Source organism: Acidimicrobiales bacterium, assembly GCA_016716005.1.
Taxonomy (GTDB): Bacteria; Actinomycetota; Acidimicrobiia; order Acidimicrobiales; family JADJXE01; genus JADJXE01.
In genome coordinates this window covers 3,300,530-3,531,215 of record JADJXE010000001.1, presented here as the reverse complement: position 1 = coordinate 3,531,215, position 230,686 = coordinate 3,300,530, and the positions used below count along the sequence as shown (strand labels likewise).

The 230,686-nt window shown below is 74.5% G+C and carries 210 protein-coding genes, 4 tRNA genes, 1 other RNA gene, 3 pseudogenes and 2 riboswitches (2 of these 220 cut by a window edge); of the genes and pseudogenes, 78 read left to right on the top strand and 140 right to left on the bottom strand.

The features are described 5' to 3' along the window. Nucleotides 1-953: the 5' portion of a 1,4-dihydroxy-2-naphthoate polyprenyltransferase gene (locus tag IPM45_17130; protein ID MBK9181252.1), read on the bottom strand. 10 nt of this gene lie to the left of the window's left edge; the window shows 953 of its 963 coding nt (coding positions 1-953); it begins with the start codon at nt 951-953; its stop codon lies beyond the left edge, outside the window. On the opposite strand from IPM45_17130, the gene IPM45_17125 reads away from it, so the two are divergent. From IPM45_17125 to IPM45_17115, 3 genes are all read left to right on the top strand, one after another. Beyond that, nucleotides 952-2,085, top strand: a complete 1,134-nt coding sequence (locus IPM45_17125; protein ID MBK9181251.1) for an AMP-binding protein — start codon at nt 952-954, stop codon at nt 2,083-2,085. The two genes, IPM45_17130 and IPM45_17125, sit on opposite strands and share 2 nt — an antisense overlap. Further along, entirely contained in the window at nt 2,082-2,936 is an 855-nt protein-coding gene (locus tag IPM45_17120; protein ID MBK9181250.1) for an SDR family oxidoreductase, read from the top strand. Before IPM45_17125 ends, IPM45_17120 begins: the two co-directional genes overlap by 4 nt. Nucleotides 2,937-3,002: 66 nt before the next feature. Further along, nucleotides 3,003-4,379, top strand: coding sequence for an MFS transporter (locus IPM45_17115; protein MBK9181249.1), 1,377 nt, complete (start codon nt 3,003-3,005; stop codon nt 4,377-4,379). 3 nt (nt 4,380-4,382) lie between these two features. Here IPM45_17115 and IPM45_17110 read toward each other — a convergent pair whose 3' ends face one another. Beyond that, nucleotides 4,383-5,135 carry an SDR family oxidoreductase gene (locus tag IPM45_17110; GenBank protein ID MBK9181248.1) on the bottom strand — a complete coding sequence of 251 codons (753 nt, stop codon included), beginning with the start codon at nt 5,133-5,135 and terminating at the stop codon, nt 4,383-4,385. 55 nt (nt 5,136-5,190) lie between these two features. Between IPM45_17110 and IPM45_17105 the strand changes: the two genes are divergently transcribed. Together IPM45_17105 and IPM45_17100 are read left to right on the top strand one after the other, a co-directional pair. Continuing rightward, nucleotides 5,191-6,177 carry an alpha/beta hydrolase gene (locus IPM45_17105; protein ID MBK9181247.1) on the top strand — a complete coding sequence of 329 codons (987 nt, stop codon included), beginning with the start codon at nt 5,191-5,193 and terminating at the stop codon, nt 6,175-6,177. 37 nt (nt 6,178-6,214) lie between these two features. Continuing rightward, nucleotides 6,215-8,197 carry a thioredoxin domain-containing protein gene (locus tag IPM45_17100; protein MBK9181246.1) on the top strand — a complete coding sequence of 661 codons (1,983 nt, stop codon included), beginning with the start codon at nt 6,215-6,217 and terminating at the stop codon, nt 8,195-8,197. A gap of 4 nt (nt 8,198-8,201) precedes the next feature. On the opposite strand, the gene IPM45_17095 is transcribed toward IPM45_17100, so the two are convergent. From IPM45_17095 to IPM45_17055, 9 genes are all read right to left on the bottom strand, one after another. Continuing rightward, nucleotides 8,202-9,407: a thiolase family protein gene (locus tag IPM45_17095; GenBank protein ID MBK9181245.1), complete on the bottom strand. Its 1,206-nt coding sequence runs from the start codon at nt 9,405-9,407 to the stop codon at nt 8,202-8,204. A gap of 11 nt (nt 9,408-9,418) precedes the next feature. Beyond that, nucleotides 9,419-9,817: an OB-fold domain-containing protein gene (locus IPM45_17090; GenBank protein ID MBK9181244.1), complete on the bottom strand. Its 399-nt coding sequence runs from the start codon at nt 9,815-9,817 to the stop codon at nt 9,419-9,421. A gap of 90 nt (nt 9,818-9,907) precedes the next feature. Beyond that, nucleotides 9,908-10,699: a DUF4097 family beta strand repeat protein gene (locus tag IPM45_17085; protein ID MBK9181243.1), complete on the bottom strand. Its 792-nt coding sequence runs from the start codon at nt 10,697-10,699 to the stop codon at nt 9,908-9,910. Between the two features lies 1 nt (nt 10,700). Continuing rightward, on the bottom strand, nt 10,701-11,303 hold the full coding sequence (locus IPM45_17080; protein MBK9181242.1) for a nitroreductase family protein: 603 nt from the start codon (nt 11,301-11,303) through the stop codon (nt 10,701-10,703). A 35-nt stretch (nt 11,304-11,338) separates the two neighbouring features. Beyond that, entirely contained in the window at nt 11,339-12,007 is a 669-nt protein-coding gene (locus tag IPM45_17075; protein ID MBK9181241.1) for a hypothetical protein, read from the bottom strand. Nucleotides 12,008-12,172: 165 nt separating this feature from the next. Then, nucleotides 12,173-15,691 (bottom strand): DNA polymerase III subunit alpha, encoded by a 3,519-nt coding sequence (gene dnaE / locus IPM45_17070; GenBank protein ID MBK9181240.1) that lies wholly within the window; start codon nt 15,689-15,691, stop codon nt 12,173-12,175. A 107-nt stretch (nt 15,692-15,798) separates the two neighbouring features. Continuing rightward, nucleotides 15,799-17,079: a UDP-N-acetylglucosamine 1-carboxyvinyltransferase gene (murA, locus tag IPM45_17065; protein MBK9181239.1), complete on the bottom strand. Its 1,281-nt coding sequence runs from the start codon at nt 17,077-17,079 to the stop codon at nt 15,799-15,801. Nucleotides 17,080-17,084: 5 nt separating this feature from the next. Further along, nucleotides 17,085-17,606 (bottom strand): bacterial proteasome activator family protein, encoded by a 522-nt coding sequence (locus tag IPM45_17060; GenBank protein MBK9181238.1) that lies wholly within the window; start codon nt 17,604-17,606, stop codon nt 17,085-17,087. A 55-nt stretch (nt 17,607-17,661) separates the two neighbouring features. Next, nucleotides 17,662-18,747: an alkaline phosphatase family protein gene (locus IPM45_17055; protein MBK9181237.1), complete on the bottom strand. Its 1,086-nt coding sequence runs from the start codon at nt 18,745-18,747 to the stop codon at nt 17,662-17,664. Nucleotides 18,748-18,935: 188 nt separating this feature from the next. Between IPM45_17055 and IPM45_17050 the strand changes: the two genes are divergently transcribed. Continuing rightward, nucleotides 18,936-19,385, top strand: a complete 450-nt coding sequence (locus IPM45_17050) for an Rrf2 family transcriptional regulator (protein MBK9181236.1) — start codon at nt 18,936-18,938, stop codon at nt 19,383-19,385. Between the two features lie 9 nt (nt 19,386-19,394). Here IPM45_17050 and IPM45_17045 read toward each other — a convergent pair whose 3' ends face one another. The 4 genes from IPM45_17045 to IPM45_17030 are packed head-to-tail and all read right to left on the bottom strand — an operon-like array spanning nt 19,395 to nt 22,011. Next, nucleotides 19,395-20,327, bottom strand: coding sequence for an RluA family pseudouridine synthase (locus IPM45_17045; GenBank protein MBK9181235.1), 933 nt, complete (start codon nt 20,325-20,327; stop codon nt 19,395-19,397). Beyond that, a complete protein-coding gene (gene lspA, locus IPM45_17040) occupies nt 20,324-20,788 on the bottom strand; it encodes a signal peptidase II (protein ID MBK9181234.1) in 465 nt (154 codons plus the stop codon). The genes IPM45_17045 and lspA overlap by 4 nt, the downstream gene beginning before the upstream one ends. A 46-nt stretch (nt 20,789-20,834) precedes the next feature. After that, the gene (locus IPM45_17035; GenBank protein ID MBK9181233.1) at nt 20,835-21,632 is read right to left on the bottom strand and encodes a TraR/DksA C4-type zinc finger protein; all 798 of its coding nucleotides are present in this window, start codon (nt 21,630-21,632) and stop codon (nt 20,835-20,837) included. Between the two features lie 58 nt (nt 21,633-21,690). Beyond that, nucleotides 21,691-22,011 (bottom strand): YggU family protein, encoded by a 321-nt coding sequence (locus tag IPM45_17030; protein ID MBK9181232.1) that lies wholly within the window; start codon nt 22,009-22,011, stop codon nt 21,691-21,693. A 111-nt stretch (nt 22,012-22,122) separates the two neighbouring features. On the opposite strand from IPM45_17030, the gene IPM45_17025 reads away from it, so the two are divergent. After that, nucleotides 22,123-25,218: an isoleucine--tRNA ligase gene (locus IPM45_17025; protein MBK9181231.1), complete on the top strand. Its 3,096-nt coding sequence runs from the start codon at nt 22,123-22,125 to the stop codon at nt 25,216-25,218. An 11-nt stretch (nt 25,219-25,229) separates the two neighbouring features. Here IPM45_17025 and IPM45_17020 read toward each other — a convergent pair whose 3' ends face one another. From IPM45_17020 to IPM45_16910, 23 genes are all read right to left on the bottom strand, one after another. Continuing rightward, a complete protein-coding gene (locus IPM45_17020; GenBank protein ID MBK9181230.1) occupies nt 25,230-26,603 on the bottom strand; it encodes a DivIVA domain-containing protein in 1,374 nt (457 codons plus the stop codon). Nucleotides 26,604-26,676: 73 nt separating this feature from the next. Then, on the bottom strand, nt 26,677-26,931 hold the full coding sequence (locus IPM45_17015) for a YggT family protein (GenBank protein ID MBK9181229.1): 255 nt from the start codon (nt 26,929-26,931) through the stop codon (nt 26,677-26,679). Between the two features lie 15 nt (nt 26,932-26,946). Further along, nucleotides 26,947-27,489, bottom strand: coding sequence for a cell division protein SepF (gene sepF, locus IPM45_17010; GenBank protein MBK9181228.1), 543 nt, complete (start codon nt 27,487-27,489; stop codon nt 26,947-26,949). Between the two features lie 21 nt (nt 27,490-27,510). Beyond that, nucleotides 27,511-28,179: a YggS family pyridoxal phosphate enzyme gene (locus IPM45_17005; protein MBK9181227.1), complete on the bottom strand. Its 669-nt coding sequence runs from the start codon at nt 28,177-28,179 to the stop codon at nt 27,511-27,513. A gap of 29 nt (nt 28,180-28,208) precedes the next feature. After that, on the bottom strand, nt 28,209-28,925 hold the full coding sequence (locus IPM45_17000) for a laccase domain-containing protein (GenBank protein MBK9181226.1): 717 nt from the start codon (nt 28,923-28,925) through the stop codon (nt 28,209-28,211). A gap of 4 nt (nt 28,926-28,929) precedes the next feature. Further along, complete coding sequence (ftsZ, locus tag IPM45_16995) at nt 28,930-30,003, bottom strand: cell division protein FtsZ (GenBank protein ID MBK9181225.1); 1,074 nt, start codon at nt 30,001-30,003, stop codon at nt 28,930-28,932. A gap of 172 nt (nt 30,004-30,175) precedes the next feature. Next, the gene (locus IPM45_16990) at nt 30,176-30,967 is read right to left on the bottom strand and encodes an FtsQ-type POTRA domain-containing protein (protein ID MBK9181224.1); all 792 of its coding nucleotides are present in this window, start codon (nt 30,965-30,967) and stop codon (nt 30,176-30,178) included. Continuing rightward, entirely contained in the window at nt 30,964-31,905 is a 942-nt protein-coding gene (gene murB, locus IPM45_16985; protein MBK9181223.1) for a UDP-N-acetylmuramate dehydrogenase, read from the bottom strand. Before murB ends, IPM45_16990 begins: the two co-directional genes overlap by 4 nt. Next, nucleotides 31,902-33,218 carry a UDP-N-acetylmuramate--L-alanine ligase gene (gene murC / locus IPM45_16980; GenBank protein MBK9181222.1) on the bottom strand — a complete coding sequence of 439 codons (1,317 nt, stop codon included), beginning with the start codon at nt 33,216-33,218 and terminating at the stop codon, nt 31,902-31,904. Before murC ends, murB begins: the two co-directional genes overlap by 4 nt. A gap of 76 nt (nt 33,219-33,294) precedes the next feature. After that, nucleotides 33,295-34,431 (bottom strand): undecaprenyldiphospho-muramoylpentapeptide beta-N-acetylglucosaminyltransferase, encoded by a 1,137-nt coding sequence (murG, locus tag IPM45_16975; GenBank protein ID MBK9181221.1) that lies wholly within the window; start codon nt 34,429-34,431, stop codon nt 33,295-33,297. After that, nucleotides 34,428-35,459: a putative lipid II flippase FtsW gene (gene ftsW / locus IPM45_16970; GenBank protein ID MBK9181220.1), complete on the bottom strand. Its 1,032-nt coding sequence runs from the start codon at nt 35,457-35,459 to the stop codon at nt 34,428-34,430. Before ftsW ends, murG begins: the two co-directional genes overlap by 4 nt. A gap of 131 nt (nt 35,460-35,590) precedes the next feature. Next, nucleotides 35,591-36,925: a UDP-N-acetylmuramoyl-L-alanine--D-glutamate ligase gene (gene murD, locus IPM45_16965; protein ID MBK9181219.1), complete on the bottom strand. Its 1,335-nt coding sequence runs from the start codon at nt 36,923-36,925 to the stop codon at nt 35,591-35,593. A 14-nt stretch (nt 36,926-36,939) separates the two neighbouring features. Then, on the bottom strand, nt 36,940-37,983 hold the full coding sequence (locus IPM45_16960) for a phospho-N-acetylmuramoyl-pentapeptide-transferase (GenBank protein ID MBK9181218.1): 1,044 nt from the start codon (nt 37,981-37,983) through the stop codon (nt 36,940-36,942). After that, a complete protein-coding gene (locus IPM45_16955; GenBank protein ID MBK9181217.1) occupies nt 37,980-39,380 on the bottom strand; it encodes a UDP-N-acetylmuramoyl-L-alanyl-D-glutamate--2,6-diaminopimelate ligase in 1,401 nt (466 codons plus the stop codon). The genes IPM45_16960 and IPM45_16955 overlap by 4 nt, the downstream gene beginning before the upstream one ends. A gap of 6 nt (nt 39,381-39,386) precedes the next feature. Then, nucleotides 39,387-41,279 (bottom strand): penicillin-binding protein 2, encoded by a 1,893-nt coding sequence (locus IPM45_16950; GenBank protein ID MBK9181216.1) that lies wholly within the window; start codon nt 41,277-41,279, stop codon nt 39,387-39,389. Then, nucleotides 41,276-41,776: a septum formation initiator family protein gene (locus tag IPM45_16945; GenBank protein ID MBK9181215.1), complete on the bottom strand. Its 501-nt coding sequence runs from the start codon at nt 41,774-41,776 to the stop codon at nt 41,276-41,278. Before IPM45_16945 ends, IPM45_16950 begins: the two co-directional genes overlap by 4 nt. Continuing rightward, a complete protein-coding gene (gene rsmH / locus IPM45_16940; protein MBK9181214.1) occupies nt 41,773-42,732 on the bottom strand; it encodes a 16S rRNA (cytosine(1402)-N(4))-methyltransferase RsmH in 960 nt (319 codons plus the stop codon). Before rsmH ends, IPM45_16945 begins: the two co-directional genes overlap by 4 nt. A gap of 270 nt (nt 42,733-43,002) precedes the next feature. Beyond that, nucleotides 43,003-43,419 (bottom strand): division/cell wall cluster transcriptional repressor MraZ, encoded by a 417-nt coding sequence (gene mraZ / locus IPM45_16935; GenBank protein MBK9181213.1) that lies wholly within the window; start codon nt 43,417-43,419, stop codon nt 43,003-43,005. Between the two features lie 400 nt (nt 43,420-43,819). After that, nucleotides 43,820-44,524: a hypothetical protein gene (locus IPM45_16930; GenBank protein MBK9181212.1), complete on the bottom strand. Its 705-nt coding sequence runs from the start codon at nt 44,522-44,524 to the stop codon at nt 43,820-43,822. Continuing rightward, entirely contained in the window at nt 44,521-45,045 is a 525-nt protein-coding gene (locus tag IPM45_16925) for an HNH endonuclease (protein ID MBK9181211.1), read from the bottom strand. Before IPM45_16925 ends, IPM45_16930 begins: the two co-directional genes overlap by 4 nt. 19 nt (nt 45,046-45,064) lie before the next feature. Then, nucleotides 45,065-45,358 carry a hypothetical protein gene (locus IPM45_16920; GenBank protein ID MBK9181210.1) on the bottom strand — a complete coding sequence of 98 codons (294 nt, stop codon included), beginning with the start codon at nt 45,356-45,358 and terminating at the stop codon, nt 45,065-45,067. Between the two features lie 9 nt (nt 45,359-45,367). After that, nucleotides 45,368-46,624 carry an acyl-CoA dehydrogenase gene (locus tag IPM45_16915; protein MBK9181209.1) on the bottom strand — a complete coding sequence of 419 codons (1,257 nt, stop codon included), beginning with the start codon at nt 46,622-46,624 and terminating at the stop codon, nt 45,368-45,370. A gap of 20 nt (nt 46,625-46,644) precedes the next feature. Further along, the gene (locus IPM45_16910) at nt 46,645-47,547 is read right to left on the bottom strand and encodes an ROK family protein (protein MBK9181208.1); all 903 of its coding nucleotides are present in this window, start codon (nt 47,545-47,547) and stop codon (nt 46,645-46,647) included. Here IPM45_16910 and IPM45_16905 point away from each other — a divergent pair. Genes IPM45_16905 through IPM45_16895 form a run of 3 tightly spaced genes read left to right on the top strand, consistent with a single transcriptional unit; the run spans nt 47,522 to nt 52,270 of the window. Beyond that, nucleotides 47,522-48,670, top strand: coding sequence for a MoxR family ATPase (locus IPM45_16905; protein MBK9181207.1), 1,149 nt, complete (start codon nt 47,522-47,524; stop codon nt 48,668-48,670). The two genes, IPM45_16910 and IPM45_16905, sit on opposite strands and share 26 nt — an antisense overlap. Nucleotides 48,671-48,684: 14 nt before the next feature. Then, the gene (locus tag IPM45_16900) at nt 48,685-49,899 is read left to right on the top strand and encodes a DUF58 domain-containing protein (GenBank protein ID MBK9181206.1); all 1,215 of its coding nucleotides are present in this window, start codon (nt 48,685-48,687) and stop codon (nt 49,897-49,899) included. A gap of 10 nt (nt 49,900-49,909) precedes the next feature. Beyond that, on the top strand, nt 49,910-52,270 hold the full coding sequence (locus tag IPM45_16895) for a transglutaminase domain-containing protein (GenBank protein ID MBK9181205.1): 2,361 nt from the start codon (nt 49,910-49,912) through the stop codon (nt 52,268-52,270). A gap of 38 nt (nt 52,271-52,308) precedes the next feature. On the opposite strand, the gene IPM45_16890 is transcribed toward IPM45_16895, so the two are convergent. Then, complete coding sequence (locus tag IPM45_16890) at nt 52,309-52,683, bottom strand: DUF3040 domain-containing protein (GenBank protein MBK9181204.1); 375 nt, start codon at nt 52,681-52,683, stop codon at nt 52,309-52,311. Between the two features lie 136 nt (nt 52,684-52,819). After that, on the bottom strand, nt 52,820-53,899 hold the full coding sequence (locus IPM45_16885; protein MBK9181203.1) for an alpha/beta hydrolase: 1,080 nt from the start codon (nt 53,897-53,899) through the stop codon (nt 52,820-52,822). Nucleotides 53,900-54,155: 256 nt separating this feature from the next. On the opposite strand from IPM45_16885, the pseudogene IPM45_16880 reads away from it, so the two are divergent. Continuing rightward, a pseudogene (locus IPM45_16880) lies at nt 54,156-55,370 on the top strand (IS110 family transposase). Between the two features lie 21 nt (nt 55,371-55,391). Here IPM45_16880 and IPM45_16875 read toward each other — a convergent pair. The 3 genes from IPM45_16875 to IPM45_16865 form a co-directional block, all read right to left on the bottom strand. Then, on the bottom strand, nt 55,392-56,609 hold the full coding sequence (locus IPM45_16875) for a DNA polymerase IV (GenBank protein MBK9181202.1): 1,218 nt from the start codon (nt 56,607-56,609) through the stop codon (nt 55,392-55,394). A 38-nt stretch (nt 56,610-56,647) separates the two neighbouring features. Then, nucleotides 56,648-57,133 carry an NUDIX hydrolase gene (locus IPM45_16870; protein MBK9181201.1) on the bottom strand — a complete coding sequence of 162 codons (486 nt, stop codon included), beginning with the start codon at nt 57,131-57,133 and terminating at the stop codon, nt 56,648-56,650. 123 nt (nt 57,134-57,256) lie between these two features. Next, nucleotides 57,257-57,988 (bottom strand): polyprenol monophosphomannose synthase, encoded by a 732-nt coding sequence (locus tag IPM45_16865; protein MBK9181200.1) that lies wholly within the window; start codon nt 57,986-57,988, stop codon nt 57,257-57,259. 124 nt (nt 57,989-58,112) lie between these two features. Here IPM45_16865 and IPM45_16860 point away from each other — a divergent pair, with 124 nt between their 5' ends. The 5 genes from IPM45_16860 to IPM45_16840 are packed head-to-tail and all read left to right on the top strand — an operon-like array spanning nt 58,113 to nt 62,006. Next, nucleotides 58,113-58,397, top strand: a complete 285-nt coding sequence (locus IPM45_16860) for a hypothetical protein (protein MBK9181199.1) — start codon at nt 58,113-58,115, stop codon at nt 58,395-58,397. Continuing rightward, nucleotides 58,390-59,229 (top strand): inositol monophosphatase, encoded by an 840-nt coding sequence (locus IPM45_16855; protein ID MBK9181198.1) that lies wholly within the window; start codon nt 58,390-58,392, stop codon nt 59,227-59,229. The genes IPM45_16860 and IPM45_16855 overlap by 8 nt, the downstream gene beginning before the upstream one ends. Nucleotides 59,230-59,286: 57 nt before the next feature. Further along, nucleotides 59,287-59,973, top strand: a complete 687-nt coding sequence (locus IPM45_16850) for a response regulator transcription factor (GenBank protein ID MBK9181197.1) — start codon at nt 59,287-59,289, stop codon at nt 59,971-59,973. 6 nt (nt 59,974-59,979) lie between these two features. Continuing rightward, on the top strand, nt 59,980-61,395 hold the full coding sequence (locus tag IPM45_16845; protein ID MBK9181196.1) for a HAMP domain-containing histidine kinase: 1,416 nt from the start codon (nt 59,980-59,982) through the stop codon (nt 61,393-61,395). Next, the gene (locus tag IPM45_16840) at nt 61,392-62,006 is read left to right on the top strand and encodes a GerMN domain-containing protein (protein MBK9181195.1); all 615 of its coding nucleotides are present in this window, start codon (nt 61,392-61,394) and stop codon (nt 62,004-62,006) included. The genes IPM45_16845 and IPM45_16840 overlap by 4 nt, the downstream gene beginning before the upstream one ends. 13 nt (nt 62,007-62,019) lie before the next feature. Here IPM45_16840 and IPM45_16835 read toward each other — a convergent pair whose 3' ends face one another. From IPM45_16835 to IPM45_16815, 5 genes are read right to left on the bottom strand one after another with little or no spacing between them, the layout of a single operon-like run. Next, nucleotides 62,020-62,835, bottom strand: a complete 816-nt coding sequence (locus IPM45_16835) for an SDR family NAD(P)-dependent oxidoreductase (GenBank protein ID MBK9181194.1) — start codon at nt 62,833-62,835, stop codon at nt 62,020-62,022. Between the two features lie 44 nt (nt 62,836-62,879). Then, nucleotides 62,880-64,391, bottom strand: coding sequence for a TrkH family potassium uptake protein (locus IPM45_16830; GenBank protein MBK9181193.1), 1,512 nt, complete (start codon nt 64,389-64,391; stop codon nt 62,880-62,882). After that, nucleotides 64,388-65,878 carry a TrkH family potassium uptake protein gene (locus tag IPM45_16825; protein MBK9181192.1) on the bottom strand — a complete coding sequence of 497 codons (1,491 nt, stop codon included), beginning with the start codon at nt 65,876-65,878 and terminating at the stop codon, nt 64,388-64,390. Before IPM45_16825 ends, IPM45_16830 begins: the two co-directional genes overlap by 4 nt. Further along, nucleotides 65,875-67,215 (bottom strand): Trk system potassium transporter TrkA, encoded by a 1,341-nt coding sequence (trkA, locus tag IPM45_16820; GenBank protein ID MBK9181191.1) that lies wholly within the window; start codon nt 67,213-67,215, stop codon nt 65,875-65,877. Before trkA ends, IPM45_16825 begins: the two co-directional genes overlap by 4 nt. Before the next feature lie 44 nt (nt 67,216-67,259). Continuing rightward, complete coding sequence (locus tag IPM45_16815) at nt 67,260-68,291, bottom strand: 6-phosphofructokinase (GenBank protein MBK9181190.1); 1,032 nt, start codon at nt 68,289-68,291, stop codon at nt 67,260-67,262. 101 nt (nt 68,292-68,392) lie between these two features. On the opposite strand from IPM45_16815, the gene glpK reads away from it, so the two are divergent. After that, the gene (gene glpK, locus IPM45_16810) at nt 68,393-69,892 is read left to right on the top strand and encodes a glycerol kinase GlpK (GenBank protein ID MBK9181189.1); all 1,500 of its coding nucleotides are present in this window, start codon (nt 68,393-68,395) and stop codon (nt 69,890-69,892) included. Nucleotides 69,893-69,972: 80 nt separating this feature from the next. On the opposite strand, the gene IPM45_16805 is transcribed toward glpK, so the two are convergent. After that, complete coding sequence (locus IPM45_16805) at nt 69,973-70,617, bottom strand: hypothetical protein (GenBank protein MBK9181188.1); 645 nt, start codon at nt 70,615-70,617, stop codon at nt 69,973-69,975. Nucleotides 70,618-70,717: 100 nt separating this feature from the next. Here IPM45_16805 and IPM45_16800 point away from each other — a divergent pair, with 100 nt between their 5' ends. Then, entirely contained in the window at nt 70,718-71,338 is a 621-nt protein-coding gene (locus IPM45_16800) for a TetR/AcrR family transcriptional regulator (GenBank protein MBK9181187.1), read from the top strand. Here the strand turns inward: IPM45_16800 and IPM45_16795 are convergent. Beyond that, complete coding sequence (locus tag IPM45_16795) at nt 71,322-72,506, bottom strand: aminotransferase class I/II-fold pyridoxal phosphate-dependent enzyme (GenBank protein MBK9181186.1); 1,185 nt, start codon at nt 72,504-72,506, stop codon at nt 71,322-71,324. The two genes, IPM45_16800 and IPM45_16795, sit on opposite strands and share 17 nt — an antisense overlap. Nucleotides 72,507-72,568: 62 nt before the next feature. Here IPM45_16795 and IPM45_16790 point away from each other — a divergent pair, with 62 nt between their 5' ends. Beyond that, nucleotides 72,569-73,069, top strand: coding sequence for an inorganic diphosphatase (locus IPM45_16790; protein ID MBK9181185.1), 501 nt, complete (start codon nt 72,569-72,571; stop codon nt 73,067-73,069). Here the strand turns inward: IPM45_16790 and IPM45_16785 are convergent. The 12 genes from IPM45_16785 to IPM45_16730 form a co-directional block, all read right to left on the bottom strand. After that, nucleotides 73,066-74,025, bottom strand: coding sequence for an ROK family protein (locus IPM45_16785; protein ID MBK9181184.1), 960 nt, complete (start codon nt 74,023-74,025; stop codon nt 73,066-73,068). The two genes, IPM45_16790 and IPM45_16785, sit on opposite strands and share 4 nt — an antisense overlap. Nucleotides 74,026-74,036: 11 nt before the next feature. Beyond that, nucleotides 74,037-75,158 carry a hypothetical protein gene (locus IPM45_16780; protein MBK9181183.1) on the bottom strand — a complete coding sequence of 374 codons (1,122 nt, stop codon included), beginning with the start codon at nt 75,156-75,158 and terminating at the stop codon, nt 74,037-74,039. 129 nt (nt 75,159-75,287) lie between these two features. After that, nucleotides 75,288-75,986, bottom strand: coding sequence for a 6-phosphogluconolactonase (gene pgl, locus IPM45_16775; protein MBK9181182.1), 699 nt, complete (start codon nt 75,984-75,986; stop codon nt 75,288-75,290). Then, on the bottom strand, nt 75,986-78,352 hold the full coding sequence (locus tag IPM45_16770; protein ID MBK9181181.1) for a hypothetical protein: 2,367 nt from the start codon (nt 78,350-78,352) through the stop codon (nt 75,986-75,988). Before IPM45_16770 ends, pgl begins: the two co-directional genes overlap by 1 nt. 77 nt (nt 78,353-78,429) lie before the next feature. Further along, entirely contained in the window at nt 78,430-78,762 is a 333-nt protein-coding gene (locus tag IPM45_16765; protein ID MBK9181180.1) for a hypothetical protein, read from the bottom strand. A 3-nt stretch (nt 78,763-78,765) separates the two neighbouring features. Further along, complete coding sequence (locus IPM45_16760; protein MBK9181179.1) at nt 78,766-79,209, bottom strand: SRPBCC family protein; 444 nt, start codon at nt 79,207-79,209, stop codon at nt 78,766-78,768. An 81-nt stretch (nt 79,210-79,290) separates the two neighbouring features. Beyond that, nucleotides 79,291-79,812: a hypothetical protein gene (locus tag IPM45_16755; GenBank protein MBK9181178.1), complete on the bottom strand. Its 522-nt coding sequence runs from the start codon at nt 79,810-79,812 to the stop codon at nt 79,291-79,293. A gap of 62 nt (nt 79,813-79,874) precedes the next feature. Beyond that, nucleotides 79,875-80,996, bottom strand: a complete 1,122-nt coding sequence (locus tag IPM45_16750) for a glycosyltransferase family 4 protein (GenBank protein ID MBK9181177.1) — start codon at nt 80,994-80,996, stop codon at nt 79,875-79,877. Next, nucleotides 80,993-82,123, bottom strand: coding sequence for a tRNA epoxyqueuosine(34) reductase QueG (gene queG / locus IPM45_16745; protein ID MBK9181176.1), 1,131 nt, complete (start codon nt 82,121-82,123; stop codon nt 80,993-80,995). Before queG ends, IPM45_16750 begins: the two co-directional genes overlap by 4 nt. A 57-nt stretch (nt 82,124-82,180) precedes the next feature. Then, nucleotides 82,181-82,390 (bottom strand): hypothetical protein, encoded by a 210-nt coding sequence (locus tag IPM45_16740; GenBank protein MBK9181175.1) that lies wholly within the window; start codon nt 82,388-82,390, stop codon nt 82,181-82,183. Nucleotides 82,391-82,592: 202 nt separating this feature from the next. Further along, the gene (locus tag IPM45_16735) at nt 82,593-84,062 is read right to left on the bottom strand and encodes an NYN domain-containing protein (GenBank protein ID MBK9181174.1); all 1,470 of its coding nucleotides are present in this window, start codon (nt 84,060-84,062) and stop codon (nt 82,593-82,595) included. Then, nucleotides 84,002-84,220: a hypothetical protein gene (locus IPM45_16730; protein MBK9181173.1), complete on the bottom strand. Its 219-nt coding sequence runs from the start codon at nt 84,218-84,220 to the stop codon at nt 84,002-84,004. The genes IPM45_16735 and IPM45_16730 overlap by 61 nt, the downstream gene beginning before the upstream one ends. A gap of 33 nt (nt 84,221-84,253) precedes the next feature. Here IPM45_16730 and IPM45_16725 point away from each other — a divergent pair, with 33 nt between their 5' ends. From IPM45_16725 to IPM45_16715, 3 genes are read left to right on the top strand one after another with little or no spacing between them, the layout of a single operon-like run. Further along, nucleotides 84,254-85,942, top strand: a complete 1,689-nt coding sequence (locus tag IPM45_16725) for a DEDD exonuclease domain-containing protein (GenBank protein ID MBK9181172.1) — start codon at nt 84,254-84,256, stop codon at nt 85,940-85,942. A 27-nt stretch (nt 85,943-85,969) separates the two neighbouring features. Then, nucleotides 85,970-86,611, top strand: coding sequence for a hypothetical protein (locus IPM45_16720; GenBank protein MBK9181171.1), 642 nt, complete (start codon nt 85,970-85,972; stop codon nt 86,609-86,611). Nucleotides 86,612-86,625: 14 nt separating this feature from the next. Beyond that, the gene (locus IPM45_16715) at nt 86,626-86,904 is read left to right on the top strand and encodes an Lrp/AsnC ligand binding domain-containing protein (GenBank protein MBK9181170.1); all 279 of its coding nucleotides are present in this window, start codon (nt 86,626-86,628) and stop codon (nt 86,902-86,904) included. A gap of 57 nt (nt 86,905-86,961) precedes the next feature. On the opposite strand, the gene trpD is transcribed toward IPM45_16715, so the two are convergent. The 6 genes from trpD to IPM45_16685 all read right to left on the bottom strand — a co-directional run bounded on the left by trpD (nt 86,962) and on the right by IPM45_16685 (nt 91,385). Next, on the bottom strand, nt 86,962-88,017 hold the full coding sequence (gene trpD / locus IPM45_16710; GenBank protein MBK9181169.1) for an anthranilate phosphoribosyltransferase: 1,056 nt from the start codon (nt 88,015-88,017) through the stop codon (nt 86,962-86,964). Nucleotides 88,018-88,050: 33 nt separating this feature from the next. Further along, nucleotides 88,051-88,284, bottom strand: a complete 234-nt coding sequence (locus IPM45_16705; protein ID MBK9181168.1) for a WhiB family transcriptional regulator — start codon at nt 88,282-88,284, stop codon at nt 88,051-88,053. Nucleotides 88,285-88,420: 136 nt separating this feature from the next. Then, nucleotides 88,421-89,023, bottom strand: a complete 603-nt coding sequence (locus IPM45_16700) for a DUF3501 family protein (GenBank protein ID MBK9181167.1) — start codon at nt 89,021-89,023, stop codon at nt 88,421-88,423. 61 nt (nt 89,024-89,084) lie between these two features. Beyond that, nucleotides 89,085-90,386, bottom strand: coding sequence for a hypothetical protein (locus IPM45_16695; protein ID MBK9181166.1), 1,302 nt, complete (start codon nt 90,384-90,386; stop codon nt 89,085-89,087). Between the two features lie 92 nt (nt 90,387-90,478). Further along, nucleotides 90,479-90,898: a rubrerythrin gene (locus tag IPM45_16690; GenBank protein ID MBK9181165.1), complete on the bottom strand. Its 420-nt coding sequence runs from the start codon at nt 90,896-90,898 to the stop codon at nt 90,479-90,481. Beyond that, complete coding sequence (locus IPM45_16685; protein MBK9181164.1) at nt 90,891-91,385, bottom strand: transcriptional repressor; 495 nt, start codon at nt 91,383-91,385, stop codon at nt 90,891-90,893. Before IPM45_16685 ends, IPM45_16690 begins: the two co-directional genes overlap by 8 nt. An 89-nt stretch (nt 91,386-91,474) precedes the next feature. Here IPM45_16685 and IPM45_16680 point away from each other — a divergent pair, with 89 nt between their 5' ends. The 9 genes from IPM45_16680 to IPM45_16640 all read left to right on the top strand — a co-directional run bounded on the left by IPM45_16680 (nt 91,475) and on the right by IPM45_16640 (nt 101,551). Continuing rightward, nucleotides 91,475-93,187, top strand: coding sequence for a DUF885 domain-containing protein (locus IPM45_16680; protein ID MBK9181163.1), 1,713 nt, complete (start codon nt 91,475-91,477; stop codon nt 93,185-93,187). 10 nt (nt 93,188-93,197) lie between these two features. Further along, nucleotides 93,198-94,868: a glycerol-3-phosphate dehydrogenase/oxidase gene (locus tag IPM45_16675; GenBank protein MBK9181162.1), complete on the top strand. Its 1,671-nt coding sequence runs from the start codon at nt 93,198-93,200 to the stop codon at nt 94,866-94,868. Then, the gene (locus tag IPM45_16670) at nt 94,762-96,384 is read left to right on the top strand and encodes an FAD-binding oxidoreductase (protein MBK9181161.1); all 1,623 of its coding nucleotides are present in this window, start codon (nt 94,762-94,764) and stop codon (nt 96,382-96,384) included. Before IPM45_16675 ends, IPM45_16670 begins: the two co-directional genes overlap by 107 nt. After that, nucleotides 96,381-96,776: a hypothetical protein gene (locus tag IPM45_16665; GenBank protein ID MBK9181160.1), complete on the top strand. Its 396-nt coding sequence runs from the start codon at nt 96,381-96,383 to the stop codon at nt 96,774-96,776. The genes IPM45_16670 and IPM45_16665 overlap by 4 nt, the downstream gene beginning before the upstream one ends. Then, a complete protein-coding gene (locus IPM45_16660) occupies nt 96,773-98,215 on the top strand; it encodes a glycerol kinase (protein ID MBK9181159.1) in 1,443 nt (480 codons plus the stop codon). Before IPM45_16665 ends, IPM45_16660 begins: the two co-directional genes overlap by 4 nt. Before the next feature lie 104 nt (nt 98,216-98,319). Then, nucleotides 98,320-99,210: a ferritin-like domain-containing protein gene (locus IPM45_16655; protein ID MBK9181158.1), complete on the top strand. Its 891-nt coding sequence runs from the start codon at nt 98,320-98,322 to the stop codon at nt 99,208-99,210. Further along, on the top strand, nt 99,207-100,010 hold the full coding sequence (locus tag IPM45_16650) for a ferritin-like domain-containing protein (protein MBK9181157.1): 804 nt from the start codon (nt 99,207-99,209) through the stop codon (nt 100,008-100,010). Before IPM45_16655 ends, IPM45_16650 begins: the two co-directional genes overlap by 4 nt. A gap of 159 nt (nt 100,011-100,169) precedes the next feature. Continuing rightward, nucleotides 100,170-100,531, top strand: an RNA gene (rnpB, locus tag IPM45_16645) — RNase P RNA component class A. A gap of 93 nt (nt 100,532-100,624) precedes the next feature. Beyond that, a complete protein-coding gene (locus tag IPM45_16640; GenBank protein MBK9181156.1) occupies nt 100,625-101,551 on the top strand; it encodes a TIGR03564 family F420-dependent LLM class oxidoreductase in 927 nt (308 codons plus the stop codon). 33 nt (nt 101,552-101,584) lie between these two features. On the opposite strand, the gene IPM45_16635 is transcribed toward IPM45_16640, so the two are convergent. Next, the gene (locus IPM45_16635) at nt 101,585-102,637 is read right to left on the bottom strand and encodes a fatty acid desaturase (protein ID MBK9181155.1); all 1,053 of its coding nucleotides are present in this window, start codon (nt 102,635-102,637) and stop codon (nt 101,585-101,587) included. 81 nt (nt 102,638-102,718) lie between these two features. Here IPM45_16635 and IPM45_16630 point away from each other — a divergent pair, with 81 nt between their 5' ends. The 5 genes from IPM45_16630 to IPM45_16610 all read left to right on the top strand — a co-directional run bounded on the left by IPM45_16630 (nt 102,719) and on the right by IPM45_16610 (nt 111,737). Continuing rightward, the gene (locus tag IPM45_16630) at nt 102,719-103,477 is read left to right on the top strand and encodes a MerR family transcriptional regulator (protein ID MBK9181154.1); all 759 of its coding nucleotides are present in this window, start codon (nt 102,719-102,721) and stop codon (nt 103,475-103,477) included. A 340-nt stretch (nt 103,478-103,817) separates the two neighbouring features. Continuing rightward, complete coding sequence (rsgA, locus tag IPM45_16625; GenBank protein ID MBK9181153.1) at nt 103,818-104,888, top strand: ribosome small subunit-dependent GTPase A; 1,071 nt, start codon at nt 103,818-103,820, stop codon at nt 104,886-104,888. Further along, nucleotides 104,885-108,766, top strand: a complete 3,882-nt coding sequence (hrpA, locus tag IPM45_16620; protein MBK9181152.1) for an ATP-dependent RNA helicase HrpA — start codon at nt 104,885-104,887, stop codon at nt 108,764-108,766. Before rsgA ends, hrpA begins: the two co-directional genes overlap by 4 nt. Nucleotides 108,767-108,861: 95 nt before the next feature. Next, a complete protein-coding gene (locus tag IPM45_16615; protein ID MBK9181151.1) occupies nt 108,862-109,689 on the top strand; it encodes an SDR family NAD(P)-dependent oxidoreductase in 828 nt (275 codons plus the stop codon). 116 nt (nt 109,690-109,805) lie between these two features. Continuing rightward, complete coding sequence (locus tag IPM45_16610) at nt 109,806-111,737, top strand: hypothetical protein (GenBank protein MBK9181150.1); 1,932 nt, start codon at nt 109,806-109,808, stop codon at nt 111,735-111,737. A 24-nt stretch (nt 111,738-111,761) separates the two neighbouring features. Here the strand turns inward: IPM45_16610 and IPM45_16605 are convergent, their stop codons facing one another. From IPM45_16605 to IPM45_16590, 4 genes are read right to left on the bottom strand one after another with little or no spacing between them, the layout of a single operon-like run. Then, nucleotides 111,762-112,340 carry a histidine phosphatase family protein gene (locus tag IPM45_16605; GenBank protein ID MBK9181149.1) on the bottom strand — a complete coding sequence of 193 codons (579 nt, stop codon included), beginning with the start codon at nt 112,338-112,340 and terminating at the stop codon, nt 111,762-111,764. Then, the gene (locus IPM45_16600) at nt 112,334-112,840 is read right to left on the bottom strand and encodes a hypothetical protein (protein ID MBK9181148.1); all 507 of its coding nucleotides are present in this window, start codon (nt 112,838-112,840) and stop codon (nt 112,334-112,336) included. Before IPM45_16600 ends, IPM45_16605 begins: the two co-directional genes overlap by 7 nt. A 10-nt stretch (nt 112,841-112,850) precedes the next feature. Beyond that, complete coding sequence (locus IPM45_16595; GenBank protein ID MBK9181147.1) at nt 112,851-113,564, bottom strand: hypothetical protein; 714 nt, start codon at nt 113,562-113,564, stop codon at nt 112,851-112,853. Further along, nucleotides 113,561-115,915, bottom strand: a complete 2,355-nt coding sequence (locus tag IPM45_16590) for a transglycosylase domain-containing protein (GenBank protein MBK9181146.1) — start codon at nt 115,913-115,915, stop codon at nt 113,561-113,563. Before IPM45_16590 ends, IPM45_16595 begins: the two co-directional genes overlap by 4 nt. A 65-nt stretch (nt 115,916-115,980) precedes the next feature. Between IPM45_16590 and IPM45_16585 the strand changes: the two genes are divergently transcribed. From IPM45_16585 to IPM45_16575, 3 genes are read left to right on the top strand one after another with little or no spacing between them, the layout of a single operon-like run. Then, complete coding sequence (locus tag IPM45_16585) at nt 115,981-116,919, top strand: LLM class F420-dependent oxidoreductase (GenBank protein ID MBK9181145.1); 939 nt, start codon at nt 115,981-115,983, stop codon at nt 116,917-116,919. 3 nt (nt 116,920-116,922) lie between these two features. Then, a complete protein-coding gene (locus IPM45_16580; protein ID MBK9181144.1) occupies nt 116,923-117,939 on the top strand; it encodes a Gfo/Idh/MocA family oxidoreductase in 1,017 nt (338 codons plus the stop codon). Between the two features lie 50 nt (nt 117,940-117,989). After that, nucleotides 117,990-119,873 carry a VanW family protein gene (locus tag IPM45_16575; protein MBK9181143.1) on the top strand — a complete coding sequence of 628 codons (1,884 nt, stop codon included), beginning with the start codon at nt 117,990-117,992 and terminating at the stop codon, nt 119,871-119,873. A gap of 31 nt (nt 119,874-119,904) precedes the next feature. On the opposite strand, the gene IPM45_16570 is transcribed toward IPM45_16575, so the two are convergent. Together IPM45_16570 and IPM45_16565 are read right to left on the bottom strand one after the other, a co-directional pair. After that, nucleotides 119,905-120,711: a maleylpyruvate isomerase family mycothiol-dependent enzyme gene (locus IPM45_16570; protein ID MBK9181142.1), complete on the bottom strand. Its 807-nt coding sequence runs from the start codon at nt 120,709-120,711 to the stop codon at nt 119,905-119,907. A 41-nt stretch (nt 120,712-120,752) separates the two neighbouring features. After that, on the bottom strand, nt 120,753-122,015 hold the full coding sequence (locus IPM45_16565) for an amidohydrolase (protein MBK9181141.1): 1,263 nt from the start codon (nt 122,013-122,015) through the stop codon (nt 120,753-120,755). Between the two features lie 6 nt (nt 122,016-122,021). Between IPM45_16565 and IPM45_16560 the strand changes: the two genes are divergently transcribed. Together IPM45_16560 and IPM45_16555 are read left to right on the top strand one after the other, a co-directional pair. Then, nucleotides 122,022-122,936, top strand: coding sequence for a purine-nucleoside phosphorylase (locus IPM45_16560; GenBank protein ID MBK9181140.1), 915 nt, complete (start codon nt 122,022-122,024; stop codon nt 122,934-122,936). 42 nt (nt 122,937-122,978) lie between these two features. Beyond that, nucleotides 122,979-124,373, top strand: coding sequence for a wax ester/triacylglycerol synthase family O-acyltransferase (locus IPM45_16555; GenBank protein ID MBK9181139.1), 1,395 nt, complete (start codon nt 122,979-122,981; stop codon nt 124,371-124,373). A 40-nt stretch (nt 124,374-124,413) separates the two neighbouring features. Here IPM45_16555 and IPM45_16550 read toward each other — a convergent pair whose 3' ends face one another. From IPM45_16550 to IPM45_16535, 4 genes are all read right to left on the bottom strand, one after another. Further along, nucleotides 124,414-126,243, bottom strand: a complete 1,830-nt coding sequence (locus tag IPM45_16550) for an MFS transporter (GenBank protein ID MBK9181138.1) — start codon at nt 126,241-126,243, stop codon at nt 124,414-124,416. Nucleotides 126,244-126,339: 96 nt separating this feature from the next. Further along, a complete protein-coding gene (locus tag IPM45_16545; protein MBK9181137.1) occupies nt 126,340-127,089 on the bottom strand; it encodes an amino acid ABC transporter ATP-binding protein in 750 nt (249 codons plus the stop codon). Beyond that, on the bottom strand, nt 127,086-127,892 hold the full coding sequence (locus tag IPM45_16540; protein ID MBK9181136.1) for an amino acid ABC transporter permease: 807 nt from the start codon (nt 127,890-127,892) through the stop codon (nt 127,086-127,088). Before IPM45_16540 ends, IPM45_16545 begins: the two co-directional genes overlap by 4 nt. A 117-nt stretch (nt 127,893-128,009) precedes the next feature. Then, nucleotides 128,010-128,894: an amino acid ABC transporter substrate-binding protein gene (locus IPM45_16535; protein MBK9181135.1), complete on the bottom strand. Its 885-nt coding sequence runs from the start codon at nt 128,892-128,894 to the stop codon at nt 128,010-128,012. Between the two features lie 124 nt (nt 128,895-129,018). Between IPM45_16535 and IPM45_16530 the strand changes: the two genes are divergently transcribed. Further along, entirely contained in the window at nt 129,019-129,666 is a 648-nt protein-coding gene (locus IPM45_16530) for a GNAT family N-acetyltransferase (GenBank protein MBK9181134.1), read from the top strand. A gap of 7 nt (nt 129,667-129,673) precedes the next feature. On the opposite strand, the gene IPM45_16525 is transcribed toward IPM45_16530, so the two are convergent. The 7 genes from IPM45_16525 to IPM45_16495 form a co-directional block, all read right to left on the bottom strand. Next, nucleotides 129,674-129,746 (bottom strand) — tRNA-Val (locus tag IPM45_16525). A gap of 65 nt (nt 129,747-129,811) precedes the next feature. Next, on the bottom strand, nt 129,812-130,957 hold the full coding sequence (locus tag IPM45_16520) for an FAD-dependent oxidoreductase (GenBank protein MBK9181133.1): 1,146 nt from the start codon (nt 130,955-130,957) through the stop codon (nt 129,812-129,814). A 2-nt stretch (nt 130,958-130,959) separates the two neighbouring features. Beyond that, on the bottom strand, nt 130,960-131,196 hold the full coding sequence (locus tag IPM45_16515) for a sulfurtransferase TusA family protein (GenBank protein ID MBK9181132.1): 237 nt from the start codon (nt 131,194-131,196) through the stop codon (nt 130,960-130,962). Between the two features lie 17 nt (nt 131,197-131,213). Then, nucleotides 131,214-131,627, bottom strand: coding sequence for a DsrE/DsrF/DrsH-like family protein (locus IPM45_16510; GenBank protein ID MBK9181131.1), 414 nt, complete (start codon nt 131,625-131,627; stop codon nt 131,214-131,216). A gap of 88 nt (nt 131,628-131,715) precedes the next feature. Beyond that, nucleotides 131,716-132,198, bottom strand: a complete 483-nt coding sequence (locus IPM45_16505) for a DUF523 domain-containing protein (protein ID MBK9181130.1) — start codon at nt 132,196-132,198, stop codon at nt 131,716-131,718. 47 nt (nt 132,199-132,245) lie between these two features. Then, complete coding sequence (locus tag IPM45_16500; GenBank protein MBK9181129.1) at nt 132,246-132,791, bottom strand: NUDIX domain-containing protein; 546 nt, start codon at nt 132,789-132,791, stop codon at nt 132,246-132,248. After that, a complete protein-coding gene (locus IPM45_16495) occupies nt 132,788-133,534 on the bottom strand; it encodes a hypothetical protein (GenBank protein MBK9181128.1) in 747 nt (248 codons plus the stop codon). Before IPM45_16495 ends, IPM45_16500 begins: the two co-directional genes overlap by 4 nt. Nucleotides 133,535-133,654: 120 nt before the next feature. Here IPM45_16495 and IPM45_16490 point away from each other — a divergent pair, with 120 nt between their 5' ends. Beyond that, on the top strand, nt 133,655-134,215 hold the full coding sequence (locus tag IPM45_16490; GenBank protein MBK9181127.1) for a hypothetical protein: 561 nt from the start codon (nt 133,655-133,657) through the stop codon (nt 134,213-134,215). On the opposite strand, the gene IPM45_16485 is transcribed toward IPM45_16490, so the two are convergent. After that, nucleotides 134,212-135,138 (bottom strand): hypothetical protein, encoded by a 927-nt coding sequence (locus IPM45_16485; protein MBK9181126.1) that lies wholly within the window; start codon nt 135,136-135,138, stop codon nt 134,212-134,214. The genes IPM45_16490 and IPM45_16485 overlap by 4 nt on opposite strands. A 91-nt stretch (nt 135,139-135,229) precedes the next feature. Here IPM45_16485 and IPM45_16480 point away from each other — a divergent pair, with 91 nt between their 5' ends. Next, nucleotides 135,230-136,645 (top strand): DUF1298 domain-containing protein, encoded by a 1,416-nt coding sequence (locus tag IPM45_16480; GenBank protein ID MBK9181125.1) that lies wholly within the window; start codon nt 135,230-135,232, stop codon nt 136,643-136,645. An 87-nt stretch (nt 136,646-136,732) separates the two neighbouring features. Here the strand turns inward: IPM45_16480 and IPM45_16475 are convergent, their stop codons facing one another. After that, nucleotides 136,733-139,048 (bottom strand): glycoside hydrolase family 3 C-terminal domain-containing protein, encoded by a 2,316-nt coding sequence (locus tag IPM45_16475; GenBank protein MBK9181124.1) that lies wholly within the window; start codon nt 139,046-139,048, stop codon nt 136,733-136,735. 197 nt (nt 139,049-139,245) lie between these two features. Between IPM45_16475 and IPM45_16470 the strand changes: the two genes are divergently transcribed. Next, nucleotides 139,246-139,836 carry a YdeI/OmpD-associated family protein gene (locus IPM45_16470; GenBank protein ID MBK9181123.1) on the top strand — a complete coding sequence of 197 codons (591 nt, stop codon included), beginning with the start codon at nt 139,246-139,248 and terminating at the stop codon, nt 139,834-139,836. 4 nt (nt 139,837-139,840) lie between these two features. On the opposite strand, the gene IPM45_16465 is transcribed toward IPM45_16470, so the two are convergent. The 4 genes from IPM45_16465 to IPM45_16450 all read right to left on the bottom strand — a co-directional run bounded on the left by IPM45_16465 (nt 139,841) and on the right by IPM45_16450 (nt 142,093). Further along, nucleotides 139,841-140,251, bottom strand: a complete 411-nt coding sequence (locus tag IPM45_16465) for a DUF3237 domain-containing protein (protein ID MBK9181122.1) — start codon at nt 140,249-140,251, stop codon at nt 139,841-139,843. 82 nt (nt 140,252-140,333) lie between these two features. After that, on the bottom strand, nt 140,334-140,774 hold the full coding sequence (locus IPM45_16460; GenBank protein ID MBK9181121.1) for a hypothetical protein: 441 nt from the start codon (nt 140,772-140,774) through the stop codon (nt 140,334-140,336). 191 nt (nt 140,775-140,965) lie between these two features. Beyond that, on the bottom strand, nt 140,966-141,160 hold the full coding sequence (locus tag IPM45_16455; protein ID MBK9181120.1) for a hypothetical protein: 195 nt from the start codon (nt 141,158-141,160) through the stop codon (nt 140,966-140,968). A 33-nt stretch (nt 141,161-141,193) separates the two neighbouring features. Beyond that, on the bottom strand, nt 141,194-142,093 hold the full coding sequence (locus tag IPM45_16450; protein ID MBK9181119.1) for a class I SAM-dependent methyltransferase: 900 nt from the start codon (nt 142,091-142,093) through the stop codon (nt 141,194-141,196). 229 nt (nt 142,094-142,322) lie between these two features. On the opposite strand from IPM45_16450, the gene IPM45_16445 reads away from it, so the two are divergent. From IPM45_16445 to IPM45_16435, 3 genes are all read left to right on the top strand, one after another. Then, the gene (locus IPM45_16445; GenBank protein MBK9181118.1) at nt 142,323-143,603 is read left to right on the top strand and encodes an MFS transporter; all 1,281 of its coding nucleotides are present in this window, start codon (nt 142,323-142,325) and stop codon (nt 143,601-143,603) included. Nucleotides 143,604-143,760: 157 nt separating this feature from the next. Beyond that, a complete protein-coding gene (locus tag IPM45_16440; GenBank protein ID MBK9181117.1) occupies nt 143,761-144,339 on the top strand; it encodes a YdeI/OmpD-associated family protein in 579 nt (192 codons plus the stop codon). Nucleotides 144,340-144,692: 353 nt separating this feature from the next. Continuing rightward, nucleotides 144,693-145,442, top strand: coding sequence for a metallophosphoesterase (locus tag IPM45_16435; GenBank protein ID MBK9181116.1), 750 nt, complete (start codon nt 144,693-144,695; stop codon nt 145,440-145,442). A 24-nt stretch (nt 145,443-145,466) separates the two neighbouring features. Here the strand turns inward: IPM45_16435 and IPM45_16430 are convergent, their stop codons facing one another. From IPM45_16430 to uppS, 15 genes are all read right to left on the bottom strand, one after another. Continuing rightward, complete coding sequence (locus tag IPM45_16430; GenBank protein ID MBK9181115.1) at nt 145,467-145,958, bottom strand: cyclic nucleotide-binding domain-containing protein; 492 nt, start codon at nt 145,956-145,958, stop codon at nt 145,467-145,469. Nucleotides 145,959-146,215: 257 nt separating this feature from the next. Next, nucleotides 146,216-149,455, bottom strand: coding sequence for an AAA family ATPase (locus IPM45_16425; GenBank protein ID MBK9181114.1), 3,240 nt, complete (start codon nt 149,453-149,455; stop codon nt 146,216-146,218). A gap of 314 nt (nt 149,456-149,769) precedes the next feature. Next, nucleotides 149,770-150,897: a hypothetical protein gene (locus tag IPM45_16420; protein MBK9181113.1), complete on the bottom strand. Its 1,128-nt coding sequence runs from the start codon at nt 150,895-150,897 to the stop codon at nt 149,770-149,772. A gap of 91 nt (nt 150,898-150,988) precedes the next feature. Then, nucleotides 150,989-151,072: riboswitch (cyclic di-GMP riboswitch) on the bottom strand. Nucleotides 151,073-151,447: 375 nt separating this feature from the next. Further along, complete coding sequence (locus tag IPM45_16415) at nt 151,448-152,560, bottom strand: hypothetical protein (protein MBK9181112.1); 1,113 nt, start codon at nt 152,558-152,560, stop codon at nt 151,448-151,450. A 91-nt stretch (nt 152,561-152,651) separates the two neighbouring features. Beyond that, nucleotides 152,652-152,736, bottom strand: a riboswitch (cyclic di-GMP riboswitch). Between the two features lie 132 nt (nt 152,737-152,868). Continuing rightward, nucleotides 152,869-152,944 (bottom strand) — tRNA-Ile (locus tag IPM45_16410). 32 nt (nt 152,945-152,976) lie between these two features. Further along, a tRNA-Asn gene (locus IPM45_16405) sits at nt 152,977-153,049 on the bottom strand. Between the two features lie 93 nt (nt 153,050-153,142). After that, nucleotides 153,143-154,453, bottom strand: coding sequence for an RNA polymerase sigma factor RpoD (rpoD, locus tag IPM45_16400; protein ID MBK9181111.1), 1,311 nt, complete (start codon nt 154,451-154,453; stop codon nt 153,143-153,145). Next, nucleotides 154,425-156,221, bottom strand: coding sequence for a DNA primase (gene dnaG / locus IPM45_16395; protein MBK9181110.1), 1,797 nt, complete (start codon nt 156,219-156,221; stop codon nt 154,425-154,427). Before dnaG ends, rpoD begins: the two co-directional genes overlap by 29 nt. A gap of 61 nt (nt 156,222-156,282) precedes the next feature. Further along, the gene (locus IPM45_16390; GenBank protein ID MBK9181109.1) at nt 156,283-158,925 is read right to left on the bottom strand and encodes a pyruvate, phosphate dikinase; all 2,643 of its coding nucleotides are present in this window, start codon (nt 158,923-158,925) and stop codon (nt 156,283-156,285) included. A gap of 25 nt (nt 158,926-158,950) precedes the next feature. After that, on the bottom strand, nt 158,951-160,279 hold the full coding sequence (locus tag IPM45_16385; GenBank protein ID MBK9181108.1) for a glycine--tRNA ligase: 1,329 nt from the start codon (nt 160,277-160,279) through the stop codon (nt 158,951-158,953). A gap of 66 nt (nt 160,280-160,345) precedes the next feature. Further along, nucleotides 160,346-162,943, bottom strand: coding sequence for a bifunctional acetaldehyde-CoA/alcohol dehydrogenase (adhE, locus tag IPM45_16380; protein MBK9181107.1), 2,598 nt, complete (start codon nt 162,941-162,943; stop codon nt 160,346-160,348). Between the two features lie 114 nt (nt 162,944-163,057). Next, on the bottom strand, nt 163,058-163,726 hold the full coding sequence (locus IPM45_16375) for a phosphonatase-like hydrolase (protein ID MBK9181106.1): 669 nt from the start codon (nt 163,724-163,726) through the stop codon (nt 163,058-163,060). Nucleotides 163,727-163,728: 2 nt separating this feature from the next. After that, nucleotides 163,729-164,793: an FAD-dependent oxidoreductase gene (locus tag IPM45_16370; GenBank protein ID MBK9181105.1), complete on the bottom strand. Its 1,065-nt coding sequence runs from the start codon at nt 164,791-164,793 to the stop codon at nt 163,729-163,731. A gap of 109 nt (nt 164,794-164,902) precedes the next feature. Beyond that, nucleotides 164,903-165,616: a DNA repair protein RecO gene (recO, locus tag IPM45_16365; GenBank protein ID MBK9181104.1), complete on the bottom strand. Its 714-nt coding sequence runs from the start codon at nt 165,614-165,616 to the stop codon at nt 164,903-164,905. Between the two features lie 12 nt (nt 165,617-165,628). Continuing rightward, nucleotides 165,629-166,348 (bottom strand): di-trans,poly-cis-decaprenylcistransferase, encoded by a 720-nt coding sequence (uppS, locus tag IPM45_16360; protein ID MBK9181103.1) that lies wholly within the window; start codon nt 166,346-166,348, stop codon nt 165,629-165,631. Between the two features lie 227 nt (nt 166,349-166,575). On the opposite strand from uppS, the gene IPM45_16355 reads away from it, so the two are divergent. Next, the gene (locus IPM45_16355; protein ID MBK9181102.1) at nt 166,576-168,378 is read left to right on the top strand and encodes an ATP-dependent DNA helicase; all 1,803 of its coding nucleotides are present in this window, start codon (nt 166,576-166,578) and stop codon (nt 168,376-168,378) included. Nucleotides 168,379-168,411: 33 nt separating this feature from the next. Here IPM45_16355 and IPM45_16350 read toward each other — a convergent pair whose 3' ends face one another. The 5 genes from IPM45_16350 to IPM45_16330 are packed head-to-tail and all read right to left on the bottom strand — an operon-like array spanning nt 168,412 to nt 172,896. Next, on the bottom strand, nt 168,412-169,173 hold the full coding sequence (locus IPM45_16350; protein ID MBK9181101.1) for an SDR family oxidoreductase: 762 nt from the start codon (nt 169,171-169,173) through the stop codon (nt 168,412-168,414). Nucleotides 169,174-169,218: 45 nt separating this feature from the next. Next, nucleotides 169,219-170,067, bottom strand: a complete 849-nt coding sequence (gene era, locus IPM45_16345) for a GTPase Era (GenBank protein ID MBK9181100.1) — start codon at nt 170,065-170,067, stop codon at nt 169,219-169,221. Further along, on the bottom strand, nt 170,064-171,377 hold the full coding sequence (locus IPM45_16340; GenBank protein ID MBK9181099.1) for an HlyC/CorC family transporter: 1,314 nt from the start codon (nt 171,375-171,377) through the stop codon (nt 170,064-170,066). The genes era and IPM45_16340 overlap by 4 nt, the downstream gene beginning before the upstream one ends. Continuing rightward, nucleotides 171,365-171,997, bottom strand: a complete 633-nt coding sequence (gene ybeY / locus IPM45_16335; protein ID MBK9181098.1) for an rRNA maturation RNase YbeY — start codon at nt 171,995-171,997, stop codon at nt 171,365-171,367. The genes IPM45_16340 and ybeY overlap by 13 nt, the downstream gene beginning before the upstream one ends. Beyond that, nucleotides 171,994-172,896, bottom strand: coding sequence for a PhoH family protein (locus tag IPM45_16330; protein MBK9181097.1), 903 nt, complete (start codon nt 172,894-172,896; stop codon nt 171,994-171,996). The genes ybeY and IPM45_16330 overlap by 4 nt, the downstream gene beginning before the upstream one ends. 177 nt (nt 172,897-173,073) lie before the next feature. Between IPM45_16330 and IPM45_16325 the strand changes: the two genes are divergently transcribed. Continuing rightward, nucleotides 173,074-173,646: a hypothetical protein gene (locus tag IPM45_16325; GenBank protein ID MBK9181096.1), complete on the top strand. Its 573-nt coding sequence runs from the start codon at nt 173,074-173,076 to the stop codon at nt 173,644-173,646. Here IPM45_16325 and IPM45_16320 read toward each other — a convergent pair. Then, on the bottom strand, nt 173,598-173,849 hold the full coding sequence (locus IPM45_16320) for a helix-turn-helix domain-containing protein (protein MBK9181095.1): 252 nt from the start codon (nt 173,847-173,849) through the stop codon (nt 173,598-173,600). The two genes, IPM45_16325 and IPM45_16320, sit on opposite strands and share 49 nt — an antisense overlap. A 222-nt stretch (nt 173,850-174,071) precedes the next feature. Between IPM45_16320 and IPM45_16315 the strand changes: the two genes are divergently transcribed. The 12 genes from IPM45_16315 to nhaA all read left to right on the top strand — a co-directional run bounded on the left by IPM45_16315 (nt 174,072) and on the right by nhaA (nt 184,454). Further along, nucleotides 174,072-174,776: a hypothetical protein gene (locus IPM45_16315; GenBank protein MBK9181094.1), complete on the top strand. Its 705-nt coding sequence runs from the start codon at nt 174,072-174,074 to the stop codon at nt 174,774-174,776. Beyond that, nucleotides 174,773-176,077, top strand: a complete 1,305-nt coding sequence (locus tag IPM45_16310; protein ID MBK9181093.1) for a hypothetical protein — start codon at nt 174,773-174,775, stop codon at nt 176,075-176,077. The genes IPM45_16315 and IPM45_16310 overlap by 4 nt, the downstream gene beginning before the upstream one ends. Further along, nucleotides 176,074-177,387: a CpaF family protein gene (locus IPM45_16305; GenBank protein MBK9181092.1), complete on the top strand. Its 1,314-nt coding sequence runs from the start codon at nt 176,074-176,076 to the stop codon at nt 177,385-177,387. The genes IPM45_16310 and IPM45_16305 overlap by 4 nt, the downstream gene beginning before the upstream one ends. Next, on the top strand, nt 177,384-178,244 hold the full coding sequence (locus IPM45_16300; protein ID MBK9181091.1) for a type II secretion system F family protein: 861 nt from the start codon (nt 177,384-177,386) through the stop codon (nt 178,242-178,244). Before IPM45_16305 ends, IPM45_16300 begins: the two co-directional genes overlap by 4 nt. 5 nt (nt 178,245-178,249) lie before the next feature. Beyond that, entirely contained in the window at nt 178,250-179,152 is a 903-nt protein-coding gene (locus tag IPM45_16295) for a type II secretion system F family protein (protein ID MBK9181090.1), read from the top strand. A gap of 16 nt (nt 179,153-179,168) precedes the next feature. Continuing rightward, complete coding sequence (locus IPM45_16290) at nt 179,169-179,390, top strand: hypothetical protein (GenBank protein MBK9181089.1); 222 nt, start codon at nt 179,169-179,171, stop codon at nt 179,388-179,390. Between the two features lie 14 nt (nt 179,391-179,404). Then, nucleotides 179,405-179,791, top strand: a complete 387-nt coding sequence (locus tag IPM45_16285) for a hypothetical protein (GenBank protein ID MBK9181088.1) — start codon at nt 179,405-179,407, stop codon at nt 179,789-179,791. Continuing rightward, the gene (locus IPM45_16280; protein ID MBK9181087.1) at nt 179,788-180,258 is read left to right on the top strand and encodes a hypothetical protein; all 471 of its coding nucleotides are present in this window, start codon (nt 179,788-179,790) and stop codon (nt 180,256-180,258) included. Before IPM45_16285 ends, IPM45_16280 begins: the two co-directional genes overlap by 4 nt. Next, nucleotides 180,246-180,704: a hypothetical protein gene (locus IPM45_16275; protein MBK9181086.1), complete on the top strand. Its 459-nt coding sequence runs from the start codon at nt 180,246-180,248 to the stop codon at nt 180,702-180,704. Before IPM45_16280 ends, IPM45_16275 begins: the two co-directional genes overlap by 13 nt. A 51-nt stretch (nt 180,705-180,755) precedes the next feature. After that, nucleotides 180,756-182,177, top strand: a complete 1,422-nt coding sequence (locus IPM45_16270) for a hypothetical protein (GenBank protein MBK9181085.1) — start codon at nt 180,756-180,758, stop codon at nt 182,175-182,177. Beyond that, nucleotides 182,174-182,962: a hypothetical protein gene (locus IPM45_16265; protein ID MBK9181084.1), complete on the top strand. Its 789-nt coding sequence runs from the start codon at nt 182,174-182,176 to the stop codon at nt 182,960-182,962. Before IPM45_16270 ends, IPM45_16265 begins: the two co-directional genes overlap by 4 nt. 103 nt (nt 182,963-183,065) lie before the next feature. Beyond that, on the top strand, nt 183,066-184,454 hold the full coding sequence (gene nhaA, locus IPM45_16260) for a Na+/H+ antiporter NhaA (GenBank protein MBK9181083.1): 1,389 nt from the start codon (nt 183,066-183,068) through the stop codon (nt 184,452-184,454). Here nhaA and IPM45_16255 read toward each other — a convergent pair. The 7 genes from IPM45_16255 to IPM45_16225 all read right to left on the bottom strand — a co-directional run bounded on the left by IPM45_16255 (nt 184,432) and on the right by IPM45_16225 (nt 191,382). Then, nucleotides 184,432-185,790 (bottom strand): acetyl-CoA carboxylase carboxyl transferase subunit beta, encoded by a 1,359-nt coding sequence (locus IPM45_16255; protein ID MBK9181082.1) that lies wholly within the window; start codon nt 185,788-185,790, stop codon nt 184,432-184,434. The two genes, nhaA and IPM45_16255, sit on opposite strands and share 23 nt — an antisense overlap. A gap of 47 nt (nt 185,791-185,837) precedes the next feature. Beyond that, nucleotides 185,838-186,917 (bottom strand): radical SAM family heme chaperone HemW, encoded by a 1,080-nt coding sequence (gene hemW, locus IPM45_16250; GenBank protein ID MBK9181081.1) that lies wholly within the window; start codon nt 186,915-186,917, stop codon nt 185,838-185,840. A 42-nt stretch (nt 186,918-186,959) separates the two neighbouring features. After that, a complete protein-coding gene (locus IPM45_16245) occupies nt 186,960-187,553 on the bottom strand; it encodes a transcriptional regulator (protein MBK9181080.1) in 594 nt (197 codons plus the stop codon). 106 nt (nt 187,554-187,659) lie between these two features. Beyond that, a complete protein-coding gene (locus tag IPM45_16240; GenBank protein MBK9181079.1) occupies nt 187,660-188,361 on the bottom strand; it encodes a 16S rRNA (uracil(1498)-N(3))-methyltransferase in 702 nt (233 codons plus the stop codon). Between the two features lie 8 nt (nt 188,362-188,369). Then, nucleotides 188,370-189,494 carry a molecular chaperone DnaJ gene (dnaJ, locus tag IPM45_16235; GenBank protein ID MBK9181078.1) on the bottom strand — a complete coding sequence of 375 codons (1,125 nt, stop codon included), beginning with the start codon at nt 189,492-189,494 and terminating at the stop codon, nt 188,370-188,372. 40 nt (nt 189,495-189,534) lie between these two features. After that, nucleotides 189,535-190,536 carry a heat-inducible transcription repressor HrcA gene (gene hrcA / locus IPM45_16230; GenBank protein ID MBK9181077.1) on the bottom strand — a complete coding sequence of 334 codons (1,002 nt, stop codon included), beginning with the start codon at nt 190,534-190,536 and terminating at the stop codon, nt 189,535-189,537. A gap of 126 nt (nt 190,537-190,662) precedes the next feature. Then, nucleotides 190,663-191,382 (bottom strand): hypothetical protein, encoded by a 720-nt coding sequence (locus tag IPM45_16225; GenBank protein MBK9181076.1) that lies wholly within the window; start codon nt 191,380-191,382, stop codon nt 190,663-190,665. Nucleotides 191,383-191,540: 158 nt separating this feature from the next. Between IPM45_16225 and IPM45_16220 the strand changes: the two genes are divergently transcribed. The 3 genes from IPM45_16220 to IPM45_16210 all read left to right on the top strand — a co-directional run bounded on the left by IPM45_16220 (nt 191,541) and on the right by IPM45_16210 (nt 194,332). After that, nucleotides 191,541-192,299: a hypothetical protein gene (locus IPM45_16220; GenBank protein ID MBK9181075.1), complete on the top strand. Its 759-nt coding sequence runs from the start codon at nt 191,541-191,543 to the stop codon at nt 192,297-192,299. Beyond that, nucleotides 192,292-192,510: a hypothetical protein gene (locus tag IPM45_16215; protein ID MBK9181074.1), complete on the top strand. Its 219-nt coding sequence runs from the start codon at nt 192,292-192,294 to the stop codon at nt 192,508-192,510. The genes IPM45_16220 and IPM45_16215 overlap by 8 nt, the downstream gene beginning before the upstream one ends. 142 nt (nt 192,511-192,652) lie before the next feature. Continuing rightward, nucleotides 192,653-194,332, top strand: coding sequence for a polysaccharide biosynthesis tyrosine autokinase (locus tag IPM45_16210; protein MBK9181073.1), 1,680 nt, complete (start codon nt 192,653-192,655; stop codon nt 194,330-194,332). Between the two features lie 10 nt (nt 194,333-194,342). Here IPM45_16210 and IPM45_16205 read toward each other — a convergent pair whose 3' ends face one another. Together IPM45_16205 and lepA are read right to left on the bottom strand one after the other, a co-directional pair. After that, the gene (locus IPM45_16205) at nt 194,343-195,707 is read right to left on the bottom strand and encodes a deoxyribodipyrimidine photo-lyase (protein ID MBK9181072.1); all 1,365 of its coding nucleotides are present in this window, start codon (nt 195,705-195,707) and stop codon (nt 194,343-194,345) included. A 4-nt stretch (nt 195,708-195,711) separates the two neighbouring features. Next, nucleotides 195,712-197,493 (bottom strand): elongation factor 4, encoded by a 1,782-nt coding sequence (gene lepA / locus IPM45_16200; GenBank protein MBK9181071.1) that lies wholly within the window; start codon nt 197,491-197,493, stop codon nt 195,712-195,714. Between the two features lie 118 nt (nt 197,494-197,611). Between lepA and rpsT the strand changes: the two genes are divergently transcribed. Then, nucleotides 197,612-197,872, top strand: coding sequence for a 30S ribosomal protein S20 (gene rpsT, locus IPM45_16195; GenBank protein ID MBK9181070.1), 261 nt, complete (start codon nt 197,612-197,614; stop codon nt 197,870-197,872). Here the strand turns inward: rpsT and IPM45_16190 are convergent. The 3 genes and pseudogenes from IPM45_16190 to IPM45_16180 all read right to left on the bottom strand — a co-directional run bounded on the left by IPM45_16190 (nt 197,862) and on the right by IPM45_16180 (nt 201,704). Beyond that, nucleotides 197,862-198,977: a hypothetical protein gene (locus IPM45_16190; protein ID MBK9181069.1), complete on the bottom strand. Its 1,116-nt coding sequence runs from the start codon at nt 198,975-198,977 to the stop codon at nt 197,862-197,864. The two genes, rpsT and IPM45_16190, sit on opposite strands and share 11 nt — an antisense overlap. Next, nucleotides 198,974-199,804 (bottom strand): dihydropteroate synthase, encoded by an 831-nt coding sequence (gene folP / locus IPM45_16185; protein MBK9181068.1) that lies wholly within the window; start codon nt 199,802-199,804, stop codon nt 198,974-198,976. Before folP ends, IPM45_16190 begins: the two co-directional genes overlap by 4 nt. 496 nt (nt 199,805-200,300) lie before the next feature. Beyond that, a pseudogene (locus tag IPM45_16180) lies at nt 200,301-201,704 on the bottom strand (ComEC/Rec2 family competence protein). 95 nt (nt 201,705-201,799) lie between these two features. Between IPM45_16180 and IPM45_16175 the strand changes: the two are divergent. Further along, a complete protein-coding gene (locus IPM45_16175; GenBank protein ID MBK9181067.1) occupies nt 201,800-202,843 on the top strand; it encodes a hypothetical protein in 1,044 nt (347 codons plus the stop codon). 14 nt (nt 202,844-202,857) lie between these two features. Here the strand turns inward: IPM45_16175 and IPM45_16170 are convergent, their stop codons facing one another. The 3 genes from IPM45_16170 to IPM45_16160 form a co-directional block, all read right to left on the bottom strand. Further along, the gene (locus tag IPM45_16170) at nt 202,858-203,610 is read right to left on the bottom strand and encodes a ComEA family DNA-binding protein (protein MBK9181066.1); all 753 of its coding nucleotides are present in this window, start codon (nt 203,608-203,610) and stop codon (nt 202,858-202,860) included. A 257-nt stretch (nt 203,611-203,867) separates the two neighbouring features. Continuing rightward, complete coding sequence (locus tag IPM45_16165; GenBank protein MBK9181065.1) at nt 203,868-204,173, bottom strand: DUF4157 domain-containing protein; 306 nt, start codon at nt 204,171-204,173, stop codon at nt 203,868-203,870. Between the two features lie 36 nt (nt 204,174-204,209). Next, the gene (locus IPM45_16160; protein ID MBK9181064.1) at nt 204,210-204,923 is read right to left on the bottom strand and encodes a tetratricopeptide repeat protein; all 714 of its coding nucleotides are present in this window, start codon (nt 204,921-204,923) and stop codon (nt 204,210-204,212) included. A 130-nt stretch (nt 204,924-205,053) separates the two neighbouring features. Between IPM45_16160 and IPM45_16155 the strand changes: the two are divergent. From IPM45_16155 to IPM45_16140, 4 genes and pseudogenes are all read left to right on the top strand, one after another. Continuing rightward, a pseudogene (locus IPM45_16155) lies at nt 205,054-206,089 on the top strand (phosphotransferase family protein). Between the two features lie 11 nt (nt 206,090-206,100). Then, complete coding sequence (locus IPM45_16150) at nt 206,101-206,973, top strand: PAC2 family protein (protein MBK9181063.1); 873 nt, start codon at nt 206,101-206,103, stop codon at nt 206,971-206,973. Between the two features lie 52 nt (nt 206,974-207,025). Continuing rightward, nucleotides 207,026-208,036 carry an LLM class F420-dependent oxidoreductase gene (locus IPM45_16145; GenBank protein ID MBK9181062.1) on the top strand — a complete coding sequence of 337 codons (1,011 nt, stop codon included), beginning with the start codon at nt 207,026-207,028 and terminating at the stop codon, nt 208,034-208,036. Then, complete coding sequence (locus IPM45_16140) at nt 208,000-208,482, top strand: PPOX class F420-dependent oxidoreductase (protein MBK9181061.1); 483 nt, start codon at nt 208,000-208,002, stop codon at nt 208,480-208,482. The genes IPM45_16145 and IPM45_16140 overlap by 37 nt, the downstream gene beginning before the upstream one ends. Here IPM45_16140 and IPM45_16135 read toward each other — a convergent pair whose 3' ends face one another. Further along, nucleotides 208,483-210,147, bottom strand: a complete 1,665-nt coding sequence (locus IPM45_16135; GenBank protein ID MBK9181060.1) for an AMP-binding protein — start codon at nt 210,145-210,147, stop codon at nt 208,483-208,485. It lies immediately after the preceding gene. Nucleotides 210,148-210,242: 95 nt separating this feature from the next. After that, nucleotides 210,243-212,711, bottom strand: a complete 2,469-nt coding sequence (locus tag IPM45_16130; GenBank protein MBK9181059.1) for a leucine--tRNA ligase — start codon at nt 212,709-212,711, stop codon at nt 210,243-210,245. 80 nt (nt 212,712-212,791) lie between these two features. On the opposite strand from IPM45_16130, the gene IPM45_16125 reads away from it, so the two are divergent. Then, nucleotides 212,792-212,864, top strand: a tRNA-Ala gene (locus IPM45_16125). A gap of 249 nt (nt 212,865-213,113) precedes the next feature. On the opposite strand, the gene IPM45_16120 is transcribed toward IPM45_16125, so the two are convergent. The 4 genes from IPM45_16120 to nadD all read right to left on the bottom strand — a co-directional run bounded on the left by IPM45_16120 (nt 213,114) and on the right by nadD (nt 216,524). Beyond that, complete coding sequence (locus IPM45_16120) at nt 213,114-213,668, bottom strand: DsrE family protein (protein ID MBK9181058.1); 555 nt, start codon at nt 213,666-213,668, stop codon at nt 213,114-213,116. 207 nt (nt 213,669-213,875) lie between these two features. Further along, nucleotides 213,876-214,283: a ribosome silencing factor gene (gene rsfS, locus IPM45_16115; protein ID MBK9181057.1), complete on the bottom strand. Its 408-nt coding sequence runs from the start codon at nt 214,281-214,283 to the stop codon at nt 213,876-213,878. A gap of 40 nt (nt 214,284-214,323) precedes the next feature. After that, nucleotides 214,324-215,928 carry a LytR C-terminal domain-containing protein gene (locus IPM45_16110; protein MBK9181056.1) on the bottom strand — a complete coding sequence of 535 codons (1,605 nt, stop codon included), beginning with the start codon at nt 215,926-215,928 and terminating at the stop codon, nt 214,324-214,326. Further along, nucleotides 215,925-216,524, bottom strand: a complete 600-nt coding sequence (gene nadD, locus IPM45_16105) for a nicotinate (nicotinamide) nucleotide adenylyltransferase (protein MBK9181055.1) — start codon at nt 216,522-216,524, stop codon at nt 215,925-215,927. Before nadD ends, IPM45_16110 begins: the two co-directional genes overlap by 4 nt. Before the next feature lie 135 nt (nt 216,525-216,659). Here nadD and IPM45_16100 point away from each other — a divergent pair, with 135 nt between their 5' ends. Continuing rightward, nucleotides 216,660-217,487 (top strand): sigma-70 family RNA polymerase sigma factor, encoded by an 828-nt coding sequence (locus IPM45_16100; protein ID MBK9181054.1) that lies wholly within the window; start codon nt 216,660-216,662, stop codon nt 217,485-217,487. 115 nt (nt 217,488-217,602) lie between these two features. Next, complete coding sequence (locus IPM45_16095) at nt 217,603-218,949, top strand: 3-deoxy-7-phosphoheptulonate synthase class II (GenBank protein ID MBK9181053.1); 1,347 nt, start codon at nt 217,603-217,605, stop codon at nt 218,947-218,949. Between the two features lie 56 nt (nt 218,950-219,005). Here the strand turns inward: IPM45_16095 and IPM45_16090 are convergent, their stop codons facing one another. Beyond that, entirely contained in the window at nt 219,006-219,743 is a 738-nt protein-coding gene (locus IPM45_16090; GenBank protein MBK9181052.1) for an ROK family protein, read from the bottom strand. A 62-nt stretch (nt 219,744-219,805) separates the two neighbouring features. Between IPM45_16090 and IPM45_16085 the strand changes: the two genes are divergently transcribed. Further along, nucleotides 219,806-220,687 (top strand): transcriptional regulator, encoded by an 882-nt coding sequence (locus tag IPM45_16085; GenBank protein MBK9181051.1) that lies wholly within the window; start codon nt 219,806-219,808, stop codon nt 220,685-220,687. Between the two features lie 37 nt (nt 220,688-220,724). Here the strand turns inward: IPM45_16085 and IPM45_16080 are convergent, their stop codons facing one another. From IPM45_16080 to IPM45_16065, 4 genes are read right to left on the bottom strand one after another with little or no spacing between them, the layout of a single operon-like run. Then, complete coding sequence (locus IPM45_16080) at nt 220,725-221,414, bottom strand: histidine phosphatase family protein (protein MBK9181050.1); 690 nt, start codon at nt 221,412-221,414, stop codon at nt 220,725-220,727. Nucleotides 221,415-221,419: 5 nt separating this feature from the next. Next, nucleotides 221,420-222,850, bottom strand: coding sequence for a VWA domain-containing protein (locus tag IPM45_16075; protein ID MBK9181049.1), 1,431 nt, complete (start codon nt 222,848-222,850; stop codon nt 221,420-221,422). A 14-nt stretch (nt 222,851-222,864) separates the two neighbouring features. After that, nucleotides 222,865-223,737: a MoxR family ATPase gene (locus IPM45_16070; GenBank protein ID MBK9181048.1), complete on the bottom strand. Its 873-nt coding sequence runs from the start codon at nt 223,735-223,737 to the stop codon at nt 222,865-222,867. Between the two features lie 36 nt (nt 223,738-223,773). Next, entirely contained in the window at nt 223,774-225,009 is a 1,236-nt protein-coding gene (locus IPM45_16065) for a glutamate-5-semialdehyde dehydrogenase (protein MBK9181047.1), read from the bottom strand. 131 nt (nt 225,010-225,140) lie between these two features. Here IPM45_16065 and IPM45_16060 point away from each other — a divergent pair, with 131 nt between their 5' ends. Continuing rightward, nucleotides 225,141-226,622 (top strand): AAA family ATPase, encoded by a 1,482-nt coding sequence (locus IPM45_16060; GenBank protein MBK9181046.1) that lies wholly within the window; start codon nt 225,141-225,143, stop codon nt 226,620-226,622. On the opposite strand, the gene IPM45_16055 is transcribed toward IPM45_16060, so the two are convergent. Beyond that, nucleotides 226,619-229,288, bottom strand: a complete 2,670-nt coding sequence (locus IPM45_16055; GenBank protein ID MBK9181045.1) for a GNAT family N-acetyltransferase — start codon at nt 229,286-229,288, stop codon at nt 226,619-226,621. The genes IPM45_16060 and IPM45_16055 overlap by 4 nt on opposite strands. Before the next feature lie 107 nt (nt 229,289-229,395). On the opposite strand from IPM45_16055, the gene IPM45_16050 reads away from it, so the two are divergent. Further along, nucleotides 229,396-230,463, top strand: a complete 1,068-nt coding sequence (locus tag IPM45_16050; GenBank protein ID MBK9181044.1) for a substrate-binding domain-containing protein — start codon at nt 229,396-229,398, stop codon at nt 230,461-230,463. Beyond that, nucleotides 230,460-230,686 carry the beginning of a substrate-binding domain-containing protein gene (locus tag IPM45_16045; protein MBK9181043.1) on the top strand. It continues 1,618 nt past the right edge of the window, so 227 of the gene's 1,845 nt are visible here — the first part of the coding sequence; it begins with the start codon at nt 230,460-230,462; its stop codon lies off the right edge, out of view. Before IPM45_16050 ends, IPM45_16045 begins: the two co-directional genes overlap by 4 nt.

Below are 230,686 nucleotides of genomic sequence, written 5' to 3'. Positions count from 1 at the left end.
AGCCACACGCCCAGGGCCAGGGCGAGCCCGAACACCAGCTGCACCCGGCCGGTGGCCGCCAGCACGGGCACCAGCTGCGGGCCCCGGGCGCCCCCCAGCACCCGCACCACCGGCCGCTGGGCCAGCGGCACGGCGACGAACGCCAGCGCCGCCAGGGGCCGCAGGAACAGGGCGAAGAACGGCACCAGCACGAACGGGAGCACGAGCAGGGCGACGTACAGGACCCGGGTGCGCTGGTCGCCGAGCCGCACGGCCAGGGTGCGCTTCCCCGACCGGGCGTCGGTCGGGATGTCGCGGAGGTTGTTCACCACCAGCAGCGCGGTGGCGAGCAGGCCCACCGGCACCGACGCGTAGACGGCCAGCCCGGTGAGGCGCTCGACCTGCACGTAGGCCGAGCCCGCGGTGGCGACCAGGCCGAAGAACACGAACACGAAGGCCTCGCCCAGGCCCGCGTAGCCGTACGGTCGGGGGCCGCCCGTGTAGAGCCAACCGGCGGCGATGGCCAGCGCGCCGACGACGAGCAGCTCCCACCCCACGGCGGCCGCCAGAGCCAGCCCGGCCAGGGCCGCGACCCCGAAGGCGGCCAGCGCGGCCCGCTTCACGGCCGCCGGCGAGGCCAGGCCCGACGCGACCAGGCGCACCGGCCCCACCCGGCCCTCGTCGGTGCCCCGCACGCCGTCGCTGTAGTCGTTGGCGTAGTTGGTGGCGACCTGCAGGGCGAGGGCCACGACCAGCGCGGCGCCGGCCCGCCAGGCGATCACGTCGGCCACGCCGCGGGCGCAGGCCGTGCCGACGGCCACCGGCACGACGGCGGCGGGGAGCGTGCGGGGACGGCACCCGGCCACCCAGCGGTTCACGGCGCGGCGCGGGGGGACGTCCAGGGGGCCATGTGGTCTCCCAGGATGCTCGCACCGGCCCGGCCGGGCGAATCCCGTCGCTACGGTGACCCTCATGCCCCAGCTCGTGGCGCTCGCCCTGCCCGGCGGACCGGCGTTCGTCGCCGCCCTGCAGGACGTCTGGGACGCCGGCGACGCCGCCTTCCCCCTCGACCTCCGCCTCCCGCCGGCCGAGCGCGAGCGGGTCCTGGCGGCGGTTCGACCCTCGGTGGTCGTCGACGAGCACGGCGAGCGCCACCGTCGGTCGGGGGGCGGCGCCGTCGAACCCGGCGACGCCCTGGTGGTGGCCACCAGCGGCAGCACCGGCGAGCCCAAGGGAGTGGTCCTCACCCACGACGCGGTCGCCTCGTCGGCCCGAGCCACATCGGCGAGGCTCGCGGTCGACCCGTCGCGCGACCACTGGCTGGCCTGCCTGCCGCTCGCGCACGTCGGCGGGCTCTCCGTGGTGACCCGCGCCCTGCTCACGGGCACGCCGGTGACGGTGCTCCCCGGCTTCGAGCCCGGCGCGGTCGAGGAGGCGGCCCGCCGTGGAGCCACCCTCGTGTCACTGGTGGCGACCGCGCTGCGACGAGCCGACACGTCGGCGTACCGCGTGGTGGTGGTGGGGGGCGCCGCGCCGCCCGCGCCCCTCCCGGCGAACGCGGTCGCCACCTACGGCATGACCGAGACCGGCAGCGGGGTCGTCTACGACGGGGAGCCCCTGCCCGGTGTCGACGTGCGGATCCGGGCCGGCCACATCCACCTGCGGGGCCCCATGCTGCTGCGCTGCTACCGCGACGGCACCGACCCCAGGGACGCGGCGGGCTGGCTTCCCACCGGCGACGAGGGCGAACTGGGCTCCGACGGCCGGCTCGTCGTCCACGGCCGCCGGGGCGAGCTGATCGTGACCGGAGGCGAGAAGGTGTGGCCCGCGCCGGTCGAGGCCGTGGTCGAGGCGCTCGCCGGGGTGGCCGAGGCCGCGGTGGCCCCCCGACCCGACCCCGAGTGGGGGCAGCGCGTGGTGGTGTTCGTCGTGCCCGCCGACCCGGCGCGCCTCCCCACCCTCGCCGAGGTGCGGGCCGCGGTGAAGGAGCGGCTGGCACCCTACGCGGCGCCGAGGGAGCTCGTGCTCGTCGAACGGCTGCCGCGCACGACCCTGGGCAAGGTGCGGCGCAGCCAGCTGCCCGGGGTGGTGGCCCCCGGCCGATAGCGTGCGCGCGTCGACGAGCACGGGGGGTGCAGACGGTGGGCCGACTCGAGGGCAAGGTCGCCGTGATCACGGGTGGCGCGTCGGGGATCGGTCGCGAGATCGCCAGGCGCTTCGTGGCCGAAGGGGCACGCGTGACGCTCGGCGACCTCGACGTCCGGCTCCTCGGTGAGGCGGCCCGCGAGCTGGGCCCGGCCTGCACGACCCTGGAGGCCAACGTCACCGTCGAGGACGACGTCGAGCGGTTGGTGGCGGCCGCGATCGACGCCTTCGGCCGCCTCGACGTGGGCGTCAACTGCGCCGGGCTCTCCACCTTCGGCCCGATCGCCGAGCTGAGCGAGGGAGACTGGAACCTCACCGTCGACGTCTGCCTCACGGGCGTGTTCCTGTCGGTCAAGCACGAGGCCCGGCGCCTCCTGGCCCAGGGCGAGGGCGGCTCGATCATCAACATCGCCTCGCTGAACGCGGTGCAGCCGGCCGAGGGGATGTCGGCGTACTGCGCGTCCAAAGCGGGCATCGACATGCTCACGCGCTGCGCTGCGCTGGAGCTGGGCCCCCACGGCATCCGCGTGAACGCCATCGGGCCGGGCCTGATCGACACCCCCCTCACGCAGTTCCAGCGCGATCTCCCCGGGATCCGCGCCGGGTACCTCGAGAACATCCCGCTCGGCCGGGTCGGCACGACCCAGGACGTGGCCTCGGCCGCGCTGTTCCTCGCCTCGGAGGAGTCATCGTGGGTGACGGGCGACCTCCTGCTCGTCGACGGAGGCGCCCGCACCAAGCGCTATCCCGAGATGTTCCGGCTCATCGCCGAGGGCCTCGCCGACCTGGAGCAGCAGGATCTGGGCACCTAGCCCCGATCCCCCCGATCCCCCCGATTGCCACGTTTCGCGCTCGCCGGGCGCGTAGGTTCACGGTCGGTGGCACGGGCCCGCTTCGGCGCCTCTTACTGGAAGCTGTGGGCCGCCAGCGGCGTGTCGAACGTGGGCGACGGCGTCGTCGCCACCGCGTTCCCGCTGCTGGCGGCGTCGCTGTCGCGCGACCCGATGCTGGTGGGCGGGGTGGCCATGGCGGCGTCGCTCCCGTGGCTGCTGTTCGCCCTGGTCAGCGGTGCCGTGGTCGACCGGCTCGATCGGCGCACGGTGCTCTGGGCGACCAACCTGAGTCGGGCCGCCGTGATCGGCGGCCTCGGCCTGGCCGTGTGGGCCGACGTGAGCACCCTCCCGCTGGTCTACGCCGCCGCGTTCGTGCTCGGCGTGGGCGAGACGCTGGCGGACAGCGCCGCCCAGACGCTGCTCCCCTCGGTGGTGCGGCCCGAGCGGCTCGAGGCCGCCAACGGGCGCCTGTTCGCCGTCGAGGAGGTGGCCAACGTGTTCGTCGGCCCTCCGCTCGGAGGCGCCCTCTTCGCCGTGGTCGCGGCCGCTCCGTTCTTCGCCGACGCGGCGTCCTTCCTGATCGCGGCGCTGCTCGTGCTCACGGTCCGCGGCCGCTTCCGCCCCGAGCGCCAGACCCGCGCCACGGCCGGCTTCCGGGGCGAGATCCGCGAGGGGGTCCGGTGGCTGTGGGACCACCGGCTGCTCCGCACCCTGGCGCTGATGCTGGGGACGATCAACCTGGTGGTGTTCGCCGGCATGGCCGTGTTCGTGCTCTACGCCCAGGACGTGCTGGGCGTGACCGACGTCGGATACGGCTTCGTCCTCGCCTCGGCCGCGGTGGGCAGCGTGATCGGCAGCCTGCTGACCACCAGGATCACGGCCGCGCTCGGCCCCGGCCGCGCCATCCTCACCGTGATCGGCGTCCTGGCCCTCACCCAGCTCGCGATCGGCCTCACCTCGTCCACCGCGGTGGTCGTGGCCGCCATGGCGGCATCGGGGATGTGCGCGGTGATCTGGAACGTGATCACGGTGTCGCTGCGCCAGACGATCGTGCCCGATCGGCTGCTCGGCCGGGTGAACAGCGTCTACCGCTTCCTCGGCTGGGGAAGCCTGCCGGTGGGCGCCCTGGTCGGCGGGGCATTGGCGACCCTGTTCGGGATCCGCGCCCCCTTCCTGGCCGGATCGGGCGTGCTGCTCGTCATGATCCTGCTGGTCTGGCCGGTGATCAGCACCCGCACCATCGAGCGGGCCAAGCGCCGTGCGGCGCGAGCCGCCCACGACGACCCCGACCCCGACCCCGTCGAGGCCGGCCGACCGGAGGCCGCAGCGCCCACCACCCCGGGCGAGGCGCCGGACCACGTGATCTCGCTGGTGGACCCGCCGCCACCGCTGCGATCGGGTGAGCCCGCTCGGCCCTCCTGAGGGCTACCCGGTGGTGGGGCGCACCCCGGCTCCGCCGTCGACGACGATCGTCTCACCGGTGATCCACGACGAGGCGTCGCTGGCCAGGAACAGGGCCACGTTGGCGATGTCGTCCGGCGTGCCGAGCCGCCGCAGCGGGAACGCGCCGGCGATGCGCTCCTCGTCGGGCTCCCAGAGCGCCCGGGCGAAGTCGGTCTTGACGAGGCCGGGGGCGATGGCGTTGACCCGCACGCCGGGTGCCAGCTCCATGGCGAGCTGGCGGGTGAGGTGCACCAGGGCCGCCTTGGTGAGGTTGTAGACGCCGAGGCCGTGCTCCACCCGCAACCCACCGACGGAGGAGATGTTGAGCACGACCCCACCGTGCTCGCGCATCCGCTGCGACCACGCCTCCTGCGTCCACGCGAGGGGGCCGCGCAGGTTGACCTGGAAGGTCTTGTCGTACCGGGCCAGGTCGACGCCGATGGTGGGCCCGAGGTACGGGTTGGTGGCGGCGTTGTTCACGAGCACGTCGAGCGCACCGAAGCGCTCGATCGTGGCCGCCACCGCCCCGGCCGCAGCCTCGGGATCGCCGGCGTTGGCCACGAACGTGGCCGTCTCGCCGGCCATCGTCGCGGCAGCACGTTCGAGCGCGTCGAGCTTCCTCGACGAGAGCATCACCTTCGCGCCCGCCGCCGAGAACGAGGCCGCGATGGCCTGCCCGATCCCCTTCGACGCGCCGGTGACCAGCGCGACCTTCCCGTCGAGTCGCAGCTCCATGGAGGCGAAGCCTACGGTGCGCGGGGTGGGGACACGGTCGACGAGAGGGGGGCCCATGACCGATGCCACGCACCGCACGGTGGAGACCAACGGCATCCGCATGCACGCGGCCGAGCAGGGCGACGGGCCCCTCGTGCTGCTGTGCCACGGGTTCCCCGAGCTCTGGTACTCGTGGCGGCACCAGCTCCCGGCGCTGGCCGCGGCCGGCTACCACGCGGTGGCTCCCGACCTGCGGGGCTACGGGCGCACCGACGCCCCCGACCCTGTCGACGCTTACACGATCCTGCACCTCGTGGGCGACCTGGTCGGCCTGCTCGACGCCTGCGATGAGCGCACGGCGGTGGTGGTGGGCCACGACTGGGGGGCCCCGCTGGCGTGGACGGCCGCCATGCTCCGCCCCGACCGGTTCCGCGCCGTCGTCGGCATGAGCGTGCCGTGGACACCCCGCTCGCCGATGCGACCCACCGACCTCATGCGCGCCGTCTACCCGGACTCGTTCTTCTACATCCTCTACTTCCAGGAGCCGGGGGTCGCCGAGGCCGAGCTCGACCCTGCCGCCGGCTCGGTGCAGCGAGGCTTCCTCTACACCGCCTCGGGCGACGTTCCCCCCGAGCGGCTCCACACCGGGTCCCGCCCACCCGACGACGGGCTGCTCCCGGGGCTCGTGCAGCCCGACACCCTGCCCGGCTGGCTCACCGAGGACGACCTCGCCGTCTACACCGCCGAGTTCGAGCGAACCGGCTTCCGAGGCGGCCTGAACTGGTACCGCAACCTCGACCGCAACTGGGAGCTCACCGCGCCCTGGGCCGACGCTCGCATCCACCAGCCCGCGCTGTTCATCGGGGGCACCCGCGACGGGGTCCTGCTCATGATGCCCGGCGCGGTCGAGGCCCTGGTCGACACCGTGCCCGGCCTGCGGGACTCGGTGCTGCTGGAGGGTTGCGGGCACTGGACCCAGCAGGAACGGCCGGCGGAGGTGAACGAGGCGCTGCTGGCGTTCCTGGCCGGGCTGCCGCGCGACGCCACCCGTGGCTGGGCCTGAGCCGGGAGCAGCGGGGGGTCGCCGGTAGCCTGACCCGGTGAATCGCCTCGCCCACGAGACCAGCCCCTACCTCCGCCAGCACCGGGACAACCCGGTCGACTGGTACCCGTGGGGGCAGGAGGCCTTCGACCGGGCTCGGACCGACGACCGGCCGATCCTCCTCTCGGTGGGCTACTCCGCATGCCACTGGTGCCACGTCATGGCCCACGAGTCGTTCGAGGACCCGGACACGGCGGCTGTCATGAACGAGCTCTTCGTGAACGTGAAGGTCGACCGCGAGGAGCGCCCGGACGTCGATGCCATCTACATGGAGGCGGTGCAGGCCATGGCCGGGCGCGGCGGCTGGCCCATGACGGTCTTCCTCGCGCCCGACGGTCGGCCCTTCTTCGGCGGCACCTACTTCCCCAGGGTGCGACGCGGCAGCATGCCGTCGTTCGTGGAGCTCCTCCGGGCGGTCGCCGAGGCGTGGCGCGAGCGGCGCAGCGAGCTGCTGGAGCAGGCCGACCGCCTCACGGAAGCGATCGGGCGCGTCGCCGGGCTCGCGGCCGGTGACGAGCTGCCCGGCGTCGACACCCTCGACACCGCCCTCTCCCACCTGGCCGACCAGTTCGACCCCGAGTGGGGCGGCTTCGGCCGCGCCCCGAAGTTCCCACAGGCCATGGCCCTCGAGCTGGCCCTGCGCTCGCCCGGCCACCGCAGCGACGACCGCACCCGAACGGTGGTGACGACGTCACTCGACGCCATGGCCTCGGGCGGCATCTACGACCACCTGGGCGGCGGGTTCGCCCGCTACTCGACCGACGCCTTCTGGATGGTGCCCCACTTCGAGAAGATGCTCTACGACCAGGCGCTGCTCGCCCGCGTCTACCTGCACGCCTGGCAGGTGACGGGCGAGGAGCGCTACCGCCAGGTGGCCACCGAGACCATCGAGTACGTGCTCCGCGATCTGCGCCACCCCGCCGGCGGCTTCTTCTCGGCGGAGGACGCCGACTCCGAGGGAGAGGAGGGCCGGTTCTACGTCTGGCGGCAGGAGGAGATGGAGGACGTCCTGGGGCCCGACGCGCCGGGGGCGATCGAGTGGTACGGGGTCACGCGGTCCGGCAACTTCGAGGGGGCGAACATCCTGCACCGGCCGTTGCGCGGTGACCTGGTCCGACCGCCGGCCATCGAGGCGGCCCGCCAGCAGCTCCTCGAGGCGAGGGGCCGGAGGGTCCGGCCCGGACTGGACGACAAGGTGCTCACCGAGTGGAACGGGCTCATGCTCGCGACCCTCGCCGAGGCCGCCGCGGCGCTGGGGCGCGCCGACTGGCTCGAGGCGGCCGTGGCCAACGCGGAGTTCCTGCTCGCCCACCTGCGCCGACCCACCGACGGCCGCTGGCTCCGCTCGTGGCAGGGCGACGACGGGGGCCGGGCCCGCCACCTGGCGTTCGCCGCCGACCACGCCGCCCTGGTCGACGCCTTCACCCGCGTGGCCGAGGCCACGGGTGAGGCCCGCTGGATCGAGGCGGCCCGCGACGCCGCCGACCGCCTGCTGGCGCTGTTCCTGGACGACGCCGAGGGCGGCGTGTTCACCACCGGCTCCGACGCCGAGGCCCTCGTGACCCGCCCGAAGGACGTGCTCGACAACGCCACGCCGTCCGCGAACAGCCTGGCCGCGCTGGCGCTCCTGCGCCTGGCGGCGCTCACCGGCGAGCCCGCCTACCGGGAGCGGGCCGAGGCGATCCTGCGCCTCCTCGGCCCGCTGGCCGCCGAGCACCCCACGGCCTTCGCCCACCTGCTGGCGGCCGTCCACCTGCACGTGTCCGGCGCGACGGAGATCGCGATCGTGGGCGATCGGCCGGATCTGGTGCGGGCCGTCGCCGCTCGCTACGTGCCCAACGCGGTGGTGGCGTGGGGCGAGCCCTACCGGTCGCCGCTGTGGGAGGGCCGGCGCGCCGGTCTGGCGTACGTGTGTCGCGACTTCGCGTGCCGGGCGCCGGTCGACGCGGTGGACGACCTTCTCGCCCAGCTCGACGCGTGACGCGCTAGGCGGCGGGCTTCTCGAGGATGTGGATGGCGCAGGCGGAGCCGAGCCCGATCACGTGGGTGAGACCCACCCTCGCCCCCTCGATCTGGCGGTCGCCGGCCTCGCCCCGCAGGTGGGTGGCCACCTCGTAGACGTTGGCGATGCCGGTCGCCCCCAGCGGGTGGCCCTTCGACAGCAGACCCCCCGACACGTTCACCGGGATCTCCCCGTCACGCCAGGGACCTCGCTTGTCGATCCACTCCCCTGCACCGCCGGGCTCGCACAGCCGCAGGTTGTCGTAGTGGCGCAGCTCGGCCGTGGCGAAGCAGTCGTGCAGCTCGACCAGATCGAGGTCCTTGGGATCCACGCCGGCCTGCTCATACGCCTTGTCGGCCGCCTGCCGGGTCAGGGTGTTCACGTCGTACTGCACGAGCCCGCCCTCGACGTAGGGGTCGGAGGTGAGCACCGACGCCGACACCTTCACCGCCCGCCGCTGCACCTCGGCGGGCAGCGACCGCAGCCGCTCCTCGCCGACCACCACGGCGGCGGCGGCGCCGTCGCCGGTCGGGCAGCACATCAGGACGGTGTTGGGGTAGGCGATCATCTCCGCGCCCATGACCTCCTCCAGGGAGAAGGCCTTCTGGTACTGGGCCAGGGGGTTGAGCACCGAGTGGGCGTGGTTCTTCTCGGCCACCTTGGCGAACTGCTCGAAGCCGACGCCGTCGTGCTCGTAGGCGTACTCCATCCCGGCCAGGGCGAACGTGCCGGGCATGAGGTTCGAGCCCAGGATGCCCTCGACGCCCATGACCGCCCCGTAGCGCCCGGAAGGGGTGAACTCGTGGCTCTCGCCGCGAGCCCGGCTGGCCGCGCCGAGCATCCCCATCTTGCCCATCTGCTCGACGCCGACGGCCAAGCCCATGTCGGCCTCGCCGGCCTTGATCGACAGGATGACGGTGCGCAGCGCGGTGGCGCCGGTGGCGCAGGCGTTGGCCACGTTGAACACCGGGATCCCGGTCTGGCCGATCTGCTTCTGGATCCGCTGGCCCACACCGGCGTTGGCCTCGTAGAGGCACCCGGAGGCCATCACGTCCATGTCCCTGATCGTCACGCCGGCGTCGTCGAGCGCGGCCAGCGCGGCCTCGCTCCCCAGGTCGATCAGGTCCTTGTCCTTGTACCGCATGAACTTCGTCATGCTCACGCCGATGAGCCACACGCTGTCAGCCATGCCGAACCCCCTCAGGCCGCCGGCGCGAAGCCGAAGGCCACGGCCTCGGTGCCGTTGTCGTCCGTGCCGGCCACGAAGGTGGCGAGCCGCACGGGCATCCCCAGGGTCACTCGCTCGGGCGTGGGATCGGTGTCGACGATGTTCGCCTTGACGATCCCGCCCCCGTCCAGGTCGACGACGGCCGATACGAACGGGGCCGGCACGCCCGGTGCGGCCCGGTGCACGATCGTGAAGGCCCGGACCACGCCGGTGTCGCCGAGCCGGCGGGAGCCGAACTGGCGGCCCCCACAGCTGGCGCAGGCGTTTCGCCGGTCGAAGTACAGCGCGCCGCAGCCCGTGCACTCGTGAGCGACCAGGTACGGCGGCTCCTCGAGCACCAGGTAGTCGACGATCGGGACGCGGTCGGCCATGGCACTCCCCCCTCGCAGAACGGGGCGCAGCCTACGGCGCGCGACGACGCCGGCTCCACCCACCGGCCACGCCATGGCCGCTCCCGGGGGCTACGCGCCCGCCTCCGCCGCGAGGACCGCGACGTCACCGCTCCCCGTCCGCACGGCCACCGATGCGGGGGCAGCCGGATCCGTGGGGACGCGCACGTCGACCTGCCCGTTCCCCGACGTGGCGTCCACGGCGTAGGGTCCGCCGGGCAGCCGCACCTCCACGTCGCCGGCGCCCACCCGGACGCCCACGTCGGTGGGCGGGGCGACGAACGCCAAGGTGACCTGCCCGGACCCGACCGACCCCGAGAACGAGGGGGACGTCAGGTCGCTCCCGATGAGGTCGCCGGAACCGGTGGAGAGCTCGGCGTCGCCAGCGAGGCCCCGCACCGACACGTCGCCCGAGCCGGCCTGAACCAGCAGCGACCGGTCGATGTCGGTCGCCTCCACGTCGCCGGGGCCGGTGCGGACGTCGACCCTGCCGGAGACGCCCCGGACGGCGACGTCGTCGGAGCCGCCCCGCACCTCGACCGCCAGCGCCGACGGACCCTCGACGAGGACGTCGGCCGAGCACAGTGGCACCAGCCGAGGGCATCGCAGCCGCATCCGCAGCTGGCCCCCCTCGAGCGAGAGCTCCACGTCGGGACGGACGAACAGGTAACGCTCCCGCACCCGCACCTGCACGTCGGTGCGCTCGGACCCGGCGACGGTCACGGTTCCTGCGCCCGTCTCGACGACCACGCCGGCGATCGGCTCGGTCACCACGGTCGTCACCACCTGGTCCCGGTGGAGCAGGGCGAACGCGACGAGGGCCACGGCCGCGACCGCGGCGACCACGAACAGGGCTCTGCGCACCTCAGCCTCCCCACCGACCGCGATGGACGACGTCGTCGAGCGGTCTCCGCGTCCGGCCGGCCGAACGGCCCGGCTCGTCGGGAGCAGGCCAGCCGAGCGCCACCGCGCCGATCGGCCGCACGCCCCCGGGCACCCCGAGCGACGAGAGGAGCTCGGCCTCGGCCCGGAAGATCCCGAAGAAGAGCGCGCCGAGGCCCTCGTCGACGGCCGCGAGGAGCAGGAGCATGGTGGCGAAGGCGGTGTCGATCTGCCAGTACGGCACCGGCCAGCTCGCCTCGTCGGCCAGCCCGCTCGCCACCTTGTCGGGCTCCGCGTAGCGGTCGAGATAGGCCTGGGGCTCGGCCAGCGGCAGCACCAGCACCGGCGCCCGGAGCAGCCCCTGCCAGCGGAACCCGGCCCGCCGTTGCGGGGGGAGGGTGACGTCCCAGAAGCGGGTCGTCTGCTCGGGGCCGTCGAGCACCAGGAAGGAGTACCCCTGGCTGTTGCCGGCCGACGGCGCCCGGCTGGCCGCGTCGAGGACGGCGTCGAGCACCCCGGCCGGCACGGGCCGGCCGTCGAAGCTCCGGACCATCCTCCGGTGCCGGACGACGCTGGTGAACTCCACGGGCGGCTCTCCCCTCGTCGCCGCCGGGCGGCCGCCTACGGCTGCAGCTTCAGCAGGTCGTCGGCCAGCGCCCAGCCGAACGCGATCAGGCAGTCGCCGCGCTCCGGCTGGATGCCGTCGAACAGGGCCACCACGTCGGCATCGATCTTCTCGGGCCGCAGGGACTCGTGGTCGAGCACGCACGACGGCGAGCCCTCGCCGGTGAGCACGAACGTGCGGTCGTCGTAGGTGCCCTCGGAGCCGAAGCGCTTCACCAGCCGCCGGCCCCAGGCCCGCTCCTCGCCCGTGGCCTTGTGGCCGGGCCTCGGGACCACGTCGACCAGCGCCTTGTAGACCTCGAAGCCCCCCGGCCCCGACAGTCGGGTCCCGACGAGCACGTCCTCGTCGGGGAACGCCAGCACGGCCCGCCGGAGCTGATCGGTCACGATCGCCCGCAGGACCGACTCACGCTTCGAGGACCGCTTGACCGACCCCAGGCCGATCAGCACGCTCGGGGTGCCACCGATGCGCTCCAGGGTGCAGAACGAGAACCCGTGCAGCTTCCCGTCGACCCGGGCCAGCGTGATCAGCACCCACTCCTCCTGCTGCTTCGACAGCAGCCCGAAGTCGAACCGTGCGGGGCCGCCCGCGCAGATGTCGCCCATGTCGGCCAGCTCGGCGTCGCTGAGCGACGTGCAGTCCTTGGTCTCGACCTCGATCGGCATTCCCTGCTGCCCCCGAAAGCGATGACGAGGGCCTCGTCCACCCGGCGGCGGAGAGGCGTCGGTTGTGGGTCCGGACCGTCGCCGGGGCGACGTCGGGCGCACCATTCTGCCATCTCACCGGCACCTCCTCTGCCCGGGGGCTCTCCGGGCGCCGGCCGGCGCCCGTCAGGCCACGATCGCCTCGGGGCCGAACAGCACGCGGAGCTCGGCCACGAGGCCGTTGCTGGCGTCGACGCGGTACTGCTCGGGCAGGCGGAGCACCTGGGTGTCGCCCACGTGGAGGAACACCGTGGCGTCGCCGGGGTGCTCGACGATCAGCCGCTTGAGGGCCTCGATCAGGTGCTCGTCGAGGGCACCCGGCCGCAGGCTGATCCGCACGGGCGCCCCCCCGTCGGGGATCGGCTCGAACGGCGTCACCTCCATGGCGATGAGCTTGCGGGGCTCGTCGCGGCCGTCGACCCGGGCCTTCAGGATCACCACGGCGTCGTCGACCAGCTTGAACCCCTGCTCGGCCATGGTCTTGGGGAAGACCATCACCTCGACCGACGACTGCAGATCCTCCAGCGTGAACACCGCCATGAGGTCGCCCTTGCGCGTGTACTTGCGGGCCAGGCTGGTGACCACCCCGCCCACCTGCACGACCTCGCCGTCGGGCTTGTCGGCCAGCTCCGCGACGGTGACGTCGCAGCGGCGGCGGAGCGCGGCCTCGGCGCCCAGCAGCGGATGGTCGCTCACGTAGAGGCCCAGCATCTCCTTCTCGAGGGCGAGCCGGGCCGACTTGTCGAACTCGACGTCGGGAATGCCGATGCGGTCGTCGTACCCGCTGTCGGCGTCGGGTTCGGAGGCGTCGCCGAACAGGCTCATGATCCCCTGGTCGCGCTCCCGACGCCGCGCGACCGTCACGTCGATGATCTGCTCGAACGCGGCCAGCAGCCCCTTGCGCGGGTGGCCCAGCGAGTCGAAGGCACCAGCCTTGACGAGCGACTCGACCGCCCGCTTGTTCAGCACGCTCACGTCGACGCGATCGCAGAAGTCGTGGAAGTCGCGGAACGGCCCACCCCGGTCGCGCTCGTCGAGGATCAGGCCCACGAGGCCCTCGCCCACGTTGCGAACCGCGGACAGCCCGAACAGGATCGTGCCGTCCTGGGGCGTGAAGTCGACGTCGGACCGGTTCACGTCGGGCACCTGCACCGTGATGCCCATGGCCCGGCACTCGGCCAGGTACACGGCGGCCTTGTCCTGGTTCGCCTTCACGCTCGTCAGAAGGGCGGCCAGGTACTCGACCGGGTGGTGCGCCTTGAGGTAGGCGGTCTGGTAGGCGACGTAGCCGTACCCGTAGGAGTGGCTCTTGTTGAACGCGTAGTCCGCGAAGGGCTCGATGATGTCGAAGAGCTTGGTGCCGAGGTCGCGGCCGTAGCCGGTGGCCACGCACCCCTCGACGAACTTCTCGCGCTCCTCGGCGATCAGCTCCCGGATCTTCTTGCCGCAGGCCTTGCGGAGGTTGTCGGCCTCGGCCAGCGAGTAGCCGGCGAACTTCTGCGCCACCCGCATGACCGCCTCCTGGTAGATCATCAGGCCGTAGGTGTCGGCCAGGATCTCCTCGAGGTCGGGGTGCAGGTAGGCGATCGGCTTCCGTCCGTTCTTGCGGTCGGCGTAGTCGTTGTGCATGTTGGCGGCCATGGGGCCGGGGCGGTACAGGGCCACGAGGGCCGCCACGTCGTCGAAGCTCGTCGGCGCCAGCGACCGCATGAGGGCCCGCATCGGTCCGCCCTCCAGCTGGAACACGCCGATCGAGTCGCCTCGGCGGAGCAGCTCGAGGGTGCCGTCGTCGTCGAGCGGCACGTGGTCGATGTCGAGGCTGATGCCCCGCCGCGCGAGCAGCTCGAGGGTCTGGTCGATCACCGAGAGGTTGCGCAGGCCGAGGAAGTCCATCTTCAGCAGGCCGAGCTCCTCGACCCCGTGCATCTCGTACTGGGTGACGATGGGGGCGTCGTTCGGGTCGACGCCTGACTCGGGCTTGCGCTGGATGGGCAGGTACTCGGTGAGCGGCTCGCGCGTGATCACGACCGCGGCGGCGTGGATCCCATCCTGGCGGCGGAGACCCTCGAGCCCCCGGGCCACGTCGACGACCCGATGGACGTCGGGGTCGGTGGCGTACATCTCGCGGAGCTCGACGGCCGCCTTGTACCCGTCCTCGAACTTGGCGTGCGACTCGAAGCACGCGTGCAGCGGCGTGTCCCGGCCCATCACGAGCGGGGGCATCGCCTTGGCGATGCGGTCGCCGACCGCGTAGGGGTAGCCGAGCACGCGTGCCGCGTCGCGCACCGCCGCCCGGGCCTTGATGGTGGAGAAGGTGACGATCTGGGCCACATGGTCGCGGCCGTAGCGCTCGGCCGCGTACCGGATCATCTCGTCCCGGTACCGGTCGTCGAAGTCCATGTCGATGTCGGGCATCTGGACGCGGCCGGGGTTGAGGAAGCGCTCGAACAGCAGGTCGTACCGGATCGGGTCGAGGTCGGTGATCCGCAGGCAGTAGGCGACGCAGCAGCCGGCGGCGCTCCCTCGTCCCGGCCCCACCCGGATCCCCCGCTCCCGGGCGTGGCGGATGAGGTCCCAGACGATGAGGAAGTAGGAGGAGAACCCCATGTCCGAGATGACGCGCAGCTCGTAGCCGAGCCGCTCGACCACCTCCGGGGGCAGCGGATCGCCCCACCGCTGGCGGGCCCCGTCGAGGGCCAGGTGGCGGAGGTGGTCGTCGTCGGAGGCGAAGCCCTCCGGCAGCGGGAACGCCGGCAGCTGGGGCTTGCCGAACTCGATGGTGACCCGGGCCCGCTCGGCGACCCACAGCGTGTTGTCGCAGGCCTCGGGGAGCTCGGCGAACAGCGAGCGCATCTCGGCCGCCGACTTCAGGTAGTGCTGATCGCCCTCGAACTTGAAGCGATCCGGGTCGGACATGAGCGCGCCCGTCTGCACGCACAGGAGGGCGTCGTGGGCCAGATGGTCCTCGCGCCTGGTGTAGTGGCTGTCGTTGGTGGCGAGCAGCGGGGCGCGGATCCTGCGGGCGATGTCGACCAGCTGGGGGTTGGTGCGGCGCTGGGCCGCCAGGCCGTGGTCCTGCACCTCGACGAAGAGGTGGTCGCGACCGAAGATGTCCTGGAGCCGGCCCGCCTTCTCGAGGGCGCCCCGCTCGTCGCCGTTCAGCAGCGACTGCAGCACGTGGCCGCCGAGGCACCCGGTGGAGGCGATGAGCCCCTCGTGGTGGCGCTCGAGCAGCTCCCAGTCGAGCCGGGGCTTGTAGTAGTAGCCCTCGAGGTACGCGAGGCTCGACAGCTTGATCAGGTTCCGGTAGCCGGCGTCGGTCTCGGCGAGCAGCGTCAGGTGGTAGTAGAGCTTCTGGCCGCCCTCGACGTCGCCGCCCGTGTCGTCGACCCTTCCCCGTCGGGGCGGCCGCTCGGTCCGGTGCTCGTGGGCCATGTAGGCCTCGGTGCCGAGGACGGGGACGACGCCCTGGTCCCGGCAGGCCTTGTAGAAGTCGAGGACCCCGTACATGTTGCCGTGGTCGGTGATCCCCAGCGCCGGCTGGCCGTCGGCGGCCGCGGCCGCCACCAGGTCGCCGATCCGCGATGCGCCATCGAGCATCGAGTACTCGGTGTGGACGTGCAGATGGGTGAACGAGTCGCCCACGCCCGCTTCCCTCCCGGCTCCGCCCAGGGTTCGTCCACAGCCTGTGGACGAACTACACCCGTGTGATTCGCCAACCTAGCGCGGTGGCGGCACCCGTGCGATCGGCCCTACCTCGGCTCGACCTCCCGGGTGATGGTGGCACCCAGGGACGCGAGCCTCGGCGCCAGCTCGCCGTGGCCGCGCTCGACCATGGCCCCGTTGCCCACGAGGCTCTCCCCGTCGGCGATGAGGGCGGCGAGCACCAGCGCCACCCCTGCCCGCAGATCATGGGCGTGGACCTCGGCACCGTGGAGGCGCCGAGGTCCGTGCACCACGGCCGCGCCGTCCTTCACGGTGATCTCGGCGCCCATCCGGGCCAGCTCGCCCACGACCGCGAAGCGCTGCTCGAAGATGATCTCCCGGATCCAGCTCACCCCGTCGGCCAGGCAGGCCAGGCTGATCATGGGCGGCTGGAGGTCGGTCGCGAAGCCGGGGTAGGGCCAGGTCAGGACGTTGATGGGCCGGAGCGGGCCGGTGCGGCTGACCCGCACCACGGCCCCGTCGGCCTCCAGGTCGACCCCCATCTGCTCGAGCTTCCAGCGCGCGATCCCCAGGTCGGCCAGCTGCACCCCGGCCAGCGTGGCCGAGCCCCCGCTGGCCGCCACCGCCATGGCGAGCACGCCGGCATCGATGCGGTCGGGGAGCACGGTGTGCTGCACGGCGCAGAGCCGGTCGACCCCCTCCACCGTGATGAAGCCGGTGCCCACGCCGTGCACCTGGGCCCCCATGCGGTTGAGAAAGAGGGCGAAGTCGGCGATCTCGGGCTCGAGGGCCGCGTTCTCGATGACGCTCGTCCCCTCGGCGCAGCAGGCCGCCGCGATGAGGTTCTCGGTTCCCGTGTGGCTCGGCATGTCGAGGTAGAGGTGCGTGCCCCGGTGCCGCCCCCCGACGACCCGGATGCGGTCGCCCTCCTCGAGCACCGTCGCCCCCAGACGCGCGAAGCCCCGGTAGTGGAAGTCGAGGCCGCGCCCGCCGAGGTCGCAGCCGCCCACCCCGTCCAGGGTCACCTCGCCGAGGCGCATCAGCACCGGCGGGATGAACAGCACCGAGGCCCGGATCTGGTTCGTCAGCTCGGCCGGCAGGACGCTGGAGGTGAGCCGGCCGGCGTCGATCACCAGGGCCCGCTCGGCCGGGTGGACCTCGACGGTGGCGCCGACGGCCCGGGCGATCTCGACGGCCACGTGCACGTCGCGGATCATCGGCACGTTGCGGAGCACCGTCCGGCCGCTGTCGGCCATCAGTGCGGCGGCGATCATGGGCAGGACGGCGTTCTTGGCGCCCTGGACGAACACGGTTCCCTCGAGGGGGGCACCGCCCTGCACCCGGTACGTGACCCGCTCGTCGGCCAGCCCGCTCACAGGTAGGTCCCCGGCCGCTCGCCGCCGACCGGCTCCTGCTGCCCCGGCGGCAAGCGCTTCCGCATGTCCTCGAGCTGCTGGCGGGCCGACATCTGCTGGGCGAAGAGCGTGGCCTGGATGCCGTGGAACAGCCCCTCGAGCCAGCCGACCAGCTGGGCCTTGGCGATCCGGAGCTCGGCCTCGCTCGGCACCGCGTCGTCTTCGAAGGGCGGCGCCAGGCGGCTCAGCTCGTCGCGCAGGTCGGGCGACATGGCGCTGGCGAGCTCCTGGACCGAGGTGTCGTAGATGTCGCGGAGCCGCTCTCGGCTCGGCTCGTCGAGGGGAGCGCTGCGCACCTCGTCGAGCAGCTGCTTGATCATGGAGCCGATCCGAAGCACCTTGCCGGGCTGCTCGACCGCCTCGGTGTCCCCGCGCCCCGGCTGGGCTCGCACGACCTCGGCCCGCTGCGGCTCGCTGTGGATGGGCTCTCCCCCCGGCCCCACGAGGTCGGCGTGTTCGACGGCAGGTTGATCAGCCATGGCCATGATCCTCCCCGATGCCGAGCCCCGGGGCCAGACGCCTGTTCGGCGGGGGTCAGCGGGAGACGGACAGGAGCGGCACGAGCATCTCCGCCGGCGTGAGCGAGCCGTGGCGGCCCACCAGCTCGTACGGCCCGGTGTCGGCCGGATCGTCGAACGACACGTCGCTGCGAGCCGCGACCAGCACGTCACCCAGGCGGTCGGCGGCGTCCCGCAGGACCCGCGGCCCGAACCACCCGGCCAGCACGGCCTCCTCCACCCCCATCACCCACGCCTCGTCACCGTGGGCGGCACGGGCCGCCTCGAGCAGCTCGGAGGCGTGCCCGGGGAGGGCGTGCAGCCAGCGGAAGCGGCCCTCGCCGGACAGCAGCTCGCAGTGGCGCAGAACCTCGGGAGCCAGCGGCCTGACGTTGTCGCCCACGTCCACCTGGCCGTGATCGGAGGTCACGACCAGGGCCGCACCGGGCGGGAGGAGCCCGCACAGGTCCCCGACGAGACGGTCGACGAACGCGAGCTCGCTGTCGTAGTGCTCGTCGAGGCCGTACTCGTGGGCGACCTTGTCGATGCCCTCGTAGTAGGCGTAGACGAAGGGCTCGCCCGACGCGACGAGCTTGCGGACCTCGAGCACGAGGGTCGACGGCACCCGCCACCCGTGCCACTCGACCCCGGCCAGGTGGGCGGCCGAGAAGCCGGAGCCCTCGAACTCGGCCTTGGTCACCACGGGCACGCGCGTGCCGAGGAACGGCACGATCGCCTGGAAGTCGCCCGGGGGGATCGACCGTCGGGCATCGCCACCCGGGGTCGACCATCGCAGCACGTTGAGCACCTCTCCGTGCACGTCGATGCGGTAGCCGACGACGCCGTGCTCACCGGGTGGCAGACCGGTCGCCAGCGACGTGAGCGCCGTCGCCGTGGTCGACGGCACGACCGTGCAGATCGCACCGCCGGCCATGGCGTCGAGGGTCGGGGCCATCGACGAACGGGCTCGCAGCTGCTCCCATCCGAGGCCGTCGAGCACCAGCAGCACCACCTGTCGTGCCTCGGCCAGCTCGGGCGGCACCCACGCCGGCAGCCCCCGGGCCCGAGCCAGCAGCACCGGCACCACGTTGCTCAGGCAGGCGCCGCCGTAGTCGGGCAGCATCGGGTGGTCGCCCACGGATCGTCCCTTTCCACCTCTACCGGCCGGAGCCCGGCAGGCCTCGAGGAGTCCAGCACCACCGCCGGCCCTACCGCACGTCGGGCCGCATCGGTGCTGGCCAGGGACCGTGCGGCGTGGGCGGCACGGCCTCGGTCCCGTCCCCGAGATCACCCCGCCCTACCATGACGCCCGTGAAGGTCTCGACCCGGGGGGACTACGCGAGCAGAGCGCTGCTCTCGCTCGCGCTGCACCCGGAGGAGACCGGACCCACCTCGGTGCGCGACATCGCCGAGCGGACCGGGCTCCCGCAGCCTTACCTCGAGCAGATCCTCCTCGCCGTCAAGGGGGCCGGGCTGGTTCGCTCGAAGCGCGGGGTGGGGGGCGGCTACGTCCTGGCGAGGCCGCCCGAGGAGATCACCCTCGGCGCCATCGTCAGCGCCGTCGACGGACCGATCACCGTGGGAGACTTCGGCGAGCCCCACCAGGACGGCGCCTGCGACCACGAGGGGCAGTGCGTGCTCCTGGCCATCTGGTCCTCCGTCGGGGGACGCATGCGCGAGCTGCTGGACTCGTTCACGCTGGCCGACATCGCGGCCCAGGCCCGGGGCGAGGCACCCTGGCCGGGCGCCTCCACCTCGTGAGGCGCCGGGCTAGCGGAGCGCCTCGAGCACCTGCTCGAGGTCGGCGGGTGCCCGAGCCGTGAACGTGCACCGCTCCCCAGTGCGGGGGTGGTCGAAGGCCAGCTCGGCGGCGTGGAGGAGCGGGCGGGGCGCCGGCAGGCTGGCGCGCTGGCCGCCGTAGCGACGGTCGCCCACGACCGGGTGGCCGATGGCGGCCAGGTGGACCCGGATCTGGTGCGTGCGGCCCGTCTCGAGCCGGCACGACAGAAGGCTCACCGCCACCGGGTCACGGAAGGCCCGCACCGCCTCGTAGCGCGTCCGGGCCGCTCGCCCCTGGCTGGAGACGGCCATGCGGGTCGGGTCTCGCCGCGCCCGCCCGATCGGGGCATCGACCAGACCCGCCGCCTCGGTCAGGTGCCCCCACACCAGGGCGAGGTACCGCCGGGTCACCTCTCGTCGGGCCAGCTGGCCGACCAGCGAGGCATGGGCGGCCGACGTGCGGGCCACCACCAGCAGGCCGGTGGTGCCCACGTCGAGGCGATGGACCAGCCCTGGACGGTCGGGGTCGCCCACACCCGCGAGCTCCGGGAAGCGGGCCAGGAGCCCCTGCACCAGGGTCCCCTGAGCGTGGCCGGCGCCCGGGTGCACCACCAGGCCCGCAGGCTTGTCCACCACGATCACCTCGTCGTCGACGTACACGAGGGGCACGAGCACGCTGGGATCGGGCGCCACCGCCGGGCGGTCGTGGCGCGGGGGAAGGGCCACACGGACCTCTGAGCCGGCCGCCACCCGGGCGGCCCGGGTCGTCACCGGGCGGCCATCCACCAGCACCGCTCCGCCGGCCACCAGCGCTGCGGCCTCGGCCCGGCTGACGTCGGCCAGGAAGGCCACGACCCGGTCGAGGCGCTCATCGTCGAGCGCCGGCGGGAGGAGCCCGCCGGCCTCGGCCGGGCGGTCGCTCACCCCGGCGAGGGAGGGGGTGCGGGCTCCCGCAGCCCGCCGAGCACCAGCAGGATCCCACCGATCACGATGGCCGTGTCGGCCACGTTGAAGATGGGCCACCACTGGAAATCGATGAAGTCGACCACGCCGCCCTGCAGGAAGCCGTCGCCCGAGCGGAAGGCGCGGTCGAGCAGGTTGCCGATCGCTCCCCCCAGCACCAGACCCACCGCCACCGCGCCGGGAAGGCTCTGGCGGTGACGCCCGGAGCGCAGCAGGATCACCACGATCGCGAGAGCCGCCACGGCGATGAACGGCGCCAGGCCCGGACCGAGCCCGAAGGCGCTGCCCTTGTTGAAGGCCAGGTTCAGCCGGAGCGTCCACGCCACGGAGACGATCCGGTCGTCGAGGGCCGTGAGCGCCCACCACTTGGTGAGCTGGTCGACGATCACGACGGCGATGGCCACCCCCGCCACCAACGCCACCCGATGGCGGGACGACGGGGCACGACCGGCTGGAGCCTCGGTGGCGTCAGCGTCGCCCGAGGCCACCGGCCTTGTACTCGACCCGCTCACGAGCCCACGGTATCGCCCGCAGGCGCTCTTTCGGAATGGGCCCGCCCGAGACCTCGCACACTCCGTATGTGCCGAGGTCGAACTTGGCCAGGGCCCGGTCGATCTCGTCGATCGCCTGGCGAGCCGCCTGGGACAGGGCGAGGTCGCGCTCGCGCTCCACACTCAGCGTGTCGCCCTCGCCCGACTCGTCGTCGAACTGCACGTCGCCCGGCTCGAACTCGGCCGCGAGGGCGTCGTACTCGGCCTGGAAGCGCTCGGCGTTGCGGAGGTTGCGCGCGCGCTCCTCGAGCAAGAGCTTGCGCTGCTGCTCGAGGAACTTGGCATCGAACGGGCTGGCGCGACGGGCCGGAGCCTTGGCCGGAGGCCTCGCCGCCTTCACCGCAGGCTTCGCCGTCTTGGCCGCCGCCTTCGCCGGAGCCTTCGCCGCCTTCACCGGGGGCTTCGCCGGAGCCTTCACCGCCTTGGCCGGAGCCTTCACCGCAGGCTTCGCCGCCTTGGCCGCCTTGGCCGGAGCCTTCACCGCAGGCTTCGCCGCCTTCACCGCGGGCTTCGCCGCCTTGGCCGGAGCCTTCACCGCAGGCTTCGCCGCCTTGGCCGGAGCCTTCACCACCTTGGCCGGAGCCTTCGCCGCCTCGGCCGGAGCCTTCACCGCAGGCTTCGCCGCCTTCACCGCGGGCTTCGCCGCCTTCACCGGGGGCTTCGCCGCCTTGGCCGGAGCCTTGGCCGCCCCTGTGGACCTGCTCGCACGAGTCATGCGCCCCCGTCCTTCCCCCGCCAAAGGGGGCGGATCGTATGCCGGAAGCGGGATTCGGTCAAGGCCGATCGCCGCGGCGACGCGAGGCCTTCGGAGCCAGCTCCCGCTCGAGGACGACCGTGACCTCGTCGGCGCTGACACCCTCCAGCAGGAAGCGCTTCGACCGGCTGGACGCACCCGACAGCAGCCGGACCCGAGCGGGCTTCACCCCGAACAGCTCGGCGAGCACGCCGGCGAGCGCCTCGTTGGCGCGACCACCTTCGGGCGGCGCGGCCACACGGACCTTCAACGCCCGGCCGTGCCGGCCGCTCACCTGGGAGCGGCCTGCCCCGGGCTGCGCGTGCACGGACAGCACGATCCCGTCAGCGGTCACGGTCATCAGGTCGTCGACTGCCACGAAGGCCCTCCTCGGTCACGGGCGCCCGCGCCCGCCGACGTGCCCGGCTGACCCGGGTCGGCCGGGCACGAACCCACCAATAGCATGGCCTCCATGCCCTTCGGACCCGTCGACCCCCAGCTCGACCTCGTCGCCCTCGAGCAGCGGGTGCTGGCCCGCTGGCGCGAGCACGGCATCGTCGAGCGGGTGCGGCGGCATCGGGCCGGCGCCACGCCCTGGATCTTCTACGAGGGTCCCCCCACCGCCAACGGCCGCCCCGGCCTGCACCACGTGTGGGCGCGCGTCTTCAAGGACCTGTATCCGCGATTCCAGACGATGCGCGGCCACGACGTGCCCCGGAAGGGCGGGTGGGACTGCCACGGGCTGCCCGTCGAGATCGAGGTCGAGAAGGAGCTGGGGCTCACCTCCAAGCACGAGATCGAGGCGTACGGGGTCGCCGAGTTCAACCAGCGCTGCCGCGAGTCGGTGCAGCGCTATGTCGAGGACTGGAGCTCGCTCACGGTCCGCTCCGCGGTGTGGATCGACACCGCCGACGCGTACTGGACGCTCTCGAACGACTACATCGAGTCGGTGTGGTGGCTCGTCCGCCAGATGTGGGATCGGGGTCTTCTCTACGAGGGCCACCGGGTCTCGCCCTACTGCCCCCGCTGTGGCACGGCGCTCTCGTCCCACGAGGTCGCTCAGGGCTATCAGGACGTCGTCGATCCGTCCGTCTACGTGCGCTTCCCCCTCTCGGGAGCGGGCGCGCCCGACGCCGACCTGCTGGTCTGGACCACGACGCCCTGGACCCTGCTCTCCAACGTCGCCTGCGCGGTGGGCGCCGGTCTCGACTACGTGCGGCTCCGGGGCGCGGCACCGGGCCGCGACCTGGTGCTCGCCGAGGTCGCCCTCCCCAGGCTGTTCGGCGACGTCGAGGGCGGGGAGGTGGTCGAGCGCTACCGCGGCGACGAGCTGGTGGGGTGGCGGTACCAGCGGCCGTTCGACACCCTTCCCCTCGGCGAGGGCGGCGAGCGCGTCGTGGCCGGCGAGTTCGTCAGCACCGAGGACGGCTCCGGCATCGTGCACCTCGCACCCGCATTCGGCGAGGACGACGCCGAGGTGGGGCGGGCCGAGGGTCTCCCCACGCTCAACCCGGTCGGCGCGTCGGGCACCTTCGACCACACCGTCCCCTGGCTCGACGGCACCTTCGTCAAGGACGCCGACCGGCGCGTCATCGACGACCTGGCCGCTCGCGGCCTGCTCGTTCGCGAGGTCCCCTACGAGCACGCCTACCCGCACTGCTGGCGGTGCGGCACCCCGCTGATCTACTGGGCCAAGACCTCCTGGTTCGCCCGCACCGCCACCCGTCGCGACGAGCTGCTGCGTGAGAACGAGCGGATCGGCTGGCACCCCACGCACCTCAAGCACGGCCGGTTCGGCAAGTGGCTGGAGGGCAACGTCGACTGGGCGCTGAGCCGCGACCGCTACTGGGGCACCCCACTGCCGGTCTGGCGTTGCCCGGCCGGGCACGACACGTGCATCGGGTCGGTCGCTGAGCTGTCCGAGCTCGCCGGCGTCGACCTCGCCGGACTCGACCTGCACCGCCCCTTCGTCGACTCGGTCACCCTCGCCTGTCCGGTCGACGACTGCGGAGCGCCGGCCCGCCGCCTCTCCCCGGTGCTCGACGCCTGGTTCGATTCGGGCTCCATGCCCTCGGCGCAGATGCACTACCCGTTCGCCGACGAGGCCGCGTTCGGCGCCGCCTTCCCCGCCGACTTCATCTGCGAGGCCATCGACCAGACCCGTGGCTGGTTCTACTCGCTGCTCGCCGTGAACACGCTGGTGTTCGACAGCACGCCCTACCTGAACGTCGTCTGCCTCGGCCACATCGTCGACGAGCAGGGCCAGAAGATGTCGAAGTCGCGCGGCAACGTCATCGACCCGTGGGACGTGTTCGACCGATTCGGGGCCGACGCGCTCCGCTGGTACTTCTTCTCGGCGGGCCAGCCCTGGTCACCCCGCCGGGTGTTCGAGGAGGGCATCCGCGAGACCACCCGCAGGACGCTCCTCACCCTCTGGAACGTCTACGCCTTCCTCACCACCTACGCCGATCTCGAGGGCTGGGTGCCCGATCCGTCGGCTGCGCCGCCGACGCACCTGCTCGACCGGTGGGTGCTGTCCGAGCTCGACGACACCGTCGCCACCATGACGGCCGCCCTCGACGGGTTCGACGCGCTCACTGCCGCCACGAGGCTCGGGCGCTTCGTCGACGACCTCTCCAACTGGTACGTGCGCCGCTCGCGGCCCCGGTTCTGGAAGGCCGCCGACCGGGCCGCGCACGCCACGCTCCACGAGTGCCTCGTCACCACCGCGCGGCTCCTGGCCCCGTTCTGCCCGTTCATCGCCGACGAGATCGACACCACGCTCACGGGGGGCGACTCCGTGCACCTGGCCGACTGGCCGACTCCCGCCGGCCGCCACGACCCCGCCCTCGCCGACCGCATGGACGCCGTCCGCCGCCTGGTGGCGCTGGGTCGGGCCGCCCGCACCGACGCCAAGGTGCGGGTGCGCCAGCCCCTGCGGCGGGCGCTGCTGCTCCACCCCGGCAGCGAGCTCGACGACGACGCCCGCCGAGAGATCGCCGACGAGCTGAACGTGAAGGCTCTCGAAGACATCGACACCCTCTCCGGGCTGGTCAGCTGGACCGTCGTGCCGAACTTCCGCGTGCTCGGACCACGGCTCGGGCCCAAGGTCAGCGCCGTCAAGGCCGCCCTGGCCGAGGTCGACGGGGCCGCGATCCAGCGGGCGCTCGAGACCGACGGCTGGGTCGAGGTCACCGGCGAGCGCCTCACGGCGGCCGACGTCGAGGTGCGCGCCGACCGCCACCAGGACTTCGCCCTGGCCCAGGACGGCCCGTGGGCCGTCGCCCTCGACCTGGACCTCGACGACGCGCTCCGCGTCGAGGGCACCGCTCGCGAGCTGGTTCGCGCGGTCAACGACCTGCGCAAGTCGCTCGGCCTGCACCTCAGCGACCGCATCCGCCTGGGTCTGTGCGGAGGCGACCGGGTCAGCGCCGCGGTCGCCGAGCACGGCCCGTGGATCGCCGCCGAGGTCCTGGCCGTGGAGTTGGCGTTGCAGCCCGACGCCGACCTCGACCTCGACCTCGACGTCGAGCCGACCCGTGCGTCGATCGAGGTCGTCGAGCGCTGACCCCCGGTCGGTCAGCGGCGCCGGCGCAACCGGCCCCCCCAACGCTGCTGATCCACCCGGTCCTGGTCGAAGAACGACAGGTCGTCGTCATCGGCCGGGAGATCGTCGCGCGGACCGAGGGGCTCGGGGTCGACGATCGCCCGGCGGAGCTCGGCGAGGAACGGGTCGTCGTCGGCGGCGGCGGCGTCGAGGTGCACCAGGGGCACCTCCTGCGTGGCCGACCCAGCCAGATCGGCTCCGGCCGTGGCGCGGGCCGTGACCGGGTCCGGTGCGGGCTGCTCCACCGCCGGCGCGATCGGAGCTCGCTCCCGCTCGGCCAGCGGTGGGACGACCGACAGCGGGGGCCGCACCGACGGGGGTGCCGCGGGGGTGGCGTCGGGGACCTCGAGCCCGGGCGGCACGAACAACTCGGCCGCCGGCTCGGCGAGGGGCACCACGTAGCCCGCGTCGCCACCGGCTGCGGCCACCACCGGTGTCGGCCAGCCGAGCGGCGGCAGGGGCAGCTCGACCTCGCCGGTGGGCTCCTCGGCGGCTCCTGCCGCGGAGATCTCCACGGGGGCGAGCCCCTCGGACGCAGCGCCCACACCGGGCAACCCCTCGGGCATCGGCGGCTCGTCCGACGGTGGCTCGACGCCGGCCTGGGCCGGCTCGGCCGGGGCGGATGGCGCCGGCGCCACCGCGTCGTCGGGTCGCGGGACCGCGTCGAACCCCCCCGGGACGGGCTCGACCCCTGCCGTGGCCGTGGCGGCCCCCGACAGCGCCGCTGCGCCGCGCAGGGCCGCGGGGTCGTTGAGCACCCGCTGCAGCTCGGTCACGGTGACGGCCAGCCGCTCCCGCTGGTCCGCGAGGTGGCGCTCGAGCGTGCTGCTCTGCAGGCGCAGGGACTCGCGGGCCTGCTCGAGCGACGCGATCTCCTGGTGCAGGCGCTGGCGTGCCTCGTCGGCCTGGCGCCGAACCTCGGCCTCGGTCTCGGCCACCAACGTGCGGGCCCGCTCCTCGGCCTCGACGAGGCGCTGGCGGACCTGGCCGTCGATGTCGGCGTGCAGCTCGGCAGCACGGGCCTCGGCCTCGGCCACGAGCCGGGTGGCCGTCGACTCCGCCTCTGTCACCAGGGCGTGCGCCCGCTCCTCGGCCTCGGCCACGGCGGCGTCGGCGGTGCGCTGGGCCAGCACGAGGGTGCGACGGAGGGTCTCGTCGGTCTCACCGGACTCCTGCGACCGGCGCTCGGCCCGAGCGGCCCGCTCGTCGGCCTCGTTCGCCCGCGCCAGCAGCGAGTCGACCCCCTGGGCGACGCGCTCGAGGAACGCATCGACCTCGTCGGGGTCGTAGCCACGCCACTTCTCACGGAACTCGACGTCATGGAGCAGCTTCGGCGTGAGGTCCATGAGCGTCCATGCTACCGATGGCACCGGGCGCGACAGGGGATGGGCGACACCGCCGGCGCTCGGGCGGGACCGGTTAGCAGAGGATCCGCACGACCACGAGCTGCAGCAGCAGGACCGCGATGATCGGCGACAGGTCGAGGCCCATCCCACCGATCCCGATCGGCGGCAGGACGCGCCGGATCGGCCCCAGGAGCGGCTCGGTGATGGTGACCAGGAACTGGTAGACGCTCGCGAACACGCCCTGGCCGGACACCGGGAACCAGCTCAGGATGATGCGGGCGAAGATCGCGTACGTGTAGACGACGACGATCTGACAGAGGATGGCCACGAACCGGGGACGGGCTCAGTCGTGCAGCCCGCGCTCCTGCAGGCGGCGCTTCTCCTCGGCGGAGACCTCGACGTTGGACGGGGTGAGCAGGTACACGCTCTGGGCCACCCGCTCCATGTGCCCGCTGAGGCCGTAGCAGAGCCCGCTGGCGAAGTCGATCAGCCTCCGGGCCAGGTCGCGGTCGAGGCTCTGCATGTTGACGATGACCGGCAGCCCCTCCTTGAAGCGGTCGGCGATCTCCTGGGCCTGGTTGAACGAGGTCGGCGACAGGACCTGCGGCCGGGCCGAGACCTGCGGGGCGATGGGCCGCACCACGGGGCCGGGCGTCGGCCGAGCGGTGACGGTCGATCGCTCGACCGGCGACGCCGCCACCGGCACGGGCGTGATCGTGCGGACCGACCCCCCCGACTCGACCGGCTCGGGCCCCGCCTCGGCGCGGACCGCGGCGGGCTGGCGCCTGGGCGGCTGGGCGCGCGGCTGGGCCTCTTCGAAGTCGTCGTACTCGTCGTCCGGACCGAGTCCGAGATAGATCATGGCCTTGCGCCACATGGATGCCATGCCGGTTCCTCCGCCGTCAGGTTAGTGCCGCGCCACCGCGGCTGCGGGACGGGGGCCGAACAGCGCCTCGCCGACGCGGATGATCGTCGCCCCTTCGCACACCGCCGCCTCGAGGTCAGCGGACATGCCCATCGATCGCTCGGGCAGGCCGAGCCGGTCGGCCAGAGCGGCCAGCGCCGCGAACCCGGGCCGGGCGAGCTCGGGCGGGCCGGTTCGCCCCACGGCCATGAGCCCCCGGACCGCAAGGCCTTGGTCTCGCAGCGCCGCCACCAGCCCGGGTGCGTCGTCGGGCGCGCACCCACCCTTCCGGGGCTCGCCGCTCACGTTCACCTGCACGAGCACGGCCGAGCCCGGCGCCCGCCGGGCAAGCTCGGTCACGAGCGACGGCCGGTCGACCGTCTGCCACAGGGCGACGAACGGGGCCAGCCCCTTCACCTTGTTTCCCTGCAACCGGCCGATGAAGTGCCAGCGCGGGCGCGGGCCACCCTGGTCCACCCCGGCCGCCAAGCCGGCCGCCTTCGCGAGGAGCTCCTGGGCGTAGTTCTCGCCCAGGTCCACCAACCCGAGGGCCAGCGCCACCCGGGCCGCCTCGACCCCGAAGCCCTTGGTGACCGCAACGATGCGAACCCGCTCGGGGTCGCCGCCGGCTCCCGCGATCCGCTCGCGGAGCACGGCGAGCCGTCTCCCCACGGCCGCGGGCGCCAGACCCGTGGGGACGCTCACCGGTCCGACGCCTCCAGCCACATCACGAGCGCCTGGCGCTCTCCCTCACCCCGGGCCCGGTGGGAGAAGCACTCGTCGGCCCGGCACGCGGTGCAGGCGGGGGCCTGCCCCGCCTGGCCCCGCACCACCACGTCGACCTCGGCCAGCGCGACCCGCACGGCGGCAGGCAGGTCGAGCGCGGGCCTGCCGGCAGTGGTGCGGGCCCGCACGGTCGGGCCGAACCGCGCCGCGAGCCGGTCGAGCTCACCGGCGCCGAACTCGTAGCACTCGGGGCCGATGCACGGGCCGACGAGCGCCTCGATCCGTCCCGCCCCCAGGCCCCGCATCGCTCCCGCTGCCGCAGCGACCACCCCCGCCTCGAGGCCCCGCCAGCCGGCGTGCACCGCTGCGATCACCCCGTCCGCCGACACCAGGGCGATGGGCGCGCAATCGGCCGTGTGGACGGCGAGGGCCGCTCCGGGCACCGTCGTCACCGCCGCGTCGGCGGTCGCGCCGGCGTGGGCACCGGGCACGTCGACCACGACGACCGCGGCCCCGTGCACCTGCCGGAGCCAGGTCCAGGGCACGTCGACGACGGCGGCCCTGCGCTCGCGCAGGGCCGCCTCGGGGCCCGTCACCGCCAGATCCCCCTCGGCCCGCCCGGTGAAGCGCACCCGCACCACGCCGCCGGCCACGGCGGCCGTCCACGCCGCCCGGAGGGCGGAGGGCGTCACCGCGCTACTTGAGGAATGACGGGACGTCGAAGTCGTCGTCACGCCCGAGGTCGAGGTCGTCGTCCTCCGGTCCGAACAGATCGCCGCCGAAGCCGCGCTCGGCCGGCTCCTCCTTCTCGCGCCCGCCGTCCCAGCGGTCGAAGCCGGCCGCGATCACGGTCACCCGGACCTCGTCACCCATGGCGTCGTCGATGATGGCCCCGAAGATGATGTTGGCGTCGGGGTGGGCGACGCCGTGGATGATCTCGGCCGCCTCGTTCACCTCGAACAGCCCGAGGTCGGAGCCGCCGGCGATCGACAGCAGGATCCCCCGGGCGCCGTCGATCGAGGCCTCGAGCAGCGGGCTCGAGATGGCGGCACGGGCCGCGGCCTGGGCCCGCCCCTCGCCGGCACCGTGGCCGATCCCCATCAGGGCCGACCCGGCGTTGCTCATGATCATCTTCACGTCGGCGAAGTCGGTGTTGATGAGACCGGGCGTCGTGATGAGGTCGGTGATGCCCTGGACGCCCTGGAGGAGGACCTCGTCGGCCATCTTGAAGGCGTTGAGCACCGACGTCTTCTCGTTCGAGACGGTCAGCAGCCGGTCGTTGGGGATGACGATCAGCGTGTCGACCTTCTCCTTCAGCTTCTGGATGCCGGACTCGGCCTGGACGGCCCGCCGGCGCCCCTCGAAGGCGAACGGCCTCGTCACCACGCCGATGGTGAGAGCGCCGAGGCTCTTGGAGACCTCCGCGACGACCGGGGCCGCCCCGGTGCCGGTGCCACCGCCCTTGCCGGCCGTGATGAACACCATGTCGGCCCCCTTCAGCACCTCCTCGATCTCCTGGCGGTGGGCGTCGGCGGCCTGTCGGCCGACCTCCGGGTCGCTGCCCGCCCCCAGGCCGCGGGTGAGCTCCCGCCCGATGTCGAGCTTCACGTCCGCGTCGCTCATGAGCAGGGCCTGGGCGTCGGTGTTGACGGCGATGAACTCCACGCCCTTGAGGCCGGCATCGATCATCCGGTTGACAGCGTTCACCCCGCCGCCGCCGATGCCGACGACCTTGATCACCGCGAGGTAGTTCTGCGGGTTGCCGGCCATGTTGGGGTACCTCCGGGGATGGGTCGAGCGGCGACGCCGCGCAACGTGGTGGGGCGGTTGGGCGACCGAGACGGGCGAACAGGGCCCTTGACCTGCGACGATGTCCACACTCTCGACGTTGACCTGAGGTTGATAGTTATGTCAACCTCAACTCCTGCTCGAACGTATATCGTCACTGGGGGCCTCCGGTCAAGACCGGAGAGGCAGGAACGCGCACATCCAGCGTGCCGCTGAGCTCCCCCACCCGGGCCAGAACCGCCCCGGTGGCGAGCAGCTTGGTGCCCAGATCGCGGCCGTCGCCCACCAGCACCCGGCCCCCGCCGACCAGCTCCAGCACCAGGTCGTCGCCGTCGACTCGCACCGCGTCGACCTCCGGCCGGAGCCGACCGGGGAGGAGTCGAGCGAGCCGCACGGCATCGAGGGTCGTGGCCTCCACGTCCGTACCCGGCGCCCCCACCGGCGCCACCCCGTCGACCCGGGGCAGATCGGCCGAGGCCGACACGACGCCGGCCAGCACCCGCCCGGCCCCGTCGACCAGGAATCGTCCGCCGGCCTGGTCGGTCACCAACGCCACCGGCACCCGCTCGTGCACGGTCACCTCGACCGAGCCGGGCCACCGACGCTCGACCTCGGCCCGCGCCACCCACGGGAGGCGCTCCAGCCTGGCTTCCACCGCCCCGGGGTCGAGCTCGGTGAGGGCGCTCCCCCGCTCGATGCCCGAGGTGGCGAGCACCGTGGCCACCGCGGTGCGGCCGGCCCCCCGGACCTGGATCCGGTCGATGTCGAGGACCGGCGACCGCGTCACCCCCCAGGCGGCCGCGGCCAGACCGATCACCAACGCGAGGAGGGCCAGCCGGTGGAGCCGACGGCGACCCTCGGCCCGGCGCACGGAGATCCGGCGGGCCCGCAGCCGGGGATCGACCCGTGGCCGGGGAGCGGTCCGAGCCGTCGCCGAGGTGGTCACACCGGCTCCTCGGTCACGGGCTCGAAGCCGACGAGCCGCAGCTCGGGCTGCAGGCGCACGCCGAACTGACGGGCGACCCGATCCTGCACCTCGAGGATCAGGGTGCGGACATCGTCGGCCGACCCGCCCTCGTCGGCCTGGATGAAGTTGGCGTGCTTCTCCGACACCTGCGCGCTCCCCCAGCGCAGGCCCCGCAGCCCGGCGGCGTCGATCAGCCGCCCGGCGGCGTCACCCGGCGGGTTCGCGAAGACCGAACCGGCGTTCTGGCCGCCGGGCTGGTGCTCCCGCCGCCAGCGCACGATCTCGGCCAGCTCTGCCTCGCCGGCCGCGACGCTCCCGCGCGCCAGGGCGAACTCGGCCCAGACGACGACCTGGTCGTCACGCAGTGCCGACGATCGGTAGCCCAGGCCGAGCTGGTCGACACTCACCTCTCCATCCTCGTCCCCGGCGAGGTCGACGACGCGGACCCGCAGCAACGTGGCCCGCAGGTCCGAGCCGTGGCCGCCGGCGTTCATGCGCACCGCTCCGCCGACGGACCCCGGCACGCCCACGGCCCACTCCAGCCCCGTGAGCCCGGCCGCCACCGTGCGGCGAGCGAGCACGGGCAGGCTCACCGCCCCGCCGGCCCTGACCTGGTCGCCGCTGACGACCACGTCGGCGAAGGCCGGGCCCAGCAGAACGACGATGCCGGGAAAGCCGGCGTCGGCCACCAGCACGTTGGAGCCCCGACCCAGCACCAGCGTCGGCAGGCCGCTCGCCCGCCGGGCGGCTCGCACCCGTCGCAGGTCGTCGTCACCGCCCGCTTCGACGAGGACGGCCGCGGCGCCCCCCACCCGGTACGTGGTCCTGGGCCCGAGCGGCTCGTCGACGAGGGCGAGGCCCTCCAGCTCGCCCACGGCCCGCGCCACCCGGCCCGGATCGGCGGTGGTGCGGCTCACGCTTCGCCCCGCAGGCGGCCCAGCAGCTCGTCGGGAAGGGTCGTGAGGTCGCCGGCGCCGAGCGTGAGGCACACGTCGCCCTCCCGGAGCTCGTCGAGCAGCACCGCCACCAGCTCGTCGCGCCCCGGGGCGTAGCGCACCGGCACCGCCGGCAACGACGCGCCGACCGCCTCGGCCACCAGCCGGCCGGTGACACCCGGCTGGGGCGCCTCACCTGCGCCGTACACGTCGGTGACGACCACCAGGTCGGCCCCCTCGAACGAAGGGCCGAACGCCTCGGCGAGAGCCTCGGTGCGGCTGTAGCGGTGGGGCTGGAACACGCAGACCACGCGCCGCCACCCCCCCTCGCGGGCAGCCCGCACGTTGGCCGCCACCTCGGTGGGCAGGTGCGCGTAGTCGTCCACGAACGTGATGCCGCCGGCCTCGCCGCGGCGCTCGAAGCGCCGACCCACGCCGGCGAACACGGCCAGGGCCCGCCGGGCAGCCTCGGGTGGCGACCCCAGCAGCACCGTGAGTGCCAGCGCGCCCGCGGCGTTCAAGGCCAGGTGCCGGCCAGGGATCGCGAGGCGCACGTCGGCGAGCAGCTCCGCCTCTCGCCAGACCTCGAAGCGACTCCCACCGGGCACCGGCTCCAACCCGACCACCCGGAAGGTGGCCCCTCCCGACTCCCCGTACGTGGTCACACCAGGGAGCGCGGCCAGGGCCGACGCACCGGGGTCGTCGGCACAGACCAGGCGGCGTCCGCCCGCCCCTGCCACGAAGCGCTCGAAGGCGTGCCGCAGCGCCGCCTCGGTCCCCCAGTGGTCCAGGTGGTCCGGCTCCACGTTCGTGACGAGGACCGACTCGGCCCCCAGCTCGAGGAACGTGCCGTCGCTCTCGTCGGCCTCGACGACGAACCACTCGCCGTCGTCCCAGCGCGCCCCGACGCCCTGCCCCGGCAGCTGCCCGCCGACCAGGTAGGAGGGACGGGAGCCGGCGGCCTCCAGGATCCTCGACACCATCGCCGTGGTCGTGGTCTTGCCGTGGGTACCCGAGATGGCGGCCACGCGCCGCAGGGCAGCCAGCGACCGCAGGAGCTGGGCCCGGGTGAGCACCGGCACCCCGGCCGCACGGGCGGCCAGCACCTCCGGGTCGTCCGGCGGCACCGCCGTCGACGCCGCCAGGGCGTCCACCTCCCCGACGCCGCCGGGCCGGTGCCCCACCCAGACGTCGACGCCCCGGTCCCGGAGCTGGTCGAGCACGGGCGAGTCGACCTCGTCGCTTCCGGAGACGCGGTGACCGCCGGCCGCGAGGAGCTCGGCCAGACCGCTCATGCCGGCACCGCCCACGCCGACCAGGTGCACGGTGCGCCGCCGCCGGAGGTCGAGCGGGAGAGCCGTCGACGCCGCCTCAGCCACGGGCAGCCGCCTCCACCAGGTCGGCCACCCGCTCGGCCGCGTCGGGGCGGGCAACGGCCCCAGCCGACGCGGCCATGGCGGCCAGGTGGCCGGGCCGGGCGAGCACCGCCTCGAGCTCCTCGGCCAGCCGGGCGCCCGAGCAGGCGTCGTCGGGCACGACCACGGCCGCACCGGCCCGCTCGAGCCAGCGGGCGTTCGCGGTCTGGTGGTCACCCGGCGCACCTGGGAGCGGCACCAGCACGGCCGGCATCCCGACGACCGCGAGCTCTGCCACCGTGGTGGCGCCGGCCCGGGCCACCACCAGGTCGGCGGCCGCGTACGCCCGCGCCATGTCGTCCTCGTAGGGCACGGCCTGGTACACGAGGCCACCGGGTGGTGGATCGGGCCGCGGCCCGGCGGGAGGCCAGTTGCGCGCCCCGGTCACGTGCCGCACGGCCACGTCATGTCGCCCGAGCCACCTGCCGCACAGAGCGACGACGGCCTCGTTGATGCGACCAGCGCCGAGCGACCCGCCGAAGGCGAGCACGACGACGCGGTCGTCGGGCAGCCCGAGCCAGCGCCGGGCATCGGCGCGCTGGGCCGACCGGTCGACGGCCAGCACCTCGGCCCGGACCGGGTTGCCGGTGACGACCGCCCGCGGGAGCGCGGTGCCCGGGAACGAGACGGCCGACACGCGGGCGAACCGGGCGACGAGCCGGTTGGCCGCACCCGGCACCGCGTTCTGCTCGGCGACGACGATCGGGACCCGCCAGAAGACGGCGGCCAGCGCGCAGGGCACGCTGGCGTAGCCGCCGAGCGACACGACCACGGCCGGGCGGAGCCGCCGGATCAGCACCAGCGCCTGGACCGCCGCGGCGAGCAGGCCGGCCACCGCACTCGCGTTGGCGACGGTGAGGCGCCGCTGGATCCCACGACCGGGCAGGACGGTGAGCGCGTACCCGGCCTCGGGGACCAGGCCGACCTCCACCCCCCGACGGCTCCCGACCAGGTGCAGCGGGCCCCGCCCGCGAGCGGACAGGGCGCGGGCGATGGCGAGCCCCGGCAGCACGTGGCCGGCCGTGCCACCACCGGCCAGCACGGCCCAGGCCCGGTCCGGATCGGGCGACGGCGGGGCGGGGAAGCCGGTCACCGCCTCGCCCGGCCCCGCCGGGCCACGTTGAGCAGCATCCCCGCCGCCGCCATCGACACCAGCACCGACGATCCCCCGAACGAGACGAACGGGAGCGTCAGACCGGTGATCGGCAGGACGCCGACCACCGCCCCCATGTTCACGAAGGCCTGCACGAGGATCCACGCCGTGATGCCGGCCGCGAGCAACATGCCGAAGCGATCGGGTGCAGCCATGGCCACGCCCACGCCGACCACGCCGAACGCCACGAACAGGGCCACGACGATGAGGGCGCCCACCAGGCCCAGCTCCTCGCCGATGATGGCGAAGATGAAATCGGTGTGGGCGTGGGGCAGGAAGCCCCACTTGGCCCGGCTGGCGCCGAGCCCCACCCCGCTGATGCCGCCCGAGGCCAAGCCCACCAGCGACTGCACGGTCTGGTACCCGGTGTTCAGCGGGTCCTTCCACGGGTCGACGAAAGCCAGCAGCCGCGCCCGCCGGTAGCCGGCGCTGAACGACAGGGCCACGGCGGCGCCCGTCCCCACGAGCAGCAGCCCCGCGAGCGGCAGGAGGGGCGTGCCCGCCACGAACAGCACCGAGAACACGACGGCCACCGTGACCAGGGCGGTGCCGAGGTCGGGCTGCAACATCATCAGGAAGACGGCGCCCGAGAGCACCAGCACCACCGGCCCCACGGTGTAGCGGACGTCGTCCACCCGGTGCGAGCGCCGGGTGAGCAGATCGCATGCGTAGAGCAGCAGGGCCAGCTTCACCAGCTCGGCCGGCTGGAAGCGCAGCTCGCCCATGCCGAGCCAGCTGGTGGAGCCGTTGACCGTCACGCCCAGGCCGGGCACGAGCACGAGCACCAGCAGCGCATACGACAGCAGGAGCAGCGGGACCGTGATCCGACGCCACTGGCGGTAGTCGACCCGGAGCGCGCCCACCAGCACCAACGCCCCGAGGCTCACCCAGACCACCTGGCGGTTGAAGTAGCGCCAGGAGGAGCCGTAGTCGTGCAGCGCCTGCACCGACGACGACGAGAGCACCATCACCAGCCCGATGAGGTTGAGGACCACGACGAGCGAGGCGAGGAGGACGAAGCGCCCCGGGACGGACGGTGCCCGCGTGCCGTGGGTGCGGCCGGCCGCGCCGTGGCGCGTCGCCGTGGCGCGCGGCGGCGTCACGCCCCCACCCCGGTGAGCACCCGGACCGCTCGGCTGAAGTCGTCGCCCCGCTCGGCGTACGAGCGGTACCAGTCGAACGACGCGCACCCGGGGGAGAGCAACACGGCGTCGCCGGGCCGGGCCAGCCGGGCGGCCTCCGCCACGGCCTCGGCCATCGACCCCGCCACGAGCACCGGCCGCAGACCCCGGAACGCCTCCACGACGTCAGCGGCGGCCTCACCGATGGCGACGACGGCGCGCACGTGGGGAGCGGCCGCCGCGAGCTCGGAGAGGTCGAGGCCCTTGTTCCGCCCGCCGGCGATCAGCACGACCGACGGGAAGCCTCGCACCGCCGCCAGAGTGGCGTGGGGCGCCGTGGCCTTCGAATCGTCGTACCAGGCCACGCCTCCCACGTCGGCGACGAGGGTCACCCGGTGCGGGAGCCCTCGGAACGTCTCGAGCGTGGATCGCACGGCATCGAGGGAGGCGCCGGCCTCGACCGCGGTGGCCGCCGCCGCCAGCGCATTCGCGATGTCGTGCGGCAACGAGCGGGTCAGGCGCTCCACCGTGGTCACTATGGCGCCGCCGGGTCCGACGAGGGTGGACCCGGCCAGGTGCCAGTCGGCCTCGCCGCGGTCGGCGGTGCCGAAGGTGACGCGGCGGGCGCGGACCTCGGCGAGGTGCCCGGCCACCACCGCGTCGTCGGCGTTGGCGATGGCCACGTCGTCGGGCCCCAGCACCGCCCAGATGTGGGCCTTGGCCGCGGCGTACGCCTCGATCGAGGGATGCCAGTCGAGATGGTCATCGGCGAAGTTGAGCCAGGTGCCCACCCTCGGGTGGAACGCCTCGGCGAAGCGCAGGCGGAAGCTCGAGGCCTCGACCACGAACACGTCGACGGGCAGGTCGAGTGCGGTCACGAGGGGCACCTCGGTGTTGCCGCACGCCACCGCCGAGATGCCCGACGCCTCGAGCATGGCCGTGACCATCGTGGTGACGGTGGTCTTGCCGTCGGTGCCGGTGATCGCCACGAAGGGCCGGCGATCCTCCCAGGCCGTCGCCAGGTCGAACTCGCTCCGCACCGGCACGCCCAGCGCCAGTGCCTCCTGGATGACCGGGTGGCCTTCCGGCACGCCCGGGCTCGGGACGACGATCTCCGACGACGTGACCAGCGCACGCAGCCCGTGCAGCGAGGGGGCGGCGTGCAGCGGCACGCCGAGCTCCCGGGCGAGGTCGCTGGCGGCTGGGGACGGCATGTCGTCGGCCAGCACGACCTCGACCCCGCGTCCGGCGAGGGTGCGGGCGACAGCCTGGCCGGTGACACCCAGGCCGAACACCAGCGCCGGACCGCGCACGGCGTCCTCGACCACTAGTCCAGCGCTCCCGTCGAGATGAAGTCGGCGTAGAAGATCGCCAGCGCCAACCCCGTGAAGAGGCCGGCGAGGATCCAGAACCGCACGATCACCGTGGTCTCCGGCCAGCCCCCGACCTCGAAGTGGTGATGGAACGGGGCCATGCGGAAGATGCGTCGGTGGAACACCCGGTAGCTCGCGACCTGGAGCATCACCGAGAGGGTCTCGAGCACGAACAGCCCGCCGATGATCGGCAGCAGCAGCTGGGTGTTCACGGAGAGGGCCAGCGCGGCCAGCCCGGCGCCGATGGCGAGCGCGCCGGTATCTCCCATGAAGATCTGCGCCGGCGAGGCGTTCCACCAGAGGAACCCGGCCAGGGCGCCCACCATGGCGGCCGCCACCACGGCCAGGTCGAGCCCGTGCCGCACGTCGTAGATGCTGGGGTGCCGGAACGCCCAGAACGCGATGACGACGAAGGCCGCGAAAGCGAGCGCCGACGACCCCGCGGCCAGGCCGTCGAGCCCGTCGGTGAGGTTCACGGCGTTGGCCGAGCCGAGCACGAGCAGCACCGCCCAGAGGGCCCAGCCCACGTTGCCCAGCTCCAAGCCGGGCGAGTCGTAGCGCGTGAACGACAGGGTCGTGTGGACGTCGCCCCAGCTGAGGGCCAGCACCGCGAACCCGGTGGCCACGGCCAGCAGGCCCAGCACCTTCGTGCTCTTGGTGAGGCCGAGGTTGCGGGCGTTGGCGATCTTGATCCAGTCGTCGAGGAAGCCGACCGCGCCCGCACCCACCACCGCGAGGATCACGCACAGCCCCGTGGTGGTGAACACGACCCCGGTGGGCACGTGACCGAGCACGTAGCCGACCCCCGCGGCGACGACGATGGCGACGCCGCCCATCGTGGGGGTGCCGGCCTTGATGTCGTGCCCGACCGGACCGCCCTCCTTCTCGGGCATGATCGGCTGGCCGACCCGGCGGGCCCGCAGCCAGTCGATCAGGAACCTGGTGCCGAACAGCGACACCAGCAGGGAGATGCCGCCGGCCAGGAGCAGCGCGATCACGCCGGCGACTCCAGAGCCGCGATCGCCTGCCGAGCCACGACCCGGTCGTCGAAGGGCGCCACCACGTCGCCGGTGACCTGCGTGCTCTCGTGGCCCTTGCCCGCGATCACCACCACGTCCCCGGGTCGGGCGGCGCGCACGGCCAGGGAGATGGCGGCCCTCCGGTCGGGCTCGACGAGGGCCCGCTGGCGCCGGTCCATGCCGGCTCGCACGGCCTCGATGATGGCTGCGGGTTCCTCGCTCCTCGGGTTGTCGCTGGTGAGCACGACCAGGTCGGCGAACCGCTCGGCCACGGCCCCCATGGCCGGCCGCTTCTCCCGATCCCGGTCGCCACCACACCCGAAGACCACCAGCACCCGGCCGCCGGCGGCAACTTCACGGGCCGACCGGAGCAACCCCTCCATGCCGTCGGGCGTGTGGGCGTAGTCGACGATCACGCGGAACGGCTGACCGGCATCGACGGGCTCGAAGCGCCCCGGCACCGGCGTGACCGCGGCCAGGCCCGCCTCGATGGCGTCGAGACCCACCCCCAGCTCTCGGGCGGTCGTGGCCGCGGCGAGGGCGTTGTGCAGGTTGAACCGCCCGCCGAGCGGCACGTGCAGCCGCCGACCGGACCAGGTGAACACGTTCTCCGACGCGTGCACCACGACGTCGCCCGCGTCCGCCAGTGCGTACCCGACCGTGGGCACCCGGGCCGCGTCGAGCAGCAGCCGCCCGTAGGGGTCGTCGAGGTTCACCACGCCGACGGCGGTCCGCTCGGGCTCGAACAGGCTGGCCTTGGCCGCGAAGTAGCGCTCGACGTTGCCGTGGAAGTCGAGGTGGTCCCGCCCCAGGTTGGTGAACACGGCCGCCTCGAACCAGGTCGCGTCCACCCGGTGCAGGGCCAGGGCGTGCGAGCTGACCTCCATGGCCACGGCCCGCCGGCCCCCGTCGCGCATGTCGGCCAGCAGGGCCTGCAGCTCGGTGGCCTCCGGGGTGGTGCGCGCGCCGGAGAGCGTGCCCAGCACGGCCGTCGGCCAGCCGTTGGCCTCGAGGACGGCCGCCAGCAGGTGCGTCGTGGTGGTCTTGCCGTTCGTGCCCGTCACACCCACGACCGTGAGCGAGCGCGACGGGTCGCCGTGCAGCGTGGCCGCGATCGGCGCCATCGACTCCCGCGCCGACGCGGCGATCACCTGGGTCACGTCGAGGGCCAGGTGCCGCTCGCAGAGGAGGGCCACCGCTCCCCGCTCCAGCGCCGCCGGGGCGAAGTCGTGCCCGTCGTGGTGCTCCCCCGGGAGGCAGCAGAACAGGTCCCCGGGGCCGACGGCCCGGGAATCGTGGGTCACCCCGGCCACGTCGACGTCGGCATCGCCCTCCACCCGGGCGTCGACGCCGGCCAGCAGGTCGCGGAGGCGCACCGGCACTCAGTCGGGCGGAGCCGACGATGCGGGGGACGACGGCTGGGCCACCGTGCCCGTGCCGGCGACGGGATCGCCCTGCGACGGGCTCGACGCTTCCGCGGGCGGCACCCGGAGCAGCCGGAGGGCGTAGCGCCCGAGGTCGGCGAACACGGGCGCGGCCACGACGCCGCCGTAGATCGACGTCTGCGGCTCGTCGACGACGACGATGATCGACACCTGCGGGTCGCCTGCCGGCACGAAGCCGGCGAAGACCGACATGTACGCGCCCACCCGGTACCCGACGCCGCCCTCGATGGGCTTGCGCGCCGTCCCCGTCTTTCCCGCGACGGCGTAGCCGTCGATCGCGGCGCGGCGGCCCGTGCCCTCCTCGGAGCCCACGACGCCGGCCATCATCGACGTCACGGCCTCGGCGGTGGCCTCGGACACGACCCGCCGCCCGGCGTCGGCGGGGACCCGGTGCTCGACGCCCTGGCCGTCCACGGTCGCCAGCACGAGGCGCGGCGGCACGTACACGCCGCCGTTGGCGATGACGTTGAAGGCCGTGAGCATCTGCAGCGCGGTCACGGAGATGCCCTGCCCGATGGGCACGGTGCCGATCGACGTACCCGACCAGTCCTCGGGGCGGAGCATGATGCCAGCCGACTCCCCCGGGAAGGCCAGCGCGGTCTGGCTCCCGAGCCCGAAGTCGCGCAGGTACCGATCGATCCGTTCGCGGCCCAGCTGCTGGGCGATGAGGATCGTGCCGATGTTGGACGAGCGGACCAGGATGTCGCGGACCGACCACGACTCGGCGCCGTGGGCCTCGTTGTCGGTGAACTCCTCGTCCGCCACCTGGAGGAAGGAGGGCACGTAGAAGAAGGTGTCCGGCCGGACGAGCCCCTCCTCGAGGGCGCCGGCCACCGTGATCACCTTGTTCACGGAGCCGGGCTCGAACACGCTGGTGACGGCGGTGTTCGCCGCCGTGCGCACGGGTGGGCCCTCACCGTCGTCCGGCGTGGCGATCGTGGCCAGCGCGAGCACCTCGCCGGTGGAGGGCCGCATCACGACGGCGAGCCCGCCCCTCGCGCCGGTGGCCGTGACCTGCGCGGCCAGCGCGCGCTCCGCCTCGTACTGGAGCGACCGATCGAGGGTGAGAACCAGATCGTCCCCCCGCACCGCGGGCTCGATCTGCTGGCGGCCGGAGGGGATCGTCCGGCCCTGCGGATCGCGCTCGCGTACGAGCTGCCCGGGGGTCCCGGTGAGACCCTCGTCCTCGGCCAGCTCGAGCCCGGAGATCCCGATGTTGTCCACGTCGACGGCACCGAGCACCGACCGGGCCAGGTCTCCGGCCGGGTAGTCGCGCGCCGACTCGTCGAGCAGCGACACGCCCGGGAGGTCGAGGTCGTCGACCTGCTCGGCCACGGCGTCGTCGACCTTGCGGGCCAGATACACGAACTCGGCGTCCCGGGTGAGCGGCTCGAGGAGCTCGACCGGCAGCATCCCGAGCACCGGTGCCAGGGCCGCGGCCGTGCCCTGGGGATCCTCGACGAGCCGCGGGTCGGCCCAGACCGTGCGACGGCTGACCGTCATGGCCAGCTCGACGCCGTTGCGATCGAAGATCGAGCCGCGTTCGGCCGGGAGCTCCACCGCCCGGATGCGCTGCGACGCGCCGAAGGCGGCGTAGCGCTCACCCTCGACCCCCTGGACCACGACGAGGCGGGCGGCCACCGCCGCGAACGCGAGGCACGTGCCCAACAGGAGCACGCCGAGCCGCCGGCGGGGGTTGCCGGCCCTCGGGGCCCGGGGCGAGGGCCGGGAGGGCGGTGGGGCGACGACGCTGCGGGTGCGGGCGGAGGGATGGGTCGAGCGGTCGGCGACGCGCCGGGAGGGCGGCCGGGGCGGGGCGAGGGTGGTCACGGCCGCGAGCCGAGGTAGGGCTTCACCTGGCTCCACTCGTCCACCTGCTCGCCGGTCCCGCTCGACAGGGCGCGACCTGCCGGGTCGACCCCCAGCTCGGCGGCCAGCTCGGCGGGCGGCGACACGTAGACGACCTCGTCCGGCGGCACCATGCCAAGGCGCCGCTCGGCCTCGGCCACGATCCGCTCCGGCGCTTCGAGGGCCGCGACGTCCACGCGGAGCCCCTCGAGGCGCTGCTGCTCGGCGGCGATGCGTTGATCGAGCCGGTCGAGGCGGGCCTGGCCCTGCACGAGGATCGTCTGGAACACCGTCATGCCGAACAGCGCCCCGAACACCAGCAGGGCGGCCAACACGCCCACCGCAGCGGCGCGGCGCCGACGAGCGCGCGGCGAGCGCTCGGGGCGCTCGACCACCCGGAGGGGGGGACGGCGGCGCGGCGCGTGCTCCGGAGCGACCCGGCCGGCTCGACCCGTGGGGGCCACCGCGGGGGGGCTCATGCCGCCTCGTCGCCCTGTGGGCCGGGCCCCGGCCCGGGCCCCGGCCCCGGAACCGGCCGCAGACGCTCGACGGCGCGGAGGCGCGCGCTCGACGCACGGGGGTTGGCGGCCAGCTCCTCGGGCGAGGGCCGCCACGCCCCGGCACGCAGCAAGCGGACCGTCGGCACCGCACCACACCTACACGGCAGGCGGGGCGGGCAGGCGCATCCCCCCGTGGCCGCCCGCCGGAACCTCTCCTTCACGATGCGGTCCTCACCCGAGTGGTAGGCGAGAACGAGGCATCGCCCGCCGGGACCGAGCAGGTCGAGGGCCTGGTCGAGCGCCGCCGGCAGCACGTCGAGCTCCTCGTTGACGGCGATCCGCAGCGCCTGGAAGGTGCGCGTGGCCGGGTGGCCGCCGCGCCGCCGGGCCGGCGCCGGGATGGCGTCCACCACCACCCGGGCCAGCTCGGTGGTGGTGTGCAGCGGGCGAGCGGCCACGATGGCCCGGGCGATCCTGGCCCCGAAGCGCTCGTCGCCGTACGTCCGAAGGATGCGGGCGAGCTCGGCCACGGGCGCCCCGTTCACGAGCTCGGCCGCCGTGAACCGCTGCCCCGGATCCATCCGCATGTCGAGCGGACCGTCGACCCGGTAGCTGAAGCCCCGCTCGGGTCGGTCGAGCTGCGGTGAGCTGACACCCAGGTCGAACAGCGCACCGGAGAGGGAGTCGACGCCGAGATCGTGCATGGTTGCGCCGAGGCGGTCGAACCGGGTGTGGCGGAGCGTGACCCGTTCACCGAAGGGGGCGAGCGTCGCCCGTGCCGCCGCGAGGGCGTCGGGGTCCCGGTCGAGCCCCACCACCCGGAGGTGAGGGTGAGCGGTGAGCAGGGCGAGGGCGTGGCCCCCGCCACCCACGGTGGCATCGACCACGACGCCCGGTGGCACCGCAGCGAGCAGCTCGACCACTCGCTCGACCATGACGGGCCGGTGCAAGAAGGCGTCGCCAGCCAGGTCCTGGCTCACGGTGCCCCCGGCGACCGGGTGCGTGCGGCGTCGCTCACCGGCAGTCCCCCGGTCGGCAGGTGCCGTCGGGATTTCTCCCCGATCGTGCGAGACGGAAGCGGGCGGAGTAGGGGCATTCCATCTTGCCGACCGGGAGACTGCGGATGAGCGACGCCCTGCACCCAGGGCACTAGCTCTTCGGGCTCGACCTGCTCGTCCTCCTTCCGGGTCTCGACCGTCGTGGCCTCATACCGCCGGCGCGCCACCGGCCAGCAGGGCCTCGCCCTCCTGGTCGACCTCGCGCCAGCGAGAGGCATCCCAGATCTCGATGCTGGTGAAGTGGCCGATCACGGCCACGTCGCGCTCGAGGCCGGCGAACTCCCGGAGGTTCTGCGGGAGGGCGATGCGGCCCTGGGCGTCGGGGCGGATGGGGGCGGCGCCGGCGGAGAATGACCGCACGACGTTGCGGGCGATCTCACCTCGCCTCTCCTTCTCGAGCATCTCCTGCGCCTCCCGCTCGAACTCGTCGGGCGTCCACACCGCCAGGCAGCCATCGAGGCGCTTGGTGACGTACCCGCCGTGCTCGAGTCGGGCGCGGAACGATGCCGGTAGGACCACACGCCCCTTGCCGTCGAGCGCGTGCTCGAAGGTCCCGACGAACACCCCGTACGCCTCTCCCGAGCCCCTCGGACTCGCCTGCACCCCGTGGCGACCCGGCCGTCCGGTTCCCCACTTCGCCCCACCCTATGGGTGGATACCCCCACTGTCAACCACTTTCTCCCCCCGGACCCACCACCGACCCCCACCGTCGCGCCCGACCCACCCCACACGTCGCCAGCGCGACGAAGACCGACCGGCCACCCTCCGACGCGCGCCCGACCCACCCCACACGTCGCCAGCGCGACGAAGACCGACGGGCCACCCTCCGACGCGCGCCCGACCCACCCCACACGTCGCCAGCGCGACGAAGACCGACGGGCCACCCTCCGACGCGCGCCCGACCCACCCCACACGTCGCCAGCGCGACGAAGACCGACGGAGCGAGCGGGCGGGGCCCGCCGCGTCAGCGCTTGGCCAGCTCGACGAGCACGGCCTCCCGGAGGGCGGCCAGCGTGGGCGACCCCTGCAGATCGTCGAGCCCGACGGCGGCGGCCCGGAGCCCCTCGGCGGGCCGGCCGGCCGGGCCGGGGCCGACCAGCAGGGCGAGGAGGCGCTCGGGTCGCCAACGCCGCGGCACGACGCACTGGAACCGGGCCCCGCGGCGCGTCCGGCGCTGCGACATCCCCACGAGCTTGCGGCCGTCGACCGTGACCTCCCCGGAACCCAGACCGGCGAAGCAGACCGTCGACGACCAGCCGGTCCGCACCAGGGGGCCACGGTGCACCGTCGCCGCCACCCCCAGGCCGGCGAGGGCGGCGGCCCAGGCGTCGCCCAACCAATGGAAGGCCCGGCCGACGTCGTCGTCCCAGCAGGGATCACCCGGGGGAACCACGACGTCGACCCACAGGGCCTCACCAGGTTCGAGCAGGACGGCCCCGCCCCCGCTGCGCCGGCGCACCACCGTCACGCCGCCCCGACGCGCCGCGTCCGCGTCGACGACCGCCGGGTCCTGGCCGCTGCCGAGGACGAGTGCCGGACCGTCGACGTCGAGCACCCAGACCGCTCGGGCCGGCGGATCCGGGAGGGGTCGGTCGTGGAAGGCGGCCGCGCTCCCGGCAGCCCGCTCCACCGGCCACGCGCCGGCCCGCGCGACGACCGGAGGCGTCACGGCACCGGCTCGAGCCCCGCGACCGGCGCGCCCAGGTAGGGGGTCCACAGGTCGGGCACCCGGCCGACGGCCGCCGCGACCCAGGCCGCCCCGCGGGGGGCCGCCGGTGGGCGTCGCAGCCGCATCCCGCTCTCCTCGGGCGAGCGGTCACGCTTGTGCAGGTTGCAGGGCCGGCAGGCCGCGACCACGTTCTCCCAGACGTGGCCGCCACCCCGGCTCCGGGGCACCACGTGGTCGATGCTCTCGGCCGGTCCCCCGCAGTACTGGCAGCGGTGCCCGTCGCGGGCGAAGACCGCACGGCGGTTCAAGGTGGCGCGCCGCTCGAAGGGCACGCGCACGTAGGAGCGGAGGCGCACCACGGACGGCACCGCCATCGCCAGCCGCTCCGAGCGCACCAGGCGGTCGGAGGCATGGAGGACCTCGGCCTTGTCGTCGAGGACCAGGCACACGGCGCGGCGGCTCGACACGATGCTCAGCGCCTCGAAGGTGGCGTTGAGGACGAGCGCCCGGCCGGTGGTCACCTCGCCGGAACCCTCGCGCTCAGTCCAGGTCGCGCAGCTGGCGGCACCAGCCGAGCCAGGTCACGACGTCGGCGGGACGGGGAGGACGGCCGGTCGACCCGTAGGCGGTCTGCATGCGGAACGCCAGGTAGGCCGGGTCGGGCAGGGGGAGGTGGGGGGTTCGGCGCCACCAGCCCCGTGGCGCGAGCCGTGCCAGCTCGACGACGGCGGTGCCCCAGAGCCGGGGCCGGGCCAGGACGGCCACGACCGCCGGCCCGACCCATGCCCGGGCCGGCGGTGCCGGCGACCCGGCGCCTTCGGTCGGACCGGTCACCACCGCCGGCTAGACCCTGGCCTTCTGCAGGTCCTTCCACGGACCGCTGTCGGCCTTCGGCTCCTTGGGGAGACCGAGGACCATCTCACCGATGATGTTGCGCTGCACCTGGCTGGTGCCGGCGTAGATGGTGCCGGCTCGGGCGTTGAGGAACACGGTGCTCCACGACGCCGTCGAGTTGGGCGCACCCGGGTCGTCGGTCTGGAACGCGCTGGACGGCCTCCGGCCCGAGGGCACGAGGGCGTCGAGGCCCAGGATGTCGACGGCGAGCTCGGTGACCTGGCGGTGGTACTCGCTCCAGTACAGCTTGGAGATGGCCGCGTCGGGCCCCGGGTGCTGGCCGGCGATGAAGCGGGTGAGGGCGCGCATGCCGTTGTACCGCATGATCTCGACCTTGGTGTGGCACCAGGCCAGCCGCTGGCGCACCAGCGGGTCGTCGGCCCTGCCGGTCTCGCGGGCCAGCTCGAGCAGGCGGTCGAGCTCGGTGCGGAACCGGATCGGGAGGGTCGCAGCGGCCTCGCCGCGCTCGTAGCCGAGCAGCGTCATGGCCACGCCCCAGCCGCTGCCGACGCCACCGAGGACGTTGTCCTTCGGGCAGCGGGCGTCGGTGAAGAACACCTCGTTGAACTCCGACTCGCCGGAGATCATCTTGATCGGCCGGACCTCGACACCGGGCTGGTCCATCGGCACGAGCAGGAAGCTGATCCCCTTGTGCTTCGGCGCGTCGGGATCGGTGCGGGCCAGCACGAAGATCCAGTTGGCCAGGTGGCCGGCCGACGTCCAGATCTTCTGGCCGTTGAGCACCCACTCGTCGCCGTCGAGCACCGCCCGGCAACCCAGGTTGGCCAGGTCGGAGCCGGCGTTGGGCTCGGAGTAGCCCTGGCACCACACGTCGTCGCCCGAGAGGATCCGGGGCAGGTAGTGGTGCTTCTGCTCCTCGGTGCCCCACTCGATGATGGTGTTGCCGACCATCTGGATGCTGAAGACGTCGTTGGCGACCCCCAGGGGCGCGCCCGCCCGGGTGAACTCCTCGGACAGCACCACCTGCTCCAACGGGGTGAACCCGGCGCCGCCGTACTCCTTCGGCCAGTTCACCGCGAGCAGGTGGTTGTCGTAGAGGGTCTGGCGCCAGGCCTTCTCGAACTGGTGCACCTCCTCACCCTCGAGGGCGCCGATGCCCTTCCAGTCCGCAGGGAGGTTCGCGGCGAGGAAGGCGCGGACCTGCTGGCGATACGCCTCGGCTTCGGCCGAGTAGGTGGGATCCATGCGGCGAGGTTACCGCGCGGTCACCGGGCCACCGGGCCCCGATCGGACCCCAGGTGGAGGTCGAGCCCGTACCCCCGCCAGCCCACCGCTGCGGCTCCCACCAGCGGCCCCTCCCCTCCCAGCCCGGCGGGCCGGATCCGGGCGCCGGCGGCGTAGGAGATGCGGGCCCGGGCCTCGAGCTCGGCCTGGGCCGCATCGAAGAACGGGGTGCCGAAGCCGAGGGCCACCGAACCCGCCACCACGGCCAGGCGCAGGTCGAGCAGCGAGACGACCGACGCCACGGCCCGGCCCACGAGCCGGCCCGTGCGCCGGATCACCTCGGGGCCCGCGTCGGCCGGCGGCCGGCCCGTGACCGCCTGGATGGCCAGGCCGGAGGCTTCGGCCTCGAGGCAGCCTCGGGCCCCGCAACCGCACCGCCGGCCGTCGGGCTCCACGATCACGTGGCCGATGTGGCCGGCGTTGCCGGTGGCTCCGTCGAGCAGCCGCCCGTCGACCACGACGCCACCCCCCACGCCGGTCGACACGACCATCGCGACGTAGTCGCCGGTCCCCCGGGCCGCGCCCAGCCAGCCCTCGGCCAGCGCCAACGCCTTGGCGTCGTTGTCCACGAAGGTGGGCAGGCCCGTGCGCGAACCGAGGCGCGAGCGCAGGGGGAACGCCCGCCAGGCCGGGATGTTGAGGGGCGACACGTCGGCACCACCGGGGCTCATGGGCCCCCCGCAGCCGACGCCGCACACCACCGGCGGTTCCGGAGCGGCCGCCAGCACCGCGTCGACGACCGCCAGCACGGACGCCCACAGCTCGTCCGGCCGGGACGGCTCACCAGTGGGCACCCGCTCCTCGACGGCGATGGAGCCCTCGTGGTCGACCAGGCCGGCAGCCAGCTTGGTCCCCCCGATGTCGACGGCGAGCGCCCACGGCACGGGGCGAAGGGTACGCGCCGCGCCGCCGGTCCTCTCGCGGCGCCCGACGACCCGGCGCCGGAGCCCTCCGGTGAGGCGGCGTTGCCCGCTCGGGCGCGTACGCTGGCCTCACCGACCCCTCTCACCCGCGCCGAGCCGAGGAGCGACCACGGTGGCACTGCCGCACGCGCCCGCCCCTACGGGCACCTTCGCCGAGCTGTTCGAGGCGCTGGCCACCAACATCGAGCAGGTCATCCGGGGCAAGCGCGACGTGATCGAGATGGCGCTGGTGTGCCTGGTCTCGGAGGGCCACCTGCTCGTGGAGGACGTCCCCGGCGTGGGCAAGACCAGCCTGGCCAAGGCGCTGGCGGCCTCGATCGAGGGCACGTGGGGTCGCGTGCAGTTCACACCCGACCTCCTCCCCTCCGACGTGGTCGGGGTCACGATCTGGAACCGGGCCACGGGAGCCTTCGAGTTCCGACAGGGCCCGATCTTCGCCAACGTGGTCCTGGGCGACGAGATCAACCGGGCCTCGCCGAAGACCCAGTCGGCGCTCCTCGAGGTGATGGAGGAGCGCCAGGTGACCGTCGACGGCACCACCTATCCGCTCGACGCGCCCTTCATGGTGCTCGCCACCCAGAACCCGATCGACCACGAGGGCACGTACCCGCTGCCCGAGAGCCAGCTCGACCGCTTCCTCATGCGCGTGTCGGTGGGCTACCCGCACCGAGCCGCCGAGCTGGAGATCCTCGACACGCACGGCGACCGCAGCGCCGTGCCCGACGTGCGCCCCGTGCTGCGCGCCGACGACGTGCTCGCCATGGTCCGCGCCGTTCGGACGATCCACGTGGCGCCGGCCATCAAGTCGTACCTCGTCGACCTGGCCGACACCAGCCGGCGACATGCCGCCCTCACGCTCGGCATGTCGCCCCGCGCCACGCTCAGCCTGCTGCGGGCCGCCCGCTCCCGGGCGGCGGCCTCGGGGCGCGCCTACGTGGTACCCGACGACGTGAAGGCCCTGGCCGGACCGGTGCTCGCCCACCGCCTGGTGCTCACCCCCGAGGCCCAGCTCCAGGGGATCGACGCGTCAGGGGTGGTCGACGACCTGCTCCGCACGGTCGCGGTGCCCACCGGGCGGGTGTAGGCGGGGCCGCCGCGGTGCTGACGCGAGCGGGCTGGCTCGCACTGGCCGGGGGCGCGGCGCTCATCGTCGCCGGCCGGCTCCTCGGCCTCCTCGAGCTGTTCGTGCTGGGTGCCGGCGTGCTGGCGCTGGTCGGGGTGTCCCTGCTGCTCGTGCACCTCTCCCGGCTGCGCCTCGAGGTCGCCCGCGAGGTCCACCCGGCCCGGGTCCACGCCGGCGCCGCCGCACGCGTGGAGGTGCGGGCCACGAACCTGGGCCGGCGACGCACGCCGGTGCTGCGGCTGCGCGACCCGGTGTCGGGCACCGGCGGCGCCACCCTGCAGCTCGCACCGCTGGCATCGGGAGCGAGCGCGGCGGCCTCGTACCGGCTGCCGACCTCGCATCGGGGGGTGATCGAGCTCGGCCCGCTCGGCGTGGAGATCGTCGACCCGTTCGGGCTGGCCAGCGTGCGCGCCGCCGCGGCCGGCGCGGGCAGCCGCACGGAGCTCACGGTGCTCCCCCACGTCGACCAGATCCCGCCCCTGCCCGAGACCCGCGCCCTCGACCCGCACGCCGGTTCGGTGCACCCCAAGGCCAGCGGGCGCGCCGGCGACGACTTCTACGCCCTCCGCCCCTACGTGGTGGGCGACGACCTGCGCCGCGTGCACTGGCGGTCGACGGCCCACCACGACGAGCTGCTCGTCCGCCAGGACGAGCTCCCCTGGCAGGCGCGCACCACCGTGCTGCTCGACGTCCGCCGGGCGGCGCACACCCCCGCATCGCTCGAGCTGGCGGTGTCTGCGGCGGCCAGCGTGGTGGCGGCCTGCTGGCGACGCCGCGACCTGGTGCGGTTCGTGGCGACCGATGGTGTCGACGTGGGCTTCGCCGAGGGGCAACGCCACGTCGACGCCATCGTCGAGCACCTCGCCACCCTGCAGGCCTCCGACGCCAGCAACCTGCGCGCCACCCTGGGGGTGCTGGCCCGATCGGCTCACGGCGGGGCGCTCGTGGCGATCGTGGCCCGGGCGCCGGCCAGCGACCTCGACGCCATCGCCCGCCTGCGCAGCGGCTACGGCTCGGTCTCGACGGTGGTGTTCGAACCCACGTCGTGGGACCCGACGGCGCGCGAGCCCGCCCCCCGCCCGGCCCCCGGAGCCGACGAGATCCGGGTGCGGGCCGGCCGGCCCTTCCCGGACGCGTGGCGGGCCTCCGTCCTGCGGGCTCGCCCGGCCGCCGTCGGGGCCGTGCGATGAGGGTGCGACCATGACCTCGGTGGCGTCACCGCCGGCAACCCGCCGGCCGGACCCGGCGGCCCCGCACCCCCCCGGTGGCGGCTGGCACGGCAGGATGCCCGATGCGGCCGAGCTGGCCCTCACCCTGGTGACGCTCAGCGCGCTGGCCGGCTTCGGTCGCCTGTTCGTGGGCTGGTCCTTCCTGGGTCCGCTGGCCATCGTGGCCCTGGTCACCCACGCCGTGGCCGTCGCCGGCCGCAGGCTCCGCTGGCCGGTGATGGTGCCGGTGCTGGCTTCGGCAGGCGTCGCCCTGGTGGTGCTGGGCCTGCTGCGCTACCGCGAGGTGGGCTCGTTCGGCCTGCCGCGCCCGGCGGTGTGGGACGCCATGGCCGCCGACCTCCGCGATGCATGGCGTCAGTTCCCCACCGTCGTCGCACCGGTGCGCGCCGAGACGGGCTGGATCGTCGCCGGCGCCTTCGGGGCGTGGGCTGCGGCGATCGCGGCCGACACCCTCGCCTTCCGGCTCCGCGGCGGTTTCGAGGCCCTCGTGCCGTCCGGGGTGCTGTTCGTGTTCGCCTCGATGCTGAGCGCCGACCAGTACCGGCTCCCGCTCAGCGCGCTCTACCTCGGCTCGTGCCTGCTGTTCGTCCTCGCGTACCGGGCCCAGCGCCAGGCGACCGGACCGGGGTGGCTCGCCGGCAGCCGGCGGCCGGCGGTCGCCGGCTCCCTCCTGCGGGCGGGCGGTGTGGTGGCGCTGGGCGCGATCGCCCTCGGGCTGCTCGTCGGCCCGGCCCTGCCCGGCGCGGGCGAGCCCCCCCTCGTCGACTGGAAGAGCGGCGGACGGGGCACCCGGATCACCGTGAGCCCGCTCGTCGACGTCCGGGGTCGCCTGGTCCAGCAGTCGTCGGTCGAGGCGTTCACCGTGGAGTCGGCGGTCTCGTCCTACTGGCGGCTCACCTCGCTCGACGTCTTCGACGGCGAGGTGTGGTCGTCCGAGGGCACGTACCGCGATGCCGCCGGCAACCTGCCCGTCCCCACGCTGCCCCAGCCCCGACAGCGGACCCTGCCGGTGACCCAGCGGTTCACGATCGCCGAGCTGGCCAGCATCTGGCTGCCCGCCGCCTTCGCCCCGATCCACGTCGAGGGCGGCACCGACGTCCGCTTCGACCCGGAGTCGGCCAGCCTGGTGACCGGCCAGGAGACCTCGGACGGCCAGACGTACGAGGTGACGTCGGCCATCCCGGTGCTCGACCCCACCGCCGTGATCGACGCACCGCCGGGGGCGCCCGAGTCGATCACCTCGCGCTACCTCGAGCTGCCCGACGACCTGCCGGTGGAGGTGCGCGACCTGGCCCTCCAGCTCACCGCCACCGCGGCCACCCCCTACGAGCAGGCGCTCGCGCTCCAGGACTTCTTCCGGTCCGGGTTCGTGTACGACACCGACGTCCGGCCCGGCCACGACGAGGACGCGATCCTCTCGTTCCTCACCGACCGCCGCGGCTACTGCGAGCAGTTCGCGGGCACGTTCGCGGCGATGGCGCGGGCCGTGGGACTCCCGGCCCGGGTGGCGGTCGGCTTCACCCCCGGCGAGCTGGTCGCGCCCGGTACGTACCTGGTCCGGGGCGAGCATGCGCACGCCTGGCCCGAGGTGTGGCTCGCCGGGGTGGGGTGGGTGCCCTTCGAACCGACGCCCGGGCGGTCGGCGCCAGGGGCCGAGGGCTACACGGGCATCGCCGAGCCGGGCCCGGGGCAGGCGACGACCACCACGACGACGTCGACCACCGTCGCCCCCGGCGGTCCCGGCACCACGCTGAGCCAGGACGAGCTGGACGCCCTCGGGGGCCTGGTGCCCGAGGACAGCGGCGCCGCCGGCGCCGCCGGTGGTGCGGATGCGGGCTCACCCTGGCCGGGCCGGTTCCTCACGGTGCTGCTGGTCCTCCTCGGCGTGGCCGGGCTGTGGGCGCTCATGGTGCCCGGCCTCCGGGCCGCGGTCCGGGCCCGGCACCGGGCGCGCGCCGACACCGGAGCGGCGCGGGTCGTGCTGGCGTGGTCGGAGGCGCTCGACGCCCTGCGGGTGGCCGGCTTGGCACCTCGTCCGGCCGAGACGCGACACGAGCTGGCGCGCCGGGCCGGCGCCCTCCTGCCCCCGGCGGCCGACGCGGCCCGACGCCTCGCCGACGCCGCGGCCGCCGCCGACTATGGACAGGCCGACCTGCCCGCCGCCGTCGTCCGCCGGGCCGAGGAGGACGCGGCCCACATCCGTGCCACCGTCGCCGCTACCGTGCCCCCACGCACGCGCCTGCGCGCGGCCCTCGACCCCCGCGACCTGGTGAGCCGGCGGGCACGACGGCGAAGCGTGGCCGAGGCCGCCCACGGAACCTGGCGGGGCTGAGCCGGCCGACGAGCGTGACGGGAGGCCGGCCGGGGCCGCTACTCGTCGCGGCGGAAGCGGTCGCGCATGCGCTTGCCGGCGCTACCGAAGGCGTCCCGCAGGCCGCTGGCCTTGGGTGACTGGGTGACCTGCTGCAGCCCGGCCCGACCCATCTTGCGGGCGTTGCGCTCGAACACGAAGGCGCAGGCCAGCATGATCAGGAACCCACCGAAGGCGAGCAGCACCGAGACCGACAGCGTCGCGATCAGCACGACCACGCCCCCGACGAACCCGAGGGTCGCCCACTTCAGGTTGCGGAACGCGTGCCGGTACAGCGTGGTCGAGCTGACCTCGCGGGCGAACTCGGGGTCGCTCTCGTAGAACTGCTGCTCGATCTGCTGGAGGATGCGCTGCTCGTCTTCAGAAAGCGGCACGCCGTACCCCTTGCGCCCGTGTGGGAACCTCCCCACACGCCATCTTCGCACACGGTCCGCGGCTCAACAACGCGTGCGGTCACCCCCGGCGGGAGTCAGGGCGACGTGGTCGGCCTGGCGCGAGAGCCGCCGGCCGTCAGCCGACGTCATCGCCCGGGGCCCGCCCGGCCTCGCGGACACGTTCGTGGACGAAGGTGCGCACCGCCCGGTGGACCCGGCGGGCAGCGTCGGACCACGGCATCAGGATGGGGAACACGTGGAACATGCCGGGCTCCTCGAGGTCCACGGTCGGCACCCCGGCTGCGTCGAGCCGCTCGACGAAGCGCCGGATCGGGTCGCGGAACATCTCCTCGTCGCCGAACGCCACGAGGGTCGGCGGGTACCGCGACAGGTCCTCGGCGTCGACCGGCGACACGAACTGGCTGCTGGCGTCCTGGCCGTGCAGGTACGACGAGGTGGGGATGTTCCACGGCAGGATGTCGTACCTGGCGTTCTCGGTCACCGAGGGCTCGTCCAGCCGGAGGTCGACCTCGGGCGAGAACAGGATCACCCCGGCCGGCGTGGGCAGGTGGTTGTACTCGGTGGTGAGCACGAGCGAGCTGGCCAGCCCACCACCGCCGGAGTCGCCGGCCACGAAGAGGCTGGCCGGGTCCCGGCCCTCCCGCTCGAGGGCGGTGAGCACGGCCACGGCGTCGTCGAGCGGTGCCGGGAACGGGAACTCCGGGGCGAGCCGGTAGTCGGCCACGAAGATCTCGCACTCGGTCTCTCGCGCCAGCGCGGCCGAGAAGAACGCGTACATGTTCGGCGACGTGCCGATGTAGCCGCCGCCGTGGAGGTACAGGATGGTGCCGACCGCCTCGCCCTGCTTGGGCCGGTACCAGATGCCGGGCACGCCGCCCACCGTGCCGGAGAACGTCGCGACGTCCTTCAAGGCCACCACCGGCGGCATCACCACCCGGCACAGCTCGTCGAGCACGAGCTCGACCGACCGGAACTCCTCGATGCGCAGCGACGACGCGTAGCCCATGAACGTCCGCAGCACCTCGCGGGTGACGGCGGCGCCCATGTTCGCGGGCAGCGTCGACGGCCCCGCCCAAGGCCGGCGGAACGGCACGCGGGCCAGCGCGCCCAGGATCTGCTGACCGAGCCCGAGCAGGTCGAGGGCCGCGATCGGCGCCGAGGCCGTCTCCACCTCGGGTCGGTCTGCCATCACCATGGCCTGGACCGTATCGCGGGGCGCGTTCGGCCTAATGGGGTCCGATCGGTTCGGCCTTCGGGCAGGCTGGTCACCGAGCCGCCAGCAGGGCAGCACTGTTTCGGCCCGAGCCTTGAGCTCTAGTTCTAGATCGTGCCCCTGCTGGTCGGTGAGGAGGTCGACAGCTTGTGGGGTGGCGTGCCGTTGAGCACTGATCCATTAGGTCGCTGCGGAACTCCTCGAGGCTCAACAACCCATCGAGCAGAGGAGGGGTCCGATGATCTTCGTTGGCGTCGACTGGGCCGAGGCCCATCACGACGTCTGCGTGCTCGACGACCAGGGCGCTGTGCTGGGCCGCCGCCGGGTGAGCGACGGTGTCGCCGGTGTCGCGGAGCTGCACGCGCTGCTGGCTGAACACGCCGAGGACCCCAGTGACGTAGCGGTCGGGATCGAACTGGACCGTGGCCTGCTGGTCGGGGCGCTGGTCACGGTGGGCTACGAGGTCTACGCGGTGAACCCGATGGCGTCAGCCCGCTATCGGGAACGCCACGGGGTGTCGGGTGCTGAGTCGGACCGGGGCGACGCCAAGGTGCTGGCCGATCTGGTCCGCACCGACCGGCACGACCATCGCCGCATTGCCGGTGACTCTGAGCTGGTGGAAGCGGTGAAGGTGGTGGCCCGGGCCCACCAGTCGGCGATCTGGTCCCGGCAACGTCATCTGAACAGCCTCCGGTCGGCGTTGCGGGAGTACTACCCGGCTGCGCTGATCGCGTTCGGCACCGACCTGGCCAGCAGCGACGCCACGTCGGTGCTCGCCATCGCCCCCGACACCCGAGCAGGGCCGCCTGCTGTCCCGGTCCAAGATCGCGTCGGCGTTGCGCCGCGGCGGCCGGCAACGCAACGTCGACGCTCGAGCCGCCGAGATCCAGGCGGCGTTGCGGTCCGAGCAGCTCGCTGCTCCCGGCCGGCTCAGCGCCGCCTACGGCGTCGTGGCCCGCTCCACGGTGGCCGTGATCGTGTCGCAGACCCGGGAGATCGCCGCGCTGGAGGAGGCCCTCGGCGAGGGGTTCGACGAGCACCCGGACGCCAAGATCGTCCGATCCCTGCCAGGACTGAGGACGGTTCTCGGCGCCCGGGTGCTGGGCGAGTTCGGTGATGACCGAACCCGTTTCGCCACCGCCAAGTGTCGCAAGAACTTCGCCGGCAGCGCACCCATCACCAAGGCGTCCGGCCGATCCCACGTCGTGCTGGCACGCCACGCCCGACCCCGCCGCTTGGCCGACGCGCTCGACCAGTGGGCCTTCTGCTCCTCACCCACTCACCTGGGGCCCGCCGCTACCACGACCAGCTCAGAGCCCGGAACAAGACGCACCGCCAAGCGCTCCGCCAGCTCGCCAACCGCTGGGTCGGCATCCTCCACACCTGCCTCGAACGCAACGAGCTCTACGAGGAGCACCTCGCCTGGGGCCACCACCTCCCCGTCGCCGCTTGACCCCTTCCAGCCGTGGGGTGTCTAGGGCCCGGCGGGACCCTCGGGGCCCCATGGGCGCTCGCCGGGACGCGACTGCGCCACGGGGTGGGCGAGCGTTGCCGGCCGGATCGCGTCGGGTCCGAACCGTCCCCGGATCCGGTCGACGGCACGGCTGGCGTCGACCCACTGCTCGGCGCCGTCGCCCCCGAGCACGAGCTGTCGGGCCGGGGCGTCGGTGAGCCCGCTCACGCTCACCCCGAGCAGGCGCACCCCCGGCGAGAGGTCGACGCGCTCGAGCAGGGCCCTGGCCGAGCGGGCCAGCTCGGGCCCGGTGGTGAGCGGTTCGGCGAGCGTGGCCGAGCGGGTGATGGTTCGGAAGTCGCCGAAGCGCACCTTCACCGTCACGGTGCGACCGGCCAGGCCGTGGGCCCGCAGCCGGCCGGCCACCGCGTCGGCGAGCCGCACCACCTCCCGGCCGAGCGCGTCCACGCCGAACACGTCGCGGGCGAAGGTCTCCTCGTGGCCCACCGACTTCGGGGGTCGGTCGGGCACCACGGGGCGGGGGTCGTCGGCCTGGGCCAGGCTCCACAGGTGGTGACCCGCCGCCTCTCCCAGCGAGGCCACCACCGCTGACTCGGGCAGCGAGGCCAGGTCGCCCACGGTGCGCACGCCCAGCCGGCGCAGGCGGGCGAGGGTGGCCGGGCCCACACCCCACACGGCCTCCACCGGGAGGGGGTGGAGGAAGGCCCGCTCCTCCCCCGGCGCCACCACCACGACGCCCTTGCCCGGGAGGGGCCCCCGGGGCGAGGGGCGGGGCTTGGCCGCCTCGGATGCGAGCTTGGCCAGCAGCTTGGAGGTGGCCACGCCGACCGAGCAGGTGAGACCCAGCTCCTGGGTCACCCGGGCCCGCAGCGCGGCCGCGATCGTCGGCCCGTCGCCGAGCAGGCGGCGGGCACCGGTGACGTCGAGGAACGCCTCGTCGAGCGCGATGCCCTCGACCAGGGGCGTGAACGACCGGAAGATCCCGTGGACCTGGCCGCTCACCTCGGCGTACAGGCGGTGATCGCCGGGCAGGAACACGGCGGTCGGGCAGAGCCGCCTGGCCCGGAAGCCCGGCATCGCCGAGAACACACCCGCAGCCCTCGCCTCGTACGACGCCGCCGCGACCACGCCGCGGGGGCCGCTCCCCCCGACCACGACCGGACGGCCCCGCAGCTCGGGTCGCCGTCGCAGCTCGACGGCGACGTAGAAGGCGTCCATGTCGACGTGGAGGAGGGTGCGTGGCCCGGCCACGACGGTCAGGTCCGGGTGACGACGAACGATGAACGGTCGCTCCCGGCCAGCAGGTAGCCGAAGCGGGGCGGTTGCTCGGGGGGTCCGGCGAGCCACTCGACGAGCGGCTCCCGCACCCACTGCGGGCACGCCGCGACGTGGTCGTCGAGCAGCGCCGGCGGCACGAAGCGGGCATCGACCACGATGCCGTCGGGGTCGGCCGGGGACAGGTCGCCCGAGTACGCCAGCGCCCGGTAGACCTCGACCCGGAGGTGCCAGCCGAGGCCGGTGGCCGTCACCTGCACCTCGTACACCGGGCCGTGCCAGTCGCTCACGACGATCCCGGTCTCCTCGGCCACCTCGCGCGTGAGGCCGTCCACGAGCGACTCGCCCTCCTCGATGACCCCCCCGGGCGTCGACCAGTCGAACGAGCCGTCGCGACGGAGGTTCTTCACGAGGAGCAGCCCGTCGGGCCCCTCCACGATGCCCCCCGCCACCAGCCAGTGCCGCATCCCGGCATTGTCGCATCCGACGGCCCGGCGCCGGTGGCGACGACCGCTGGGCACGACGGCGGCCGGGCCTGGTCGACCGGGCTCGTGATCCGGGTCTTCGCCCCTGCCGGTGCCGAGCGTCGGCTAGCGCCGACGGCGGAAGCGACCGAACACGCGGTCGCGCAGCGCCCACCAGGTGACCAGCACGACCGCCTCCAGGATGATCCGCCCGGACATCTTGGAGGTGCCCCGCACGCGGTCGGTGAACGAGATCGGCACCTCGTCGATCCGACCACCGAGCCGGGCGACTCGGTACGCCATCTCGATCTGGAAGCCGTAGCCCTCGGCCCGCACGGTGTCGAGATCGATCCGGCTCAGCACGTCGGCCCGGTAGGCGCGGTACCCGGCGGTGGCGTCGTGCACGTGGATGCCGAGGACCGCGGCCGCGTAGCGGTTGCCCCATCGGGAGAGCAGCCGCCGGTGCAGGCTCCAGTCGGGGATCGACCCACCGGACACGTAGCGCGAGCCGACGGCCAGGTCCGCGCCGTCGGCCACCGCCGCGAGCAGCGTCGGGAGGGCAGCCGGGTCGTGGGAGAGGTCGGAGTCCATCTCCACCAGCAGCTCGAACCCCTCGGACAGGCCCGTGCGGAAGCCGGCACGGTACGCCGACCCCAGCCCCGCCTTCGCGGGCCTCCGGAGCACCCGGATGCCGCCCAGCTCCCGACCGACCCGCTCGGCGACGTCGGCGGTGCCGTCGGGGCTGTTGTCGTCGACCACCAGGATCTCGGCCGCGGGCGCCACGGCGCGCAGCAGGCGCAGGACGTCGGCGATGTTCTCCGCCTCGTCGAAGGTGGGGAGCACCACCAGCGTCCGCATCGGCCGCAGCCTACGGTCGGCGGGCACGGCCCCCGGCCATCCCGTGACGCCGACGAGCGACCAGCGCGCACGCCCCTCGTGCGCCGCGGTTCGGTCTGCGGTGCGGCCCACGTACGCTGGAGGGGTGCCCGACGCGCCTCGCCAGGCCCCCTCCGCGCTCCCCTCCACCGGCGCCCGCGTGCTGGCCTTCGCGGCCATCTGCGTGGGCGGGCTCGCCGGCGGGCTCATCGGCTACGCCTTCGTCGACCTCCAGGTGAGCGGCGACTCCGCGGTGCCGGCCGCCATCGGCGGCCTTCTGGGGGCGGTGCTCGCGGCCGCTGGGGTCGCCGTGATCGCCGTGCTCGTGCTCCGGGCCATGGGCGAGTGGCGCGCCATCCAGCTGCCCGACCGGCCCGGCGCCGATGGCTGAGCCGACCTCCACCGCAACCGGCGAGCCCCAACCCGCGGGCGCCGACCTCGAGGAGCTGCTGGCGCTCGCGGTCTCGCTGGCGGCGAGGGCGGCCCGCCTCCTGGTCGACGGCCTCGGGCACGACCGCCGCGACGTGTCGACCAAGTCGACCGCCACCGACCTGGTGACCGAGATGGACCGGGCCGCCGAGCGCCTGGTGGTCGACGGCCTGCTCGACGCTCGACCGGACGACACCGTGGTGGGCGAGGAGGGCGCCGACCGGGGCGGCTCGTCGGGGGTGCGCTGGCTCGTCGACCCGATCGACGGGACCACGAACTACGTGTACGGGCTGCCGGGGTTCAGCGTCTCCCTCGCGGCGCAGGTGAGCGGTCGCACGGTCGTCGGCGTGGTGCACGACCCGCTCCACGGCGACGTGTTCACCGCGGCGCGCGGGCGGGGTTCGTGGCGAAACGATCACCGGCTCTCCCTCGGCCCCGGACCGGAGCTGGCGACCGCGCTGGTCGCCACCGGGTTCTCCTACGCGGCCGACCGCCGGGCTCGCCAGGCGGAGGTGCTCACGCGGGTGCTGCCGGCGGTGCGCGACATCCGCCGCGGCGGCGCGGCCTCCGTCGATCTGTGCTGGGTCGCCTGCGGCCGGGTGGACGCCTACTACGAGAAGGGCCTCCAGGCCTGGGACCACGCGGCCGGCGTCCTGATCGCCGAGGAGGCCGGCGCCCGCACCGGCGACCTGGCCGGCGGGCCGGCGTCGTCGGCCTTCGTCCTCGCCGCCCGCCCCGGGCTGTTCGACCCCCTGCAGGCCCTCCTGACCGCCGCCGGAGCGGCCCACGCCTGACGAACCGGCCCCCGCATGCCGCGCGGTGGGGTCGGGATGGTGCACCATGGGCGGGCCATGGGTACGCGCATCCTCACGGTGGAAGACGACGAGCGGATCCGCACGGCGCTGCGCATGGCCCTCGAGGACGAGGGGTGGGTCGTGGCCGAGGCGGGGAGCGGCGAGGACGCCCTGACCTCGTTCGCCGAGGATCCGGCCGACGTCGTGCTCATCGACCTCATGCTCCCCGGCATCGACGGCTTCGAGGTGTGCCGGTCGATCCGTCGGTCGAGCGACGTGCCCATCGTGATGGTCACGGCCCGGGCCGACACCCACGACGTCGTGGCCGGCCTGGAGGCGGGCGCCGACGACTACCTCACCAAGCCCTTCGCCCCGAAGGAGCTCTCCGCCCGGATCCGGGCCCTGCTCCGCCGGGCTCGGCCCGCCGCTCCCGGGCCCGCCCACGTCCTGCGGTTCGGCGACCTCGAGATCCGCCCCGACGAGGGCGTCGTCCGCCGGGGCGAGCGCGAGGTGCACCTCACCAAGACCGAGTTCCGGCTCCTCTGCGAGCTGGGGAACAACCCCGGCCGCGTCTTCAGCCGCGAGGCGCTGCTCGAGCGGGTGTGGGGCTACGACTACCTCCGGGGTGACGGCCGGCTGGTCGACGTGCACGTGCGGCGCCTCCGCACCAAGGTCGAGGCCGACCCCGCCAACCCGCGCCACGTCGTCACGGTCCGCGGCCTCGGCTACCGCCTCCAGCCCTGAGCCCGGGTGGCCGCTTCCTCTCGCTGGCGGCTGGCGCGCCTCGGGCTGCGGGCCAGGATCACCCTCGCCTTCGCGCTGGGTGCCCTGCTGCTCTCGCTGGTGCTCGCCGGCACCACGTACGCCATCGTCCGCGAGAGCCTCGTCCGCCAGCGTGAGCGCACCGCCCTCGACCGGACGTACGTGAACGCCCGCCTGCTGCGGGACGCGCTCCGCACCTCCGACCCCGACGTGCCCCGCCTCCTCGACTCGCTGCAGATCAGCGCCGGCTCCCGCCCCGTCCTCGAGCTCGACGACCGTTGGTACGCCTCGACCCTCGAGTACGGGCGGGACGCCCTGCCCGAGGCACTGCGCGAACGGGTCACCGACGGGAGCCCGGCCCGGATGCGCTACGAGCTCGACGGCGAGCCCGTGCTGGCCGTCGGGGTCCCCATCCCCGCCGCCGGCGCCGCGTACTACGAGATCGTGTCCCTGGCCGAGGTCGAGAGCACTCTGCGGGCGATCGGCGTGTCGCTGCTGGGGGCCGCTGCGGTCACCACCCTGGCCGGCGCGGCGCTCGGGGCCTGGGCCGCGAGAGCCGCCCTCCGCCCGCTGCGTGACGCCGCCAAGGCGTCGGAGGCCATCGCGGGGGGCGCCCTCGACACGCGGCTGGACCCGGTCGACGACCCCGACCTGCGGGGACTGGTGTCGTCCTTCAACGAGATGGCACAGGCTCTCCAGTCCCGCATCGAGCGCGACAGCCGCTTCGCGTCCGACGTCAGCCACGAGCTGCGCTCGCCCCTGATGACCCTCTCGGCGTCCATCGAGGTGCTCCAGTCTCGGCGCGACGAGATGCCCGAGCGGGCGGCTACGGCCCTCGACCTGCTCGTCGCCGACGTCGCCCGGTTCCAGAACCTGGTGGAGGACCTCCTCGAGATCTCGCGCTTCGACGCCGGCGCGGTGCGCCTCGACCTGGAGGAGGTGCGCCTGGTCGACCTGGTGCTGCACGCCGCCGGCATGGGCGGCGACCCGGAGGTGCCGGTCGACGTGGAGCCGGCCGCGGCCGACGCGATCGTGCTGGCGGACAAGCGGCGCCTCGTCCGGGTGCTCGCCAACCTGCTCGACAACGCCCGGATGCACGGGGCCGGCGTGGAACGGGTCTCGGTGCGGGTGGTGGAGGATCGGGTGCAGATCGCCGTCGACGATGCCGGTCCGGGCGTCGCGATCGACGAGCGCCAGCTCATCTTCGAGCGCTTCGCCCGCGGCGGCGGCGCCGGCCGCCGCGGCAGCGGCGAGGGGGTCGGCCTGGGGCTCGCCCTGGTGCGCGAGCACGTCCGGCTCCTCGGGGGCCAGGTGTGGGTGGACGACCGGCCCGACGGGCGCCCCGGCGCGCACTTCGTGGTGGAGCTCCCGCTCGCGGTCCGAACGATCGAGATGGTCGGATGACCCGGCACCGGCACCGGCACCGGCACCGGCACCGGCTGGCTGCCCTGCTGCTCGTCGTCGCCGCCGTCGCCACCGTCGCCGCCTGCGGCGTGTCGTCCGACCGGCTGCCCCGTGACGTCAACCCCGACGACGTCCCCTTCGACCTGCTCGCCCCGAGCAACACCACCCCGCCGACCACCGAGCCCGGCCCGACGAGCCGCCTGATCGACGTCTACCTCGTGGGCACCGACCGTCTGGCACCGAGCCCGCGGGAGGTGGCCGTGCCGGTGCGCGCCGGCGACCGCGTCGACGCCCTGCTGGCCGGCGTGACCGACGCCGAGGCCACCGCCGGGCTTCGCACTGCGATCCCGGCCGGCACCCTGCTGCTCGACACCGAGCTGGCCGACGGCGTGCTCACCCTCGACCTCTCCGAGGACCTGCTCACCGTCCAGGGCGCCGAACAGAAGATCGCCATGGCGCAGCTGGTGTTCACGTCCACGTCGGCCGACGGCGTCGAAGCGGTGCTGTTCGAGATCGAGGGCGAGCCGGTGCAGGTGCCGGTGGACGATGGCAGCCTGTCGGCCGAGCCGCTGACCCGGCGCTCGTACCCCTCGCTGGCACCGCGCAGCTGACGCGCCGAACCCCCTACAGCCCGAGCGTGAAGCGGGTGACGAGATCCTTCAGCGGTGTCGGGGTGAGCGCACCTGCGGCGGCGATGAAGGGGGCGTCGAACCCGACCAGGTACCGGGCCCGTGGGAACGGCGACGACAGCGCTCCCGCCACCACCCTGGCCACCTGCTGGGGCTCGCCCATGAGCGGGCCGGCCAGCCGGACCAGCTGCTGGGTGCGCTTGTAGGCGGTGTCGAACCGCGACCCGGCGCGCTTCTCGGCGTCGCGGCCGACGTCGTCGAAGATCGCCGTCCGGAACGCACCCGGCTGGACCAGGATCACCCGCACGCCTGCGCCCGCCACCTCCACGCGAAGTGCGTCCGACACCGCCTCCAGCGCGTGCTTGGCGCCCTGGTACCAGCCGGTGAGCGGCGTGGTCGTCCGGCCGTACACCGATGACACGTTCACGATCCGGCCACGGCCGGCGGCCCGCATGGCCGGCAGGGCCAGACGGGCCAGCCGCATCGGTGCCACGACCATCGTCTCGAGGATCTCGCGGACCTCGGCGTCGTCGACGTCCTCGACTGCCCCCGTCTGGCCGAACCCCGCGTTGTTGACCAGCCCGTACAGGTCGAGGTCGGCGAGCACGCGCGCGCAGGCGGCCTCGTCGGTCACGTCGAGCAGCACCGTCTCGACCTCCACGCCGGCGGCCGTCGCTGCCTCGTGGACCACGGCGGCCTTGGCGTCCGAGCGGACGGAGCCGACGGAGCGGTAGCCCCGCCGGGCCAGCTCCAGCACGATGGCGAGCCCGAGACCGCTGTTGGCGCCGGTGGTGAGCACGGTGTCGGCCATGCGCCAACGGTAGCGAGCAGCGCCGCCCCCGGCTCGTCCGACGCTCAGCGCGACCGGCGCCAGCGCCGCACACGGGAGCCGTCGGCGAGGCGGGCCAGCGCGCCCACCGTGAGCAGCAGCGGGACGATCTCCAGGCGGCCGAGGAGCATCAGCACCGTGAGGAGCCAGCGCGCCGGTGGGTCGAACACAAGGAAGTTGCCGAGCGGCCCTGCGGGCCCCAGGCCGGGGCCGATGCTCCCCATGGTGGACGCGACTCCCCCGGCCGCGTCGAGCAGCGACGCCCCCGTGGCCGCCACCAGCACGATCGCGATCAGCCCCACCGCGAGGTAGAGGAGCACGAACCCGACCACCCGGTACGCGGTCGCCTCGGGCACGGGCGAGGACCCCACCCGCAGCGGGATCACGGCGCGCGGGTGGCGCACCCGGCGGACCTCCCGCACCGCGAACCGGCCGATGACGTCGACCCGCAGCACCTTCATGCCGCCCGACGTGGAGCCCGTCATCCCGCCGACGAGCATGAGCAGCAGCAGCACCAGCTGGGCCGCGGCCACCCACACGGTGAAGTCGGTGTGGGTGAAGCCGGTCGTGGTCATGATGGACACCACGTTGAAGAGCCCGTTTCGCGCCGCGGTGCCCGCGGCCGCGCCATCGGCCATCAGCAGCCAGACCACGGCGGCGCCCGCGACGGCGAGGATCCCCACGAACACGCGGAACTCGCCGTCGGCCAGGTAGGCCCTCGGCCCGCTCCGGAGGGCGCGCCAGTGGAGGGTGAAGCTCGTCCCTCCCGCCAGCATGCCGAAGACCAGCACCATGTCGACGCCGACCGAGTCGAAGTGGCGGGCGCCCAGGTTGTACGTGGAGAAGCCACCCGTCGCGATGGTGGCGAAGCTGTGGCCGACGGCGTCGTAGAGGCTGAGGCCGGCCGCCAGCAGGAGCAGCACCCCCACACCGGTGAGCGCCACGTAGATGCCCCACAGCCGCCGGGCCGTCTGGTTGATCCGGGGGGCCAGCCGGTCGGTGGACGGCCCGGGCGCCTCGGCCGCGATCAGCTCGAGACCACCCACCCCGAGGAACGGGAGCACGGCGACGGCGAGCACGATCATCCCCATGCCGCCCAGCCAGTGGGTCATCTGTCGCCAGAAGAGGACCCCGGCCGGGTTCCCCTCGACGGCCGGCAGGACCGAGGCACCGGTGGTGGTGAACCCGGAGACCGACTCGAACAGGGCGTCGTCGATTCGCGTGAACGTGCCGACGAGCAGGTAGGGCAGGGCCCCGGCGCCGCAGACCACCAGCCAGGCGACGGTGACCGCCACGAACGAGCCGGTGCGGGACACCCGGGGTGGCACCACCGTGAACCGACGGAGCAGGGCACCGGCCGCGCCGATCACGGCGGCCGCCCAGAGCAGGCCGGGGGTGTCGGGGCCGCCGTCGATCGCGGCCACCCCCGCCGACACCACGACGCCGGCGGCCACGAACAGCAGCGCCACGCCCGACAGGTGCAGGGACGCGCTCGCCAGGCGGCGCGAGGGGGCGGTCGCCGGCGGCGCCGCCGTCACCGGCCCATCCCCCGGGCCCGCGCCCGCACCCGGTGTCCCGCCACCCGCGCGCCGTGCAGCGCGGCCCCCAGCCCGACGAGCACCGGGAACACCTCGAGGCGCCCCACCAGCATCACCACCGCGAGCACGGCCCGGGCACCCGGGCCCAGATCGGCGGCCGTCTGAGGAGGCGCCAGCCGACCCAGCGCCGGCCCCACGTTGGCCAGCGCGCTCACCACCGCTGACACCGCCGTGAGCAGGTCGGCTCCCAGCGTGGCCACGAACACCATGGCCGCCATGGCGAGCAGGAAGGTGACCGTGAAGTAGCCCACCATGCGCCGGGCGGCCTCCTCGGCCACCGGCTCCCGCCCGACCCGCACGGGCCGCACGGCGCTCGGGTGCCGCTGCACGAGCAGGTCGCGGCGGACCCAGCTCGACAGCGCGAGCACGCGCTCCACCTTCAGCCCGCCACCGAGCGAGCCGGAGCACGGTCCGATCGCCATGGCGAGCAGCAGCAGCGCCTGGGCCGGCGACAGCCAGCCGCCGATGCCCGTCACCCAGTAGCCGGTGGTCGACCCGGCCGACGCCACCGTGAACAGCGAGTGGCGGATCTCCTCGTGGCTGAGCCCACCGGACGACGAGTTCCACACCGCCGCGACCACGCCGAAGGCGAGCAGGCCACCCAGGTACCACCGCACCTCGACCGACCCGACCAGCCGCCCCGGTCGCCCCGTGAGCGCTCGCCAGATGAACGGCAGGCTGAGGCCGGCGAGGACCATGGCGGCGCACGCGACCCACTCGACGGCGGCGGAGCCGAACGCCGCGATCGACAGCCGGTGCGTGGAGAACCCGCCGGTGGACGCGGTGGTGAGGGCATGGGCCACCGCGTCGAACGCACCCATGCCGGCGACGAGGTACGCGGCGGCCACCACCGCCGTGAAGCCCACGTACACCGGCCCGAGCCGCCGCACCGTGGCCCGCACCCGGCCCGACAGGTTCCGCCCGCCGTGGACACCGCCGGCCCCGGCCGGGTTGGCACCACCCGCACCCAGGCTCGGCAGGACCGCACCGACGAGCACGAGCACCGCGAGGCCACCGATCCACTGGGTGGCGGCCCGCCACAGCAGCACCCCCCTGGATGCCTGCTCCGGGGCCCGGAGCACCGTCATCCCGGTGGTGGTCACACCCGAGACCGCCTCGAACACCGCGTCCGACGGGCGGTCGAAGGTTCCGGTGGCCAGGTAGGGCACGGCTGCGGCCAGGGCCAGCACCACCCAGCCGGCCAGCACCGCGGTGAGCACGCTCGAGAGCCCCGCCCGGTCCGGCAGCCGCGACCGCGCGAGCAGCGCCAGGCCGGGGAGCGCCAGCCCCAGGGCCGAGAGGCCCAGGGCCGAGGCGTGCGGGCCACCCGTCACCCGGTCCGCCACCGCGCCCAGCGCAGAGCCGGCGCCGGCCGCGACCAGCGCCGCGCCGGCGGCCCACCGGGCCGGCGCGGCCGCCCGGGTCACTCGAAGGCCCGGCGCACGGCGGGGACGGCCTCCACCCGGGCGAACACCACGACGTGGTCCCGGGCTCGGAGCACCGTCCGTCCGCGGCCGATCCGCGCCTTCCCGTCGCGCACCACCGCACCGATGAGCACGTCGCCGGGCAACCCGAGCCCCGCGATGGCCGCCCCGTCGGCCGCGCTGCCCTGCCGCACCTCGAGCTCGAGGACCTCGGCCTCCCCCTCGAGGAAGGTCGCCACCGCGGCGACGTCCCCCCGCACGGACCGGAGCACCGCGTTGGCGAACGCCGTGCGCGACGTGAGCGCGTGGATGCCGGCCTGAGCCAGGAGCGGGAGGAAGGTGAGGCGGTGCACCATCGCCACCGTCTCCGGGACGCCGACCGAGCGGGCGTACAGGCAGGCGAGCACGTTGGCGTCGTCCTCGCCGGTGAGGGCCACCACGGCGTCGGCCTGCTCCACCTGCTCCTCGGCGAGGAGGTCGGCGTCGGTGACGTCCCCCTGCAACACCAGGGTGCGGGGCAGCCGCTCGGCCAGCTCCTCGGCCCGGGCTGCGTCGTGCTCCACGACCACGACCGAGGCGCCCCGCTGCTCGAGTCGCCGGGCCAGGTGCTCGCCGGTGCGGCCCCCGCCCAGCACCATCACCCGTCGCGCCGCCGACCGCTGGAGCCCGAGCAGACGGGCGAGGTCGGCCCGGGCCCGGCGGGTGCACAGCACCCGCACGAGGTCACCGGCTTCGAGGCGGAGATCGCCCCTCGGGATGATCGTCCGGCCCTCGCGGCCGACGGCACCGAACAGCAGGTCCCACTCGGGCTCGCGCTCGGCCGCGAGCTCGGAGAGGGTGCGCCCGACGACGGGGGCGCCGGCCGCCAGCCGCGCCCCGACGACGAGCACCTCGCCCCCGGCCAGATCGGCGACGTCGGTCGCGCCCGGCAGCTCGAGCAGGTCGAGGATCTCCTCTGCGGCCTCGAGGTCGGGGTCGAGCACGAGATCGGCGCCGACCGCCTCGTGCAGGCGCCGGGCCTGGGGGCCGCGGAGCTCGGCCGACTCGATCCGAGCGACGCGGCGGGCCACCCCCGCCTGCGCGGCGAGCAGGCACGCCACCAGGTTGGTGTCGTCGCTGCTCGTGACGGCCACCAGCAGGTCGGCCCTGGCCAACCCGGCCCGCTGCAACGCCGCGGGGCTCGTCCCCTCGCCGGCCACGGCGAGGACGTCGAGCGTGTCCTCCAGCTGGCGCAGACGGCCCCGGTCGCGCTCGACCACCGCAACGTCGTGGCCTTCACGGCTCAGGCGCTCGGCGACGAACGAGCCGACCTCGCCGGCCCCGACGACCACGACGCGCACGGGGGGAGGCTACCGGCGGCCGCTGCCCAGGGCGGCGCCGACGCTCACCCGAAGAAGACCTCGGCGACCCCGTGGTACAGGTGCGGATCGACGGTCTTGAGCGTGCCGACCGCCTCGGACAGCGGGACGCGCACGATCTCGTCGCACCGGAGGGCCACCATCTGCCCGAAGGCCCCGTCGTGCACGGCGTCGATGGCGCCGATGCCGAAGCGGGTCGACAGCACGCGGTCGTAGGCGGTGGGGGTGCCACCCCGCTGGATGTGGCCGAGGATCGTCACCCGGGTCTCGAAGCCGGTGCGGCCCTCGATCTCCTGGGCGATCGCGTTGGCGATACCACCCAGGCGGACGTGGCCGAAGGCGTCGAGCTCACCCGACTGGGTCACGAGGGTGCCGGCCTTGGGCTGCGCGCCCTCGGCCACGACCACGATCGAGGCGTAGCGGCCGGCCGCGTGCCGCTGACGGATCTTCTCGCACACCACCTCGATGTCGAACTCCTCCTCGGGGATGAGGATCTCGGTGGCGCCACCGGCGATGCCGGCGTAGGTGGCGATCCAGCCGGCGTGGCGGCCCATCACCTCGACGACCATCACGCGATCGTGCGACTCCGCCGTGGTGTGCAGCCGATCGATGGCGTCGGTTGCGATCTGCACCGCCGTGTGGAAGCCGAACGTGACCTCGGTGGCCGACAGGTCGTTGTCGATGGTCTTGGGGACCCCGACCACCTGCACGCCCTCGGCGTGCAGCTTGTTGGCCACCCCCAGCGTGTCCTCCCCACCGATGGCGATCAGCGCATCGACGCCCTGGGCCGCCAGGGTTGCCCGGCAGGCCTCGACCCCGCCGTCGACCTTGTACGGGTTGGTGCGCGACGTCCCGATGATGGTGCCGCCCCGCGGGAGCGTGCCGCGCATGCGCTCCACGGTGAGGGGCTCGGCACGGTTCTCGATCAGCCCCCTCCACCCGTCGAGGAACCCGACCAGCTCGTCGCCGTACTCGCCCACGCCCTTGCGGACGATCGCTCGGATCACGGCGTTGAGACCGGGGCAGTCGCCGCCACCCGTGAGCATGCCGACCCGCATGGGGCCACCTCCACCTGGCTAGGGAACGGCGTTCACCCTAGCCAGGGCCGGTGTGAACGCACCGTGAACAGCGCTGGCGACGAGGGGCCTACCGTGTACCCATGCCCGTGGTCATCGCCATCGACGCCGGGACGACCGGCGTCCGGTCGCTCGCGGTCGACGAGGCCGGCGCCGTCGTCGGCCGGTCCTACCGCGAGTTCCCCCAGCACTTCCCTCGGCCCGGTTGGGTGGAGCACGATCCCGACGACATCCTGGCCGCGGTGCGCACCACGCTCGGCGAGCTGGCCTCGGGGCTCGACCAGCCGATCGCGGCCGTCGGCGTCACCGACCAGCGCGAGACGACCGTGGTGTGGGACCGCCGCACCGGCCGGCCGCGGCACCGGGCCATCGTGTGGCAGGACCGCCGTACGGCGGGTCGGTGCGACGAGCTGCGCGAGCAGGGCCTCCTCCCCCTCGTCCGCGAGCGCACCGGGCTGGTGCTCGACCCGTACTTCTCGGCCACCAAGCTGGAGTGGCTCCTCGGCGAGGGGGGCGTGGAGGCCGGGCCGCACCTGGCGTTCGGCACCGTCGACTCGTGGGTGCTGTGGCACCTCACCGGGGGAGCGGTCCACGCCACCGACCCCTCCAACGCCAGCCGCACCCTGCTCTACGACATCCGGGAGCGGGCATGGGACCCGGAGCTGTGCGAGCGGTTCGGCGTGCCGCCGGCCTGCCTGCCCGAGGTGCGAGCCTCGAGCGGACGCTTCGGCGTGACCGTCGAGGGGTGCGGCCTCCCCCCGGGGATCCCGGTGAGCGGCATCGCCGGCGACCAGCAGGCCGCGCTGTTCGGCCAGGCCTGCTTCGCACCCGGCGCCACCAAGAACACCTACGGGACCGGCTCGTTCGTGCTGATGAACGTGGGCGATCGGTGCCCACCGCCGGTGGAGGGCCTGCTCACCACGGTGGCCTGGACCCTGGACGGCGTGCCGGGTGCCACGTACGCGCTCGAAGGAGCGATCTTCGTCACCGGTGCCGCCGTCCAGTGGCTCCGCGACGGGCTCGGCATCATCGGCGAGGCCGCCGAGATCGGGCCGCTGGCCGCCAGCTGCGCGGACACCGAGGGCGTCTACCTGGTCCCGGCGTTCACCGGCCTCGGGAGCCCCTGGTGGGATCCCTACGCCCGCGGCACGATCGTGGGGCTGACCCGGGGGGTGGGGCGTGCCCACCTGGCCCGGGCCGTGGTCGAGGCGATGGTGTACCAGACGCGCGACGTGGTCGAGGCCATGGCGGCCGCCGGCGGCCACCCGATCTCCTCCCTGCGGGTCGACGGCGGCGCCTCGGTGATGGACCTCCTGCTGCAGCTCCAGGCCGACCAGCTGCAGGTCCCCGTGGCCCGCCCGGTGGTGCAGGAGACCACGGCGCTGGGAGCGGCGTACCTCGCCGGCCTGGCCGAGGGCGTGTGGGGCTCGCTCGACGACGTGGCCGCCAACTGGCGGCTCGACGTGGAGGTGTCGCCGGCGGTGCCGGCCGCGGTGGCCGACGCCCGGCACGCCGGGTGGGCCCGAGCCGTCGAGCGGGCCCGCGGCTGGGAGCCGGCCGGCAGCGAGCCCTGGGAGGGATGACCCGCCACCGGCCCGTCACCCGGTCGGCCCGTCACCCGGTCGGCCCGTCACCCGCTCGGCCCGGCCCGCAGCCGGGGCCGTCACCCGGTCAGCTCGGCCCAGCGCCGGTCGGCGATGCGCGCCAGCGCAGCCACCTCGCGGCGCTCGCGGGCCCGGAACGGCCGGCCGTCGCGGCCGACCACGAGCTCGAGGCCCGCTCGCGGGAGCCCGGCGAAGACGACGTCCTCGGGGCCGGCCTGGCCGGACGCGACGACCTCCGACGAGCGGCTCCCGTGCACGAAGGCGCCCAGCCAGGCCGCCGACGGCGCATCGCCCGCGGACTGGCGGACCTGCTCGGCGCCGGCCTCGACCACGGCGGTCCAGTCGGCGTCGTAGTCGCGGCGGACCTCGGCGCAGAGGGACTGGAGCAGGTCGGGCGGATCGCTGGTCTCGACGAGCCGGGCCGCGCTCTCGAGCGCCTCGAGCCGGTGATCCCGGAGGGGCCCGGCCTGGGGCCGCACGTCCTCGACGTCCACCCCGTCCACCTGGCCGATCTCGGCGACCAGCAGGTCGACCAGCGACGGGTCGGGCAGGCCGACGACCAGCTCGTCGATGGCCCGTCCCGCGCCCCGCTCGAGGATGTCGATGCCGACCACGTCGCCGCGCACCGCGCCGATCCGGCTCGCGACCGCCCCGAGGGCCCCGGGCCGGTCGGGCAGCCAGAGCCGGACCACGAACAGCTCCACGCCGTGCACGGTAGACGGCCGGTGTGAACAGGCGGTTTCGCGCCCCGAGGCCCCGATCCGGTTCTTGACCGCGCGGTCAAGCCTGCCTACGGTTCCCTCGATGGAGCGCCGCCTCACCGCTCGGGGCGAGGCGCGCCGGCGCCAGCTCATGGACTACGCGGCGGCGCGCTTCGCCGAGAGCGGCTACCACCCGACGTCGGTGGCCGAGATCGTGGAGGGCCTCGGCGTCGGCAAGGGCGTCTTCTACTGGTACTTCCAGAGCAAGGACGACCTCCTCCTGGCGGTGCTGAAGGAGGCGCAGCACGACCTCCGGCGGCGCCAGCAGCGGGCGATCGGCGACGAGCCCGACCCTGTGGTGCGGATCGAGCGGGGCATCCGGGCGTCGCTGGCGTGGTGGGCCGAGCACCGCCAGCTGGTCACCCTGTTCCAGTTCGCGGCGACCGAGGAGCGCTTCGCCCCGGCCGTGCGCCGGGGCCAGGACGTCGCGGTGAGCGATGCCGTGCGCCACATCAAGGAGGGCATCGTCGAGGGGCGCATCCGCGACGACGACCCGGCGGTGCTGGCCCACGCGGTGCTGGGCGTCACGGCCCAGCTGGCCCGGGTGTTCCTCCACGAGCGGGGCGAGCCCGCCGACGAGGTCGCCGACAGCGCCGTCGCCTTCTGCCTCGAGGGCCTGCTCGGCACCCGACCTGCGCCGGGAGCGGCTACGCCGGGGGGGTGAGCTCGGTGAGGACCCGCCTGAGGTTGCGCACCGCCTGGCCGGTGCGCTGCTCGTTCTCGATCAGCGCGAACCGCACGTAGCCCTCGCCGCCGGGGCCGAAGCCCATGCCGGGCGAGGTCGCCACCTCGGCCTCGCGCACCAGGTACGACGCGAACTCGAGCGATCCCATGCCTCGGTAGGGCTCGGGGATCTGCGCCCACACGAACATGGTGCCCTGGGGGCGCTCGATCTCCCAGCCGATGCGGTTGAGCCCGTCGCAGAGCACGTTGCGGCGGCTCTGGTAGACCTCGTTGACGAGCTTCGGGAAGTCGGGCGCCTCGTTCATGGTGACCGTCGCCGCGATCTGGATGGGCTGGAAGGTGCCGTAGTCGAGGTAGCTCTTCAGCTTGGCCAGCGCGGCGATCACCTCGGCGTTGCCGGACATGAAGGCCACCCGCCACCCGGCCATGGAGAAGCTCTTGGTCATCGAGTACAGCTCGACGGCCACGTCCTTGGCCCCCTCGGCCTGCAGGATCGACGGCGGCTGGTAGCCGTCGAAACCCAGGTCGGCGTACGCGAAGTCGTGGACGAGGATCACCTCGTGCTCGCGGGCGAAGTCGACGACCCGCTGCATGAACGAGAGGTCGACGCACTCGGTGGTGGGGTTGTGCGGGAACGACAGCACGATCACCCGGGGCCGCGGCCAGCCCCGCTGCCACGCCTCGAGCAGGCGCTCGAAGAAGTCGCCACCGGTGCCCATCGGCACCTCTCGCACGTCGGCGCCGGCGAACAGGGGCGCGTAGATGTGGATCGGGTAGCTGGGGCTGGGCACCACCGCGGCGTCGCCGGGGCCGAGCAGCACCCACATGAGGTGCGAGAGGCCCTCCTTGGCGCCGATCGTGTTGGAGATCTCCGTCTCGGTGTCGAGCTCGACGCCCCACTTGCGCAGGTACAGGTTGCCGAGGGCCTCGCGGAGCTTGGGGATGCCCTTGCTCATCGAGTAGCGGTGGTTGCGAGGGTTGCGGGCCGCCTCGGCGAGCTTCTCGACGGCGATCTCGGGCGAGGGGATGTCGGGGTTGCCGAACCCCAGGTCGATCACGTCGGCGCCCGCTCGGCGTGCCTCGATCTTCAGGTTGTTGATGATCGAGAACACGTACGGCGGCAGGCCCGTGATGCGGCGGAACTCCATGTGGTCGAGGTTACCCGGCGGTCACCGCGGCGCCGGTGCGGTCCCACCCTCGGGCAGGCGGCATGATCACGGTCGTGGAAGACGAGACCATCGACGTCGTGATCGAGATCCCCCGGGGGAGCCGCAACAAGTACGAGTACGACCACGAGCGCCACGTGCTCCGGCTCGACCGGCGCCTGTTCACCGCAACCGTCTACCCGGCCGACTACGGCTTCGTGCCCGACACGCTCGGCGAGGACGGCGACCCGCTCGACGCCCTGGTCCTGCTCGAGGACCCGACGTTCCCGGGCTGCTGGGTCGAGGCCCGCCCGGTGGGCGTGCTCTGGATGGAGGACGAGGCCGGACCGGACGCCAAGGTCATCTGCGTCCCACCCAGCGAGCCCCGCTGGAGCGGGATCGACGACCTCAGCGGCCTCTCGCCCCAGCTGCTCGAGGAGATCAAGCACTTCTTCGACGTCTACAAGATGCTCGAGCACGACAAGACGTCGTCGACCGCTGGCTACGAGGGTCGCGAGGCGGCCTGGCGCGAGATCCGGGCCGCCCGCGCCCGCTACCCGGGCTAGGGCGACAGGGCCCGCCGGGCCTCCGTCGCCGCGCCGATCGCCCCGGCCCGCTCCCCGAGCGTCGCGGCCACGATGGGGGCCTCGGGTCGGTGCGTCTGGGCCATCACGTGCCCGTGGAAGTGAGCGCGGACGGGGTCGAGCAGGAGATCGGCGTCGGCCACCAGCCCGCCGCCCAGCACGAAGAGGGCGGGGTCGAGCACGTCCGCCAGGTTCGCCAGCCCCAGCGCGATCCACCAGCTGAAGCGGTCGATGACCGCAGCCGCCCCGGCGTCGCCGGCGCGGGCCGCGGCCACCACGTGCTCGCCGCGGATCGCGTCCGGCTCCCCGCCCGCCGCGGCCAGCACCGCGTCGGCCCGGCCGGCCTCGGCGGCGTCGCGGCCCAGGCGGCCGAGGCCGCGACCCGAGGCGAACACCTCCCAGTGCCCGCGGCCCCCGCAGTCGCACGGGGGGCCGTCGGCCTGGACGACCATGTGGCCGGGCTCGCCGGCGAACCCGTGCGCGCCGATCTGCACCGCGCCGCCGGCCACGAGGCCGGCCCCGATCCCGGTGCCCAGCGTGACGAGCACGAGGTCGTCGACGCCCCGGCCGGCGCCGAGTCGCCACTCGGCGGCCGTGGCGCAGGTGGCGTCGTTCTCGGTGACCACGGGCACGCCTAGCCGCTGGCCGAGCAGCGCTGTGAACGGCACGTCGACCACGCCGGGCAGGTGCGCGGCGAACCGCAGGCAGCCCGACCCGTCGACCAGGCCGGGCAGGCCGACCCCCACCGCGCCGGCCGGGCCGCCCCCGGCGGTGAGGGCCTCCACCAGCTCGGCGAGGGCATCGAGGAGCGCGTCGATGCCGGGGGGTGTGGGGACCCGGCGCTCGACCAGCACCCGGTCGTCCGCGTCCAGCAGGACGCCCAGGCACTTCGTGCCGCCGACGTCGAGCCCGGCGGTGGGGACCGCCCGCGCAGGCACGGGGTGGCTGGCTAGAAGCGCAGGAGGGCGCCGATGCGCCCGAGCACGTCGAGGTCGGCGTTGCCCACGCAGATCTCGAGCTTGCAGTGCTGGGCCAGCGCCTCCTCGACGGCCTCCTCGACCACGTCCTCCACGTGGGCCATCTGCTCGCCGCAGCCCGGGCAGGCGCGGCCCAACATCCCGAGATGGCCGCACGCCTCGCAGCGCCAGCCCGGAGCGGTGAAGCCCTGCGACACGAGCAGGTACTCGACACGGCGCTGCACCAGCGCCTTGAGCGTGGCATCGAGGCCGGCGACGCCCTTGCGGCCGGCTCCCGCGGCGTCACGCAGGCGAGCTACGAGCTCCGCCTCCCGCCGGCGCTCGACCCGCTCCTCGGCCTCGTGGGCGGCCCTGCGGATCTGGTCGAGGGAGGCGTTCACCGGCACCTGCACGTGGTCGACGAGCCGCTCCCGGAGGTACGGGTGGAGCAGGCGCTCGAGGTCGCCGGTGACCTCTGGCGTGCCGCCGAGCAGGAAGCGATCGAACCCGCCGTTCCCCTGGAAGACGTGGAACGCCACCGCGGCCGCGTGCCGCAGGTGCTGGAGGGTCGCCTCGTCGAGCTGGCTCTGCTGGTGGGTCTTCCAGAAGTGCCCCCGGTTGTCGTCGAACTCGCGGGGCAGCTCGTCGAGCAGCTCGCTGCGGTCGATCAGCTCGCCCAGCTCGAACACGAACATCCGCGCCCGCTGCTTGTCGGCCAGCAGCAGCCCGAAGCGCTCGTACTCGTCGACGAGCAGCTCGAGCTGACGCACGTAGGGGCTGTGGTTGACCACGATCTGGCTGTAGACGGGGACGGGGAGCTCGAACACCCGCCACAGCCCGTCGGCCGAGCAGGCGAAGATCGCGAGCCCCCGCACGTGCGCCCGCTCGACGCCGCGCCGGACGTGGGCCTCGATGCGGTCGAGATCGGCGGCGACCGCCGACCCCAGACCGGGCTTCGAGCGGACCCGACGCAGCATCAGGTCGAGCTGACGCTGGTAGTCGTGGTGCCCGAGGTACCGGCTGCCGTCCACGTCGAGGTAGCACGACGTGACCGGCCCGTTCTCCCCCTTCAGAGAGGCGAGCTCGCGGACCGCATCCTCGCTGATCACGGGCATGGCTCCCTCCTCCGCCCCGGGCGGCGCGGCCCGGAGCCCTCGACGGGGATCGGCGACCGGTGGGTCCCCGGGCCCCGATTGCATCGTACGCCTGACGCCCCGATCGCTCGACCGTGATCTCGCGTCCGCTCAGGGCTCGCCCAGCGCGTCACGATCGGCGAGCACGACGGCGGCGGCCCGCCGCACGTGCGCGGCCGGCAGGGCGAGGTCGCCGTCGAGCAGCCCCCGCAGGGCGGGCACCTTGGCCGCCCCGCTCACCAGCCAGAGCACCCGGACGGCCCGATTCACCACCGGCAGCGTGAGGGTGAGGCGCAGGTGACCCCGGTAGGGCCCGACGACGGCGACGTCGGCGTCGGTCACGTCGATCACGGGATCGCCGGGAGGCCACGACGCGGTGTGCCCGTCGTCGCCCAGGCCGAGGTGGACGACGTCGAGCGCGCCGCCCTCGCCACACACGGCGGCGAGCTCGTCGGCGTAGGCCGCCGCCGCGGCCCGCAGATCGGGGCTGGTGACGGGCATGGGGTGCACGTGCTCGGGCGGGATCGGCGCCCGGTCGAGCAGCGCCGACTGCAGGGCGGTCAGGTTCCGATCGGCGTCGCCGTCGGGGGCGACGCGCTCGTCGACCTGGAACAGGTGGACGGCCTCCCAGGGCACCTCGCACCGGACCAGCTCGGCCAGCATCGCCCAGGGCGTGGTGCCGCCGCTCACGGCCATCGTCGCCTGCCCGCGCGCAGCCACGGCACCGCGGAGCTCGACGGCCAGCAGGTGGGCGGCGGCGGCGGCCAACGATGCGGCGTCGGCGCTGGCCCGCACCTCGAGCGGGAGCACTAGGCCGCCGCCCGCACCGCGACCAGCGCGGCCCGGTCGGCCGGGAGCCGCTTGGCCCATCCCACCAGCTCGGGGCGGTCGCTCAGCAGGACGAGCTGCACCGAGTCGGCCATCCGCTCGAGCCGGTCGAGCACCCGAACCACGTCCACGGCGTCGAGCACGCCGAGGATGTCGTCGATCACCAGCGGGGCGGAGCCGGCGTACGACACCCCCCGCTGCCCTGCGAGGCGCGTCAGCAGGTAGTACTCGATGTCCTCCGCCTCGACCGGCTCGACCTCCGCGGGGAGCGAGCGCAGCTCCTCCAGCTGCGCCTCCACCGCCCGGCGCACGGCTGCGACATCGGCCAGCACCCGCGCCGCACCGGCCTCGGCCGCCAGCGCCGCCGCCAGCTCGGCTGCGGGATCGGACCGCTCGCCCGCCGCCCGGCCGGGCGAGCCGGCGGCAGCTGCTCCGGCGAGGGGCGCCAGATCGGCTTCGGCGGCGCGCAGCGTGGCCGTCGCCTCGGCCTCGGCGGCCACCGCAGCCTGGAGCGCGGCGATCCGCTCGTCGGCTGCCGCCGGCTCTGCGGGCGGGGGCCCGGGTGGCCCACCCGTCACCCACGGGCCCGGCACCACGTTCGGGCCCCAGCCCGACCGGTCGGGCCGGCCGACGCGCGCCGCCAGCTCGCGCCGCACCGCCTCTTGCTCGTCCAGCGAGACCTCGAGGGCGGCGATCCGGGTGACCAGGGCGGCCCGCGCCTGCTCGTCGGGCGAAGGGCCGGCCACGGGCGCGGGTGGGGGCGCTGCGGCCCGCCGGTCGAGGGCCGCCAGCTCGGCCTCGAGCTCTGTCACGGAGCGGGCCGCGTCACGCTCGCCCAGCCAGAGCCTGGCCGCAGCCACCGGGTCGCCGTCGGACGGGCCGGCGCCGGCCCGGCGGAGCGTGTCGGCCAGCTCGGCCTCGTGCTGCTCGAGCGACCGGCGGGTGTCGGTCAGCGCTGCCAGGGGATCCGGGCCGGGGTCGTGACCGAGCAGCGCCGCGGTCCGGGCCTCGAGGTCGGCCCGCCACCGGGCGAGCTCGCCGCCCGGCGCCGGCCCGGCCAGCAGGGCGTCCAGCTCCTCCTGGGCCGAGGCCAGCTCGCCCTTGGCCGTCGCCAGGCGGAACTCGGCGGCGGGATCGGTCTGCACCATGGACCCGCTGAGCAGGTAGTCGCTGTACGACCCGAAGCCGAACCGCGACAGCAGCTCCTGCTCGACGCGCCGGACCTCCTCCAGCTCGCGCCGGGGACGACCCTTCACCAGGCTGCGGTCGACCCGCTCCTGGGCGACGATGACGGCCTCGTGGGCCTGGTCGAGGGCGGCTCGCTCCTCAACGGTCATGCGGGCCGGGCGGACCTCGCCCTCCAGGGCGGCCACGTCGCCGGCGGCCGTGGCCGCACGGGCCCGGGCCGCCTCGAGCCTGGCCGACGGATCGACATCGGCGGCTTCGCCATCGCCCGCCTCGAGCAGCTGCCGCCACTCCTCGGCCAGCTCCGCGACCGCCACCGGGTCGGGGCCGCTCCGCGCGCCCAGCACCGCGTCGAGGGCCTCGCGGACCGGCCCGGACGCGGCCTCGGCGGAGCGGGCCCGCTCGAGCTCCGCGGCGACGGCGCCGCGCTCGGTCTCCAGCTCGGCCCCGGTCGCGGCCGCCGGCTCACCGGGGCCGGGCCCGGGCCCGGGCGCGGCGAGCGCGGCGTCGTCGTGCGCGGCCAGCTCGCGGCGGGCCTCGGCCAGCTCCGCCTCGAGCCTGGTGACGTCGGCCTCGGCCTGCACGAGGGCGGCGCGGGCGGCGGCGGGATCGTCGGCGGGGGGCTCGGCACCCAGCAGGGAGGCCTCGGCCCTGGCCCGATCGGCCCGGCAGCGCTCGAGCTGGGCGCGCAGACCCGCCAGCGCCGCCGAGGCCGCCTCGGCGGCCCGACCCGTGGCTCCCGGGGACGGTGGGGGGGCGGCTGCTGCGGCCTCGGCGGCGCGACGGGCCTCGCCCGCCTCGTCCAGCGCACCCCGGGCCCGCTCCTGGCGGGCGACGGCCTCGGCCACCTCCCGCTCGAGCGCGGCGCGGGCCCGGTCGCGCTCGGCGTCGACCGCTCCGGGCAGCTCGCCGGCCCGCACGACCAGGTCGAGGTCGGCGGGGACGTCGAGCAGGTCGAGCGTGACGGGCGCCAGGTCGAACAGCACACCGTGGGCCTCGACCACCCCGCCCAGCCCCGCCCCACGGGTCGTGCGCAGGGTGTCGAGGGCGTCCACCAGCCGAGCGCGCTCGGCTGGCGTGAGCCCGGTCACCACGGTGACACGGGGGTGGAGCGGCACGAGGAGCGGCGGGTCGCCGGGTGCACGCAGTTCGAGCAGCCTCATGTCATCGACCTCGTCGCCACCGGGGCCGGGCCGGCCCCCGCAGGGTACCGCCTGCCCGCAGCCGAGACCGGGGCCGGTCAGCCCGCGGCCGAGGGTGCGCCGGCACCCCCGGGTGGCGCGTCCGGTGGGCCGTCGACCTCCCCGGTCCCGTCGGCCGGCTGGGCGGAAGGTTGAGCCCCAGCGGCGGCCGGCGACGCAGGAGGGGCCGCCATCCCGGCGATCACCTGCATGCCCGAGCGCACCAGGTCGGGGAGCACCGCGGCCAGGCGGGCCGCCTGCTCCGGGTCGCGCACCAGCTGCTCGGCCGCGTCGAGCACGCCGCGGGCCGCGGCGATGACCTCCATCGCCACCCACTGGGCGACGGCGGCCCCCGGCCGGTCACCGGGCTCGTCGGTGCCGGGAGTGGTCACGGGTCAGGCCTCCGCCTGCGCCCTGAGCTCGCGCAGCGCGGTGTTCACGATCCGGGCCTCGGCCCGGCGCTTCACGAACGCCGGCAGGGGGGTGACGAGCTCGACCACCAGGTGGTAGGTGACGTCGGTGGCGTCGGGCCGGCCCGCGGCCGGGTCGAACTGGTACGTGCCGTCGAGGCGGCCCATGATGTCGCCCTCGAGGAGCCGCCAGCTCAGGCGGCGGGGCGCCTCGGCGTAGTCGTACCGCAGCACGTACCGCGTGCTCCGCCCCATGGCGGCCGCCCGGAACTCGACGTCGAGCGGGCGGCCGGCCTCGTCCCGGGCCAGCACCGCGACCTGCTTCACGTCGCGCGCCCACGTCGGGTAGCGCTCCAGGTCGACGGCGACCGCGAAGCAGCGCTCGGGCGCGGCGTCGATCGTGGTGCGCAGGGTCGCCTGGTCGGTCATCGGGACCTCTCCCTCGGCCGGTGGGGTCCGGGCCGGAGAGATTGTGCGCGCGTTCGCGGCACCCTGCGTCGCACCACCGGCTCAGCCGTCCTCGGCCGAGGCCGGCGCCGGCACCTGCGCCGGCGCGGCGCGGGGCCCGAACGTGCCGTGGCGTGCCCCCCAGAGCCCGGCCAGACCGAGACCGAAGACCGGGACGAGGGTGCCGAAGGCCAGGCCCGTGAAGGGGCGCAGTGCGGCGGTGGTCAGGGCCACCACCACCTCGACGCCGAACGAGCCCATCAGGTGCAGCTGCGCCGCCCGGGGTGCGCTGCCGGCCAGGAAGAAGAGGCCACCGATGCCGATGGCGTCGGTGCGGCTCCGACCCACCGCGATGGCGTAGGCCCACAGGAAGACCACGCAGCCGGCCGCGAAGAGGGCCAGGGCGACGGCGACGGCGACGGCGGTGAGGGCCCCCGGGGCGATGGCAGCCGCCACCGCCGTGAGCGTGAACACGGCCGTCCCGGCCCAGGATGCGCGCACGATGCCGCGGCCGCGGCCCGCCAGCGCGGCCAGCGGCGGGCGGCCGGGCGGCGCGGCGCTCGGATGGGGATCGGCCAGGGCCACGGGACCCATCTTCTCAGCCGGCGGGCCGCCGGTGGAAGCCGGGCCGGGAAGGTCGGCGCCGGTCAGGGGACGGCTGCCAACGCCTCGGCCAGCCGCTGCGCCAGCCCGTCGTACGAGAAGGCGCGCTCGACCCGGAGGCGAGCGGCACGGCCGAGGCGGTCCCGCCGATCCGGGTCGTCGAGCACGGAGGCGAGGGCGACGGCCACCCGCTCCACGCGGCCGGGCTCGTCGACCACCAGCCCGGTGACCCCGTGCTCCACGGCCTCGGCCGCACCCCCGCTCGACCCTGCGACCTGGGGCACGCCGCAGGCCGCGGCCTCGAGGAACACGATCCCGAAGCCCTCCTGCTCCAGGCCGGCCCACCGGTTGCGGCACAGCATGGCGAACACGTCGCCGGCGCCGTAGACGGCCGGCAGCTGCTCGTCGGGGACCCGCCCGAGGAAGCGCACCGGCGCCCCCGTGCGAGCGACGAGCCGCTCGAGGCGCCCGCGGTCCCGGCCGCCTCCCGCGATGGCGACCACCAGGTCGGGCCGGGCTCGGCCCAACCGGGCGGCTGCCTCGATCAGCACGTCCATGCCCTTGCGGGGCACCAGGCGGCTCACGCTCGTCACCAGGGGCCCCTCGGGAGGGAGGCCGGCGCCGACCCTGGCCGCCCGCCGCTCGGCCGGGTCGAGCGGGCGGAAGCGCTCGACGTCGACCCCCGGCGGCACCACCACGACCGGCAGCGGGCAGCCGGCGGCCCGCTCGGCCTCGGCCGCGGGGTAGCCGCCGGCGGCCACCACCAGGCGAGCCCCCCGCAACACGTGTCGCAGCACGAGCCGGGTGCCGGGCAGGCGGCGCGGCACCGTGACCTCGGCGCCGTGGAGGACGAGGCCGTAGGGGTGGCGCAGCGCCGGGCCCACCAGCCCGAGCGGCAGGGCCGGGTCGAGCAGCACGAGCGACGCGCCCACCCGGTCGGCGAGGCGGTCGATGCGCCGGGCCAGCCCGGGGGTGGGCACGAGCACGGGCTCGCGGGTGCGCGCCACCGCGAAGGGCTGGTCGCGGTCCCACACCGCCGCGCCGGCGTACGGCGTGGTGAGCACCGTGACCTCACCCGACGGCAGGCGCCGCCAGAGCTCCCACAGGTAGCTCTGGATCCCCCCGTGCTTGGGCGGGAAGTCGTTGGTGACGAGCAGGTGGCTCACGGGGCGGCCCCGGTGGCCCGGCCCGCGGCCGCGAGCTCGGCCCGCACGTCCGGGTCGGGGTCGGCCGCCATCGCCCGGAGCAGGTCCCCGCGGCCGAGCCGGGCCGCGGCCCACACCGCGTGGGCGCGCACGAGCTGGTCGGCGTCGGCCAGCGCGGCGCGCAGCGCGCCGGCCACCAGCGGGTCGCCACCCGCCGCCGACGCGCCCAGGGCGACCAGCGCGTTGCGCCGCAGGTACCGGGGCTGGCGCCGCGGCACGTACCACCGGCCGTGGCGCGCCAGCAGCTCCTCGTCGGAGGCGGCGAGCAGGTCGACCAGCTCGACCCATGCCGCCCCAACGCCCGTGGGCCGGGTGCGGTCCGCGCCGGCCCGCTCGGCCCGCACCGACGGGGGGCACACCTCCTGGCAGTCGTCGCACCCGTAGATGCGGTCGCCCAGCGCCGCCCGGTGCTGACGCGGGAAGGGGCCGTCGGCCTGCAGCAGCCAGGCCAGGCACCGGCGGGCGTCGACCACCCCGGGAGCGACGATGGCGCCCGTCGGGCAGGCGTCGAGGCACCGCCGGCAGGGCCCGCAGCCGTCGGCCACCGGCGCGGCCGCAACGGGGAGCTCGGCATCGGTCAGCACCGACCCGAGCACGAACCACGAGCCCCGGCCCGGGAGCAGCAGGTTGGCGCTCTTGCCGAACCAGCCCAGGCCGGCCCGGTGGGCGGCCGCCCGGTCGACGAGGGCGTTGTCGTCGACCAGCACGCGGGCCCGGTGGCCATGCCCGCGCAGCACCCCGGCGACCACGTCGAGCGCCCCCCGCAGGGCCCCGTAGTGGTCGTGCCAGGCGTAGCGGGCCACCCGCGCCCAGGCCCCGCCCGCGGCCGGGCGGGCCGGCAGCGGCACGTCGTAAGCCCACGCCCCGACGACCAGCGACCGGGCGCCCGGCAGGGTGGCCGACGGGTCGGTGGCGCGGGCCGGGTTGCGGTAGGTGAACGCCATCCCGCCGTGCAGCCCGGCGGCGCGACGCTCCTCGAGGGTGCGGCGGGTCGCCGTGAAGGGCTCGGCCGACGCGATGCCGACCGCGCCCAGCCCGGCGGCCCGGCCGGCGTCGGTCACCTCGGAGGCGAGCGTGGCGGCGTCCACCGGCCCATGGTCGCACGCCGCTCCGGGCCGGCCGCCCGGACGGGCCGGCACGACCGATCAGGCGCGCGTGCCCGTGCGCCGGGTGTGCCGGAGGCCGGGCACCAGGCCGGCCCGCTCCAGCAGCCGCAGCGCCCGCACCTCGTCGGCGTCGATCACCACGGCCTCGTCGGGCTCCCGGTTGCAGAGGAACGTGACGACGCAGTCGCCACACGTCGAGGTGCCCTGCATGACGCACTCGTCGCAGTCGATCCGGAACCCGTCGCCCACCTGTGGACCTCCCTGGCCGGCACCCGGAGCCGTTCGACGACCCGGGGTGCGATCACGTCGTGCCACCCCCGTGCCGCCCTCGCGACACCGTCGTGGCACCGTCACCTCCACCCGATCAGCACCGTACGCAGGGGGTGTGTCATCGACGTCGGGGGTCGGGGGCACCCGGTGGGGTCGGGGTGCGCGCACGACCTCGGGGCGCTCAGCGGCGGAGCAGGTCGAGGAGGGGCCGGGCCCCCACCGTGTTGGCGCCGCCGGCACGTGCCCCGTCGCGCACCCGGTGGTCGTCGGAGGCCACGACGACGGGGCGCTGCGGCGGCACCTCGTCGACGAGCGCCAGGAGCACGTCGTCGGCCTCGACCCCCGGCGGCGAGAACCGCACGTGGACGGGCCGGGCCACCTCCGTGACCGGCGCCGGCACGTCGGCGCCGTCGAACACGACGTGGATCTCGGACCCCGTGCGGGCGGCCACGCCGGCGAGTGCGTCGAGCAGGCGCCCGCGCTGCTCGCCCAGGGGCAGGTCCGGCCAGCCCAGCTTGGCCACGTTGTACCCGTCGACCAGCAGCAGCACCCCCGCGACCCGGAGCAGGTGCTCGACCGCCTCGCGCGTGTCGTCGAGCACGCCCCCGGGCAGCACGAGCGGCCGGCGCCGGCGCCGGGACACCCCCGGTGGGCGCCGCGGCGGCGGGCCCGGGGCCGTCCGGCCCGACGGCGCCTCCGCGCGCCCGCCCGGACCCGGACCCGGACCCGGACCCGGTGGCCGCCCCTCGGGCCCGGCCCGGCCGGCCAGCACGTCGAGGGCGTCGGCCAGGCGGTGCACCGCCTCGGACGCGTCGGCCAGGGCCGCCGCCACCGACCCACCGGCGAGCGGCGCCGGACCGGAGGCGGCACGGTCGAGCGCGGCCGCCAGGTCGGCCCGCTCGGCCTCCAGGTGCTCGGCGCGCGCCTCGGCGGCGGCCAGGCGCGCACGCAGGGCGTCGGCCTCGCGGGCGGCGCCAGCCGCGCCCGCCGCGGCGCCCCGGGCCTCCTCCTCGGCCCGGGCGGCGCGAGCGTCGGCGTCGGCCCGGCCCGCCTCGGCTGCGGCCGACCGAGCCTCGAGGCCCGCCCGCAGCGCCTCGGCCGCCCGCCGGGCGTGGCGCTCCTCGGCCAGCGCCGCCCTGGCCTCGTCGGCGTCCCGCCGGGCCCGCGCCTCGGCCGAGCGGGACCGCTCGAGCTGCTGCTCGGCCGCCTCCGCCCGCTTGCGGGCGCTGCGCTCCTCCCGCTCGACGGCGGCGGCCTCGGCCCGGCCGGCGGCCGCGGCCACCAGCTCGGCCAGCTCGTCGCCCCAGCCGTCGGGGCGCGCCAGCCACAGCCAACCGGCCCGGCCGACGAGCTCCTCGGTGGCGCGGGACGCCACCCGCTCGCGGAAGGCTCCGTCGTCGTCCACGACCCGACGGACGGCCCGGCGGGCGGCCGCGGGCAGGTGGGCGAACCCCACGAAGCGGCGGAGACCGGCCGGCACCGGCACCGGCACCGGTGGGTCGGCCTGCTGCTCGGCCCTGGCCACGACCACCGCCAGCTCGAGGGCCGGGGCCAGCAGCTCCTCGGCAGCCGCACCGGCGGCCGGCGTGCTCAGGGTGCGACCTCGTCCTCGAGCACCTCGACGACGGAGCCCGGGCCGCACCACCGGCACGTGACGCTCTCGACCGCCTCGGAGAGGACCGTCTCGTCCTCGACGGAGAGCTCGCCACCCAGGGAGTAGTGGTGGAACGCGCGCGTGCGCCGCGTGGCCACGACGTCGAAGCGGGTGAGGTTGCCGCAGGCGGTGCAGCGGTACCGGGGGGCGGGCACGCCGAGGATGGTACCGGTGGCTCGACGACCAACATGCGGGTCGTCGAACACCTGTTCGCCTACAGTGCGGGCGTGCAGCGCTCCTTCGACGACCTCGGCACCCCCCTGGCCGACGTCACCTTCTGCGTGCTCGACCTCGAGACCACCGGCACGTCGCCCGACGCGTGCGGCATCACCGAGATCGGAGCGGTCAAGGTGCGGGGCGGGGAGTGCCTGGGCACCTTCCAGACCCTGGTGAACCCCGGTGCGCTCATCCCGCCGGCCATCACCGTGCTCACCGGCATCACCCAGGCCATGGTGCTGCCTGCCCCCCGGATCGAGGCCGTGCTGCCGAGCCTGCTCGAGTTCGCCGGCGACTCGGTGGTGGTGGGCCACAACGTCCGGTTCGACCTGGGGTTCCTGCGGGCGGCGCTCGACCGCGGCGGGTGGGCGCCCCTCGCCAACCCGGCCGTCGACACGTGCTCGCTGGCACGTCGGCTGGTGCGCGACGAGGTGCCGAACTGCCGGCTGGGCACGCTCGCCGACCGCTTGCGGCTCCCCCACCGGCCCAGCCACCGCGCCCTCGACGACGCGCTGGCCACCGCAGATCTGCTGCACCTCCTGCTCGAGCGGGCGGCCGGGCTCGGCGTGCTGGGCCTCGACGACCTCCTCGCCCTGCCCACGATCGGGGGGCACCCCCAGGCCGCCAAGCTGCGGCTCACGGCGCGGCTGCCACGGCGCCCCGGCGTCTACCAGTTCCGCGACCGGCGGGGCGAGGTCCTGTACGTCGGCAAGGCCACCAACCTCCGCCAGCGCGTGCGCTCGTACTTCTCGGGCGACGAGCGCCGCAAGGTGGCCCAGCTGCTCCGCGAGACCGAGCGCGTCGATCACGTCGTGTGCGCCCACCCGCTGGAGGCCGCGGTGCTCGAGGTCCGCCTCATCCACCGCCTGCGGCCCCGCTTCAACCGCCAGGCCAAGACCTGGGATCGCTACGCCTACCTGAAGCTCACCCTGGGCGAGGCCTTCCCCCGCCTGTCCGTGGTCCGCAGCCCTCGCGACGACGGCGGTCTCTACCTGGGTCCGCTGGCCTCGGCCGCCCAGGCCCGCCTCGTCGCCGACGCCATCCACACGGTCACGCCCCTCCGCCGGTGCACCGGCCGGCCCGGCCGCAGCCCTCGTCGCGCCCCGTGCGCAGCCGCGCAGCTGGGCGCCTGCCTCTGCCCCTGCGCCGGCGGCGTCTCACCGTCCGAGTACGGCGGGGTCGTCGAGCGGCTCGTGACCGGGCTCACCACCGACCCCGAGCTGCTCCTGGCACCCTTGCGCGAGCGCATGGGCACCCTGGCCGGGTCGGAGCGCTACGAGGAGGCGGCCGACGTGCGCGATCGGGCTGCTGCGCTCGCCGGCGCCCTCCGCCGCCAGCGCCGGCTCGACGGCCTGCGCGCCGCCGGACGGGTGGTGCTCGACTGGCCCGGTCGCGGCGGCGTCGAGCTGCAGCACGGCCTGCTCGTGCGGTCGTGGGGGCCCGACGGGCAGGTCACCGTCACCCCCGAGCTGCCGGGCGGGGCGGCCGCGATCGACGGCCCCGTGCCCCGTGAGCTGGCCGACGAGCTGGCCGTGATCGCGGCCTGGCTCGACGCCGAGGCCGGCACGCTCGCGCTGCGCCACGCCGACGGCGCCCTCGCCGACACCCTTCCCCGGCTCCCGTCGTTCGCGACGCGCCGGCCAGCCGCCGACACCACCTGACCGGGGCGGCGTCGGTACGCTGCACCCGTGGGCGACATGGGCGAGGTGGTCCGCTGGATCCTCCTGCTCCTCGTCGTCGGGGCGGCGGCCACGGCCGCGTTCGCGGCGGCGTCGTGGTGGCGGCTCAAGCGTCGAGTCCGCGTGAGCCCCAGGGTGCCCACCGACGCGCCCGTGGCCTGGCTGTGGTCGGGCAGCCCGGCCGCCCGGATGCACCGGGGCCTCCAGCGGGCCGCCCAGGCGGTCCGCCTGGCCACCCGCCCGGCCGACCGCCGAGCGGTGCCCGATCACCTCCGCGAGCTGGCCGGTGCCATCGAGCGCGAGGCGGTCGAGCTCGACCGCCACCTCGTCGTCATGAACCGGCTCCCCAAGAAGCACCGCAAGCGCGCCCTGCGCGAGTTGGCCACATCGGTCGCCGAGGTGGAGCGCCTGGCCGACCGCCTGGCCCGGGCCGCCACCGACGCCACCAGGCCCACCCCGGCGGCGACGCCGGCGCACGGCGAGCCCCAGGGCCTGGCGTGGGTGGCCGAGCGCCTCGACCTGCTCGACGACGCCCGGCAGGAGCTCAGCCGCCTCGAGCTGACCGAAGGCGGCGTGCCACCCGACGAGCTGCCGCTGCTGACCGAGCGCGCCGCCGAGTCGCCGGTCGAGCGCCGCGGCCCTCGGCGCTGAACTAGCCTGGCCCGGTGGTCGCCGCCTTCGTGCTGATCCGGGCCGAGCCCCGCCGTGTCGCCGACCTGGCCTCGGAGCTCACCGAGGTGCCCGGCGTGGCCGAGGTGTACTCGGTGGCCGGCGACGACGACCTGGTGGTGATCGTCCGCGTCCGCCGGCACGACGAGCTGGCCGAGGTGGTGACCGGGCGGATCGCGGGCCTCGACGGGATCGTGCGCACCCGCACGATGATCGCCTTCCAGGCCTACAGCCGCCACGACCTCGAAGCCATGTGGAGCATCGGCTCCGGCTGACCGGTCACCGCGGGGACGGGCGAGCAGCGGGCGCGCGGCGCGCCCCACGCCGAGCGCTCACTCGCCCTCGGCCCTGGCCCGCGCCGAGACGGCCACGGCCCGGTCGAGGGCATCGGCGGCACGCCCGTCGTCGACGGCCGACGCCGCCTGCTCCAGGCCCTCGACCAGGTCGACGGCCAGGCCGGCGGCCACCAGGCCGGCCGCCGCGTTCAGCAGCACCACGTCGCGGTGCGCCCCCCGCTCCCCCGCCAGCACCCGGCGCCCGTGCTCGGCGTTGGCCTGGGCGTCACCACCCCGGAGCAGCTCGGGCGTGGCCGGCGCCAGCCCGAGGGCCACCGGGTCCACGACGTAGGTGCGAACGTCGCCCGCGCACAGGTCGAACACCGTGGAGGTGCTGGTGGTCGTGAGCTCGTCGAGACCGTCGTGGCCGTAGACCACCAGGGCCCGCTCGGCGCCCCGCGTGGCCAGCACCTGCACCATCCGCTCGGCCATCGACGGGTCGCTGACGCCCACCACCTGCCGCCGCACGCGGGCGGGGTTGGCGAGCGGACCGAGGAAGTTGAACACCGTCGGGATCCCGAGCTCGCGCCGGGTGGGGCCCGCGTGGCGCATCGAGGCGTGGAAGCGGGGGGCGAAGCAGAACCCGAAGCCGGCCTCGTCGACGCAGCGGGCGACCCCCGCCGGACCGAGGTCGATGACCAGGCCGAGGGCCTCGAGGACGTCGGCCGAGCCCGACGCCGACGACGCCGCCCGGTTGCCGTGCTTGCACACCCGGGCGCCGGCACCGGCCACCACCAGCGCCGCCAGGGTGGAGACGTTGATGCTGCGGCTGCGGTCGCCACCCGTGCCACAGGTGTCGACCAGGGCGGTCCGGTCGCGCACCGGCACCGTCTCGGCCACGGCCAGCATGGCCTGCAGGAGCCCGCTGAGCTCCTCGACGGTCTCGCCCTTCATCCGGAGGGCGACGATGAAGGCGGCGATCTGGGCGGGGGTGGCGGCACCGTCGAGCACGTCGGCCATCGCGGCCTCGGCCTCGCCGGCGCTCAGGTCACGGCCATCGGTGAGCGACCCGAGGACGGCCGGCCAGCCGCCCACCTCGGCCAGGGTCGTCATGCAGTGCGCCAACCGGGAGCCGGGGAGCCGGGCTCAGGCGGTGCGGCGGCGCTGGCGGATGATCCGGCGCCGCTCCCGCTCCGTGGCGCCACCCCAGACCCCCTCCTTCTCCCGAGACGACAGGGCGTGCTCGAGGCAGGACGTGCGGACGGTGCACAGCCCGCACACCTCCTTGGCGACGCCGGCGTCGTCGTCGTCGTCCTGCGGGTAGAAGACCTCGGGATCGAGCCCGCGGCAGGCGGCCTGATCACGCCACGAGTTGGTCATGTCGGGGGGGTCACTTCCTTCGGGCTGCCGTCTGCCGGCTCCGCCACCGGCACCCGGGCATGCTACGGGGGCCCGCCCGGCCGAGGCCAGTTGGATCCTCGTCAGGCTGGGCTCGTACCGACCGGGCGTCGGCCGGCTACGCCTCGCCCCGGAGGTCCCGCAGGAGCGACGCCCGGGTGGCCTCTCCCAGCTCGACCTCGTCGCGGTAGGCCGGGTGGGCGACCGCCAGCACCACGGGGCCGCTGGCGACGCGCTCGACCTGCTGGGGCGTGAGCTCGAAGCGGATGTAGTGCACCGACGCGGTGATGTCGTCCCGGGTGAGCTGCTCCTCGTGCGACTCCTCGGGCACGCAGCGCACCACGTCGACGTCGGCCCCGTGGCCGAGGCGCAGCTCCACCGAGCGCTCGATGCCCACCAGCTTCGGCAGCCACTCCACCAGCTGCTCCTTGGACGTGAGCTCGATGAACAGCGTGGCCGACAGCTGTCCGGGCTCGGGGATCAGCGGGTTGTACGCGCGCAGCTCCGCCGCGATGCCCTCGTCGCTGATGATCTTCTCGACCCGGGCCATCTCCTGGATCTGGAACCGGATCGTGTCGCGGTTCTCGAACACCAGGGTGACGATGGTGCCGACGTGCACCCGGCGGACCCGTTTGAGCTCGATGATCCGCTGGCGGAACTCGGCGCGCTCCCGCTCGTAGGCGCGCAGGTCGGCGATGTCGTCGAGGGTGAGCTTCGCCATCGTGGGTCTCCTCGTGGGTGGGGCCGGGGCCGGGCCGGGGTCGGGGTCGGACGGGCAGGGATCAGGCCTCCTCGGGGATGCCGTAGGCACGCGCGACCACCGAGATGGGGTGCATCGGCACCCGGCCCGTCTCCTCGGTGATCGACCCGTTGGCCAGGTGGCAGTCGCCGGCCACCACATCGGCGGCCTGCTTGTCGATCGCGGCCCCGAGCTTGCGGGCCACGTCCTTGGCCAGCTCGTAGTTCTTCTCCCGGTAGCCCCAGGTGCCGTCGATGCCCGAGCACCCCTCCGCGATCTGGATCCTGGCGCCGGTGAGCTTCATCAGGTCGCGGCTCTTCAGGCCGATGCCCTGCGACCGGAGGTGGCAGGGGGCGTGGTAGGTGATGGTCTCGGGGATGGTGCCGGGGAACTCGGTGTCGAGCTCGGTCCCCTCCCCCTTGTGCAGCCTGATGAGGTACTCGGCGGCGTCGTAGGTGTGCTCGGCCACGAGCTGGGCGTCGGGGCCACCCACGTAATCCGGGTAGTCCTTCTTCAGCACGAACCCGCAGGTGGGCTGGGGGACGACGACGTCCTTCCCCTCCCGCACGGCGCGGGCCAGCACCTCGACGTTCTTGCGGCCCTGCTTCACGAAGCTGTCGACGTCGCCGGCGTGGAGCCAGGGGGCGCCGCAGCACACCGTCTCGGGCAGGTCGACCTCGACGCCGTTGCGCTCGTACACCCGCACCACGTCCTTGCCCACCGACGGCGCCTGGTACTCGACCAGGCACGTGGGGAACAGGGCCACCTCGGCCTGCTTGCGCCCGAGCACGGGCCGGGCCCGCTTGCGGAACCAGGTGCTGAACCGCTGCTTGGCGAACGGCGGGAGGAGGCGCTGCGAGGCGACCCCGACCACCTTCTCCATCATCCGGCGGGAGAACGACCCAGGGGTGCCGGTGCTGGCGTTGACCACGCCGGAGAGAGGCACGGACACCCTGCCCAGCAGGTCGGTCCGGGCCAGGAAGCCGTCGGTGACCCGCTCCCGCAGCGGCACCTCCTTGTTCCGGTGCCGCACCGCTTCCGCCCGCAGCATCAGCCGGGGGAAGTCGAGCTCCCACTCGTGCTGACCGGGGATGTAGGGGCAGTTGATGTAGCAGAGCTTGCAGTTGAAGCACTCGTCGACGACCTGGTCCTGCTGGGCCGGCGAGAGCCGGGCCGAGTCCTGCTCGGGGATGGCGTCGATCATCTCGAACAGGGTGGGGAAGGCCGAGCAGAACTTGAAGCAGAGCCGGCACCCGTGGCAGAGGTCGTAGACCCGGGTGAGCTCCTCCCGGAGGTCGGCTTCGTCGAAGTACCTCGGGTGGAACGGGTCATAGGTGGTCGTCACGGGCGGACCTCCGGAAGGGTCGGGCGGCGGGTCGCTGGGCGGCGCGCACCGGCCCCGGGGCGCGACGCCCCGGGGCCGGTCACGTCAGGGGGTCAGGAGACGAACTTGAGGCCCTCGGTGAAGCGGCCGGCGTGGCTCTTCTCGGCCCGGGCGAGGGTCTCGAGCCACTCGGCGACCTCGTCGAAGCCCTCGTCGCGCGCCGTGCGGGCGAACCCCGGGTACATCTCGGTGTACTCGTAGGTCTCACCGGCGATGGCCGAGCGGAGGTTGTCCTCGGTGGGGCCGACCGGCTCGCCCGTGACCGGGTCGCCGGCCGCGGCCAGGAAGTCGAAGTGCCCGAAGGCATGACCGGTCTCGCCCTCGGCGACCGACCGGAACAGCGCGGCCACGTCGGGGTAGCCCTCGACGTCGGCCTTCTGGGCGAAGTAGAGGTAGCGGCGGTTGGCCTGGCTCTCGCCGGCGAACGCCTCCTTCAGGTTCTCGTGGGTCTTGGTTCCCTGCAGCTCAGGCATGGATGTGCTCCTCGGTGAGTGTGGATCGGTGGGTGGTGGGGGAAGCCGGCGGTGCGGGCGGGTCCGGGTCGTCGGCCCGGCACTCGGCACACAGGCCCCGGAAGACGATCTCGGTGGCGGTGACCCTGAACCCGTGCTCGAGGCCCGAGGGCACCTGCACCCCGGGGAACTCGACGTGCAGGTCGTGGACCCGGCCGCAGGCGTCGCACACCAGGTGGTGGTGCGGGCCGACGGTGGGATCGAACCGGGCCGAGCCCGTGCCGAGCTCGAGCGCCTGGATCTCGCCCATCTCGGCCAGGTCGTTGAGGGTCTGGTAGACGGTCCGCAGCGAGATCGTGGGCAACTCGGCCACGGCCCGCTCGTAGACGCGGTCGGCGCTGGGGTGCTCGACCGCCCCGTGGAGGATGCGGAAGATGCACTGGCGCTGCGGGGTGACCTTCAGGCCCCGGTCGCGGAAGGCCTGGGTGAGCTCCGTGGGCGTCCGCACGGAACGATCGTACCGCGCCCCGCCATCAGTCAACAACTATTGCTGACGAGAAACCTTCGCGGACGAGCTCGGGGTCGTACCATCCGGCCATGCCCGAGGCCCGGAGCCAGGTGTTCGCCCTCGCCGACCGCTACGTGGAGGCGTGGGCCGCCCTCGACCCGCTCGCCGCCACCGCCCGGGGGGTGGCCGGCCACGACACCGAGGTGACCGACCTCTCGCCCCGCGGGATCGAGGCCCGCGAGGAGCTCACTCGCCAGACCCTCCACCAGCTACGGCGCCTGCCGATCGAGAGCGACGCCGACCGGCTGGCCGCGGGCGTCCTGGCCGAGCGCCTCGACGCCCAGCTCGCGCTGGACGACGCCGGCGAGCCGTACCGGCCCCTCCGGGTGATCGGCTCGCCCCTCCAGTCGGTCCGCCAGGCGTTCGACCTCATGGCCCGCTCCTCGGCCGACGACTGGGTGGCGATCGCCGATCGCATGGAGCGCGTCCCCCACGCCCTCACCGGCTTCCGCCACACCCTCGACGAGGCGCTCCGCCGGGGCCTGCACGCGGCCCGCCGGCAAGCGACCGCCTGCGCCGAGCAGGCCGCCACCTGGGCCGGGCTGCGAGGCGCGCCCGCCTACTTCGTCGCCCTCGCCGACACCTTCGCCGGCACGGGGATCGACGACCCCGCGCTCGGCCCGCGGCTGGCCGAGGCGGCCGCAGCCGCGACCGAGGCGGTCGAGGTCACCGCCCGATTCCTGTTCGACGACTACGCGCCCCGCGCTCCCGACGACGACGCCGTCGGTCCCGAGCGCTACGACCGCTTCGCCCGGTTCTCGCTCGGCGCCTCCCCCGACCTGCAGGAGACGTACGAGTGGGGCTGGGCCGAGCTGGCCCGCATCGAGGCCGAGCTGGCCGACCTGGCCGACCGGATCGTGCCCGGTGGCAGCACCGCCGAGGCCAGGGCCCACCTCGACACCGACCCCGCGCAGGCCGTCGAGGGGGTCGACGCCTTCCGCCGCTGGCTCCAGGATCTGATGGATCGCACCGTCGACGAGCTCGACGGCACCCACTTCGACATCCCGGGCCCGATCCGGCGGGTGGAGGCCATGATCGCCCCACCGGGCGGCGCGGCCGCCATGTACTACACACCCCCCTCGGAAGACCTCACCAGGCCCGGGCGCACCTGGTACCCGACCCTCGGCAAGACCCGCTTCCCGCTCTGGCCGGAGGTCACCACCGCCTTCCACGAGGGCGTGCCCGGCCACCACCTCCAGATCGGCCAGGTGCGCGTGCTCGGCGACCGCCTCAGCCGCTTCCAGAGGCTCACCTTCGTGAGCGGGCACGGGGAGGGGTGGGCGCTGTACGCCGAGCGCCTCATGGACGAGCTCGGCTTCCTCGCCGACCCGGGGACCCGGTTCGGGTTCCTCACCTCCCAGCAGTTCCGCGCCGCCCGCGTGGTGATCGACATCGGGGTGCACCTGGGGATGCGCCTGCCGGCCGGCCAGCCGTTCCACCCGGGCGAGCGCTGGACGCCGGCGCTCGCCTTGGCGTTCCTCCGGCCTCGGAGCCCCTTCGGTGACGCCTTCGCCGCCAGCGAGATCGACCGCTACCTCGGCTGGCCGGCGCAGGCGATCAGCTACAAGGTGGGCGAGCGGGCCTGGCTCGAGTGCCGCCACGACGTGGCCGCCCGTCTCGGGCCGGCGTTCGACCTCCGGGCCTTCCACGCCGGCGCGCTCGGCCTCGGCAACCTCGGCCTCGACCTCCTGCGCGCCGAGCTCGGGCGCCTCGGTGCGGTGCCCCCGGAGCCCGCCCCGTAGGATCGGCGGCATGTCCGCTCACGGGTTCGACCGGGCCGACGCGCTGCGGCGCCTGGCCGAGGAGACCTTCGACGTCTGCGTCGTCGGCGGTGGCATCACCGGCGTCGGCGTGGCCCTCGACGCCGCCAGCCGGGGCCTGCGCACCGCCCTGGTGGAGCGGGACGACTTCGCCTCGGGCACCTCGTCGAAGTCGTCGAAGCTCGTCCACGGGGGGCTCCGCTACCTGCAGCAGCGCGAGTTCCGGCTCGTCTACGAGGCCCTTGCCGAGCGGCAGGTGCTGCGCCACACCGCGCCGCACCTCGTGCGGGTCCTGCCGTTCCTCATCCCCGTCCTCACCCGCGACGGGCTCATGAACGCCAAGCTGGCCCGGGCGCTGGGTTCGGCCATGTGGATGTACGACCTCACCGGCGGGCTGCGCATCGGCAAGCTCCACAAGCGCATCTCGGCCGACCAGGCCGAGGCGCACATGCCCACCCTCCCCCGCGACCGCCTGGCCGCGGGCTACCTCTACTACGACGCCCAGGCCGACGACGCCCGCCTCACCCTGGCGGTGGCCCGGACGGCGGCCATCGACCACGGCGCCGTGGTCGTCAACCGGGCCGGCCTGGTCGGGCTGCACAAGGACGCCTCGGGCGCGATCGTCGCAGCCGACGTGGACGCCGGCGGCGAGCGCATCCGGATCCGCACCCGCTCGGTGGTGAACGCGGCCGGCGTGTGGGCCGACCGGGTCCGCACCCTCGACGAGGGCCGCGATCCCGACACGATCCGGCCGGCCAAGGGGATCCACATCACCGTGCCGTGGCAGCGCATCCGCAACGACATCGCGGTGGTCGTGCCGGTGCCGAGCGACAAGCGCTCGATCTTCGTGGTGCCGTGGGGCGACCTCACCTACATCGGCACCACCGACACCGACTACGACGGCTCGCTCGACGATCCGCAGTGCACCCCTGACGACGTCGCCTACCTGCTGCGGGCCATGAACCACTCGCTCACCGAACCGATCTCCGAAGCCGACGTGGTGGGCACCTGGGCCGGGCTGCGCCCCCTGGTCAAGAGCGCCGCCACGGCCAAGACGGCCGACCTCTCCCGCCGGCACGCGGTGAGCCGCTCGGCGGGCGGGCTGATCACGGTCACCGGCGGCAAGCTCACCACGTATCGGCGGATGGCCGCCGACACCGTCGACCTGATCGTCGACGGCCTCGGCCGGGGCGGTCGCAGCCGCACCAGGAAGGTGCGCCTGCGGGGGGCCGAGGGCTGGGAGACGATCGAGGCCGAGGGCCCGTCGCGCCTCGGGCTGCCGCCCGACCTGGCCCGGCACCTGGCTTCGCGGTACGGGTCGGAGGCCCGCGTCATCGCGGCCATGCTGCAGGCCGACCCCGCCCTCGGCGCGGCGCTGGTGCCGGGGCTCCCGTACGTGCGAGCCGAGGCGGTCTACGCCGCCCGCTACGAGATGAGCGGCTCGCTCGACGACGTGCTCTCCCGTCGCACCCGGGCCCGGCTCCTCGCCCGCGACGCCTCGGCGGCCGTGGCCGACGACGTGGCTCGGCTGATCGCCCCCGACCTCGGGTGGAGCGATGCCGACGTGGCGCGCGAGGTGGCCGCGTACCGGGCGTCCGTCGGGGCCGAGCGCCGCGCCGGCGGGCTCCCCGAGTCCGCCCTCGACGCCGCGATCGGCGCCTGACGTGGCCGGCGACGAGCTCGGCCCCGGCCGCCCGGTGCCGCCGATCGCGCTCGACCGCCCGGCCGCCCAGGTCGGCACCCGGCTCCGGGCGCAGCGGGTGGAGGTGCCGGACCGGGTGGTCGAGCACCTCCGTGCCGCCTGCGGCCGGGTCGCCCTGGACGATCCGGCCCTGGTGGAGGCCAGCCGGGACTGGTGGCCGATCGCCATCGCCTGGGCGCTCGACGGCGACGTCGCGGCGAGAGCCGCCGTGGTCGCCCGGCCGGGCGACGCCGACGAGGTCGCGGCGGTGCTGCAGATCTGCAACGAGGCCCGCATCCCGGTCACCGCGGCCGCCGGCCGGAGCGGCGTGTGCGGCGCCAGCGTCCCCGTGCACGGCGGCGTCGTGCTCGACCTCACCGGCCTGCGCGGGATCGTGGAGGTCGACGACCTCTCCCTCGTGGCCGAGGTCCGGGCCGGGACGTTCGGCGACCACTTCGAGGACGAGCTGGGGCGCGAGCACGGCCTCACCTGCGGGCACTGGCCGCAGTCGATGGCCCTCTCGACCGTGGGCGGGTGGCTCGCCTGCCGGGGCGCCGGCCAGCTCTCGACCCGCTACGGGAAGATCGAGGACATGGTCGTCGGGCTCGACGTGGTGCTCGCCGACGGGCGGCGAATCCGCACCGGCGGCGCGCCCCGGGCGGCCACGGGTCCCGACCTCACGCAGCTGTTCGTGGGCTCGGAGGGCACCCTCGGCGTGATCACCGCGGCCCGCCTCCGGCTGCACCCGGCGCCGACGGCCGAGGGCCGCTCCGCATGGGGCTTCGGCTCGTTCGACGCCGGGTTGGAGGTCTGCCGGCGGATCCTCCGGAGGGGCGCGACGCCGGCGGTGCTCCGCCTGTACGACGCGGTCGAGGCGGACCGCTCATACCAGACCGGCGACCGCAGCGTGCTGCTGGTGCTCGACGAGGGCGACGGCCGGCTGGTCGACGCGTCGCTCGACGTGGTGGCTGACGAGTGCCGCGCCACCGGCGCCGAGCCCCTCGACGAGGGGCTGGTGGGTCGCTGGCTCGAGCACCGCAACGACGTGTCCGCCCTGGAGGCGCTCTACAGCAGGGGCTACGTCGTCGACACGATGGAGGTCACGGCCCCGTGGGGCGTGATCACCGGGGTGTACCACGACACCGTCGCCGCCCTGCGGACGGTGCCGCACTGCATGGTGGCCTCGGCCCACCAGTCGCACAGCTACACCGACGGCGCCTGCCTGTACTTCACGCTGGCCGGCAAGCCGCCCGCCGACGAGAAGGACGCGTTCTACCGGGCGGCGTGGGATGCGGGCACGCAGGCCGTGCTGGCCGCCGGCGGCAACCTCAGCCACCATCACGGCGTGGGCCTCAACCGCGCCCGCTTCATGGTCGACGCCCTCGGTCCGGCGCTCGACGTGCTGGCCGGGGTCAAGCAGGCCCTCGATCCGACCGGGATCCTCAACCCCGGCAAGCTCGGCCTCCCCGACCCGTGGGGGCCGGTCGGCTGGCCGTGAGCCGCGCCGTCGACGTCCGGGCCGTGGCGTCCGGGGCCGCCCTGGCGGCGGTGATCGCGGTGCCGGCCGCGCTGATCGGCCAGGCGGTGGACGACAGCGGCGAGCGCGGGTCGTTCGTGGCCCCCCTGGTGATCCTGCTCGGCCTGGCCGCCGGCGCGGCCGTCGCCGCGGGGCTCCAGCACCGGGGGACACCCCTCACACACGGGATCCTCGCCGCGGCCACGGTGTTCGTGGTCGTCCAGGGCATCGGCGTCATCCGGCGCCTCGTGGCCGGCGACGAGATCAGCTGGGCGAGGGTGTTCTCCAGCGCCGTGCTGTCGGTGGTCGCCGGCACGGTCGGCGGCCTGATCGGGGGCCGCGTCGGCCCGAGGGACCGGGAGGTCCGACCGTGAGCATCCTCGTCGTCGATGTCGGCACCAGCGGCGTCCGGGCCGCCGTGGTCCACCCGGACGCCACCGTGGCCGCCGAGCGCTACCTGCCGGTGCTGCCGTCGTCGCCGGCGCCGGGCTTCGTCGAGTTCGACGCGGTCGAGCAGGCCGGCGCAGCCCTCGACTGTGCCGAGGCGGTCCTGGCCGAGGCCGGGCCGGTCGACGCGGTGGGCATCGCCAACCAGCGGGCATCCGCGGTCGTCTGGCACCGCGGCACCGGCGAGCCCGTCGGGCCCGGCGTCGGCTGGCAGGACCTCCGCACGGTGGGCATGTGCCTGATGCTGCAGGGCCAGGGCATCCACCTGGCGCCCAACGTGTCCGCCACCAAGCTGGCCTTCCTGCTCGACCTGGCCGACCCCGAGCGGGCCCGCGACCTGTGCTTCGGCACCGTCGACACGTGGATCGCCTGGCACCTGTCGGGCGGATCGCTGCACGTCACCGACCTCACGAACGCCGCGGTCACCGGGCTCCTGTACGGCGACGGCTCGGCCTGGAACCCGCACGTGCTCGAGGCACTCCGGATCCCCGAGACGGTGCTGCCCACCATCGTCGACTCGACCGGCATCGTGGGCGAGGCCACGGCCCTGCCCGGCGCCCCGCCCATCGCCGGACTGGCCGGCGACCAGCAGGCGTCGCTCGTGGGCCAGGGCTGCGTGCACCCGGGCCTGGCCAAGATCACCTTCGGCACCGGCGGGATGCTCGACCTCGTCGTGGGGCCCGACCGGCCCGCCTTCGAGCAGCGGGGACCGGGGGGGACGTTCCCGATCGTCGCCTGGCGCCGCGACGGCCAGCCCGTCTGGGGGGTCGAGGCGATCATGCTCTCGGCCGGCACCAACGTGGAGTGGCTCCGCGACGACCTGGGGGTGATCGCCGACGCGGCCGAGTCGCACGCCGTGGCCGCAGCGTGCCCGGATGCCCACGGCGTCGTGTACGTGCCCGCCCTCCTCGGCCTGGGCACGCCGTTCTGGGACTACGGGGCTCGGGGCACCCTGCTCGGCCTCACCCGGGGCTCGGAGCGGTCACACGTGGTGCGGGCCGTGCTGGAGGGCATCGCCCAACGGGGCGCCGACCTGGTCGACGCGGCCGAGGCCGACTCGGCGATGAGGATCCCGTCGCTCCGGGTCGACGGTGGGATGAGCGCCAACCCCACCTTCCTGCAGGCGGTGGCCGACGCCACCCAGCGGCCGGTCGAGGTGGCTCCGGTCACCGAGGCCACCACCCTCGGCGCCGCGTTCCTCGCCGGCCTGGCCGTGGGCACGTGGGCCGACCTCGACGACGTCGCGGCGACCTGGCGACCCCGCACCGTCGTCGAGCCCGCCCGGGTCCTCGACCGCGAGCGGTGGGCCGAGGCCTGCCGGAGGGCGGCCCGGTGGGTCCCCGAGCTGTCGGCCCTCGACTTCTAGGGTGCCCATGGCTCCGCCGTTTGTCCCCCCGAACCCTCGCGGGGCCAGAATGTCCATCGCCGCGGCCACCGCTGCCCGCGACGCCCGCCCCAGGAGGTAGCTGCGTGGAGATCAGTCCCTCAGAGCTGCGCCGGCTCGCCCGCGAGGTCGACGAGCAGCACCGCGACGAGCTGCCGACGCTCCCCGACCGTCTGGGCGAGCTCTACACAGGCGAGGGGGCGCGCACCCTCGCCTCGCGGCGGAGCCTGCTGCGCACGGCGGCCCTGGGCGGTGCGGCGGTCACGATCGGCGCCGTCACCGTGCCCCTCACCGGGCTGATGGGCACGGCCTGGGCCCAGGAGGGCTCCACCACCACCACCACCGAGGGCGACGCCACCACCACGACGGCGGCCGGGGGCGACACGAGCGGCACCACGGTCCCCGGGCCGACGCCGATCTCGGCCCCCTCCACGCTCGCCCCGGGGTCGTCCCTGCGCTCCCCGGAGGTGGTGCAGCTGGCGGTGTTCGCGGAGTCGGTGGAGCTGGCGGCGGTCGCCGCGTACCAGCTGGCCCTCGACTCGGGCCTGCTGTCCGATCAGGTCGCCGAGGTGGCGGCGATGTTCCAGGGCCACCACCGCCAGCACGCCCAGCTGATGCACGGGTACGTGGGCCCGCAGGCGGTGACCCTGCCCAACCAGACCCTGGTGCAGGCCGTCGTCCCGCAGATCGAGGCGGCCGCCGGCGAGCCCGACGTGCTGGAGGTGGCGTACGGCATCGAAGAGGGCGCGGCCGCCACCTACCTCTTCGCGCTGGGCATCCCGCTCGACCCGCTGGTCGCCGCCAAGCTCGCGGCGATCCTGCCCGTCGAGTCCCAGCACGCCGTCGTCCTCGGCCAGGTGATCGGCAAGCCGGAGGCCGACTACCTGCCGCCGCTCCAGACCCTCGACGGGGCGTTCGATCCCGCCCAGTACCCGATCGCCACGCCGGAGCAGCTCGAGGAGGTCACCGCCCCGTGAACCCTGATCTGTCGCGAGACGAGCTCCACCGCCAGCTGCGCGAGATCGAGGCCGCCCAGGCCGCCCTCGATCGCCCCTTCGCGGGCGCCCTCCGCCGGGCGCTGGAGGCCCGCCGGGCCGCCCGGCCCGCAGCCGCCGGCGTCGACCGCCGCCGCTTCCTGGTGGTCGGGGGCGGCTCGGTCCTGGCCGCGGCCGTGCTGGCGGCCTGCGGCGGGGGCAACGACGGCGAGAGCACGGCCCCCCTGCTCCCTCAGAGCGGCGACACCACCACCACCACGGAAGCGATGGGCGAGCTGGAGGTGGGCGACGGCGTGCTGCTGCGCACCGCCCAGTCCTACGAGCTGGCTGCGGTGGACACCTACGGCACGGTGCTCGAGTCGGGCCTGGTCGAGGATCGCGACGTGCGGCGCACCTTCGAGCTGTTCCTCGAGCAGCACGGCGACCACGGTGACCTGTTCGCCCAGACGCTCCGCGACCTGGGCGAGCCGACGGTCCGGGAGGCCAACGCCTTCGTGATGGACCAGATCGTCGCTCCCAGCCTGGAGGCGGTCGAGGACCAGGACGGCGCCATCGCGTTCTCGCACACCCTCGAGAACATCGTGGCCCAGACGTACCAGGCGTTCGTCGAGGTGCTGGCGTCGACCGACAACCGGCAGGTGATCATGTCGGTGGGCGGTGTCGAGGCCCGCCACACGGCCCTGATCGCCGGGTTCATGGCCACCGAGCCGCCCACTCCCCAGGTGCCGGCGCCCTTCCAGCCGATCACCGACGCACTGGGCCTGCGCAGCTACGTCGCCTGAGGCGGCCAACCCGGGCCTCGACCGTTCTCTGCCCGCCCCACCACCCCAGGGGTGGTCTGCTCGCCCGAGAACGTCGCCGCGGCCCCTCGATCGTCGGGTCGCGGGGCCGGGGATGCCCCTTCCCACACGGTGGGCGCTCGGGCACACTGGGGGAGACGGTGAGCCGGCCGGGTGGCCGCGGCCCGGCATCGACCGGGTCGAGGAAGGTCGGGGCTCCGCAGGGCAGGGTGCTGGCGAGAGGCCAGTCGGGGCGACCCGCAGGACAGTGCCACAGAGAGCAGACCGCCGATGGCCCCTCGGGGCACAGGCAAGGGTGAAACGGTGCGGTAAGAGCGCACCAGCGCCCGGGGCGACCCGGGCGGCTCGGCAAACCCCACCCGGAGCAAGGCCAAGTGTGGGACACGGGCGGCCCGCCCGGTGCTCCGCAGGGAGCACGGTCCCCAGGTAGGCCGCACAGATGGATGGCCACCCCGGCGCCCTCGGGCGTCGGACAGAACCCCGCCTACAGGCCGGCTCACCGTCACCACCGTCCTGACCTGCGGAGACGCCACGGACGAGCTACCCGGCCTCCGCGTCCCACGGCGGCGCGGCTCGCCCTCGGGCATCATCGTGCGATGCGCATCGGGATCAACGGTTCCAGCCTCATGGCCCTGGGGCGACCGACGTCCGAGCTCGTCGCCCACGCCGCTGCGGCCGAGGCCGACGGGTTCGCCACCTACTGGGTGGCGCAGCTCGCCGTGCCCGACGCCCTCACCGTGCTCGCGGTGGTCGGTCAGGCGACGGCGAGCATCGAGCTCGGCACCGCGGTGATCGCCACCTGGCCCCGTCACCCGCTGATGCTGGCCGCCCAGGCGTTGACGACCTCGGAGCTGTGCGGCGGGCGGCTCGTGCTCGGCATCGGCCTGGCCCACAAGTCGTCGATCGAGCAGTCGCTGCGGATCCCCTTCTCCCGGCCGGCTCGCCACATGGACGAGTACCTGTCGGTGCTGCTGCCCGTGCTCGCCCACCGGCGCGTGTCGTTCGAGGGCGAGATCTGGTCGGGCGAGGCCGACAACGTGGGCGGCCCGCCCGACGTCGCCGCACCGTCGGTGATGCTGGCGGCCATGGGCCCCCGCATGCTCGCCCTGGCGGGAAGCCGCACCGACGGGACCGTGCTGTGGCTGAGCGGCCCCCGCACCATCGAGTCCGAGATCGCGCCGGCCCTGGCAGCGGCGGCCGAGCGGGCCGGCCGGGCCCATCCCCGCATCGTGGCGAGCGTACCGGTGTGCGTCACCGACCGGCCCGAGCTGGCGAAGGGGCTCATCGGCGAGGTGCTGGTCGGCTACAACGACCTGCCGTCGTACCGGCGGGTGATGGACATCGAGGGCGTCGCCGGGCCCGCAGACGTCTCGTTGGTGGGCGACGAGGACACGGTCCGAGCGGGGCTGGCCCGCTTCGCGGCCGCGGGCACGACCGACTTCTCGGCGCTCGAGTTCGTCACCGACGACGAGGAGGCCGCCCGCACGCGCGCCCTGCTGCGGGCCGTGCACGCCACCTCGTGACGACCCCCGCCCGGGCGCCGCCGGAGGTCACCCTCAGGCGGGATACGCGACCCAGTGGGCGGCGTCGGCGTCGTACAGCTTGCACGCCTTCGTGTCGCGGAGGTAGCGGCGCAGGCTCCAGCGCTGCCGGCGGACCACGTCGGGGAACGCCTGCTCGATGGCGGCCGCCGCCCGGGGGAGCCGGTGGAAGGGGATCCGCGGGTCCACGTGGTGCGGGGTGTGCACGAAGATGTGGTGGAACCACAGCACGTCGACGACGGCCGGGAACTCCAGGATCGTGGTCGACTCCATCTGACCCCTGAACTGGGTCCACTCACGCGCCGGCCACCAGCGGATGTCGGGGGCGATGTGGTGGACATAGACGGTCCACCCGATCACGTGGCTGAAGACCAGGAACGGGATGACCAGGGCCATCAGCACGAGCCAGCCGGCCCGCAACGGCCCACCCTGCCACCAGCCGACCGCCACGAGCACCGCCGTCAGGCCCACCAGGCTCGCGGCCAGGAAGCGGTTGTTCCGGCGGTAGGGCGCGGCCCGCTTGCCCTCGGGGCGGAAGCGGATCATCTTGTTCCACCAGACCTCGCGGGTGTAGTACGCGCCGGCCCCGAGCCACGACCACTCGAGGCGGTGGCGCAGGCGCGCCAACCGGCCGAGCGCCTGGTACTGCTCGACGCTGAGCGGCTGCCACACGAAGTCGAACCCGAGCCGCGTGGTGAAGCCGTGGTGGATGCGGTTGTGCCCGAGGTCCCACGCGGCCTCGTTGTGGATCGAGGGCACCATGCACAGCCGGGCCACCCAGCGGTTGGCCGCCGCCGACCCGAAGAGCGCGCTGTGGGAGGCGTCGTGGCCGAGGACGAACAGCCCGGCGACGCCCAGACCGGCCAGCAGGCTCAGCCCGATCGACCACCACGCCGCGCCGGTGAGGACCAGCAGCACGACCGGCGCCAGCCACAGCAGGGCACCCTGCGCCACCGCCACGACGGCCCGTCCGGTCGGCCGCTCGTAGCAGGCCTCCGGGATCACGGCCCGCACCTCGGTGAGCGAGCCCTTGCGCGGCCGGGGGAGATCGGTCGTTGGTGAGGGCATGCCCCGACTGTACGACCCGACGAGGGAACGCCGCCAGCATCTGCTGTCAGCATCGACGGGCGGTGTGGTTCACTCTCCGCCATGGCGAGCGACGGCGCACCTGCGCCCGGCGACCCGGCAGGGCTCTCGCTGACGACGCTCGCCGACGAGAGCGGGTTGCCGGCGCGGACGATCCGCTACTACCAGTCGGAGCGGCTCCTCCCGCACCCGGAGCGGCGCGGGCGCGACGCCGTCTACCGCGAGGAGCACGTGCAGCGGCTCGCCCTCATCGCCGAGCTCCGCGACCGGGGCCTGAGCCTGGGGACGATCCGCGAGCTCGTCACCGCCGACCACCCGGTGCGCACCGTCGCCGAGTGGCTGGGGCTCGACGCCACCCTCAGCGCCCCCTGGTCCGACGACCGCCCCAGGGCCGTCACTCGAGAGGAGCTCCGCGAGCTGGTGGGCCGGGACCAGCCCGGCCTGCTGGGCGAGCTCGAGGCCGCCGGCTTCGTGGAGCCGGGGGACGACGGCACCTGGGTGGTGCCGAGCCCGGCCCTGCTCGACCTGGCTCTCGGCCTGCGCGACGCCGGCATCGACCTCGAGATCAGCGGCCGGCTCCGCGACCTGCTCGACCGGCGCCTCGCCCAGGCGGTCGACGCCGCCGTCGCGCTGCTCGTGGCGCGCACGGGCACGGGCTTCGCCGGCAACGCCACCCCCGCCGAGCTGACCACCGCCCTGGCCGCCCTGCGGCCGGCCGCACGCGACATGACCAGCCTGCTGGTCGCCCACCAGGTGGAGCGGGCACTGCGCCGGCTGGTGGAGTCCGGCCCGGCCGCCATGCGCCAGGCCCGCCGGCGCTGATCGGGCGGCTCGGCCCCGGCCCCACGGCCGGCCTCGGCGGGCTCGCGTCGGCCACCCCGCCGCCGTCGACGCGCCGGGCCGGGGAAACCCGTCGGACCCCGGCGGGCGGCGCGGTAGCGTCGGCGCACCGGAACGACGAGGAAGGAGGGTCGTCGATGCCTGCCGTCCCGCCCGCCCCCGTCGCGCGCGTCGCCTGAGCAGCGGCCCCGGGCCGGGCAGGGCCTCACCCGCCCGCCCGGCAGCTGCCGGCGCGACGCCCGCGACGCCACGATCACCACCTGCCCCGGCGGCCCTCCCGGCCGGCGCCGGCGTCGCGTCCCTGCTGCCCCCTGGAGCACCCGTGCCCGCATCCTCGCTCGACTCGCTCGGATGGCCGTCCGAGCTCGACCCCCACCTCCACGCCCACCCGTCGCTCACCCCCGCCCGCGTCGCCGTCGAGGGGCGCGGCGGGTGGACGGTGGTCGGCCCCGCCGGCGAGCTCCTCGCCGAGGCGAGCGGCCGCCTCCGCCACCGGGCCGACCCGCTCGGGCTCCCCGCCGTGGGCGACTGGGTCATGGTGGCGCCCCGCCCCGACGAGGGCCGCGCCACCATCCACGCCGTGCTCCCCCGCCGGACCGCGCTGGTGCGCAAGGTCACCGGCTCGGTGACGGCGCCGCAGGTGGTGGCGGCCAACGTCGACACCGTGCTCGTGATCGTCCCCCTCGACGTCGCCATCAACCCCCGGCTGCTCGAACGCCAGCTCGCCCTGGTGTGGGAGAGCGGCGCGGCCCCGGTCGTGGTGGCCGCCAAGGCCGACCTGGTCGGACCCGGCCCCGAGCTCGAGCGCGCCCTCGACCGGCTCCGTGACGCGGCCCTCGGCACCGACGTGCTGGCCCTCTCCTCGACCACCGGCGCCGGCGTCGGCGCGCTCGGGCGGTGGCTCCAGGCAGGCGCGACCCTGGCCCTCCTGGGCCGCTCGGGTGCCGGCAAGTCCACGCTCGCCAACCGGCTCCTCGGCGAGGAGCGCCTGGCCACGGGCACCGTCCGCGCCGGCGACGGGAGGGGCCGCCACACCACCAGCCGCCGCGAATTGGTGACGCTCCCCTCGGGTGCCCTCCTCATCGACACCCCGGGCCTGCGCGAGCTGGCGCTGTGGGGCGACGAGGGCGGCGTCACCGCCACCTTCCGGGATCTCGACGACCTGGCCGCGGCGTGCCGCTTCGCCGACTGCGGGCACCGCACCGAGCCCGGGTGCGCCGTGCTCGCCGCCGTCGACACCGGGGCCCTCGACCCCGAGCGCCTCGACGCCTGGCGGAAGCTCCAGCGCGAGCTGGCGCACCTGGCCCGCCGCCAGGACGCAGCCCTCGCCGCCCAGGAGCGAAGGAGGTGGGCAGCCCTGACGCGAGACGGCAGGCGTCGAGCCCGGCCGTGACCCCGTCGATCGCCGATCTCCGCGCCCGCCTGCGGGCGCTCACCGCGCACGACGAGCGGCGCCTCGGCCGGCGGCTGGACCGGCTCGTCCGGCCGGGAGACGGCCCACCCGACGCCGCCCTGCAGGAGCTGGCGCGGGAGGTCGAGGCGGCCGAGCAGCGGCTGGCCCGTCGCCTGGCGTCCGTCCCCGCGCTCGCCTACCCGGCCGCCCTGCCGATCACCGAGCGGCGCGACGAGCTCCTCTCGGCGATCCGCGACCACCCGGTGGTGGTGGTGGCCGGTGAGACCGGGTCGGGCAAGAGCACGCAGCTCCCCAAGCTCTGCCTCGAGGCGGGCCGAGGCGTGCGCGGCATGGTCGGCCACACCCAGCCCCGCCGGCTGGCAGCCCGCGCGATCGCGACCCGGGTCGCCGAGGAGATCGGCGCCGAGCTGGGCACCACCGTCGGCTACACCGTCCGCTTCACCGACCGGGCGAGCGAGGCGACGCTCGTGAAGGTGATGACCGACGGCATCCTGCTGGCCGAGACGCAGCGCGACCGCCTGCTCGCCCGCTACGACACCCTCATCCTCGACGAGGCCCACGAGCGCAGCCTCAACGTCGACTTCCTGCTCGGCTACGTGAAGCAGCTGCTCCCCCGCCGGCCCGACCTCAAGGTGATCATCACCTCGGCCACGATCGACACCGAGCGGTTCGCCGAGCACTTCGGCGGGGCCCCGGTGATCGAGGTGTCGGGGCGCACGTACCCGGTGGAGGTGCGCTACCGCCCCTACGGGATCGACCCGGGCGACGACCGCGACCAGACCCTGGCGATCTGCGACGCCGTCGTCGAGCTGGCGGGCGAGGGCCCCGGCGACGTCCTCGTGTTCCTGAGCGGCGAGCGGGAGATCCACGACACGGCCGGCGCGCTGCGGCGGCTGGACCTCGCGGGCACCGAGATCCTCCCGCTGTACGCCCGCCTCCCGTCCGCCGAGCAGCAGCGCATCTTCCAGCCCCACGCCGGCCGGCGGGTGGTCCTGGCCACCAACGTGGCCGAGACCTCCTTGACCGTGCCGGGCATCCGGTACGTCGTCGATGCCGGCACCGCACGCGTGTCCCGCTACAGCCGGCGCCTCCGGGTGCAGCGGCTCCCCATCGAGCCGATCTCGCAGGCGTCGGCCGACCAGCGGGCCGGCCGGTGCGGCCGGGTGGCGCCCGGGATCTGCATCCGGCTCTACGCCGAGGACGACCTGGCGGCCCGGCCGCCGTTCACCGAGCCGGAGATCCTGCGCACCAACCTGGCCTCCGTCATCCTGCAGATGGCCGCCCTCGACCTGGGCGAGATCGCCGCCTTCCCCTTCCTCGACGCCCCCGACGCCCGGGCCGTCAAGGACGGCGTCGCCCTCCTGGAGGAGCTCGACGCGTTCGATCCCGGCGCCCAGGGGACGCGGCACCGCCTCACAACCCTCGGGCGGCGCCTGGCCCAGCTCCCCCTGGATCCGCGGCTCGGGCGCATGGTCCTGGAGGCCGAGCGCACCGGCTGCGTGCGGGAGGTGATCGTGATCGCGGCCGCCCTCTCGATCCAGGACCCGCGCGAGCGGCCCGCGACCGCCGCGGCCGCCGCCGACGAGCTGCACGCGCGCTTCGCCGACGAAGGCTCCGACTTCCTCTCGTTCCTGCGCCTCTGGGACCACCTCCGGGCGCAGCAGCAGGCCCTGTCGGCCAACCAGTTCCGCAAGATGTGTCGGGCCGAGCACCTCAACCACCTCCGGGTGCGCGAGTGGCAGGACATCACCAGCCAGCTCCGACAGGTCGTGGCGGCCATGGGCATCCACGGCGGCCGGGTGCCGGCCGAGCCCGACCAGATCCACCGCGCGCTGCTGGCCGGGCTGCTGTCGCACATCGGGATGCGCGAGGGGACCACGCGCGAGTACCGGGGCGCCCGCGACGCCCGGTTCGTGATCGCCCGCGGCTCCGTCCTCGCCAGGAAACCGCCCCGTTGGGTGATGGCCGCGGAGCTGGTCGAGACGAACCGCCTGTGGGCGCGCACCACCGCCCGCATCCGACCCGAGTGGGCCGAGCCCCTCGCCGGACACCTGCTCAGGCGCACGTACGGCGAGCCGCGCTGGGACGCCCGGCGCGGTGCCGCCATGGTCACCGAGAAGGCCTCCCTCTACGGCCTGCCGATCGTGGCCGGCCGGCCCGTCCCGCTCGCCAGGGTCGACCCCGCCGGCGCACGAGAGCTGTTCATCCGCCACGCGCTGGTCGACGGCGACTGGGAGGCCCCGCATCCCTTCCTGCGGCACAACCGACAGCTGCTCGACGAGGTGCGATCGCTCGTGGAACGGACGCGCCGGCCCGACCTGGTGGTCGACGACGAGGCCCTCGCCGCCTTCTACGCCGAGCGGATCCCCGCCGACGCGGTCTCCGGCCGGCAGTTCGACGCCTGGTGGAAGCGCCGGCGCGCCGCCGACCCCGACCTCCTCACGCTCACGCGCGACCAGCTGCTCGACCCCCAGGCCGGCGCCGCCGCCGCCGCCGACTTCCCCGACCGGTGGCGGCAGGGCGACCTGGAGCTGGCGCTGACCTACGAGCTCGACCCGGGGTCCCCGACCGACGGCGTCACGGTGCACGTGCCCGTCGCCGTGCTCGACCGGGTGGGAGCGGCCGGGTTCGACTGGCAGGTCCCGGGCCTCCGCCGCGAGCTGGTGACGGCGCTGCTGCGGTCGCTGCCCAAGCCGCTGCGGCGCCACGTGAGCCCGGTGGCCGACCACGCCCGGGCGTTCCTGGCCGCGACGTCCCCCGACGACGGGCCACTCCTGGAGGCCCTGGCCCGATCGGTCGCCCGCGAGGCGGCCACGCCCGTCCCGCCGGACTCCTTCGCCCTCGACCGGGTGCCCGACCACCTCCGCGTGTCCTTCTCGGTCGAGGACGACGCCGGCCGCGTGCTCGCCGTCGGGAAGGACCTCGACCAGTTGCAGGCCCGGCTCCGAGCCCGCGTGCGCGAGGCGATCGCCGAGTCGGCCGCCGACGTGGAGCGCACCGACCTGCGGGCCTGGACGATCGGCACCCTGCCCCGGACGGTCGAGACCGCCCGATCGGGGCACACGGTGCGGGGCTACCCGTCGCTCGTCGACGAGGGCGACCACGTGGCCGTGCTGGTGCTGGCCAGCCGGGCCGACCAGGACCGGGCGATGCCCGCGGGCACCCGGCGGCTCCTGCTGCTCACGCTCCCCTCCCCCCGCAAGGCCCTGGCCGGCGCGGTCACCAACGAGCTCGCGCTGGCGATGGCGCGGGTGGGGCTGCACGGCGGGGGCCAGCTCCTCGACGACTGCGCGGCCTGCGCCGTCGACGAGCTGGTCGCCGCCCACGGGGGGCCCGCCTGGGACGAGGAGGGGTTCCGGGCGCTGCAGGCCGCCCTGCGCCACCGGGTGACGCCGGCGGCCCTGGCCGTCCTCGACGACGTGGGCCGGATCGTCGTCGCCTGGGCGGCGATCGAGGCCCGGCTCGAACGGCTCACCGCGCCATCCGTGCAGGCCTCGGTCGCCGACGTGCGCGCCCACCTGGGCCGCCTCGTCCACCCCGGCTTCGTCACGGCGACCGGCGCCAGCCGCCTGCCCGACGTGGCGCGGTACCTGCAGGCGATCGAGCGCCGGCTCGACCGGCTCGCGGGCGACGTCGCCCGCGACCAGCAGCGCATGCGGTCCGCGCGATCGCTGGAGCAGGCGTACCAGCAGTGCCGGGCGGCGCTCCCCGCCGACCGCCGGGCCGACGCCGAGCACGTGCGCTGGATGCTCGAGGAGCTCCGCGTGAGCCTCTTCGCCCAGGTGCTCGGCACCGCCTTCCCCGTCAGCGAGCAGCGGGTCCGCCGCGAGCTCGACCGGATCACCGCCGCCGGCTGACGCGGCGTCCCCGGCGCGGGATGATCACCGCGCCGGCAGCCGGCCGCCGGCGAGAGGAGGGCCCGTTGGGACCGACGAGGTGGGGTACGTGCTTCGTGACCGGCGCCGGGAGCGGCATCGGCCTGCACCTGGCCACGATCCTGGCCGCCGAGGGGTCGTCGATCGCGGCCTTCGATCTCGACCTCGCCGGCACCGCCCGGGCGGCCATGGCCGACGCCGGGGGGCGCCCGGGGCAGCGCTGCACGTTCCACCAGGTCGACGTGGGCGACGCTGCCGCGATCGCCGCGGCCTTCGAGGAGGCTGCCGCGCTGGTGGGCCGGCCCCACCTCCTGGTCAACTCGGCCGGCATCAGCCGCAACGACGTGTTCTCGGCGTCGACCACGGACGACTTCGAGCAGACCGTCCACGTCAACCTGGTGGGCAGCCGCAACGTGGCGCACGGCGCCCTGCCGCTGATGCAGCGGGGTGACCGACTGGCGCTGATCTCCTCGCTCGCGGGGCTGCTGGGAGGGTACTCCTACGCGGCGTACGCAGCGTCGAAGGCCGGGGTGATCGGCCTGGCCAAGGTGCTGCGCCTCGAGTACGCGCCGCTCGGCATCGGTGTGTCGGTGATCTGCCCACCCGAGATCATGACCCCCATGGTGGAGCGCTACGCCGCCACCATGCACCCGGCCACCCGGGCGCTGAAGGACGTGGCCGGCACCCTCCCCATCGACCAGGCGTGCCGGTCGATGCTCCACGGGCTCGAGCGGGGTCGGTTCATGGTCGTACCCGGGTCGCGTGCCCGGCGGACGTACTGGCTGAACCGCCTGGCGCCCGACCGGGTGACGCAGGCCATCACCGACCGGATCGTGCGCAACGCGCTCGCCACCCACCCCGAGGCCGATCCCTTCGCCCCGCCCCGGTCCTTCGACGAGCGCTGACCCCGACCGCGGCGCGCTGCGGCCATCACGAGCCGCCGGACGGCCACCGGCGCCGCCCCCGCCCGGGCCGCGGGGGCGCGCGCCATGGCGTTCGGCGGGCGGCTACCGTCGTCCGGATGCCCCCCCACGCCCCCCGGCCGGGGCGCAGCCGCCGTGCCACCCGGCTGCTGACCGTCCTCCTGCTGCTCGCCACCGGCGTGCTGCTCGCCCACCCTGCGCCCGCTCGGGCCGCCGGCGCGCCCGTCGCGCTGCCGGGACCGCTCGCCGGGCTCCAGGCGGTCGGGAACGAGGACGGCGCGACCATCGCCTGGGGCGTGGTGGCCGCCGGGCCCGACGAGGGCGCGGTCGCCAAGGTCGACCTGACCAGCGGCGCAGTGGTCGACCTGGCCCGCCCGGCGGGCCGGCCTGCGCCCGCCGGCTCGCCGATCACGGGCCTGCTCGCCGGGGACGACACGTACGTGGTGCTGCGGGGGCGGTCCGTGCAGACCTTCACCGACGCCCTGCCGGGCTCGCCGATCTCGCCCATCCGCCGCCTGGCGCGCCTCGACCTGCCCGCCGCCCTCGGGTGCGGCCCCGACGACCCGCTCACCGGGGGCACCCTCGCAGCCGACGGCCGCATCGCCCTCGTGACCGCGGGCGGCACGGCCGGGATCGTGCCCGGCTCGCTCCCCGCCGAGCAGCTGCGGTGGACGGCCACGCTGCCCGACGCGTGCGACGGCCAGCCGCCCGGCGCCCGGGCCGGGATCGGGCCCGGGGCCGCCGGGGCCCTGGTGGTCGCCCGCCCCACGGCGACGGCCAGCCTCGCGGTCGGGCCGGACGGCCTCGCCGTGCAGTGGTCGGCAACCCACGGCTCGACCACCGCCGGTGGCCCGGTACCCGCGCCGGTGCTGGTCGCCGGCGCCGACCCGGTCGTCGCCACCGTCGCCCCCGGTGAGCCCGTCGCCCTCAGCCTGTGGTGGGCCGCGGACCCGCCCGCCGGGTGGGAGCCCGGGGCCGGGGCCGACACCGACCCCCGCCAGGCCTGCCGCGCCCCCCTGCCGGCGGGCCGCCCCACCGGGCTCGCCGCCGACGGCGCGGGCGTCGTCGTGGCCATCGCCTCGCCCGACGACGGCCCGGGCGCGCTCGTGCGGGTCGACTGGGACGCGGCGACGCGCACGTGCACAACCCGTTGGACGCAGCCGGTCGACCAGCTCGGCTCGGCGCCCGTGCTCACCGAGGCCGGGCTGTCCGTCGTGGGCCGCCGTGAGGGCACCGTCGGCCTCCTCACCCTCGACCCGGCCACCGGCGCGTCACGGACCTGGGCGCCGGGTGTGGTGCCAGGCTGCACCGACACGTGCGCGGCCGGGTCGGTGGCACTCGCGGCCATGCCGGGGGGGCTGGTCGTGGCCGGTCCGACCGGCGTCGCACCGGTGCTGGCCGGGAGCGCGACGCCGACCCCGACCCCGCCGAGCAGTGACGGCGGATCCCCCACCACTACGGTCGCCGGCACCATCCCGGGCGGCACGGTGCCCGGTGGCGGCACCATCCCGGGCGCCACGGTGCCCGGTGGCGGCACCATCCCCCCGGGTGGTGGCAGCGGTCTCGGGCCGCTGTTCCCGGGGGGGCCGTCGGTCCCGATCGTCACCACGGTCCCGCCGCCCACGGTCCCCACCAGCCCGCGGCCGACGAGGCCGCCGCGCACCGTGCCGGCGACCCCGCCCGGCTCCGTCATGGACCTCGGCGACCTGGTGGGCTCGGCGCTGGCGGGGTCGAGCCTCGACCTGGGCGCAGCCACCTCGACCACGATCGCCCCGGCCGAGGCCAGCGACGACCCGGCGGCCGGCGTTACCACCAGCACCTCCGGGCCCGGTGGCCCGTCGAGCGACGACACGGCCGATCCCGATGCCGATGCCGATGCCGGCACCGACGAGGCCGTGACCGCCACGGCCGACGATGGCGGATCCGGCTCGGGGCTGGTCGACCTGCTGCTCGTCCTGGGGGCCGGGATCGCCGTGGTCGCCGCCACCACGGTCGCGATCCGCACGGCCGACCGCCGTCGCCTCAACTGACCGTCGGCGATCTCGATCGCCGTCTCAGCCCAGGTGGGTGCGCTCGTTGAAGCCCCGCAGCACCGGCCCGCGCGGGCCGATGCCGACGGTGGTGATCGAGGCCGGGTCGAGGTGCGTGCGCCACGAGACCCCGTCGCCGACGCCCAGGGCCCAGGCCACCGCCGCCTTGATGGGCGAGACGTGGCTCACCACCACCACGTCGGCCCCGCTGGCCACGGGCACGAGGTCGTCGCACGCGGCCCGCACCCTGGTGCCGAGATCGGCGAGCGACTCGCCGCCCGACGGTGCGAAGCCGGGCTCGGCCCGCCACCGGGCCCACACCTCCGAAGGGACATCGCCCAGCGGGACCCCGTCGTACTCCCCGTAGTCGAGCTCGACCCACCGGTCGTCGATCTCCACCGGCGTGCCGCCCGCCGCGATGGCCTCCGCGGTCTGGCGCGCCCGGCGCAGCGGGCTCGACACCAGCCGCGCCCCGGCTGGCAGGGCGGCGGCGAGGGCCTCGGCCTGGCGCCGACCGACCTCGTCGAGCGGTGGATCGAGCCGACCCAGGAGCAGCCCGCCGGCGTTGGCGGCGGTGCGCCCGTGCCGCACCAGGATCAGCACGAAGGTGGCGGTGGCTGGGGGCCGACCAGGCTGCGGTCGAGGCGGCCGGTGCGCCAGAAGGCGCGACGGCGCTCGGCGTCGTCGAGGCCGAAGCGGAACCAGCACCACACCAGCGCCAGCGCGCCCACCACCTCGAGGACGAGGTTGACCCACCCCCGGTCGAGGCTCGGGATCGGGCTCCCGCCCAGCGACCATCCGGTGAGCGGCCACCAGAAGGCATCGGTGTCGGCCCAGGCTCCGTCCAGCACCAGGTGCAGGAACATCCCGATGGGGAGGGCGAGCAGCCGACGCCGGAGGGCGCGCCGATGGCGGGTGGCCAGCATCACGGCGAGGAGCAGGGCCACGCTGAACAGCACCGAGTGGGCGGCCCAGGTGCCGCCGGTGACGGCGTCGACGAGGTCGGGGGCCAGGGCACCGGCCACCACCAGGCGGTAGTCGATGGCGGGGTCGCGGAACACGATCCAGACCAGCAGCACCGACATCCCGGCGAACCAGAGCACCATGGCCGGGCTACCGCGAGCGGACGAGGATCCGCCCGCACTGCTCGCAGTGCACGATGGCGTCGGGGGGGAGGCCGCGGATCCGGTCGAGCGCCACCGCGGACAGGGTGAGGTGGCAGCCTCCGCAGCTCGAGCGGGTGAGGGGTGCGGCGGCCACCCCACCCAGCTTGGCGCGCAGGCGCTCGTACTCCGCCTGCAGGGCGTCGGGGACATCGGCGGCGGCCCGCTCGCGCGCCCCCAGCTCGGCGCCCAGCTCGGCATCGATCTCCGCCTCGGCGACGGCCAGCTCGTCCCGGCCGGCGACCACCTGTCGCTGGAGCTCGACGCGCTGATCGTCGAGGCGTACCAGCGCGGCGTCGGCGGCCTCCACCGCCTCGAGCACCTCGAGGAGCTCGTCCTCGAGGTGGCCGTGGCGCTCGAGGACCCCGTCACGCTCCAGGGCGAGGGCCTGGAGCTCTCGGGGCACGCTGCCCTGGGCCAGCTTCTTGTCGAGCTCGACGGCCCGCCGCTCCAACGCGTCGAGGTCTCCCTCCAGGCGGGCCTGGCGGGTACCGAGATCGTCACGGCCCGCCTGGACCCCGGCCCGCTCGCCGGCCAGCGCCTCCAACGCAGCCTCCAGCTCGGCCAGGGCGGCCCGGGGCGGCAGGGTCGCCCGGCGGTGGCGCAGCTGGTCGATGCGGGTGTCGTGCTCCTGCATCACCAGGAGCTGCCCGGCCGCGGTCACGGGGAGAAGCCCGGCGGCACGATCGGGATCGGCACCTGGGAGATCGGCGGCAGGGTGGAGGGCGCGGTGGTCGAGGGGGGCGCCGTCGTCGGGGGCGCCACGGTGATAGGGACCGACGTGGGCGGCAGCGGCGGCTGCGACGCCGGCGGGGTCGAGGTGGTCGGTGCCGGCTCGGTCGGCACCGTGGTGGATCCCTCCCCGCCCGGGGTGGTGCCCGAACCGGTGTCGCCGGTGTCGCCGGTGTCGCCGGGGCTGTCGCCGGTCACCACGGGGCGGTCGCCGGTGCGGTCGGGGGCGTCGTCGTCGTTGGCCAGGTCGGCGCCGGAGCACCACGTGCGGGTCGAGCCCCGGGCGATGTCGTCGAACCGGGTGGCGACCGGGGAGACCTCGCCCTCGCGAGGGACCGTGGGCGGCGGACCCGACGCCTCGGCCAGGGCCAGGAAGCGGTCCTCGCGGCACTCGTCGTCGGGCACGAACAGGCGGGTGCCCTCTCGGTAGGGCTCGGGCGGCTCGGGGAACGCCAGCTCGGCCTGGCCGTCGAGGGCGGCGGTCATGTACTTCTGGAAGATCTCCGCGGGGTAGGTGCCGCCGAACACGTTGATGCCACCCAGGTTCGTCATCGGGAGGCGCCCGCCCGGTGCGCCCATCCACACCGCGGTGACGAGCTGCGGGGTGTAGCCCACGAACCAGGCGTCGGCGTTGTCCTCGGTGGTGCCGGTCTTGCCGGCGACCTGGCGGTTCCCGAGGGCTGCGCCCTCGCCCGTGCCGTTCGTCACGACCCCCTGCAGGACGTCGGTGGCCATGCGGGCGACGTCCTGGTCGAGCACCCGCTCGGGGTCGGCCTCGTGCTCGAAGACCACGTCGCCGTCGGCCGTCTCCACCCGCTCCACCACGTAGGGCTCGTTGCGCACGCCGTCGTCGGCCAGGACCCCGTAGGCCGACGCCATGTCGAGGGGCGAGACCAGCATGGTGCCGAGCGGCAGCGACAGGACCGGGTCGAGGCGGCTGCTCACGCCCATCCGCTGGGCCGCGTCGATCACGTTGTTGAGCCCCACCGCCAGGCCGAGCCGGACGAAGGCGCAGTTGATCGACGACGCCGTGACCCGGTACAGGCTTCCGCTCCCGCCGTGCGAGCGCACCACGTAGTCGTCCTGGCCCGGGATCTCGAACCGGCAGGGGCTGCTGCCGTCGATCGTGTCGTCCGGGATCGCCCCGTGCTCCAGCGCGGCGACCAGCGCGAAGGTCTTGAACGACGAGCCGGTCTGGCGCAGCCCCTGGGTGGCCAGGTTGAACTTGAACCGCTCGAAGCCGGGCCCGCCCACCATGGCCCGCACCGCCCCGGTGCGAGGGTCGAGGGAGGCGACGGCGGCGGTGAAGAGCCAGGCGTCGGGCGGCACCGTGCTGTTGCGGGCAGCCAGGGCGGCGGCCTGCAGGCGCGGGTCGAAGGTGGTGTAGATGCGCAGGCCCCCCTTGAACACCGCGTTGTAGCGCTCCTGAGGGGTCTCGCCGAGGCGCTCGTCGTCGAGCAGCTGCTGCTTGACCTCCTCGACGAAGTAGTCGTCGGGCGGCGGCAGGAGCTGCTGCACGCGATCCGGCAGCGGCGCCAGGTCGTAGTAGTCGGCCTCACGCTGGGTGAGCTCGCCCAGCGCGACCAGCCGCTGGAGCACCTCGGAGCGCCGGCCCAGGGCACCCTCGGGGTCCTGCACCGGGTCGTAGCCCGCCGGGTTGCGGATGAGCCCGGCCAGCAGGGCCGCCTGCGGCAGCAGGAGCTGCTCCACGTTCACGCCGAAGTACGTCTCGGCCGCGGCCTGCACCCCGTAGGCGCCGTTGCCGAAGTACACGGTGTTCAGGTACCGCTCGAGGATCTCGTCCTTCGTCATCTCGTCCTCGAGCCGGACCGCCAGGACCGCTTCCTTCAACTTGCGCTCGGCGTCGCGCTCCGGGGTGAGCAGCGCGTTCTTCACGAGCTGCTGGGTGATGGTGGAGCCACCCTGCTCGATGCCGCCGCTCGACACGTTGGCGAACAGCGCCCGGATCGTCGAGCGGAGGTTGACGCCGCCGTGCTCGTAGAAGTCCTCGTCCTCCACCGCCAGCACGGTGTCGATCACCACCTGCGGCACCTGGTCGAGCCGCACGTCGGAGCGGTTCTCCTCGGCGTGCAGCGAGGCCAGGAGGGTGCCGTCGGCGGCATAGACCAGCGAGCGCTGGGCCAGCGGATCGAGGTTGATGTCCTCGGGCCTCGAGCTCGTCGAGGACGCGAGCTGGCGCGCCGGGGGGACGAGCGCCACCGCCGTGGCCGCCAGCCCGATGCTTGCGACCAGAATCAGCACGAGGAGTCGGACGACGCGCATGGCGTGATCAACCTACCGCCGGCGGGCACCCCACCGGCCGCGGCGGGGGGCTACCGTGCCCGCCCATGCCGCACGAACGCAGGTTCCGCTTCGGTGTCCAGCTGGCCACCGCCCCCGACCGCGAGAGCTGGGCCGCCCTGGCCCGGAAGGCGGAGGCGCTCGGCTACTCGAGCCTGTTCGTCCCCGACCACTTCGGTGACCAGCTGGCGCCCGGTCCGGCGCTGATGGCCGCGGCCGACGCCACCACAGACCTGCGGGTCGGTGCCCTGGTCTGGGACAACGACTACCGCCACCCGGTCGTGCTGGCCATGGAGGCCGCGACCATCGACCTGCTGAGCGGCGGGCGGCTCGAGCTCGGCCTCGGTGCCGGGTGGATGCGCACCGACTACGAGCAGTCGGGCATCGCCTACGACCCCCCGGCCGTGCGGGTCGACCGCTTCGAGGAGTCGATCGCGGTGCTCAAGGGCCTGTTCGCCGAGGGCCCCTTCTCCCATCGGGGCCCCCACTACACGATCACGGGGCTCGACCTCCGGCCCCGGCCGGTGCAGCGGCCCCACCCGCCGTTGCTGATCGGCGGCGGTGGCCGGCGGGTCCTGTCGATCGCGGCCCGCCACGCCGACATCGTGGGTGTGAACCCTCGGCTCCACGCCGGGGAGATCGGGCCCGACGCCTTGGCCGACGCCACCGCCGACGCCGTCGACCGCAAGGTCGGCTGGGTCCGGGAGGCGGCCGGTGACCGCTTCGACGACCTCGAGCTGAACGTGCTGGCCTTCGTCGCGATCGTCACCGACGATCCGGGGCCGATGGCGGAGCTGGTCGCGGGCGGGATGGGCCTCGATCCCGCCGACGTGCAGGGAACCCCGCACGTGCTGCTGGGCAGCGTCGAGCAGATCGCCGAGACCCTCCACGCCCGGCGGGAGCGGTGGGGGTTCAGCTACGTCGTGGTGCAGGGCGACGCCATGGACGGCTTCGCCCCCGTGGTCGCCCGCCTGGCCGGCACCTGATCGGTGGCGGCCTCGCTGGCACTGGCCGGTGGCGGCTTCATGGCCACCGTGCACGGCCTGGCGGCCCGGAACCTGGGGCTGCCGGTGGTCGCGGTGGCCGGCCGCGACCCGGAGCGGGCCGCGGTACTCGCGTCCCGCCTCGGGGCCCGGGCGTGCCGCACCGCCGACCTGCCGGCGGGCGCCGACGTGGTGATCGTGGCCACGCCGCCGGCGAGCCACGTCGAGCTGGCCCTGGCCGCCCTCGAGGCCGGCGCGGGGGTCGTCGTGGAGAAGCCGCTGTGCACGAGCCTGGCCGACGCCGACCGGCTGGTCGAGGCCGAGCAGCGTCTCCCGCGGGTCGGCTACGCCGAGAACCTGGCCTTCGCGCCGGTGGTCGTCCGGGCCGTGGAGGAGGCGGCGAGCCTCGGCCCGCTCCACCACCTCGAGGTGCGGGCCGTGCAGGGCCGGCCCACCTGGGGGGCGTTCCTCACCCGCGACTGGGGAGGCGGCGCCCTGTTCGACCTGGGCGTGCACCCGCTGGCCGTGGCCCTGCTGCTGGCCCGGCCGGCGCCACCGGTGGCGGTGGCCGCCCGGCTCGAGGGCGCCGCCGACCACCCCACCGACGAGCACGCCGAAGTCGATCTGACGTTCGCGTCGGGGTTGCGCGCCCGGGTCGTGGCCAGCTGGGCCTCGCCGTCGCAGGCGTGGGACCTGCAGGCGGCGAGCGGCTCGGGGGTCGTGCGCGCCGAGCTGCTGCCCGCGCCCTCGCTGGAGCGCAACGGCGAACCCGTCGGGCTCCCGGCCGCCACCGCCGATCCGGTGCTCCTCGAGCAGTACGGCTACGTGGGCCAGCTCCACGCCTTCGCCGACGACATCACCCTGGGCCGGCGGCCCTGGCCCGACGCCGCGTTCGGCCGCGAGGTGCTCGACGTGGTGTGCGGCGCCTACGCGTCGGCCGCGGCCGGGGGAGCGGCCGTGCCCCTCCCCTTCGAGGGCCCCCGCGACCGCACCCCGCTGGAGCTCTGGCGGCCGGAGGGCTGAGCGGGGGCCTGCCACCGCGAGCGGTCCGAGGCGTGCGAGGATTCCCGGCCGTGCCCCGTGTCGCCAAGATCGGCCTGATCGCGCTCGCTGTGGTCGGCGGGCTGCTCGTGCTCCTCGTCGGCAGCTCCCTCGTCGACAGCTGGATGCACCGCGGCCGGGCCGAACGCAACGTCACCCTCGCCGGCCAGCAGGTGGGGGGCCAGAGCCGCGCCGAGGTCGAGGCCCACGTCGCCGACCTCGCCAGCGGGTTCTCGGCCACGCCGGTGACGGTCGAGGTGCCGGAGGGCACCGGCTTCGAGACCACGGCCGACGAGCTCGGCCTCACGGTCGACGAGGAGGCGACCGTCGATGCGGTGATGGCGGCCGGGCGGTCGGGGTTCGTGCTGGGCCGGCCGTTCTCGTGGCTGCGCTCGCTCACGTCGGGACGAGCCGTCGACGTGCGGCTCGACGTCGACGACGAGCGGGTGCTCAACGCCAGCCTCCACCTCGGCACCGCCGACTTCGTGGCCCCGTCCGAACCCAGCCTGACCCTGGACGAGGCCGGCCAGCTGCGCGTGGTCGAGCCGGTGCCCGGCTCCGGCATCGATCCCGTCGAGCTGGCCGACTCGCTCCGCTCGGTCGCCTACCGGGAGGGCGAGATCAGCGTCCGGGCCGGCCTCACCGACGTCCCGGCCCGCTACACCCGCGACGACGCCGAGGTGCTGCTGGGCGAGGCCGAGCGGCTCACCGGGCAGGGCCTCGAGGTGACCGCCGGCGACAGCTCCACCACCATCCCGGCCGAGACGCTGCGCTCGTGGATCACGGTGACCCCTGCCGACGCCGGTCTGGTGCTGGCCTTCGAGCCGGCCCGCGTGGGCGAGGCCCTCCCGGGGCTGCTGCCCGACGCCGGCGAGGCCCCGGTCGACGCCGGCGCCACCATCGTGGGCGGCGCCGTGGTGGCGACGCCGGCCAGGTCCGGCACCGGCTGCTGCGCGCCGGAGGCCACGGGGCTGATCCTCAACGCACTGGAGCGCGCGGACAGGGGGCCCATCGAGCTCCCCCTCACCGTCCGAGAACCCGACCGCACCGACGCCCGGCTCGCCGAGCTCGGGATCGTCGAGCCCGTCGCCAGCTTCACCACGAACCACGCCTGCTGCGCGCCGCGGGTGCAGAACATCCACCGGATCGCCGACATCCTGCGCGGCTACATCATCGAGCCCGGCGAGATGCTGTCCGTGAACACCGTCGTGGGGCGGCGCACCACCGAGAACGGCTTCGTGGCCGCCCCCGCCATCGTGAACGGCGAGTTCGCCGACGAGGTCGGCGGCGGCATCTCGCAGTTCATGACCACGATCTTCAACGCCGCCTTCTTCGCCGGGCTCGACTACGGCGAGTACCAGGCCCACACGATCTACATCTCGCGCTACCCGTACGGGCGGGAGGCCACGATCAACTACCCGCACCCCGACCTGCAGATCGTCAACAACACGCCCTACGGCGTGCTCGTCTGGCCCACCTACAGCGACACCTCGATCACGGTCACCCTGTACTCGACCAAGAACATCGAGGCCGCGCAGACCGGGCAGACCACGTCGGCCTCGGGCTCGTGCACGGCCGTGACCACCGAGCGGACCCGCACGTACCTGGAGACCGGAGAGCAGGCGACGGACACCGTCCGGGCCCTCTACCGGGGGGGCGAGAACCGCACCTGCAACGACGGCGGCCCGCCTCCCGCCCCGCCGGGCCAGCCGCAGCCCACCGGGCCCCCGCCGCCCACCACGGCGCCGCCCGCCATCACCGCGCCACCCGCGACGACCTCCCCGCCGCCGGCGGCACCGCCCACCACGGCGCCGCCCGCCACCACCGCGCCACCGCCCACGACGCCCCCCGCCACGGCGCCGCCGCCCACGACGGTGTCGATCCCGCCCGACCTCACCCTGCCGCCGCCTCCCTGACCCCGGGGGGCCGAGCAGACCGGCGGGCCCGTCAGATCATGATGTTGGCGCCGTCCAGCACCCGCCCGGCCAGCTCCTCGTCGCCGCGCACGGCGACGCGCCCCTCGGCCCGGAGCCGGCCGGCGCCCCAACGGCCGGTCATCAGACAGCAGAACGCCTCGGTGTCGAGGGCGAGCACGGCGGTGGGCTCGGCCGGTGCGTCGTCGAGCAGGCGGGCCCGCCCGTCGACCACCCCCACGGCGACGGTGCGCGCCTCCGGCCCGGTGACGTCCACCACCACGGTGGTGCCGTCGGGCGCCCCCGCTCGCTTGCCCACCACCATGGGGAGGCCCCGCACGAAGCGTCCCACGGCCAGCGCGACCACCGGGCCCGTCAGGTGCCCCGGCACGGCGGCGGCTCGGCGCACGTCCTGCTCGTGGACCCAGCAGTCCATGACGCGGACCGACATGAACTCGCGGTAGGGCGCCTCTCCCACCGGGCTCGGCCCCAGCTGGTCGAAGCGCTCGGCCGGCATCGAGCGCAGCTCCTCCAGGCGCAGGCCGGTGACGTGGCGCAGCTGGGCGACCACGGCGTCGCCCGAGAGGCCGCGCACCCCCTCGACCCACGCCTCGTTCACGGCCCCGATCGGGTTCTTCACGTGGGGTGCCTCGATCGGCGGGCCCGGCGGCTGCTCCCCGAGGAGCATGCGCTCGGTGCCGATGACGTGCGCGTACTGGTCACGCACCGTCCACCCCGGGCAGTCGGTCGGCAGATCCCAGGCGTGCCCGGGCAGCGACGCGCCCAGCCCGGCCAGCGCGTCCCACTCCTCGGCCAACAGGTCGACGACCGGCTCGCTCACGTGCCCCCTCCTCGTCCCGGCCCGCACGGGCCGCCGACTGTCTAGTCGCGGCAGATGCGATGGGCCCGCGCCGTCGCCTCGGCGACGATGTCGTCCTGACCCGGGACCACGCGGTGGCGCATGCGCACGACCCCGTCGATCACGACGGTGTCCACGCAGGCGCCGGTGGCGGCGTAGACGAGGTTGGAGGTCTGGTCGTGCGCGGGCGCCAGCTCGGGCTGGTCGAGACGGGCCAGCAGGAAGTCGGCCGGCTCGCCCACGGCCAGCCGCCCGCCCGGCCCCAGCAGGGGGGCCCGGTGCCCGGCCGCGACGTCCCACGCCTCGGCGGCCGGGACGGCCGACGGGTCCTTGGCCACGTGCTTCTGCAGCAGGGCGAAGAGCTTGACCTCCTGGAACAGGTCGAGGGCGTTGTTGGAGGCCACCCCGTCGGTGCCGAGGCCGACGGGGATCCCGCGTCGCCGCGCCTCCTGGTACCGGAACACGTCGCCCACGGCCAGCTTGAGGTTGGAGGTGGGGGTGGTGACGATCGTGGTCCCCCGCGTCGCGAGCACGTCGCGCTCCTCGTCGTCGAGCCAGATCCCGTGGGCGAGCACGGTGCGCTCCCCCAGCAGGCCGAGCCGGTCGAGGTAGATCACCGGCCGGACCCCGTGGGCGGCCACGCAGTCGTGCACCTCGCGCTCGGTCTCCGAGCAGTGGATGTGGACGGGGAGCCCGCGGTCGGCCGCCTGCTCCGCCACCCACGACAGGCCCTCGGTCGACACCGTGTAGATGGCGTGCGGGCCCAGCGCGGCCCGGACCCGGTCGGAAGCGCCGGACGCGGCCTCGGTGGCCTCGTCGACCGCGTCCTGCAGCTCGGGCAGGCGCGACGGGTCGTGCCCGTCGATCAGCGGCGCCGCCACCGTGGCCCGCAGCCCCAGCTCGTCGACCGCCCGCACCACCCCGCGGGGATGCCAGTACATGTCCCAGAACGCGACGGTGCCGGTGCGGAGCATCTCGAGCCCGGCCAGCTTGGCGCCCCAGAACACGTCGTCCTCGGAGAGCCGGGCCTCGGCCGGCCAGATCCGCGAGCGCAGCCACTCGTCGAGGGGGAGGTCGTCACCGAACCCGCGGAACAGGGTCATGGCCGAGTGGGTGTGGCCGTTCACCAGGCCGGGCAGGAGCGCCAGGCCGGTGGCGTCGATCTCCTCCGCCCCGGCTGGCAGGGAGACGCTGCCGACCGGCCCCAGCGCGACGATCTTCCCGCCGTCCGCCACCAGCTCGACCCGGTCATCCTCGAGTGACGCGTTCCTGACCACGACCGCCATCCCCCGATGCTCGCGCGCCGTAGGGTCGTCGACGTGCGCGACGACCCCTTCGCCCTCGCCGCCGCGGCCGCGGCCGCGCTCACCGAGCGCACCGGGCGCCCCCGCCACGATGTCGCCGTGGTGCTCGGCTCGGGATGGGCGAGCGCCGCCGAGCTGCTCGAGGAGGTCGCCGGCGCCCCGCCCGCCCGCGTCGACCTGCGCCAGGTGCCGGGCTTCCCGCACCCGACCGTCGAGCACCACCGGGCCACCGCCCACAGCCTCGCCGTGGGCGAGCGCTCGGTGCTGGTGCTGGCCGGCCGGGTCCACCTCTACGAGGGGCGCGACCCGGCGGAGGTGGTCCACGGCGTGCGCACGGCGGCGGCGACGGGCTGCCGGGTGGTCGTGCTCACCAACGCCGCCGGCAGCATCGATCCGGCGGTGGCGGTGGGCACACCGGTTCTCATCGCCGACCACCTCAACCTCACCGGCCGCAACCCGATCGTGGGCCTGGCCGACCGGCCGGGGGCGCCGCGGTTCCCGGATCTCAGCGCGGTGTACAGCCCCCGCCTGCGCGCCCTCGCCCGGCACGCGGACCCCACCCTCACCGAGGGCGTGTACGCGGGGCTGCTCGGCCCCAGCTTCGAGACCCCGGCGGAGATCCGGGCGCTGGCGGCCCTGGGCGCCGACCTGGTCGGGATGTCCACCGTGCTCGAGGCCATCGCCGCCGCCCAGCTCGGCGTCGAGGTCCTGGGCCTGTCGTTGGTCACCAACCCGGCCGCGGGCACGACCCCGGCCCCCGTCCGCGCCGACGACGTCTTCGCCGCGGCCCGAGCCGCCGTCCCCCGGCTGGCCGGCCTGCTCGCCGACCTGCTGCGCGCGCCCCGGCTGCTCCCCGGCCGGCCGCCGGCCGCCGGCCCCCTCGCGCCCCAGGCTGTGACCTAGGTCCCTGTCCCGGAGCGTGACCGATGGCGCAGGCTGGGGCGCGTGGATCGCATGAACCCGCTCGACGCCACGTTCCTCCACGTCGAGGACGGCACCACCCACATGCACATCGCCTCCTGCGCGATCTTCGAGGGACCGCCGCCGCCCTACGAGGAGCTGGTGCGGCTCTTCGAGTCGAAGCTGCCGCTGGTGCCCCGCTACCGCCAGCGGGTGCGGTTCGTCCCGTTCGACCTGGGGCGCCCGGTCTGGGTCGACGACCCCCACTTCACCATCACGTACCACCTGCGGCACACCGCCCTGCCGTCCCCCGGCTCCGAAGCCGACCTCAAGAACCTGATGGCGCGGTTGATGTCCCAGGAGCTCGACCGCAACCGGCCCCTGTGGGAGACCTGGGTCGTCGAGGGGCTCGACGGCGACAGCTGGGCGCTGATCAGCAAGATCCACCACTGCATGGTCGACGGCGTGGCCGGCGCCGACCTGATGGCGGTGGTGCTCGACAAGGACCGCACGCCCGACCCCACGCCGATCGACGACTGGCGGCCCGAGCCCGAGCCCAGCGACCTCGACCTGATGCGCCAGGCCCTCGTCGACCTGGTCCGCAGCCCCTCCGAGCAGTGGCGGCTGCTGCGCTCGGCCGCCCGGGCCCCGCAGCGGGTGCTGGACGTGGTGCGTGGCTTCCGCTCGTACGGCGAGCTGCTCGTGCCGGCGCCGGCCACCACGCTCAGCGGCCCCATCGGCCCGCACCGACGGTGGACGTACGCCCGGGTCACCCTGGACGACATCGGCGTGATCCGCCGGGCGTTCGGCGGCACCGTCAACGACGTGGTCCAGTCGGTGATCGCGGGCGGCTTCCGCGAGCTGGTCCTCTCACGCGGCGAGGACCCCGACGAGGTGATCATGCGTAGCCTCGTGCCCGTCTCGGTGCGCGACGAGGAGGCCATGGGCGAGCGGGACAACCGGGTGTCGGCCCTGTTCCTCGAGCTCCCGATCGAGGTGGCCGACCCCCTCGACCGCCTCGCGGAGATCCGGGCCCGCATGGAGCGCCTCAAGGGGTCGCACGAGACCGAGGCCGGCAAGGCCCTCACGGCCTTTGCCGCCGCGACCCCCGCCGACGTGGCGGCCCCGCTGCTGCGGCTCGGCACCCGGGTGATGCAGCGGTTCCCGCAGCGAGGCTCCAACACCGTCACCACCAACGTGCCCGGGCCGAGGGTCCGCCTGTTCGCGGCCGGGCGGGAGATGCTCGACTACCTGCCCTTCGTGCCGCTGGCCCAGGGGGTCCGGGTGGGCGTGGCGATCCTCTCGTACCACGGGCGCCTGGCCTTCGGCGTGACCGGCGACTTCGACGCCGCCCCCGACATCGACGTGCTGGCCAACGCCATCGAGGAGCAGGTGGGAGCGCTGCGGAAGCTGGCCGAGGCCGAGGCGGCCGAGGGCTGATCCGCGGGAACGGTCCGGCAGGGCGCGCCGGGGCCGGGCGCTAGTCGTAGAAGGGCAGGTCGACCCGGCCGAGCAGCCAGTCGATCGGCGCCCGGTCGGTCACGAAGCGGAGCGCCGCAGCCACCCAGCCGGGCATGCCCCCCCGATCCTCGCCGTCGTCGATGGCACGCCGGAAGCCGGAGCGGAGGGCGTCCTCGAGCGTCTCCGGTTCCCACGTGACCAGATCCTCGAACCCGGTGTCGTCGGCCAGCGACAGCACGAGCTCCTCCCGGCTCACGCCCAGCTCGCAGGCCGCCCCGTTCAGGCCCGACAGCGCGATCCGCTGCAGCCATGCGTCGAAGCCCCGCTCCGGGTAGGGCTGCGAGCCGGCCGAGCACGGCTCTGCGTACGCCCGCACCCCGTAGTCGGCCGCGCCGGCCTGGCGCTCGGCCACCAGGAACGCCCCGGGCACGAGCACCCCGGCGAGGGCCGCGGCCGGCAGCACCACCCAGCGCGTCCGGCGCACCACGACCACGCCGAGGGCGGGCACCACCGCAGCCAGGGCCAGGCCCGCGGCCAGCGTGAACGAGGAGCGGAAGGCGCGGGTGATCGCCGCATCCATGGCCCCGAGCAGGTCGTCGCGCAGCTCGGCCACCCCCTCGTCGTCATCGGCGCCGTTGCGCTCGAACGGCCCGCTGAGGTCGGGGACCTCGCCGCGGGGCGTCTCGAGCACGGTGCGCCCCAGGTCGAGCGACAGGGGCACCTTCTTCAGCAGCGGGACGCGCCCGTCGAGCACGGTCGCGGTCGCCGACCGGGCGGCCTCGCGGGCGCCGGCGTCGAGGCTGGAGGCCAGCAGCGGTGCCACCAGGAGCAGGCCCAGCACGAACCCGAGGTGGCGGGCGCCCACGGTGAGCGCCCCGGCCCGCAGGGGAGGCGCGCCGGCCGGCACCGCCGCCGTTCCCAGGAGGCCGGCGGCCAGGCCCAGCCCGGCACCGCACAGGGCCAGGGCGGGCATGGCCCAGGCCGCGGACGGGGCGGGGAGGAACGCCAGCCCGAGCAGCCCGCCGGCCAGCAGGAGCGGACCGGCCACCGCGAGCGCCTCGCCCGGCAGCCGGCGGGCCAGCGGTCGCACCGCCAGGGTGGCCACCGGGAGCGCGGTCACCACCAGCGCCCCCTGGGCCGGCGGGTACCGCCACACCACCACCACCAGCAGCACCGCGAGGAACAGCGCGCCGACCAGCGCCCCGAACAGGAAGACGTAGGCCGCGTTGGCCCACGCCGACCGGCCCCCCACCGGGCGAGCCGGCTCGGGCGGGGCGGCCCGGACCCCGCGGTCGGCCAGGGCGAGCAGCGCCATCGCGGCCAGCGGCGCCTGCACCAGGAAGATCGACCGCCACGTCGCCAGCTCGGTGAGCACGCCACCGAGGGCGGGGCCCACCGCCGTGCCCACCGTGGCGGCCAGAGCCCACGCCCAGCGGCCCCGCTCGTCGCTCGAGAGCAGCCGGCCCAGCAGCGAGACCGACGCCGTCAGCGCGCCGGCGGCGCCCACGCCCTGGGCGACGCGGGCCACGAGCAGGGCGTCGAGCGAGCCGGCCAGACCGCAGGCGAGGGACGCGACCGAGAAGACCGCGAAGCCGGCTCCGAGCAGCAGCGCCGGGCGGACGCGCGGCAACAGCGGCACCAGGGCCAGGGCCACCGCGGCGAGGGCCACGTTGTAGACGGTGACCACCATGGACACCCCGACGACCGTGGTGTCGAACTGCCCGTAGAGCTCGGGGAGGGCCAGCACCACGATGGAGCTGTCGGCGAAGGCGATCGCCACCGCGCCGGCGACGGCGGCCAGCAGGGCGCGCCGATGCCACGGCGAACGAGCGGGGGTGGGCGGGAGCACCGGGCAGCGAGTGTACGGAGGATCCCGGCCAGGGCGCGGTCGCGCCCATTGGACGCTGCGCCCACCCGCCGGCGGCGCGCTGGACGCCGCGGCCCGTCAGAGACGGCCGGAGTCGGTGATGCGCTGGAGGAACCGCCGGGTCCGCTCCTCGGCGGGCGCCTCGAAGAGCTGGACCGGGGGGCCCTGCTCCACGATGCGACCGCCGTCGAGGAAGCACACGCGGTCGGCGATCTCGCGGGCGAAGCCCATCTCGTGGGTGGCGAGCACCATCGTCATCCCGGCGTCCTTCAGCTCACGGATCACTACCAGCACCTCGCCGACCAGCTCGGGGTCGAGGGCCGAAGTGACCTCGTCGAGGAGGAGCAGCTCCGGACCCATGGCCAGGGCCCGGACGATGGCCACCCGCTGCTGCTGACCCCCCGAGAGGCGGTCGGGGAACTCGTCGCGCTTGGCCGCCAGGCCGAAGCGCTCGAGCAGGACCTCGGCCTCGGCCCGCGCTCTCGCCCGGGGCACGCCCAGCACCTTCCGGGGGGCGAGCACCACGTTGTCCACCACCGAGAGGTGCGGGAACAGGTTGAACGACTGGAACACCATGCCGATGCGGCGGCGGATCCGGTCGGCTCGCAGCTGCGGGTCGCTGATCTCCTCGCCGTCGAGCAGGATCCGCCCGTCGTCGATCGGCTCCAGGAGGTTCACGCACCGCAGCAGGGTCGACTTCCCCGAGCCGGAGGCGCCGATCAGGCAAATCACCTCGTGGTCGCCCACGTCCAGGCTGACGTCGGCCAGGACGGTGTGCGAGCCGAAGGCCTTCCACACCCGGTCGATGACGAGCTTGGTCCCGCTCATGCCACGCGCGTCCCGCCGGTGCGCTCCCGCTGGCGGCCGATGAGCCAGTCGGTCATGCGGGTGAGGGGGATGGTGATGGCCAGGAAGATCGCGGCCGCGGCCACGTAGCTCGTGAAGTTGAAGGTCCGCGACGCGTAGATCTGGGCCTCGCGGGCCGCCTCGATGGGGCCGATCACCCCGACCAGGGCGGTGTCCTTCTGCAGGCTGATGAAGTCGTTCAGCAGGGGTGGGATCACGCGGCGGACGGCCTGCGGCAGCACCACGAACCGCAGCGCCTGCACGTTCGACAGCCCGAGGGAGCGCGCCGCGGCCCGCTGGCTCTCGTGCACCGACTCGATGCCGGCCCGGTACACCTCCGACACGTAGGCGGAGTAGGCGAGCACCAGCGACGTCGTCGCCCAGAACACCGGGCTGGAGGGCACGCCGTCGAGGCGCAGGGCCGGCACGCCGAAACCGAGCAGGAACAGCACCAGCAGGATCGGGACGCCACGGAACAGGTCGACGTAGACCGTGGCGAGCACCCGCACGGGGAACAGCACCGGCGACCGCGAGCTGCGGGCCACGGCCAGCAGCATGGCGAACACCAGGATGCAGACCTCGGCCACCACGAAGATCTGCACGTTCAGCTTGAACGCCCGGAGGATCTCCGGGAACGAGGCCGTGAAGCTGTCCCACGAGAAGAAGCTGGCGCGCACCTCGGGCCAGCCGTCCGAGGTGACGATCACCGCGGTCAGCACGGTGAACAGCACCACCGTGCTGACCGCGGCGATCAGGCCGCTGCGCCGCTTGCGCCGGCGCTCCAGGAGCTGGCGACGGGTCGGGCCCCGCCGCTCGGCCGGGCCTGCGGGAGCCACGACCGGGACGACCGGGCCGACCGGGCCGACCGGGCCTGCTCCCTCGGGTGCCACGAGGGGCAGACGCTAGTTGTCGATGGGGATGACGGGCGCCTCGACCACGTCGGACAGCCACTCCTGCTGGATGGCGGCGAGGTCGCCGCTGGCCTCGAGGCTGGCCAGGGCCTGGTTCACGCAGTCGCGCAGGGGGTTGCCCTTCTCGAAGACCATGCCGAACTGCTCCGGGGCGTCGCCGGCCGGCGGGAACTGGCCGATCACCTCGGTGCCCTCGATCTCCACGGCGCTCACGTAGAAGGCGGTCGGCAGGTCGAGCACGACGGCATCGATCTGCTGGGCGTCCAGCGCCGCCTTGGCCGCGTTGTTGTCGTTGTACACGAACGGCTCCTGCTCGGGCTGGATCACCTCGTTGATGAAGTCGAGGCTGGTGGTGCCCACCTGGGCGCCGAGCTTGAGGGCCTGCAGATCCTCGATCGACGTGGCCGACGCCGCCGGCGAGTCGGAGAAGCCGACGATGGCCTGGTTCACGTCGTAGTAGCCGTCGCTGAAGTCGACCGCCTCGGCCCGCTCGTCGGTGATCGACACCTGGTTGATGTCGAAGTCGAAGTCCTTCTCGCCGGGGGCGAAGGCGTTGTTGAACGGCACCACCGTCCAGGTGACCTCGTCGGCGGTGAAGCCCAGCTCGTCGGCGACGGCGTAGGCCACGGCGCTCTCGAAGCCCTGCCCGTTCGCCGGGTCGTCGTCCTCGAACCACGGCGGGAAGGCCGGGCTGTCGGTGCCGATGGTCAGCGTGCCGTCCTCCACCAGGGTGAGGTCGGCCTTGTCGCACGACGCCGCGGCGGCGTCGGTGGTGGCGCTGCCGGCGTCGTCGTCGTCACCGCCGCAGGCCGCCGCCACCAGGGCCACGGCGAGGGTCAGCCCGGCCAGCTTCCATGCGATGCCCGAGGCGCGCATCCGTCCTCCTCGTCGGGTACCGACGGACGCGTCGGCCGCTCCGTCCGCCGCACCGTACCGGCGGGAAACGCGACACAACAAGGAGGGATTCGGGTGCGGTCCGGTCCGGCTACGGTCGCCGGCCGTGCCCGCCACGGACCGCGTCGCCGAGCTCCTGGCCGCGGTGGCGGCAGGGAGCCCGCCGGCCCCGGACGGCAGGGTGGAGGTCGTGCCCCAGCCACCCGGCCCCGTGGCCGGCATCCTGGCGTTCGCGGCCCACCACGTGGTGGCCGCCGACGTCGACCCGGCGTGGGTCCACGCCCGGCTGCCGACGGGCGACTACGCCGCGCCTCTCGGCCCGGCGTTCGTCCGCGACCTGGGCGACCGGCTGGGCCGCCGGCCCGACAACCTCGACGTGGTGCTGGTCGGTCACGGACGCGGGCGCCGCTCGCCCCTGCCCCTGGTGCCCGTCGAGCCCGACGACGATCACCCGCGGGTGCAGCGGGCGCGCCGCTACCGCACCGATCTGCGCTGCTTCGAGACCACCGACGGCGCCGGCCTGGTGATCCTCGGCCGGGGACTGGCCGGCCGCCGGGAGGTGGCCTTCGAGGTGCGGCCGGCCGCTCGGGGCCGGGGCCTCGGCCGGCAGCTGGCGTCGGCCGGGCTCGACCTGGCTCCCGCCGGCGAGGCGGTGTTCGTCCAGGTCGCGCCGGGCAACGTGCCGTCGCTGCGGGCGGTGCTGCGGGCCGGGGGGTTCACGCCGGTCGGCGGCGAGATCCTCTTCCCCGGATGACGGCCGGTGGGCGCTACAGGACTCGAACCTGTGACCGCCTGGTTGTAAGCCAGGTGCGCTGCCAGCTGCGCCAAGCGCCCGAGGCGGCCAGGTTACGCCCCGCAGCGGCGCCGGCCGCAGGGGCGGCCCTGCGTCGGTCGGCGGATCAGAAGATGCCGCGTGGCACGAAGTACCAGTAGGCCCGGTTGAAGCCCCACTTGGCCAGGTGCCAGACCACCGAGGGCTTGGGGGGGCCCGGCGGGTGGTCGTAGTCGAAGCGGATGATCGTCGCCTTCCTGTCACCCATCTCGAAGAAGCACATCACCTGGCCCTCGTAGCGGGCCTTCTTCGGCTCCGGCGCTCGTCCCTCGACGGCGGCGACGATCTGCTCGACGATCGGGTGCGCCTCGTAGTGGGCCGTCGACCCGCTCTTCGAGATGGGCAGGTCGGTGCAGTCGCCGATGGCGTACACGTCGTCGACGCCCTCCACCCGCAGGCTGTGGCGGTCGGTGGGCAGCCAGCCGCCGCGGTCACCGAGACCGGAGGCGGTGATGACGTCGGCACCCCTGTGGGGCGGGACCAGGACGGCGAGGTCGTAGTCGAACGTCTCCCCCTCCAACGAGAGCACCTGGCGCTTGTCGGGGTCGACCGACTCGATGTTCACGAAGGTGTGGAGCTCGATCCCCTTCTGCTCGAAGATGGGGGCCACCATCTGCGAGGCCGACTCGATCGTGAACACCCGGTTGAGCGGCGACAGGAACTTGATCGTGGTGCGGTCGCGGACCCCCCGCTTGCGGAGGTACTCCTCGAGGAGCAGCACGAACTCGACCGGCGCCGGTGGGCACTTGTAGGGCATCCCCGCGATGCCGACGATGACCGTGCCTCCCTGGAACGCGCGCAGCTCCTCCCGGAGCCGCTCGGCGTCCTTCAGCGAGTAGAACCCGTGCGCGCCCTGGGTCAGACCGGGCACCGAGGCGTGGTCGAGGTGGGAGCCCGTCGCGATCACGAGGTGGTCGTAGCCGACCGGCCCCTCCTGCTCGAGGTGGACGACCTTGGCGTCGGTGTCGATGCGCCGGGCCCGGTCGACGATGAGACCGACGTCGCGACGCAGCAGCGAGCGGAGGTCGCGGGCGAGCCAGCCACCGTTCGCCTGACCGAAGGCAAGGTAGAGGAAGCCGGGCTGGTAGACGTGCAGGCCCGTGGCGTCGACCACCCTCACCCGAGCCGAGCCCGCCGGGAGCTGGCGCGCCAGCAGGTTGGCCGTCCGCGAACCGCCGACCCCGCCCCCGAGGACGAGGATCTCGGCGGGCACGGCTAGCGGGCCTTCTTCACGACGTACCGGCTGTAGCCGTCCTCGTCGCTGATCTCGACCATCTCGTGCTTGGCCTTGGCCACCCACGCCGGGATGTCGGTGCGGGAGCCGGGGTCCTTGGAGAGGATGGCGATGGTGTCACCCACGTCGGCGTCGCGGATGGCACGGATCAGCTCCATCAGGGGGCCCGGGCAGAACGAGCCGCGGGCGTCGATCTCCTTGGTGGCGGCGGTGGGCATGTGCGGCGCTCCTTCGCTCAGATGAAGACGACCGAGCCGCCGGCGGACAGCTCGATGAACCGGCCGACGCCGATGACGTCCTCGACCACGTCGACGAGGGCCTCCTTGGGCATGTCCATGAGATCCATGGTCATGGCGCAGGCGTGCACGTGCACGTCACCGATGTCGATGGCGTCGGCGAGCACGCTGCTCCAGGGCGGCACGCCCTTCTCCATCATGAGCTTGCCCATCATCTCGGCCATGTCGCCGGCCTCCGAGCTCATGGGCAGGGGCTGGCCGACCATGTCCTTCCGGAAGGCGTTGAGGCCCCAGAAGGTGAGGAACAGGTGCGTCTCGACCCCCATTGCGGCCGCCCCGGAGACCATGGTGGCCGCCGCCTGCAGCTTGTCGGCGCTGCCGGAGAACACGATGAAGGACATCTTCTCGGCCACCACGGACCTCCTCGCCTGTCGTGGCCGGGCGGGAGCCCGGATACCCCCCACCGTACCGGCGCGACGTCCGGCGCCCCAGGGCAGACGGTCAGCAGTCAGCGGGACCTTCGTCCTGCGCGCGTGGTGCAGGCGCACCACCCCCGGGGTCGAGCCCGGCGGCCACGTCGTCCTCGGCGCACACCGCCACACCGGCGTCGACCAGGGCCCGAGCCGTGACGCCCAGGCCGGGCACGAGCCGCCGGGAGAAGGTGCCGTCGTAGACCTCGTGGCACCCGCACGACGGCGACCGGGCCTTGAGCACCGCGGCGCGGGCACCCACCGCTCGGCCCAGCGCCACGGCGTGGCCGGCGCCACGCTCGTAGGCCCCGGTCACGTCCGTGCCGTCGAGGGTGCGGACCCGCCCGTCGGCCGCCAGCTCGGCCGGATCGCGGGGCGTCGCCAGCCCGCCGGCCGTCTCTGGGCACACGGGCACCAGGCGGTAGCGCGACGCCAGGCCGGCAACCGGGTCCGAGGGGTTGGCCTCGCCGCGGTGGTTGCAGCGCACGCCGAGCAGGCAGGCCGACACCAACAGGGCGGGGAGCGGCTGGGGCGCCGGGTCGACGGCCACGTCGCTCGGTGCTACCGACCCGGCCACGAGGGCGGGAGGGGCTGGGCGTGGGCTCGGGCCAGGGCCGCCAGGGCGCCGGCCGTCTCGGCCTGCAGCGGCGGCAGGGCCTCGGGCGGGAACCAGCCGACCTCGACGATCTCGGGCGAGCGCGGCTCGGCGTCAGCGGCGTCGACCGACGGGGCCAGGCGGGCGCGGAAGACCAGGTCGACCCGGCGGGGCCCGGGATCGACGACGACGGCGGGCTCCCCCAGCAGCTCCACCACCACACCGACCTCCTCGCGGACCTCTCGCCGGGCTGCCGCCTGGGCCGACTCCCCCCGGCCGAGCAGGCCCCCGGGCACGCCCCAGCGGTCGCGGTAGGCGTGCCGCACCAGCAGCAGGGCGCTCCCGTCGCCTTCCACGATGCACATGGCCCCCACCGTGTAGCTGGGCCCGAGCAGGCGCACGACGGCGATCCGGGCCCGTCGGGGCAGCCGGCGGTACAGCCCCAGCAGGCCGAGGTGGAGCCACCGCGACGGGCCTCCGGCGGGCGAACGCCCGGGCGTGCGCACGCTCACGCGAGCCGCTGGCGGGCCGACACCGCCGCCGCGAGCAGGTCGGGTGTGGCCGCGGCGACCGGGGTCCGACGGGCGGCGTGGTCGACCACCACCAGGTCGCGGCCGAAGGCGTCCACGATCTCGGCGCCGGCCTCGCGGCACACGAGCAGCCCGCCGAGGTAGTCCCACGGACCGTGCGCGTCCGGGCTGCAGTCGACGTAGGCGTCGAGCACGCCGCAGGCCACCGCGCACAGGTCGAGCGCCGCGGCACCCAGGGCCCGGTACTGCCTCCAGCCCAGGTGGACGGCGGCGTGGCCGGACAGCCCCACGATGGCGTCCGCGAGCCGGTCGCAGCCGCTCGGCTGCACCGGTCGGCCGTCGCGCCGGGCGCCGCCCCCCCGCACCGCCTCGAACCGCACCCCCGACGCCTGGTCGACCACCACCGCGGCGCGGGCGCCGTGGTCGTCGACGGCACAGAGGCTGGTGGCGTACCAGGGAACGCCCCGGCTGGCGTTGGTCGAGCCGTCGACGGGGTCGAGCACCACCACCACGTCCCCCTGGCCCGGACGGTGCCCGCTCTCCTCGCTCATCACCGCGAGACCGGCGTCGACCAGCACGCCCACGGCGGCCTCGTCGGCCACGAGGTCGCTGCGGTACTGCCCGGGTCGGGTGCCGGCCGGCCCCCAGTCGTCGAGCCCTCCCAGCACCACGGCGACGGCGTCGGCGGCCCCGTGGAGCGCGGCGAGCAGGTCGTCGTCGGTCACGACCGCTCACCGTAGCGGTCCGACCCCGCCGCCCCGGCCCCGATCCCGGCCCGGCGACGGGAGCAGCCGGAGCGCGCCGTGGCAGGCTGGAGGTGTCCGTCCGCCCGACCAGGAGCAGTGGTGGCCGCCATCGACGTCGCCGGGTTCGTCGCCGATCTGAAGGACCACGCCGCCGAGCACGGGTTCCACGTGCACGACGAGCGCCACTTCGTCGAGACGTACTCGCTCCGCCAGGCGTGGGAGGTCGACCTGCACCCCGAGGAGGCCTGCGGGGGCCCGCTCGACCTCCACCTGGCCCTCGAGGTCGACCCCCGGGTGCTGCTCGCCTTCGAGGACGCCGTCGTCGACCTCCCCGACGACGCCGAGCCGCCCGAGGGCTTCGCCTTCCCGCTCCACTTCACGTGGACCCTGCCGCCGCTCCCCCACCCCCCCGACCTGCTGGTGCTGGCCACCGAGCTGGCCGGCGTGGGCGGGGCCGACCTGCCCCTCGAGGTCTCGGCCATCGACTCGATCCCGAGCCCCACCGATCCGGCCGAGCGGAGCCTCAGCGTCGTCGCCCGGATGGAGGTGTCGCTGGGCCGCGTGTACCAGGGCGAGGAGCTGCTGTGCGGCACGCTCGACCGCTGCGCCGACGTGAGCCACTTCCTCCTGGAGCGGGCCCCCGTCTGGTTGGGCAGCTAGCGCGAGCCCCCGCCATCCGGCCGGGGGACGTCGACCGGCCGGAGCCGCCGGGCCACCGCCTCGTTGGCGTAGCCGGCCCACGCCACCGGCGTGGTCAGGTCGAGGGGCACGTCGAGCGGCCCGGGGGGCAGGGCCTCCACGACCACCCCCGCCGCCCGCGCCACCACCAAGGCGGCCAGGTCGTAGGGGTGGGCGCTGAACCCCGCCCCCGCGAAGAGCGGCCGGGGGTCGAGCACCGCGGCGTCGGCGCCGGTGGCCAGGCCGAGCAGCTGCCCGCCGGTGCACGGATAGGAGTCCTCCCACACCTCGAGGCCGGCCAGCAGGGCGTCCTCCCAGGCGCCGATGGGCCCCTTGGCCCCGGGCGCGAACCGGGCGACGGTGACGAAGGCACGGTCGACCTCCGGCCCCGGACGCGGCACCAGCCGCACCGGCGACGGTGCCAGGCCGCTCACCAGGTCGTCGTCCTCGGCCAGGGGGCGCTCGCCCCGGGCCGCCCATGCGGCCAGGCCGACGGCGGCCCGGCCCGTGGGCACCTCGACCGCAGCCCCCACCTCTAGGTCCTCCAGCGTCGTCGCCAGCCGTCCGGCACCGATCAGCACCCACGCGCTGCGCTTGCCGGCGAGGTAGGACCTGGTGCCGTCGAGGGGGTCGACCAGGTAGCGCCACGGGCCCTCGCCCAGCACCACGGGCTCGGCGATGCCCTCGACCAGCCAGGTGCCCGGCCATCCGGGCGCGACCAGCCGGCGGGCTGCGGCGAGGAGCGCGTCGTGGGCCCGCGCGTCGATGCCGAACACGTCGTCGCCGCCCTCGTGGCGCAGCACGCGGGCATCGGCGGCGGCCGCCACCGTCGGTGCCCGCACCGCGTCACGAACCGCGCGCCCCACGTCGGCGAGGGTGCGGGCCAGCTCCTGGGCCGTCCTCACCGGTCCAGCATCGCACCACCGGGGTGCGTCGCCACCTCCCGTTGGCCCGCCCCGGCCCACCGGCGTAGCGTCGAGACAGAGGGGGATCGCCATGACCGACCGACCCGAGAACCACATGCGGGACACGGACGCCTTCGCCTGGTACATGGAGCGCGACCCGCTGCTCCGGTCGACCGTGGTGTCGGTGGCCCTGCTCGACCGCGAGCCCGACCTCGACGTGCTGGAGGACCGGGCCGACCGGGCCAGCCGCACGGTGCCCGGGCTGCGCCACAAGGTGGTGGAGGCGCCCTACCGGCTGGCGCCGCCCCGCTGGGTGGTCGACCCCGACTTCGATCTCAGCTGGCACCTGCGCCAGGTGGCGGCCCCACCCCCGAACGACCTGGCCACCGTGCTCGACCTCGCCCGCCACGTGGGTATGGCGGCGTTCGACCCGGCCCGGCCGCTGTGGGAGTGGACGCTCGTCGACGGGCTGGCCGACGGCAGTGCCGCTCTCGTGCTCAAGCTGCACCACTCCCTCACCGACGGCATCGGCGGCATGCAGCTGGCGGCCTCGCTGTTCGATCTCGAGCGCGACGCCCCCGACCGCGGCCCCCTGCCCGACGCCCCCGAGGGCGAGCGGCCGTCGGCGACCGGGATCCTCCTCGACGCCATCGGCTACCAGGCGGGGCGGGCCGCCGGCGTCGGCCGGCAGATGCTGGGCGGCGCGGCCGGCGCTGCTCGCAGCGCAGTCCGCGACCCGGTGGGCACGGTCCGCAGCGCGATGCGCACCGCGGCGTCGGTCGGCCGCTTCGTGGCACCGATCAACGAGACCCGCTCACCGGTGATGACCGAGCGGCGCCTCGGCTGGCACTACGACGTGCTCGACGTGCCGCTCGACGATCTCCGGCGCGCGGCCAAGGCTGCGGGGGGCACCCTGAACGACGCCTTCCTCGGGGGCGTCACCGGCGGGCTGCGGCGCTTCCACGAGCGCTACGGGGCGGTGATCGACGAGCTGCGGGTGACCATGCCCATCAGCGTCCGCACCGAGGACGACCCGGCCGGCGGGAACCGCATCACGCTCATCCGCTTCGGGGTGCCGTCGGGCATCGTCGACCCGACCGAGCGCATGCTGCGCCTGCACGACCTGGCCGCGGACGCACAGGCCGAACCGGCCATCCCGCACAGCAACGCCATCGCCGCGGCCCTCAACGTGCTGCCGCCACAGGTGGTGGGGGGCATGCTCAAGCACGTCGACTTCCTGGCGAGCAACGTGCCCGGCTTGGCCACCCCGCTGTACATCGGGGGCGCCAAGCTCACCGCCTTCTACCCCTTCGGCCCCACGATCGGTGCGGCCGTCAACGTCACCCTGCTGTCGTACTGCGGCACCTGCTCGATGGGGGTCACCACCGACACCGGTGCGGTCGAGGATCCCGACGCCCTGCTCGACTGCCTGGGCGAGTCGTTCGCCGAGATCATGGATCTCGGCGGTGACCACGCCGGGGTGCGGTTCCCCTCCCGGTCGGGCTGACCCCGCCGCGGGCCCGACGGCGGGTGCCCCCGTGGTCGCCCAGCGACCATCGGCGCACCAGGCTCAGCGGGCGTCCGCACACCGAGCTCAGCGAACCTCGACGGCGGTGGCGACCACGGCCCGCTGGCGGTGCTCGACGACCGGCCCGGCCAGGTCGACCACGGCCGTCGCCACCACGTCCGCCGCCGATCGGGCCACCGAGAACGTGAACGTGCCCGGCTCGACGACGAAGCGCATCGAGGGGTCGTAGAAGGCGAGCCGGCTCGGGTGCACGGTGAACGCGACCTGGCGGCTCTCGCCGGGATCGAGGGCCACCCGCGCGAAGCCCAGCAGCAGCCGGTCGGGACGGGCCACCGACGCCACGTCGTCGCGGCCGTAGAGCTGGACGACCTCGACGCCGGCCCGCGTGCCGGTGTTGGTGATGACGACCGACACGGTCACCGGCTCCTCGGTGCTCGCGCCCTCGGCGACCAGCCCGGTGTGGACGAAGCTGGCGTACGAGAGCCCGTGACCGAACGGGAAGAGCGGCGTGGTCGCCGAGTCCACGTAGTCGCCGTGGAAGGCCGAGCGGCCACCGCCGGCCCGGTGGCCGTGGTGCACCGGCACCTGCCCCACCGAGCGGGGCAGGCTCACCGGCAGGCGCCCGGACGGGTCGACGGCGCCGAACAGCACGTCGGCGAGGGCGTGGCCGCCCTCCTCGCCCGGAGGGAAGCCGAAGATCACCGCCGGCACGTGCTCGGCGACCCAGGGCAGCGCGTGCACCCGGCCGCTGAGCACCACGACGACGGTGGGCGTGCCGGTGGCGACCACCTCCTCGACCAGGTGCTGCTGGGCGCCGGTGAGGCCCAGGTCGGTCGCGTCGCGGGCCTCTCCCACGGTGCATCCGGGCAGCAGCCCGGAGCGGCCGCCCACGCACACCACGGCCACGTCGGCCCGAGCGGCGGCCGCCACGGCGTCGGGGATGCCCCCGGGATCGGGGTCGGTCACGTCGCAGCCCCGCTCGTGGAGCACCCGGGTGCCGGGCCCCAGCGCGGCGCGGATGCCGGCCAGGGGCGTGACGTGGGGCGTGAAGTACGGCCCCGCGTCGAAGGCGCCACCGGCCTCGGGCAGGAAGGCCACCCCGCCCGCCCCCGCGGCGGGTGCGTCGTCCGACGTGAGGCTGATCCCGCTCTGGTAGACGATCTCGACGTGGGCCGGGTAGTGGTAGTCGCCCTGGAGGAGGCGCTCGTCGTCGGCCAGGGGCCCGACCACCGCGATGGTGCCCACGGTGGGGGGCAGCGGCAGCAGCCCACCCTCGTTCCGGAGCAGCACGAGCGACCGGGCCGCGGCCCGGCGGGCGAGGGCCCGCTGACCGGGCGTGTCGAACACCTCGGCGGCCCGGGCGGCATCGACGTAGGGCCGCTCGAACAGGCCGAGGCGCAGCTTCGACGCCAGCACCCGCCCGCAGGCCCGATCGACCACTTCGAGGGGGACCCGGCCGGCCTCCACCTCGGCCCGCAGCGGGTCGCCGTAGCAGTTCGAGGCGGGCAGCTCGAGGTCGAGCCCCGCGGTGAGGGCCAGCGCCGCGGCCTGGCCCGGGTCGGCGGCCACGCGGTGATGCACCAGCAGCAGCACGACCGAGAAGTAGTCGGCGACCACCACCCCGTCGAAGCCCAGCTCGTCGCGGAGCAGGCCGGTCAGGATCTCGGGGGCCCCGGCACAGGGCAGGCCGTCGACCGAGCTGTACGAGTTCATGACCGAGGCCAGCCCGGCGTCGCGGATCGCGGCCGCGAACGGCTCGGCGTAGACCTCGCGCAGCTCCCGGGGCCCGAGGTGGACGGGGGCGTGGTTCATCCCGCCCTCGGGCAGGCCGTAGCCGAGGAAGTGCTTGCCGGTGGCCAGCACGCCGCCCCGCAGGTCGGCCGTCTGGAGGCCGCGGACGTAGGCGGTGCCGATCCGGCCGGCGAGGTACGGGTCCTCGCCGTACGTCTCCTCCACCCGGCCCCAGCGCGGGTCACGGGCCACGTCGAGGACCGGGGCCAGCGTCTGGCGGGCCCCCACGGCCACGAGCTGGTCGCGGATCACGCCGGCGACGTCCTCGACCAGGCCCTCGTCCCACGTGGCGGCCAAGCCGGCGCCCTGGGGGAAGACGGTGGCGTCCCGGGCGCAGAAGCCGCCGGTCGACTCCTCGTGGACCACCACGGGGATGCCCAGCCGCGTGCGCTCCACGGCGACGCGCTGGATCTCGTTCGTCAGCGCGGCGCTGGCCGACGGCCGCAGGCCCGTGGACGCGCCGATGCGGGTGACGTGGCCGACGCCGTGCCGGAGCCGCTCCGCCACCCAGTCGGGGTCGAGGCGATCTCCCCGCACCAGCGACGTGAGCCACACCCCACCGAGCTGGGCGAGCTTCTCGTCGAGGGTCATCCGGCCGAGCAGGTCCGCGACCCGCTCGTCGACGCTGGCGGACGGGTCGCGGTAGGTGGGGAGCTCGCTCACGGCGACGGTTCTACTCGGCGGGCGCCCGCTCGGCCCGGGCACCGGGCTCTGATCGCGTCGGAGGTCCGCCAGGTCGGCGGCTGGTCGCGGCGCGGCTTCTCCGGTCGCATCAGGACGCCCGTAGCCTGCTCCGGGTGGGCGACTACGAGCGCTTCCATCCCGCGACGCGGGCCGAGTGGAGGGCGTGGCTCGACGCGCACCACGACACCAGCCCCGGTATCTGGCTCGTCCAGTGGCGGACAGCGACCGGGCGGCGCCGGATGACGTACGACGACGTCGTCGAGGAGGCCCTGTGCTTCGGCTGGATCGACAGCCGGGGGAACAGGCTCGACGAAGAGCGCTCGATGACCCTGATGACGCCGCGCAGGCCGGCGAGCGTGTGGGCCCGCTCGAACAAGGAGCGGGTCGAGAGGCTCATCGCCGAGGGACGCATGACCGAGGCCGGTCTGCGGGCCGTCGACCGCGCCAGGGCCAACGGGTCGTGGACGATGCTCGACGACGTCGACGACCTGGTCGTGCCGGACGATCTCGCGCTCGCGCTCTCCCGTGACGAACAGGCTCGGCGGTGCTTCGACGCCTTCCCGCCGTCGGCCAAGAAGACGATCCTCTACTGGATCAAGAGCGCCAAGCGGGCCGAGACGCGGCGACACCGGATCGAGGAGACGGTGCGCCTCGCGGCCCAGAACATCCGTGCTCCGCGTCCGCCACACCCGTAGGCGGTCAGCGCAGCTCGTACATCTCGTAGACGAGCGAGGTGGGGCTGGGGAACGTGCCCTTGGCCACCGCTTGGATGCGGTTCAGCCACTGGTACCGCTCGTCGCCGGTGTGGAACAGCGGGGTGGCGTACGCCGTCATCGTCTCGAGCAGGAGCCGGCCGCTGTAGGTGGCGTGCACGACGGCGCCGTCGTCGGTCTCCAGGGTGATCTTCACGTCGAGGGTCCCGACCCCCTCGGGGGAGACCTTCAGCCAGTCGGCCGCGGCCCGGCCCTTCATCGACCCGGCGAGCCGCTCGCCCTCGAACCGAGCGGCCGTCACCTCCCCGATCAGCAGGCCAGGAGAGACCACGATGACGTCGGCGAGGGAGACGGTGGCGGTGCACAGCGGTACCAGTTCGAGAGCCATGCGCTGCATCCTGCCCCGTCACGCCGCCCGCCGCTGGAGCCCGCCTTCCCGAGACCGCCGTGGTCCAGCCCGGCCTCCCCGGCGGCTGGTGCTAGGGGATGTCGCAGTGCTCCGCGGCGTAGGTGCTCACCGCGTCGTACTCGCCCGAGCCGAGCGCGCTCTGGAAGTCCTGGGCGGCCGGCTGCATGGCGACCGGGTCCCAGTCGCTGGCGTCGCCGGCCGAGATCAGGTCGCCGTACAGGGCGACGAGGGCGTCGACCTCGGAGCGGATCTCCTCGGGCGCCACCGCAGCCGCCTGCTGCACCAGGTCGTACTGCTCCTTCAGGACGCGCTCGACCTCGGCGGGGTCGGCCGCGCCGACCGTCTGCCGGCCGACCTCGGACACCTGCGCGGCCAGGGCGCAGTACTCCTCTTCGGACCCGCCGCCGGCGTCGTCGCCATCGTCGCCACACGCGACCAGACCTCCGAGGACGAGGGCACCTGCGAACACGAGGGCGAGGCCTCGGCGGGCGACGGAGCGCTTCGGGGCCATGACGGTCACCTTCCGTCCGGGTTGGGACCCGTGGACCCTATCGGCGCGTCGCCGAGTGCGCCCGACCACCCTCGTCGGGAGCCAGGTCGGGGGGGACCTGCACGCTCCCACTCCCCGAACGGCTCATGGCCGGCCGCGTGATGCTCAGGGGACCGCGACGTCGAGGTCGGGTGGGCCGGGCGTGAAGCCCCTCACCTCGCCCGAGTCGATCTCGGCCTGGGCGAAGCAGTCGGTGCCGGGGCCACCCCAGATCTCGTCGACCCCGGGTCCGCCGACCAGCACCCGTCGCCGGCCCCGCCCCCCAGGGTGTCGTTGCCGTCCTCACCGAACAGCTGGTCGTCGCCCTCCTCTCCGAAGATGGCGTCGTTGCCGGGTCCGCCTCGCACACGAGCCGACCGGGATTGCCCTCCGGACTGTGCCTACGGCGTGGAGGGAGCGGCGCCCGGGCGGCTCGGGACGTCGGCTGGCGCCAGGGGCGTCAGCTCGACAGCCATGAAGGCCAGCCGCCGGAAGAGCCGCTCGGCCGGCGCCCGGAACGAGCGAGCCGCCAGAGCCCGTGCGAGGACGGGCCGATCCCGGGCCCGGAACCGGCAGTACTCGATCTCGACGTGGCGGACCACGTAGCGACGATCGAAGGAGGCCCGCAGCTCCCGGTAGGGCCGGTAGACGCAGTAGCGGTCGATCCAGCCGAGGCGCCAGTCGACCCACTCCCGGCGCGTCCGCCCCTCCTTCCAGTCACCGAACCCTGCTGTTCGCAGCACCAGGGTGTACGCGGTGCGGAACCGACCCGGCCGCAGGCGGTGGGCGAGGGGGATGTGGATGTGGCCCTCCCGCAGCACCTCCCGCGACGGGAAGTGGTGGTACATGCGGCCACCGGGCCGCAACACCCGGTCGAGCTGGTCGAGCACCCCTTCGAGATCTTCCACGTGCTCGAACACCTGGTCCGAGATCACGAGGTCGAAGAAGGCGTCCTCGAAGGGCAGCACGCCGTCGGCGCCGATGGCCCGCACGATCCCAGCGTCGAGCAGCTGCTCGAAGAGCTCACCGCGATACTCGGCCCCGTCGTAGAACGTGTCCGCGCCGTAGCAGTCGACCCCCGCGGCTCGCAGCATCCGCACCGCGGCGCCGCCACCGCAGCCGAAGTCGAGCACTCGGAGCCGATCCGAGTCGGGCAGCGAGGTGACGTAGGCCGAGAAGAAGCGGCGATTGACATCTGCGGAATCCTCGGCGGCCGCGACGGCGAGGTCCGGGCTGCGGTCAGGACCGACGACCCGCTCGGCGAGCGGCTTCGGTCGAGCGGCACCGTTGGCGGTCGTCATGCCTGCCCTCCGGACGGTCGCTCACACGTCCACCTCCGGAGGATAGGTCCGAACCGGGGGTCGCCCTCCAGCCGGCGCCCTGTTCCCGGCCTCCAGCTCGAGCGCCCGCTGCGCGTCCGGCGCCGGGCCGAGCTATTCGAGGGCCGCCCGGCGGTAGGGCAGGTACGGTCTCCCACGCTGGCCCGCCCCCCGACGAGGACGTGATCGAGGGACGTCCGGCAGGTGACCTGTGAACGCCGCTCGAACGCTCCGATCCCGCACCCGCCAACGGCGCGCCCTCGTGCTGCTCGAGGTGGCCAACCTGGTGAGCGGCGTGTCGAACGCGCTCGTGCTCGTCACCATCCCGTGGCTGATCCTCGAGCGCACCGGTTCGGCTGCGGCCGCCGGGCTCGCCGGCGCCCTCGCCGGGCTGCCCGGCATCGTGGTGGCACCGGTCGTCGGGGTGCTCGTCGACCGCCTCGGCCGCAAGACCGTCTCGGTCGGGTCGGACGTCCTGAGCGCGGTCTCCGTCGGCCTGTTCCCGGTCGCCGACGCCCTCGGTTCGCTCGGCCTCGCCATGATCCTGGCGCTGACCCTGCTCGGGGCCGCCTTCGACCCCGCCGGCTACACCGCCCGCAAGTCGCTCATCCCCGACGTCGCGACAGCGAGCGGCATCGGCGTCGACAAGGTGAACGGCCTCCATGAGGGGGTCTTCGCGGCCGGATGGGTCGTCGGACCAGCGCTCGGGGCGCTGGGCATCGCGGCCGTCGGGCCCGTGACCACGATGTGGTTCGCGTTCGCCGCCTTCATGGTCGCCGCGCTCCTCGTGGGGCTGCTCCCGGTGGCCAACCGGGCGCACCACGACGACCGGCCGCCAGCCGACGAGGCCTCCTCGCTGACGACCGCTCTCGCCGGGCTCCGTGCGCTGCGTGCCGACCGCCCGGTCCTGCTGCTGACGATCGCGATCGCGGTCGTCGCCAGCATCTACACCCCGACCGAGTCGGTGCTGCTGCCGACGCACTTCGAGGCCATCGACCGACCCGAGGCGTTCGGCATCGTCATGAGTGCCATTGCCGCAGGGGCGATGGTGAGCGCCTTCGGGTACGGCTGGATCGCAGCGAGGATGTCGCGCCACCGAATCGCGACCGTGTTCCTCACCCTGGCCTGCTTCGCCTACGCGCCCATCGCGTTCCTGCCGCCGGTGGCGGTGATGGTGCCGGCAGCGTTCCTGCTCGGGCTGTCGTGGGGGCCGCTCAACCCGCTGCTGAACAGCCTGGTGCAGGACCGATTCCCGGCCGAGCAGCACGGGCGGGTGTACGGCGTGCAGCTGGCCGTGTTCTACGCGACGCCGCCCCTCGGTCAGCTCGTCGCCGGTGCCGCCGCATCGCAGTTCGGCGTCGAGCCGGTCATCGCAGCCGTCGCCGTCCTGATGGTGATCACCGCCGTCGTCGTCGACCTCCAGCCGACCCTGCGCGGCCTCGACGGGCCCGGCCAGCGCGACCAGGTCGTGTCCGGCGGGGTTCCGAAGTGAGACCGGGTCCGATCGTGTCGCCGTCCGAACCGGCGGGGACCCGTCGGCCGCGACATGCTGGCAGCCGCCGCGGTCGTGGCCGATCTGTGACGGGAGGACGCGCGTGAACGCGAAGGTCGACGCCTACGTCGAGCGGTCGACGCAGTGGCCCGACGAGATCCGGCGGCTGCGGGCGGTCCTCCTGGGCTGCGGGCTGACCGAAGAGCTCAAGTGGGGCAAGCCCTGCTACGTGCACCGAGGCAAGAACATCGCCATCGTCCAGGAGATGAAGGACTTCCTCGCCCTGATGTTCTTCAAGGGCGCGCTGCTGCACGACACCGACCACGTGCTGGAGGACCAGGGCCCGAACTCCCGGTCGGCCCGTCGGATCCGGTTCACGTCGGCCGACGACGTGGACCGGCTGACCGACACCGTCACGGCGTACGTGGCTGAAGCCGTCGACGTGGAGGACGCCGGCGGGACCGTGGGCGCTCCACCCGAGCTCGTGCTCGTCGAGGAGCTCGAGCACCGTCTCGACCGGGACCCGGCGCTCCGGGCCGCCTTCGAGACCCTCACCCCCGGCCGCCGGCGGGAGTACCACCTCTACGTCGCCGGCGCGAAGCAGGCCACGACTCGGGTCGCACGGGTCGAGAAGTGCGTCCCGAGGATCCTCGACGGCAAGGGCCTACGCGACCATCCGGCGTCTCCGCCGGTGGTGGGCCCGGTGGGGATCGAACCCACGACCCAGCGATCATGAGGTGCTCCGGCCCCGACGCTGTGCTCGGTGGCCGGATGTGCAGGTCACGGCCACGTTCGGCCCGAACGTACCGACCGGGGTTGCCCGCTCTGGGCCGCCGTTCCGGCGCCACGACGGCCGAGTTGGAGGAGCTGAAGCGGCTGGGAGTGTGAGAACGCCGAGCTGCGCCGTGCCGACGACCTGTTGAAGGCGACGGCCAGTTCCCTCGGGGCGGAGATCGACCGCCAGTCGAAGACGTGATCCGGTTCATCGATGAACACCAGGATCAGCGCAGCCGCCAAACTAACTTGCGCATGTCGATCCCTTCCGGGCACCCCACCGTTGCCCGGAACAGCCCCGAGCACTGAGGCCGCGTGCGAATCCTCCTGGTGTCAGACCTCCACTACTCCCTGCCTCAGTTCGACTGGGTGGTCGAGGCATCGGCCGACGTCGACCTGGTTGTCCTCGCCGGCGACCACCTCGACATCGCCTCGCACGTCGCGCTCGCCACGCAGGCGTTCGTGGTCTCCAACTATGTCGCGATGCTGCGTGAACGCACCCAGGTGATCCTCACATCCGGCAACCACGACCTCACGGGGCCCGACGATCACGGCGAGAACGCCGCCCTCTGGTTGGAGGGCCTTCGTGCCACCGGAGTTCCTACGGACGGTGATTCGCTCCTGATCGATGACACCCTGTTCACGATCTGCCCCTGGTGGGACGGCCCGCTCGGCCGCGAGCGCGTCGCGCGACACCTCGCGGCGGATGCCGCTCGCCGTCCGGAGCGGTGGCTGTGGGTCTACCACTGGCCACCGACCGACTCGCCCACCTCGTGGACGGGTCGGCGTCACTACGGCGACGCCGACCTGGCCGGGTGGATCGCCGAGCATCGGCCCGACATGGTGTTGAGCGGCCATGTGCACGGACCGCCGTTCAAGCCCGACGGCAGTTGGGTCGATCGCATCGGCGCCACCTGGGTGTTCAATGCGGGCAACCAACGCGGCCCCCTACCCACCCGCATCGAGATCGATCTCGACGACGGCACCGCGACCTGGCTGTCGCAGATCGGCATCGAGCACGCCGACCTCTCGTCGCCCACCCCGCCCCCGCGGACCGTCTTCTGACCTGGTCGCTCGGGCTCGCGGCGGTCAGTACTCGGGGTCGGGATCACGGGACGAGACGGGACGCTCCCCCTCGGGCGGTTGCTCGCTGACATAGCGCAGCACATCGGCCACCATCGACAACCCTGGTGCCACGCCGTACTGGCGCTGCAGGTCGGCGAGGTAGACCGAGAGGGCGTCGAGCCGTCTCGCCAGGCCCGTCGCCACGAGCCGAGCGATCTCCGCGTGCTGGTCGAAGAGGAGCGCACCGTCCACCGCATAGCGCATGCGAGTCGGCGTGAGGGCGACGACCGTTGCGCCATGGGGCTGGTCGAGCAGCAGCGAGATCTCCCCGAACGTCGTGCCCGAACGGTCGAGCGTGCTGATGTGCTGACCGCCCCGGCGCACCTCCACGCTGCCCGACACCAGGATCCAGATCGAGTTCGTGCGCGACCCTTCGCTGATCACCACCTCGCCGGGTCCGTAGTCGACCTCGGGCAGGTCGCTGGTGAGCGACAGGACGAGGGTGTCGGGAGCCACGACCACCGATGCTAGTCAACCGACCGGCATCGTCCCTGGCCGAAGGGTTCGCTGCGGCGACGTCACGAGTGCGAGCACGAACCGCTGCATCGACTGGTCTTCATCTGGCCAACGTGAACGATTCTGCCCAGCGGGCCCACGCGGCGAGCGCAACCGGAACGGTGCGGCTCAGCGGCGTCCGAATCGATCCCGTTCCGGTGGTGGGTCTTGCCGTCGCCGCCGTGTCGCCGTGTCGACGGCCGACCGCCGACGCGTCGTCAGCCCTGGCGTGCGTTCTCGCTCCGGTCCGCTTGCGCACGCTGGATCAGCTGGGCCTCACGCGCGAACCCGCGCCGCTCGGCGACGGTGAGGGCTTCGTCCAACAGCGTGGCGGCGGCATCGGTTCGTCCCGCTGCCGCCAGGGCGCCCGCCAGGCTGCGTCGACTCGACACCGCCTCGAACACGGCCTCGATCCGATCGGCCTGTTCGACGGCCTCCGTCAGCAGTTCGATCGCACCGGTCACGTCCTCGAGGGCGAGCGCCAGCACGCCCATCGTGCGCGACACGAGACCGAAGCACGACGAGCCGCCGCCGGTCACGCTCATCAGGCCGCGGAACTCCCGCACCTCGTCGAAGATCTGCTGGCAGTGATCGCGTCGCCCGAGCTCGGCGGCGACCTCGGCACGGGCCTGCAGCACCGGGAGCCAGAAGTAGTTGCGTGGTATCTCCTCGGGCCGGTCGAGCACCGCCTCGGCGCCGGCGCGATCACCCGCACACAGCAGTCCGAGGCCCAGACCGGCCTCCCACATCCTGGACTGAGGGCCCGTGGTCATCGCCTGGAGCGCGTCGACCATCTGACCCAGGGCGCCGGCCTGGTACGCGAGGACCGCGGTCTGGATCATCCACGTACCCTCCGCGTCGGCTGTCGTCGAGCGGAACCGCCGGAACAGCTCGTCGACGCGCTGCTGGGCGTCGGACTCGGAACGGACGATGTCGATCGTCAGGAGCAGTCGGTGCGTGTGGAAGACGTTGAACTCGTTCTTCGTCAGCTCGAGGACGGGGGCGAGCTCGTGCAACCTGGCCCGGCTCCCGGGTAGGTCACCGCGTTCGAGGAGGCAGTACGCGGCGAAGAACCCGCTGATGAACTCCGTCTGGGTATCTCCCGTGGCTCTGGCCAGACGTCCGAGATCGCGCGCGATCTGCTCACGCCGCTCGAGCGTCGCCGGCTCCCACAGGCACACGAACTCAGCGTGCAGCACGTCCGCTGCGAGCGGCGGATCGCCGTGCCGACCGGCCAGATCGTTGGCCTCGGCGATCAGCTTCTCGCGGGGCTCCCGCGTCGAACCGAAGGTGAGGTGCGACGCAAGCGTCGCGAGGATGCGCGCCCGCATCGGATCGTCGTCCGCGAGCATGCTGATGGCGTCCTCGCAGAGCTCGATCAGCTCGGTGTCGGGCATCTCGGCAATGAAGAACAGCGACGTCCCGAGCCATGTGCTCATCGATGCGGCTTCCGCCATGAGCTCCGGGTTCCGAGCCGTTCGAGCCAGACGCCCGGCGCGAACGATCGCCTGCCGAAAGGAGGCGTCACCCAGTGCCCGGGCCGCAGCGCCGAACCCCAGCCAGGCATTGGCGCGCTCGACGACGTCGGCGTGGGGATCGCTGTTCAGGAGGTCGATGACCTGCCGATACCGCTCCCGTGCCGACTCGAACGCCAGGGCCACCAGGTCGCGACGTGCGGCCCTCGCCAGGTGCTTGGTCGACTTCGACTCCATCCCCGCCAACTGCCAGTGGCGGGCGAGCTCGTCGAACTGCTCGGCGCCGCGGGCTTCGAGCGCCTCGGCGATTCGGCGGTGAGCGCGCGCTCGACGGCTGGCACTCAGCTCGTCGAGCATCGACGTGCGGACGATCGCGTGGACGAACGCGAACTGGTCGACCCCGACCTCGACCACGATGCCGGCGCGCGCCACCTCTTCGAGCACGTCGAGCACGTCGTCGGCATCCCGGTCGACGACGGTGGCGAGCAGCCCGACGTCGAAGGTCGGACCGATGACCGCGGCGAGCGTGAGCATCTCGTGCGTACCAGGAGCCAGACGCGACAGCCGCTGGGCGACGACATCGTGGACCGAATCAGGAGTGGTCATCCGGTGGTCTGCTGCACCGGTGAGGGCCTGTTCGAGTTGGCCCGTCGACGCCAGATGGTGCAACAGCTCGGACGCGAAGAAGGGGTTCCCGGCGCTCTCGTGGTGCACCGTGTGGGCGATGTCGGCAACCCGGGTGATGGGCGCCGATCCAGCGAGCGAGGTCACCATCTCGGCGACGTTCGCCTCGCTCAGGACCTCGAGGTCGGCGATGGTCGTGCGGCCCGACGATCGGACATCGGCGAGCAGCTCCCGGAGCGGGTGCGACGCACCGAGGTCTGCCGGGCGATAGGTCCCCATGATGAGGAGCCGGTGGGCATCGCGTTCCTGGATCAGGTGCCGCAGCAGCAGCACCGTCGGTGCCGTCGCCCAGTGGAGGTCCTCGACCACGAGCAGGAGCGGGTGCACCCTCGACAGCCTTCCGACGAGCGCAGCCACGGCCTCGAACAGCTCGAGGCGGGCGAGCTCCGGCTGGGTGTCGATACGGCTCGACGTGCTGCCGGGGAACAGCCTCCCCAAGGAACCCGCACGGGTGGACATCGCCAGATCGAGCGTCTCGTCGAAACCGCCGGCCGACCGACACGCCATGACCACAGGCTCGTACGGCACGTCGACGTCACTGCCGCACACACCGGCCAGCACGATCGCCCCGCTCTGGTGAGCGATGTCGGCGCACTGAGAGACGAAGCGGGTCTTGCCGATGCCGGGCTGGCCACGAACGAGCATGAGCCCACCGGAGCCGGCCCTGGCGTCGTCCCAACTCGACCGGAACGCGGCGACCTGCTGGTCGCGTCCGACGAGCGGGAAGCGCCTGTCGATGACGAGCAGGCGGGGTATGGGCGGTGCCGTCCCGTGCTCGAGGTCGATCACCCGGTAGACGAGCACCGGCTGATCGAGGCCCTTGAGCGTGCGCTCCCCCACCTCTTCGAACGCGACGTTCGAACGGCGATGACCGAGCATCCGCACGGCCTCGGTCGCGAGGATCTGGCCGGGTCGCGCGAGTGCCTCGAGCCGAGCCGCTTCGATGACGGCGACACCTCGCCGATCCCCACCTTCATCGATGGTCACCTCGCCGACGGCCAAGCCGACGCGTACCTCGAAGGCAGCGACGGCGCCGTCACCGGTGCCGTAGTCGATGACCGCTCGCTGGATGGCCGTCGCCGCCCCGACGGCGTCCGATGCGGTCGAGAAGGCGGCCTTGACGCCGTCTCCCGTCCACCGGGTCACCGTGCCACGGTGGGCCTCGATGACCGATGCGAGCAGATCGTCGTGGTGCTTGCGCAGCAGGTCGGCTCGATCGTCGCCCAGCCGTGACCTCAAGGCCGTCGAGTCGACCATGTCCGTGAACAGGATCGCTCCGGTGCTCACGCTCGGTGCCACGACGTTCGACACTAGCGAAGGAGAACGATCGGCAGTCCTCGGCGCAGGAACGCGAAACCGGCACCGACCTGCGCCGGACCGCCCGGGCGATGAGCCGCTCCCCGTGCCCGGCCGCCGCTGGTGGTGGGCCCGGTGGGGATCGAACCCACGACACAGCGATCATGAGGTGCTCCGGCCCCAACGCGCCGCTCGGTTGCGAGACGTGCAGGTCACCGCGACGTTCAGGCTGTGCGTGCGGACCAGGGTTGCCTGCTCTGGGCAGGGTCACACCTGGGCCCCACTCCCCGAGTGGCTCATGGCCGGTCTCGTGGCGGTCAGGGGACCGCGACGTCGACGTCGGGCGGGCCGGGCGTGAAGTCCCTCACCTCGCCCGAGTCGATCTCGGCCTGGGCGAAGTAGTCGGTGCCGGGGCCACCCCAGATCTCGTCGACCCCGGGGCCGCCGTAGCAGGTGTCGTCGCCGGCCCCGCCGACCAGCACGTCGTCACCCTGGCCGCCTTCGAGCCAGTCGTTGTCGTCGCCGCCGAACAGCTGGTCGTCGCCAGGGCCCCCGTCGAGGTAGTCCATGCCGGGACCGCCGACCAGCACGTCGCCGCCGTTGGCGCCGAACAGCGTGTCGTTGCCCTCCTCACCGAACAGCTGGTCGCCGGCGCCACCCGTCCCCCACGCATAGTCGTTGCCGGGTCCGCCTCGGACGATGTCCTCACCCCCGTAGGCAAGGATGGTGTCGCCGCCGTCCAGCCCGTCGATCACATCGGCCCCGGAAGTGCCCTGGAGGTTCCCCGGCGGGTACCCCGAGCCGGCAAATCCCATGGAACACGGGTTCGGCAGGTTCCACGCACCACAGTCGTTGACCGTCATGTCGTTGAACCCGCCGCCGCCGTCGTCGCCGGTGGTGCCGGTGATGGTGGCCGGGTCGGTGGGCACGGCCGGCTCGGCCGGCGGTCCCGTCGGCCCGCTCGGAGCAGGCGGCGGCGGCGTGAACCCGGCCACACCCGGCGCCGCCACATCCGGCCCGAGCGGCAGGACCGCGGCCACGATGGTGACCACGACCGTGGCCGGCTCCGAACGCGAACCGTCCCCGGCCATCGCCACCACCGTGCACGTGTGCACCCCCGGGCCGAGCGTCAACGACATCGACGTCGCCCCCGTCGACCCCATCGCGGCGCCGTCACAGGTCACCTCGTAGGCCACCGCCCCCGCCACCGGCCCCCACGACAACACCGCCACCGACCCCGACACCGCCACCGACACCACCGGCACCGCCAGCTCGGCCCGAACCACCGGCAACCGCACCGCCACCCCCCGCCCCACCGCCGGCGACAACCCCGCCGCCCCCGCCGGGACACCCCCACCCAACACCAGCCCACCGGCCAGCGACACCACCCCCGCAGCCACCCCCGCCCGGCCCAGCTGCCTGCGCAACGACCGCATCGAACCCATCACACCCTCCTCGCCACCAGACGCGCCACCACCCGCCCCGGGTGCCCACACCCACGACCGGCCCACCACCCCTCCCACCAATGCAGAAGGACGACTCCAGCGCCGGTCTCGCCAGTGGCTCCCCACAGGCCCAGCGGCCGAACACGGCCCGTGGCTCAACGCCTCGCCTACGCGAAGCGAACACCCGCCACCCCCCACACCGGTAGGGCCGAAATCCCCACCCGCACCCACCCACCCGCCGGCCCACCCCCACGCCCGTGCGCTGTGCCAACGCTCTGCGGGATGCCAGCCGGACGTCTGTGCAGGTGGTGGGCCCGGTGGGGATCGAACCCACGACCCAGCGATCATGAGGTGCTCCCACAGCCCTCCCCGCCGCCGGCTACCTCGCCGGCACGGACACGGCCGGCCCCAACGCTGTGCTCGGTTGCGAGACGTGCAGGTCACCGCGACGTTCAGGCTGTGCGTGCGGACCAGGGTTGCCTGCTCTGGGCAGGGTCACACCTGGGCCCCACTCCCCGAGTGGCTCATGGAGGGTCGCGTGACGCTCAGCTCAGAGGGCGACGTCGAAGTCGGGCGGGCCGGGCGTGAAGTCCCTCACCTCGCCCGAGTCGATCTCGGCCTGCTGGAAGTAGTCCGTGCCGGGGCCACCCCAGACCTCGTCGACCCCGTCGCTGCCGAAGCAGCTGTCGTCGCCGGCGCCGCCGACCAGCACGTCGTCACCGACGCCGCCATCGAGCCAGTCGTTGTCGTCGCCGCCGAACAGCTGGTCATCGCCATCGCCCCCGGCGAGGTAGTCCATGCCGGGGCCGCCGACCAGCACGTCGTCACCGGAGTCGCCGGCGAGGTAGTCGTTGCCGTCCTCACCGAACAGCTGGCTGTCGCCCTCGTTTCCCCAGATGGCGTCGTTGCCGGGTCCGCCGCGCACGATGTCGTCACCTCCACCGGCCGCGATGGTGTCGCCGCCGGCCAGGCCGTCGATCACATCAGCCCCGCCGGTACCCACCAGGTTCCCCGGCGGCCACCCCGAGCCGAAGGTCACGCCCGCGCAGGGGTTCGACGTCTTGCCGCAGGTGTTGACCCACACGTCGTTGAACCCGCCGCCGCCGTCGTCGCCGGTGGTGCCGGTGATGGTTGCCGGGTCGGTGGGCACGGCCGGCTCGGCCGGCGGCCCGCTCGGAGCCGGCGGCGCCGGCAGCGGCGTGAACCCGGCCACGCCCGGCGCCGCCACCTCTGGCCCCAGCGGCAACACCGCGGCGACGATGGTGACCACCACCGTGGCCGGCGCCGAACGCGAACCGTCCCCGGCCACCGCCACCACCGTGCACGTGTGCACCCCCGGGGTGAGCGTCAACGACATCGACGTCGCCCCCGTCGACCCCACCGCGGCGCCGTCACAGGTCACCTCGTAGGCCACCGCCCCCGCCACCGGCCCCCACGACAACACCGCCGCCGACCCCGACACCGCCACCGACACCACCGGCGCCGCCAGCTCGGCCCGAACCACCGGCAACCGCACCGCCACCCCCCGCCCCACCGGCGCCGACAACCCCGCCGCCCCCGCCGGGACACCCCCACCCAACACCAGCCCACCGGCCAGCGACACCACCCCCGCAGCCACCCCCGCCCGGCCCAGCTGCCTGCGCAACGACCGCATCGAACCCATCACACCCTCCTCGCCACCAGACGCGCCACCACCCGCCCCGGGTGCCCACACCCACGACCGGCCCACCACCCCTCCCACCAATGCAGAAGGACGACTCCAGCGCCGGTCTCGCCAGTGGCTCCCCACAGGCCCAAGCGGCCGAACACGGCCCGTGGCTCAACGCCTCGCCTACGCGAAGCGAACACCCGCCACCCCCCACACCGGTAGGGCCGAAATCCCCACCCCGCGCCCACCCACCCGCCGGCCCACCCCCACGCCCGTGCGCTGTGCCAACGCTCTGCGGGATGCCAGCCGGACGTCTGTGCAGGTGGTGGGCCCGGTGGGGATCGAACCCACGACCCAGCGATTATGAGTCGCCTGCTCTGACCACTGAGCTACGGGCCCGGGTCACGAAACCCGAAGAACGATACGTGAAGCTCCGGGGGAGGGACTCGAACCCTCAACCTACTGATTAACAGTCAGCCGCTCTGCCGATTGAGCTACCCCGGAAAGCCCATCGAGCCTAGCAGCGCCTCCACGGCACGCAGGACCGTCGCCGACGCAACGCCGCCCCTCGACCAGCGGGCACGACGCGCTCGGGGGCTACTCGCCGTCGAGGTAGTCGCGCAGCTTCTGGCTGCGCTGCGGGTGACGCAGCTTGGCCAGCGTCTTCGACTCGATCTGGCGGATCCGCTCGCGGGTGACCCCGAACTCGCGGCCGACCTCCTCGAGGGTGCGGGCCTGGCCGTCGTCGAGACCGAAGCGCATGCGCACCACCTGCTGCTCGCGGTCATTCAGCTCGTGGAGGGCCTCGAGCACGGCCTCGGACAGCATGCGGCGGGCGGCGACCTCGGCCGGCGCCTCGGCCTGCTGATCCTCGATGAAGTCGCCGAGGTTCGAGTCGTCCTCCTCGCCGACCGGCGAGTCGAGCGACAGCGGATCCTGCGAGATCCGCATGATCTCGCGCACCCGCGCGGGCGTCATGCCCACCCGCTCGGCCAACTCCTCCACCGACGGCTCGCGCTCCAGCTCCTGCATCATCTGGCGCTGGACCCGCATGACCTTGTTGATCGACTCGACCATGTGCACGGGGATCCGGATGGTGCGGGCCTGGTCGGCGATGGCGCGGGTGATCGCCTGGCGGATCCACCAGGTGGCGTACGTGGAGAACTTGAAGCCCTTCGTGTAGTCGAACTTCTCGACGGCACGCATGAGCCCGAGGTTGCCCTCCTGGATCAGGTCCAGGAAGAGCATCCCGCGCCCCACGTAGCGCTTGGCGATGGAGACCACCAGCCGGAGGTTCGCCTCGATGAGCGCGTCCTTGGCGTCGTCGCCGTCGTCCACGAGCCGGCGGAGGCGCCGGCGCTCCGCCTTGGAGAGCTCGGGTGCCGCGCCTCCCTCGGCGTCGGCGGCGTGGGAAGCGGCGAGGTGCTCGGCGGCGTGCGAGCCGGCCTCGATGCGCTTGGCCAGCGCCACCTCCTCCTGCGCGCTGAGCAGGTGGACCCGCCCGATCTCCTTCAGGTACATCCGCACCGGGTCGGACGTGCCGCCGATGGTCCGGTTCGCCGGGTCGATCCGCTCGACCGCGAGCCGGGTCCGGCGCCGCGAGCCGTTGCGGCGCGACGCCACGGCCTCCTCGGCGGCCACGATCTCGTCGTCGCCGGCGTCGGACTCGTCGTCGACCTCGGCCTCGATCGGCTCCACCAGCAGGATGCCCTCGGCGTCGAGGGTGCGGCGGATGGCCTCGATGTGCTCGTGGTCGAAGTCGTCCCCGAGGTCGACGAACTCGAGCACATCGTCGGGCGTGACGGAGCCGGCGGCCCGACCCTTGGCGAGGAGCCGGTCGAGGGCACCCACGGGGACGCTCTCCGTGCGCTGGCCGTCCTCAGGGGCGCTCGTCACGGAATCCGTCATCCCCTCTCCCGGCCCTCTCCGCGAGCCAGGCTAGCAACTGCCTGGCCGCGTCGAGCCCCGTGTCCTCGGCGCGCAGCTCCTCGATGCGCAGCTTCAGCCACGCGACGGTCGGGGCCAGCGACACGGGGTCGGCGAGGGTGCGGGCCTCGGCCTGGAGGCCGGCCAACGCACGGCCCCCGGCCCCGTCCACCAGGCGCCGCAGCACGTCGTCGGTCTCGGCCTCGCTCTCCTCGACGGCCAGGCGCTGCAGCAGGTCGGCGACCTCGGGCGAGGCCCGGTCGATGGCCTCGTGGAGGGTCGCGGCCGAGGCGAGGGCGTGGAACGCCTCCACGTGGAGGGGGTCGGCGAACAGCACGTCGTCGAGGTACGGCGCCACCTCGGCCGGGCGATGGACGGCGAGGCGCAGGGCCTCGAGCTCCGGGCTGTCGTGCCCCACCCGCCGCCGGGGCGGCCGGGCCGGCGGCCCGGCCTCGGGCCCCGCGGTGCCCCGTGCGGCCGCCCGGGCCCGCAACCGCTCCACCGGCACCCGGCACCGGTCGGCCACGTCCATCAGGTACTGGTCGCGCACCAGGTCGCTGGGATGCTCGGCGATCACGGCCACGGCCTGCTCGGCCGCCCGGGCCCGCCGCTCGGGCGTGGAGAGGTCGGCGCCCGCGAGCACGCGATCGAGCCGGAAGCGCAGGAACGGGACCGGCTCGGCGATGGCGGCCAGCAAGGCGTCGGGGTCGGTGCGCGCCAGGTCGGCCGGGTCGGCACCGGCCGGGAGCGGGGCCACCGAAACCTCGATCTCGTGTCGCCGCTCCCACTCGTACACCCGCTCGGCCGCAGCCTGCCCGGCAGCGTCGGGGTCGAAGGCCAGCACCAACCGCTTCGAGTAGCGGGTGAGCAGCCGGACGTGCTCCTCGGTGAGCGCGGTGCCGCAGGTGGCGACGGCCTCGGCGACCCCCGCCTGGTGCAGGCCGATCACGTCGGTGTAGCCCTCGCAGAGCACGGCCCGGTCGTGCTGCACGATGGCGCTCTTCGCCCAGTTCAGGCCGTAGAGCGTGCGGCTCTTGTGGTAGAGCGCCGAGTCGGGCGAGTTCTTGTACTTCGGCCCCTCGGCGCCGGGCAGGCTGCGGCCACCGAACCCCACCGGGTCGCCCTGGGCATCGAGGATCGGGAACAGCACCCGCGCCCGGAAGGCGTCCTGGCGCCGGCCGGCACGGTTGACGAACCCGAGGCCGCTGTCGCGCAGCACGTCATCGGGCAGGTCGAGGGCGCGGCAGAGGGCGTCCCACTCGTCGGGCGCCCACCCGAGCCGGTAGCGCTGCACCACGTCGCGCTCGTAGCCACGGGAGCGCAGGTAGGCGCGCGCCGGACCGGCGTCGGGCGCGGACAGGAGCCGGTCGCCGTACCAGACCACCGCCCGCTCCACCGCAGCCACGAGGCGGGCGCGCCGCTTTCGCTCCTGGCTCTCGCCGGCATCGGTGTAGCGCAGCTGGACGCCCGCCTTGACGGCCAGCCACTCGACCGCCCCCACGAAGTCGACGTGCTCCATCTCGCGAACGAAGGTGATGACGTCGCCCCGCGCGCCGCAGCCGAAGCAGTAGTAGAGCCCTTTCCTCGGCGTTGACCGAGAACGACGGCGACCGCTCGGCGTGGAACGGGCACAGCCCCTGCCACCGCCGACCGACCCGGCGCAGGGCGACGTACTGGCCCGCGATGGCGACCAGGTCGGACGCCTGCCGGGTCCGCTCCACGTCCTCGTCGACGATCCCCACGCGTCCACGTTCGCGGATCCGGCGCCGCCGCGCCCGGCAGCGGGCCGGACGGGGCGGCGCCGGGTCGCGCTAGCGGCTGTCGCTCGAGTTGCCCGCGCCCAGGACCGCCTGCGCGGCGGACAGCCGGGCGATGGGCACGCGGAACGGCGAGCAGCTGACGTAGTCGAGACCGACGCCGTAGAAGAACCGGATCGACTCGGGGTCGCCACCGTGCTCGCCGCACACGCCCAGCTTGAGATCGGGGTTGACGCCGCGGCCCCGCTCGGCGGCCATCTCGACGAGCGCGCCCACCCCCCGGTGGTCGATCGTCTCGAACGGGTTGCGCGGGAGCAGCCCCTCCTCGAGGTAGCGGGCCATCAGGCGGCCCTCCACGTCGTCGCGGGAGAAGCCGAACACCATCTGCGTGAGGTCGTTGGTGCCGAACGAGAAGAAGTCGGCGACCTCGGCGATGTCGTCGCCGCGGATGGCGGCTCGGGGCGTCTCGATCATGGTGCCGATCGACACCTTGAGCGGCGTCGACGTGCGCGCCTGGACCTCGGCCATCTCCTCCTCGACCCAGCGCCGGACCAGCGCCAGCTCGGCCCGGGTGACGACGAGGGGGATCATGATCTCGACGATCGGGTCGCCGCCGGCCTCGACCCGCTTGAGGGCGGCCTCGAGCAGCGCTCGCACCTGCATCTTGTAGAGGCCGCCCTTGATGATGCCCAGGCGGACGCCTCGGGTGCCGAGCATCGGGTTCTGCTCCTGCCACGAGCGGGCCGCGCTGAACAGCTCCTTGGTGAGGTCGTCGAGCTCGCCGCGGGCCTCCCGGGCGATGAGGTCCTCGATGTTGGGGAGGAACTCGTGCAACGGCGGGTCGAGCAGCCGCACGGTGACGGGCAGGCCGTCCATGGCCTCGAGGATCTCCTCGAAGTCGGCCCGCTGCACCTCGAGCAGCTCGGCGAGGGCGGCATCCTCCTTCTCGGGCGTGTCCGCCAGGATCATCCGCTGCACCACGGGCAGGCGGTCGCCGAGGAACATGTGCTCGGTGCGGCACAGGCCGATGCCCTCGGCGCCGTACTCGCGCGCCCGGGCGGAGTCCGGGCCGTTGTCGGCGTTGGCCCGCACCTGGAGCTTGCCGCGGCGGACGTCGTCGGCCCACTCGAGGATCGTCTTGAACTCGGGCGGCGGGTCGCCCATGGTGAGGTGCATCTCGCCCAGCACCACCTCGCCGTTGGTGCCGTCGATCGAGATCACGTCGCCCTCGCGGATCACCACGCCGTCGGAGGCGACGTAGCCGTCCCCGAACTCGAGGGCCTCGGCGCCGACCACCGCCGGGATGCCCCAGCCGCGGGCCACGACGGCCGCATGGCTCACCAGGCCGCCCCGGCTGGTGAGGATGCCCTGTGCGACCTGCATGCCGTGCACGTCCTCGGGTGAGGTCTCGGTGCGCACGAGGATCACCTGCTCGCCGCGCTCGCTGGCCGTGACGCAGTCGTCGGCGGTGAAGTACACGCGCCCCACCGCCGCGCCGGGCGACGCGGCCAAGCCGGTGGCGATCACCTCACGGTCGGTCTCCTCGAACTGGGGGTGCAGCACCTGGTCGAGGTGCTCGGCCGTGACCCGCAGGACCGCCTCCTCCTTGGTGAGGCGGATGTCGGGATCCTCGGTCATCTCCACGGCCATCCGGAGGCCGGCCACGCCGGTGCGCTTGCCGACCCGCGTCTGGAGCATCCACAGCTTGCCCTGCTCGATCGTGAACTCGGTGTCGAGCATGTCGCGGTAGTGCCGCTCCAGGCGCTCGAAGATGTCGTGGAGCTCGGCCGAGATGACCGGGAAGCGGTCGGCCAGGGCCGACAGCGGCTCGGTGTTGCGGATGCCGGCCACGACGTCCTCGCCCTGGGCGTTCACCAGGAAGTCGCCGTAGGAGCCCTTGGCGCCCGTGGCCGGGTCGCGGGTGAAGCCCACGCCGGTGCCCGAGCTGTCGTCGCGGTTGCCGAACACCATGGCCTGCACGTTGACCGCGGTGCCGAGGTCGTGCGGGATGTGCTCACGGTTGCGGTAGGCCACCGCACGGGCGCCGTTCCAGCTGCGGAACACCGCCTCGATGGCCTGTCGGAGCTGGTCGACGGGCGCCTGCGGGAACGGAGCGCCCGTGTGGCGCTGCACGATGTCCTTGTAGGAGCCGCACAGGTACTTGAGCAGCGGCGGGGGCACCTCGGCGTCGCTCTTGGTGCCGGCCAGCTCCTTGGCCGCGTCGAACAGCGAGTCGAACTCCTCGGCCGGGATGCCGAGCACGATCCGGCCGAACATCTGGATGAACCGACGGTACGAGTCGTAGGCGAACCGCTCGTCGGAGCTCTGGGCGGCCACGCCCTCGACCGACTCGTCGTTGAGGCCGAGGTTGAGGACCGTGTCCATCATCCCGGGCATCGAGAACTTGGCGCCGGAGCGCACGCTCACCAGCAGGGGGTCCGACGGGTCTCCGACGCGCCGCCCCATCTTCTGCTCGAGCGCGGCGACGTGCTCGAGCACCTCGGCGTCGAGGCTGTCGGGCCATCCGCTCTGCATGTACGCGCGGCACGCGTCGGTGGTGATCGTGAAGCCCGGGGGCACCGGCAGCCCGAGCTCCGAGGTCATCTCGGCAAGGTTGGCGCCCTTCCCGCCGAGGAGGTCCTTGAGCTCCATCGGCGGCCGGTCGTAGCGGTGATCGAAGTCGTAGACGTACGGCACGTTTCCCCCGGGGGTTGGGTGGGTCTCAGCTGAGCAGGTCGAGCAGGTGGTCGACCAGCTTGTCGATGGACACGCGGTCCTGGGCCATGGAGTCACGCTCGCGGACGGTGACCGCGCGGTCCTCGAGCGTGTCGAAGTCGACGGTGACGCAGTAGGGCGTCCCCAGCTCGTCCTGGCGGCGGTACCGCCGGCCGATCGACTGGGTCTCGTCGTAGTCACAGATGAAGTGGGGCTGCAGCAGCGCCAGCACCTCGCGAGCCACGGGCGTCAGCGTGTCCTTCTTCGAGAGCGGGAGCACGGCGACCTTGTACGGGGCGAGACGGGGGTGGAGGCGCAGCACGACGCGGGTCTCCCCCCGCACCTCCTCCTCGTCGTAGGCGGCCAGCAGGAAGGCCATCATGGCGCGGGTGGCCCCCGCCGCAGGCTCGATCACGTGGGGCACGTAGCGCTCGCCGGTGGCGGTGTCGTGGTACTCGAGGCGCTCGCCCGACGCCGCGGCGTGCTGGTTGAGGTCGTAGTCGGTGCGGTTGGCGATGCCCTCGAGCTCGCCCCACCCCCACGGGTAGAGGAACTCCACGTCGGCCGTACCGGCCGAGTAGTGGCTGAGCTCCTCGGCGTCGTGGGCCCGGAGGCGCAGCTCGGCCTCGGGGATGCCGAGGTCGGTGTACCAGCGGTAGCGCTCCTGGCACCAGTACTCGAACCAGCGCGGGGCCTCGTCGGGGGGCACGAAGAACTCGAGCTCCATCTGCTCGAACTCGCGCGTGCGGAAGATGAAGTTGCCCGGCGTGATCTCGTTCCGGAAGCTCTTGCCCACCTGGGCGATGCCGAACGGGGGCCGCTTGCGCGTGGCCTGCAGCACGTTGGCGAAGTTCACGAACATGCCCTGGGCCGTCTCGGGCCGCAGGTAGGCCACGGAGCCCTCGTCCTCGACCGGCCCGGCGTGGGTCTTGAACATGAGGTTGAACTGGCGGGCCTCGGTGAAGGTGCCGTGGCCACCGCAGCTCGGGCAGGTGTCGGGGTCGTCGAGCTGGTCCTGGCGGAAACGGCTCTTGCAGCGCCGGCAGTCGACCAGCGGGTCGGTGAAGTTCTGCAGGTGCCCGCTGGCCTCCCAGATGGCGGGCGGCGACAGGATCGACGCGTCGATCATCACCACGTCGTCGCGCAGCTGGACCATGGCCCGGACCCAGGCGTCCTTCACGTTGCGGAGCAGCAGCACCCCGACGGGCCCGTAGTCGTACGCGGAGCGGAAGCCGCCGTAGATCTCGGCCGAGGGGAACACGAAGCCACGGCGCTTGCAGAGGTTGACGACCTGGTCGAACAGGCTCGGGCCCTCCGCAGGCTGCTGGACCGACATGAAGGAAGATCCTAGTGGACGGGCCTCCCGGCTCCTCCCCCGGTTCAGACCCGCGTCAGCCGCGCGTCAGAGCCGGTCGCCGGAGTACGCGGCCTCCAGCAGCTGGAGCAGCTCCATCACCATCGGCATCCGCGGGTTGGTGCGCATGCTGGGATCCTCGAAGGTGGCCCGGGCCAGGTCGGGGAGCGCGGCCCGGAACTCGTCCTCGGGCACGCCCACCTCCTTGAGGCTCCGTGGGATGCCCACCTCGTCGAGGAGCTCGTCGACGTGGTCGAACAGCCGCTGGCGCCGCTCCTCCGGGCTGTGCCCACCGAAGATGATCCATCCCAGCTCCGTGTACTTGTCGGGCGCCACGTAGGCCCCGTAGCCCGGTGCAGGCATGAACTTGGTGGGGAGCGAGGCGTTGTAGCGCATCACGTGGGGCAGGAAGATCCCGTTGATCCGTCCGTGCGGGACGCCGAAGCGCGGGCCGACGGCGTGGGCGAGGGCGTGGTTCACGCCCACGAACGCGTTCGAGAACGCGATCCCCGCCATCGTGGCGGCGTTGGCCATCGCCGTGCGGGCCTCCATGTCGCTCCCGTCGGCCACGGCGCGCGGCAGGTAGGTGAAGATCAGCCGGCACGCCTGCGCGCAGAGGGCGTCGGTGTAGGGCGAGGCGAAGATCGACACCCCGGCCTCGAGGGCGTGGGTGAGGGCGTCGATCCCGGTGTCGGCGGTGACCGACGGCGGCATGCTCATGGTGAAGTGCGGGTCGACGATGGCCACGTCGGGGACGAGGCCGTAGTCGACGAGCGTGACCTTGTGGTCGACGACCCGCAGCACCGCCGCAGGGCTGACCTCCGACCCGGTGCCCGCGGTGGTGGGCACGGCCACGAGCTTCACCGAGTGCGTGATCTGCGGGTAGTCGGCGACCCGCTTGCGGGCGTCGAGGAAGGGGAGGGTGAGGCCCCGGAGGGTGAGCGCCGGGTTCTCGTAGAACAGCCGCATGGCCTTGGCGGCGTCGATCACCGACCCGCCGCCGATCGCCACGACCAGCTCGGGCTCGACCCGCTGGAGCAGGTCGACGCCCTGGCGGACGAGGGCCTCGTCGGGCTCCGGGGTGATCGCCGAGAACACCTCGACGTGGGCGCCCCGCAGGTGCTCGCGGACCTCGTCGGCCATGCCCCGGTCGGCGAGGAGCTGGTCGGTGACGATGACGGCCTTGTCCACCTTGATCTGGTCGAGGGCCTCGATGGCGCCGAGGTTGAAGTACGTCTCCGACGGCACGCGGAACCACTGCGGGGGCGTCTTGCGCCGCGACACCGTCTTGATGTTGAGCAGGTTGCGGTAGTTCACGTTGTCGGTCGTGCTCGATCCCCCCCAGGTGCCACAGCCCAGCGAGAACGTGGGCGTGAGCGAGTTGTAGACGCCGCCGAGGGCGCCGACGGCCGTCGGCGCGTTCACCAGGATGCGACCGGTGCGCACCGCCTTGGCGTAGGCGTCGATCACGTCGTCGTCCCTGGCGTACACCGCCGAGGTGTGGCCGAGGCCGCCGGACTCGGTGACCAGCACACAGGCCTCGACGCCGTGCTCCACGCTGGGCGACCACACCAGACCCAGCACCGGCATGAGCTTCTCGTGCACCAAGGGGTGCCGGGCCAGCTCGTCGAGGTCGGTCGGGAGCGGCGCGATGAGGATCTTCGTGGCCGGGTCGGCGGGGATGCCCGCCCGCTCGGCCAGCACGGGGGCGGTCTGGCCCAGCGCCTCCATGTTCACCACCCCGTCGCGACCGAAGGCGAAGCCGGAGAGCCGGTCGACCTCCTCGGGGCTGAGCACCCGGGCGCCCATGCGCGAGAACTCGGCGACCAGCTCGTCGTAGACGGCCTCGTCGACCACGCAGGTCTGCTCGGCCGGGCAGATCACCGAGGCGTCGAAGGTCTTGGAGATGAGGATGTCGACGACCGCCATCTTCACGTCGGCGGTCCGGTGCACGTAGACGGGGGCGTTCCCGGGGCCCACCGACACCGCGGGCTTGCCGGCCGAGTTGGCGGCGGCGACGACCTTCGGCCCGCCGGTGGTCCAGATGAAGTCGATCCCCGGGTGCTTGAACAGGTAGTGGGTCACCACGTGGGGCTGGTCGGGGATCAGCTGCAGGGCCCCGGGGGGCATGCCGGCGGCCTCGGCGGCTTCGCGCATCACCTCCATGGTGCGCTCCGCGCACCGCCAGGCGCGCGGGGAGGGACGGAACACGATGGCGTTGCGCGTCTTGGCGGCCACGATCGCCTTGAACAGCACGGTCGACGTGGGGTTCGTCACCGGGGTGATGGCCAGCACCACGCCGATGGGCTCGGCCACGTACTCGATGGCCCGCTCGGGGTCCTCGTCGATCACGCCGACGGTCTTCTTGTCCTTCAGGTAGTCGTACAGGAACTCGGTGGCCACGAAGTTCTTGACCACCTTGTCCTCGAGCACGCCGAAGCCGGTCTCCTCGACGGCGGCGAGGGCCAGGTCGCCGGCGCTCTCCAGGCCGGCCACGACCATCGCCCACACGATGGCGTCGACCTGCTCCTGGTCGAGCTCCCGGAAGGCGCGGGCGGCCTGCTGGGCCCGTCCGACGACCTCGTCGAGCTCGAGCGCACGCTCGACGTCGAGCCCGTCGGGAACGGCTGCGATGGGGTCGGGCATGGGGTACGTCCTCCTGCGCTGAGGCTTCCCCCGAATGTGACCCCTGGCACCCGGGTGGGCGCCAGGGCCGTCCGTCACCTCGCGTCCGGGACGCGCCTGTGACCCCCGCCGGGCTCAGGCGTCGGCGACCACCGCCGGGAGGTCGGCCACGCTGGCCAGCACGTGCGTGTGGGGCGCGGCCTCGAGCTGCTCGCGGGTGTGGGCGCCGGTGAGCACCCCCGCCACCACCGAGGCCCCTGCCCGCCAGCCGGCGAGCAGGTCGCTGGCGGTGTCGCCGGCCACGGCCACCTCCCGCACGTCGTCGACGCCGAGGCGGATGAGGGCGGTGAGCAGCATGTCGGGGTACGGCCGGCCGCGGCCGGCGTCGGCCGGGGACAGGACCAGGTCGACCCGGCTCCCCCACCCGAGGGCGGCGACGATGCCGTCGCGGGTGGCGGGTGAGAACCCGGTGGTGAGACACACCAGGCGGCCGGCCGCCCGGAGGTCGGCCATGGCCCCCTCGGCCCCGGGGATGGGTGCCACCTCGCCCCGCGAGACGGCGTCGTCGTAGGCGGCCTCGAAGCGGCGGTTGGCCTCCTGGGCCCGTCCCTCGTCGTCGAACAGAGACCGGAACACGGTGATCTTCGACTGGCCCATCGTCGCCCGAACGTGCTCGAGCGCCCCCGCCAGCCAGGCGTCGTCGCCCGGCGGGGCCAGCGCCTCCATGGCCGTCAGGAAGGCCCGCTCCACCGTGCCGTCGTCGCGCACCGTGGTGCCCGCCATGTCGAGGCACACCAGGCGGATGCTCACTCGACGGCCTCGACGGTCTGCTCGGCGATGGCCGGCGAGAGGGTCATCCCCCGCCCGCCCACGCCGGTGACCACCATGATCCCGGGTTCCGGCTGCGCCCGCACGCAGATCCCCCCGTCGGGTCGTTCCGAGTACACCCCGGCCCACCGGCGGACCACGGGTGGGATCGGCCGGCCGAGGATCGACGTCAGGCGGGCCTTCAGGTGCTCGTACGGCACCTCGTCGACGGCGAAGTCGAAGGGCTCGTCGTAGGCGTGGGTGTCGCCGATCGTGAGCTCGCCGCCAGCCCGCTGCGACACCAGCAGCTGCATGCGGTGGCGCTCGACCACCCACGGGGCGGCGGGCAGCGCGGCGCGCGAGGGCAGGTCGAAGGCCGGGTAGTAGCGGAGGCTGTCGCCGTCGGCCAGGGAGGTGGTGAGCCGCTCCCCCAGCGGCGCGGTCTGCATCATCTGGAGGCGGCACCGTCGGAGCGGCTCGCCGTCGAGGAAGGGGGCGGCCACGCCCTGGTGCTCGGCGCCCGGGCACAGCACCACCAGGTCGCCCTGGTGGCGGGTGCCGACGCTGTCGAGCACCCAGCCCGGTCCCGCCTCCTCCGCGGTGCGACCGGGGAGGTAGTCGTAGCCCTCCTCCGACTCGAGCTCGGCGCGCACCGCTGCGAGCACCCGGCCCGGCTCCACCACCGCGTCCCGTTCGCAGAGGAGGGCGCCGAGCAGCTCGCCCCGCAGCGCCGGGTTGTGGCGGCGGGCCTCGTCGGCGTCGAGCAGCCGGACCCCGCGGGCTCCGGCGTCGGGCCGGGCGCACAGCTCCTCCATCACCGCCAGCTCGGCCGGGTGCCCGGCGACCGTGAGGGAGCCGTCGGGGCGGAACCCCACGTCGGGGAGGCTCGCCCCGAGGGCGCCCCAGAGCTCGCGGGCCCGCAGGGCGAGCTCGAGCTCGGGCCCGGCCCGCCGGCCGCTCACCCACACCAGGCCGAAGTTGCGGACCGTGGCCCGCCGGGGCTGCAGGTCGCGCTCCAGGTGGACCACCTGCCAGCCGCGCCGGCGGGCCATCAGGGCGTGCATGGTGCCGAGCACGCCCCCTCCCACGATCACGATGCGTCGCACGGACGTGATTCTTCACGCTGCACGTCACCGCCCGCTGACGCCACGGCGGGTGGCCGGGACGGGACGGTCAGGGATCGAGCAGGGTGAGCGAGCGCAGGCGGCGCTCGAGGTGGTGCTCGAGGGCGCGGGTGGCCAGGGCCTCCAGCTCGCCCGTCCCGGGCGACGCCGGCCCGGCCAGCACGCCGGCCAGGCCGCCGCCCAGGATCCGGCGGAGCAGATCGAGGGCCTCGGGCGACAGCGGCACCCCGCGCCGGCAGCTGCGGCACAGCGCGCCGCCCTCGTCGAGGTCGAACGCCACCAGGGGGCCGTCGGAGCCGCACGACACGCACACGTCGAGCTCGGGGCGGAACCCCTCGTGGGCCAGCAGCTTCCAGAAGAAGGCCGGCAGGAGCAGCGGGGCGTCGCGCGCGTCGAGCTGGCGGAGGGCGCCCAGCAGCATCTGGTACAGGTGGGGGTCCTCGTGGCGCTCCTGGGACACCTGGTCGACGGCCTCGAGGAGGGCGATCGCCCGGGTGAGCCGGTGGAGGTCGCCGCGGATGGCCCGGAACTGGTCGATGGTCTCGGCCTGGCTCACGATGTCGAGCTCGCGGCCCTCGTACAGGAGGAGGCTGACGTGCGACGTGGGCTCCAGCCGGGCCCCGAAGCGGCTGCTGGTCTTGCGGACGCCCTTGGCGACGGCGCGGACCTTGCCGTGGCGCTCGGTGACCAGGCTCACGATGCGGTCGGCCTCGCCCAGCTTGTACGTGCGGAGCACGATCCCGTGGTCGCGGTAGAGGCCCACCCGGGGCGCCCCTCAGCCCTCGAGGCCGCCGAAGCGGCGCTCGCGCCGCTGGTACTCGCGCACCGCCTCGAACAGGTGCTCGCGGCGGAAGTCGGGCCACAGCACCTCGGTGAAGACCAGCTCGCTGTACGCCAGCTCCCACAGCAGGAAGTTGGAGATGCGGTACTCGCCCGACGTGCGGATCACCACGTCGGGGTCGGGCATGTCGGGCAGGTACAGGTGGCGGCGGATCGCCTTCTCGGTGATGTCGCCAGGCCCGGCGCCCGCGGCCACCAGGGCGCGCACGGCGTCGACGATCTCGGCCCGGCCGCCGTAGTTGAAGGCGATCGTGAGCGTCATCACCCTGTTGGCCCGGGTGAGCTCGAGGGCTTCGTCCATGCGGCGCAGCAGGCGGCGGGGCACCCGCCAGTCGCGCCGGCCCGCGAAGGTGATGCGCACCCCTCGCTCGTGGAGCTCGTCGCGCCGGTCGGTGAGGATGTGCTCGTTGAAGTGCATGAGGAAGCGCACCTCGTCGGCGGGGCGCCGCCAGTTCTCGGTGGAGAACGCGTAGACCGTCAGCCACGACAGGCCGAGATCCAGCGCCCCCTCGACGGTGTCGAACAGGGCCTCTTCGCCGGCCGCGTGCCCCTCGGTGCGCTTGAGCCCCCGCTTCTGCGCCCACCGGCCGTTGCCGTCCATCACGCAGGCGACGTGGCGCGGGATGCGCGTGGGGTCGATGTCGTGGGGCACCACGGGTGGAACCTACCGCCGCCACCGATGGCGGCGGGCCATGGGCGGCGCCGGAGCCCGGCGCCGGGGCCGGGGCCCGCCGGACGGCCGGGGAATCGTCCGCGGGGCACCGTGCCGCTCTGGCTACCGTCGATCCGGTGACCCCCGAGACCGCCACCGTGTCCGGTTCGCTGGCGCGCGTCGTGGCGCAGCTGCCGGGGGGCGGCGAGGCGCGGCCCGGGCAGCGCGCCATGGCCGACGCCGTGGCCTCGGCCATCGACGGCGAGCGGCACCTGGTGGTGCAGGCCGGCACCGGCACGGGCAAGTCGCTGGCCTACCTCGTGCCGGCCGTGCTGTCGGGCCGCCGGGTGGTCGTGGCCACCGCCACCAAGGCCCTGCAGGACCAGCTGGCCGGCAAGGACCTGCCCTTCCTCGCCGAGCACCTCGGCAAGCCGGTGGAGTTCGCGGTGCTGAAGGGCCGGGCCAACTACGCGTGCCTGCAACGGGTGCGGGAGGTCGCTGCCGGCGACGACCAGCAGGCGCTCGAGCTGGGGGTCGGCGCCGTGCGGGAGGAGCTCCGCGAGCTGGTCGCGTGGGCCGGCCGCACCGACACCGGCGACCGGGCCGAGCTGCCCCGGGAGCCGTCGGCCCGGGCGTGGGCCGCGGTCTCGGTGTCGGCCCGCGAGTGCCCGGGGGCGGCGCGCTGCCCGATGGGCGAGGCGTGCTTCGCGGAGGCGGCCCGGCGCCGTGCGGCGGCCGCCGACGTCGTGGTGGTCAACACCCACCTGTACGGCCTGCACCTCGCGAGCGGTGGGGCCGTGCTGGCCGACCACGACGTGGTCGTGATCGACGAGGCCCACCAGCTCGAGGAGGTCATCTCGGCCACCGCCGGCCTCGAGCTGGGCGCGGGCCGCTTCAGCGCGCTGGCCCGCACGGTGCGGTCCATCCTCGCCGACGACGCCCTCGTCGCCGAGATCGACGGCGCCGGCAGCCGCCTGGCCGACTCGCTGGGGCCCCACGCCGGGCGGCGCCTGCCCGGCGCCTTCCCGCCCGACGTCGGCGACGCCCTCGGCCTGGCCCGCAGCCGCCTCGAGCGGGCGGTGGCCGCCCTGGGCGCCCTGGCCGACGCCCTCGACGGCCGCACCGACGACGCGGCCGCCCGCCGCACCCGCGCCGTCAAGGCCACCGCCTCGCTCATCGACGACGTCGACGCCGCGCTGGCGGTGCCCGCGACGCACGTGGCGTGGGTGGAGGGGCCGGCCCACACCCCCCGGCTGATGGTGGCGCCGGTCGACGTGGCCGACGTCCTGGCCGGGCTCTGGGCCGAGCGCACCGCCGTGCTCACCAGCGCCACCCTGTCCCCCGCCCTGCCGGAGCGGCTCGGCCTGCCGCCGGGGGGCTTCGACGTGCTCGACACGGGCAGCCCGTTCGACTACCAGGCCAACGCGATCCTCTACTGCGCGGCGCACCTGCCCGACCCCCGCAGCCCCGCCTACGAGGCCGCCGCCCACGAGGAGCTGGCCGCCCTGATCGGCGCGGCCGGCGGGCGCACCCTGGCCCTGTTCACCAGCTGGCGGGCCATGGAGGCCGCCGCCGAGTCCGTCGGCCCGCGGCTCCCCTACCGGGTGATCACCCAGTCGGAGCTCCCCAAGCCGGCGCTGCTCGACGCCTTCTCCGCCGACGAGACGTCGTGCCTGTTCGCCACCATGGGCTTCTGGCAGGGCGTCGACGTGCCCGGGCCCGCGCTGTCGCTGGTCGCCATCGACCGGATCCCGTTCCCCCGGCCCGACGAGCCGTTGCTCCAAGCTCGCCGCGAGCGGGCCGGCGCCGGGGCGTTCCGCCTGGTCGACCTGCCACGCGCCGCCACCCTGCTGGCCCAGGGCGCGGGCCGCCTGATCCGCTCGGCGGACGACCGGGGCGTGGTGGCCGTGCTCGACCCCCGCCTGGCCCACGCCACCTACCGGTGGGAGCTGGTGCGGGCCCTGCCCCCGATGCGCCGCACCCGTCACCGGGCCGAGGTCGAGGCCTTCCTCCGGTCGCTCCGCGACGCCTGAGCGACGGCGGCGCCCCCCGCCCGACGGCCCCGGCTACTGCGAGGTCATCCCGCCGTCGGCCACCACGATGGAGCCGGTGAGGAACGACGCCTCGTCGGAGGCGAGGAACAGGGCCACGTGGGCGATCTCGCGGGGCTCGCCGGGCCGGCCGATCGGCTGGAACGAGCCGATGGTGTCGTACACGTGCTGCAGGCCGCCGAGCAGCGCCGCGTGGGCGTGGTTGATCGGCGTGTCGACCCAGCCGGGGCAGATGGCGTTGCAGCGGATCCCCTGCTGGGCGTAGTCGAGGGCCACCCCCTTGGTCAGCATCACCACCGCGCCCTTGCTCGCCGAGTACACGGCCAGGAAGGGCTCGCTCACGATGCCGTTCACGCTGGACACGTTCACGATCGAGCCGCCGCCCTGGCGGAGCATGTGCGGGATCGCGGCCCGGCACCCGTAGATCGGGCCCTTCACGTTCACGGCCAGCGTGCGGTCGATCACCTCGTCGGGCACCTCGTGCAGCACGCCCGGCAGGTTCACGCCGGCGTTGTTCACCAGCACGTCCACGGCGCCCCACCGCTCGGCACAGCCGTCCACGAAGGCCTGCACCTGCCGGGCGTCGGACACGTCGGCCACGTGCTGGTCGGCGGTGCCGCCGGCGTCACGGATCTCGGCGACCACCGAACCCAGATCGGCGGCGACGTCGACGCACAGCACCCGACCCCCCTCCTCGGCGAAGCGCACCGCGGTGGCCCGGCCGATGCCCGAGGCCGCTCCCGTCACGATGCACGCCTTCCCCTCGATGCGTCCCACGGCTCCCCCTCGGTCGGTCCCGCGGCGGGATCGTAGGCCCGCGGCTCAGTAGCCCAGACGGTCGAGGGCCCGGGGCCGCCGCTGCCAGTCCTTGTCGACCTTCACGAACAGCTCGAGGTAGGCGCCCTCGGGCAGCTGCTCGCGCACCGCGGTGCCCACGCGCTTGAGCACGGAGCCGCCCTTGCCGATCACCATCCCCTTCTGCGACTCGCGCTCCACGTGGATCTCGCAGCGGATGCGGGGCCAGTCCCACTCGGTCACCACCGTGGCGATGGAGTAGGGCAGCTCCTCGCGGAAGAGGGCGAGCAGCTGCTCGCGCACCAGCTCGGCGACCCAGAAGGCCTCGGGGACGTCGGTGACCGTGCCCTCGGGGAAGTAGCGGGGCCCCTCGGGCAGGCGCCCGACGAGGTGCTCGACCAGCTCGGGCACGCCGGCGCCGGTGCGGGCCGACACCGGGAAGTACTCCGACAGGTCGAGCTCGGCCGCGGCGCGGAGCTGCTCGAGCACCTCGGTCGGCGAGGCCGTGTCGACCTTGTTCACCACGACGACGGCGTCGGCGGGCACCCGGGCGGCCACCCAGCGGTCGCCGGTGCCGAGGCGCATGGTGGCGTCGAGCACCAGGCAGACGACGTCGACGCCGGCGATGGCGTCCTCGGCGGTGGCGTTCAGCCGCTGGCCCAGCGTGGTGACGGGCTTGTGGATGCCGGGGGTGTCGACGAACACGACCTGGGCGCCGGGCCGGTCGAGCACGCCCATGATGCGGGTCCGGGTGGTCTGGGGCTTGTCGGAGACGATGCTCACCTTCCGCCCGAGGATCCGGTTGAGCAGCGTGGACTTGCCGACGTTCGGCCGCCCGACCAGCGTGACGATCCCGGAGTGGAACGGCTCGCTCATCCCTCCTCGTCGCGCTCGGGCCGCTCCCAGTCGGCCAGCCGGGCGACGCGCACGCGCGAGATCCGCCGGCCGACCACCTTCTCGGTCTGGAACCGCAGCCCGTCGAACACCACCGACTCGCCCTCGGCCGGCACCCGACCCAGCAGCCCGTACACGAGGCCACCGAGCGTGTCCCACTCGTCGTCGGGGAGATCGGCGCCGAGCAGCTCGTTGGCCTCGTCGACCGGCATGCGGGCGTCGACCAGCACGTCGCCGCCGGGGAGGCGCTCCACCTGGGGCCGCTCCTCCACGTCGAACTCGTCGACGATCTCACCGACGAGCTCCTCGATGAGGTCCTCGAGGGTGACGATGCCGGCGGTGCCGCCGTACTCGTCGACGACGACGGCCTGGTGGTACTTCTCGCGCTGCATCTCGCGCATGAGCTCGGCGACCCGCTTGCTCTCGGGCACGAACCGCGCCGGGCGGCAGGTGCCGCGAACCTCCTCGCCGCCCTGCCCCTCGCGCACGGCGCGTATGAGGTCGCGCACGTGCACCACGCCCACCACGTCGTCGATGCCCTCCCCCACCACCGGCACCCGGCTGTAGCCCCGCTGGAGCAGGGTGGTGATGGCCTCGTCGAGGGTGGCGCGGGCCTCGACGGTGACCATGTCGGGCCGGGGCACCATCACCTCGCGCACGACCGTGTCGCCGAACTCGATGATCGAGTGGATGAGCGCCCGCTCCTCGCGCTCGATCACCTCTTCCTCGGCGGCCACGTCGGTCATGGCCAGCAGCTCCTCCTCGGAGAGGAACGGCCCCTTCTTCAGGCCCTTGCCCGGGAGGATCACGTTGGTGAGCCCGATCAGTCCACGGGACATCACCCGGAGGGGGGCGAAGCGGCTGAGGGCGTAGACGGGTCGGGCCGTTCCCAGGGCGGCCCGGTCGGGATGCTGCACGGCCCACGTCTTGGGTGCCGCCTCGGCCAGCACGAAGAACAGGACCACGTTGAGGAAGAGGCCGACGGCCACGCCCCAGCTCCCGAACAGCCGGTTGGCCACCAGGGTGGTGAGGGCGGTCTGGACGGTCTGCAGCACCAGCACGAGCAGCAGCACCGAGTTGATGAACTGCTCGGGGTGGTTCACCAGGGAGACGAGGCGGTTGGAGCCCTTGAGGCCCTCCTCCTCGAGGGCCATGGCCCGCACCCGGTTCATGCGGGTGAGCCCCGTCTCGGCCAGCGCCAGGAACATCAGCAGCACGAGCAGCACGACGATCGCGGCGATCATCGCCACGTCGGCGCCGGTGACCGTGACGGCCAGGATCAGGCCTGCCACGGGTCCCTCCCCGGCCGGCCGTGGAACCGCTCGATCAGCTCGCGCTCCCGTGCCCACATGGCGGCCCGGGCGGCCGGCTCGGCGTGGTCGTGGCCGAGCACGTGCAGCACGCCGTGCACCACCAGCAGGGCCAGCTCGTCGTCGAGGGTGCCGGCGTGCTCGGGCGCGTTGCGGGCGGCCACCGCCGGGCACACGACCACGTCGCCCAGCAGCATCGGCGCGTCCGACGGGTCGGGCGGGTCGCGGTCGGGGCCGGTGAGGGTGGGGTCCGACCCCTGCCACACGTCGGCGTCGTCGGCGTCGATCGGGAAGGCGAGCACATCGGTGGGGCCGCGGGCGTGGAGGAAGCGCCCGTTGAGGTCGGCCATGGCCTCCTCGTCGACGAACAGCAGCGACAGCTCGGCCTCGCCCCGCACGCCCTCGGCCACGAGCACCTGCTCGGCGAGGGCGGCCCAGCGGCCGGCGTCGACGGGCACGGCCGCCTGCTCGTCGGCGGCGAACACGGTGACCTCGCCCTCGGGGCCGATGCGGCGCTGCCGGTGGAGCGACGGCCCACGCACCGGCTCGGCGAACGGGTCGGTGGGGTCGGGCGGCTCGGGCGGGGGCTGTGGAGGGGTCATCGGGGCTCGGACCGCCCGTAGGCGCTCACGATCTCCTGGACGATGCGGTGGCGCACCACGTCGCGTGCGCCCAGGTGCACGAACGCCAGCCCGTCGATGCCGCCGAGGATGCGCTCGAGGCCGAGGAGGCCGCTGCGGCCGTCGGGCACGTCGATCTGGGTGACGTCGCCGGTGATCACCACCCTGGAGCCGAACCCGATCCGGGTGAGGAACATCTTCATCTGCTCGGGGGTCGTGTTCTGGGCCTCGTCCAGGATGATGAAGCTGTTGTTCAGCGTGCGGCCGCGCATGAAGGCGAGGGGCGCGACCTCGACGGTGGCCTTCTCGAGCAGCCGGCCGGCGGCCTCGGCCCCCACGAAGTCGTACAGGGCGTCGTACAGCGGCCGCAGGTACGGGTCGACCTTGGCCATGAGGTCACCGGGCAGGAACCCGAGCCGCTCGCCGGCCTCGACCGCGGGCCGGGTGAGGATGATCCGGCCCACCTCCTTGGCCTGCAGCGCCTGCACGGCCATGGCCACGGCCAGCCAGCTCTTGCCGGTGCCGGCCGGGCCGATCCCGAAGGTGATGACGTTGGCGCGGATGGTGTCGATGTAGCGCCTCTGCCCTGCCGTCTTGGGGCGCACCGCCCCGCCCCGGGTCGACCGCAGCACCTCGGCGCCCATCACCTGCGAGGGGCGCTCGTCGGCCTTCACCATGTCGATGGTGCGGATCACGTGGGCCGGGTCGAGGGCCTCCCCCTGCTGCAGCAGCAGCACCAGCTCCTCGAACAGCGTGCCCACCTGCTCGGCGCTGTCGCCGGCGATGGTGATCTCGTTGCCGCGCACGTGGATCTCGGCACCCTCGAAGCCCGCCTCGATGAGCCGCAGGAGCTCGTCGCGGTGGCCGAGCAGCCCCACCATCAGGTGGTTGCCGGGAACGCTGATCTTGACCTGGGTCTTCGACAAGGCAGGGTGCTCGGTGCGGGCTCAGCCCGGGGGGGTCGGGACGGCGCTGACCGCACGTCGTGCCCTCCACGCTACCGCCCGCCGGGCCATGAGGCTGGAACACCCCGGCCGGCGGCGTCGTAGCCTCCGGGCGTGGGCGCGGGCGCGGGCTCGGCGGGCGACGGCGGGGCGGGCGGGTTCGAGCTGTGGGCCGCCGACGCCGCCGTCGACGAGGCCCGGGCCGCCCGGGTCGAGCGGCACTGGATGCGCCGGCTGGCCGAGGAGGAGGCGACCCTGGCCGGCACCCTGCTCGACCTGGCCGAGCGGGACGTGCGGGTGGCGCTGGCCACCGTGACCGGCCGCGTGCACGCCGGCCACCTCACCACCGTCGGCGCCGACGTGCTGGCCGTGCGCACGACGCCCGGGGCCCTGGTGCTGGTGGCGCTGCGCTCGGTGGCCTGGGTGCGCCCGGCGGGACCGCCCGATGCGTCCGGACCCACCGGCGCCGCGGCCGGTGACCGAGCGGGCGGGCCCCGCCTGGCCGACCTCCTCGCGGCCCGGGTGGGCGAGCGGCCGCGCCTGGTGGTGCGAGCCGGCGCGGCCGAGGCCAGCGCCGGCGAGCTGCTCGCCGTGGGCCGTGACGTGCTGACCCTCGGCCTCGACGGAGGCGGCGTGGCCTACGTGTCGCTGGACTCGCTGGACGAGGTGCTGCTCGAGTCGGGGTAGAGGTGCTCGAGGGTGCCGGGCTCGATCCGGCATCGCTCGATGAACTCGTCGACGTCGGCCTGCTGCAGGCGGATCACCCGCCCGAATCGGTAGGCCGGCAGACCCCCGTCGTCGATGAAGCGGTAGAGCGTCCGCGACGTGATGCCCAGCCGCCGGGCCGCGTCGGCCGTGCTCAGCCAGCGGATGTCGTCCTCCTCGCGCACGGCGGCGAGTGTAGATCCCGACTGGTGCCCGTCCGCTGATCTCGATATCTTTGGTGTTGCGTCATGTCATGACGATGTTGGTCGAGCCTGCCGGCCGATCAGCGGGGCCGGAGGACGGGGAGGGAGCACGCGATGGGCGGGACCGCGGTGGCCGACCTCGGAGCGTGGCGCGCGCCCGGCTCGGGCGGCGCAGGCGGCGCTGCGGCCGGGAGAGGCGGCGACGTGTCGGCCGACCCCGCCCGGGCCGCCCGCACCCTCGGTCGGCGCCGCCGCCGGCCCAGCGGCCGCGCCGTGCTCGGGGGGCTGCTGGTCGCGGTGTCGGCGGTCGGCATCTTCCTGGCTGCGGGCGGGCGGGGCACGCCCGGGCAGCCGTACGTGGTCGCGGCCCGCTCGCTGCCGCCCGGCACCCTGCTGCGAGCCAGCGACCTGGTGACGGCCCGCCTCGACCTCCCGCGCGGCTTCGACGGCCGGGTGTTCGCCGACACGGCCGCCCTGGAGGGCGCCGTGACGGTGGCGCCGCTCGCGGCCGGCGACCTCGTCCAGGCCAGCAGCGTCGTGGCCGGCGCCGCACCCGGCAGCTACGAGCTGTCGCTCGCCCTCGACGGCGACCGCGCCGTCGACGGCCGGCTGGCGCCGGGCGACCGCGTCGCCGTCGTCGCCACCTACGGGACCGGCGACGGCGCGTACAGCCTCACGGTCGTGGAGCGGGCGCTGGTCGTCGGCGTCGACTCGCTCGACGGCTCGCTCGGCGGTGCGGGCTCGACGGTCACCCTGGCGCTGCCGGCGGCCGCCGACGGCGTCGCCGTCGCCCACGCCGCCCGTGCGGGCGAGGTCACCCTGCTGCGGGCCACCGCCGCCCCCGCCGGCGATCGCGCGACCCCCAGCTACCGGCCCGATCCGAACCCGGCCGCCGGGTCGGCCCCGTGACCACCGCCGACCGCTGGGTCCTGCTCGGGCTGGCCCGGCCTCGGGCACCGTGGTTCCGCGAGGTCGCCCACCTGGCCACGTCGGGCGCCGTCCCGGCCGAGTTCGTCAAGTGCCTGTCACCCGACGAGCTCCGGGCGCGCGTGGCCAGCGGACGGCCGTGGTCGGCGGCCCTGGTCGACGGCGGTCTCCCCGCGGTCGACCGAGATCTGGTGCGGGCGGCGACCGGCGCGGGTGTCGCCGTGCTGGTCGTGGCCGATCCGGCCGCGCACCGCGACTGGCCGGCCCTCGGCGCGGCGGCCGTGCTGCCGCCCGGCTTCGGCCGCGGCGAGCTGGTGGCCGCCCTGCGCCAGCACGCACGCCGCATCGGCCGGCACGACCTCGATCCCCCGGGCGCCCAGCCCCGCCTCGAGGCAGGGTGGCGGGGCCACCTGGTGGCGGTGACGGGTCCGGGCGGCTCGGGTGCGTCGACCGTCGCGGCCGCGGCTGCGCAGGGCCTGGCGGCCCGGCCGGGCGGCAACGGCGGGGTGCTGCTCGCCGACCTCTGCCTTCCCGGCGCGCAGGCCATGCTCCACGACGCCGTCGACCTGGTGCCCGGGCTGCCCGAGCTGGTCGCCGCCCACCGCGGCGGTCCCCGCTCCACCGACGAGATCCGCTCGTTCGTCTTCACGGTCGACGACCGCGGGTACCACCTGCTGCTCGGGCTCCGACGCCACCGCGACTGGACGGTGCTGCGGCCCGGCGCCGTCGAGGCCGCGATCCTGGGCCTGGCCCGCGCGTACCGCACGGTGGTGGCCGACGTCGACGCCGACCTCGAGGGCCAGGACGAGGTGGGGTCGGTCGAGGTCGAGGAGCGCAACGTCCTGGCCCGCACCACGCTGCCTCTCGCCGACGCCGTCCTGGCGGTCGGCACCCCCACGCTCGCCGGCGTCCACGGGATCGCGCGGGTGGTGACCGAGCTGGCCGGCCACGGCATCGAGCCCGGGCGGATCCTCCCGGTGGTCAACCTCGCCCCGCGGAACCCCCGCGAGCGGGCACGGATCGCCAGGGCCGTCGCCGATCTGTGCGGACCCGCGCTGCCCGGCGGCCAGCGGCTCCCCGGGTGCGCCTTCCTGCCATGGCGCCGCCGCGTCGAAGACGCCCATCGCGCCGGCGGCCCCCTCCCGGCTCCGCTGCCCGACACGCTCGCCGGGGCCGTCGTGGCGCTGCTCGACCGTGTCGGGCCGGCCACCGTGCCGGCACCGGTGCCCGTGGCCCCGGGCAGCCTGGGCGCCCTGACGGGCCTCGGGGCGGGTGGGCGATGAGCGCCACCGACGTCGGCGCCTCGCCGCTGGTCGAGATCGAGCGCCACGTGCAGGAGCGGGCCAAGGCCCGCGCCCTCGACCTGGCGGCTCCGGGGGGCCTCGACCACCTGCGTGCCCTGATCGGCGACGAGGTCGCCGCCTGGAGCGAGCAGCACCGGCAGGGCCTGCGGCCCTTCGACATCGCCGACCCGCCGACCGTCGCCGACCGGGCCTTTCGCAACCTGGCGGGCTACGGGCCGCTCGAGCCGCTCCTCGCCGATCCCGACGTGTGGGAGATCATGGTGAACGCGCCCGACGCCGTGTTCGTCAAGCGCCATGGCGGCGCCTCCGGCTACCACGACGAGGTCTTCCACGACGACGAGCACGTCGTCCGCACGCTCACCAAGATCCTCGACGACGCGTCGGCCGCGCACCGCAAGCTCGACCCCACCGAGGGCCTCCAGGACGCCCAGCTGGACGGCGGGGCCCGGCTCCACATCGTGCACGGCGACGTCAGCCGCGGCGGCCACGTCATGGTCAACATCCGCAAGTTCACCGGCGTGGCGATCCGGAGCCTCGGCGAGCTGGTGGGTCGCGGCACGCTCTCGCCCGAGGTCGCCACCTTCCTCCACGCGTGCGTCAGGAGCCGGGCGTCGATCGTGTTCGCGGGTGCTCCGGGCACGGGCAAGACCACGCTCCTGGCCTGCTGTGCAGCCGAGCTCGATCCCGCGTTGCGGGTCGTCGTGGCCGAAGAGGTGTTCGAGACCGACCTCCCGCTCCCGAACGTGGCCCAGATGCAGACGCGCGCCGCCCGAGCCGATCGTCCGGCGGTCGACCTCCGCAGGTTGGTGAGCGGGTTCCTCCGGATGGCGCCCGACGTCGCCATCGTGGGCGAGGTGCGGGATCGGGAGGCGCTCCCCCTGCTGCTCACCCTCTCCTCCGGCGTGAAGGGCTTCACGACGATCCACGCCGGTTCCGCCCGCCAGGCCCTCACCCGGCTGCGGTTCATCTGCCAGCTCGCCGACACCAGCAGCGACATCAGCCTCGCCGCCCTCAACAGCCTGGTCACCGAGGCCATCGATGTCGTCGTGCACACCTCCCGGTCGCCTCAGGGCGTCGAGGTCGACGAGGTCGTGGCCGTGGAGGAGCTGGCAGGCGGGGCCGACGCCACCCAGTTCACCCTCACCGAGGTCTTCGTGCGTCCGGGCCCCGGCGAGCCGCTGGCCTGGACCGGGAACGTCCCCGTCCGGCTCGGCCGGGCCCTGCGCTCGGCCGGCTGGGACCTGCGGTCGCTGCTCGGCCCGGCTCCCACCGGGGAGCCGGCCCGGTGACCGCGCTCCTCCTCGCCCTGATCGGCGCCTACGGGGTGTTCCTCGTGTACACCGGCGCCGCCCTCGGGTGGCGTGGGATCGGGACGGGCCCGGCGGGCACCCGGGCGGCGCTCCTCCCGCGGGTCGCCCTCGATCCCCGCCGGGCCGCCGGCCTGCTCGGCGCCACCGCCACCCTGTTCGTGGTCGGCGCGGCCTGCACCCTGGCCCTCTTCGCCGCCCCCATCGCGGCCGTCGTCGGCGGCGCCTTCGCCGCGTGCCTCCCCACCGCCGCGGCGCGCGCCGCTCGGCACCGCCGGGCGGCCGCGGCCCACGAGTCCTGGCCTCGGATGCTCGAGGAGATGCGGGTGCTGACCGGCTCGGCGGGGCGCTCGATCCCGCAGGCGCTGTTCGAGGTGGGCGGGCGGGCACCCCTCGAGCTCCGCCCGGCGTTCGACGCCGCGCACCGTGAGTGGCTGCTGTCGACCGACTTCTCCCGCACCCTCACGGTGCTGAAGGAGGCGCTGGCCGACCCCACCGCCGACACCGTCTGCGAGACCCTGCTGGTGGCCCACGAGCTGGGCGGCACGAACCTCGACCGGCGGCTCGAAGCCCTGGCCGAGGACCGGCTCCAGGAGCTGCACGGCCGCAAGGACGCCCGTGCCAAGCAGGCCGGGGTGCGCTTCGCCCGGCGGTTCGTGCTGATCGTCCCGGTGGGCATGGCCGTCGTCGGCCTGTCGGTCGGCACGGGCCGCGCCGCGTACGGCACGCCGGCCGGCCAGCTCGCGGTTCTCGTCGCCATCGGCGTCATCGCCGCCTGCTGGGCCTGGGCCGGCCACCTGCTGCGCCTGCCCGCCCCCGAGCGGGTGTTCCGACCGTGAGCCGCATGCTCGTCACCTCGGCGCTCCTGCTGTGGCTCGGCTCGACGCTGCTGCTCGGCGACGCCCGCCGACTGCTCCGAGCCGGGCTGCGTGACCGCCTTGCGCCCTTCGGCGCGGCACGGGGCACCGCCGCCGGCAGCGGGGCGGGCCGCACCCCGATCGAGACGCTCCGCGAGACCCTCGGCCCGGGCGCTCGCTCGATCGGCGAGCGTCTCGCCCGGGCGCTCGGCGTGCACGAAGACCTGGCCACCCGCCTCGAGCGGGTCCACGCGCCACTCGACCCCACGGCCTTCCGGCTGCGCCAGCTCGGTGGGGCCGTGGCGGCCATGTGCGCAGGAGCCACCACCGCCCTCGTCACCTCGCCCCCTCCGGCCGTGGCCCTCCTCCTGCTCGTCGGGGCTCCGCTCCTCGCCTTCCTGGTCGTCGAGCATCGCCTCGCTTCGGCATCGGCCCGCTGGCAGCGCCGGCTGTTCCTCGAGCTCCCCGTGGTCGCCGAGCAGCTCGGGATGCTGCTCTCGGCCGGCTACTCGCTCGGTGCCGCGCTCAACCGCCTCGCCCAGCGCGGCCACGGCGCGTGCGCGGCCGACCTGACCCGGGTCACGGCGCGGATCCGCCAGGGCGTCGGCGAGGTGCAGGCCCTCCGCGAGTGGGCACGGCTCACCGACGTCGACGCCGTCCACCGGCTGGTGGCCGTGCTCTCCCTCGACCGCGAGGCCAGCGACCTCGGCCGCCTGATCGCCGACGAGGCCCGCTCCACCCGCCGCGAGGCCCAGCGCGACCTCGTCGAGGTGATGGAGCGGCGCTCCCAGGAGGTGTGGGTGCCGGTCACGGTGGCGACGCTCGTGCCCGGGGTGATCTTCCTCGCCGTCCCCTTCATCGAGGCCATGCGCCTCTTCACCGCCTCCTGAGGAAATGAGGAGAACCATGCAGGATCACCTGCTGCGAACGGCCACTGCGCTGGTCGTGTGGCGCACCATCGCTCGCGATCGGATCGTGCGCGACGAGTCCGGGGAGGGCGTGATCTCGGCGGCCATCGCCGTGCTCATCATGGCCTTCCTGGGCGCGCTCATGTGGGTCGGCTTCAAGGCGATCTGGGGCGACGCCGAGAGCAACACGCGCGACCAGATCGGGCGGATCGGCTCCTGAGCGGCTCCGCCGACGTGGTCCGTTCCGAACGAGGTGCGGGTCTCGTCGCCACCTTCTCGGGCATGGTGGTGTTCCTCGTGTTCCTGCTCCTCGCCGTGCAGGTGCTCGTGGGGCTGTGGGCCACCTCGGCCGTCACCGGGGCGGCCGTCGACGCGGCCCGTCGGGTGGCCGGCGAGGCCGCCGCAGACCGGCCGGCCGCCCGCGCCGAGGCCGAGCAGGAGGCACGGCGTGCCCTCGGGCGCTTCGCCGCCCAGGTCCGCTTCACCTGGGAGATGACGGCCGACGAGGTCGTCCTGCGCGTCGAGGCGCGCCAGCTGCGCTTCGTCCCCTCCCTGCTCGGCGGGCTCGGCGCCGGCCAGATCGACCGCACCGTGCGCCTGCGGCTGGAGCGGGAGCGGTGAGCGTCGCGTCGGCGCGGACGGCGGCGCGGGGCCGAGGCGACCGCGGTCAGGCCGGGGGCGCCGAGGTGATCGCATTCGGCCTGCTCGTGTTCGTGGTGGGTGCGCTCCTGGCCGCCTCGGCGTGGGGGGTGGTCGATGCCAAGGGCGCCGTCACGGCAGCGGCACGGGAGGCCGCTCGGCGCTACGTCGAGGCCCGGTCGGCCGACGAGGCCGAGCGGAGCGCCCGGGCCGCGGCAGCGATCACCCTCGCCGGCTACGGCCGGGACCCGGCCCGTGCCACGGTGACGATCAGCGGCGGCTTCACCCGCTGCCAGCCGGTGGTGGTCGAGGTGCAGTACCGGATGGCCACCGTGGCGCTCCCCTGGCTCGGCCGGGTCGGACCGGTGACGACCGTCCACGGGCGCCACGCCGAGATCGTCGATCCCTGGCGTTCCGGCCCACCCGGAGGGGCGCGGTGCCCGGCGTAGCCGACCGCAGGTCCCGCGCCGCGAGGCACCCGCGCGAGCGTGGCAGCGCCCTGCTGCTGTTCCCGGCCGCGGTCGCCGTCGTGCTCGTCCTGTCGGCCATCGCCGTCGACCTGTCGATCGCCCTGCTCGGGCAGCGTGAGCTGGCGGCCGCGGCCGCAGCCGCGGCCAACGACGCCGTCGCGGCCGGCCTCGACGAGGCGGCCTTCCGCTCGACCGGCGAGTACCGGCTCGACCCGGCCCGCGTCGACGCCGCGGTGCGCTCGTCGATCGACGGGCAGCGCCCCGGCCTCCCCGACCGCCTCGAGGTCGGGGTGGTGGTGCGGGGCGACCGGGTCACGGTTCGGCTGGTGGGCTCCGTCCCGTACCTCTTCGCGCCGGCCGTCCCGGGTGGACCCCGCCGAGCGGAGGTCGCCGCCACCGCCGAGGCCCGGATCGCCCTCCGGTGAGCCCCCGAGCCACCGTGCGAGCGCCGCGGACCCGAGCCAGGCGGGTGTGAGGTGAGCGAGCGCCTGGCCGTCCGCATCGACGCGCAGGGCCGGCCGGTCGCCGAGAAGCGGGCCACCGGAGCCCGAGCCGCACGGCGCCTGGCCCACGAGGCCGCCATGCTGGCGGCCGCTCGCCACCCGGGGGTGGTCGAGCTGCTCGCCGCAGAGGTGCACGACGACCGCGCCGTGCTCGACCTGGCCCTGGTGCAGGGGCGGCCGCTCGCCGAGCACCCGTTCCGGAGCCCCGGCGACCTGGCCGCGACGCTTGCCGGGGTGGCCGCCGTCCTCGCCGATCTCCACGACCTCGGGCTCGTGCACGGGCGGCTCGACGCCGAGCACGTCCTTCGCACCGCCGACGGCCGGACGGTGGTCTGCGGCTTCGCCGGCGCGGCCCGTGCCGGCGAGCAGCCACCGCTCGACCCAGCCGAGTACCGGCGGGGGGACCCGGCACGACACGATGACGATGCCCTGGTCCCCGCCAACGACGTGGCGGGCATCGGCACGCTCCTGCGCCAGCTGCTCGCCGGCGCACCCGCCGGCGCGGCGAGAGACCGGCGCCACGGCCGCCGCCGCGCCGACCTCGATGCCCTCGCGGCCAGGTGCACCGGCGAGAGCCCGAGCGCCAGGCCGCCCATGCGGCTCGTGGCCGCCGCGCTCCACGGCCTGGCCGGCCCGCCGGCGCCGGCCGCGCCCCGCCGGCCCTCGGAACCGCGCCCTCGGCCGGCACCGGCTCCGCCCAGCGCCCCTCCCCGGCCGGCCCCGCCCGGCCGGCCGGGGAGGGCTCGCGTCGCCCTGCTGGCCGGTGGCATCACGGCCGGGACGGCGGCGGCCCTGGGCCTCCTCGGCGTCGCCGCCGGGTGGCTCGCTCCCGGCTCTGCGCCCCGGCCGGGCGGCGCGCCCCGGGCGCAGCCGGCCACGACGGCACCGACCTCGACGGCCGCGCCGGCCACCACCCCCGCTCTCGAGGTCCGGCCGGAAGCCACGCTGCTGTGGCCCACCACGGTGCCCCCACCCTGCCCGGCGGGCCTCCGCGGCCCCGATCTCGACGGCGACGGCTGCGGCGAGGCCGTGACGCTCGACGGCTCCGTCGTGCGGGTGGGTGGCCTCGGCTACGCCGCCGGCCAGCCCGGCGACGTGGTGGCCGTGGGCGACTGGGAGTGCGACGGCGTGGCCACTCCGGCGGCGCTCCGCCCCGGCACCGGTGAGGTGTTCGTCTTCACCGCGTGGCCCGCCGCCGGTGAGGTCGCCTCCGTCGGGCCTGCGGCGGTGGTGCCGGAAGGCGAGTCACTCCACGTCGAGCCCGACGCGCTCGGGTGCGACCGGCTGGTCGTCACCACCTGGAACGGCGAGCAGGTGGCGATCCCCGGCCCGTCGCCCGGCGCCCGGGCCGACGACGGCGCCCCGGCGACCGGGCCGGCGGGTCCCGACCGATGAGCTCGCCACCTCGGCCGGCCCGTGCCGCGCTCTGGCTGCTGACCCTCGGGGCCCTCGCCGCCATGCTGCTCCGGGTGGGCTCGGGCGGGCTCGGCGCGCCGCCGGCGTCGTTCAGCGGGTTGGTCGCGTGGGTGAACGAGGGCGATCCCGCCCTGCGGGCGGTGGCCCTGATCCGGCTGGCGGCGCTGGCCGCCGTCGCCTACCTGGCCGTGGCCACCGTCGTCGTCACCGTCGCCGGCGCGTCCACCTCCGCGCGCGCCCGGGCCGTGGCGCGGGCCACCACCAGCGCCACCGTTCGCCGGCTCCTGGCGATGGCCCTCGGGATCGGCGTGACGGCGGTGGCGATCGGCACGGGGCCGCTCGGGCCCGGCGCGCCGCCCCGGCCGGTCGCGGCGCAGGTCGCGCCGCCGGTCGACCCGTCACCTCCGGGCACGGCGCTGCTCCAGCTGCTGCCGCCCGCACCGCAGGTGCCGGCCACGCCACCGTCGGGCCCACCCGCGGCCCCGGCGCCCACCACCGGGTCGACCGCCCCCTCGACGTGGACCGTCGCGTCGGGCGAGCACGTCTGGGCGGTCGCCGAGCAGGTGCTCGGCCGAGCCTGGGGCCGCCCGCCGTCCGACGTCGAGATCGTCCCCTACTGGCACGCGCTGATCGCCCGGAACGCCGACCGGATCCCGGTCCCCGGCCAGCCCGACCTGCTCTTCGTCGGCACCGTCCTGGCCCTCCCGGCGCCGCCGCAAGCGCCGGCCCCCACCGGCGCCGCCGCCCTGCCGCCCACCACCTGATCGCCCACGACCTGATCGCCGGGCCCGCTGTGTGAACGGATCGTGAAACGAGCGGTCCGGCTCTTCCCCGGGGCGTCCCGGGAGGGTTCACTCGACGCTGCCCATGTCCGTCTCCACCGACCCCCACACCGTCCGCCGCCGCTGGAGCGAGAGCGACCGCCTCGTGCCTCGGGCGTTCGTGCAGCCGGCACAGCGCTTCATGGCCACCGAGGCCGCGGGCGGCAGCGTGATGCTCGTGGCCGCCGCGGTCGCCCTGATCTGGGCGAACTCACCGTGGCACGCCACCTACGAGCACCTGTGGACCACCCCGCTCGAGGTGAGGCTGGGCGGGGTGCTGCACATCGACCAGAACCTGCAGGAGTGGGTCAACTCGGCCCTGATGGCCCTGTTCTTCCTGCTGGCCGGGCTGGAGATCAAGCGCCAGCTGGTGCTGGGCGAGCTGCGCGACCCGAAGGCCGCGGCCCTCCCCGCCATGGCCGCGCTGGGCGGGATGGTCGTGCCCGCCCTCATCTTCTTCGCCATCAACGCCGGGAGCGCGGGCGAGCGCGGCTGGGGCATCCCCATGGCCACCGACATCGCGTTCGCGGTGGGCGTCGTGTCCCTGGCCGGTCGGCGCATCCCCAGCGGCGCCCGGGTCTTCATCCTCACCCTCGCCGTCGTCGACGACATCGGCGGCATCCTCGTGATCGCCGTCTTCTACGCCACCGACGTGCAGTTCGCCTGGCTGGGCGTCGCCGCCCTGGCCGTGCTGCTCGCCGTCGGCGCCCAGCGAAACGACGTCCGCTCCATCGCCCCGTACCTGGTGCTCGGGGCCGTCACCTGGCTGGCGCTGCTCCAGGCCGGCGTCGAGGCGGCCATCGCCGGCGTGGTGTTCGGCCTGCTCTGCCCGGCCTGGCCCTTCCACGACCCCGGCCGCTTCGGCGACGAGGCCCGGCGGATGGTCGACGCCATCGAGCGCTCCCGCAACGGCGGCCTCACCGACGACCAGTTCGAGCGCAACGAGGTCCGGATCGAGGCGCTCACCCAGTACGCCCTCGAGACCACCTCACCGCTGGAGCGGGTCGAGAGCAGGCTGAACCCCTGGGTGGCGTTCCTGATCGTGCCCCTCTTCGCCTTCGCCAACGCGGGCGTGCACATCGGCGGCACCGAGGTGGTCGGCAGCGTCGCATTCGGGGTGGGGATCGCCCTCGTCGTCGGCAAGACGGTCGGCGTGTTCGGTGCCAGCGCCATCGCCGTGCGGCTGGGCATCGGCCGCCTGCCCGACGGGGCCGGCTGGCGCCACGTGCTCGGCCTCGCCGTCACCTCCGGCATCGGCTTCACCGTCGCCCTGTTCGTGACCACCCTGGCCTTCACCGACGACGCCCTCACCGCGTCGGCCAAGATCGGGATCCTCGCCGGGAGCCTGGTCGCCGGTTGCCTCGGCTTCGTCCTCCTGCGGTCGCTGCCCCTGCCCGAGACGGCGCGCGCCCCTAGCGCAGCCAGGCCCGCGTGACGGTGTCGAAGCGGCGGGACCGGTCGCCGGGCACCGCCTCGTCGAGGGCCCGCACCACCGCCTCCTCCAGCGCGGCCTGACCCTCGGCGATCACCTCGTCGGCCACGCCCAGGCCGAGCAGGTCGGCGCTGGTGAGCCGCAGGAGCGGGGCCAGGTCGGCGGCCGACGGGTGCTGGTGCATCATGGCGGCAGCGCCCTCGGGCGGGATCACCGAGAACACCGCGTGCTCCTGCAGCAGCAGGCGGTCGCCGCAGGCCAGGGCCAGCGCGCCGGCCGAGCCACCCTCCCCCACGACCACGCTCACGCTGGGCGTCGGCAGGGCGGCCATGGCTGCGAAGGTCCGGGCGATCTCGCCGGCCACGTGGTCGGCCTCGCTCTCGGGGCCGGGATGGGCACCCGGCGTGTCGACCAGCGTCACCAGGGGGAGCCCCAGCCGCCCGGCCAGGGCGATGGCCCGCTGGGCCAACCGGTAGCCGGCGGGGACGGGGCGCCCGTCCTCCACGTAGCGGTCCGTGGCCACCATCACCACCCGCCGCCCGGCCACCGTCGCCAGGCCGGCCCGCACCACCGGGTCCCGGTCCCGCAGCTCCGTCCACGAGGTGCACAGCCGGGCGGCCCGGTCGATCCCCGTGGGCCGGCCCACGGCCCGAGCCCGCAGCACCTCGCCCCACGGGCCGATGACGCCGATCGGATCGGGCGCCGGCAGGGGCCGGGTGGGGAGCGGCGTCGCCCGGAGGCCCAGGGCCGACTCCACCCAGGCCGCCTGCTCGGCCGGGCCCACGATGCCGTCGAGCAGGCCGTTGGCATAGGCCCCCTCCGACGTGTGGCTCCGCTCCGGCAGCCGGGTGCCCAGCACCCGCTCCACCACCCGGGGCGACGCGAACCCCAGGATCGCCCCGGGCTCGGCCACGCGAACGTCGGCCAGCGAGGCGTACGAGGCGAGGGCGCCACCGGTGGTGGGCGAGGCGTGCACCGCCAGTGAGAGCAGCCCGGCGGCGGCATGGGCGCCGGCCGCGTCGACCGTGCGAGCCAGCTGCACGAGCGCCACCATGCCCTCCTGCAGGCGAGCGCCGCTCGACCGGGTGACCACCAGGATGGGGAGGGCCAGGTCGACGGCCCGACGATAGGCCCGCACGATCTTCTCCCCGGCGGCGGCGCCCATCGACCCGCCGAACACGCCGCCGTCGCCCTCCACGAAGGCGTAGTGCGCCGCCCGGCCGGTGCGCACCGCCTCCCCCGGCGCGCGCGCCACCCGGTCGGCATAGCCGGGGAAGCGCAGCGGGTCGCCGGAACGCAGGTCGGCGTCCCACTCCTCGAGCACGGGGTGCGGCGGCACGGCCCTCCACGGTGCCCCATCCCGGCGCCCAGCACAATCGACAGGGCCTACTCGAGGCGCACGGCCAGCTCGTTCGCCACCAGCCGACCCTCGCGGGTGAGCACCGCCCGGCCGCGGCGGCGCACCACCAGCGGGTGGGGCCCCTCGTCCCAGGGGCCGGGCGGCAAGGCCTCGGCCGGCACGCCGTCACGGGTGCGGAGCGCCAGCTGGAGCCCCTCGAGGCGCATCCCGGCGGCGTCGAGCCGCTCGGCACCGGCCTCCACCGGCTCCCCGGCCTCGACCAGGGCGACGTAGCGCTCGGGGGTGCGCACGCTCCACGACCGGCGACCGGCCAGGTGCGAATGGGCCGCGCACCCCACGCCCAGGTACTCGCCCTGGGCCCAGTACAGGAGGTTGTGTCGGCACTCGTGGCCCGGCCGGGCCCAGTTGGAGATCTCGTAGCCGCCCAGCCCGGCGGCACCCAGCAGCTCGTCGGCGACGAGGTACTTGTCGGCCTGGTCGTCGTCGTCGGGGTGGCGCGCCGGGTCGGCGGCCAGCGGCGTGCCGGCCTCCACCGTGAGCCCGTACGCGCTGACGTGGGGCGGGTCGAGGGCGAGGGCCGCCTCCAGCGTCCGCTGCCAGTCCACCAGGTCCTCGCCGGCGGCCCCGTAGATGAGGTCGAGGTTGAAGGTCGCGAAGCCGGCGGCGCGGGCCGCCTCGACGGCGGCCACCACCTTGGCGGGCTCGTGGGTGCGCCCCAGCGAGGCGAGCACGTGCGGGACCATCGACTGCACGCCGAACGACAGCCGGGTCACGCCGTGGCGCCGGTAGCTGGCCAGCAGCCCGGGCGTGACCGTGTCAGGGTTGCACTCCACCGTCACCTCGGCCCGGTCGGCCACGGGGATGGCGTCGAGCACAGCGCCCAGCAGCTCGCCCGGCACCAGCGAAGGCGTGCCCCCGCCCACGAACACGCTGGTGGCCGACGAGAGGCCGGCCGCCACCGCCCGCTCCAGGTGGAGCCGGCAGGCGGCCAGGTAGCGCTCGACCAGGTGGGAGCGGTCGGTCCACGTCGCGAACGCGCAGTAGTCGCACCGCCGGGCGCAGAACGGCACGTGCACGTAGACGCCGAACGGCGCGGCGGCGGTCATCACCGACCAGGATGCCGGGCCGGACCGTGATCGGGGCGGGCGCTAGGCGCGCTGGAGGCGAAGGCCCAGCTCGTCGAGGCGCTGACCGGCGGTGTCGGGCTCCACGTCGAGGATGGCGGCGACGGCCCGCAGGTCGTCGGCCCGCACGGTGAGCACCCGGCCGTTGAAGTCCTGGCGCTGCACCTGGATCATGTGCAGGAACCGGCCGAGCATCCCGGCCTCGGGCCCGGGCATGGCCGACAACCTGGCGAGGTCGATCACGATCGGCCCCCGCTCGGCCCGGCGGCGCGGCCCCTCGGTGAGGTCGATCACCTGGGCCGCCGCCCCGGGCTCGCCCAGTTCGGGCAGCAGCTGGTCGACGGGCACGTGGTAGAAGCGGGCGAGACGGTGCAGCCGCGGGACCGAGATGGCCCGCTCCCCGCGCTCGTAGGCACCGAGCACCGACGCCTTGAACTCGTGGGCGGACTCCTCCTCGACGGCCTGCAGGGAGAGGCGCTTCTGGCGCCGGATGGCGCGCAGGCGCTCCCCGACGCGCCGCAGGTACGCCTCGGCGTGCTCGCCGGCGCCGTCGATTGCCCCCTCGTCCCAGTCGGTCACGATCGTCCTCGATGCCCTGGTGCCGCTGACGCGGCACATCACGCTGCTGGCCGCCGGGCACCGCCACCTCGGGTGCACGGTTCACCGCGTCCACCGCGAATCTACGCCCGGCCACCACGCAGGGCAAGCATCCCAGGTGCGCTGGTCACGCAGGGTGGCGGATGAGGCCGGAGCGCAGGCCGGTGAGCAGCACCCCGGCCGCCACCGCGGCGGTCTCGGCCCGCAGGACGGCCCGCCCGAGGCCCACCCGGGGCACCGGCAGCTCGCGCTCGGCCGGCGACCAGCCCCCCTCCGGGCCCACCAGCACCAGCGGTCGCTCCAGTGAGGGTGGCTCGCCGCCGGCCTCGGCGAGGGCCGCGCCGGGCCGGGCGGCCGCGTCGGCCACCCGCACCAGCGGACCGACCACGGCCAGGCGGGCCTGCCGGCTCTGCATGGCCGCCGCCCGGCTGATCCGGGCCAACCGCCCGAGCTGGCGCGGGGCCCGCTCGGCGTCCCACCGCACCACCGACCGGTCGGCGACCAGCACGAGGATCCGGTCGACCCCGAGCTCGGTGAGCTTCTGCACGACCCAGTCGGGGCGGTCACCCTTCACCGGGGCGAAGCCCACCGCCACCGGCACGGTCGGCGGCTCCACCCGGATCGGGCCGTCGACGTCCAGGGCGGCTCCGAAGCGGCACAGCCGCCACCGGCCCCGCCCGTCGGCCACCGTCACCGGGTCACCCGGCCGCAGGCGCAGCACCCGCTCCAGGTGGTGACGGTCGCCCTCGTCCAGCTCGGGAGCATCCAGGTCGTCGACGAAGGCGTGGGCGGCGGCGGCGACCCCGGCCGGTCCAGCCAGCCCCGCCACCACGCCCGCTACGCCCGCGCCGAGCGGAACCGGCGCCGAGGGCGCCGGTCACCGGACCCGACCTCGTCGCCCCGCAGCTCGGCGAAGCGCCGGAGGACCTCTTCCTCCTCCTTGCTCAGGCCGGTGGGCACGTCGACGCTCACGTGCACGATCAGGTCGCCCCGGCCCCGGCCCTCGAGGTGCGGCACGCCTCGACCCCGCAGGCGCAGCTCGAGGCCGTGCTGGGTGCCCGCGGGGATCACCAGCTCCTCGTCGCCGTCGAGCGTCTCGTAAGCGAGCTCGGCGCCCAGGGCGGCCTGGGTGATCGACACGTGGAGGTCGTCGAGCAGGTCGACGCCGTTGCGCACGAACCGCTCGTGGGGCTTCACCCGCACGTGCACGTACAGGTCGCCGGCGGGCCCGCCCCTCGGCCCGGCCATGCCCCGTCCGGAGAGGCGCAACGTCGAGCCGTGGTCGACGCCGGCCGGCACGTCGACGGTGTAGGTGCGCTCCGCCGAGCGGCGCCCCTCGCCCCGGCAGTCGGGGCAGGGCGACCGCACGACCTGCCCCGAGGCCCCGCACCGCGGGCAGGGCCCGGCGGTCACCATCTGTCCCAGCAGCGACTGGCGGACCCGCCGGATCTGGCCGGCACCACCGCAGTCGGGGCAGGTGGTGGGCGTCGACCCCGAGGCCGCCCCGGACGCCGCGCACGTGTCGCAGACCACCGCGGTGCGGACCGTGACCGGGACCTGCACGCCGAACACCGCCTGTTCGAACGCGAGGTCGACCACGGCCTCGAGGTCGGCGCCGCGCGGCGGACCGGCCGGGCCCCGCCCCCGGCCACCGCCCCCGGACGAGAACGGGTTGCCGCCGAAGAAGGCGTCGAACAGGTCGCCGAGGCCTCCGCCGAACCCGAACGGGTCGCCGACACCGGCCCCGCCCTCGGGGCCGAAGCGGTCGTAGCGGGCCCGCCGATCGGGGTCGGACAGCACCTCGTAGGCGATGGCCACCTGCTTGAACCGCTCCTCGGCAGCCGGGTCACCCGGGTTGGCGTCGGGGTGGAGCTGGCGAGCGAGGCGCCGGTAGGCGCGCTTGATGTCGTCCTGGCTGGCCGCGCGGTCGACGCCGAGGAGCTCGTAGTAGTCGACGCTCACCGGAACCTCGCACGCCCGCAGGGGCCGGGTCGGGGCACGCTCAGCCCTCGCTCAGGCGTCGGCCGAGGCGGCGACTGACCACGGCCACCGCGGCGAGGGCGTGGGAGTAGTTCATGCGGGTGGGCCCGAGCACCCCGACGGTGCCGGCCGTCTCGCCCTCGACCCCGTAGGGCGCCACCACGACCGCGCACTCGGCCAGCGGCTCCACGCCGTGCTCGCCGCCGATGGCCACGGTCAGCCCCCGGTCGAGCACGTCGCGAAGCAGGGTGACGACGACGTACTCGTGCTCGAGCGTGGTCAGCACCTGCCGCACCGTCTCGACGGCGTCGAACGCCGTGGCCATCCGCGACGCGCCCCCCACGAACACGTGCTCGCCGTCGCGTCGTCCCGTCTCGGCCAGGGCCTCGGCCGCGGCCGCGCAGAGTCCGTCGACCTCGGCGTCGCCGGTGGAGAGCACCACGGGGAGCGCCCCCAGCGTGGCGCCGGCGAGGTGCCCCATCAGGTGGGCCGTCGCCGCGTTCACGCGCTCCTCCCCCACCTCCGCGTCGAGCTCGAGTGTGCGCTTCTCCACGACCCCGTTCGACAGCACCGCCACCGCCAGCACGACCCGCCCGCTCAGGGCCACCAGCTGCACGGAGCGGATCGTGGCGGCCTCGTGGGGCGGCCCGACCACGACCGCGGCGTAGTCGGTCAGGCTGGACAGGAGCCGGCTGGTGTCGTGCAGCATCTGCTCCAGCTCACCGTGGGCCGCGGCGAAGAAGTGCCGCACCTGCTGGGCCTGGCCACGCTCCAGCGCCGTGGGCGCGGTCAGGTGGTCGACGAACCAGCGGTAGCCCTTGTCGGTGGGCACCCGACCGGCGCTGGTGTGCGGCTGGCGGAGGTAGCCCTCCTGCTCGAGGGCCACCATCTCGTTGCGCACGGTCGCCGAGGAGACGGGCAACGCGGACGCGCGCAACACGTGGCTCGACCCGACCGGGACGGCCGTCTCGATGTACTCCTCCACGACGGCTCGGAGGATGGCCGCCTTGCGATCGTCGAGCATCGCTGCCTGTGTCGGTGGGAGAGGCGAGGGGTGGGCGGAGCGAGCGCTCCCGCTCACGCCGATGATATCGACCCGTGCTGGCGCGGCCCCGGTCAGCCCCGGAGAGCGGGCACTCGTGGCCGGCACTCAGCTCGCGCCGTGCTCGCCCCGCCCGATGAGCGGCAGCACCGCGGCCTCGCCCGCAGCCTGCTCCCCCACGGCGACGGCCTGCTCCAGCGCGTCGACGGTGCCCTCCAGCCGGCCGACCAGGCTGGCCAGGCCCTCTGCCCGTCCGTCGAGGGCGTCGCGCAGCGCGCGGCCGAGCGCGGCCCCGAGCCGCTGCGGCAGCAGCTCGGTGAGCTCGGCCATGCGCTCCTCGACGGCGTCGTCACGAGTGCCGGTCGCCGCCTCGGCGAGCCGCTCCTCGCTCGGCAGCCGTCCGGCCAGCTGGGCCAGCTCATCTGCCTGCCGCGCCACCTCCCCCCGCAGGGCGCGGATCTCCTCCACCAGCATGGCGAGCAGCTCGTCGCTCAGCCCCCGGACGCCCGCGTCGGCCGGGAGGGCGCCGGGACCCTGACCCTGCCCTCGCGACGGGCCGGTCCCCGGCCGGGGACCCGCGCCGGCGCTCGTCCCCAACCCGCTGCCCACCGCACCGGTGCGGGTGGTCGGCGTGGCCCGCGCCGGGGCGGTCCGGCGCCCCGCGAGCACCACCGGCTGCGGGCCGCGCTCCCACACGTCGGGGCAACCGCGAAAGCGCCCGGTGCAGACGGTGCCGCAGGTCGCGCACGAGCACGCGCCGACGCCGGGCACCATGGCCTCGCCGCACCCCGCACAGATCTCCACGCCGAACTCGTGGCACCAACCCACGCCTCCACCGTACCGGGTCCGGATCGAACGCCCAGATGAGCCGTTCGGCCCCTTCCCCGCGAGCCGGCCCTGGCCTAGCGTGCTCGTCACCCGGGCGGAGCGCCGGAAGGTCGACGTGGGGCGGGTGCACCAGCCTCGTCGACCCCGCAGGAGCCCCGATGCCCGAGCTGCTCACTCGCCGGCCCGGCCGCACCCCGCCGGCCGGTTGCCCGCTCGCCACGGTGGGCGAGGCCCTCGAGCACCTCCGCCGAGCCGCCGGGGTCCGCAGCGCGCTGGTGGTGGTGGGCGACGGGCAGGACCGCCAGGTGGTCACCGCCGGGCGGCGACCGCTGGCACCCGGCTGGGAACGTCGGACCGCGTGCGCGGCCGGGCCGGGCGTCCACACCGATCCCCCCCGCCCCGACCTCGGCCCGGAGCTCGAACAGCTCCATCGCCTGGCCGCGACCTCCCTCCGGCGGGCCCTCGTCGAGGCGGCCGCGGGCACCGACCCGTTGACCGGGCTCCTCACCCGACGGGCCCTCGTGGCGCACGTCGCCGCCCGGATGTCGGCACCGACCCCGGCGTTCACGCTCACGATCATCGACCCGGCCCCGCCCGTGCCCCTCGACGAGCCCGCTCCGGCCGAGGTCCGAGACGAGCTGGTGCGCCGGGCGGCCGGCCTCCTCCGCCGGCACGCGCGCCCGGACGACGTCGTGGGCCGGGCCGACGGCCAACGCCTGGCTCTGGTGCAGACGACCCCCGATCCCGATCTCGCCTCCTCCCGCGCCCTCACCGAGCGGCTGCGGGGGATCACCGCGGCCCCGCCCGGGGCGCCCTGGCCGGTCAGCGGCGTGGCCCGCTGGCCCGCTGAGGCGTCCACGCCCGGCGAGCTGTGGGCGGTGGCAACCGAGCGCCTGGAGCGGGCCCGCCGTGTCTGACATCGGCGCGACCTGGTGGCTCGACGCGCTCGACGCACGGCTCCGCGCTGTGCCCGGCGTGGTCGCCGTCGGGGCCGAGGACCGCCCTTCCGGGCTGGTCGTGCAGGTGCTGGTACGGGCCGACACACCGTCGGCCCGCCGCACGGTGCGCCAGCTGGCGGCCGGACGTGGCCCTCTGGTCCTCGAGGTGATCGTCGCCGCCACCGGCTGACCGGACCCGCCGGACGCCACCCGCCACCGGGCGCCACCACGCAGCGTGTACGTTGGCTCGACGCGCTGCGGGTGGCGGGTCGCCCGCGGGCGCGGACCCGGCCGTTCCACCCCCCAGGGCCGGGCGCCGCGAGAGGAGCGGGATGCTGCCGCAGAACGACACGACGGAACTGGAGCTCCGCGACTACCTCGTGGTGCTCCGCCGTCGGAAGTGGACGGTCATCGGAGCCACCGTCCTGGTGGTCGCGGCCACCCTGCTCGTGTCGTTCCTCCAGACGCCGGTGTACCAGGCGAGCGCGACCGTGCTGGTGCAGGCACGGAGCTCGGCGTCGGTCGTCGGCGTCGGCAACGACGCCACCAACACCGGACGCGACAACGCGGCGGCGCTCGCCAACGACGTCGAGCTGATCAGGAGCCAGGTCGTCCGTCAGGCGGTCGCCGAGAAGCTGGGCGGGCCGGCCACGGTGTCGGTGAGCACCGTGGGCGACGCCGCGGCCATCAAGTTCACGGCCGAGAGCACCGACCCCGAGGAAGCGGCGACGATCGCCAACACCTACGCCGAGACCTACATCGAGATCCGGCGCAAGAACGCCATCGACGACTACCTGGCCACTGCGGGCGTGATCCAGGAGCGCGTCAACGAGCTCCAGGTGCAGATCAACGACCTTGCCAGCCAGGGCGCCGACATCGCCCAGATCCAGCCGCTCATCTCCCAGCAGGAGCTCTACAAGGGCCAGCTCGACCAGCTCCAGGTGGCCGCCGACCTCATCGCCACGGGTGGCGCTCGGGTCATCACCGAGGCCACCCCGCCCAGCTCCCCGGTGCGCCCCACCCCCGAGCGCAACGCCGTCGTCGCCCTCGTCGTGGGACTCATCTTCGGCGTCGGCCTTGCCTTCCTGTTCGAGTACCTCGACGACACCATCAAGTCGAAGGACGACCTCGAGCGGGCCACCGGTGGGGTGCCCACGCTCGGCATCATCCCGTCGGTCGCCGGGTGGAAGGACCGCGAGACCCCACAGGTGGTCACCGTGCTCGAACCCCGCGGCCAAGCCGCGGAGACCTACCGACTCCTGCGCACCTCGGTGCAGTTCCTCGGCCTCGAGCGACCCATCCGCACCCTCCAGATCACGAGCGCCCGGGCCGGCGAGGGGAAGACCACCACCGTGGCCAACCTGGCCGTGGCCCTCTCGAGGGCCGGTCAGCGCGTCGCCATGGTCGACTGCGACCTCCGCCGCCCTCGGGTGCACGAGTTCTTCGGCCTCGCCAACGACACGGGCTTCACCACGGTGCTGCTGGGTGACACGCCGCTGTCGTCCGCGCTGCTCGAGGTGCCCGGCGAGGACCGCCTCCTCCTGCTCCCCTCCGGCGCGACGCCGCCGAACCCCTCCGAGCTGCTGTCGACGCGGCGGACGGCCGAGGTGCTCGAGGGGCTCACCGGCATGGCCGACGTGGTGCTGATCGACTCGCCGCCGCTGCTCCCCGTCACCGACGGGCTCGTGCTGTCCGCCTCGGTCGACGCCACCCTCCTGGTCGTCACCGCGGGTCGCACCACCAAGAAGCAGGCCCACCGGGCGGTGGAGCTGCTGCGCCAGGTCGACGCCCCGCTCATCGGCTCCGTGCTCAACGGCGTCACCTCGCAGCTCGGCGATGCCTACGGCTACGGCTACGGCTACGGCTACCGGTACGGCTACGGCTACGGCTCTGCGTACGGGCCAGCCGAGGGCAAGAAGCGCCGCCGGCGTGGCCGCAGGTCCGCCGAGACGGCCGCCGAGCCGAGCGTGCAGCCGCTCCCGGTCGAGCCTCCGGTCGACCAGCGGGCCTGAGCCCGCCGGCTCACCGCCGCCCGCCCCGGCCCCTCACCTCCTCGTACCGCCGGAGGGCCTCGACGCGCTCCTCGGCGTGGTCGACGATCGGTGGTGGATAGCCGAGGGGCGGTCCTCCCCGGCGGGCCCAGGGTTCGTGGAGCTCGGCGTCGGCGAGGCCCCCGAGCTCGGGCAGGTACCGGCGCAGGTAGGTCCCGTCGGGGTCGAATCGCTTCGACTGGGTGACCGGGTTGAAGACCCGGTGGTAGGGAGCCGCGTCGGTGCCGGTGCCGGCCACCCACTGCCACCCGTGGTTGTTCGAGGCCAGGTCGGCGTCGAGCAGCCAGGCGAGGAAGTGTCGGGCACCCCACTGCCACGCCAGGTGCAGGTCCTTCACCAGGAAGCTGGCGGCGACCATCCGCACCCGGTTGTGCATCCACCCCTCGGCGTGGAGCTGGCGCATCCCCGCGTCCACGAGCGGGTAGCCCGTCCGCCCCTCCGCCCACGCCTCGAAGTGCTCGGCCGCAGCGGCGCCGGTGTCGACCTGGATCGCACCCGGGCCCGCCTGGAGGGGCGCCCAGGCCGAGTCGGGTCGCCGGGCGAGCACGTCGGCGTAGAACTCGCGCCAGCACAGCTCCGACTCGAACACCCGGTCGCCGGGCCGGTCGCGGAGCCGGTGCAGGATCTGGCGGGGGTGCAGGCAGCCCGTCTTGAGGTACGGCGACAGGCGGGACGTGCCCTCCACGCCGGGCAGGTTGCGCCGCTCGTCGTAGCCGGCCACGCCGTCGTCGAGGAAGGCGTCCAGCCGGGCGAGGGCTGCCTCCTCCCCCGGCGGTGGCAACGGCACGGGCGACCCGAGGCCGGGCAGCCCGTCCGAGGCCACTCCCTCCGCCCACGGGACACCGACGGGTGCCGGGGTCGGCGACGCCCAGCCCTGGGCGCGCCACGCCCGGGAGAACGGGGTGAACACCCGGTACGGCCTCCCGTCGCCGGTGAGCAGGGTGCCCGGCGGGACGGCGTAGGGCGAGCCGGTCCCCACGAGGGCCCGGCCGTCGGCGACCAGGGCAGCCTCGACCGCGGCGTCGCGGCGGGCGCCCCACGGCGACGGGTCGTCGGCCACGTGCACCTCGGTGGCCCCGACGTCGCGGGCGAGCCCGACGACCTCGACGACCGGATCGCCCCGTCGCACCACGAGCCGGCCGCCGAGGGCGGCGTCGAGGGCGGCCGCGCAGGCGATGGTCCAGGCGGCCCGGGGCTGGCCGGCGCACGCCGACAGCACGGCGCCGTCGGCGACGAAGAGCGGCACCACCCGGGTCGCGCCGCGGACCGCGGTGACGAGGGCCGGGTTGTCGGCCAGCCGCAGGTCGCGGCGGAACCAGACGACGGTGGTGCGCACGGGGCTAGTCGAGCCGGAGCGCGGAGATGAACGCCTCCTGCGGCACTTCCACGCGCCCGATGTTCTTCATCCGCTTCTTGCCCTCCTTCTGCTTCTCGAGGAGCTTGCGCTTGCGGGTGATGTCCCCGCCGTAGCACTTGGCCAGCACGTCCTTGCGCTTGGCCTTCACTGTCTCGCGGGCGATGATCCGCCCGCCGATGGCGGCCTGGATGGGCACGTCGAACAGCTGCCGAGGGATGAGCTCGCGGAGCTTCTCGCTCATCCGCCTCCCGTAGTCGTACGCCCTGTCCTTGTGCACGATGGTGCTGAAGGCGTCGACGGGCACGCTGTTGAGCAGGATGTCCACCTTCACCAGGTTCGCCCGCTCGTAGCCGGCCGGCTCGTAGTCGAGGCTGGCGTACCCCTGTGTGCGGCTCTTCAGCTGGTCGAAGAAGTCGACGACCACCTCGGCGAGGGGGATGCGGTAGACCAGCTCGACCCGTTCGGGCGACAGGTACTCCATCTTGGTCATGTCGCCCCTGCGCTGCTGGCAGAGCTCCATCACCGGGCCCGTGTAGGTGGTGGGGGTGAGGATCGTGGCCCGCAGCATCGGCTCCTCGATGGCGTCGACCTCCGACGGGGCCGGGAGGTCGCTCGGGTTGTCGACCTCGACCAGCTCGCCCTTGGTGGTGTGCACGAGGTACTCGACCGAGGGCGACGTGGCGATGAGGGCCAGGTCGAACTCGCGCTCGAGGCGTTCGCGCACGATCTCCATGTGGAGCAGACCGAGGAAGCCGCACCGGAAGCCGAAGCCCAGCGCGCCCGACGTCTCGGGCTGGTACGTGACGCTGGCGTCGTTCAGGCGGAGCTTCTCCAGGGCGTCGCGGAGGTTGGCGAAGTCGTCCCCCTCGATCGGGAAGAGCCCGCAGAACACCATGGGCTTGGGGTCGCGGTACCCCGGCAGGGCTTCGGGCGCGGGGTGCGCCGCCAGGGTGACGGTCTCGCCCACCCGGGCCTCGCCCACGTCCTTGATGCCGGCGATGAGGTAGCCGACCTCGCCCGGGCCCAGGGAGACCACCGGATCGGGGTGGGGGCGCCGGACGCCCACCTCGTCGGCGTCGTGGGTGGCGGCCGCCTGCATGAACCGCAGGCGGCTGCCGGTGGCCAGCACCCCGTTGACCACGCGCAGCGAGCTGATCACACCCCGGTACTGGTCGAACACCGAATCGAAGATGAGGGCCTGCAGCGGGGCGTCCGGGTCGCCGGAGGGAGGCGGGATCCGCTCGACGACCGCGTCCAGCAGCTCGGGCACGCCGGCCCCCGTCTTGGCGCTGATCCGCAGGATCTCGTCGGCCGGCAGGCCCAGCACCTTCTCGATCTCGGCCGCGTACCGGTCGGGCTCGGCCGCGGGCAGGTCGATCTTGTTCAGAGCCGCCACGATCTCGAGGTCGTGCTCGAGGGCCAGGTAGCAGTTGGCGAGCGTCTGGGCCTCGATCCCCTGCGCGGCGTCGACCACCAGCACCACGCCCTCGCAGGCGGCCAGCGACCGGGACACCTCGTAGCCGAAGTCGACGTGGCCCGGCGTGTCGATGAGGTGCAGGACGTGCTCGCCCCAGTGCACCCGCACGTTCTGGGCCTTGATGGTGATGCCCCGCTCGCGCTCGAGGTCCATCGAGTCGAGGTACTGCTCGCGCATCTCCCGGGCGTCCACCGCGCCGGTGAGCTCGAGGATCCGGTCCGAGAGCGTCGACTTGCCGTGGTCGATGTGGGCGATGATCGAGAAGTTGCGGATGCGGGCCAGGTCCATCGCTCGTCCGACGCTACCAAGCCCCCCGCGCCGTGCAGCCGCCGCCTGCTTGGGAGCGGGCAGCCGGCTCTGCTAGCCTCTCCCGGTCCCCCTGAGATCGCCGAGGACGAGTCGCGCCGTGGCCAACATCAAGAGCCAGATCAAGCGGAACCGCCAGAACGAGGCGCGCCGGCTGCGCAACAAGGCCGTGCGCTCCGAGCTGAAGACCCGCCTGAGGACCGCTGTCCGGGCCGCCGAGCGGGGCGACGGCGCCGACGAGGCGCTCCGCCTGGCCGTGAAGCGGCTCGACAAGGCCGCCGCGAGCGGCGTGATCCACAAGAACCAGGCTGCCCGCCGCAAGTCGCGGCTGATGAAGCGCCTGGCTGCGCTCAGCTCCTAGCCCGCCCCCGCTCGGCGGCGAGCCGGCTGAGCCGGGCCACGAGCACCTCGAGCACGAGCGACCCGCTCACGTCGTCGGGCCACCCCGTGCCGCCCCGCAGGTCGACGTCGGCTCGTGCCAGCAACTGCACTGCCCGCGCGATCCCGTCGCGGCCGATGCGGCGCAGCTGCCGGTACGCCTTCTTCTCCGGGAACGACGCCAGCTCACGTTCGCTGGTGGCCACCCCGTCGAGGCGGAGCATCCGCCGGTGGTGGCCGACCAGCACCGCCAGGATCTGCAGCGGGTGGCGGCCGGCGGCCAGCATCCGCTCCAGGAGGGCGAGAGCGGCCGTCCGGTCGCCGGCGTCGATGGCGTCGGTCAGGTCCCACGGCAGCACGTCGCCGGCGCCGCCCAGGAAGGGCGCCACGTCGTCCGCGACGAGGCTGGCACCGGGCCCGTAGGTCGACCGAAGGCCCTCGAGCAGCGGCTCCAGCCGCCCCAGATCCTCTCCCAGGTGGGCGAGCACGGCCGAACGGGCCGCCGCGTCGAGCCGCACGTCGCCGGGGCCGAGCTGCGAGCGGAACCAGCCGTCACGGTCCTTCGGGCGGGGCGGGCTGGTGTCGACGGTGCGGCCGCCGACCCGCTTCATGGCGTCGCCGAGCGCCTTGGGCACCCTCCCCGACGGCCACTCGAGCACCAGCACGGTGGTGCCGAGGGGCGCCGCCAGGTACTCGAGCAGCGGCGCCGAGCCACCGGGCCCTAGCCCGTCGCCCTCCTGAGGGCCGTCCGCACCGGACGACTCGACACCGGGCTCGGTGTCGTCGTCGGGTTCGCCGGGGGCCGAGGGATCCCGGCCGAGGAGACGGCTCGCGCCCCACACGACCACCACGCGACGGTCGTCCAGGAACGGCGGGGTCGACGCGGCCGCCGCCACCGCGCCGAGGTCGACGTCGTCACCCGAGAACTCGGTGAGGGCCATCGTGCGGTCGCGATCGCCCACGAGCTCCCCGATGGCCGAGCGCACGGCCTGGGCCAGCACGACCGGGTCGCCGCCCCGCACCAGCAGGATCGGCGGCGGGTCGTCGCCCAGTGCCGGCATGCCCGCCTCGGCGGCCCGTGGGCTCATCGACGCTCGAGCACGGCGGCGAGCACGTCGGCCACCCGGCGGGCGGCCCGCACGTCGTGGACGCGCAGCACCCGACAGCCCCGGCCGATGCCGAGGGCGTGAGCGGCGATGGTGGCCTCGCGGCGCTCGTCGATGGCGAGCCCCAGCACCTCCCCGAGGAAGCGCTTGTTGGACGCGGACAGCAGCAACGGATAGCCCAGGTCGGCGAGGTGGCCGGAGGCCCGGAGGAGCTCCAACGACTGGGCCGGCGCCTTCCCCAGGTCGAGGCCGGCATCGACCACGATGCGCTCCCGGGGGATGCCGACGGCCTCGGCGCGAGCGGCGCGGTCGGCGAGGAAGCCGCGCACCTCGCCCACCAGGTTCTCGTACCGGGGGTCGGGGTCGGCCACTCGGGGACGGAGCCGGATGTGCGTGGCCACGACCGACGCGCCGGCCGCGGCCGCCACCCCCAGGTAGTCGGGGTCGGCGAACCCGCTGATGTCGTTGCCCAGCGACGCCCCGGCGGCGAAGGCCTCGCGAGCCACCGACGCCCGCCACGTGTCGACCGACAGCGGCACGTCGAAGCGTGCGCGCAAGGCTTCGACTGCGGGGATCACGCGCTCGAGCTCCTCCGCCTCGGTCACCTCGGGGCCGGGGCCGGCCTTCACCCCTCCGACGTCGAGCAGATCGGCGCCCTGGGCCACCTGGTCGTCGGCTTGGCGCAGGAACGCGTCGAACGCCCACGTGCGGCCCTGGTCGTAGAAGGAGTCCGGGGTGCGATTCAGGATCCCCATCACCACCGCCCGGTGGGAGACGTCGAAGGTGGTGGACCCGAGGACGAGGAGCACTCGCCGAACCTACCGTGCGCCCGGGCGGTGATCGGGCGGTGCCGCTGCGGGTGGCCACGAGCGACACCTCGACGTCGAGCCGGGGCGACACCGCCGCCACCCGGACCCGCACGCCCCCCACCGTGAACGTGGCCCCCGGCGGCGGCGCCACCGACCCGGTCACCCACCCGGCCGGGGCCAGGACCAGCCTCGGGCGGAGCCGGCGCAGGACCGGGTCGGCCGCCTCCGCGGCCTGCACCCCGCCCGAGGGGATCACGAGCACGTCGACCTGGTCGACGTGCAGCCGGCGCAGCGCGGCGAGCAGCCGGCCCGGGCTCGGTCGCTCGAGCACGAGGACCGACGCCGCGCGCCCCCGGAGGCCGGCCGCTCGCCACAGCACGCCGCCCCCGTCGATCGGCAGCCCGTCGGCGACCCCCGGAGGGCCGCCGGAGGCGGGCACCAGCACGGCCACCAGGGCTCCGGCCGCCAGCAGGCCGGCGACCCGCCGGCTTCGCCGCCACCCGACCAGCGCGCTCGCCGCCAGCAGGCCGGCCAGCAGCAGGTCAGGGCCGCCCAGCTCACCCAGCCCCAACCTGGCCGTCCACGCTGCGACCCCGGCGATCCACCCGGCCAGCAGGAGCGACGGCACCTGGATGAGGGAGGCGGCGCGGCCGCCCAGCATCCCGGCCGCGAGGCCAGCGGTGAGCCCCCACACCATCAGCGGCCCGGCCGCCGGCACGGCCAGCAGGTTGGCGGGGACCGTGGCGGCCGGGACACCCCCGAACACCGGGACGAGGACCGGCGCGGTGCCAGCCTGGGCCGCGAGGGTGGTGGACAGCGGCGCGGCCAGCCACCGCGGACCCGGGAGGCGTCGGGCCAGCGGACCGCTGAGCGCCAGGATGCCCGCGCTGGCCCCCACCGAGAGCTGGAAGCCCACCGACCGGACGAGGAACGGGTCGACGAGCACCAGGGTCGCGACTGCCAGGGCCAGCAGCCGGCCACCCGACGCCGGGCGCCCCAACCCGGCGGCGGTCGCGGCCAGACCCGCCATCACCGCCGCCCGCAGCACCGACGGCTCGAAGCGGGTGACGAGCGCGAAGAAGGCGACCAGCCCGACGGTGAACGCCCAGCGCCCGCGCAGGCCCAGCCGGGCCCGCACCGGGCCGGCGGCGGCGAGCACGAAGGCCACGTTCTGGCCGGACACGGCCAGCAGGTGCGTGAGCCCGGTCGCCCTGAAGTCGTCGGCCAGGTCGACGGGCTGGCGGCGGTCGTCGCCGAGCACGACGCCCAGGAAGAGACCCTCGAGCCGATCCGGCAGGCCGGCCGCGCCTCGACCCAGCAGGCGCCGGATGCCGTTGGCGAGCCGGCTGACGGGGTCACCCGGCCACCACGGCCCCGCGGCCTCCACCTCCAGCTGGGCCGACACGTGGCCCCGGGCCAGGCGGGACCGGACGGCGTCGGGAGGGGGCCGGAGGCGTCCGCGGAGCTCGATGCGCTCGCCCGCCAGGCGATCGTCGAGCCGGCCGGCCGCGCTGCCCCGCGCCCACGCCTCGACGCGGCGACCTCCAACCCGCACGACGACCCGGACCGCGCCGGCCACGGGCTCGGGATCGGAGAGCAGGGTCACGGTGCCCGCGAAGGCCCGGGGCTCGGGTGGCGCCAGCCCGGCCCACGCCCGAGCGGCCAGGCCCGACGCGAGTAGCGCCACCGCCACGCAGAGCACGGCCGGGCGGCGCAGGCAGAGCGCGCCGAGCGCGGCAGCGGCCACGGCCGCCACCGGGACGCCCCTGGGGACGAGGGCCCCGGCCGCCGCGGCCAGCGCCAGCACGATCGCCCAGCCGTCGCTCATCTCCTGTCCCCGGCCTCGACAGAGGATCCCGAACTCGGTAAAGTTGCTTCGCAAGAAGGGGAGTACCCCCATGCGACGTCACCGTCACCACGGCTCTGTCCCGGTGCGTCGGCCCCCCGGGGTGGGAGAGACCTTCCGGAACCCGTCCACGTCCCGGAAGGAACCCCGTGCTCCAGACCGAGCTCCGCTACCTCCAGACCCGACGATGCGCTCCGTCGGTCTCGATCCTGCTGCCGACGACCCGACGCCAGCCGCTCGGCCCAGCCGGGCGGGCCCGGCTCAACGGCCTGATGGCCAGCGCGCACACCCGCCTGCAGGCCGAGACCGACGACGACGTGGCCCGGCTGATCGTGTCCGAGCTCCACCGGCTGGCCGCCGAGCTCGGCGACGAGCCACTGGGCGAGGGCTTGGCCCTGTTCGCCAGCCCGGAGCTGGCCCGCACCGTGGTGCTCGACGTCCCCGTGCGGGAGCGGGTGGTGGTCGACGACACCTTCGCCACCCGCGACCTGGTGGTCGATCTGTCGCGACGCGTGAGGTATGCGCTCGTGACCGTGAGCGAGCGCCAGGTGCGGGTGTTCGAGGGCGACCGCGACCGCCTGACCCCCATGGACGTGGGCGACGCGACGGCCCCGGACCCCGACCGGCGCGCCACCGGCAGTGGGCCCGAGCAGAGGTGGCGCCGCAGCGCAGCGACAGTGCGCGACGCCCTCTCGGACGATCCCCTGCCCGTGGTGTTGGCCGGAGTGGACCGGGCCACGGCGGCGTTCCGGGCAGCGCTCGGCGATGCCGCGCTCGTCATCGGCACGCTCCGCGGCAACCACGACCGCACGCCGTGGACGAAGCTGGTCCAGTCGGCCTGGCCACTGGTGGAGGCCCACATGGCCGAGCTGCAGGCCGCCGCGCTCCGCGAGCTCGAAGCGGCGAGGGGCTCCGGACTGGTGGCCTCCGGCCTGGTGGAGGCCTGGCGGCACGCTCTCGCGGGCCGGGGTGCCTTGGTGCTGGTGGAGCGGGGCTTCGCGCCGCCGGCCCGTCACGACCATGCCGGCGATCTGGAGCTCAGCGACGACCCTGAGGAGCCCGGGGCGATCGACGACGCCGCCGACGAGCTGGTGGAGGCGGTGCTCACCCGCGGCGGTAGGGTCGCCTTCGTCGACGACGGTGCGCTGGCCGGCGACGGGCGGGTGGCTCTCGCCCTCCGCTATCGCCCCTGAGCCGGCGGGGCCGGTCACACCGTCACCAGGTCGCGCAGACCCTCGAGCCGGGCCGGGCCAATGCCCCGCACGTCGAGGAGCTGCTCCACCGCCCGGAACGGGCCGTGCGCCTCGCGGTGGGCGACGATGGCAGCCGCGGTGGCCGGACCCACCCCGGGGAGCGCGTCGAGCTCCACGACCGAGGCCTCGTTGAGGTTCACCGGCGCGGCCGGCGGACCGGGCGTGGCGGCACCGGCCGGCGAGGCGGCGGGCACCGCGGGCTCGCCCACCCGTGGCACGTGCACGCGCTCCCCGTCGGCGAGCGCCGCGGCCAGCAGCACCCGGTCGGGATCGGCGTCGGCCGCCAGACCCCCGGCGGCGTCGATGAGGTCGACCACGCGGGCGCCGGCAGGTAGCCGGTAGACGCCGGGCCGGGCCACCGCGCCGGCCGCTTGCACGACGAGATCCTCCGGGACCGCCGTGGTGGCCGCGCCGGGCCCCTCGGCCACGCCCTCGCCACCGGCACCGGCACCGGCGTCGACGGCCGACGGGAGGCGCAGCTCGGGCGCCGGCGCCTGCGGCCGGGCGAGCCACACCGCGATGGCCACGCCCAGACCGGCCACGAGCAGTGCCACCGCGACGAGGACCCGGGCCGGAAGCTCGCGCAGGGTGGCGAGCACCGTGAGCGCACCCCCGCCCGGCCCGGCCGCCGAGGTGAGGAGGGGGGCGGTCGCCCCCGTTGCCGGTCGGGCGAGGTCGGGGCCCTGGCGGGCCTGCTCGTCGGGCACGGGCGCGCTCCTCTCCGGTGGAGCTGATCCGGAGGGGAAGCAGGCCCCCGGCGGGGCCCGGGCGGCCGAGGCATCGTACCCGGCACGCCACACCCTGATGCCGCGATTACCTCCGAGACCGCCTCGTGGGTTCGGCGTCGGCGAGAACACCTGGGGGGGTTCGCGTTCTCTGGCCGATCGACCACCCTGGCGGTGGCGAACCGGCCGCAGAACGCTCGGCCGCCCCGGCCGAACCCCGGCCGCTCAGCCGCGCGCCGTCACCGGCCCGGCCGCCGGGCCCGCCACTCGGCCTCCACCTCGAGCGGGATCCGCCGGTACGCGGCCCAGTGGGGATAGCCCCGCAGCCGCCAGCGCGCGTAGGCGCCCAGGTAGCGGCGGAGGAAGCCGAGCACGCCGTGACGCCGCCACTGGTCGACGTGCACCCGCTCGTGCGCGAGGAGCCGGCTGTCCGCGGCGGCCCGCCGCCGCACACACACGAGCGGCCCGACGGTGATGGCAGCCGCGCCGCCGGGCACCGGGCCACCGACCCAGAGCCACCAGCCGTCGCGTCGCTCGAGGGCCATCGCCCCGACCCGACCCGGCCCCGGCCCGGCCCGGCCCTAGAACAGCCTGGCGGTCAGGGCCTTGCGGTACTGCATCGTCCGCGGATCGTCGGAGCCCATCACCTCGAGCAGGTCGACGAACTCCTGGCGGGCCTCCTCGTCGCCCTTGACCCTGTCGAGCAGGGAGGCGAGGCGGCTCTCGATGTCGTCGGGATCGCCGTTGGCCTCGTCGCCGAGGCGGGCGAGGGCGGCCACTCGCCGGGTCTCGGCCGACTCGGGGACGCGGGCGAGCAGCTGCAGCGCCTCATCGCCCTGGCCTGCGGCCACCAGCAGCTCGGCCAGGGCCACGACAGCCGCCTCGTTGTCCGGATCGAGCTCCAGCGCCCGGCGGAGCGAGACCTCGTCACCGGCCCGGATCAGCTTCGTCACCTCGGTCTCCTCCTCGGTGGGGAGCAGGCCGTCGATGAAGTCACGCACCGCCGGCTCGCCCTGGGCCCCGATGAACCCGTCGACCACCTTGCGGTCGTGCACGGCGTACACCGCCGGGATCGACTGCACCTGGAACGCGGCCGCCACCTGGGGGTTGTCGTCGACGTTCACCTTGGCCAGCACCACGCGGCCCTGCTGCTCTCCCACAGCCGACTCGAGGATCGGCCCGAGGACCTTGCAGGGCCCGCACCACGGCGCCCACAGGTCGACGACCACCGGCACGTCGACCGACCGGTCGAGCACGTCGCGCTCGAAGGTGGCATCGGTGACGTCGATCGACATGGTCCCTCCTGGGTCTCGGTCCCTGGTCGGTCAGGGTATCGGCCCCTGTAGGGTTGGCCTCCGGGCGTCGGCACGCAGCGGTCGCGAAACGCAGCGGCCGCGACACGGAGCGGGGACACGGAGCGGGGACATGGTGCGCCACGAGCAGGTCGAGGGCGTCGAGGAGCCCAGGGTGACGGCATGGTTCGAGGACCACGTCCCCGGCGTGCGGCCGCCCCTGCGGTTCTCCCTCATTGCCGGAGGGCACTCCAACCTGACCTTCCGGGTCGACGACGCGGCCGGTGCGCGCTACGTGCTCCGCCGCCCCCCGCTGGGCGAGGTGCTCGCCACCGCGCACGACATGGCCCGCGAGCACCGGATCATCTCGGCCCTCGGCCCCACCGAGGTCCCCGTCGCGCCGGCGCTCGGCCTGTGCGACGACCCGGCCGTCAACGGGGCGCCCTTCTACGTGATGGGCTACGTCGACGGCCACGTGCTCCGCACCGCGGAGCAGGCGCGGGCCGCGCTCGACCTCGAGGGGCGTCGTCACGCCGGCGCCTCGGTCGTCGACGTGCTGGCCACGATCCACGCCCTCGACCCCGACGCCGTCGGGCTCGGCGACCTCGGCCGCAAGGACGGCTACATCGAGCGCCAGCTCAAACGGTGGCACGGGCAGTGGACCAAGTCGAAGACCCGCGACTACCCGCTCGTCGACGAGGTCTACGACGAGCTGGCCCGGCGCGTCCCGGCGCAGGGCCCGGCCACCATCGTCCACGGCGACTACCGGCTCGACAACTGCATGCTGGGCCCGAACGGTGACGGTGATCGCGGTCCTCGACTGGGAGATCTGCACCCTGGGCGACCCGCTCGCCGACGTGGGGCTGCTCATCGTGTACTGGGGCGAGCCCGGCGACGAGGCCGCCGTCGCCGGAGCCACCGGCGTGGAGGGCTTCCCTGGCCGCGCCCAGCTGCTCGAGCGCTACGCCGAGCGCTCCGGCCGCGACCTGTCCCAGATCGACTACTACGTCGCCTTCGGCCACTGGAAGCTCGCCTGCATCGTCGAGGGCGTCTACGCCCGGTACGCGTCCGGATCGCTGGGACAGGGCCGCGACGGCTGGGAGCGCTTCGGTGCCATCGTCGAGCACTCGGCTCGGGCTGCGGCCGCTGCGGTCGAGCGACTCGGCTGAGACGGGCCTGCGTGAGCGACCTCTTCGAGCTCCACGCCCGCCCGGCGCTGGACCGGCCGGTGCTCGTGCTCGCCCTCGAGGGCTGGATCGACGCCGGGTTCGCGGCAGCATCGGCCGCCAGCGCCGTCGTCGAGCAGCTCGACACCACCGTGGTCGCCACCTTCGACCCCGATCGGTTCATCGACTACCGCGCCCGCCGGCCGGTGATGCACCTCGTCGACGGCGTGAACACCGGTCTGACGTGGTCCACGATCGAGCTCCGGGCCGCCTCCGACCCGTCTGGCCACGACCTCCTGCTGCTCGTGGGCGCCGAGCCGGACCACGCGTGGCATGCCTTCACCGAGGCCGCCGTCGGGCTGGCCGTGGAGCTGGGGGCCCGTCTCGCCCTCGGGCTCGGCGCCTACCCGGCGGCCGTCCCCCACACCCGGCCTTCGCTGCTCGTGGCCACGGCGACCGGCAGCGATCTCGCCCACCAGATCGGGTACGTGCCCGGCCAGCTCGACGTGCCGGCCGGCATCGCCGCCGCGATCGAGCGGCACTGCGACGCCGTCGGGCTCCCTGCGGCCGGCCTCTGGGCCCAGGTGCCGCACTACGCCGCGGCCATGCCCTACCCCGCGGCCGCCGTCACGCTGGTCGAGGGCCTCGCCCGGGTCGGGGCCCTCGACCTCGACGCCTCGGCCCTGCGGGCGGCGGCTGCGTCGACCCGCGTGCGGATCGACCAGCTGGTTGCCGGCAGCGAGGAGCACCTGGCGCTGGTGCGGCAGCTCGAGTCGCAGTTCGACGCCCACGCCCCGGGGGTGAGCGGTCCGCCGGCGAGGATGCCTTCCGGCGACGAGCTGGCCGCCGAGCTCGAGCGCTTCCTGCGCGAGCAGGGAGGCGGCTGAGCGTCGGGCCCCCCGGTAAGGTCCCGGACCGACGACGAGGGAGGGCGAGCCGGTGAAGGTGGACGGGGGCATCGGGTTCGACTTGCGGGAAGCGGGCGCGACCGCCCGCGACGCCGAGGAGGCCGGCTACGACGGCATCTGGACCGCCGAGACCAGCCACGATCCCTTCTTCCCGCTGCTCCTCGCGGCCGAGCACACCGAGCGCCTGGAGGTGGGCACGAGCATCGCGGTCGCCTTCGCCCGCAACCCGATGACGCTGGCCAACATCGCCTACGACCTGCAGGCGTTCTCCGGCGGCCGCTTCATCCTCGGGCTGGGTTCCCAGATCAAGCCGCACATCACCAAGCGCTTCTCCATGCCCTGGTCCCAGCCGGCAGCACGCATGCGCGAGCTGATCCTCGCCATCCGAGCCATCTGGGACTGCTGGAACACCGGGTCCCCGCTCCAGTTCCGCGGCGACTTCTACACCCACACCCTCATGACGCCCTTCTTCAACCCGGGGCCCAACCCCCACGGCGATCCCGGGATCTTCCTCGCCGGTGTGGGCGAGCGGATGACAGAGGTGGCGGGCGAGGTGGCCGACGGCTTCATCTGCCACGGGTTCACCACCGAGGCCTACCTCCGCGAGGTCACGATCCCCGCCCTCGAGCGCGGCCTCGAGCGCGCCGGGCGCACGCGCGCCGGGTTCCAGGTCACGGGCCCCTCGTTCGTGGTCACCGGCACCACCGACGAGGAGCTGGCCGCCAACGCCCAGGCCACGCGCCAGCAGATCGCCTTCTACGGGTCGACGCCCGCCTACCGGGGCGTGCTCGAGCACCACGGCTGGGGTGACCTGCAGGACGAGCTGAACCTGCTGTCGAAGCAGGGGAGGTGGGTCGAGATGGCCGACCTCATCGACGACCAGATCCTCACCACCTTCGCGGTGGTCGGCGAGCCCGAGGAGATCGCGCCGGAGCTGCACGCCCGCTACGGCGACTGCGTCGATCGCATCAGCTTCTACGCCCCGTACCGGGCTGATCCCGAGCGATGGCGCGCGGTCCTCGACAGCCTGAAGGCGGCCTGAGGGGCGGCCCCGTGCGCACCGGAACGCCCGATCGGGCCACCTTCGACGCCGAGCGCTACGTGTCGCTCACCACCTACCGCCGCGACGGCACGCCGGTCGCCACCCCGGTGTGGTTCGCCATGGACGGCGGCGCCCTCGTCGTGCTCACCGATGCCTCGTCGGGCAAGGCCCGCCGGATCAGGGCGAACGCCACGGTGGTGGTGACGCCGTGTGACGCGCGGGGGAAGGTCCACGGCGACGCCTGGGCGGCGACGGCTCGCCGGCTGGAGCCCGCGGCCCACGCCCGGGTGCACCAGCTCCTGGCGCGCAAGTACGGCCTGGTCTTCAGGGCCTTCGTCGGCTGGATGGCGCTCGACCGGCGGTTGCGGCGTCGGCCGGCCCGCGAGGAGGCCCTGCTCGAGGTCTCCTTCGTGCCCGCCGAGGCCGGCCCGGCCGCGCAGGCCTGATCAGACGGGGACCAGCTCCGCGCCCAGGTACCGGGTGCGGCACAGGCTGCGCTGGAGCTTGCCGGAGCTGGTCTTCGGAAGTGTGCCCGGTTCCACCAGCACGACGTCGTGCGGGGGCACGCCCGTGACCTCCAGGACCCGGTGGTGCACGAACCTCCTGAGCAGGACCGGGTCGAGGGGGTCACCGCCGGGCGCTCTGGCTTCGGCCACCACCACCACCGTCTCCTTGCCCTTGCGGCCCTCCACGCCGAACGCGATCACGTTCCCGGCCCGAACCCCCTCCACGTTGGCCACGGCCCGCTCGATGTCCTCGGGGAACACGTTGCGGCCACCGACGATGATCACGTCCTTGATGCGGCCGCACAGCACCAGCTCCTCGCCCACGAGGTACGCCAGGTCACCGGTCTTCAGCCACTCGTCGTGGAAGCTCGCCGCGGTGGCGTCGGGCCTGCGGTAGTAGCCGGGCGTCACCGAGGTGCCCCGGATCTCCAGCTCGCCCACCTCTCGCTCGGCCAGCACCTGGCCGGTGCCCGGGTCGCACACCCGGATCTCCAGCCCCGGCACCGGCCGCCCCAGCAGCGGGATGCGCCGGGCGTTGCGAGCGTCGGCCGCCGTCTCCACCGCCCGATGCTCGGCCTCCAGCACCCGCCGGTCGATGGTGTCGACCACGAGCCCCCGGCCGGGCTCCGGGAAGGTGCCGGCGATGGCCAGCTCGGCCATGCCGAAGGCCGGGAACGCAGAGCCCGGCTGCAGCCCGAAGGGGGCTCCGGCGGCGAGGAAGGCCTCGACGGTGGCCGGGTCGACGGGCTCGGCGCCGTTGAGGGCGATCCGCAGGCTCGACAGGTCGAGGTCGTGGGCCCGCTTCAGCGCCCGGGCCGCCAGCACGTACGAGAAGTTGGGGCCGGCGGTGGCCGTGCCGCGGTAGGCGCTGATCCACTCCATCCAGCCACCGGGGTGGGCGAGGAAGTCCTGGGGAGCGGCCAGCACCAGGTCGGCGCCGCTCATCATCGACGTGCAGAGCAAGCCCACCAGCCCCATGTCGTGGTAGAGCGGCAGCCATGACACCAGGACGTCGACGTCGACGTCGAGGCCGGCCGCCCCGGCCAGGGCGTCGAGGTTGGCGCCGAGCACCCGTTCGGGGAGCATGACGCCCTTGGGCGCGCTGGTCGAGCCGCTCGTGAACTGCAGGATCGCCAGGCGTTCGAGGTCGTCGGCAGGGCGGACGTAGCGCTCGGCGCCCGACGTACCCGCCAGCACGTCACCGAGCTCCGCGAAGGGCGGATCGCCCGGTTCGGCCTCGATGAACGGCGCGAGCTGGCCGTCGACGAGCACGAGCGCGCAGTCGGCGCCCAGGATCCGGGCCCGGGTCTGGGCCACGAAGTCGTCGAGCGAGCCCATCCGCATGGGGAGCGGCAGCACGACCACGCACGCGCCCGCCAGCCACACGGCCTGGATGGCGGTGACCAGGTCGCGGCTGGTGGGGCCCAGGATGGCGACGTGGTCACCGGCGCCCACGCCGCGGGCCTGCAGGGCCGCGGCGGCGGCTCGAGCCTGCTCGTGGAGGCGGGCCCACTCGACGGGCACGTGGCCCTGCGGGGTGACGAAGACGATGCGGCCACCAGGGCGCTCGGTGGCCTGCTCGAGGCGCGACGCGATGCTCAGCACGAGGGCTCCGACCCCGGCCCGGAGACCGCCGTTACGCGATCGCGCCGGTTACCTGCGGGTAAGTTCCTCGGGACGCCCGCGCGGACTCGCCGACCTCAGACGACGAGGTTCACGAGCTTGGGCGGGCGGGCGATCACCGTCCGAGGGACGCGTCCCCCGAGGTGGGCCTGCACCTTCGCCGACGCCAGCGCGAGCCGCTCGGCCTCGGCCCCGTCCACGTCGGCGGGCACCTCGAGGCGATCGCGCAGCTTGCCGTTCACCTGCACCACCATCGTGACGGTGTCGACCGCGAGCATGGCCGGATCGGCCGTGGGCCAGGCCTCCTCGTGCACGTGCCCGCCCCGGCGCCGCTGCCACAGCTCGGCCGTGATGTGCGGGGTCATGGGCGCCATCAGCAGCAGCAGCTGGTCGACCGCGAAGGCCAGGGTGTCACGGCGGGCACCGGCCTCGGCCTGCGCGTACCGGTAGAGCTGGTTCACGTGCTCCATGCAGGCCGCCACGGCGGTGTTGTACGACCAGCGCTCGAACTCGTCGGTGACGCGGGCGACGAGCCGGTGGGCTGCCTTCTCGACGTCGACGTCGGCGCTGGTGGGCTCTCGGTCGGCCTGCACGCCCACCTCGCCACCGGCCAGCCGCCACAGGCGGTTGAGGAAGCGGGCGCACCCCTCGATGCCGGCGTCGTCCCAGTCGACGTCGTCGGACGGCGGCCCCACGAACAGGTGGAAGAGCCGCAGCGAGTCGGCACCGACGGTGTCGAGGTACTGCTCGGGCGCGACCAGGTTGCCCTTGCTCTTCGACATCTTGGAGCCGCCGAGCCGGATCATGCCCTGCGTGAAGAGCCGGGCGAAGGGCTCCCGGAGCTCTCTCGGGGCGACGCCCAGGTCGGCCAGCGCCTTGGTGAAGAAGCGGGCGTACATCAGGTGGAGGATGGCGTGCTCGACCCCGCCGATGTACTGGTCGACCGGCATCCACCGCTCTGCCGAGCCGAGCCCGAAGGGCGCCTCGGCGTTCCACGGATCGGCGAAGCGCAGGAAGTACCACGACGAGTCCACGAAGGTGTCCATCGTGTCGGTCTCGCGGCGCGCCGGGCCTCCGCAGGAGGGGCAGACCGTGTGCAGGAAGCCCTCGTGGAACCGCAGCGGTGACTCGCCGGTGGGCCGGAACTCCACGTCGTCGGGGGCCAGCACCGGCAGCTGCTCGTCGGGGACGGGCACCACCCCGCACGATCCTGCGCAGTACACCACCGGGATGGGGCACCCCCAGAAGCGCTGGCGCGAGAGCAGCCAGTCGCGGAGCCGGAAGTTGACCGTGCGAACGCCGATGCCGTGCTGCTCCAGCCACTCGAGGGCGGCTGCGATCGACTCCTCCTTGCCCATCCCGTCGAGCCACTCGCTGTTGATGTGGGGGCCGTCGCCGGTGTACGCCTGCCCCTCCCAGCCCTCGGGACGCCGGATGGTCGGGATGATGTCGAGCCCGTAGGCGGTGGCGAAGTCCCAGTCGCGCTGATCCTCGCCGGGCACCGCCATGATCGCCCCGGTGCCGTACCCCATGAGCACGTAGTCGGCCAGGTACACCGGTACGGGCTTGCGGTTGAACGGGTTCAGGGCGTAGGCGCCGGTGAAGACGCCCCGCTTCTCGAGCGGGCCCTCGGCCGCCAGGCGGTCGAGCTCGCTCTCCAGCCGCACCCGCGCCACGAAGGCGTCGACCTCGTCCCGCCGCTCCGGCTCGGTGATGGCCGGGACGAGCGGGTGCTCGGGGGCGAGCACGCAGTACGTCATGCCGAAGCTGGTGTCGGGACGGGTCGTGAACACGCGCAGCACCGCGCCACCGGCCAGGGGGGAGCCGTCGGCCGCGACGAGCGGCAGGTCGAACTCGGCCCCCTCCGACCGGCCGATCCAGTTGCGCTGCATCACCTTCACGCGCTCGGGCCAGTCGAGGTCGTCGAGGTCGTCGAGCAGCTGCTGGGCGTAGGTGGTGATCCGGAAGAACCACTGCTCGAGGTCACGCCGGCCGACCAGGTCGCCGGACCGCTCGCAGGTGCCGTCGGCCAGCACCTGCTCGTTGGCGAGCACCGTCTGACAGCCCGGGCACCAGTTCACCGGGGCCTCCTTGCGGTACGCGAGGCCGTGCTCGAGCAGCCGCAGGAAGATCCACTGGGTCCACCGGATGTACTCGGGGTCGTGGCTGCACACCTCGCGGCGCCAGTCGTAGGCCGCGCCGATCCGCTGGAGCGACGAGCGGAGCTCCTCCACTCGCTCGTCGGTGAAGGCGCGGGGGTGGCGGCCCGTCTTGATGGCCGCGTTCTCGGCGGGCAAGCCGAAGCTGTCGAAGCCGATCGGCGAGAGGACGCCCCAGCCGTTCATCGTGCGGTAGCGCACGAGCAGGTCGCCGAACGTGTAGTTGCGCACGTGGCCCATGTGGGCCGGCCCGCTCGGGTAGGGGTACATGCACAGCACGTAGAAGGGCGGCCGGGGGTCGTCGTTGTCGATCTCGTAGGTGCCCTCGTCGCGCCAACGTCGCTGCCAGCGCGCCTCGATCACCTGCGGGTCGTAGCCGTCGGCCATGGGGGGGCATGCTACCGACGGGCCCGTGGGCCCCAGCCGTTTCCGGGCCCCCGGCGGGCGGTGCTACGCTGCTCGCCTCCGGGGCTGTGGCGCAGTTGGTAGCGCGCTTCCATGGCATGGAAGAGGCCAGGGGTTCGAATCCCCTCAGCTCCACGCTGGCCCGACCTGCGGAAACGTGGTCGGGCCTCCGTCCGATCGGGCGCAGAACCGGTCAGGGACAGCGCGGCCGCCCGAGCAGGGCCTCGATCTCGATCCTCGGCGGGGTCTGGTCAGGCCGTCGGGCGCCTGGTCGCCCAGTGGTCACCAGGGGTGGGGGGCGCGAAAGGCGGCCGAACCACCCTCGGATCTCGCGTCAGCCGCGCGGAACGCCGCCAACCGGACGCTGGGTCCGGCCCACCTCGGTCAGTAGGTCGCCGTGACGGTGCCGGGCAACAGCTGCGCTCCGGTCAGCTGTGGGTTCGTCATCTGTGCCCCCGGAACGAGGTCTGCGGCCGTGACGCCCTGATCCGCCGCACAGGTCGGACACACCAGAACGGTCACCCCGGCTCCGATCAGCTCAGCGACCTGGGTCTTGATCGGGGCATTGGCCTTGTACTGCAGCGCCGGCGAGAGGTTCTTGGTCGCCAGCTCCGGTGCGTTGATGTTGAAGAAGATGGTGACGGGCCGCCCGGCGGCGCGCTGATTGCGGGCCAGCTGGAAGGCCATGTTCACGCGGTGGAGGTCCTCCCGGCCTGACTGCAGGTTGATGAACAGCACCTGGCTGATCGGCGGAGCGGGAGCGACCGTGGTGGTGGCCCCGGGAGCGGCTGTGGTGGTGGTGGTCGACCACGCGGTGCCGGATGCGCCGGCGGGGTGTGCGGGGCCACCGACCAGACCGAACAGCGCCCAGCTCGCGAGCAGGGCGACGACCAGGCCAACGATGAGACCTCGCGACGAGCGGATACTGGACGTGTCCATGTGGTTCCTTTCGCCGTACGTGAAGGGCAGTTGCCTCCACTGTGGAGTCGTTGCGCACGTCCGGCTGGTTCCAGCAGGCCTCGGGCAGGCGTTGGCGCGGTCGGGACGCGTGCCGTACGGCCCGCCTCGACATCCTGTTCACCCGTTGGCGTGGAAGGGAGCAGCCGGGGGGCAACGCCGGTTACGGAGCCGAACGGCCGGCGAACCTCAGTGCGCGTGATCCGCCCTCGGCGGTCGATTCCGCGACCGGGCCGGGGCGTCACGCCGGGGCGGGGGCTCCTCGCCGGCGTCGGCCCACGGTAGTCGGGGGACGTCGGCCCACAGCCGCTCGAGCTCGTAGTACCGACGGGTCTCGTCGAGGAACACGTGGACGACGAAGTCGCCGAAGTCCAGGAGCACCCAGTGCAGGTCGGCCAGGCCCTCGACCCGCAGCGGCGGCGGCCCCCCGGCGGCCCGCACCCTGGCCTCCACCTCGTCGGCGATGGTCTTCACCTGGCGGGGGTTGCTGCCGCTGGTGATGACGAACCAGCCGGTGATGGCCAGCACCTCGCCCACCTCGAGCACGATGGTGTCGGAGCCCTTCTTGTCGTCGGCGGCGCGCGCCGCCGCGACCACCCAGGGGCGGACGTCGACCTCCGGCCGGGCTCGGCGTCGCTCAGCCAGTGGTCCCGCCCTCCGCGGTGGAGAGGGGTGGGCCGATCGGGCCGACGGTCGTGCTGGGGACCGTCAGCCGGTCGACCAGGTCGGTCCCGACGACGATGGTCACGTCGAGACCCTCGAGCAGCTCGTCGCTCTTCGCGATCTCGCCGGTGCCGAGCAGCTCGGCCAGCACCTCGGCCGCCGGAAGGTTGTCGCCGTAGTAGACGACCTGCGTCTGCGGCGGTGCCGGGTCGGCGCTGTCGCCAACGATGATCAGGTTCACGCCGAGGAACACGAGCTGGCCCGCGAGCCGACTGAGCACCTCGGGGTCGCCGGTGGGGTTGACGATCCGGACCCGGGCGCCACCGGTGCTCGCCACGACGGCACCGGGCGAGATCTCGGCCATGAGCAGCCGGATCGGCGTGGTGTCGGGCTCGTAGCGGTCGAGCCCGTCGGCCGACGGCGCCTCGGGGACCAGCACCGGCAAGGTCACGAACAGCACCGGCCCCGCCGCCAGGTCCTGCACGAACGTGGGCAGGTCGAGCTGGGTGCCGGGCTCGTCGGCGACCGGGAGCGTCGTCGACACCACCGTGCCGTCCGTGCCCGCCGTCGTCGCGGCCTGCTGGTCGAGCCACGCCCGCCAGAAGGCCTCGTGGCGGGTGAGCCTGGCCAGCTCCGTCTCTCGGACGCTCGTGGTCGCGAGGAAGCCGCTCACGTCGCCCGGCTGGACCACGTTGGGTCCCGCTGGGAAGACCTCGGCCACCTGGCCCGGCGCCTCCTCCCGCTGGACCGGGTCGAGCAGCTCGACCGTCACCGGCCCCTGGGGGGCCACCAGCTGGGTCCACCCCCGCTCGTCGAGGGGCACCACGAGGTCGAACCGCACACCGAGGAGCCCCTCGACCGCCTCGCGGAGCTGATCGAGGCCCCCCTGGTCGTAGGCCACGGCCAGGCGATCGACCGTCCCCGACGGGAGCGCGGTCTCGGTGCCGACGGGGACGAAGACGACCGCGCCGCCCTTGCCCGACGGCCCCAGGGCCAGCATCGTGAGGCCCGACAGCGTGCCGTCGGGTGCGGTCTCGACGAGCAGCGCGGTGGGGGTCTCGGGCAGCACCGTGACGGCGCGGGAGCCGTCGAGGAAGATCGTCCGGCCGTCCCTGCTGTCGATGAGGGTGAGTCCCCCCACGGCGGCGAAGGCCGGGATGAGCGCGGCGAGCACCAGCGAGGCCGCGAGGGTGAGCAGGCCGTGCGGGCGTCGCCGCCGCGTCCGGCGGTTCGCCGGGAGGTACTCCTCCGCCGGCGCGACCTCCGCAGCGACACCCCGCGCCTCGGCACCCTCACCGCCAGCCGAACCGACCTCCGCAGCGACACCCCGCGCCTCGGCACCCTCACCGCCAGCCGAACCGACCTCCGCAGCGACACCCCGCGCCTCGGCACCCTCACCGCCAGCCGAACCGACCTCCGCAGCGACACCCCGCGCCTCGGGGTCGGCCGCTGCGTCGGCCGCCACCTCGACGCCGGCACCCGCAACCGGCGCGTCGCCGTCAGCATCCCTGTCCGGCTCGACGCCTCCCACGGCCACACCCGCCGCGACCTTCGGCTCGGGGGGCAGGAGGTCGCTCACGCCGACCCGTACAGTCCCCGTGCCCGGATGCAGTCGATGACCGGACGGGTGATCAGGTAGTCGAGGGGCCGACCGTCGGCGAAGCGGGCCCGGAGATCGGTGCTCGACACCTCGAGGCGTGGGGCCTCGACCTGCACCCACCGCCAGCCGCTGGGCGGAGGTGCGGTGACCGCTCCGGGGCGGTCCACCTCGACCACGGTGGCGAGCGGTCGGACGTCGTCGACCCGCTCCCAGGTCGGCAGCCCGGCCGCAGCGTCACTGCCGAGGATCATGAACAGCTCGGCGTCGGGCTCGGCGGCGTGCAGGGCCTCCAGCGTGTCTGCGGTGTACGAGGGACCCCTGCGGTCGAGCTCGAGCCGGCAGGCCTCGATGCCGGGGACGTCCCCCACCGCCGCCTCCACCAGGGCGAAGCGATCCTCGGCCGCCGTGACCTGGCGCTGGGCGGTCTTCTGCCAGGGCTCGCGGGCCACGACCAGCAGCAGCACGTCGAGGGCGAGCGCGTACCGGACGTTCACCGCCACGACCAGATGGCCCACGTGGGGAGGGTCGAACGTGCCCCCGAACACGCCGACGCGACGCCCCTCCCCTCCGGCCACGGTCGGAGTCTAGGGTCGCACCCGGTCGGGGAGCCGCACGCCCCCGCCCACCGCGGAGGGCCCTCGGCTGCGTGTGGCGTGGGTCACAGGGGCCTCGGGAATGACACGGCCGCGATTCGCGTTCCCCCACCTGCCATGACTGACTCCGTGGGCCTCTACCTGAACGAGATCGGCCTCGTCCCCCTCCTCACCGCGGAGGAAGAGCGCGAGCTCGCCAAGACGATCGAAGCCGGGCGCGCCGCGCAGAAGCGCGTCGACGCCGGCGACCGTTCCGACGAGCTGCACGCAGCCGTCCGTGAGGCCATCCGGGCCAAGGACCGGTTCATCCGGGCGAACCTGCGCCTGGTCGTGAGCATCGCCCGCCGGTACCCCCTGCCGCCGGGCATGGAGCTGCTCGACCTGGTCCAGGAGGGCAACCTGGGCCTCGAGCACGCCGTCGACAAGTTCGACTGGCGGAAGGGCTTCAAGTTCTCCACGTACGCCACCTTCTGGATCCGCCAGGCCATCGGCCGGGCCCTCGACCAGAAGGCCAGCCTCGTCCGTCTCCCCGGCGACCGCTCGGCCGGCCTCCGGGCCGCCCTCCGCCAGGTGTCCGGCGACGGTGACGAGCTCGACGAGGAGCACGCCCGGCTGCACCGCCTCACCACGCCCACCTCGCTCGACCGCAGCGTCGGCGACGAGGGCGACTCCCCGCTGATCGACCTGCTCTCCGACGGCCGACCGGGACCCGAGCAGATGCTGCTCGACCAGGCCGAGCTCGACCTCGTCGACGAGCTCCTCAGCGCCCTCGACGATCGCGCCCGCTTCGCCGTGGAGCAGCGGTTCGGCCTGCGTGACGGCCGGCGCCGCAGCTTCCGCGAGGTCGGCGAGGAGCTCGGCGTGACCGCCGAGGCCGCCCGCCGGCTCGTGAAGCGTGCGGTGAACGAGCTCCGCGACGGCGCAGCCACCATCGTCGCCGCCTGATCGCCGCCACCCGCCCGGGGAACCCCCTGATCGCGCGGCCGCCCCGCTGGGGGCGTCGGCATCGGGCCCGAACCACGTTGCGCGACAGGGTGCCGACCCGTCACGCTGGTACGCCGTGACCACTCAGCCGTGGACCCCGTCGTCGTGGCGCGACCATCCGGCGGCCCAGCAACCCGACTGGCCCGACGAGGCTGCCCTCGACCGGGCCCTGAAGCAGATCGCCGCCATGCCGCCGCTCGTGTTCGCGGGCGAGGCCCGGGCGCTCACCGCCGACCTGGCCACGGTCGCCGCCGGCCAGGCCTTCCTGCTGCAGGCCGGCGACTGCGCCGAGAGCTTCGACGACTTCTCGGCCGTGAGCATCCGCGAGAAGCTGCGCGTGATCCTCCAGATGGCGGTCGTGCTCATGTACTCGGGCGGCATGCCGGTGGTGAAGGTCGGCCGCATGGCCGGCCAGTTCGCCAAGCCCCGATCGGCCGCCACCGAGCGCCAGGACCAGGTGGAGCTGCCGTCCTTCCGGGGTCACATCGTGAACGACATCGCCTTCGTGCCCGAGGCCCGGGTGCCCGACGCCGAGCGCCTCATCCAGGCGTACAACCAGTCCGCGTCGACCCTCAACCTGGTGCGGGCCTTCACCAAGGGCGGGTTCGCCGACCTGTCCCGGGTGCACGCCTGGAACCAGGCGTTCGTCGCCAGCAGTCGCGAGGGCCAGCGCTACGAGGCGATCGCCTCGGAGATCGAGCGGGCCATGCGCTTCATGCGTGCCTGCGGGATCGACCTCGGCCGGGAGCACTCGCTCCACCAGGTCGAGTTCTACACGAGCCACGAGGCGCTGATCCTCGGCTACGAGGAGGCTCTCACCCGGGAGGACTCGCTCACCGGCTCCTGGTACGACTGCTCGGCGCACCTGCTCTGGATCGGGGAGCGGACCCGCCAGCTCGACGGTGCGCACGTCGAGTTCCTCCGTGGCGTGGGCAACCCCATCGGGTGCAAGATCGGCCCGTCGGCCACCCCCGACGAGGTGGTCGCCCTGTGCCGGCGCCTCGACCCCGGGCGCGTCCCCGGCCGGCTCACCCTCATCGCTCGCATGGGCGCCGACCAGGTCGAGGAGCGCCTGCGGCCCCTCCTGCGCGCCGTGCGCCAGAGCGGGCATCCGGTGGTGTGGGCGTGCGACCCGATGCACGCCAACACCTTCACCAGCGCCAGCGGGCGCAAGACCCGCCACTTCGACAAGGTGATGGCCGAGATCGTGGGCTTCTTCGCCGCCCACCGGGCCGAGGGCACCTGGCCAGGGGGCGTGCACGTGGAGCTCACCGGCGACGATGTCACCGAGTGCCTCGGCGGGGCCGAGGAGATCCTCGATCACCACCTCGACCAGCGGTACGAGACCATGTGCGACCCGCGACTGAACGCCCGTCAGTCGATCGACCTGGCCTTCCGGGTCGCGGAGCTGCTCCGGGGCTGATCCGGCGCCCGGCGCCCGACACCCGGCGCGCGACGGCGGCAGCCGTCCCGGCTGGCTCAGACCGAAGCGCGCGCCGCCAGCGCGGCACCGATGATGCCGGCCTCGTTCTGGAGCGCCGCCGGCTCGATCTCGGCGTCGACTTCGAGGAGATGGATGAACTTCTCGCTCTTCTTGCTGACGCCCCCGCCCAGGATGATGAGCTCCGGCCAGAGGAGCCGCTCGATCGCGACCAGGTAGTCGTTGAGGTTCCGCCCCCACTTCTCCCAGGACATCTCCTTCGTGGTGCGCGCCCGGTCCGAGGCGCGGGTCTCGGCGTCCTTGCCGCGCACCTCCAGGTGTCCGAGCTCGGTGTTCGGCACGAGGGTGCCGTCGACGAAGAGCGCGGTGCCGATGCCGGTGCCGAGGGTGACCATGACCACCACGCCGCGCCGCCCCTTGCCGGCCCCGTACGTCATCTCGGCGACACCCGCGGCGTCGGCGTCGTTGAGCACCACGAACGTCCGCCCGGCGCGCCGCTCGAACAGGGCACGGGCATCGGTGCCGATCCAGGCCTTGTCGACGTTGGCCGCCATCACCGGCACGCCGTGGCGGATCGGTGCCGGGAAGGTGCAGCCGACCGGCCCCGACGAGTCGAAGTGGTCCACGACCTGCGAGACCACGTCGGCGACGGCGTCCGGGGTGGCGGGGTGCGGCGTGAGGATGCGGTGGCGGGCCCGGGCCAGGTCGCCCCGGTCGAGATCGACCGGCGCTCCCTTGATCCCCGTGCCCCCGATGTCGATGCCCAGGAGCTCCATCCCCGCATCCTCCCACCGGCGTGCCGGCCGTGGGCGACCACCGGAGGTGGGAGGATGCGCCCGTGTCCCGATCGACGGCCTCGGCCCCCATCCCGACCAGGCTGCTGGTGCTGGGCATGGCCCACGACGACGGGAGCATCCACGCCGACGAGCTCTACCCGGTCGCGGCGGCCTGCGGACAGACGCCCGAGCAGCTCCGGTCGTACCTGCGCCGACTCGTGGCCGACGGGCTGTTCACCCGCCACGGCTCGGGCCGCGCCGCCCGCTACGAGGCCACCGAGGCGGGCCGCGCCCATCTCGACACCAGGTGGTCCCACACCCGCCGCGCCTACCTCCAGGACGCGGCCGGGCGGGGTTGGGACCACCGGTGGCGCCTGGTGGCCTACGCCGTGCCGGAGACCCGTCGTTCGGCTCGCGACGACTTCAGGGATCGGCTGATCGACCTCGGCGGTGCGGCCGTGCACGGCGGCCTCTACGTGTCGCCTCACGCCTGGCACGACGAGGTGAGGGCCGCGGCGGAGCGCCTGGGCGTCGACCGGCACCTCACCCTCGTGACCGCCGAGGACCTGGAGGTGGGCGGCGCGCGCGACCCGCGTGAGCTGGCCCGTCGCCTGTGGCCGCTGGACGAGGTGGCCACGCGCTACGAGCGCTTCGTGGCCGAGCACAGCGGTGTGCCGGCACGCATCGAGCAGCTCCGCACGCGCGGCGAACGCCTTCCCGACACCGAGTTCCTGCCCCTGGCCCTCGCCATCGGCGTGGCCTACGCGGAGTGCGCGGCCATCGACCCGTACCTCCCGCCGGAGCTGCTGCCCCGCCCCTGGCCGGGCCGTGCGGCGCGCGAGCTGGTGAGGAAGAGCCGCCGGCTCGGCCTGCGGGCCCGCGAGGGCCGCGAACGCCCGGCCCTGTTCCGCCTGTTCGACGAGATGCTGGCCACCATCGGCTGACGGTGCCGCCCGCCCGAACCGCCGCGACGGCCGCCGGTCAGGCGGTGGGCACGCCCGCGAGGTGGGCCGCGTCGTTGTAACGGACGAGCCGCCACCGGGATGCCCGAGCGACGGCCTCGCCGTCGCCGCCCGCGGGCACCGGTGGGAGCTGCAGCTCGGTGAGGCTGGTGTTGACGGTGTGGAGCTCGAACGGGGCCGTCATGGGCAGCCGCAGGAAGGCCCGGAAGGCGACGTCGACCACGCCGCCGTGGCACGCGATCACCGCGGTCCGACCGGCGTGGGCGTCGGCCAGGCCGAACAGGGCGCGGCCCACCCGAAGGTGGAACTCGGCCAGGCTCTCGGCTCCCGGGGCGAACGGCAGGTACGGGTCGCGCTCCAGGTCGGGCACCCCGTAGCGGTCGACGAAGTCGTCCCACGAGATGCCGTCGGCCTCGCCGGGGTGGTGCTCGATCAGCGCGTCGTCCTCCACCACCGGCAGATCCCCCAGGGCCGGAGCGAGGATCTCGGCGGTCTCACGGGCCCGCGGCATCGTGGACGACACCAGCACGTCGGCGTCGGCCAGCTCCCCGGTGGCGGCCAGCCGATCGCGCAGCGCCTCGGCCTGGCGGCGGCCGAGCGGCGACAGGCCCGAGCAGGTGCGCGGGCCGCCCACCACCCGGTCGACCGTGACGACCGACTCGCCGTGACGCACGAGGACCAGCCGGGTCGGCGCGAGGTGGGACGCCATGGCGGTCAGGCCAGGATCTCGACGAACCGCTCGAGCTGGCGGAGGTTGCGGCACTCGTACACGCCGTCGGCGTGGATGCCGTACTCGGAGATGATGGAGTCGCCGGTGTCCCAGTAGGACCGGGGCTCGGGGTTCAGCCAGTAGACGTGGCGCGCCCGCTGGCGCATCTCCTTGATGATCCACGCCTGGGAGGCGTGGTAGTTGTTCCGGGCGTCGCCCAGCAGCAGCACGGTGGTCTTGGGGCCGACCTCACGACCGAAGGTGTCCCAGAACACCTGGAAGGCGTGGCCGTAGTCGCTGTGGCCGTCGACCCACACCACATCGGCCTCGGTGTTGATGCGGTGGACCGCGTCGGTGATGTCCTCGGCGCCCTCGAAGAAGCGGGTGACCTCGTCGAGGCCGTCGATGAAGACGAAGGAGCGCACCTTCGAGAACTGGCCGGAGATGGCGTGGACGAGGTGGAGGGTGAAGCGGGCGAAGGCCGCCACCGAGCCCGAGATGTCGGCCACCACCATGATCTCGGGCTTGGCCGGGCGCGGGTAGCGGAACTTGGGCTCGGCCGGCACGCCCCCGTAGCTCAGGGAGTGCCGCACGGTGCTGCGGAAGTCGAGGGGGCCCTTGCGGCCGTGGCGGCGCTTGCGGGCCAGCCGCACGGCCAGCTTGCGCGTGAGGGGGTGCAGCGCCCGGCGCAGGTTCGCCATCTCGTCGCGGGTGGCGTGCATGAAGTCGACGTCCTCCGGGAGCGGCTTGCGGAGCGTCTTGGCCATCGCCTCCACGCCCCGGTCGGCCACCAGCCGGCGCCGGATCTCCGCCTCGATCTCCTTGCGGACCTGCTCGATGCGCGCCTCGAACTCGTCGCGCTCCAGGCGCTCCTCGAGGGGCGTGAGCACGCCGCCCGCCTGCTGGCGAGCGGCCTCCATCAGGCGCTCGAGCATCCCCTCGAGATCGAGGTTCCGGAGGGTCCGGTACAGGTAGTACGTCCCGCCCACCGGACGGCCCGGCTCCATGCCCGCGTAGCGCGTGACCGACTGGGCGGAGATCGCCCGCATCATGGCGTCGTCGCCCTGGAGGAGGGCCCGGTACAGCAGGCCGGCCAGCTCCTCGGGCGAGAGGGCGTCCATGGCCCCGCCCCCGCCGGGCTGGCCCCCCTGGCCCTGCATCTCCAGCTCGCGCCAGGGTGCCGGCCTGCCCTCACCGTCGTCGCCCACCTGGTACTGCGGACCCCGGAGCGAGAAGTACACCTCGAACACGGTCTCGAAGGCACGCCAGTGGGCGTGGTTCTTCACGAGGGTCGCCGCCAGCGCGTACTTGAACGCCTCGCGGTCCTCGAGCGGTATGTGCTTCACCGCCTCCATGGCGTCGATGGTCTCCGTGAGCGACACCGGCAGGCCGGCGGCCCGGAGCTCTTGGATGAAGCCTTCCAGCAGGTCGAGCATGAGCGGGCGGCGGCCTAGCGGGCCTCGGCCGAGAGCTCCTTGGCGGCCTTGGCGATGTCGGTCTGGTACTTGAGCAGGATGTGGAGGGTCTCGGTCGCCTGCTGCGCGTCGATCGACTCGATCCCGAGCAGCACCAGCGTGCGGGCCCAGTCGAGCGTCTCGGAGACCGACGGCGCCTTCTTCAGCTCCAGCTGGCGGATCGACCGCACGATCCGGGCGACCTGGTCGGCGAGGTTGTCCGAGATGTCGGGCACCTTGGTGAGCACGATCTCCTTCTCCCGGTCGAGGTCGGGGTAGTCGACGTGGAGGTAGAGGCAGCGCCGCTTGAGGGCCTCGGACAGCTCTCGGGTGTTGTTGGAGGTGAGGAACACCAGGGGGATCTGGTTGGCGTGCACGGTGCCGAGCTCGGGGATCGACACCTGGTAGTCGGAGAGGATCTCCAAGAGCAGCGCCTCGGTCTCCACCTCGACCCGGTCCACCTCGTCGATGAGCAGCACCACCGGCTCGTCGCTGCGGATCGCTTCGAGCAGCGGCCGGGTGAGCAGGAACTCCTCGCTGAAGATGTCGTCGCTCAGGTCGGCCCAGCTCTCCGACTGGCGCTCGGCCTGGATGCGCAGCAGCTGCTTCTTGTAGTTCCACTCGTAGAGGGCCTTCGACTCGTCGAGTCCCTCGTAGCACTGCAGGCGGATGAGCCGGGCGCCGGTCATCTCCGCGACCGACTTGGCCAGCTGGGTCTTGCCGGTGCCGGCCGGGCCCTCGACGAGGATGGGCTTCTGCAGGCGGTCGGCCAGGAACACCACGCCGGCGATGCCCTCGTCGGCCAGGTAGGCGACGTCACGCAGGCCTTGACGGACGTCGGGGACGGTAGCGAAGCGGGGATCGGCCATGGCAGACGAGCGTACCCCTCCCCTTGACCGACCGGTCTAGTCGCCGCGGACCTGGCCGGTGCCCTCCACGACGTACTTCAGGGTGGTCAGCTCGCGCAGCCCCATGGGCCCGCGGGCGTGCAGCTTCTGGGTGCTGATGCCGATCTCGGCGCCGAACCCGAACTCCTCGCCGTCGACGAAGCGGGTGGAGGCGTTCACCAGCACGGCCGCCGCATCGACCTCGCCGGTGAAGCGGCGGGCCGCCTCGAGGTCGCGCGTGACGATCGCCTCGGTGTGGCCGGTGCCGTAGCGGTTGATGTGCTCGATCGCCCCGTCGAGCGAGGGCACCACGCCGACCGCCAGCTTGAGGGCGAGGAACTCCGACGCCCAGTCGGCCTCGGTGGCCGCCCCCGCCCCCGCCAGCAGGGCACGGGCCCGCTCGTCGCCCACCAGCTCCACCCCGTCGAGGGCCGGCGCCACCATGGGAAGGAAGTCGTCGGCGACCGCCTCGTGCACGAGCAGGGTCTCGGCCGCGTTGCACACCGACGGCCGCTGCGTCTTGGCGTTCACGATGATGTCGGCGGCCATGGCCAGGTCGGCCGACGCGTCGACGTACACGTGGCAGTTGCCGTCGCCGTCGATCACGTAGGGCACCGTGGCGTTGTCGAGGATGGCCCGGATCAGCGACGGGCCGCCCCGAGGGATCAGGCAGTCGATGGTGTCGCGCTGGCGCATGAACTCGACGGCCGACTCTCGGCTGGTGTCGTCGACCAGCACCAGCACGTCCTCGGGCAGGCCGGCCTTGGCGATCCCCTCGCGGAGCACCGAGGCGACGGCCTGGTTGGAGGTGATGGCGGCCGACGAGCCCCGCAGGAAGGCGGCGTTCCCCGACTTGAGGCACAGGCCGGCGGCGTCGCTCGTGACGTTGGGGCGGTTCTCGTAGATGATCGCCACGACGCCGAGGGGCACCCGCACCCGGCGGATCCGCAGACCGTTCGGGCGAACCCAGCCGTCGACGATCTCGCCGACCGGATCGGGCAGGCCGGCCACCTGCCGCAGGCCGCCGGCCATGGCCTCCACCCGGCTCGGGGTGAGCCGCAGGCGGTCGACGACCGTGGCGGTGGTGCCGGCCCGCTCCGCCCGGTCGACGTCGAGGGCGTTGGCGTCGAGGACCTCGCCCGCCCGCTCCACCAGCAGGTCGGCCGCGTGCAGCAGGGCTGCGTCCTTGGCCGCGGTGCCCGCTCGGGCGAGGAGGCGCGACGCCGCCTTGGCCCGCCGGCCCAGCTCGGGGATCGTGGTGGTGGGAGGCACGGCACGAATCGTACCGGCGGGGGCCGGGTGGGCCCGTTGGGATACCGTCCGGCCGTGATCCGAGCCCGCCCCCGACCGGCCGAGCCGGACGAGGCGAACAGCCCCACTGCGCGGTGAGCAGCCCTCTCGACGCACCGGTCGAGCGCTTCGTCGCGGAGATCACCGGCGCCCTGTCGGCCCTGTCGGGCCGGGCCGAGGACGACCTCCGCGACGACGTGACCGTGGAGGCGTCGGACGTCGTGGCCGCCCTCGTCGACGCCGACGGGCGGGCGACCGACGACGAGCTGTGGGGGTTCCTCGGTGCCTTCGCGGCCCGCTTCGACACCCAGCTGGCCCGGGCCACCCCGGCCGACGCCCGCGCGGCGCGCCTCACCGAGGGCAAGGCCCGCTGGCTCACCGAGCCGTCCCCCCTCTTCCAGCTGCTCGTCGACGCCGACCGGCGCGACGGCACCGACCGCGCCTGGCGCTACTACGAGCGGGCGATGCACCTGGCCCACAGCGTGGCGTCGCTCGACCTGCTGCCGTCCGACAGCGAGCTGCGGGCGATCGAGCGGTTCCGGGGCACGCTGCTAGGCGCCATGGACGCCGCCGGCCTCCCCCGGCCGGGGGGCCCGGGGCCACGAAGGGGGCCACCCGCCCGGGGCACCGGCACAGGGCAGCCACCAGCCGCCCGAGAGGGCGCCGCGTCACCCGAGGCGGCCCGAGCAGCACCCGCTCCGGAGCCCCTCCCGCCACCCCGGGCCCTCGAGGAGCTCATCGCCGAGCTCGACGCCCTGGTCGGGCTGGCCGGCGTGAAGGAGGAGGTGAAGCTGGTCGCCGACCTGGTGCAGGTGCAGCAGCTGCGCCTCCGCCGGGGCCTCCCGGTGCTCGACACCAGCCGGCACCTGGTGTTCGCGGGCAACCCGGGCACCGGCAAGACCACCGTCGCCCGCCTCCTCGCCCAGATCTACCGGACCCTCGGCGTGCTCGACCGCGGCCAGCTGGTGGAGACCGACCGCTCGCAGCTGGTGGCCGGGTACGTGGGGCAGACGGCCATCCGCACGCGCGAGGTGGTGGAGTCGGCGCTGGGCGGCTTCCTGCTCATCGACGAGGCGCAGGCCCTGGCGCGCGGCGGCGAGCGCGACTTCGGCCTGGAGGCGATCGACACCCTCGTGAAGCTCATGGAGGACCACCGCGACGAGGTCGTCGTGGTGGCCGCCGGCTACACCGAGGAGATGGCCGAGTTCCTCGACGCCAACCCCGGCCTGCGCTCGCGCTTCCCCAAGACCATCGAGTTCCCCGACTACACGACCGGCGAGCTGGTGGCGATCTTCACGTCGATGGGCGAGCGGAGCCGCTACGAGGCCGACGAGGGGGCCCTCGTCCGGCTGCGCGAGCTGCTCGACGCCGCCCCCAGGGGCAAGGGCTTCGGCAACGCCCGGCTGGTGCGCAACCTGTTCGAGGCCGCCGTCGCCCGCCAGGCCCGCCGGCTCGTCGGCGTCGAAGCCCCCACCGACGAACAGCTCGTCACCCTGGTGGCCGACGACGTCGGCGCCGGGCCCCCCTCGCCGGAGCCGGAGCCGGAGCCGGAGCCGGTGGCGGAGCCGGAGCCCTAGCCCCGCCGCACGTCGGGCGTGCCGGTGCCCGACACCGGCGCCAGCCGCACCTTCACGTCGACGGCCACCGCGCCCGACGGCCCCACGAGCACCGGGTTGCAGTCGAGCTCGACCACCTCGGGGAGCTCGTCGGCGAGGATCCCGACCCGCACCAGCAGGTCCTCGAGGGCGGCCGTGTCGGCCACGGGGAGGTTGCGGTAGCCGAACAGCAGCGGTGAGCTGCGCAGCGAGCGCACCAGGTCGTGGGCGGCGGCATCGGTGAGCGGGAGGATGGACAGCGCGCGATCGCGCACCAGCTCGGCGGCCACGCCCCCCATGCCGAACAGCACCAGGGGCCCGAACGCGGGGTCGTGGGTCACCCCGACGATGGTCTCCATCCCCGGCGGGGCCATCTGCTGGACCACGGCCCCGCCCATGGCCGGGCCCAGCGCCTCCTCCATCTCCTCGTACGCCTGCCGGACGGGCCCGGGCCCGTCGAGGTCGAGACGAACAGCCCCGACGTCGGTCTTGTGCACCAGCGCGCCCGAGGCTGCCTTGAGCGCCACCCGCCCGCCGAGGCGCGCCGCGGCCGCCGCCGCCTCGTCGGCCGACGCCACCCGCACTACCGGCGCCACGGGGATGCCGAAGCAGGCGCACAGGCCGGCCGCCCGGTCCGGGTCGAGCCACACCGACTCCCCGCCCGACCGCTCCAACTCGGCGGCCACCAGATCGGCCGCGCCGGCGAGGTCGATGCCGGGCAGCTCGGGCACCTCGCCCGCGGGCCGGCGCCGCCACTCGGCGTAGTCGGCCACGCGGCCGAGCGCCTTCGCCGCCGGCTCGGGGTAGGCGAAGCTCGGGATGCGCCGCGGGGCCTCGGCCAGCTCCTCGGGCGGGCGGCGGTGGCCAAGGAAGCAGGCGAGCACCGGCTTGTCCCCGGCGTCGCCAGACGCCCGGGCCACGGCCCGGGCCACGTCCTCGGCCCGGGTGACCAGCGGGGGGATGAAGATGACCAGGAGCGCGTCGACACCCGGATCGGCCAGGACCACCCGCGCCGCCCGCTCGAACTGCTCGGCGGTGGCCGACGCGATGAGGTCGACGGGGTTGCGCACCGCCGCGCCCGACGGCAGGAACGACCGCAGGGCCTCCTGCGTGGCGTCGGAGAGCACCGGCACCGACAGGCCGGCACCGTCGAGGGCGTCGGCCGCGAGGATGCCCGGCCCCCCGGCGTTGCCCACCACGGCCACGCGACGGCCGGGGGGAAGCGGCTGGTGCGTCAGGATCCGGGCCGCGTCGAACAGCTCCTCCAGGGTGTCGACCCGGATCACCCCGGCCTGCCGGAACAGGGCGTCCACCGCCACGTCGGGGCTGGCCAGGGCGGCGGTGTGCGACGAGGCGGCCCGGCTGCCGGCCGCCGACCGGCCCGACTTCACCGCCACGATCGGCTTGCGCCGCGACACCTCGCGGGCGATGCGGGCGAACTTCCGGGGGTTCCCGAAGCTCTCGAGGTACAGGAGGATCACGTCGGTGTCCTCGTCCTCCTCCCAGTAGAGCAGCAGGTCGTTGCCCGAGACGTCGGCCTTGTTGCCGACCGACACGAACGTGGAGACCCCGAGGTTCAGGGCGCCGGCCCGCCCCAGCAGCTCGATGCCGAGGGCACCCGACTGGGACAGGAAGGCCACCCGGCCGGGCAGGGGTGCGAACGGCGCGAACGTGGCGTTCATCCGCACGTCGGCGTTGGTGTTGACCACGCCCATGCAGTTGGGGCCCACCAGGCGCATGCCGTGCCGGCGGGCCAGGTCGACCAGCTGGCGCTCGGCCTCGGCCCGGTCGCCTCCCTCCTCCGCGAAGCCGGCCGAGATCACCACCAGGCCGTGCACGCCCTTCTGGGCGCACTCCTCGACGACGCCGGGCACGGCCACCGCCGGCACGGTGACGACCGCCAGGTCCACGTGGCCGGGGATCGACAGGACGCTCGGCCAGGCCCGCACGCTCGCCACCGCCTTGGCCGTGGGGTGCACCGGGTAGACCGGCCCGTCGAAGCCCCCGGCCAGCAGGTTGCGGAACACCTCGTGGCCGATGGTGCCCGACCGCCGCCCGGCGCCGACCACCGCGATCGACCGCGGCGCGAGCAGCCGCCGCATCGAGTGGGCCTCGGCCACCTGCTCGCGAGCCGCCATGGCGGCCAGCGACGACGGTGTCGGCTCGATGGAGAAGGCGACGCGAACCGTGCTCCCCGAGTACGTCTGGTCGACCTCGAAGCCGGCGTCGAGGAAGACGCGCAGCATCTGCTGGTTGCCCGGCGCCACGTCGGCCACGAAGCGGTGGATGCCACGCTCCCGGGCGACGGCCGCCAGGTGCTCCAACAGGGTGGTGCCGATCCCCCGGCCCTGCTCGTCGTCGTCGACGACGAAGGCGATGGTGGCGTCGCCGCCGTCGACGCGGTCGAACCGGGCCGCCGCCACGACGCGGTCGTCGACGAGGGCGACCAGCATGAGGCGGCCCTCGTCGCGCGGCGACGGGAAGCCGCTGCCGTCGGCGAGCAGCTGAAGACCCTCGGGGGCGGCCTGCAGCCGCGCCGCGAGCCGCTGCACCCCCGGCTGGTCGTCGGGGACCGCCGGTCGCAGACGGGCCGTGCCGCCGTCGGCGAGCACGACGTCCGCCTCCCACTGGTCCGCGCGTCCGGTCACACCCGGCCTCCCCTTGATCGGCGACTCGACCCTAGGCGCGCCACGCCGGCGCGCTCGTCCCCATGCCCGCCCCGTGGTCGTCACGGGCCTCCCCTACGCTCCCCCCAGTGCTCAAGCGGTTCGTCGCCTTCGCGGTGGCCGCCGGCCTGGTGGCCGGTGCCTTCGCGCTCCGCGACCGCGTCCGGGACGGCGACGACACCGGCGGCGACACCACCGAGCGGGTGCTGCGCCTCACCTGCTCGCCCGAGGTCGCCGACGCGTGCGAGGCCATCGCCGCCGACCACGACGAGGTCGCCGTCACGGTGGAGCCTGCCGGCGTCACCGCCGCCCGTCTCACGGCGTCCGACGTCGACGCCCTCGATCCCGGCCTCGACGGCTGGCTGGTACCCGCGCCCTGGCCCCAGCAGGTCGACGAGGCCCGCGCCCGCGCCGGGTCCGCCCCGCTGTTCGCCGACGACGGTGGGCCACCCCTCGCCCGCTCGCCCCTCGTCCTGGCGGTGTGGGACGACCGGGCCGAGGTGCTGGCACCGGCCTGCGGCGGCGAGATCACCTGGCGCTGCCTGGGCGACGTCGGCGGGCAGCGGTGGGCCGACCTGGGCGGGCCCACCACCTGGGGCCCGGTGAAGCCCGGCCACGACCCCCCCGACACCAGCGCCACCGGCCTCGTCGTGCTCGGCCAGGCCGTCACCTCCTACGCCGGCCGCGCCGACGTGTCCGCCGCCGACTTCCAGGACGACGCCTTCCGCGCCTGGTTGGCGAGGCTGGAGGACGCCGTCCCCACCTTCTCTCCCGCCGCCGGCAGCGCGTTCGAGCAGCTGCTCGTGGTGGGCCCGGCCGCCTTCGACGCCGTCGGCACCACCGAGGCCCAGGCGGTCCCCCTCCTCGAGCGCTCCCCTGCCCGCAGCTCGGCCCTCACCCTGCTCTACCCTTCACCCGTGGCGACCGCCGACGTGGTGCTGGGTCTCCCCGCCGGGCGTCGACCGGCCGAGCGGCTGGCGTCGCTCGTGCGGGGCCCCGACGGCGCGGCCGCCCTGGCCGCCAGCGGCTGGCGGGTCGACGGCCAGCCCGCGGCGCCGGGGATCCCCGACCAGCCCCCCCTCCCCGCCGACGACGGGCTGCCGTCGGCCGGCGCGCTGGCCGCACTGCGCCAGCTCTGGCAGGAGGTGGTCCGATGAGGGCACGGGGTGGTCGTCGGCGCTGGGTCCTGGCGGCCGTGGCCGCGCTGGTGGCGGCCGGCCTCGTCGTCGCGTGCACCGGAGGCGGGGGCGGCGACGACAGCGGCGACCTGGCCGACGCCGATCCGGGCGACTGCATCACCGTCGACATGGCCGTGTCGTCCGAGAAGATCGCCCTGCTCACCGACCTGGCCCGCTCGTTCAACGCGTCGGACGAGGCCGT

Coding starts and splice junctions, on each gene's coding strand:
- IPM45_16725 (MBK9181172.1), top strand. CDS start 84,254: ATGCGGGTCGTCGAACACCTGTTCGCCTACAGTGCGGGCGTGCAGCGC.
- IPM45_16210 (MBK9181073.1), top strand. CDS start 192,653: ATGCTGCCGCAGAACGACACGACGGAACTGGAGCTCCGCGACTACCTC.
- IPM45_17110 (MBK9181248.1), bottom strand. CDS start 5,135: ATGGAGCTGCGACTCGACGGGAAGGTCGCGCTGGTCACCGGCGCGTCG.
- IPM45_16465 (MBK9181122.1), bottom strand. CDS start 140,251: ATGCAGCGCATGGCTCTCGAACTGGTACCGCTGTGCACCGCCACCGTC.
- IPM45_16245 (MBK9181080.1), bottom strand. CDS start 187,553: ATGTGCCGCGTCAGCGGCACCAGGGCATCGAGGACGATCGTGACCGAC.
- IPM45_16420 (MBK9181113.1), bottom strand. CDS start 150,897: ATGGGTTCGATGCGGTCGTTGCGCAGGCAGCTGGGCCGGGCGGGGGTG.
- IPM45_16875 (MBK9181202.1), bottom strand. CDS start 56,609: ATGGACGCCTTCTACGTCGCCGTCGAGCTGCGACGGCGACCCGAGCTG.
- IPM45_16865 (MBK9181200.1), bottom strand. CDS start 57,988: ATGCGGACGCTGGTGGTGCTCCCCACCTTCGACGAGGCGGAGAACATC.
- IPM45_16705 (MBK9181168.1), bottom strand. CDS start 88,284: ATGACCAACTCGTGGCGTGATCAGGCCGCCTGCCGCGGGCTCGATCCC.
- IPM45_16220 (MBK9181075.1), top strand. CDS start 191,541: ATGCCCGAGCTGCTCACTCGCCGGCCCGGCCGCACCCCGCCGGCCGGT.
- IPM45_16640 (MBK9181156.1), top strand. CDS start 100,625: ATGCGCATCGGGATCAACGGTTCCAGCCTCATGGCCCTGGGGCGACCG.
- IPM45_16160 (MBK9181064.1), bottom strand. CDS start 204,923: ATGTCGATCGACGTCACCGATGCCACCTTCGAGCGCGACGTGCTCGAC.
- IPM45_17075 (MBK9181241.1), bottom strand. CDS start 12,007: ATGCCGATCGAGGTCGAGACCAAGGACTGCACGTCGCTCAGCGACGCC.
- hrcA (MBK9181077.1), bottom strand. CDS start 190,536: ATGCTCGACGATCGCAAGGCGGCCATCCTCCGAGCCGTCGTGGAGGAG.
- murC (MBK9181222.1), bottom strand. CDS start 33,218: ATGAGCGGTCTGGCCGAGCTCCTCGCGGCCGGCGGTCACCGCGTCTCC.
- IPM45_17035 (MBK9181233.1), bottom strand. CDS start 21,632: ATGACTCGTGCGAGCAGGTCCACAGGGGCGGCCAAGGCTCCGGCCAAG.
- IPM45_16535 (MBK9181135.1), bottom strand. CDS start 128,894: ATGCGCGCCTCGGGCATCGCATGGAAGCTGGCCGGGCTGACCCTCGCC.
- IPM45_16690 (MBK9181165.1), bottom strand. CDS start 90,898: ATGCCTGAGCTGCAGGGAACCAAGACCCACGAGAACCTGAAGGAGGCG.
- IPM45_16760 (MBK9181179.1), bottom strand. CDS start 79,209: ATGACCGACCAGGCGACCCTGCGCACCACGATCGACGCCGCGCCCGAG.
- IPM45_16945 (MBK9181215.1), bottom strand. CDS start 41,776: ATGAGCCCCCCCGCGGTGGCCCCCACGGGTCGAGCCGGCCGGGTCGCT.
- IPM45_16915 (MBK9181209.1), bottom strand. CDS start 46,624: ATGGATCCCACCTACTCGGCCGAAGCCGAGGCGTATCGCCAGCAGGTC.
- IPM45_16070 (MBK9181048.1), bottom strand. CDS start 223,737: ATGGCCGATCCCCGCTTCGCTACCGTCCCCGACGTCCGTCAAGGCCTG.
- IPM45_16895 (MBK9181205.1), top strand. CDS start 49,910: ATGACCTCGGTGGCGTCACCGCCGGCAACCCGCCGGCCGGACCCGGCG.
- IPM45_16475 (MBK9181124.1), bottom strand. CDS start 139,048: ATGACCCTCGACGAGAAGCTCGCCCAGCTCGGTGGGGTGTGGCTCACG.
- IPM45_16100 (MBK9181054.1), top strand. CDS start 216,660: ATGACTGACTCCGTGGGCCTCTACCTGAACGAGATCGGCCTCGTCCCC.
- IPM45_16905 (MBK9181207.1), top strand. CDS start 47,522: ATGTCGACGGCGAGCGCCCACGGCACGGGGCGAAGGGTACGCGCCGCG.
- ftsW (MBK9181220.1), bottom strand. CDS start 35,459: ATGGTGCTCTCGTCGTCGTCGGTGCAGGCGCTGCACGACTACGGCTCC.
- IPM45_16800 (MBK9181187.1), top strand. CDS start 70,718: ATGGAGCGCCGCCTCACCGCTCGGGGCGAGGCGCGCCGGCGCCAGCTC.
- IPM45_17095 (MBK9181245.1), bottom strand. CDS start 9,407: ATGGCTGACAGCGTGTGGCTCATCGGCGTGAGCATGACGAAGTTCATG.
- IPM45_16330 (MBK9181097.1), bottom strand. CDS start 172,896: ATGGTGGGGCTGCTCGGCCACCGCGACGAGCTCCTGCGGCTCATCGAG.
- IPM45_16075 (MBK9181049.1), bottom strand. CDS start 222,850: ATGCTCGACCTGCTGGAAGGCTTCATCCAAGAGCTCCGGGCCGCCGGC.
- IPM45_16885 (MBK9181203.1), bottom strand. CDS start 53,899: ATGGTGATGGCAGACCGACCCGAGGTGGAGACGGCCTCGGCGCCGATC.
- IPM45_16630 (MBK9181154.1), top strand. CDS start 102,719: ATGGCGAGCGACGGCGCACCTGCGCCCGGCGACCCGGCAGGGCTCTCG.
- IPM45_16415 (MBK9181112.1), bottom strand. CDS start 152,560: ATGGGTTCGATGCGGTCGTTGCGCAGGCAGCTGGGCCGGGCGGGGGTG.
- IPM45_16680 (MBK9181163.1), top strand. CDS start 91,475: ATGCCCGAGGCCCGGAGCCAGGTGTTCGCCCTCGCCGACCGCTACGTG.
- nhaA (MBK9181083.1), top strand. CDS start 183,066: ATGTCCGTCTCCACCGACCCCCACACCGTCCGCCGCCGCTGGAGCGAG.
- IPM45_16840 (MBK9181195.1), top strand. CDS start 61,392: ATGACCCGGCACCGGCACCGGCACCGGCACCGGCACCGGCTGGCTGCC.
- IPM45_17105 (MBK9181247.1), top strand. CDS start 5,191: ATGACCGATGCCACGCACCGCACGGTGGAGACCAACGGCATCCGCATG.
- IPM45_17055 (MBK9181237.1), bottom strand. CDS start 18,747: ATGCTGCCCGACTACGGCGGCGCCTGCCTGAGCAACGTGGTGCCGGTG.
- IPM45_16870 (MBK9181201.1), bottom strand. CDS start 57,133: ATGCGGCACTGGCTGGTGGCGGGGGGCATCGTGGAGGGGCCCGACGGG.
- IPM45_16305 (MBK9181092.1), top strand. CDS start 176,074: ATGAGCGCCACCGACGTCGGCGCCTCGCCGCTGGTCGAGATCGAGCGC.
- ftsZ (MBK9181225.1), bottom strand. CDS start 30,003: ATGGCCGGCAACCCGCAGAACTACCTCGCGGTGATCAAGGTCGTCGGC.
- adhE (MBK9181107.1), bottom strand. CDS start 162,943: ATGCCCGACCCCATCGCAGCCGTTCCCGACGGGCTCGACGTCGAGCGT.
- IPM45_16165 (MBK9181065.1), bottom strand. CDS start 204,173: ATGGCCCTCGAGCGACGCGACGGCTGGTGGCTCTGGGTCGGTGGCCCG.
- IPM45_16670 (MBK9181161.1), top strand. CDS start 94,762: ATGCCGACGTGGCGCGCGAGGTGGCCGCGTACCGGGCGTCCGTCGGGG.
- IPM45_16780 (MBK9181183.1), bottom strand. CDS start 75,158: ATGCCCGTGATCAGCGAGGATGCGGTCCGCGAGCTCGCCTCTCTGAAG.
- IPM45_16545 (MBK9181137.1), bottom strand. CDS start 127,089: ATGAGCGGGACCAAGCTCGTCATCGACCGGGTGTGGAAGGCCTTCGGC.
- IPM45_17060 (MBK9181238.1), bottom strand. CDS start 17,606: ATGGCTGATCAACCTGCCGTCGAACACGCCGACCTCGTGGGGCCGGGG.
- rsmH (MBK9181214.1), bottom strand. CDS start 42,732: ATGGTCGAGCGAGTGGTCGAGCTGCTCGCTGCGGTGCCACCGGGCGTC.
- IPM45_16590 (MBK9181146.1), bottom strand. CDS start 115,915: ATGCGCGTCGTCCGACTCCTCGTGCTGATTCTGGTCGCAAGCATCGGG.
- IPM45_16385 (MBK9181108.1), bottom strand. CDS start 160,279: ATGTCGGTCCAGCAGCCTGCGGAGGGCCCGAGCCTGTTCGACCAGGTC.
- IPM45_16560 (MBK9181140.1), top strand. CDS start 122,022: ATGCTCGCGCGCCGTAGGGTCGTCGACGTGCGCGACGACCCCTTCGCC.
- IPM45_16120 (MBK9181058.1), bottom strand. CDS start 213,668: ATGGACACGTCCAGTATCCGCTCGTCGCGAGGTCTCATCGTTGGCCTG.
- IPM45_16460 (MBK9181121.1), bottom strand. CDS start 140,774: ATGGCCCCGAAGCGCTCCGTCGCCCGCCGAGGCCTCGCCCTCGTGTTC.
- trpD (MBK9181169.1), bottom strand. CDS start 88,017: ATGACGACCCTGGCCGAGGTGGGCGGCTGGCCGGCCGTCCTCGGGTCG.
- IPM45_16370 (MBK9181105.1), bottom strand. CDS start 164,793: ATGCACGCCCTGATGGCCCGCCGGCGCGGCTGGCAGGTGGTCCACCTG.
- IPM45_17020 (MBK9181230.1), bottom strand. CDS start 26,603: ATGGACCTCACGCCGAAGCTGCTCCATGACGTCGAGTTCCGTGAGAAG.
- IPM45_16480 (MBK9181125.1), top strand. CDS start 135,230: ATGACCGACCGACCCGAGAACCACATGCGGGACACGGACGCCTTCGCC.
- IPM45_16450 (MBK9181119.1), bottom strand. CDS start 142,093: ATGACGACCGCCAACGGTGCCGCTCGACCGAAGCCGCTCGCCGAGCGG.
- IPM45_17090 (MBK9181244.1), bottom strand. CDS start 9,817: ATGGCCGACCGCGTCCCGATCGTCGACTACCTGGTGCTCGAGGAGCCG.
- lepA (MBK9181071.1), bottom strand. CDS start 197,493: ATGGACCTGGCCCGCATCCGCAACTTCTCGATCATCGCCCACATCGAC.
- IPM45_16850 (MBK9181197.1), top strand. CDS start 59,287: ATGGGTACGCGCATCCTCACGGTGGAAGACGACGAGCGGATCCGCACG.
- IPM45_16295 (MBK9181090.1), top strand. CDS start 178,250: ATGCTCGTCACCTCGGCGCTCCTGCTGTGGCTCGGCTCGACGCTGCTG.
- IPM45_16610 (MBK9181150.1), top strand. CDS start 109,806: ATGCCCCCCCACGCCCCCCGGCCGGGGCGCAGCCGCCGTGCCACCCGG.
- IPM45_16090 (MBK9181052.1), bottom strand. CDS start 219,743: ATGGAGCTCCTGGGCATCGACATCGGGGGCACGGGGATCAAGGGAGCG.
- IPM45_16265 (MBK9181084.1), top strand. CDS start 182,174: ATGAGCTCGCCACCTCGGCCGGCCCGTGCCGCGCTCTGGCTGCTGACC.
- IPM45_16130 (MBK9181059.1), bottom strand. CDS start 212,711: ATGGCCGACGGCTACGACCCGCAGGTGATCGAGGCGCGCTGGCAGCGA.
- rpoD (MBK9181111.1), bottom strand. CDS start 154,453: ATGACGGATTCCGTGACGAGCGCCCCTGAGGACGGCCAGCGCACGGAG.
- IPM45_16675 (MBK9181162.1), top strand. CDS start 93,198: ATGTCCGCTCACGGGTTCGACCGGGCCGACGCGCTGCGGCGCCTGGCC.
- IPM45_16565 (MBK9181141.1), bottom strand. CDS start 122,015: ATGGCGGTCGTGGTCAGGAACGCGTCACTCGAGGATGACCGGGTCGAG.
- IPM45_16795 (MBK9181186.1), bottom strand. CDS start 72,506: ATGGAGTTCCGCCGCATCACGGGCCTGCCGCCGTACGTGTTCTCGATC.
- IPM45_16835 (MBK9181194.1), bottom strand. CDS start 62,835: ATGGCCGACACCGTGCTCACCACCGGCGCCAACAGCGGTCTCGGGCTC.
- IPM45_16700 (MBK9181167.1), bottom strand. CDS start 89,023: ATGGCGAAGCTCACCCTCGACGACATCGCCGACCTGCGCGCCTACGAG.
- IPM45_16635 (MBK9181155.1), bottom strand. CDS start 102,637: ATGCCCTCACCAACGACCGATCTCCCCCGGCCGCGCAAGGGCTCGCTC.
- IPM45_17025 (MBK9181231.1), top strand. CDS start 22,123: ATGCCCTTCGGACCCGTCGACCCCCAGCTCGACCTCGTCGCCCTCGAG.
- IPM45_16770 (MBK9181181.1), bottom strand. CDS start 78,352: ATGAGGCTGCTCGAACTGCGTGCACCCGGCGACCCGCCGCTCCTCGTG.
- IPM45_16080 (MBK9181050.1), bottom strand. CDS start 221,414: ATGGCGTCCCACCTCGCGCCGACCCGGCTGGTCCTCGTGCGTCACGGC.
- IPM45_16290 (MBK9181089.1), top strand. CDS start 179,169: ATGCAGGATCACCTGCTGCGAACGGCCACTGCGCTGGTCGTGTGGCGC.
- IPM45_16190 (MBK9181069.1), bottom strand. CDS start 198,977: ATGAGCCCACGGGCCGCCGAGGCGGGCATGCCGGCACTGGGCGACGAC.
- IPM45_17030 (MBK9181232.1), bottom strand. CDS start 22,011: ATGACCGTGACCGCTGACGGGATCGTGCTGTCCGTGCACGCGCAGCCC.
- era (MBK9181100.1), bottom strand. CDS start 170,067: ATGAGCGAGCCGTTCCACTCCGGGATCGTCACGCTGGTCGGGCGGCCG.
- IPM45_16855 (MBK9181198.1), top strand. CDS start 58,390: ATGGCTGAGCCGACCTCCACCGCAACCGGCGAGCCCCAACCCGCGGGC.
- ybeY (MBK9181098.1), bottom strand. CDS start 171,997: ATGACCCCTCCACAGCCCCCGCCCGAGCCGCCCGACCCCACCGACCCG.
- hemW (MBK9181081.1), bottom strand. CDS start 186,917: ATGACCGCCGCCGCGCCGTTCGGCGTCTACGTGCACGTGCCGTTCTGC.
- IPM45_17125 (MBK9181251.1), top strand. CDS start 952: ATGCCCCAGCTCGTGGCGCTCGCCCTGCCCGGCGGACCGGCGTTCGTC.
- glpK (MBK9181189.1), top strand. CDS start 68,393: ATGCCCGTGGTCATCGCCATCGACGCCGGGACGACCGGCGTCCGGTCG.
- IPM45_16515 (MBK9181132.1), bottom strand. CDS start 131,196: ATGCCCACCGCCGCCACCAAGGAGATCGACGCCCGCGGCTCGTTCTGC.
- IPM45_16790 (MBK9181185.1), top strand. CDS start 72,569: ATGATCACGGTCGTGGAAGACGAGACCATCGACGTCGTGATCGAGATC.
- IPM45_16585 (MBK9181145.1), top strand. CDS start 115,981: ATGCCGCACGAACGCAGGTTCCGCTTCGGTGTCCAGCTGGCCACCGCC.
- IPM45_16815 (MBK9181190.1), bottom strand. CDS start 68,291: ATGCGGGTCGGCATGCTCACGGGTGGCGGCGACTGCCCCGGTCTCAAC.
- IPM45_16140 (MBK9181061.1), top strand. CDS start 208,000: ATGGCGCGCGGTCCTCGACAGCCTGAAGGCGGCCTGAGGGGCGGCCCC.
- sepF (MBK9181228.1), bottom strand. CDS start 27,489: ATGGCATCCATGTGGCGCAAGGCCATGATCTATCTCGGACTCGGTCCG.
- IPM45_16355 (MBK9181102.1), top strand. CDS start 166,576: ATGGCCGACGCCGTGGCCTCGGCCATCGACGGCGAGCGGCACCTGGTG.